Annotated in this window: 218 protein-coding genes and 3 pseudogenes (1 of these 221 cut by a window edge); 102 read left to right on the top strand and 119 right to left on the bottom strand. The window is 62.3% G+C overall.

The window, feature by feature from the left end:
* Both J6524_RS37370 and J6524_RS16325 read left to right on the top strand, forming a co-directional pair.
* Positions 1–15, top strand: partial view of an extracellular solute-binding protein gene (locus J6524_RS37370; RefSeq protein ID WP_376712028.1) — the final stretch only. Its footprint begins 642 nt before the window's first position; the window shows 15 of its 657 coding nt (coding positions 643–657); the start codon falls outside the window, past its left edge; it ends in the stop codon at positions 13–15.
* Between the two features lie 9 nt (positions 16–24).
* A complete protein-coding gene (locus J6524_RS16325; RefSeq protein ID WP_225672239.1) occupies positions 25–849 on the top strand; it encodes a phosphodiesterase in 825 nt (274 codons plus the stop codon).
* Positions 850–965: 116 nt separating this feature from the next.
* On the opposite strand, the gene J6524_RS16320 is transcribed toward J6524_RS16325, so the two are convergent.
* Genes J6524_RS16320 through J6524_RS16295 form a run of 6 tightly spaced genes read right to left on the bottom strand, consistent with a single transcriptional unit; the run spans position 966 to position 7,878 of the window.
* A complete protein-coding gene (locus J6524_RS16320) occupies positions 966–2,462 on the bottom strand; it encodes an ABC transporter substrate-binding protein (protein WP_225672237.1) in 1,497 nt (498 codons plus the stop codon).
* Positions 2,463–2,515: 53 nt separating this feature from the next.
* Positions 2,516–3,538: an ABC transporter ATP-binding protein gene (locus J6524_RS16315; RefSeq protein ID WP_376712033.1), complete on the bottom strand. Its 1,023-nt coding sequence runs from the start codon at positions 3,536–3,538 to the stop codon at positions 2,516–2,518.
* Positions 3,531–4,553: an ABC transporter ATP-binding protein gene (locus J6524_RS16310; RefSeq protein WP_225672234.1), complete on the bottom strand. Its 1,023-nt coding sequence runs from the start codon at positions 4,551–4,553 to the stop codon at positions 3,531–3,533. The genes J6524_RS16315 and J6524_RS16310 overlap by 8 nt, the downstream gene beginning before the upstream one ends.
* Before the next feature lies 1 nt (position 4,554).
* The gene (locus J6524_RS16305; protein WP_225672232.1) at positions 4,555–5,451 is read right to left on the bottom strand and encodes an ABC transporter permease; all 897 of its coding nucleotides are present in this window, start codon (positions 5,449–5,451) and stop codon (positions 4,555–4,557) included.
* Complete coding sequence (locus J6524_RS16300; RefSeq protein ID WP_225672230.1) at positions 5,448–6,398, bottom strand: ABC transporter permease; 951 nt, start codon at positions 6,396–6,398, stop codon at positions 5,448–5,450. The genes J6524_RS16305 and J6524_RS16300 overlap by 4 nt, the downstream gene beginning before the upstream one ends.
* A 49-nt stretch (positions 6,399–6,447) precedes the next feature.
* Complete coding sequence (locus J6524_RS16295; protein ID WP_225672228.1) at positions 6,448–7,878, bottom strand: amidase; 1,431 nt, start codon at positions 7,876–7,878, stop codon at positions 6,448–6,450.
* A 103-nt stretch (positions 7,879–7,981) separates the two neighbouring features.
* Here J6524_RS16295 and J6524_RS16290 point away from each other — a divergent pair, with 103 nt between their 5' ends.
* Positions 7,982–8,869 carry a LysR family transcriptional regulator gene (locus tag J6524_RS16290; protein WP_225672226.1) on the top strand — a complete coding sequence of 296 codons (888 nt, stop codon included), beginning with the start codon at positions 7,982–7,984 and terminating at the stop codon, positions 8,867–8,869.
* A 52-nt stretch (positions 8,870–8,921) separates the two neighbouring features.
* Here the strand turns inward: J6524_RS16290 and ald are convergent, their stop codons facing one another.
* Positions 8,922–10,037, bottom strand: a complete 1,116-nt coding sequence (gene ald / locus J6524_RS16285; RefSeq protein ID WP_225672224.1) for an alanine dehydrogenase — start codon at positions 10,035–10,037, stop codon at positions 8,922–8,924.
* 141 nt (positions 10,038–10,178) lie between these two features.
* On the opposite strand from ald, the gene J6524_RS16280 reads away from it, so the two are divergent.
* Positions 10,179–10,652, top strand: a complete 474-nt coding sequence (locus J6524_RS16280; protein WP_225672222.1) for an Lrp/AsnC family transcriptional regulator — start codon at positions 10,179–10,181, stop codon at positions 10,650–10,652.
* Between the two features lie 9 nt (positions 10,653–10,661).
* On the opposite strand, the gene J6524_RS16275 is transcribed toward J6524_RS16280, so the two are convergent.
* Positions 10,662–11,684 carry a helix-turn-helix transcriptional regulator gene (locus J6524_RS16275; RefSeq protein ID WP_225672220.1) on the bottom strand — a complete coding sequence of 341 codons (1,023 nt, stop codon included), beginning with the start codon at positions 11,682–11,684 and terminating at the stop codon, positions 10,662–10,664.
* 87 nt (positions 11,685–11,771) lie between these two features.
* Between J6524_RS16275 and J6524_RS16270 the strand changes: the two genes are divergently transcribed.
* Both J6524_RS16270 and J6524_RS16265 read left to right on the top strand, forming a co-directional pair.
* A complete protein-coding gene (locus tag J6524_RS16270) occupies positions 11,772–12,416 on the top strand; it encodes a glutathione S-transferase family protein (RefSeq protein WP_225672218.1) in 645 nt (214 codons plus the stop codon).
* A gap of 260 nt (positions 12,417–12,676) precedes the next feature.
* On the top strand, positions 12,677–13,987 hold the full coding sequence (locus tag J6524_RS16265; protein ID WP_225672216.1) for an ABC transporter substrate-binding protein: 1,311 nt from the start codon (positions 12,677–12,679) through the stop codon (positions 13,985–13,987).
* 30 nt (positions 13,988–14,017) lie between these two features.
* On the opposite strand, the gene J6524_RS16260 is transcribed toward J6524_RS16265, so the two are convergent.
* The 7 genes from J6524_RS16260 to xoxF5 form a co-directional block, all read right to left on the bottom strand.
* Positions 14,018–15,508, bottom strand: coding sequence for an AMP nucleosidase (locus tag J6524_RS16260; RefSeq protein WP_225672214.1), 1,491 nt, complete (start codon positions 15,506–15,508; stop codon positions 14,018–14,020).
* 181 nt (positions 15,509–15,689) lie between these two features.
* The gene (locus J6524_RS16255) at positions 15,690–16,859 is read right to left on the bottom strand and encodes a Gfo/Idh/MocA family protein (RefSeq protein ID WP_225672212.1); all 1,170 of its coding nucleotides are present in this window, start codon (positions 16,857–16,859) and stop codon (positions 15,690–15,692) included.
* 18 nt (positions 16,860–16,877) lie between these two features.
* Positions 16,878–18,062 (bottom strand): fumarylacetoacetate hydrolase family protein, encoded by a 1,185-nt coding sequence (locus J6524_RS16250; RefSeq protein ID WP_225672210.1) that lies wholly within the window; start codon positions 18,060–18,062, stop codon positions 16,878–16,880.
* 449 nt (positions 18,063–18,511) lie between these two features.
* Positions 18,512–19,081, bottom strand: a complete 570-nt coding sequence (gfa, locus tag J6524_RS16245) for an S-(hydroxymethyl)glutathione synthase (RefSeq protein ID WP_225672208.1) — start codon at positions 19,079–19,081, stop codon at positions 18,512–18,514.
* Between the two features lie 33 nt (positions 19,082–19,114).
* Positions 19,115–20,221: an S-(hydroxymethyl)glutathione dehydrogenase/class III alcohol dehydrogenase gene (locus tag J6524_RS16240; protein ID WP_225672206.1), complete on the bottom strand. Its 1,107-nt coding sequence runs from the start codon at positions 20,219–20,221 to the stop codon at positions 19,115–19,117.
* A gap of 69 nt (positions 20,222–20,290) precedes the next feature.
* The gene (locus tag J6524_RS16235) at positions 20,291–20,806 is read right to left on the bottom strand and encodes a c-type cytochrome, methanol metabolism-related (RefSeq protein ID WP_249789478.1); all 516 of its coding nucleotides are present in this window, start codon (positions 20,804–20,806) and stop codon (positions 20,291–20,293) included.
* Between the two features lie 76 nt (positions 20,807–20,882).
* Positions 20,883–22,685 (bottom strand): lanthanide-dependent methanol dehydrogenase XoxF5, encoded by a 1,803-nt coding sequence (gene xoxF5 / locus J6524_RS16230; protein WP_225672204.1) that lies wholly within the window; start codon positions 22,683–22,685, stop codon positions 20,883–20,885.
* A 415-nt stretch (positions 22,686–23,100) separates the two neighbouring features.
* Here xoxF5 and J6524_RS16225 point away from each other — a divergent pair, with 415 nt between their 5' ends.
* Entirely contained in the window at positions 23,101–24,069 is a 969-nt protein-coding gene (locus J6524_RS16225) for a helix-turn-helix domain-containing protein (RefSeq protein ID WP_225672202.1), read from the top strand.
* Between the two features lie 93 nt (positions 24,070–24,162).
* Here the strand turns inward: J6524_RS16225 and J6524_RS16220 are convergent, their stop codons facing one another.
* Positions 24,163–26,598 (bottom strand): TonB-dependent receptor, encoded by a 2,436-nt coding sequence (locus tag J6524_RS16220; protein ID WP_225672200.1) that lies wholly within the window; start codon positions 26,596–26,598, stop codon positions 24,163–24,165.
* Between the two features lie 146 nt (positions 26,599–26,744).
* A complete protein-coding gene (locus tag J6524_RS16215) occupies positions 26,745–28,115 on the bottom strand; it encodes a histidine kinase (protein ID WP_225672198.1) in 1,371 nt (456 codons plus the stop codon).
* Between the two features lie 195 nt (positions 28,116–28,310).
* Here J6524_RS16215 and J6524_RS16210 point away from each other — a divergent pair, with 195 nt between their 5' ends.
* The 7 genes from J6524_RS16210 to J6524_RS16180 all read left to right on the top strand — a co-directional run bounded on the left by J6524_RS16210 (position 28,311) and on the right by J6524_RS16180 (position 34,353).
* Complete coding sequence (locus J6524_RS16210) at positions 28,311–28,931, top strand: response regulator transcription factor (RefSeq protein ID WP_225672196.1); 621 nt, start codon at positions 28,311–28,313, stop codon at positions 28,929–28,931.
* Positions 28,932–28,961: 30 nt separating this feature from the next.
* Positions 28,962–29,807, top strand: coding sequence for an S-formylglutathione hydrolase (gene fghA / locus J6524_RS16205; RefSeq protein ID WP_225672194.1), 846 nt, complete (start codon positions 28,962–28,964; stop codon positions 29,805–29,807).
* A 104-nt stretch (positions 29,808–29,911) separates the two neighbouring features.
* Entirely contained in the window at positions 29,912–31,093 is a 1,182-nt protein-coding gene (gene pedA1, locus J6524_RS16200; protein WP_225672192.1) for a lanthanide ABC transporter ABC transporter substrate-binding protein PedA1, read from the top strand.
* The gene (locus J6524_RS16195; RefSeq protein WP_225672190.1) at positions 31,078–32,082 is read left to right on the top strand and encodes a YVTN family beta-propeller repeat protein; all 1,005 of its coding nucleotides are present in this window, start codon (positions 31,078–31,080) and stop codon (positions 32,080–32,082) included. Before pedA1 ends, J6524_RS16195 begins: the two co-directional genes overlap by 16 nt.
* Positions 32,079–32,900: a lanthanide ABC transporter ATP-binding protein PedB/LutE gene (pedB, locus tag J6524_RS16190; protein ID WP_225672188.1), complete on the top strand. Its 822-nt coding sequence runs from the start codon at positions 32,079–32,081 to the stop codon at positions 32,898–32,900. The genes J6524_RS16195 and pedB overlap by 4 nt, the downstream gene beginning before the upstream one ends.
* Positions 32,897–33,745 carry a lanthanide ABC transporter permease protein PedC gene (pedC, locus tag J6524_RS16185; RefSeq protein WP_225672186.1) on the top strand — a complete coding sequence of 283 codons (849 nt, stop codon included), beginning with the start codon at positions 32,897–32,899 and terminating at the stop codon, positions 33,743–33,745. The genes pedB and pedC overlap by 4 nt, the downstream gene beginning before the upstream one ends.
* Positions 33,742–34,353: a hypothetical protein gene (locus J6524_RS16180; RefSeq protein ID WP_225672184.1), complete on the top strand. Its 612-nt coding sequence runs from the start codon at positions 33,742–33,744 to the stop codon at positions 34,351–34,353. Before pedC ends, J6524_RS16180 begins: the two co-directional genes overlap by 4 nt.
* A gap of 3 nt (positions 34,354–34,356) precedes the next feature.
* On the opposite strand, the gene J6524_RS16175 is transcribed toward J6524_RS16180, so the two are convergent.
* Positions 34,357–34,932: a PQQ-dependent catabolism-associated CXXCW motif protein gene (locus J6524_RS16175; RefSeq protein ID WP_225672182.1), complete on the bottom strand. Its 576-nt coding sequence runs from the start codon at positions 34,930–34,932 to the stop codon at positions 34,357–34,359.
* The gene (locus tag J6524_RS16170; protein ID WP_376712032.1) at positions 34,929–35,765 is read right to left on the bottom strand and encodes a substrate-binding domain-containing protein; all 837 of its coding nucleotides are present in this window, start codon (positions 35,763–35,765) and stop codon (positions 34,929–34,931) included. Before J6524_RS16170 ends, J6524_RS16175 begins: the two co-directional genes overlap by 4 nt.
* Before the next feature lie 315 nt (positions 35,766–36,080).
* Here J6524_RS16170 and J6524_RS16165 point away from each other — a divergent pair, with 315 nt between their 5' ends.
* Together J6524_RS16165 and J6524_RS16160 are read left to right on the top strand one after the other, a co-directional pair.
* Complete coding sequence (locus J6524_RS16165; RefSeq protein ID WP_376712031.1) at positions 36,081–36,971, top strand: quinoprotein relay system zinc metallohydrolase 2; 891 nt, start codon at positions 36,081–36,083, stop codon at positions 36,969–36,971.
* Positions 36,972–37,026: 55 nt separating this feature from the next.
* Positions 37,027–37,845: a quinoprotein dehydrogenase-associated SoxYZ-like carrier gene (locus J6524_RS16160; RefSeq protein WP_225672176.1), complete on the top strand. Its 819-nt coding sequence runs from the start codon at positions 37,027–37,029 to the stop codon at positions 37,843–37,845.
* Positions 37,846–38,051: 206 nt separating this feature from the next.
* On the opposite strand, the gene J6524_RS16155 is transcribed toward J6524_RS16160, so the two are convergent.
* The gene (locus J6524_RS16155) at positions 38,052–38,411 is read right to left on the bottom strand and encodes a hypothetical protein (protein WP_376712030.1); all 360 of its coding nucleotides are present in this window, start codon (positions 38,409–38,411) and stop codon (positions 38,052–38,054) included.
* A gap of 106 nt (positions 38,412–38,517) precedes the next feature.
* On the opposite strand from J6524_RS16155, the gene J6524_RS16150 reads away from it, so the two are divergent.
* From J6524_RS16150 to J6524_RS16130, 5 genes are all read left to right on the top strand, one after another.
* Complete coding sequence (locus J6524_RS16150; protein ID WP_225672573.1) at positions 38,518–39,474, top strand: ABC transporter substrate-binding protein; 957 nt, start codon at positions 38,518–38,520, stop codon at positions 39,472–39,474.
* Position 39,475: 1 nt separating this feature from the next.
* Entirely contained in the window at positions 39,476–40,213 is a 738-nt protein-coding gene (locus J6524_RS16145) for an ABC transporter permease (protein ID WP_225672174.1), read from the top strand.
* Entirely contained in the window at positions 40,203–40,931 is a 729-nt protein-coding gene (locus tag J6524_RS16140; RefSeq protein WP_225672172.1) for an ABC transporter ATP-binding protein, read from the top strand. Before J6524_RS16145 ends, J6524_RS16140 begins: the two co-directional genes overlap by 11 nt.
* Positions 40,932–40,979: 48 nt before the next feature.
* Entirely contained in the window at positions 40,980–41,774 is a 795-nt protein-coding gene (locus J6524_RS16135; protein ID WP_225672170.1) for a pentapeptide repeat-containing protein, read from the top strand.
* Between the two features lie 69 nt (positions 41,775–41,843).
* Positions 41,844–42,188 carry a hypothetical protein gene (locus J6524_RS16130; RefSeq protein WP_225672168.1) on the top strand — a complete coding sequence of 115 codons (345 nt, stop codon included), beginning with the start codon at positions 41,844–41,846 and terminating at the stop codon, positions 42,186–42,188.
* 18 nt (positions 42,189–42,206) lie between these two features.
* Here J6524_RS16130 and J6524_RS16125 read toward each other — a convergent pair whose 3' ends face one another.
* From J6524_RS16125 to J6524_RS16110, 4 genes are all read right to left on the bottom strand, one after another.
* On the bottom strand, positions 42,207–42,443 hold the full coding sequence (locus J6524_RS16125; RefSeq protein WP_225672166.1) for a hypothetical protein: 237 nt from the start codon (positions 42,441–42,443) through the stop codon (positions 42,207–42,209).
* 116 nt (positions 42,444–42,559) lie between these two features.
* On the bottom strand, positions 42,560–43,399 hold the full coding sequence (locus J6524_RS16120; RefSeq protein ID WP_512699566.1) for a DUF6662 family protein: 840 nt from the start codon (positions 43,397–43,399) through the stop codon (positions 42,560–42,562).
* Positions 43,400–43,662: 263 nt separating this feature from the next.
* Positions 43,663–43,743: a pyrroloquinoline quinone precursor peptide PqqA gene (gene pqqA, locus J6524_RS16115; protein WP_072824652.1), complete on the bottom strand. Its 81-nt coding sequence runs from the start codon at positions 43,741–43,743 to the stop codon at positions 43,663–43,665.
* A gap of 230 nt (positions 43,744–43,973) precedes the next feature.
* Complete coding sequence (locus J6524_RS16110) at positions 43,974–44,300, bottom strand: hypothetical protein (protein WP_225672162.1); 327 nt, start codon at positions 44,298–44,300, stop codon at positions 43,974–43,976.
* A gap of 115 nt (positions 44,301–44,415) precedes the next feature.
* Here J6524_RS16110 and J6524_RS16105 point away from each other — a divergent pair, with 115 nt between their 5' ends.
* Positions 44,416–44,679, top strand: a complete 264-nt coding sequence (locus J6524_RS16105; protein WP_225672159.1) for a hypothetical protein — start codon at positions 44,416–44,418, stop codon at positions 44,677–44,679.
* 20 nt (positions 44,680–44,699) lie between these two features.
* Here J6524_RS16105 and J6524_RS16100 read toward each other — a convergent pair whose 3' ends face one another.
* From J6524_RS16100 to J6524_RS16090, 3 genes are read right to left on the bottom strand one after another with little or no spacing between them, the layout of a single operon-like run.
* Positions 44,700–46,199 (bottom strand): tripartite tricarboxylate transporter permease, encoded by a 1,500-nt coding sequence (locus J6524_RS16100; protein WP_225672157.1) that lies wholly within the window; start codon positions 46,197–46,199, stop codon positions 44,700–44,702.
* A gap of 27 nt (positions 46,200–46,226) precedes the next feature.
* Positions 46,227–46,679 carry a tripartite tricarboxylate transporter TctB family protein gene (locus J6524_RS16095; protein WP_225672156.1) on the bottom strand — a complete coding sequence of 151 codons (453 nt, stop codon included), beginning with the start codon at positions 46,677–46,679 and terminating at the stop codon, positions 46,227–46,229.
* 7 nt (positions 46,680–46,686) lie between these two features.
* Positions 46,687–47,667, bottom strand: coding sequence for a Bug family tripartite tricarboxylate transporter substrate binding protein (locus J6524_RS16090; protein ID WP_225672154.1), 981 nt, complete (start codon positions 47,665–47,667; stop codon positions 46,687–46,689).
* 237 nt (positions 47,668–47,904) lie between these two features.
* Between J6524_RS16090 and J6524_RS16085 the strand changes: the two are divergent.
* Both J6524_RS16085 and kdgD read left to right on the top strand, forming a co-directional pair.
* Positions 47,905–48,830: pseudogene (locus J6524_RS16085) on the top strand (LysR family transcriptional regulator).
* Positions 48,831–48,893: 63 nt separating this feature from the next.
* Complete coding sequence (gene kdgD, locus J6524_RS16080; protein ID WP_225672152.1) at positions 48,894–49,844, top strand: 5-dehydro-4-deoxyglucarate dehydratase; 951 nt, start codon at positions 48,894–48,896, stop codon at positions 49,842–49,844.
* 143 nt (positions 49,845–49,987) lie between these two features.
* Here the strand turns inward: kdgD and mmsB are convergent, their stop codons facing one another.
* The 7 genes from mmsB to J6524_RS16045 form a co-directional block, all read right to left on the bottom strand.
* Positions 49,988–51,175 (bottom strand): multiple monosaccharide ABC transporter permease, encoded by a 1,188-nt coding sequence (gene mmsB / locus J6524_RS16075; RefSeq protein WP_225672150.1) that lies wholly within the window; start codon positions 51,173–51,175, stop codon positions 49,988–49,990.
* Positions 51,172–52,734, bottom strand: coding sequence for a multiple monosaccharide ABC transporter ATP-binding protein (gene mmsA, locus J6524_RS16070; protein WP_225672148.1), 1,563 nt, complete (start codon positions 52,732–52,734; stop codon positions 51,172–51,174). The genes mmsB and mmsA overlap by 4 nt, the downstream gene beginning before the upstream one ends.
* Before the next feature lie 85 nt (positions 52,735–52,819).
* Complete coding sequence (gene chvE / locus J6524_RS16065; RefSeq protein ID WP_283843313.1) at positions 52,820–53,893, bottom strand: multiple monosaccharide ABC transporter substrate-binding protein; 1,074 nt, start codon at positions 53,891–53,893, stop codon at positions 52,820–52,822.
* Between the two features lie 117 nt (positions 53,894–54,010).
* Positions 54,011–54,895 (bottom strand): SMP-30/gluconolactonase/LRE family protein, encoded by an 885-nt coding sequence (locus tag J6524_RS16060; protein WP_225672569.1) that lies wholly within the window; start codon positions 54,893–54,895, stop codon positions 54,011–54,013.
* Positions 54,896–54,909: 14 nt separating this feature from the next.
* Positions 54,910–56,049, bottom strand: a complete 1,140-nt coding sequence (locus J6524_RS16055) for an aldose epimerase family protein (RefSeq protein WP_225672146.1) — start codon at positions 56,047–56,049, stop codon at positions 54,910–54,912.
* Positions 56,046–56,978: a Gfo/Idh/MocA family protein gene (locus J6524_RS16050; protein WP_225672144.1), complete on the bottom strand. Its 933-nt coding sequence runs from the start codon at positions 56,976–56,978 to the stop codon at positions 56,046–56,048. The genes J6524_RS16055 and J6524_RS16050 overlap by 4 nt, the downstream gene beginning before the upstream one ends.
* A complete protein-coding gene (locus J6524_RS16045) occupies positions 56,975–57,742 on the bottom strand; it encodes a FadR/GntR family transcriptional regulator (RefSeq protein ID WP_225672142.1) in 768 nt (255 codons plus the stop codon). The genes J6524_RS16050 and J6524_RS16045 overlap by 4 nt, the downstream gene beginning before the upstream one ends.
* Positions 57,743–58,147: 405 nt before the next feature.
* On the opposite strand from J6524_RS16045, the gene garD reads away from it, so the two are divergent.
* The gene (gene garD / locus J6524_RS16040) at positions 58,148–59,683 is read left to right on the top strand and encodes a galactarate dehydratase (RefSeq protein ID WP_225672139.1); all 1,536 of its coding nucleotides are present in this window, start codon (positions 58,148–58,150) and stop codon (positions 59,681–59,683) included.
* 40 nt (positions 59,684–59,723) lie between these two features.
* Here garD and J6524_RS16035 read toward each other — a convergent pair whose 3' ends face one another.
* On the bottom strand, positions 59,724–60,179 hold the full coding sequence (locus J6524_RS16035) for a host attachment family protein (RefSeq protein WP_225672138.1): 456 nt from the start codon (positions 60,177–60,179) through the stop codon (positions 59,724–59,726).
* Positions 60,180–60,409: 230 nt separating this feature from the next.
* Positions 60,410–61,189: a DUF1236 domain-containing protein gene (locus J6524_RS16030; RefSeq protein WP_312002394.1), complete on the bottom strand. Its 780-nt coding sequence runs from the start codon at positions 61,187–61,189 to the stop codon at positions 60,410–60,412.
* Positions 61,190–61,559: 370 nt separating this feature from the next.
* On the opposite strand from J6524_RS16030, the gene J6524_RS16025 reads away from it, so the two are divergent.
* From J6524_RS16025 to J6524_RS16010, 4 genes are all read left to right on the top strand, one after another.
* Complete coding sequence (locus J6524_RS16025) at positions 61,560–61,886, top strand: hypothetical protein (protein WP_225672134.1); 327 nt, start codon at positions 61,560–61,562, stop codon at positions 61,884–61,886.
* Positions 61,887–62,020: 134 nt separating this feature from the next.
* Entirely contained in the window at positions 62,021–62,452 is a 432-nt protein-coding gene (locus J6524_RS16020) for a CBS domain-containing protein (protein ID WP_225672132.1), read from the top strand.
* Between the two features lie 42 nt (positions 62,453–62,494).
* On the top strand, positions 62,495–63,259 hold the full coding sequence (budC, locus tag J6524_RS16015) for a meso-2,3-butanediol dehydrogenase (RefSeq protein ID WP_225672130.1): 765 nt from the start codon (positions 62,495–62,497) through the stop codon (positions 63,257–63,259).
* Between the two features lie 107 nt (positions 63,260–63,366).
* Positions 63,367–63,522, top strand: a complete 156-nt coding sequence (locus J6524_RS16010) for a hypothetical protein (RefSeq protein WP_225672128.1) — start codon at positions 63,367–63,369, stop codon at positions 63,520–63,522.
* Between the two features lie 4 nt (positions 63,523–63,526).
* Here J6524_RS16010 and J6524_RS16005 read toward each other — a convergent pair whose 3' ends face one another.
* The 3 genes from J6524_RS16005 to J6524_RS15995 all read right to left on the bottom strand — a co-directional run bounded on the left by J6524_RS16005 (position 63,527) and on the right by J6524_RS15995 (position 64,842).
* Positions 63,527–63,757, bottom strand: coding sequence for a DUF6496 domain-containing protein (locus J6524_RS16005; RefSeq protein ID WP_225672126.1), 231 nt, complete (start codon positions 63,755–63,757; stop codon positions 63,527–63,529).
* A gap of 100 nt (positions 63,758–63,857) precedes the next feature.
* Entirely contained in the window at positions 63,858–64,406 is a 549-nt protein-coding gene (locus J6524_RS16000) for a DUF4142 domain-containing protein (RefSeq protein WP_225672123.1), read from the bottom strand.
* Positions 64,407–64,524: 118 nt separating this feature from the next.
* Complete coding sequence (locus J6524_RS15995) at positions 64,525–64,842, bottom strand: hypothetical protein (RefSeq protein ID WP_225672121.1); 318 nt, start codon at positions 64,840–64,842, stop codon at positions 64,525–64,527.
* A gap of 125 nt (positions 64,843–64,967) precedes the next feature.
* Between J6524_RS15995 and J6524_RS15990 the strand changes: the two genes are divergently transcribed.
* The 3 genes from J6524_RS15990 (at position 64,968) to J6524_RS15980 (ending at position 67,819) form a co-directional block, all read left to right on the top strand.
* The gene (locus tag J6524_RS15990; RefSeq protein ID WP_225672119.1) at positions 64,968–65,273 is read left to right on the top strand and encodes a hypothetical protein; all 306 of its coding nucleotides are present in this window, start codon (positions 64,968–64,970) and stop codon (positions 65,271–65,273) included.
* Positions 65,274–65,471: 198 nt separating this feature from the next.
* On the top strand, positions 65,472–66,194 hold the full coding sequence (locus tag J6524_RS15985; protein WP_225672117.1) for a DUF72 domain-containing protein: 723 nt from the start codon (positions 65,472–65,474) through the stop codon (positions 66,192–66,194).
* A gap of 86 nt (positions 66,195–66,280) precedes the next feature.
* Entirely contained in the window at positions 66,281–67,819 is a 1,539-nt protein-coding gene (locus tag J6524_RS15980) for an FAD-dependent oxidoreductase (protein WP_225672115.1), read from the top strand.
* Positions 67,820–67,835: 16 nt separating this feature from the next.
* Here the strand turns inward: J6524_RS15980 and J6524_RS15975 are convergent, their stop codons facing one another.
* Positions 67,836–68,837: an NAD(P)/FAD-dependent oxidoreductase gene (locus tag J6524_RS15975; RefSeq protein WP_225672113.1), complete on the bottom strand. Its 1,002-nt coding sequence runs from the start codon at positions 68,835–68,837 to the stop codon at positions 67,836–67,838.
* 65 nt (positions 68,838–68,902) lie between these two features.
* Here J6524_RS15975 and J6524_RS15970 point away from each other — a divergent pair, with 65 nt between their 5' ends.
* Positions 68,903–69,103, top strand: a complete 201-nt coding sequence (locus J6524_RS15970) for a CsbD family protein (protein ID WP_225672111.1) — start codon at positions 68,903–68,905, stop codon at positions 69,101–69,103.
* 50 nt (positions 69,104–69,153) lie between these two features.
* The gene (locus J6524_RS15965; protein WP_225672109.1) at positions 69,154–70,011 is read left to right on the top strand and encodes an SDR family oxidoreductase; all 858 of its coding nucleotides are present in this window, start codon (positions 69,154–69,156) and stop codon (positions 70,009–70,011) included.
* 13 nt (positions 70,012–70,024) lie between these two features.
* On the opposite strand, the gene J6524_RS15960 is transcribed toward J6524_RS15965, so the two are convergent.
* Complete coding sequence (locus J6524_RS15960; protein ID WP_225672107.1) at positions 70,025–70,621, bottom strand: NUDIX domain-containing protein; 597 nt, start codon at positions 70,619–70,621, stop codon at positions 70,025–70,027.
* Positions 70,622–70,731: 110 nt separating this feature from the next.
* On the opposite strand from J6524_RS15960, the gene J6524_RS15955 reads away from it, so the two are divergent.
* Entirely contained in the window at positions 70,732–70,902 is a 171-nt protein-coding gene (locus J6524_RS15955) for a DUF3072 domain-containing protein (protein ID WP_225672105.1), read from the top strand.
* A gap of 81 nt (positions 70,903–70,983) precedes the next feature.
* On the opposite strand, the gene J6524_RS15950 is transcribed toward J6524_RS15955, so the two are convergent.
* The 4 genes from J6524_RS15950 to J6524_RS15935 form a co-directional block, all read right to left on the bottom strand.
* Positions 70,984–71,262 carry a hypothetical protein gene (locus tag J6524_RS15950; RefSeq protein ID WP_225672102.1) on the bottom strand — a complete coding sequence of 93 codons (279 nt, stop codon included), beginning with the start codon at positions 71,260–71,262 and terminating at the stop codon, positions 70,984–70,986.
* A gap of 76 nt (positions 71,263–71,338) precedes the next feature.
* Complete coding sequence (locus J6524_RS15945) at positions 71,339–71,572, bottom strand: hypothetical protein (RefSeq protein WP_225672100.1); 234 nt, start codon at positions 71,570–71,572, stop codon at positions 71,339–71,341.
* A gap of 74 nt (positions 71,573–71,646) precedes the next feature.
* Positions 71,647–71,817, bottom strand: a complete 171-nt coding sequence (locus J6524_RS15940; protein ID WP_225672099.1) for a hypothetical protein — start codon at positions 71,815–71,817, stop codon at positions 71,647–71,649.
* Between the two features lie 34 nt (positions 71,818–71,851).
* Entirely contained in the window at positions 71,852–72,010 is a 159-nt protein-coding gene (locus tag J6524_RS15935; protein ID WP_225672097.1) for a hypothetical protein, read from the bottom strand.
* A gap of 168 nt (positions 72,011–72,178) precedes the next feature.
* Here J6524_RS15935 and J6524_RS15930 point away from each other — a divergent pair, with 168 nt between their 5' ends.
* Positions 72,179–72,373 carry a hypothetical protein gene (locus J6524_RS15930; RefSeq protein ID WP_225672094.1) on the top strand — a complete coding sequence of 65 codons (195 nt, stop codon included), beginning with the start codon at positions 72,179–72,181 and terminating at the stop codon, positions 72,371–72,373.
* A 117-nt stretch (positions 72,374–72,490) separates the two neighbouring features.
* Complete coding sequence (locus J6524_RS15925; RefSeq protein WP_225672092.1) at positions 72,491–72,718, top strand: hypothetical protein; 228 nt, start codon at positions 72,491–72,493, stop codon at positions 72,716–72,718.
* A gap of 57 nt (positions 72,719–72,775) precedes the next feature.
* Here the strand turns inward: J6524_RS15925 and J6524_RS15920 are convergent, their stop codons facing one another.
* Both J6524_RS15920 and J6524_RS15915 read right to left on the bottom strand, forming a co-directional pair.
* Positions 72,776–72,925 (bottom strand): hypothetical protein, encoded by a 150-nt coding sequence (locus J6524_RS15920; RefSeq protein ID WP_225672090.1) that lies wholly within the window; start codon positions 72,923–72,925, stop codon positions 72,776–72,778.
* A 40-nt stretch (positions 72,926–72,965) separates the two neighbouring features.
* Complete coding sequence (locus tag J6524_RS15915; protein ID WP_225672089.1) at positions 72,966–73,301, bottom strand: cupin domain-containing protein; 336 nt, start codon at positions 73,299–73,301, stop codon at positions 72,966–72,968.
* Between the two features lie 165 nt (positions 73,302–73,466).
* Between J6524_RS15915 and J6524_RS15910 the strand changes: the two genes are divergently transcribed.
* Together J6524_RS15910 and J6524_RS15905 are read left to right on the top strand one after the other, a co-directional pair.
* The gene (locus J6524_RS15910; protein WP_225672086.1) at positions 73,467–73,694 is read left to right on the top strand and encodes a hypothetical protein; all 228 of its coding nucleotides are present in this window, start codon (positions 73,467–73,469) and stop codon (positions 73,692–73,694) included.
* A 222-nt stretch (positions 73,695–73,916) separates the two neighbouring features.
* Positions 73,917–74,132 (top strand): hypothetical protein, encoded by a 216-nt coding sequence (locus J6524_RS15905; protein WP_225672085.1) that lies wholly within the window; start codon positions 73,917–73,919, stop codon positions 74,130–74,132.
* A gap of 31 nt (positions 74,133–74,163) precedes the next feature.
* Here J6524_RS15905 and J6524_RS15900 read toward each other — a convergent pair whose 3' ends face one another.
* The 13 genes from J6524_RS15900 to J6524_RS15840 form a co-directional block, all read right to left on the bottom strand.
* On the bottom strand, positions 74,164–75,498 hold the full coding sequence (locus tag J6524_RS15900; RefSeq protein WP_225672083.1) for a c-type cytochrome: 1,335 nt from the start codon (positions 75,496–75,498) through the stop codon (positions 74,164–74,166).
* Positions 75,499–75,508: 10 nt separating this feature from the next.
* Positions 75,509–75,895 carry a gamma-butyrobetaine hydroxylase family protein gene (locus tag J6524_RS15895; protein ID WP_225672081.1) on the bottom strand — a complete coding sequence of 129 codons (387 nt, stop codon included), beginning with the start codon at positions 75,893–75,895 and terminating at the stop codon, positions 75,509–75,511.
* A 9-nt stretch (positions 75,896–75,904) separates the two neighbouring features.
* Complete coding sequence (locus tag J6524_RS15890) at positions 75,905–76,060, bottom strand: hypothetical protein (protein WP_225672079.1); 156 nt, start codon at positions 76,058–76,060, stop codon at positions 75,905–75,907.
* 35 nt (positions 76,061–76,095) lie between these two features.
* Positions 76,096–77,121 carry a formate dehydrogenase subunit gamma gene (locus tag J6524_RS15885; RefSeq protein WP_225672077.1) on the bottom strand — a complete coding sequence of 342 codons (1,026 nt, stop codon included), beginning with the start codon at positions 77,119–77,121 and terminating at the stop codon, positions 76,096–76,098.
* A 67-nt stretch (positions 77,122–77,188) separates the two neighbouring features.
* A complete protein-coding gene (gene fdh3B / locus J6524_RS15880; protein ID WP_028348819.1) occupies positions 77,189–77,785 on the bottom strand; it encodes a formate dehydrogenase FDH3 subunit beta in 597 nt (198 codons plus the stop codon).
* 14 nt (positions 77,786–77,799) lie between these two features.
* Positions 77,800–80,766, bottom strand: coding sequence for a formate dehydrogenase subunit alpha (locus tag J6524_RS15875; RefSeq protein ID WP_225672075.1), 2,967 nt, complete (start codon positions 80,764–80,766; stop codon positions 77,800–77,802).
* 13 nt (positions 80,767–80,779) lie between these two features.
* A complete protein-coding gene (locus J6524_RS15870; protein ID WP_225672073.1) occupies positions 80,780–80,995 on the bottom strand; it encodes a hypothetical protein in 216 nt (71 codons plus the stop codon).
* A 34-nt stretch (positions 80,996–81,029) separates the two neighbouring features.
* On the bottom strand, positions 81,030–81,818 hold the full coding sequence (locus J6524_RS15865) for a molecular chaperone TorD family protein (protein WP_225672071.1): 789 nt from the start codon (positions 81,816–81,818) through the stop codon (positions 81,030–81,032).
* Between the two features lie 128 nt (positions 81,819–81,946).
* A complete protein-coding gene (locus J6524_RS15860) occupies positions 81,947–82,642 on the bottom strand; it encodes a DUF3306 domain-containing protein (RefSeq protein ID WP_225672069.1) in 696 nt (231 codons plus the stop codon).
* Positions 82,639–83,151 carry a DUF3305 domain-containing protein gene (locus J6524_RS15855; protein ID WP_225672067.1) on the bottom strand — a complete coding sequence of 171 codons (513 nt, stop codon included), beginning with the start codon at positions 83,149–83,151 and terminating at the stop codon, positions 82,639–82,641. Before J6524_RS15855 ends, J6524_RS15860 begins: the two co-directional genes overlap by 4 nt.
* 22 nt (positions 83,152–83,173) lie before the next feature.
* Positions 83,174–84,196 (bottom strand): DUF6352 family protein, encoded by a 1,023-nt coding sequence (locus tag J6524_RS15850; RefSeq protein ID WP_225672065.1) that lies wholly within the window; start codon positions 84,194–84,196, stop codon positions 83,174–83,176.
* Positions 84,193–84,768 carry a DUF6505 family protein gene (locus J6524_RS15845; protein WP_225672063.1) on the bottom strand — a complete coding sequence of 192 codons (576 nt, stop codon included), beginning with the start codon at positions 84,766–84,768 and terminating at the stop codon, positions 84,193–84,195. The genes J6524_RS15850 and J6524_RS15845 overlap by 4 nt, the downstream gene beginning before the upstream one ends.
* A 7-nt stretch (positions 84,769–84,775) precedes the next feature.
* Positions 84,776–85,525, bottom strand: a complete 750-nt coding sequence (locus J6524_RS15840) for a biotin/lipoate--protein ligase family protein (RefSeq protein WP_225672061.1) — start codon at positions 85,523–85,525, stop codon at positions 84,776–84,778.
* A gap of 167 nt (positions 85,526–85,692) precedes the next feature.
* Between J6524_RS15840 and J6524_RS15835 the strand changes: the two genes are divergently transcribed.
* Together J6524_RS15835 and J6524_RS15830 are read left to right on the top strand one after the other, a co-directional pair.
* Positions 85,693–87,729, top strand: a complete 2,037-nt coding sequence (locus J6524_RS15835) for a 4Fe-4S binding protein (protein WP_225672059.1) — start codon at positions 85,693–85,695, stop codon at positions 87,727–87,729.
* Positions 87,719–88,588: pseudogene (locus J6524_RS15830) on the top strand (Mrp/NBP35 family ATP-binding protein); the annotation flags it as partial. The gene J6524_RS15835 and the pseudogene J6524_RS15830, both read left to right, overlap by 11 nt.
* 6 nt (positions 88,589–88,594) lie before the next feature.
* Here J6524_RS15830 and J6524_RS15825 read toward each other — a convergent pair.
* Both J6524_RS15825 and J6524_RS15820 read right to left on the bottom strand, forming a co-directional pair.
* Positions 88,595–89,620 (bottom strand): histone deacetylase family protein, encoded by a 1,026-nt coding sequence (locus J6524_RS15825; RefSeq protein ID WP_225672057.1) that lies wholly within the window; start codon positions 89,618–89,620, stop codon positions 88,595–88,597.
* 42 nt (positions 89,621–89,662) lie between these two features.
* Positions 89,663–90,355, bottom strand: coding sequence for a GntR family transcriptional regulator (locus J6524_RS15820; RefSeq protein WP_225672055.1), 693 nt, complete (start codon positions 90,353–90,355; stop codon positions 89,663–89,665).
* Between the two features lie 127 nt (positions 90,356–90,482).
* Between J6524_RS15820 and J6524_RS15815 the strand changes: the two genes are divergently transcribed.
* From J6524_RS15815 to J6524_RS15790, 6 genes are all read left to right on the top strand, one after another.
* Positions 90,483–91,271 (top strand): class II aldolase/adducin family protein, encoded by a 789-nt coding sequence (locus J6524_RS15815; RefSeq protein ID WP_225672054.1) that lies wholly within the window; start codon positions 90,483–90,485, stop codon positions 91,269–91,271.
* 60 nt (positions 91,272–91,331) lie between these two features.
* Positions 91,332–92,885, top strand: coding sequence for an ABC transporter substrate-binding protein (locus tag J6524_RS15810; RefSeq protein WP_225672052.1), 1,554 nt, complete (start codon positions 91,332–91,334; stop codon positions 92,883–92,885).
* Positions 92,886–92,957: 72 nt separating this feature from the next.
* Entirely contained in the window at positions 92,958–93,929 is a 972-nt protein-coding gene (locus J6524_RS15805; RefSeq protein WP_225672050.1) for an ABC transporter permease, read from the top strand.
* Complete coding sequence (locus J6524_RS15800; protein WP_225672048.1) at positions 93,926–94,771, top strand: ABC transporter permease; 846 nt, start codon at positions 93,926–93,928, stop codon at positions 94,769–94,771. The genes J6524_RS15805 and J6524_RS15800 overlap by 4 nt, the downstream gene beginning before the upstream one ends.
* A complete protein-coding gene (locus J6524_RS15795) occupies positions 94,768–96,375 on the top strand; it encodes an ABC transporter ATP-binding protein (protein ID WP_225672046.1) in 1,608 nt (535 codons plus the stop codon). The genes J6524_RS15800 and J6524_RS15795 overlap by 4 nt, the downstream gene beginning before the upstream one ends.
* Before the next feature lie 14 nt (positions 96,376–96,389).
* Positions 96,390–97,331: a 2-hydroxyacid dehydrogenase gene (locus J6524_RS15790; protein ID WP_225672044.1), complete on the top strand. Its 942-nt coding sequence runs from the start codon at positions 96,390–96,392 to the stop codon at positions 97,329–97,331.
* A gap of 266 nt (positions 97,332–97,597) precedes the next feature.
* On the opposite strand, the gene J6524_RS15785 is transcribed toward J6524_RS15790, so the two are convergent.
* Together J6524_RS15785 and J6524_RS15780 are read right to left on the bottom strand one after the other, a co-directional pair.
* Positions 97,598–98,473 (bottom strand): alpha/beta fold hydrolase, encoded by an 876-nt coding sequence (locus J6524_RS15785; protein ID WP_225672042.1) that lies wholly within the window; start codon positions 98,471–98,473, stop codon positions 97,598–97,600.
* 26 nt (positions 98,474–98,499) lie between these two features.
* Positions 98,500–99,549, bottom strand: coding sequence for a hydroxyacid dehydrogenase (locus tag J6524_RS15780; protein ID WP_225672041.1), 1,050 nt, complete (start codon positions 99,547–99,549; stop codon positions 98,500–98,502).
* Positions 99,550–99,870: 321 nt separating this feature from the next.
* Between J6524_RS15780 and J6524_RS15775 the strand changes: the two genes are divergently transcribed.
* The 3 genes from J6524_RS15775 (at position 99,871) to J6524_RS15765 (ending at position 101,585) form a co-directional block, all read left to right on the top strand.
* On the top strand, positions 99,871–100,422 hold the full coding sequence (locus J6524_RS15775) for a thiamine pyrophosphate-binding protein (protein ID WP_225672040.1): 552 nt from the start codon (positions 99,871–99,873) through the stop codon (positions 100,420–100,422).
* A gap of 8 nt (positions 100,423–100,430) precedes the next feature.
* Entirely contained in the window at positions 100,431–101,039 is a 609-nt protein-coding gene (locus tag J6524_RS15770) for a thiamine pyrophosphate-dependent enzyme (RefSeq protein WP_225672039.1), read from the top strand.
* 192 nt (positions 101,040–101,231) lie between these two features.
* Positions 101,232–101,585: a VanZ family protein gene (locus J6524_RS15765; RefSeq protein ID WP_225672038.1), complete on the top strand. Its 354-nt coding sequence runs from the start codon at positions 101,232–101,234 to the stop codon at positions 101,583–101,585.
* 60 nt (positions 101,586–101,645) lie between these two features.
* Here the strand turns inward: J6524_RS15765 and J6524_RS15760 are convergent, their stop codons facing one another.
* The 5 genes from J6524_RS15760 to J6524_RS15740 all read right to left on the bottom strand — a co-directional run bounded on the left by J6524_RS15760 (position 101,646) and on the right by J6524_RS15740 (position 106,244).
* A complete protein-coding gene (locus J6524_RS15760; protein ID WP_225672037.1) occupies positions 101,646–102,029 on the bottom strand; it encodes a DUF1236 domain-containing protein in 384 nt (127 codons plus the stop codon).
* Positions 102,030–102,168: 139 nt separating this feature from the next.
* Complete coding sequence (locus J6524_RS15755; protein ID WP_225672567.1) at positions 102,169–103,092, bottom strand: 2-hydroxy-3-oxopropionate reductase; 924 nt, start codon at positions 103,090–103,092, stop codon at positions 102,169–102,171.
* Positions 103,089–103,874: a hydroxypyruvate isomerase gene (hyi, locus tag J6524_RS15750; RefSeq protein ID WP_225672036.1), complete on the bottom strand. Its 786-nt coding sequence runs from the start codon at positions 103,872–103,874 to the stop codon at positions 103,089–103,091. The genes J6524_RS15755 and hyi overlap by 4 nt, the downstream gene beginning before the upstream one ends.
* Before the next feature lie 17 nt (positions 103,875–103,891).
* The gene (gene gcl / locus J6524_RS15745; RefSeq protein WP_225672035.1) at positions 103,892–105,691 is read right to left on the bottom strand and encodes a glyoxylate carboligase; all 1,800 of its coding nucleotides are present in this window, start codon (positions 105,689–105,691) and stop codon (positions 103,892–103,894) included.
* 301 nt (positions 105,692–105,992) lie between these two features.
* Positions 105,993–106,244 carry a PepSY domain-containing protein gene (locus tag J6524_RS15740; RefSeq protein ID WP_225672034.1) on the bottom strand — a complete coding sequence of 84 codons (252 nt, stop codon included), beginning with the start codon at positions 106,242–106,244 and terminating at the stop codon, positions 105,993–105,995.
* 304 nt (positions 106,245–106,548) lie between these two features.
* On the opposite strand from J6524_RS15740, the gene J6524_RS15735 reads away from it, so the two are divergent.
* Positions 106,549–107,973 (top strand): APC family permease, encoded by a 1,425-nt coding sequence (locus J6524_RS15735; protein ID WP_225672033.1) that lies wholly within the window; start codon positions 106,549–106,551, stop codon positions 107,971–107,973.
* Positions 107,974–108,094: 121 nt separating this feature from the next.
* Here the strand turns inward: J6524_RS15735 and J6524_RS15730 are convergent, their stop codons facing one another.
* The 6 genes from J6524_RS15730 to J6524_RS15705 form a co-directional block, all read right to left on the bottom strand.
* Positions 108,095–108,595, bottom strand: coding sequence for a DUF421 domain-containing protein (locus J6524_RS15730; protein WP_225672032.1), 501 nt, complete (start codon positions 108,593–108,595; stop codon positions 108,095–108,097).
* A gap of 89 nt (positions 108,596–108,684) precedes the next feature.
* Positions 108,685–109,044: a hypothetical protein gene (locus J6524_RS15725; protein ID WP_225672030.1), complete on the bottom strand. Its 360-nt coding sequence runs from the start codon at positions 109,042–109,044 to the stop codon at positions 108,685–108,687.
* Positions 109,041–111,575: a cytochrome c oxidase subunit I gene (gene ctaD, locus J6524_RS15720; protein WP_225672028.1), complete on the bottom strand. Its 2,535-nt coding sequence runs from the start codon at positions 111,573–111,575 to the stop codon at positions 109,041–109,043. Before ctaD ends, J6524_RS15725 begins: the two co-directional genes overlap by 4 nt.
* Positions 111,572–112,498 carry a cytochrome c oxidase subunit II gene (gene coxB, locus J6524_RS15715; RefSeq protein ID WP_225672027.1) on the bottom strand — a complete coding sequence of 309 codons (927 nt, stop codon included), beginning with the start codon at positions 112,496–112,498 and terminating at the stop codon, positions 111,572–111,574. Before coxB ends, ctaD begins: the two co-directional genes overlap by 4 nt.
* The gene (locus J6524_RS15710; protein WP_225672025.1) at positions 112,495–113,607 is read right to left on the bottom strand and encodes a c-type cytochrome; all 1,113 of its coding nucleotides are present in this window, start codon (positions 113,605–113,607) and stop codon (positions 112,495–112,497) included. The genes coxB and J6524_RS15710 overlap by 4 nt, the downstream gene beginning before the upstream one ends.
* Before the next feature lie 3 nt (positions 113,608–113,610).
* Entirely contained in the window at positions 113,611–114,012 is a 402-nt protein-coding gene (locus tag J6524_RS15705) for a cytochrome c oxidase assembly protein (RefSeq protein WP_376712027.1), read from the bottom strand.
* A 473-nt stretch (positions 114,013–114,485) separates the two neighbouring features.
* On the opposite strand from J6524_RS15705, the gene J6524_RS15700 reads away from it, so the two are divergent.
* Both J6524_RS15700 and J6524_RS15695 read left to right on the top strand, forming a co-directional pair.
* Positions 114,486–115,034 carry a hypothetical protein gene (locus J6524_RS15700; protein WP_225672024.1) on the top strand — a complete coding sequence of 183 codons (549 nt, stop codon included), beginning with the start codon at positions 114,486–114,488 and terminating at the stop codon, positions 115,032–115,034.
* A 361-nt stretch (positions 115,035–115,395) separates the two neighbouring features.
* Complete coding sequence (locus tag J6524_RS15695) at positions 115,396–116,823, top strand: autotransporter outer membrane beta-barrel domain-containing protein (protein ID WP_225672022.1); 1,428 nt, start codon at positions 115,396–115,398, stop codon at positions 116,821–116,823.
* 174 nt (positions 116,824–116,997) lie between these two features.
* Here the strand turns inward: J6524_RS15695 and J6524_RS15690 are convergent, their stop codons facing one another.
* From J6524_RS15690 to J6524_RS15680, 3 genes are all read right to left on the bottom strand, one after another.
* Complete coding sequence (locus J6524_RS15690; protein ID WP_225672020.1) at positions 116,998–117,264, bottom strand: hypothetical protein; 267 nt, start codon at positions 117,262–117,264, stop codon at positions 116,998–117,000.
* Positions 117,265–117,769: 505 nt separating this feature from the next.
* Positions 117,770–118,831, bottom strand: coding sequence for a ketopantoate reductase family protein (locus tag J6524_RS15685; protein WP_225672017.1), 1,062 nt, complete (start codon positions 118,829–118,831; stop codon positions 117,770–117,772).
* Positions 118,832–118,979: 148 nt separating this feature from the next.
* Entirely contained in the window at positions 118,980–119,915 is a 936-nt protein-coding gene (locus J6524_RS15680) for a LysR family transcriptional regulator (protein WP_225672015.1), read from the bottom strand.
* 116 nt (positions 119,916–120,031) lie between these two features.
* On the opposite strand from J6524_RS15680, the gene J6524_RS15675 reads away from it, so the two are divergent.
* The 4 genes from J6524_RS15675 (at position 120,032) to J6524_RS15660 (ending at position 122,989) form a co-directional block, all read left to right on the top strand.
* Positions 120,032–120,847, top strand: coding sequence for an SDR family NAD(P)-dependent oxidoreductase (locus tag J6524_RS15675; protein WP_225672013.1), 816 nt, complete (start codon positions 120,032–120,034; stop codon positions 120,845–120,847).
* Between the two features lie 135 nt (positions 120,848–120,982).
* Complete coding sequence (locus J6524_RS15670; RefSeq protein WP_225672011.1) at positions 120,983–121,534, top strand: YkgB family protein; 552 nt, start codon at positions 120,983–120,985, stop codon at positions 121,532–121,534.
* A gap of 58 nt (positions 121,535–121,592) precedes the next feature.
* Positions 121,593–122,048: a carboxymuconolactone decarboxylase family protein gene (locus J6524_RS15665; RefSeq protein ID WP_225672009.1), complete on the top strand. Its 456-nt coding sequence runs from the start codon at positions 121,593–121,595 to the stop codon at positions 122,046–122,048.
* Positions 122,049–122,113: 65 nt separating this feature from the next.
* Entirely contained in the window at positions 122,114–122,989 is an 876-nt protein-coding gene (locus J6524_RS15660) for an alpha/beta fold hydrolase (RefSeq protein WP_225672007.1), read from the top strand.
* Between the two features lie 16 nt (positions 122,990–123,005).
* Here the strand turns inward: J6524_RS15660 and J6524_RS15655 are convergent, their stop codons facing one another.
* Together J6524_RS15655 and J6524_RS15650 are read right to left on the bottom strand one after the other, a co-directional pair.
* Positions 123,006–123,854, bottom strand: coding sequence for an IclR family transcriptional regulator (locus tag J6524_RS15655; RefSeq protein WP_225672005.1), 849 nt, complete (start codon positions 123,852–123,854; stop codon positions 123,006–123,008).
* A gap of 257 nt (positions 123,855–124,111) precedes the next feature.
* Positions 124,112–126,277, bottom strand: coding sequence for an acetate--CoA ligase family protein (locus tag J6524_RS15650; protein ID WP_225672002.1), 2,166 nt, complete (start codon positions 126,275–126,277; stop codon positions 124,112–124,114).
* 219 nt (positions 126,278–126,496) lie between these two features.
* Here J6524_RS15650 and J6524_RS15645 point away from each other — a divergent pair, with 219 nt between their 5' ends.
* From J6524_RS15645 to J6524_RS15600, 10 genes are all read left to right on the top strand, one after another.
* A complete protein-coding gene (locus tag J6524_RS15645) occupies positions 126,497–127,192 on the top strand; it encodes a GntR family transcriptional regulator (RefSeq protein WP_249789493.1) in 696 nt (231 codons plus the stop codon).
* 67 nt (positions 127,193–127,259) lie between these two features.
* The gene (gene oxc / locus J6524_RS15640; RefSeq protein WP_225671998.1) at positions 127,260–128,990 is read left to right on the top strand and encodes an oxalyl-CoA decarboxylase; all 1,731 of its coding nucleotides are present in this window, start codon (positions 127,260–127,262) and stop codon (positions 128,988–128,990) included.
* A 159-nt stretch (positions 128,991–129,149) separates the two neighbouring features.
* Positions 129,150–130,427, top strand: coding sequence for a formyl-CoA transferase (gene frc / locus J6524_RS15635; RefSeq protein WP_225671996.1), 1,278 nt, complete (start codon positions 129,150–129,152; stop codon positions 130,425–130,427).
* 206 nt (positions 130,428–130,633) lie between these two features.
* Positions 130,634–130,771: a hypothetical protein gene (locus J6524_RS15630; RefSeq protein ID WP_225671994.1), complete on the top strand. Its 138-nt coding sequence runs from the start codon at positions 130,634–130,636 to the stop codon at positions 130,769–130,771.
* A 522-nt stretch (positions 130,772–131,293) separates the two neighbouring features.
* Positions 131,294–132,307, top strand: coding sequence for a Bug family tripartite tricarboxylate transporter substrate binding protein (locus tag J6524_RS15625; RefSeq protein WP_376712026.1), 1,014 nt, complete (start codon positions 131,294–131,296; stop codon positions 132,305–132,307).
* Between the two features lie 79 nt (positions 132,308–132,386).
* Positions 132,387–132,884: a tripartite tricarboxylate transporter TctB family protein gene (locus tag J6524_RS15620; protein ID WP_225671992.1), complete on the top strand. Its 498-nt coding sequence runs from the start codon at positions 132,387–132,389 to the stop codon at positions 132,882–132,884.
* Positions 132,885–132,908: 24 nt separating this feature from the next.
* Positions 132,909–134,408 (top strand): tripartite tricarboxylate transporter permease, encoded by a 1,500-nt coding sequence (locus tag J6524_RS15615; protein WP_225671990.1) that lies wholly within the window; start codon positions 132,909–132,911, stop codon positions 134,406–134,408.
* Between the two features lie 217 nt (positions 134,409–134,625).
* A complete protein-coding gene (gene oxlT / locus J6524_RS15610) occupies positions 134,626–135,918 on the top strand; it encodes an oxalate/formate MFS antiporter (protein ID WP_225671988.1) in 1,293 nt (430 codons plus the stop codon).
* A 272-nt stretch (positions 135,919–136,190) separates the two neighbouring features.
* Positions 136,191–136,631, top strand: a complete 441-nt coding sequence (locus tag J6524_RS15605) for a CBS domain-containing protein (protein ID WP_225671986.1) — start codon at positions 136,191–136,193, stop codon at positions 136,629–136,631.
* Between the two features lie 160 nt (positions 136,632–136,791).
* Positions 136,792–137,880 carry a ketopantoate reductase family protein gene (locus tag J6524_RS15600; RefSeq protein WP_225671984.1) on the top strand — a complete coding sequence of 363 codons (1,089 nt, stop codon included), beginning with the start codon at positions 136,792–136,794 and terminating at the stop codon, positions 137,878–137,880.
* Positions 137,881–137,998: 118 nt separating this feature from the next.
* On the opposite strand, the gene J6524_RS15595 is transcribed toward J6524_RS15600, so the two are convergent.
* A complete protein-coding gene (locus tag J6524_RS15595; protein ID WP_225672562.1) occupies positions 137,999–141,109 on the bottom strand; it encodes a DEAD/DEAH box helicase in 3,111 nt (1,036 codons plus the stop codon).
* 427 nt (positions 141,110–141,536) lie between these two features.
* Between J6524_RS15595 and J6524_RS15590 the strand changes: the two genes are divergently transcribed.
* Positions 141,537–142,538, top strand: a complete 1,002-nt coding sequence (locus J6524_RS15590) for an NAD(P)H-dependent flavin oxidoreductase (RefSeq protein ID WP_225671982.1) — start codon at positions 141,537–141,539, stop codon at positions 142,536–142,538.
* Positions 142,539–142,717: 179 nt separating this feature from the next.
* On the top strand, positions 142,718–143,686 hold the full coding sequence (locus tag J6524_RS15585) for a quinone oxidoreductase family protein (RefSeq protein WP_225671980.1): 969 nt from the start codon (positions 142,718–142,720) through the stop codon (positions 143,684–143,686).
* Between the two features lie 130 nt (positions 143,687–143,816).
* Here the strand turns inward: J6524_RS15585 and J6524_RS15580 are convergent, their stop codons facing one another.
* From J6524_RS15580 to J6524_RS15565, 4 genes are all read right to left on the bottom strand, one after another.
* On the bottom strand, positions 143,817–144,815 hold the full coding sequence (locus J6524_RS15580; RefSeq protein WP_225671978.1) for an aldo/keto reductase: 999 nt from the start codon (positions 144,813–144,815) through the stop codon (positions 143,817–143,819).
* A 280-nt stretch (positions 144,816–145,095) separates the two neighbouring features.
* The gene (locus tag J6524_RS15575; RefSeq protein WP_225671976.1) at positions 145,096–145,938 is read right to left on the bottom strand and encodes an amidohydrolase family protein; all 843 of its coding nucleotides are present in this window, start codon (positions 145,936–145,938) and stop codon (positions 145,096–145,098) included.
* A 138-nt stretch (positions 145,939–146,076) separates the two neighbouring features.
* On the bottom strand, positions 146,077–149,388 hold the full coding sequence (locus tag J6524_RS15570; RefSeq protein ID WP_225672560.1) for an adenylate/guanylate cyclase domain-containing protein: 3,312 nt from the start codon (positions 149,386–149,388) through the stop codon (positions 146,077–146,079).
* Positions 149,389–149,571: 183 nt separating this feature from the next.
* Positions 149,572–149,907 carry a hypothetical protein gene (locus tag J6524_RS15565; protein ID WP_225671974.1) on the bottom strand — a complete coding sequence of 112 codons (336 nt, stop codon included), beginning with the start codon at positions 149,905–149,907 and terminating at the stop codon, positions 149,572–149,574.
* A gap of 653 nt (positions 149,908–150,560) precedes the next feature.
* Between J6524_RS15565 and J6524_RS15560 the strand changes: the two genes are divergently transcribed.
* From J6524_RS15560 to J6524_RS15545, 4 genes are all read left to right on the top strand, one after another.
* Positions 150,561–150,929, top strand: coding sequence for a hypothetical protein (locus tag J6524_RS15560; RefSeq protein WP_225671972.1), 369 nt, complete (start codon positions 150,561–150,563; stop codon positions 150,927–150,929).
* Between the two features lie 1,430 nt (positions 150,930–152,359).
* Complete coding sequence (locus J6524_RS15555) at positions 152,360–152,659, top strand: hypothetical protein (protein ID WP_225671971.1); 300 nt, start codon at positions 152,360–152,362, stop codon at positions 152,657–152,659.
* 112 nt (positions 152,660–152,771) lie between these two features.
* Complete coding sequence (locus J6524_RS15550; RefSeq protein ID WP_225671969.1) at positions 152,772–154,148, top strand: cation-efflux pump; 1,377 nt, start codon at positions 152,772–152,774, stop codon at positions 154,146–154,148.
* Positions 154,149–154,340: 192 nt separating this feature from the next.
* Positions 154,341–156,653 (top strand): sensor histidine kinase, encoded by a 2,313-nt coding sequence (locus J6524_RS15545; RefSeq protein WP_225671967.1) that lies wholly within the window; start codon positions 154,341–154,343, stop codon positions 156,651–156,653.
* Here the strand turns inward: J6524_RS15545 and J6524_RS15540 are convergent, their stop codons facing one another.
* The 3 genes from J6524_RS15540 to J6524_RS15530 all read right to left on the bottom strand — a co-directional run bounded on the left by J6524_RS15540 (position 156,654) and on the right by J6524_RS15530 (position 160,528).
* Positions 156,654–157,544 (bottom strand): LysR family transcriptional regulator, encoded by an 891-nt coding sequence (locus J6524_RS15540; protein WP_225671965.1) that lies wholly within the window; start codon positions 157,542–157,544, stop codon positions 156,654–156,656.
* Between the two features lie 181 nt (positions 157,545–157,725).
* Positions 157,726–159,513 (bottom strand): adenylate/guanylate cyclase domain-containing protein, encoded by a 1,788-nt coding sequence (locus tag J6524_RS15535; RefSeq protein ID WP_225671963.1) that lies wholly within the window; start codon positions 159,511–159,513, stop codon positions 157,726–157,728.
* Between the two features lie 43 nt (positions 159,514–159,556).
* Positions 159,557–160,528, bottom strand: a complete 972-nt coding sequence (locus J6524_RS15530) for an ABC transporter substrate-binding protein (protein WP_225671961.1) — start codon at positions 160,526–160,528, stop codon at positions 159,557–159,559.
* Positions 160,529–160,755: 227 nt separating this feature from the next.
* Here J6524_RS15530 and J6524_RS15525 point away from each other — a divergent pair, with 227 nt between their 5' ends.
* The gene (locus tag J6524_RS15525; RefSeq protein ID WP_225671959.1) at positions 160,756–161,601 is read left to right on the top strand and encodes a metal-dependent phosphohydrolase; all 846 of its coding nucleotides are present in this window, start codon (positions 160,756–160,758) and stop codon (positions 161,599–161,601) included.
* A 9-nt stretch (positions 161,602–161,610) separates the two neighbouring features.
* On the opposite strand, the gene J6524_RS15520 is transcribed toward J6524_RS15525, so the two are convergent.
* The gene (locus J6524_RS15520; RefSeq protein ID WP_225671957.1) at positions 161,611–163,266 is read right to left on the bottom strand and encodes a winged helix-turn-helix domain-containing tetratricopeptide repeat protein; all 1,656 of its coding nucleotides are present in this window, start codon (positions 163,264–163,266) and stop codon (positions 161,611–161,613) included.
* A 635-nt stretch (positions 163,267–163,901) separates the two neighbouring features.
* Between J6524_RS15520 and mddA the strand changes: the two genes are divergently transcribed.
* The 3 genes from mddA (at position 163,902) to J6524_RS15505 (ending at position 166,225) form a co-directional block, all read left to right on the top strand.
* Positions 163,902–164,690, top strand: a complete 789-nt coding sequence (gene mddA, locus J6524_RS15515) for a methanethiol S-methyltransferase (protein WP_225671956.1) — start codon at positions 163,902–163,904, stop codon at positions 164,688–164,690.
* 594 nt (positions 164,691–165,284) lie between these two features.
* Positions 165,285–165,755 carry an L-2-amino-thiazoline-4-carboxylic acid hydrolase gene (locus J6524_RS15510; protein ID WP_225671954.1) on the top strand — a complete coding sequence of 157 codons (471 nt, stop codon included), beginning with the start codon at positions 165,285–165,287 and terminating at the stop codon, positions 165,753–165,755.
* Between the two features lie 245 nt (positions 165,756–166,000).
* Complete coding sequence (locus tag J6524_RS15505; protein ID WP_225671952.1) at positions 166,001–166,225, top strand: hypothetical protein; 225 nt, start codon at positions 166,001–166,003, stop codon at positions 166,223–166,225.
* Between the two features lie 20 nt (positions 166,226–166,245).
* Here the strand turns inward: J6524_RS15505 and J6524_RS15500 are convergent, their stop codons facing one another.
* Complete coding sequence (locus J6524_RS15500) at positions 166,246–166,443, bottom strand: hypothetical protein (RefSeq protein ID WP_225671950.1); 198 nt, start codon at positions 166,441–166,443, stop codon at positions 166,246–166,248.
* Between the two features lie 723 nt (positions 166,444–167,166).
* On the opposite strand from J6524_RS15500, the gene J6524_RS15495 reads away from it, so the two are divergent.
* Genes J6524_RS15495 through J6524_RS15485 form a run of 3 tightly spaced genes read left to right on the top strand, consistent with a single transcriptional unit; the run spans position 167,167 to position 172,373 of the window.
* On the top strand, positions 167,167–168,837 hold the full coding sequence (locus J6524_RS15495) for an efflux RND transporter periplasmic adaptor subunit (RefSeq protein WP_225671948.1): 1,671 nt from the start codon (positions 167,167–167,169) through the stop codon (positions 168,835–168,837).
* Between the two features lie 12 nt (positions 168,838–168,849).
* Positions 168,850–171,978, top strand: coding sequence for an efflux RND transporter permease subunit (locus tag J6524_RS15490; protein WP_225671946.1), 3,129 nt, complete (start codon positions 168,850–168,852; stop codon positions 171,976–171,978).
* Between the two features lie 29 nt (positions 171,979–172,007).
* Positions 172,008–172,373, top strand: a complete 366-nt coding sequence (locus J6524_RS15485; RefSeq protein ID WP_225671944.1) for a hypothetical protein — start codon at positions 172,008–172,010, stop codon at positions 172,371–172,373.
* A 33-nt stretch (positions 172,374–172,406) separates the two neighbouring features.
* Here J6524_RS15485 and J6524_RS15480 read toward each other — a convergent pair whose 3' ends face one another.
* The 9 genes from J6524_RS15480 to ccmI all read right to left on the bottom strand — a co-directional run bounded on the left by J6524_RS15480 (position 172,407) and on the right by ccmI (position 184,349).
* Entirely contained in the window at positions 172,407–175,343 is a 2,937-nt protein-coding gene (locus J6524_RS15480) for a bifunctional [glutamine synthetase] adenylyltransferase/[glutamine synthetase]-adenylyl-L-tyrosine phosphorylase (RefSeq protein ID WP_225671942.1), read from the bottom strand.
* Positions 175,340–176,806 carry a sensor histidine kinase gene (locus J6524_RS15475; protein WP_225671940.1) on the bottom strand — a complete coding sequence of 489 codons (1,467 nt, stop codon included), beginning with the start codon at positions 176,804–176,806 and terminating at the stop codon, positions 175,340–175,342. Before J6524_RS15475 ends, J6524_RS15480 begins: the two co-directional genes overlap by 4 nt.
* The gene (locus J6524_RS15470; protein ID WP_225672558.1) at positions 176,790–177,470 is read right to left on the bottom strand and encodes a response regulator transcription factor; all 681 of its coding nucleotides are present in this window, start codon (positions 177,468–177,470) and stop codon (positions 176,790–176,792) included. The genes J6524_RS15475 and J6524_RS15470 overlap by 17 nt, the downstream gene beginning before the upstream one ends.
* A gap of 273 nt (positions 177,471–177,743) precedes the next feature.
* Positions 177,744–179,339, bottom strand: coding sequence for a Do family serine endopeptidase (locus tag J6524_RS15465; RefSeq protein ID WP_225671938.1), 1,596 nt, complete (start codon positions 179,337–179,339; stop codon positions 177,744–177,746).
* A 295-nt stretch (positions 179,340–179,634) separates the two neighbouring features.
* Positions 179,635–180,156, bottom strand: a complete 522-nt coding sequence (locus J6524_RS15460; RefSeq protein WP_225671936.1) for a DUF1993 domain-containing protein — start codon at positions 180,154–180,156, stop codon at positions 179,635–179,637.
* 76 nt (positions 180,157–180,232) lie between these two features.
* On the bottom strand, positions 180,233–180,730 hold the full coding sequence (locus J6524_RS15455) for a cytochrome c-type biogenesis protein (protein ID WP_225671934.1): 498 nt from the start codon (positions 180,728–180,730) through the stop codon (positions 180,233–180,235).
* 4 nt (positions 180,731–180,734) lie between these two features.
* The gene (locus J6524_RS15450; protein ID WP_225671932.1) at positions 180,735–182,714 is read right to left on the bottom strand and encodes a heme lyase CcmF/NrfE family subunit; all 1,980 of its coding nucleotides are present in this window, start codon (positions 182,712–182,714) and stop codon (positions 180,735–180,737) included.
* The gene (gene ccmE, locus J6524_RS15445) at positions 182,711–183,205 is read right to left on the bottom strand and encodes a cytochrome c maturation protein CcmE (RefSeq protein WP_225671930.1); all 495 of its coding nucleotides are present in this window, start codon (positions 183,203–183,205) and stop codon (positions 182,711–182,713) included. Before ccmE ends, J6524_RS15450 begins: the two co-directional genes overlap by 4 nt.
* 40 nt (positions 183,206–183,245) lie before the next feature.
* Complete coding sequence (ccmI, locus tag J6524_RS15440; RefSeq protein WP_225671928.1) at positions 183,246–184,349, bottom strand: c-type cytochrome biogenesis protein CcmI; 1,104 nt, start codon at positions 184,347–184,349, stop codon at positions 183,246–183,248.
* 423 nt (positions 184,350–184,772) lie between these two features.
* Between ccmI and exbB the strand changes: the two genes are divergently transcribed.
* Genes exbB through J6524_RS15425 form a run of 3 tightly spaced genes read left to right on the top strand, consistent with a single transcriptional unit; the run spans position 184,773 to position 186,651 of the window.
* Complete coding sequence (gene exbB / locus J6524_RS15435) at positions 184,773–185,468, top strand: tonB-system energizer ExbB (protein ID WP_225671926.1); 696 nt, start codon at positions 184,773–184,775, stop codon at positions 185,466–185,468.
* A gap of 5 nt (positions 185,469–185,473) precedes the next feature.
* On the top strand, positions 185,474–185,899 hold the full coding sequence (exbD, locus tag J6524_RS15430; RefSeq protein WP_225671924.1) for a TonB system transport protein ExbD: 426 nt from the start codon (positions 185,474–185,476) through the stop codon (positions 185,897–185,899).
* On the top strand, positions 185,896–186,651 hold the full coding sequence (locus tag J6524_RS15425; protein ID WP_225671923.1) for an energy transducer TonB: 756 nt from the start codon (positions 185,896–185,898) through the stop codon (positions 186,649–186,651). Before exbD ends, J6524_RS15425 begins: the two co-directional genes overlap by 4 nt.
* 58 nt (positions 186,652–186,709) lie before the next feature.
* On the opposite strand, the gene J6524_RS15420 is transcribed toward J6524_RS15425, so the two are convergent.
* Positions 186,710–189,517, bottom strand: a complete 2,808-nt coding sequence (locus tag J6524_RS15420; RefSeq protein ID WP_225672556.1) for a TonB-dependent receptor domain-containing protein — start codon at positions 189,515–189,517, stop codon at positions 186,710–186,712.
* Between J6524_RS15420 and J6524_RS15415 the strand changes: the two genes are divergently transcribed.
* Complete coding sequence (locus J6524_RS15415; protein WP_225672594.1) at positions 189,402–189,767, top strand: hypothetical protein; 366 nt, start codon at positions 189,402–189,404, stop codon at positions 189,765–189,767. The genes J6524_RS15420 and J6524_RS15415 overlap by 116 nt on opposite strands.
* 332 nt (positions 189,768–190,099) lie before the next feature.
* On the top strand, positions 190,100–190,558 hold the full coding sequence (gene mntR / locus J6524_RS15410; protein ID WP_225671921.1) for a manganese-binding transcriptional regulator MntR: 459 nt from the start codon (positions 190,100–190,102) through the stop codon (positions 190,556–190,558).
* Positions 190,559–190,579: 21 nt separating this feature from the next.
* Here the strand turns inward: mntR and J6524_RS15405 are convergent, their stop codons facing one another.
* From J6524_RS15405 to J6524_RS15390, 4 genes are all read right to left on the bottom strand, one after another.
* Complete coding sequence (locus J6524_RS15405; protein ID WP_225671918.1) at positions 190,580–191,986, bottom strand: hypothetical protein; 1,407 nt, start codon at positions 191,984–191,986, stop codon at positions 190,580–190,582.
* A 144-nt stretch (positions 191,987–192,130) separates the two neighbouring features.
* Positions 192,131–193,501, bottom strand: a complete 1,371-nt coding sequence (locus tag J6524_RS15400) for a sensor histidine kinase (protein WP_225671916.1) — start codon at positions 193,499–193,501, stop codon at positions 192,131–192,133.
* 98 nt (positions 193,502–193,599) lie between these two features.
* On the bottom strand, positions 193,600–194,271 hold the full coding sequence (locus J6524_RS15395; protein ID WP_225671914.1) for a response regulator transcription factor: 672 nt from the start codon (positions 194,269–194,271) through the stop codon (positions 193,600–193,602).
* A gap of 202 nt (positions 194,272–194,473) precedes the next feature.
* The gene (locus J6524_RS15390; RefSeq protein WP_225671912.1) at positions 194,474–194,626 is read right to left on the bottom strand and encodes a hypothetical protein; all 153 of its coding nucleotides are present in this window, start codon (positions 194,624–194,626) and stop codon (positions 194,474–194,476) included.
* Positions 194,627–194,885: 259 nt separating this feature from the next.
* Between J6524_RS15390 and ku the strand changes: the two genes are divergently transcribed.
* The gene (gene ku / locus J6524_RS15385; RefSeq protein ID WP_225671910.1) at positions 194,886–195,863 is read left to right on the top strand and encodes a non-homologous end joining protein Ku; all 978 of its coding nucleotides are present in this window, start codon (positions 194,886–194,888) and stop codon (positions 195,861–195,863) included.
* 40 nt (positions 195,864–195,903) lie between these two features.
* Positions 195,904–196,140, top strand: a complete 237-nt coding sequence (locus J6524_RS15380; RefSeq protein ID WP_225671908.1) for a hypothetical protein — start codon at positions 195,904–195,906, stop codon at positions 196,138–196,140.
* Between the two features lie 8 nt (positions 196,141–196,148).
* On the opposite strand, the gene J6524_RS15375 is transcribed toward J6524_RS15380, so the two are convergent.
* Together J6524_RS15375 and J6524_RS15370 are read right to left on the bottom strand one after the other, a co-directional pair.
* Entirely contained in the window at positions 196,149–196,352 is a 204-nt protein-coding gene (locus tag J6524_RS15375; RefSeq protein ID WP_225671906.1) for a hypothetical protein, read from the bottom strand.
* 22 nt (positions 196,353–196,374) lie between these two features.
* Positions 196,375–196,539, bottom strand: a complete 165-nt coding sequence (locus J6524_RS15370) for a Flp family type IVb pilin (RefSeq protein ID WP_225671904.1) — start codon at positions 196,537–196,539, stop codon at positions 196,375–196,377.
* Positions 196,540–196,873: 334 nt separating this feature from the next.
* Between J6524_RS15370 and J6524_RS15365 the strand changes: the two genes are divergently transcribed.
* Positions 196,874–198,508, top strand: a complete 1,635-nt coding sequence (locus J6524_RS15365; protein WP_225671902.1) for a thiamine pyrophosphate-requiring protein — start codon at positions 196,874–196,876, stop codon at positions 198,506–198,508.
* 109 nt (positions 198,509–198,617) lie between these two features.
* Here the strand turns inward: J6524_RS15365 and J6524_RS15360 are convergent, their stop codons facing one another.
* Together J6524_RS15360 and J6524_RS15355 are read right to left on the bottom strand one after the other, a co-directional pair.
* Positions 198,618–200,192, bottom strand: a complete 1,575-nt coding sequence (locus J6524_RS15360) for an MDR family MFS transporter (RefSeq protein WP_225671901.1) — start codon at positions 200,190–200,192, stop codon at positions 198,618–198,620.
* 184 nt (positions 200,193–200,376) lie between these two features.
* Positions 200,377–200,892, bottom strand: coding sequence for a YcgN family cysteine cluster protein (locus J6524_RS15355; RefSeq protein ID WP_225671899.1), 516 nt, complete (start codon positions 200,890–200,892; stop codon positions 200,377–200,379).
* A gap of 263 nt (positions 200,893–201,155) precedes the next feature.
* Here J6524_RS15355 and J6524_RS15350 point away from each other — a divergent pair, with 263 nt between their 5' ends.
* The 3 genes from J6524_RS15350 (at position 201,156) to J6524_RS15340 (ending at position 204,777) form a co-directional block, all read left to right on the top strand.
* Positions 201,156–203,435 (top strand): transglycosylase domain-containing protein, encoded by a 2,280-nt coding sequence (locus J6524_RS15350; protein WP_225671896.1) that lies wholly within the window; start codon positions 201,156–201,158, stop codon positions 203,433–203,435.
* A 152-nt stretch (positions 203,436–203,587) separates the two neighbouring features.
* A complete protein-coding gene (locus tag J6524_RS15345; RefSeq protein WP_225671894.1) occupies positions 203,588–204,166 on the top strand; it encodes a DUF1214 domain-containing protein in 579 nt (192 codons plus the stop codon).
* Positions 204,163–204,777 carry a DUF1254 domain-containing protein gene (locus J6524_RS15340; protein WP_225671892.1) on the top strand — a complete coding sequence of 205 codons (615 nt, stop codon included), beginning with the start codon at positions 204,163–204,165 and terminating at the stop codon, positions 204,775–204,777. The genes J6524_RS15345 and J6524_RS15340 overlap by 4 nt, the downstream gene beginning before the upstream one ends.
* A 29-nt stretch (positions 204,778–204,806) precedes the next feature.
* Here the strand turns inward: J6524_RS15340 and J6524_RS15335 are convergent, their stop codons facing one another.
* Positions 204,807–205,634 (bottom strand): MBL fold metallo-hydrolase, encoded by an 828-nt coding sequence (locus tag J6524_RS15335; RefSeq protein WP_225671889.1) that lies wholly within the window; start codon positions 205,632–205,634, stop codon positions 204,807–204,809.
* A 92-nt stretch (positions 205,635–205,726) separates the two neighbouring features.
* Here J6524_RS15335 and J6524_RS15330 point away from each other — a divergent pair, with 92 nt between their 5' ends.
* Positions 205,727–206,587 carry a LysR family transcriptional regulator gene (locus tag J6524_RS15330; RefSeq protein WP_225671887.1) on the top strand — a complete coding sequence of 287 codons (861 nt, stop codon included), beginning with the start codon at positions 205,727–205,729 and terminating at the stop codon, positions 206,585–206,587.
* 310 nt (positions 206,588–206,897) lie between these two features.
* Here J6524_RS15330 and J6524_RS15325 read toward each other — a convergent pair whose 3' ends face one another.
* Entirely contained in the window at positions 206,898–208,559 is a 1,662-nt protein-coding gene (locus tag J6524_RS15325) for a hypothetical protein (RefSeq protein WP_225671885.1), read from the bottom strand.
* Between the two features lie 122 nt (positions 208,560–208,681).
* Here J6524_RS15325 and J6524_RS15320 point away from each other — a divergent pair, with 122 nt between their 5' ends.
* From J6524_RS15320 to J6524_RS15310, 3 genes are read left to right on the top strand one after another with little or no spacing between them, the layout of a single operon-like run.
* Positions 208,682–210,088: a UbiA family prenyltransferase gene (locus tag J6524_RS15320; RefSeq protein ID WP_225671882.1), complete on the top strand. Its 1,407-nt coding sequence runs from the start codon at positions 208,682–208,684 to the stop codon at positions 210,086–210,088.
* Positions 210,089–210,111: 23 nt separating this feature from the next.
* Positions 210,112–211,446, top strand: a complete 1,335-nt coding sequence (locus J6524_RS15315) for an FAD-binding oxidoreductase (protein WP_225671880.1) — start codon at positions 210,112–210,114, stop codon at positions 211,444–211,446.
* Between the two features lie 3 nt (positions 211,447–211,449).
* Positions 211,450–212,196: an SDR family oxidoreductase gene (locus J6524_RS15310; RefSeq protein ID WP_225671878.1), complete on the top strand. Its 747-nt coding sequence runs from the start codon at positions 211,450–211,452 to the stop codon at positions 212,194–212,196.
* Between the two features lie 7 nt (positions 212,197–212,203).
* Here the strand turns inward: J6524_RS15310 and J6524_RS15305 are convergent, their stop codons facing one another.
* The 4 genes from J6524_RS15305 to J6524_RS15290 form a co-directional block, all read right to left on the bottom strand.
* Positions 212,204–213,841 carry a DUF8728 domain-containing protein gene (locus J6524_RS15305; RefSeq protein ID WP_225671875.1) on the bottom strand — a complete coding sequence of 546 codons (1,638 nt, stop codon included), beginning with the start codon at positions 213,839–213,841 and terminating at the stop codon, positions 212,204–212,206.
* A gap of 749 nt (positions 213,842–214,590) precedes the next feature.
* Positions 214,591–214,761: a hypothetical protein gene (locus J6524_RS37955; protein ID WP_376712035.1), complete on the bottom strand. Its 171-nt coding sequence runs from the start codon at positions 214,759–214,761 to the stop codon at positions 214,591–214,593.
* 175 nt (positions 214,762–214,936) lie between these two features.
* Positions 214,937–215,653: a hypothetical protein gene (locus J6524_RS15295; protein ID WP_225671873.1), complete on the bottom strand. Its 717-nt coding sequence runs from the start codon at positions 215,651–215,653 to the stop codon at positions 214,937–214,939.
* 73 nt (positions 215,654–215,726) lie between these two features.
* Positions 215,727–215,927 (bottom strand): hypothetical protein, encoded by a 201-nt coding sequence (locus J6524_RS15290; protein WP_225671871.1) that lies wholly within the window; start codon positions 215,925–215,927, stop codon positions 215,727–215,729.
* A gap of 241 nt (positions 215,928–216,168) precedes the next feature.
* Between J6524_RS15290 and J6524_RS15285 the strand changes: the two genes are divergently transcribed.
* Positions 216,169–217,146 (top strand): DUF2336 domain-containing protein, encoded by a 978-nt coding sequence (locus J6524_RS15285; RefSeq protein WP_225671869.1) that lies wholly within the window; start codon positions 216,169–216,171, stop codon positions 217,144–217,146.
* 149 nt (positions 217,147–217,295) lie between these two features.
* Here J6524_RS15285 and J6524_RS15280 read toward each other — a convergent pair whose 3' ends face one another.
* From J6524_RS15280 to J6524_RS15270, 3 genes are read right to left on the bottom strand one after another with little or no spacing between them, the layout of a single operon-like run.
* Positions 217,296–217,640 carry a DUF1491 family protein gene (locus J6524_RS15280; protein ID WP_225671868.1) on the bottom strand — a complete coding sequence of 115 codons (345 nt, stop codon included), beginning with the start codon at positions 217,638–217,640 and terminating at the stop codon, positions 217,296–217,298.
* Positions 217,641–217,673: 33 nt separating this feature from the next.
* On the bottom strand, positions 217,674–218,396 hold the full coding sequence (locus tag J6524_RS15275) for a peptidoglycan-binding domain-containing protein (protein ID WP_225671866.1): 723 nt from the start codon (positions 218,394–218,396) through the stop codon (positions 217,674–217,676).
* Complete coding sequence (locus J6524_RS15270) at positions 218,380–220,221, bottom strand: ATP-binding protein (protein ID WP_225671864.1); 1,842 nt, start codon at positions 220,219–220,221, stop codon at positions 218,380–218,382. The genes J6524_RS15275 and J6524_RS15270 overlap by 17 nt, the downstream gene beginning before the upstream one ends.
* 155 nt (positions 220,222–220,376) lie before the next feature.
* On the opposite strand from J6524_RS15270, the gene J6524_RS15265 reads away from it, so the two are divergent.
* From J6524_RS15265 to J6524_RS15255, 3 genes are all read left to right on the top strand, one after another.
* Positions 220,377–220,535: a hypothetical protein gene (locus J6524_RS15265; RefSeq protein ID WP_225671862.1), complete on the top strand. Its 159-nt coding sequence runs from the start codon at positions 220,377–220,379 to the stop codon at positions 220,533–220,535.
* Between the two features lie 88 nt (positions 220,536–220,623).
* Positions 220,624–221,061, top strand: a complete 438-nt coding sequence (locus tag J6524_RS15260) for a DUF5330 domain-containing protein (RefSeq protein WP_225671860.1) — start codon at positions 220,624–220,626, stop codon at positions 221,059–221,061.
* 82 nt (positions 221,062–221,143) lie between these two features.
* Positions 221,144–221,572, top strand: a complete 429-nt coding sequence (locus tag J6524_RS15255) for a SufE family protein (protein WP_225671859.1) — start codon at positions 221,144–221,146, stop codon at positions 221,570–221,572.
* A gap of 23 nt (positions 221,573–221,595) precedes the next feature.
* Here J6524_RS15255 and J6524_RS15250 read toward each other — a convergent pair whose 3' ends face one another.
* Positions 221,596–222,009 (bottom strand): Ros/MucR family transcriptional regulator, encoded by a 414-nt coding sequence (locus J6524_RS15250; RefSeq protein WP_057854862.1) that lies wholly within the window; start codon positions 222,007–222,009, stop codon positions 221,596–221,598.
* Positions 222,010–222,190: 181 nt separating this feature from the next.
* The gene (locus J6524_RS15245; RefSeq protein ID WP_225671857.1) at positions 222,191–223,039 is read right to left on the bottom strand and encodes a DUF308 domain-containing protein; all 849 of its coding nucleotides are present in this window, start codon (positions 223,037–223,039) and stop codon (positions 222,191–222,193) included.
* A gap of 348 nt (positions 223,040–223,387) precedes the next feature.
* On the opposite strand from J6524_RS15245, the gene J6524_RS15240 reads away from it, so the two are divergent.
* The 3 genes and pseudogenes from J6524_RS15240 to J6524_RS15230 form a co-directional block, all read left to right on the top strand.
* Positions 223,388–225,037, top strand: a complete 1,650-nt coding sequence (locus tag J6524_RS15240; RefSeq protein ID WP_225671855.1) for a glycosyltransferase family 39 protein — start codon at positions 223,388–223,390, stop codon at positions 225,035–225,037.
* Between the two features lie 187 nt (positions 225,038–225,224).
* Positions 225,225–226,208: an NAD-dependent epimerase/dehydratase family protein gene (locus J6524_RS15235; protein WP_225671852.1), complete on the top strand. Its 984-nt coding sequence runs from the start codon at positions 225,225–225,227 to the stop codon at positions 226,206–226,208.
* 289 nt (positions 226,209–226,497) lie between these two features.
* A pseudogene (locus J6524_RS15230) lies at positions 226,498–226,627 on the top strand (IS110 family transposase); the annotation flags it as partial.

The following is a 226,627-nucleotide window of genomic DNA, read 5'->3' as shown; positions in this document are numbered from 1 at the left end:
GGCACGGCGCGCTGAGTTGGTCAGATGAAATTCGTGATCCTTACCGACACCCACTTTGTCGCGCGTGGTCGCAAGATATACGGGCTCGATCCGGCCGAACGGCTTGCGGCCGCGATCGACTGCATCAACCGCGATCATCGTGACATCGCTTTTGCCATCATCACCGGCGACCTCGCCCATTGGGGCGAGGACGCGGCTTACGAAAACCTGGCCGGCGTACTCTCCCGCCTCGATGCGCCGACCATCCTGCTGATGGGCAATCACGACCGTCGCGACGACTTTGCACGCTACTTTCCCGGCGTGAAGCGCGACGCCAACGGATTTGTGCAGTCCATGCAGGTGTTCGACGACGCCACAATCGTTACACTGGATACGCTGAACGAGGCCGCGCCCAATCATGAAGGCCTGCTCTGCGCCGATCGTCTCGACTTCCTGGAGCAGGCGCTGCAGTCGGCGCCGACTGACCGGCCGCTGCTGCTATTTCAGCACCATCCGCCCTTCGACACGGGCTTGCGCTACATGGACACGATCCGCCTTGCCAACCCCGAAGCCGAATGGGAGGTGATCGCGCGGACGAGGCGGCCGGATTATCTGTTCATGGGCCATCTGCACCGGCCAATCGCAGGCCTCTGGAACGGCATCCCCTTCCACATCCAGCGCGCGCTGGCGCATCAGGTCGCCTTCGATCTGGAAACCGAAGGCCACATCCCGGGCTCGCACGAGGGGCCCGACTATTCCCATGTCACCGTGACCGGCGGGCAGATCGTGATCCACCAATGCTCGTTCCTCTACGCCGGCCCGCGCTTCTCGCTGCATGACAAGGCGGCGCTCGACGGCACGATCGGCTGACGCACCGCCTCGCTAATGAACTGATGCGGTTCCGCCGTCCGGCGCAAAACACCGGGCGCGCGTCGCCGCTAAAGCCATCCGTAAGATTCCGCCGCCTCCGCCCCGCACCGAAGCGGTTACTGCCAAGACCAGGCGGAGAAGTCGTTCTCGAATTGCGGGACTTCCTTCCACACGCCCTTCAGCTTCTTGTTTGCAACCGTGATCCATTGCGGCTGATACAGGAAGCCGGCGACGGCATCGGTGGCTAGCATGCGCTGCGCGTCGCCGAGCAGCCTGGCGCGCTCAGCCTCCACGGGCGTCGCCGTGATCTGCTTGTAGAGCGCGTTGAAGGCTTCGTTGTTATAACCGAGATAATAGTCCGGCTCGGTTATCTTCACGAGATCGAACGGCTCGACATGCGAGACAATGGTGAGGTCGAAATTGTGCGGGCCGTTGCCGGCAAAGACCTGCGATAGCCACTGCGCCCATTCGACGTTCTCGATCTTGGCAATGATGCCGACCTTGGCAAGCATGGCCGCGAGGACTTCGCCACCCTGCCGCGCGTAAGGGGGCGGCGGCAGCTTGAGGCTGAGCTCCAGCGGCGTCTTGACGCCGGCTTCCGCCAGCAGCTTCTTGGCCTTTTCGGGGTCGTAGGGATTGATGGCGGTGGTGTCTACATAGCCCAGCGATCCCGGCGTATAGAAGCTGCCGATCGGCGTGCCGAACCCGTCGACGGCGCCGTCGATCATCGCCTTGCGATCGATGGCGGCGAGGATGGCGCGGCGAACCCGCACATCGTCGAGTGGCTTCCTCCGCTGGTTGATGCCGACGATCGTCTTGGCCTTGGAGCCGCCGATCAGCACGTTGAAGCGCGGATCGGCTTTGAGCTGCGCGATGCTGCGCGCCACGGCAGCGCGCGGAAACACGTCAATGTCGCCGGACAGCAGCGCCGCGACCTGTGCGGCAGGATCGCCGATGAAGCGGATGGTCACCTTGGAAAGCTTGATCGCGGCGGCGTTGCGATAGTCGGGCCATCTATTCAGGGTGATCGATGATCCCTTGGCCCACGCGCCGAGCGTATAGGGTCCGGTGCCGACCGGCTGCGTCGCATTGGTCGGCGCGCTCTTCGGCTCGACGATCGAGCCGCCGGCCTGCCCCAGCAGGAAAGGCAGGTTCGGCTCGGAATATTTCAGCGCGACCACGATCGTTTCCGCATCGGGTGCGGTGACGGACTCAAACGCCTGGTACAGGCTTTTGTCCTTGTTGGTGCTGGTCGGCGCGGTGTTGCGATCGTAGGAGAACTTGACCGCCGCGGAGTCGAACGGCTCGCCATTGTGGAATTTGACGCCCTTGCGCAGCTTGAACGTATAGGTCTTGAGGTCGGGCGACGCCTGCCAGCTCTCGGCAAGCAACGGCGAGACCGAGCCGTCCTCGTTGATCTTGGTCAGTGTCTCATAGACGTTGTAGAGCGTGACCTCCGCGATCGCCGCCGCTGCCGCGTTGGTGGGATCGAGTCCCGGCGGCTCCAGCGTCATGCCCATGACGACGCTGTCCTTCTTGCCCTGCGCCAGGCTCGGCAGCGGCGCCACGGAGAACGCTGCGGCCGCCGCGATAATCGTCAGTTTCTTCAGCATGTCTTGCTCCCGCGACCTGTCTCACACAAGCTAGTTCAGTCCCGCGCTAAAGGCTAACCCGCTGCCGCCACCGAGGGCAGCGCCATCACGGCCTCCGCGTGGTGGCAGGCTGCAAGGTGCGCCCTGCCGACGTTGCGTAGCGGCGGCGCGGTCTCGCGGCAGTGCTGATCGGCCAGCGGACAGCGCGATGCGTAGGCGCATCCGGTCGCACCGGTCGACTGGGAGGCGATCCGTTGGGCGCCGCGGCGACGCACCCCGCCAGCGCGGGCGCGCGGCACGGCCTCGAGCAGCGCCCGCGTGTATGGGTGGGCGCAATGCGCGAACAGATCTTCAGGGCTCCCCTGCTCGACGATGCGCCCGAGATACATCACAGCGATCTCGTCGCAGAGATAATCCACCACCGCCAGATCGTGGCTGATCAGGATGTAGCTCAGCCCGAACTGATCCTGCAGATCCTGCATGAGATTGAGCACCTGCGCCTGCACGGAGACGTCGAGCGCGCTGACCGGCTCGTCGGCGACGATCAGCTTCGGCTGGGTGATCAGCGCACGGGCGATCGCGATGCGCTGGCGCTGACCGCCGGAGAACTCATGCGGGAACTTGTCCATATCGGCGTCTCGTAGCCCGACCTGCCGCAGCACGCCGGAAACCCGCTCACGGAGCGTCGCGCGATCCATCCGTCCGAGCGCGGTCAGAGGCTCCGCGACGATGCGGGCGATGGTCTGCCGCGGGTCCAGGGATCCATAGGGATCCTGAAACACCATCTGGAAATCCCGCCGGGCGCGGCGCAGTTCGTCGGCCGGCAGCCGATTCAGGTCGCGACCCATCAACGACACCGAGCCCGACGACGGCCGCTCCAGTGCCATCACGAGACGCGCGAAGGTCGACTTGCCCGATCCGGACTCGCCGACCACGCCGAGGCTGCGGCCCGCCATCACCTGCGCAGTGACGCCGTTGAGCGCATGCACCTGCGCGGCCGGCTTGAACATGCTTTCGCGCGGCAGCGTGTAACGCTGCTCCAGATCCTTGACATCGAGCAGCGGCTGCTCGGCGGGTGGCGGCGTCCGTTCAAGCATGGTCATGCTCCACCGCTCCGACTGTCTCGGCCATTGAAACATCGGTCCTGATACAGCGCACGCCATGTCTGGCGCCGACATCCACCACAGCCGGCAGCGCCACGCGACAACGGTCCTCGACGATCCCGCAGCGGTCGGCGAAGGTGCACCCCGACGGCAGATCGGCGAGTTCAGGCACCGTGCCTGCGATGGTCTGCAGCCGGGTGCCCTTGCGCGCACCAAGCCGCGGGCGCGCGCGGAATAGGCCCTGCGTATACGGATGCCCCATTCGCGTGAACACGGTGTTGGTTGCGCCGCTTTCGACGACGATGCCGCCGTACATCACCATCATGCGTTGCACATTCTCGGCGATGACACCGAGATCATGCGAGATCAGAATCATCGACATCCCACGCTCGGCGACGAGGTCTGCGATCAGATCGAGGATCTGTCCCTGGATGGTGACATCGAGCGCCGTGGTCGGCTCATCGGCGATCAATACGTCGGGTTGGCAGGCCAGCGCCATGGCAATGGTAATGCGCTGGCGTTGTCCGCCGGAAAACTGGTGCGGATAGGCATCGACGCGCTTCGCCGCGTCAGGCAGGCCGACGCGATCGAGCAAGGCAATGGCCTCCCTGCGTGCATCTGCTGCCGAGCAGTTGGTGTGGCGCCGTAGTGGCTCGGCCACCTGACGTCCGATCGTGTGCATCGGATTGAGCGCGGTCATCGGCTCCTGGAAGATCATGCTGATGCGATTGCCGCGCAGCTTGCAGTAGTTCGCATCCGACAGACCTACCAGCTCGTGGCCGTCGAGGCGGATACTGCCGCTGACGACGGCGCTCTCCGGTAACAGGCCCATCAGCGCGAGTGCGGTGACGGACTTTCCGCAGCCGGATTCGCCGACGAGGCCTAAGGTCTCGCCGCGCCTCAGCGAGAAACTGACGCCACGAACGGCTTGCGCGGGACCGCGGCTGGTGTTGAGCCGGACACCGAGATCCCTGACCTCGATTAAAGGGGCGTTGGCGGTATCGCTCATCTCAACGCTCCCGCGCCAGCCGGGGATCGAGCAGATCGCGCAACCCGTCTCCGAGCAGATTGAGACCGAGCACGGCAATTGCGATCGCAGCGCCCGGGTAGACCGCGAGCATCGGCGACTGGAACAGCAGCGTCTGCGCGTCGTTCAGCATACGCCCCCAGGACGGCTGCGGCGGCTGAGTGCCAAGCCCGAGATAGGACAGCGCCGCCTCGGCAAGGATCGCGAGCGCGAACTGGATCGTCGCCTGCACGATCAGGATCGGCAGCACGTTCGGCAGCACATGCTCGATGGTGATACGGAAACCGCCCTTGCCCGAGGCGCGCGCGGCCAGCACGAATTCCCGCGCCCAGATCGCATTGGCCGATCCGCGGGTCAGCCGTACCAGGGTTGGGATCTGGAAAATGCCGATCGCGACAATCGAGGTCACCATGCCCGGCCCCGCAACGGCAGCCAGCATGATCGCTGAGAGCACGGCCGGAAAGGCGAAGGTAAAGTCGCTCATGCGCATGATGATCTCTTCGGTCCAGCCCTTGCGCGCGGCGGCAATCAGCCCCAGACATACCCCGAAGGTGAGACCGATGCTGACGGCGATGACGCCGACCATGATGGTGGACCGGGCACCGACCAGCAACAGCGAGACGATATCGCGACCGAGGACATCGGTGCCGAGCCAATGCGTGGCCGATGGCGGCCGCAGCTTGGCGGTCACGTCGATTTCATAGGCCGACCAGGGCGTCCAGACCAGCGACAGCAAGGCGGCAAACAGCACCATGAGGCTGAGCGCGCCGCCAATGACAAAGCTGCGATGGCGCAGTGCGCGGCGCCAGAAGCCGGTCGCGAGCCGTGGGCGCGCGGTGACGGCTTCAACGTCCACTGAGGCGCTCAGCGGGGTGCTCATAGGTTATGCACCTTGATGCGCGGATCGATGAAAGCATAGAGCACATCGACCACGAAGTTGACGATGACCACGATCGCAGCGAGCAGCATCACGCAGTTGCGCACCACGATCAGGTCGCGATTGGCGATCGACTGGAAGATCAGCCGGCCGAGGCCCGGCAGATAGAACACGTTCTCTATCACGATCGTGCCGGCCAAGAGGTTGGCGAATTGCAACCCCATGATCGTCATGACAGGGATCATCGCGTTGCGCAGCACGTGCCGCCACAACACGTCGCGCTTGCTCAAGCCCTTGGCACGCGCGGTGCGCACGAAATCTTCGCGCAGCACTTCTAGCACGGCGGACCGCGTAACGCGCGCAAGTATCGCGGCCTGCACCACCGACAGCGAGATTGCCGGCAGCAGCAGCGATTTGATCCCGGCCAGGATGCTTTCCTCCCAGCCCGCAAATCCGCCGGCTGAGAGCCATTGCAGCTTCACCGCGAACAGCAGAATAAGCAGGATGGCGAACCAGAAGTTGGGAAGCGCGATGCCGAACTGCGTCAGCGACATCACACCGACGTCGCCGATCTTGTTGTGATTTGCCGCCGTATAAATGCCGGCAGCAAGGGCCAGCACAACTGTCATCGACATGGACATGATCGCCAGAGGAATGGTCAGCGTGAGACGCTCTGCGATCAATCCTGCAACGGGCGTGCCATAGGCATAGCTGTTGCCGAGATCGCCTGTCAGTATGCCGGTGATCCAGTGGACGTAGCGATAATACAGTGGTTGATCGAGCCCGAGCTTGATCGTCATTGCCCGAACCGCATCGGGCGAGGCATCGGCGCCCATCAGCATCTGCGCGGCGTTGCCAGGCAAGGCGTCCAGCACAAGGAAGATGATCAACGACGCACCGAAGAGCGTCGCGATCAGCGTCAGAAAACGGCGCAAGATGAAGACGCTCAAGTCCCGACTCCCTTGTTAGCGGCCAAGCGTGATGGCAACCGCGCTTCACCTACACTGCCAGACTCGGCCACCTGCCGAGAAGATCTTGCGAGGCCTCAAACAGCGCGCTGACGCGCAGCAATTCGACGTCTCCGCGAAATTTGCCGACGAGTTGAATGGCGATCGGCAGTCCGTCCGCCCCAAAACCGCACGGCAGGCTGATGGCCGGGTGGCCGGTCATGTTGAACGGCATGGTCCAGGGAAACCAGCTCGGCCGAACGTCGCTGAACACCCGGCCGTCTATTTCGATCGTGCCGAACAGGTCCTGATCGATTGGAAGCGCGGTGCGCGTGATAGTTGGCATCGCGAGAATATCGACCTTCTGCAGCAATGATTGGATCCGCCGGAACAGCGCGGTACGGTCAAACATCGCTCGCTGATAGTCAACACCGCTGACCTTCATCGCCAGCGCCAGTTGCTTCATGAATGTCTCGCTCAGCACGTCGCCATGATCGGCCGCTAGCTTCTCAAACCGCGCGCGCCAGGCAGTGTGATTGATGGCGCGCCAGATCGGTTCGATCTCAAATCCGTCGGCGGACATTTCCTCGATTTCGGCACCCAGAGCTTCCAGTCTGGCCAGCGCGACCTTGAATGCGGCAGCGACATCGGCCGCGACCGGCCGGCCGAGTGGTGCGAGGCAGAATGCAATCCTGCACCCGCGCAGATCGCCGTTCGCCGACGATCCCTCGACAAAATTCCCCGGCGGGAATCCGATCGACCACGGATCGGAAGCGTCTTCTCCCGACATCACCTGCATCATCAAGGCAGTATCCGCGACCGTGCGTGTCATTGGGGTCACATAGGTCTGGTTGCCGAACGCGTCCTGCACCTGGCTGTGGGGAATGACGCCATTGCTTTGCTTTAGCCCGACGACGCCGTTGCAGGCGGCCGGAATCCGCGTCGAGCCGCCGCCATCGGTTGCGATGGCGAGCGGCGCGATGCCGCTTGCAACCGCGACTGCCGCTCCTCCGCTCGAACCACCGCTCGAGCGCGTGGCATTCCAGGCATTGCGTGTGCGGCCGAACAAGGGCGAATCCGTCAGGCACTTGGTGCCGAACTCCGGCGTCGTCGTCTTGCCTATGAGGATGGCACCCGCTGCCCGCATCCGCGCCACCGCGACCGCATCATAGTCAGGAACGTTGTCCCTGTAGGGCACCGCGCCGAACGTCGTTCGCACGCCCCGGGTGTTGACCAGGTCTTTCACGGTGTAGGGAATGCCGTGCAGAAGCGGAAGCGGCCCGCCGGCCATCACCTCACTCTCCGCCTTCCTCGCCTCCGCCATGGCCTCATCGGCGCACAGCGTGATGAAACAGTTCAATTCGGACTGCAGCCGCTCGGCCCGCGCAAGAATGCCGCGCGTGACCTCGACCGGCGAAACCTCCTTGCGGGCGATCCGTGCGCGAAGTTCGCTGGCAGGCAGGAAGCACAGTTCGTCAGTCATGGGCCTTCGCTCCGAGGGGTCGACGACAGCAGCATGACATTCACATTGACTTCAGGTCCAATACCATCGCACAACTGAGCTATACGAGATCGGTATAGTAAAAATGGATCTCCGGCGTCTCCGCTATTTCGTGGCCGTAGCCGAAGAACGCAGCGTCGCCCAGGCGGCCGTACGCCTGCGCATGGCGCAACCGCCGCTGTCGGTGCAGATCCGCAAACTGGAATCGGAAGTCGGCACGTCGCTGTTTCGTCGCGGCGCGCGGGGAATGGAGCTGACAGCGGCCGGCCGCGCCTTGCTGTCGCGCGCGCGTGAAGCGCTGGCGCTGGCGGCCGAGGGTTTTGAGGCAGCCCGCGCGGTGGCGGCGGGGCGCCGGGGAAGACTGTCGGTCGGTTACATGTTCGCGCTCACCCACGCCGTGTTGCCGAGACTCGTTCCCGAGTTGCGAAGGTCGCTTCCCAAGGTCGATCTGGAGTTCATCGAACTGAGCGCATCGACGCGCGAGGCGCGGCTATTGGATCACAGCGTGACGGTCGCACTGTGCATGCCCGCTATTCGCCACAGCGAGATCGAGGTCTCCACGATCGGAAAGCAGCGCTTGATGCTGGCCATGCCAGCCGGTTCGCAGCTGGCGCGCTCGGCTGCGGTGCCGGTGAAAAAGCTGCAGGGACGCCCACTGATAAGCCTGCCCAGCCCCGCAGAGGATCCGGCGACTTCAGTCGTAACATCGCTCCTGCGGCGGCATCAGGTCAGCATGCCCGTCGTGAACCGGGTGGAGACCGTGCACTCGGCGCTCAGCCTTGTCCTTGCCGGAGAAGGCATGGCAATCCTTCCCGCCTGTGCCCAGCTCGGAGCCCCGACCGGCGTCGTGTTCAGGCCCTTTGTCGATGCCGACGATGCCATCGACGTTGCGGTTTGCTGGCGGAGGGATTCGCTCAACCCGCTGGTCCGGAATTTCCTGAAGTGCGCGGAGCGCGTGATCCGTCAAATCTGATCGTTGGCGGCCGCGCCTGCTTCATAGCTCGCGCGCGCGCAAGCGACTGGCGTCAGGCCGCCAGAATCGTTTCAGGCGCCGCGGCAGGCAAATTCTGGCTGTCGGCGACCGCGCGATTGGTGATCTGTCCGCGGTGCACGTTGAGGCCGGCGCGTAGATGTGGATCCTCGATCAGCGCGCGGACGCCCTTCCCGGCGAGCGCGAGGCCGAACGGCAGCGTGGCATTGTTGAGCGCATGGCTCGACGTCACCGGCACAGCGCCCGGCATGTTGGCGACGCAATAGTGCACGATATCGTCGACGAGATAGGTCGGAGCCTGATGGGTGGTTGGCCGCGACGTCTCAAAGCAACCACCCTGGTCGATCGCGACGTCGACCAGCACGGCACGGCGCTTCATGCGGGAGAGCAGCGCGCGCGAGACGAGTTTTGGCGCGCTGGCGCCCGGCACCAGCACGGCGCCGATCACGACGTCAGCCCCGATCACCTCCTCCTCGATCGCCTCCAGCGTCGCATAGCGGGTGCGAACGCGACCCAGGAACATCTCGTCGAGAACACGAAGCCGCGGCAGCGAGCGATCCAGGATCACGATGTCGGCGCCGAGGCCGGCCGCCATTCGCGCGGCATGCGTGCCGACCACGCCGCCGCCGATCACCGCAATCTTGCTGGGAGCGACGCCGGGCACCCCACCGATCAGCTTGCCCATACCGTCAGCCGATTTTCGTAGCGCCGCGCCGGCGGCCTCGATCGCCAGCCGTCCCGCCACTTCGCTCATCGGCGCCAGCAGGGGAAGCCCGCCATGGGCGTCTGTCACCGTCTCGTAAGCAACCGCGGTGCAGCCGGACGCAACGAGCCCTTTGGTCTGCTCGGCGTCCGGCGCCAGGTGCAAATAGGTGAAGAGAATTTGGTTCTCGCGCAGCTGGCGCCATTCCGTCTGCTGCGGCTCCTTGACCTTGACCACCATGTCGGCGGTCGCGAAGATTTCCGCAGCCGTATCCACGATCGCAGCGCCGGCTGAACGGTAGACATCATCGCTTGCCCCGATGCCGGTCCCGGCCCCCTGCTCGACAATCACCTCGTGCCCCTGCGTCACATATTCCCGCACCGAGGCCGGCGCCAGACCGACGCGATATTCCTCGACCTTGATTTCCTTGGGCACGCCGATCCGCATGGGTTCTCCTTCTTCCGAGCTTATCCGGCTGATGAGAAATTTACCGCCGAACCGGCGACGCTTCTCTGCGAATTGCGGCTTGCTGGAAGCATTCTACGCATATAGTCTTCGCTGAAACGGCATAAATTAGCGAATTATAGCATGACTGAGCTGGATCGTATTGATTTGCGGATCCTGGCGGAATTGCTCACTGACGCCCGGGCGAGCCAGATCGAGCTCGCTGAAAAGGTCGGGCTGTCGCCAACGGCCTGCGCGCGCCGCATCCGTCAGCTCGAGGAAAGCGGGATCATCAGGGGCTATCGCGCCGATCTCGAACCGACCGCGCTTGGGCTCGTCACGACCGTCGTCGTCACCATCACGCTGGAAAAACAGAGCGAGGATTATCTGGCGGCGTTCGAGGCGGCGATCGCCCGATGCCCGGATGTCGTGTCCTGCCATTTGATGTCGGGCAGCGACGACTACCATTTGCAGGTGATCGCACGCGACATCGCGGATTTCGAGCGCATCCATAAGCAGCATCTTTCACGAATGCCCGGAGTGGCGCGCATCCATTCGAGCTTTGCGATGCGCGAAGTCGTACGCAGGGCCATCCCCGAGACGGCGTTGCGACGCTAGCCTCTTTGGTCAGCTCGATGCGATCGGCGGCGCGAGGCTATCCGTCACCGATCCGGGAGACGCGCCGCTCTGATAACGCGCAGCCATGGCCTGTGCGATCTCCGCCATCTTCTCGCGCAGCTCGACGGGCTCCAGCACCTCTGCCTCGGCGCCGAAACGTAACAGCTCGGTGGCGGCATGCCACGCCGTCTTTCCGACCGGCAGCACGGCGATGCGCCAGCCATCACGATCAGCCGCTTCCTCGATACGCATGCGCGCCTTCACATAGGGCGGGCTCAAGGCATTCAGCAGTTTGACGTCAAACGGCGACAGCCGCAGGGTGACGGTGTTCGGATGAAGTTCGGCTTCAAGCCGCAGCGTCGCGGCCTGCCAATAGGCCGCGAGATCGAAATCGGCGGGGCGGACGAAGGGCTCATCCTGCACGCTGCAATCCAGAATCCGCGCGACACGATAGGTGCGCACGCTGCCGTCGACACTGCCGGCGAGATACCAGCTGCCACCCTTCAGGACGAGCCCGAGCGGCGCGACGCGGCGCCGCTTTTCCGCCCGCCAGCTGCGATACCGGATGTTGATCGGACGATCACGCAACAGCGCGCCGGCAATCGCGCGCAGATGCACGGGCTCTTCCGCCTCACCGAACCAGTTCGGCGCGTCGAGATGAAAACGTTCCTGCATGCGGCCGGCGTTTTCGCGCAAGTTGGCCGGCAGCGCCGCCATCAACTTGTTCTGCGCGGCCATCATCGCCGCATCGAGGCCGAGCGCGGCTGCTGGCCCGCGCAGTCCCGTCATGAAAAGCGCCTCGGCTTCGGGCGGCGACAATCCGTTTAGCCGCACCCGATAGCCGTCAAGCAGGCGATAGCCGCCTTCCGAACCGCGATCCGCATAGACGGGGATGCCAGCGGCCGCCAGCGCATCGATGTCGCGATAGATGGTGCGCACCGATACCTCGCAGGCTTCCGCGAGCTCGGGTGCGGTAATTCGGCCCCGCGCCTGCAGTGTAGTGAGGATCGACAGCAATCGGCTCGCGCGCATGGCCCCTTAAACCATACCTGACACAGGATGTCAGGTATGGGCAGGCATAGAGGGAGCCCGACCTAAGGCATCCAAGGAGACCTGCCGATGACCACATCCGACCGCATCACCCTCTATTATTCGCCCCAGACGCGCGCCACGGGCACGCGGGTGTTGCTGGAGGAACTGGGAGCCCCCTACGATCTCCACGTCCTGAACATGAAGGCGGGCGAGCAGCGGCAGCCCGCCTATCTCGCCATCAATCCGCTCGGAAAGGTGCCGGCGATCCGTCACTGCGAGGCGCTGGTGACCGAGCAGGTCGCGATCTACATCTATCTCGCCGACCTGTTTCCGAAAGCTGGCCTGACGCCAGCACTCGACGATGCCAGGCGCGGCCCGTATCTGCGCTGGATCGCCTATTACGGTGCCTCCTTCGAGCCCGCCCTGATCGACAAGTTCATGAATCACCCACCGGCGCCAGTGACCCAATCGCCCTACTCCGACTATGAGTCCATGCTCGGCGTGCTCGAGGCGCAGCTTGCCAAGGGGCCCTATTTGCTCGGCGACCGCTTGACCGCGGCCGACATTCTCTGGGGTGTTGCCTTCAGCTGGACAATGATGTTCGGCCTCGTACCGAAGAAGGATGTGTTCGTGCGCTATGCCGAGCGCATCACCTCACGCCCCGCCTTCCAGCGGATCAACGCGGCCGATGACGAGATGGCTGCACAGCATGCCGCAGCCGTCGGCGCGTGACGTGCGTATAGGCAACTTCGGCACGCGACGATTTACATCTTCTCCCTTGTGACGATGCACGGGTGGCGCGCTCCTGCGCGCCATCCGACTTTAGTTGATGAACTGGCCCTCCTCGCTGAGGTCACAAAACGGACAAAGCCATCGTGCCCCTCGACGGGCGCAGCAGGTTGACTTATTTCCGCATTGTCCAAATACTTGACCGAGAACCGGAAGAACCGGTCCCGGCGACAATACAATAATAATTCAGTGGGAGGAACACGATGCCGACTTCACGCAGAACGCTGCTGAAGACTTCTGCGGCTGCCGCCGCTGCTTTCACTTTCGATTGGACCCGCGCGCAGGCACAAGCCGAGACGGTACGCATCGGCCTGATCTACGACCTGACCGGACCCTTTGCCGCCGGCGGATCGGTCGCCTCCTCGATCGGCGCGCAGATCGCCATCGACCTCGTCAACGAGAAGGGCGGCGTCGGCGGCAAGTACAAGATCGCTGCTATCGCCGCCGACTCTCAGAGCAAGCCGGACGTTGCGATCAATGAGGCCAATCGTCTGATCGATCAGGAGAAGATCGACATCATCAACGGCGTCTATGCGAGTTCGCACGCTGTCCCGCTCGCAGCCAAGGTTGAACAGCAGAAGAAGATCCTCTGGATCACAACGGCGGTTTCGACCGCCGTGTTCAAGGACAAGAACCTGCAATACGTCTTCCGCGCGCAAATTCACTCCGATCAATACGGCCAGGCTTTTGCGAGCTTCCTCACCGAGCATGCAAAGCCCAAGCTCGGCATGGAGCCCAAGGACCTCAAGGTCGCCCTGATCCACGAAGACGGCCCCTATGGCGTCGGCGTTGCTGCCGCTGACGAAGCCTACGCCAAGGAGGCGGGCCTGCAGGTCGTGCTCAAGGAAGGCTATTCGGCGTCAGCGCCCGACCTTTCGGTGCTGGTCACCAAGATCAAGCGCGCAAGGGCCGACGTGATCTCGCACGCGGGCTACAATCCCGACATTACCCTGTTCCTGCGCCAGGCGCGCGAGAACGGTCTCAAGTTCAAGATGCTGTTCGGCGCCGGCGCGGGCTACAGCCAGCTCGACAAGTTGCGCGCCACCTTTGGCGCCGACATCGACAATTTCTGCAATATCGATCCGGTGCCCGCGCAGTTGCTCGATCCCACGAAACTCGCGCCCGGCATCGGCGATCTCACGAAAGTGATGGTGGCACGCTACAAGGAAAAGACCAACGCGACCGACGTTCCGCCGCATTGTTCGATGGGATTCAACCAGACCTGGATTCTGCTCAATAACGTCCTGCCGGCCGCCAAAGAGAAATACGGCGGCTTCGATCCGGAAGCGGTTCGCAAGGCTGCGCTCGACGTTGATATTCCACCGGGTGGCACCATCCAGGGCTACGGCGTAAAGTTCTATCGGCCCGGCACGCCGCTCTCCGGCCAGAACGAACGCTCGACGCCGGTCGTGATGCAAAATGCTGGCGAGCATATTTCGGTGGTCTGGCCGACCAACATCAGGACGCAGGACCCGGTATTCCCGCTGCCGAAATCATCGGTGTACGCCGCGTAGCATCGGTGTACGCCGCGTAGCGCGGCGACATTACTGAAATGCCACTTCGGCGAAGCTACGCAGCTTGCGCGAATGCAGGCGCTCCGATTCCTGCCGCTTGAGCCGCTCGAGCGCCTTCAGGCCGATCTCGAGATGCTGGCCGACACGCTGGCGATAGAACTCGCTGGCCATGCCTGCGAGCTTGATCTCGCCGTGCAGCGGCTTGTCCGAGACACAGAGCAGCGTGCCGTAGGGGACGCGGAAACGGTAGCCGTTGGCGGCAATTGCCGCGGACTCCATATCGAGCGCAACGGCGCGCGATTGCGATAACCGCCGGATGACGGACGGACCCGAGATCTCCCAATTGCGGTTGTCCACGCTCGCGACCGTTCCGGTGCGCATCAGCCGCTTGAGCTCAAAGCCGGTAAGTCCCGTGACCTCGCCGACCGCCTCTTCGAGCGCGACCTGCATCTCGGCGAGCGCAGGGATCGGCACCCACAGCGGCAGCTCTTGGTCGAGCACGTGGTCCTCGCGAACATAGCCGTGCGCCAGCACATAGTCGCCAAGCCGTTGGGTGTTCCTGAGACCGGCGCAGTGCCCGATCATCAGCCAGGCATGTGGCCGCAGCACCGCGACATGATCGGTGATGTTGCGCGCATTGGAGGGACCAATCCCGATATTGATCAGCGTGATGCCACGATAGCCTGGCTGGACGAGATGGAAGGCCGGCATTTGCGGTGCACGTCCCGGCGCGGCCCCGCTCGTGCCGCCGCCGAGCCGCGCGCTGTGGTTGATGACGTTTCCCGGCGCCACGAAGCCATCGAGGCCGGGTTCGCCCGAAGCCAGACGCTGCTGGCACGATTGCACGAAGGCATCGACATAGAACTGATAGTTGGTGAAGATCACGAAGTTCTGGAAGTGCTCCGGATCAGTGCCGGTGTAGTGATAGAGCCGGCGTAGCGAATAATCGACACGTGCCGCGCGGAACAGCGACAATGGCTCGGGCCCGGTCCGCGGCAGTTCGAACGTTCCGTCCGCGATGGCGTCGTCCATCGTGGTAAGATCCGGGGTATCGAATACGTCGCGCAGCGATCGCATGCCGACGGCGTAGTTGGTGAGCGCCGCCTCAATGTTGATGTCGCGCCGGTAGGCAAAATGAACGGGGATGGGCTCGCTGGACTCGCCGATCTCGACCGGCACGCCGTGGTTCTCGACGAGCAGCCGGATCTGCTCAGTGAGATAGTTCCGGAACAGATCAGGCCGTGTCACACTCGTCTCGTGCACACCCGGCCCTGCGACGAAGCCATAGGCAAGACGCGAGTCGAGCCGCGCATGGGTTGCTGTCGTCATCCTGACGAACGGATAACAGGCGCGCACATGCGAGGTGAAGGCTTGTCCGTTGAGATAGGCCTCAAAACGATCGCGCAGGAATTGGGTGTTGCGGTCGTAGATGTCTTCGAGCCGGGCCACCGCCGCATCGGCATCGGTGAAGGCCTCGGTTTCGATCGCCGGCGGAGACTGGATCATCAGTGCGGAACACATTTGTCGAACCCAGATCTGTTGTCAGACGGAGGTCGACCCTGAATAGCCTTTTTGCTGGGCCGGAGCTATCTCGGTTATAGCTACGTCTTGCCGATAACAATCGGTGCTGCCGCCAATATGATTTCTGCGCTTGCCGCGACCGCCATGACCAGGGCGGTTTCGCCGGTGGCCTCAGCACGCTCTAGAAGCTGACGCGCCTGCCCTCCTCCGCCGCCCAATAGCCGGCGTAATTGACCTTGATCGTCTCGAAGGCCAGCGCGAGATCCGAAAGCGGCTGGCGGCCGGTGGCGACGCATTCCATAAAATCCTGGATTTCCTGCGTGTAGCCGCGCGTCCATTCTTCCTCGAGGCATATGTACTGCCAGCCGGTCTTGCGATCGACCTTCTCGGTGATGTAGACGCCGGCGAGTTTCTCTTCGCTGGTCTGATAGCTCATCATGTGCGTGTTCGGCGTGATGTTGGCGAATAGGGCGCCGCCGCTGGTATAGGTTTCGATGAGATTGCGCACGCCGCCTGCGATCATGTCGCCAGAGAACACGGTCGCCTTGGTGCCGTCAGAGAAGGTGGCCGTCAGCACGCCCCAATCCTCGACGTCGACCGGGTTTGACTTGATGACGCCCCGTTCGTCCGGGCGCAGGCACGCCGCCACATTGCCGACGTCGCAGGTAACGCTGGAAACGGTGACGGTCTCCCCGCGCGCCTCGGCCTCGACCTGCTTGAGATGGAGCACGGCCGACAGCGGATGACATCCCATCCGGATCAGCGAACCGCCGCCGGTCATCGCCCATTGCGCAGCGTGCGCAGCATGCGAGCCGGAGTGGCTCTCCTCGCCCTTCATGAACAGGATCTTGTCCTTGGTGGCCTTGAGGATCTCGACGGTCTTGGTGATCGCCGGCGCGTAGATCCAGTCCTCCGCATACATGAAGAGCCGGCCGGTCTTTTCGATCGCCGCACGCGTCTTTTCCATTTCCTCCAGCACCCGCGCGTACATCAGCGCTTTCGGCACATGCTTGCCGATCGGCATCTTGTCGCCATCGCGCCCGAAATAACCCGCGAACGGCTTTTCGCAAATCACATGCTTGCCGGTCTGCATCGCCTCGACGATCATCGAGGCGTGCAGATTGGGCGGCGTGCAGATGTCGATGACATCGATATCTGCGTCGGCGATCAGATCGCGGAAGCTGCGATACGCCGTCGGGATCTGGTGACGCCGGGCGAATTCGACGACATGGTCGCCTCTCGCCGCAACCGCCCTGACTTCGACATTGACGCCGTAGACACGCCGGTAGGCGTGCATGTGCAGCTCGGACACGAAGCCGCAACCGGCCAGACCGATCCTGATTTTCGCCATTTCCGGCACGCCTTTCTGTTATCGTCGGTCAAGACCCTTGCGGCGCATCAAGGCGGCGAAGAGTTCGGTCAGGCCGAATTTCCAGGGCTCGCAATCGCCGCTGTGGCGCATGCGATTGATCAGCCGGCCGAGTTTCGGCGTGGCGACCGTCACCAGATCACCCTCGACATGGGTGAAGCCCTGCCCTTTCGCGAAACGGTCCTGGATCGGAGCGAACATCGTACCCAGGAACAGCACAAAACCATCGGGATATTGATGGTTCTCATTGATGGTCTGCGCGACGATGTCGGTTGGGTCGCGGCTGATCTGGGTCAGCGAGGATGCTCCGTGCAGGACGAAGCCTTCCGGCCCCTTCACTTCCAGGCTGATTTCCATCTTCCTGACGTCGTCGAGCGTGAAGGTAGCGTCGAAGAAGCGCACGAACGGTCCGATGGCGCAGGAAGCGTTATTGTCCTTGGCCTTGGACAAAAGCAGGGCCGAGCGTCCCTCGAAATCGCGCAGATTGACGTCATTGCCGAGCGTGGCGCCGACGATGCGGCCGTCGCTCGTCACCACCAGCACCACTTCCGGCTCCGGATTATTCCAGGTCGATTTCGGATGCAGCCCCGCATCAACGCAGGTACCCACCGCCGACAGGACGGGCGCCTTGGTAAACACCTCCGCATCCGGCCCAATGCCGACTTCGAGATATTGGCTCCAGGCATTCTGCGAAACCAATACGTCCTTCACATGTTGCGCTTCGGCCGAGCCCGGCCTCAATTGTGAGAGGTCGGTGCCGACGATCCGCGTCACCTCAGCCCGGATTGCCTCCGCCGAATCCGGATTGCCGCGCGCCCGCTCCTCGATGACACGCTCCAGCATCGAGATGGCGAATGTGACGCCGGCAGCCTTGATCACCTGCAGGTCGATCGGGGCGAGGAGCCACGGCTTCGTCGGATCGCGGGTATCCGGCGGCGTGTTGTTCAGGAGATCCTGCAGCGCGCCGACACGCTCGCCGCGCGCGGCGCGCAGCGCCTGGGCCGGATCGGCAGCCGCAGCAAGCTGGCTGGCAGTCGGAAATTCCTCGGTGATGTCGAAAACGCCATCCCCGCGGATCGCGACCACCGACGGGCCGGCCAGATCGGGACGCCAGATCCGCCCCATCAGCGCGGCGCCGGTGGAATCCTCGGGTAGAATGAAGGCGGCGTCCGTGGTGATCGGCATCGTGGAAGTCCTTGCAAGGTGGCGTCTATGCGGTCCGGGCGACCTCGTGCATAGAAGGGAACCGCGCAGGGGGTCAACACCCTCAGAGCCGGCTACATCGCGGCGCAACATGCAAAATCAGACGATCGGGCAAATGCGGCGAATTGCACACGCTCCATTTACGTCGGACGGCGTGGCGACCGAGCACGGAGCGCGGAGGAGTTTGATACCGCAAAAACTGCATGGAAAGGCCGGAGCTGAGAACCGCCGCCTCATGGCGTCCGAGCCGTCTCGCTGGCCGGCAGGCGTTTTCACCTGCCGGCCGCCACGGAGGGGTGGGTGACGGCGTAGCAGTCGCCACCGATGGCCAAGGCCATCGGCGCGAGTTCAAGAGCACGAGGATAAGACTCGCGTCGTCTTCAAGCTGCCGCTTAGGCCGCCGTTTTAAGCCGCCTCTTTAAGCCAATTCTTTAAGCCGCCTTGGCCTTGGACTTTGCCACATGGCTCGAGATCGCATCCATCAACGGCGGCGACAGGCAGTCATACGGCTCAAGTCCGAGCTCTTTCAGCCTTGCCCTGATCCCAGCCATCTCGCCCGGCTGGACGCCGGACTCCAGCACGGACGATACGAACGCGGCGAACCCTGGCGCGGCCCATCCACTTTCCTGGAACAGTTCGGGATGGATGAAGTCGAGGCCGTAGAAGGGGTGCCCGGTGTTCTCGATCCGGCCGTACATATGCGTGCCGCAGGCCTTGCAGGCATAACGCTGGATCACTGCCGCCGTGTCGACGATCTGCAGCTTGTCGCCGTTCTCGAGCACCGTCACATTGTCGCGCGGGACTACGGCGACGACCGAGAAGATCGCGCCCGGGGGTTTCCAGCACTTGGTGCAGCCGCAAGCGTGGTTGTGGGCGACGTCGCCCTTGATGGCGACCTTAACCGGCCTGTCCGTGCATTTGCAGACAAGGGTGCCGCCGGCGAAATTGCCGGTCCCCTGCTTGACGCCGCTATCGACCGATGGGTGGATATGAACAGTCATAGGCCTATCCTCCTGTTTTTAGAGTTCCCCTAATCAGAACACGACTACCGAGCGGATCGACTTGCCCTGGTGCATGAGATCGAATCCCAGATTGATCTCTTCCAGCTTGAGCACGTGCGTGATCATCGGATCGATCTCGATCTTTCCGTTCATGTACCAGTCGACGATCTTCGGCACGTCGGTGCGGCCGCGCGCGCCGCCGAATGCCGTTCCCTTCCAGACACGGCCGGTCACGAGCTGGAACGGCCGGGTGGCGATTTCCTTGCCCGCTTCCGCGACGCCGATAATCACCGAGACGCCCCAGCCGCGGTGACAGGCTTCGAGGGCCTGCCGCATCACATTGGTATTGCCGGTGCAGTCGAAGGTGTAGTCCGCGCCGCCGTCGGTGAGCCCGACCAGATGCTGGACGATGTCGCTGACCTTGGTCGGGTTGACGAAATGGGTCATGCCGAAACGGCGGCCCCAATCTTCCTTGGAGTCGTTGATGTCGACGCCGACGATCTTGTCGGCACCCACCATCTTGGCGCCCTGGATGACGTTGAGCCCGATGCCGCCGAGACCGAACACGACGACGTTGGCGCCCGGTGTCACCTTGGCGGTGTTCACCACGGCGCCAACACCTGTCGTCACCCCGCAACCGATGTAGCAGCTCTTGTCGAAGGGCGCGTCCTCGCGAATCTTCGCCACCGCGATTTCCGGCAGCACGGTGAAATTCGAGAAGGTCGAACATCCCATATAATGGTAGATCGTCTTGCCCTGATAGCTGAACCGCGATGTGCCGTCCGGCATCAGCCCCTTGCCTTGGGTCGCGCGGATCGCGGTGCAAAGATTGGTCTTGCCGCTCAGGCAGCTTTTGCACTGGCGGCATTCCGGCGTGTAGAGTGGAATCACGTGATCGCCCGGTTTGACCGATGTCACGCCCGGCCCCACTTCGCGGACGATACCTGCCCCCTCATGGCCGAGAATCGAAGGAAAGATTCCTTCGCTGTCGAATCCATCCAGCGTGTAGGCATCGGTGTGGCAGATTCCGGTCGCCTTTATCTCGACGAGAACCTCACCGGCCTTCGGACCTTCCAGGTCCAGTTCGACGATTTCGAGAGGCTTCTTTGCCTCGAAAGCGACAGCAGCGCGGGTCTTCATCTTAGGCTCCACATTCTCTTTTCAAGCGCTTCACAGGTACCGAACGCACACTGCGGATGTTCGGCGTGATCATTTGGTCCCCATGCAGGCTGTTTCCGCCTGAGTGTAGGCGTCGGGTTTGTCTTCACGTTTGGCCGGGCGCACGCGGCCGACAGCATCGAACGCGCGGGCGCGCAGATAGACGTAGAGATCGTCCATGTAGCAGGCGACATTCGGATTATCGCCGAACGCCGGCATGACGCTCTCTTGCGCGGTATTGACGTTCTTGCGACCGCTGGCGACCACCTCGAGAAACTGGGCGTAACTCATCGTCTTGAGCGATTGCTGCAAGGCCGGTGCGTAGGTCGATCCCATTCCGTCAGGGCCATGGCAGACATGGCATTCCGAGTGATAACGGCGATATCCGGAATAGGTGTACCAATCGACCTTCCCGTCGTCCGCGACCTTGAAGGTCGGGTTTCCTTCCTTGTCGAGATACTTGCCATCTTCGGACTTGACGGCGGTCGGATCGGTCGCCTCCGCAAAGGCAATTCTACCAGGCACCACAAGCACGAGAGTGGCTACAATCAACCAGATCTTACGCAAGAGCTCATCCTCGATATCAGATGTAGTTCAACCGGCGCGTGGTGCTAGCCACGCGCCGGGACGAGGTGGTCCTGCTTTACTGCGGCAGCGCGAACACTGTGAGCGTGCCGCCGAGTGCCGTGTAGTTGCTAAGTGCGGCGTAGCCACCGACTGCGCCGAGGCCCGCGGTCGGATCGGTCAGACCTGCGGCAAGGCCGATTCCAGCCCAGCCACCGACACCGGACAGCACGGCCACATACTGCCTGCCACCCTGCTCATAGGTCGTGACGTTGCCGATAATGCCGGACGGAGTCTTGAACTTGTAGAGCTCCTTACCCGTCTTGGCGTCGACCGCCTTCAGGTAGCCTTCCAGCGTTCCGTAGAACACCACGCCGCCGGCCGTCGCGAGCGCTCCCGACCACACCGAGAACGGCTCCTTGTTCGACCAGACGATCTTGCCCTTGTTGTCCCAGGCGATGAAGTTGCCCATGTGGCTTTCGCCTGGAGGCGGATACATCGAGAGCGTCGCGCCGACATAGGGCTGACCCGCGGTGTAGCTCACCTTGAACGGCTCATAGTCCATGCAGACGTGGTTGGTCGGGACATAGAACAGTTGCGTATCGGGCGAGTAAGCCGCCGGCTGCTGATCCTTGGTACCAAGCGCCGCCGGGCAGATACCCTTGACGTTTACGTCCTCACCAGCCTTGTCCGTCGAGTACTGGTCGACGACCTTCGGTCGGCCGTAGGTAGGCGAGTTCTTGTTCATGTCGACGCCGGTGGTCCAGTTGACCTTCGGGTCATACTTCTCGGCCACCAGCAGTTCACCGCTTTCGCGATCCATCGTGTAGGCAAGACCGTTGCGGTCGAAATGGGTCAGCAGCTTGCGAGGCTGGCCATTGAACGTCTGATCGGTAAGGATCATTTCGTTGACGCCATCATAGTCCCATTCGTCGTGAGGCGTCATCTGATAGACCCACTTGGCCATTCCGTCGTCGGCATTGCGCGCGAAGATGGTCATCGACCACTTGTTGTCGCCGGGACGCTGCTTCGGATTCCAGGTCGAGGGATTTCCCGAGCCGTAGTAGACGAGGTTCAGGCTGGGATCATAGGCCATCCAGCCCCATGTGCAGCCGCCACCAATCTTCCACTGGTCGCCCTGCCAGGTCTTGAGGCTCGAGTCCTTGCCGACCGGCTTGCCGAGCTCAGTGGTCTTGACGGGATCAACCTTGATCATATCGTCCGGCCCCTCCGAGTAGGCGCGCCAGACCTGCTTGCCGCTCTTGAGGTCGTAAGCCGTGACGTGGCAATGCACGCCGAACTCGCCTCCCGAGATACCGATTAGAACCTTGTCCTTGACGACCAGTGGCGCAGAAGTGCCCGTCTCGCCCTTGGCGGGGTCCCCGTTCCTTGCAGTCCACTCCACTTTGCCGGTCTTGGCATCCAGGGCAACCAGCGTGGTATCGGCCTGGTGCAGGAAGATCTTGCCGTCGCCATAGGCCACGCCGCGATTAACCGTGTCGCAGCACATCACCGGAATGACGTTCGGATCCTGCTTGGGTTCGTACTTCCAGACGATCTTCTGGTCCTGAGAAAGGTCAAGAGCATAGACCTTGTTCGGGAACGGCGTATGGACGTACATGATGTTGCCGATGATGAGCGGCCCGCCTTCATGGCCGCGCAGCACGCCGGTCGAGAAGGTCCAGGCAACCTGAAGCTTGCCGACATTGGATGCGTTGATCTGGTTTAGCTTCGAGTAGCGTGTATTGGCGTAGTCGCCAGCCGGCTGCACCCAGTCCTTCGGGTTCTGCGACATCTTGATCAGTTCTTCGTTGGCAGAGGCAGCGCCAGCGGCGAATGCCGCCATGGCGCCGAGACAGGTCGCGGATAGCACCTTGCGCATAGTGGATTCCTCCCAGATGTGAACTTTGGGTGCCGTGTAGACGGCCCACTTCTTCCATTGTTGGTCCCTATTCCTATCCCGTCCGGGAATAGGAAACTTGCCCAAGAGCGAACCGGATTTGCTCAATAGCGAAACCAAATTGAATTTTTTGATTCCGGCCTCGCCCCGACGCTCGGGCTCTGCCGCGATGCTGCGAAGCATCATTCCGTAGGCGTGTTCCCGCGCCTCTCGCCGCGACTCCCGACTTAGGTTTCCCTTGACGCCGTCGAAACTAAGTTGGAGGATTGTCAAAGGGATATTCGGAAGATCTGCGCTACTTCCCTGACGCACTGCCTAAATTGGGACCAAATGTCACGACCATCTGACCGACGCCTTGGCGGAGGTTGTAGCCTGTTCTCAAATCGGTGGCTGGGCAATGTCTGAAACAGTTCGTTCACTCAGCACTTCCGGGTTAGCGCCGAAAAAGCAGATACAAACTTGGTCAGATGCGCTGACGGATCTCTGCGGCCAGTTTGACGTCGATCCGCTAGAAGGTTCCTCGCTCGAGGGACGGATCAATTACACTACCGTCTCGCAGCTGAAGCTGTGCCAGATCGAGGCAAGCCAGCATCGCATCGCGCATACGGTCTCGGGCACGAAGTTGAGCGAGCATCCCTACGTCAAGATACTATTCCAGACCTACGGCATCTCGCATTTCGAACAGAATGGCCGTCGCATCGACATCATGCCGGGCGATTGCCTCGCCTATGACGTCTCCTGTCCGCACACGATCGTCAGCCCCTCTTTGACCCGGCACGAGGTCGTGATTGTGCCGAAGGAGCTGCTTCACGAACGCGGCTTCCGCACGGCGAAGATGTTGCCGTGCAAGCTCTCCGCGCGCAATGGCACCGGCCGCATCGCCTACGACTTCGTGCACACGGCGTTTGACGAAGCGAAAAGATTGTCGCCCTACAACGCCATCGGCGTCGCCGATTCGCTGATCGATCTCCTGCTGTTGCCGCTGCGCGAGGCCGACACGGCGTTCGATCGCGTCGGTCCCGAAGCGATGTACATTCGCGCCCAAGCGTTCATTCGCGAACATCTGCGCGATCCGGAGCTATGCATCGACCAGATCTCAGCGGCGCTAGGCTGCACCAAGCGTTACCTGCACATGCTGTTCAGTGACAAGGGCATGACCGTCAGCGATTACATCTGGCGGGCGCGGCTGCTGCACTGCCGCCAGGAGCTGGAGACCCAGCACGGAAAAACGATCACTGATGTCGCATTCTCGTGGGGCTTTTCGAGCTCGTCGCACTTCAGCCGTGTGTTCCGGAAGCATTTCGGGGTGGTCCCGTCAGCAATTCACAAGGCGCACGCCAACGATCCATTGCCCGATGCTTCCTGAACGGTAGCGACGGCAAACTATCTGCTGCGGTATCGACGCTCAGACATCACACACTCTCTTACGCCCCAAGCTCTTACGGCCCCAAGCCTGCGGCTAGAAGGTTGCCTTCAGACCCGCATAGAACGCGCGCGGCCGCGCCGGGGTGACCGTGCGAGGGTCGATGAAATCCACGCCGCCATTGGCGAAATTCGGTACGTCCCCCCTCTCGAAGAACGTCCCGTAGGTCGCGTAGCGATTGTCGAGGATATTGTCGACGCGGCCGTAGATCTGAAACGTCTTGTTGATCTGATACGAGGCGTGAACGTTGAAGACCGAATACCCGGGCAGCCGCGCTGCCTGGTTTGATTCATCGCCGGCGAAATACTGACTTCCGACGAACAGCGCATCGCCTCCCACCTTGAAAGCGTCGGTGACCGCATAGTCGAAGCCGAACTTGACCCGGTTGCGGGGAATCGCCGGGATTCGATTGCCGGGCAGGACCTGGATAAGGCCAGTGACGGGATCGGCGAACGGACTGTGCGAGTTGAGCGTCAAGGGATCGAGGAAACGCGCATCGACGAGCGAATAGCTGGCATAAAGCTGCAGCGTCTTCGACGTCAGATTGACCTGCGCCTCGATGCCCTGGCGCCGTGTCCTGCCCACGTTCTGGAAGTAACCAAAGCCCTGCAACTCACTCGGAATCGCCAGAATGTCGTCGGCGTTGGTCGCGCGGAACGCGCCTACCTTCCAGCCGAGCGTGCCGATATTCAGTTCCTTGGTACCGCGGAAGCCTGCCTCTACCGTACGCGACACGACCTGCTTCAGCGGTGGATCCGCAATCAGGAAGGCCGCGACGATACAGGGGCGCGCCGGGTCGGCGCATGCGAGCTCCAGCGGAGTCGGCGCGCGATTTGCCTCTGAATAGCCGGCATAGGCTGTCAGTTCCGGCGTAATCTTGTAGGTGCCGCCGATCATTGGATTGAAGCGGCTGAAGGTATGACTGCCGTTAAGATCGGTGCCGATCAGATCTTGAAGGTTGATGCTGGCATAATTGAAGCGGCCGCCGCCTGAGATGGAGAACCGGTCCGTTACGTCGAACGTGTCGAGCGCATAGACGCCGGTATACCGGTTGGTGGCGCGAAGCGAGACCGGACCGATCGAAACCGGCTCACCGGAGGGTCCGAGGAATATGCCGCTGCCGCTGACGACGTAGTTTGAGCCGATCGTGCCCAGTTCGGCGCTGGCCCCGAAGCGGGTCACGCCGGAGTCGAAACTGGTGCCGATCATGAACTGGTTGTTGTGGCCGAACAGCTGGTCGGTATTGGTTGCCTGCAGGGTGGCCCCTGTCGTCGTCGAACGCGTGGTCGTCCGGTCGATCTGCCCCAGCACCGCGTCGGCGGGGAACGGGTTTGCGAGCTGGACCCCGTTGAGGCCGTTTGCCGGAACGTCATCGTCGTTGAAGCAAAGCAGCCCCGGATCGGCAGCACATGGCTCCGTCTCCGTCGGGTTTCCGTCCACCGTCTTCTGCCGGAAGGTGCGGACGCGCGCCGAGCCTTCGATCGTCCAGGTCGGCGAAACCTCAACCTTTCCGGTCAGATTGGCATAGGCAACACGGTTATCCGTGGTCTGCGGCGTCGTATAGGTTGCGCCCCAATACTTCTGCAGCAGTTCGACGGGCACCGCCGCGGTCGCCCCGAAATTGTTTTTCGCTACCCCGACGTTGAGGTGAAATTCACTGCTATCGGTGCGGTAGCCGACATCACCATAAAACCGGCGGATCGCCGATTCGGAAAAATTGCGAAAGCCGTTGTCACGCACTCCTTCGAGCGCGCCGTAGACTGACCAATTGTCGAATTGCTGGCCATACTGCGCCGAACTCTGGATACGCCCGAACGAACCGCCCATCGTGTTGATTTCGGCACCCTTGTAGTTGAAGCCGTCCTTCATCAGCACGTTAACGGCTCCGCCGAGGGCATTGAGGCCGAAGGCCGGGTTGTTGGTCACGACGGTCACCGACCGGATCGCGGCTGTCGGAATCAGGTCCCAATTGACGGTGTCGCCGAACGCTTCGTTGATGCGAATCCCGTTCTGGTAGACCGCAAGCCCTTGCGGAGTGCCGGCCACTGGCGATGCAACGAAACCGCGAAATTGTACGTCAGGCATAAACGGATTTCCGGTTGTATCACTGAGGATGACACCCGGCACGTGCTGCTGCAGTGCGACTGCTACGTCGAGCGAGTCCGTTCGCGCGATCTGGCCGGCACCAACGGCGTTGATGGCTGCTGGCACCTTGTCGACATCCATTCCCGAGCGCGCCGTTGGTGTGGGCGCAGTCGGGTAGACAAGAACCCTGCGCACATTGCGTGTTACTCGAGGAGCGGTAGCGCCGCGCGCTGGCCTGGTCGCTGGTCTAGCTGATGTCGGCGGCGGAGCAATGACCTCAATGGCCGGCAATACCTCGCTCTCCGGCGCGCTTTGCGCATAGACGCATTCAGCGCCGGGAACCAGGCAGATTGAAATAGACGCAACTACAAACGGTCGAGTGCCCATCGCTTATCCCCACGCCGAACCGGCTATTGTCCCCGCCGATCCGGCATGAATGATCCTAATGCGGCGTCGAGATCGCGCGCTACCTGTAAAACGTCCGGTTTCACGCGCCCACTCTTTCCCGAACAGGGCCGGGAAAAATTCCCGGATCAGCCGCGTGCGTCGCTGGGAATCACGGCTTCCACCGTTACGCCACCATCTCCGGACGCGATCGTGAGCGAGCCGCCCAAGGCCAGAATGCGCTCGCGCATGCCCGTGAGCCCGAAGCCAAGCTTGTGATCCGGCCGCAATCCGCTGCCATTATCGCTGATGCGCACCAGTGCCCCGCTCCGGTGGTCACGCAGTCCCGCAGATCGCCCGGTCGGCTCGACGGTGACGTTGACGCTGGTTGCGCCTGCATGGCGAAAGACATTGGTCAGTGCTTCCTGGATGGTGCGATAGATCGTCAGATCGGCCGTCTCTCCGGTATCGCCGAGCGATGGTGAAATCGCCGTTTCGATGGTGACGTCGGGATGCGACTCGCCCCACAGCCGCAGGAGCGCGCCAAGCGCGTCGCGAAGTCCGAGCTCCGCCAGTCCTGCCGGCCGCAGTTTCTCGAGAACCCGGCGATTGGTCTGTTGCAAGGCATTGACCTGCTCCAGGATGGCGTTGCCGTGCTTGCGCGTGGCTTCCACGTTCGGCTCGCCTGCATCCGCGATCCGTGTCAGTGCGCTGGCATGTGCCCGCAAGGCAAAGAGATGCGGCCCGAATTCATCATGCAGCTCGCGTGCGATCTCCTTGCGTTCGATGTCTTGCAACGAGACGACGCGCTCGGCCAGGCGTCGCTTGTCTTCGACGGCATTGCCGAGCGTTGTCGCAAGATGATTTAGCTTGTCGCAGATGGCAGCCAATTCCGGCGGCCCGTCCGGCTTCACGCGCGTGTCGTAGCCGCCTGCCTCGATCTTGGTCATCGCGTCCGATACCGTCTTGATCGGCGCGAGCGCCCGACCGACGACCCTGCTCGTAATGAGGAAAAGAACGACCACGATCATCATACCGATCTGGAGCTGAGATATGATCCCGTCCCAGATCTCGGTCATCTCGTCGTTCGGATGTGAGGTGATCAGCAGCGCGCCCGGCTTTCCCTTGACCGAAATTGGCACAGTGACAGTCGTCTTTTCGGGATGAACAAGCGCCACGAACCACGCCGGAGGCGAACGGGCACCTTCAGCGACGGCCAACCGCTCGCTTGCTGTGGCAGGCTCCGCAGCATCGCCCTGTCGCGTGATGCTCACATGACGCAAGCGGTTGAGGTCGTGAACGATTTGGGTCAATCGCGCATCCGGGTCCGGCGCCTCGTCCAGCCCCGCGACGATGGTCTCCACGAACTCGCGTGCCAGTCGCGTGACACTTTGATCTTCAGCCCGAACGCGCGGGCCCGCCTCGAGAACAAGCCGCGCAATGTTGATGGCCAGACCCAGCGTCAGGACGAGCGCGAGCAGCAGGTTGATCCGGGTGAGTAAGGAAAATCGTTGCCACATGGCTGACGTCCACGAGTGCGGTGTCTCTGGTTCCGCCGAAGGAAGCGTTGACAGACGGAAGGAGGCGGCTATCTAATCGAACCGTACAGTAGCATCGCGCGGGTCACATGATCCGTCGATGAGTGAGCTTCGGGGCGGCGGTGATCTGATGCGGTGCAGCAAGTGGATTGACGCAGCTATCGGGGGCCACGGCAAATGCGCGTTCTGATCGTCGATGATCATCGCATCGTCGCTTCGGGCTGCCGTGCCCTGTTCGCGGACGATCCAGCGATCGACATATTGGAAGCCTCTGACGCAGAAAGCGGCGAGCGCGTATTCAGCGAGCAGCGTCCGGATATCTCAGTTCTCGACATCAACCTGCCGACGGTATCCGGATTTGAACTGGCGCGGCGCATCCTCGGGCACGATACGTCGGCGCGCATCATCATGTTCAGCATGAACGACGACCCGGTATTCGCCAAGCGCGCCATTGAAATTGGCGCCAAGGGTTACGTCTCCAAGACGGGAGATCCGCAGGATCTCGTCGAGGCCATCCGCGAAGTCGGAAACGGCGGCGTTTATCTGCCGTCCGCCATGGCGCGGAGCATCGCATTCGCGGGCGCCTCGTTCGCGCAGAGCCCGCTTTCAAAGCTGACCTCGCGCGAGATGGAGATCTTGCGCCTGCTCAGTGCAGGCAAAAGCCTCTCCGAAATCGCCTGGATGATCCACTCCTCCTACAAAACGGTCGCCAACACCTCCTCGATCATGCGTCAGAAACTCGGTGTGAGAACCTCCGCCGAGCTGGTACGGCTGGCCATCACGAACGGCGTCGGCTGACGACGGCACAGCGCTAAAAGTGGTAAAGGCATGACAATCCAAACCGTTTCGACCAACAAAGCGCATGGCGGTGCTCAAGGCGTCTATCGGCACGCCAGCCGCGAGACGCAGACCGACATGACCTTTTCGGTCTATGTCCCGCCGCACGCCGCCGGCGCGAAATTGCCGGTGGTCTACTATCTCTCCGGCCTGACCTGCACGCACGCCAACGTGACTGAGAAGGGCGAATTCCGCAGCGCCTGCGCCGAGCTTGGACTGATCTTCGTGGCGCCCGACACCAGCCCGCGCGGCGAAGGCGTGCCTGGCGATCCCGCCAATGCCTACGATTTCGGGCTTGGCGCCGGCTTCTATGTCGATGCGATACGCGACCCGTTCATGCGCAATTACCGCATGTGGAGCTATGTCACGGATGAATTGCCAAAGCTTGTCAGCGAGAATTTTCCCGTCGATCCTGTCAGGCAATCCATTCTTGGCCACTCCATGGGCGGTCACGGCGCCCTGACCGTTGCGCTGCGCCATCCCGGCCGCTATCGCGCGGCAAGCGCGTTTGCGCCGATCGTCGCGCCCTCGCAGGTACCTTGGGGGATCAAGGCGCTCGGTGGCTATCTTGGCGATGACCGGCAAGCCTGGCGCAAACACGACACCGTTGCGTTGATCGAGGACGGCGCCAGATTGCCGGATCTCTTGGTCGACTACGGCGATGCCGATCAGTTTCTGACCGAGCAGCTCCGCCCCGAACTGCTGCAAAGCGCGTGCGAGAAAGCGAGCATCCCCCTCACCTTGCGCCGGCAGCCCGGCTATGACCACAGCTACTATTTCATCTCCACGTTCATGGCTGACCATCTGCGCTGGCATGCCGAACGTCTCAAGGGCTGAATTGGCGCAACAGAATTGAGTTGCAAGCCAAGACAATTCGGTCATGGTTCAAGCGATAAGGTCTTCCGCCCGACAAAATCGGGAGGACCGGTCAGGGAGAAACCATGATCCGCTGGTTGGTCGCTGTGATCAGCTTGAGCATTGCGGCTACCTCTGTGCGCGCGGCCGATCCGATCGAGATCGGCATCGGCTATCTCGGCCGCGCTGGCGTCAAGCCGAAATTGTCGCTGGTCGAACTGCCGGCCGAGAATGACGGGGTCGCCGGCGCTCGTCTTGCCATCGAGGATAACAACACCACGGGCAAGTTCCTCAATCAGCATTTCAAGCTGGAGGAAGTTCGGCTCAAGGAAAACGAGGACGTTGCGAAGGCTGCAGCAACGCTTGCCGAGCGGACCGGCTTCATCATCGCCGATCTTCCGGCCGACGATCTCTTGAAGGCAGCCGACGCGCTACGCGAGCGCGGAACGCTGCTCCTGAATGCGGGCTCAACCGACGATCGGCTGCGCGAGCAGGATTGCCGAGCAAACGTCATCCATGTTGCGCCGACGCGCTCCATGCTGGCGGACGCACTCGCCCAGTATCTGGTGTTGAAGCAATGGAAACGCTGGCTGTTCGTCGTCGGCTCGCATGAGCAGGACAAGCTCTATGCCGATGCCCTTCGCCGCGCGGCAACGCGCTTCGGCGCCAAGATCGTCCAGGAACGAACTTTTGAGGATACCGGCGGTGCCCGCCGCACCGACAGCGGCGTCACCCTGATCCAGCGGCAAATGCCTGTTTTCACCCAGCAGGCGCCGGCCTATGACGTTCTCGTTGCGGCTGATGAAAGCGAGGTGTTCGCGTCCTACCTGCCCTACCGCACCTGGGACCCGCGTCCGGTGGCAGGCTCGGCCGGCCTGGTTCCAACCAGTTGGCATGCCGCGCAGGATCAGTGGGGCGCAATCCAGATCCAGAACCGGTTCGTAAAGTTGAATTCGCGACAGATGACCGCACTGGATATGCAAGCCTGGACCGCCGTGCGTATGATCGGGGAAGCGACGTCGCGCATCAAGTCCGGCGATCCGAAGGCGGTAACGGATTTCCTCAAAGGACCAAACTTTTCGATCGCGGCGTTCAAGGGCCGGCGGCTGACGCTGCGCGACTGGAATCTGCAGCTTCGTCAACCGATCCTGCTGGTCGATGGGCGCATGGTGGTCTCGGTCTCGCCGCAGGAAGGATTTCTGCATCAGGTGTCCGAGCTCGATACGCTTGGCACTGACCGGCCGGAAACCAAATGCAAGCTACGCTGAAGGAGGAGAGATTGCGTATGTGGCGATGTTGCCTGCTTTCCGTAACGGCTGCGTGGCTCGCAATGGTGACCCCCGCCTCGGCCTTCATCGCCTATGTCTCCAACGAGAAGAGCAACACGGTATCGGTGATCGATACCAACACTTGGACCGTCACCAAGACGATTAAAGTCGGGCAGCGACCGCGCGGCATCGAATTCACCAGGGACGGCAAGTTTGTCTTCGTGGCGGTCGGCGACGACGACAGCATCCAGGTCATCGACGTTGCCAAGCAGGAAGTCGTCGATACCCTGCCTTCGGGTCCGGATCCCGAGTTGTTCGCGCTCGATGCTGACGGCAAGATGCTCTACGTCGCCAACGAAAACGACAACACGGTGACCATCATCGACGTCGAGAAGCGCACCCGTCTCGGCGAAATTCAGGTCGGCGTCGAGCCGGAAGGCATGGCCATCAGCCCGGACGGCAAGATCCTGATCAATACGTCCGAGACGACCAACATGGCGCATTTTATCGATACCACGACGCGCCAGATCGTCGCCAATGTGCTGGTAGATGCACGCCCACGCTACGCCGAGTTCAAGCGTGACAATTCCGAAGTGTGGGTATCGTCGGAAATCGGCGGCACGATTTCGGTGATCGACCCGGTTAAGCGGGAAATTACGAAGAAGATTACATTCGAGATTCCCGGCCTGCGGAGCGAAGCCATCCAGCCGGTCGGCATCGGCATGACCAAGGACGGCAACACCGCTTTCGTCGCGCTTGGCCCGGCCAATCGCGTCGCGGTTGTCGACGCCACCACCCACAGGGTCACCAAATATCTCCTGGTGGGCCAGCGGGTCTGGCACATGGCGTTCACCCCGGATGAGAAATATCTGCTGGTTACCAATGGCGTGTCGAACGACGTTTCGGTGATCGACGTCGCGGCGCAAAAGGTCATCAAGACGATCCAGGTCGGCGAGCTGCCCTGGGGAGTCACGATTGCACAACCATGACAGCCACTGATGCATTTTCCGACGATCAGAACACGCGGGACATCCCCTCCCGGCCCGAAGCCGCGGAGATACGCGCATTGTCGATCGACGGCGTCAGTCACTCCTATGGCACCCGGCGCGCCCTCATCGACGTTGGCTTTTCCGTCGCGCCAGCAAGTTTCACTGCGCTGCTTGGCCTTAACGGCGCCGGCAAGAGCACGCTGTTCTCGCTGATCACACGGCTGTTCGGAATCCAGCACGGACGCATCGGAATTTTCGGCCATGACGTCGCGCGATCTCCCGGCGAAGCGTTGCGGCTGCTCGGCGTGGTATTCCAGCCCCGCACGCTCGACCTTGACCTTTCGGTGACACAGAACCTGCTCTATCACGCCGCGCTGCACGGAATTGGCCGGCGCGATGCCCGCGGGCGCAGCCAGGAGGTGCTGGCGCGCATCGGCCTTTCCGACCGCGCCAGCAGCAAGGTACGCGACCTCTCTGGAGGTCAGATGCGGCGACTGGAGATCGCGCGGGCCCTGCTGCACCGACCACGCCTTCTCCTGCTCGACGAGGCAACTGTCGGCCTCGACGTCAAGGCACGCGCGGACATCTTAGGCCATGTCCGCCAGCTCGTCGCCGAACAGGGAATAAGCGTGCTGTGGGCGACCCATCTGTTCGACGAGATCGGTACCAATGATGATCTCGTCGTGCTGCATCAGGGACGGGTATTGGCCCAAGGCAAGGTGGCGCGGGTGATCGCCGATGCCGGCGGCAGCGATATCAATACGGCCTTCATGCGGCTCACCGGCTCCGCCGCGCCGGACGGAGGCCAGACGTCATGACATCAGTAACTCTCGAGCCGGTCCGTCGCGGCTTCTCGCTCGCCGAATATCTAACCTGCCTCAGCGGCATCGTGTGGCGCGAAGCGCTTCGCTTCCTGCATCAGCGCGAACGGTTCATCTCGGCGCTGGTGCGGCCCCTGGTATGGCTGTTCATCTTCGCCGCCGGCTTCCGTCAGGTGCTCGGCCTCTCCATTATCCCTCCGTACGAAACCTACATTCTGTACGAGGTCTACATCGCGCCCGGCCTGATGGCGATGATCCAGCTGTTCAACGGCATGCAGTCCTCGCTCTCGATGGTCTATGATCGCGAGATGGGCAATATGCGCACGCTGCTGGTGAGCCCGCTGCCCCGATGGTTCCTGCTGTCCTGCAAGCTGCTGGCGGGAACCGCAGTGTCACTGCTTCAGGTCTACGCCTTCCTGCTGATCGCCTGGTTCTGGGATATCGCGCCGCCGCCGACCGGCTACCTCACCGTGCTGCCGGCGCTGGTGCTTTCAGGCCTGATGCTCGGCGCGCTGGGGATGCTGATCTCGTCCGGCATCAAGCAGCTCGAGAACTTCGCGGGCGTGATGAACTTTGTGATCTTCCCGATGTTCTTTGCTTCGTCGGCGCTCTATCCCTTGTGGCGCATTCTGGAGAGCAGCCCGGTGCTCTACTATGTCTGCCTGTTCAATCCGTTCACGCATGCGGTGGAGCTGATACGTTTCGCGCTGTATGGGCAGATGAACTGGATCGCGTTCGCGGTCGTCGCAGGCTGCACGATCGCCTTCATGATTGGCGCCATCCTCGCATATGATCCGTCGCGCGGCCTGATCCGCCGCGGGCCGGCCGGAGGCGAAACATGAAGTATCGGACCACGATCGCAATCTCGCTCGCCGTTACGGCAACGATCAGGTTCGCCCATGCTGCCGATCCGCGCTACCCCGACTGGCCGTGCACGCAGGCCAAAGTGCCCGAGATTTCGCTCGCAGCGGTTTGGGCAGGCCCACCGCTCGACGACGTCGCCGGCAAGTGGAAGGATGATCCCAACGTCAGCGCGCTGGTGGCGAAGCTCGCGGCACGGCGTACCCCGATCGAGGAAGCGCAAAAAGCGATCACAGACTATCTGAACGGTGCCGCCGACAAGACCGCCAGCGGAAAGCTGCTGTTTGCCGGCCTGTTCGAATCCCTCAATGCGCAGCGCTCCCAGGTCATGAACGGGCTGGAGCGCGTCACCCGCAAGCAGCGTGAAGCCGCGGACAAAATCCGCTCGGACACACTTGCCCTGCAAGCGCTGCGGAGTGAGTCACAACCTGACCAGGCGAAGATCGACGAACTCAGCAATCAGCTCGTCTGGCAGACCCGCATCTTCGAAGACCGCCGGAATGTCATCAAATTCGTCTGCGAGGTGCCTACGGCCATCGACCAACGGCTGTTCGCGCTCGGGCGGAGCATTCAGCAGGAGATCGAATAGCTGCTAACGCGGTGACGAAGTCTCCTCAATCATCCGCGGTTCGGGCTGCGATTCCATCAAATCCAGGCCGGCGCGCTCCCAACCGTCGGTTCCCTCGGGGTACCACGCTACGTTGGAATAGCCGTAGGTCAGGATTCGCTTGGCCGCGTTCCAGGACATCCAGCAATCGGCCAGACAATAGACCACGATGAGCGCGGCGCTATTACCTGCCGTCGCGCGAACGAGCCCGCGCTTCAGATAGTCCTCCGTCGCGGCTGCGAGCTTTCCGTAACCGGTATCCGGAAGCCACAGGCTGCCGGGAATGTTGAGTCGCGGCTGGTCGCGCCAGATTGTGCCTGCGGGAAGATTTTGCGGCTTCGGCGCGCGAGGCATGACGTCGAGGAAGATGCCTGCCCTTGCGCGCCAGATCTTCTCGGCCTCCTCAGTTGTCAGAACCCGTACGCCGGAGAGGGTCGCAGGAACCGGCGCACGGTAATCGTCCATGCGATATCCGTCGGGTTCGGGAGGTTTGTCTTGCGCTGAGGCCGAGACAATGAACGAGAGCGCCGCAAGGATCAGGCCCGCGAGCTTTTCTTTCATTGCAATTTCGTTGCCGTCTCCGCGCCGATCGGCCGGTCGTTCTCGTCGAGCAAGGGAACGCCATAGTCCAGCAGTATCTTGTTGATCGCGGGCTGGTTTTCCTGGATCAGGCGATTGAGCAACCGCTTCCAGTTCTGGTCGGCCCCCCGCACCCCCATTCCGATACGAAACGCAAGTCGCGGGCCCGTCTTTTCCTTCACCAGTGGCGTGACATGGAGCGGCGGGTTCGCCTTCTTCGCATAGAAGCCCGCCATCGGTCCCCAGAGAACGCCGGCGTCGATCTTACCGGACACCAGGTCGGCAATCATGGCCTCCGCTGACGAATCCAGGCGGGTATCGACCATCAGGTGATACGGTCTGGCATTCGCCATCAACCCGTTGACCGCCATGTTCGTCGCAGGCGGCGTGCCGGCCACGATGCCGATATGCTTGCTCTTCAAGCGCTCGTCTTCCAGCGTCGTCACTTCTTCGAGGCCACTGCCTTTCTTGGCGACCAGCGCGTAGGCGGTGCGGTAATAGGGATTGGTGCCCTGAACAAGATCGTCGCCTTGTGGGAAGCCCATGATCACGTCGCAACGATGGGCGCCAAGTGTCATCCGGACGAAGCCTGTCGCCTGCGGGAAATACGTGTAGTCCAATTTCTTCTGCAGCTTCTCGGCAAACAGCTCCGCGAGCTTGTTCTCGAACCCTTCGCCCTTGTCGTTGGAGAACGGCAAATTGTGCGGATCGGCGCAGACGCGCAACACCTTGGGATCCACGAGCTCAATCGACAGATCGCCGCCTTCCTTGATCTGCGCGCGCGCCGGGTCGCTCCCGAAGAACGCCGCGAGCATCACCAAAGCTGAAATCGCCAGCCAGCGCTTCTGGCTGGCATATGTCATCGAAACCTGCTGCACTTCCGGCTCGCTATTGTTGCCAAGTCGCAATGGCTATCGGCAACCTCGACGAACGAAGTTCCGTTGAAGCCGCAGACAAGCAAAATGCTATGCTTGTCAATTGGGGCGCGCAACAGGAATAATCCCGCCGAACTCGCCGTCCGTGCTGCGACGCAAACGCAGTCCGCGATCAATCGAACTACCCACAGCGCTTCGCGAAGAGACGAAGGCCGAATTATGGCTCACCCCGCATGGATCCTTGCCGCCTTCGCGATGATCGCCACGACCACAGCTGCCTTCGCCCAGCAACGGGAGCTGCCCGTCAATTCCGTCGCGGATGGCGTATTCGTGTATACCGGCCAGACCGCACAGATGACGCGCGAAAACGATGGCGCGATTGCGAATGTCGGCTTCATCGTCGGCGAGGACGCGGTCGCGGTGATCGATACGGGCGGCAGTCTCCGCGAAGGACGGCGATTGATGGCCGCCATTCGCGCGCGAACCAGCAAGCCGATCCGCTACGTTATCAACACCCATGGCCATCCCGATCACATCTTCGGCAACGGCGCCTTCGTACAGGACGGAACGAACTTTGTTGGTCATGCGAACCTGCCGCGTACGCTCGCCGCACGCGGGCAGTTCTATCTCGATGCGTTTCGCCGCAGCATGGGCGATGAATTGATCGATGAAATACGCATCGTGCCGCCAACGTTGCTCGTCAACGGTACACTCAATCTCGATCTCGGCGCACGAAACCTCATCGTGCGGGCATGGCCTGCCGCCCATAGCGATTGCGATCTCACTGTGTTCGATGAAAAATCCGGAACCCTGTTTGCAGGCGATCTGGTTTTTCTGACCCACACGCCCGTGCTGGACGGCAGCATCCGCGGCTGGCTCGGCGTCATCGGCGAGCTCGCTGCCCTGCCCGCGCAGCGCGTAGTTCCCGGCCACGGCCCGGTGAGCGATTGGCCCGCCGCCCTCGCCGACGAGCGCCGTTATCTCGAAACACTGGCCGCAGACGTGCGCGGGCTCGTCGCCCGTGGTGAGCCGATTGCGGCGGCGCCAGGAAAGGCCGCGGCCTCCGAGCGATCGCGATGGGAATTGTTCGACGATTTCAACGCCCGCAACGCAACCGCAGCATTCTCGGAAATTGAATGGGAATAGCGCGCGCATTGACCTATATTGCCGTCGTTGCGCCCCTGTCGTGAAGGTGGTGACCATGTCCGGATATCTTTTGCGTTTGCTCGGCCTTGCCGGCTTGCTGATGCTCGGCACGCCGCCAACGCTTGTGGCGGGGACAAATGATCCCTGGCCTGGTCTGGTGCAGGACATCTTCAGCAACCGTCCGATGAATGACGGCAGCGATGTCATCGGTATCGAAATGCCTGCGCGCGCCGAGGATGCCGCCATCGTCCCCGTCACTTTGCGAACCAAGCTTCCGCCCGCCGACAGCCGGCAGGTGCTTAGCATTACGCTGGTGATCGACCAGAACCCTGCGCCGATGGCGGCAAAATTCCAGCTTGGACCGGACGCGAAAGTGTCCGAGATCTCCACCCGTGTGCGCGTCAACAATTACACTGATGTCCACGCGGTCGCCGAACTCAGTGACGGCAAGCTTTACATGGCGAAAACCTATGTGAAGGCGTCGGGCGGTTGTTCGGCGCCTGCCGCGAAGAATGCCGACGAGGCCAAAGGAAGGCTCGGTCAGATGCGCTACCGGCAATTCGCAAAGGCCGGTGAAGGCTCCGCCAGCAGCGTGCGCGAGGCCCAGATCATGATCGGGCACCCCAACAATTCCGGCCTGCAGATGGACCAGCTGACGCAGCTCTACGTCCCCGCGTACTTCATCAACGAATTGCGGCTGTGGCAGGACGACAGCCTGATCTTGACGATGGAAGGCGGCATTTCGATTTCGGAAGACCCCAATATCAGGTTCACCTATGTGTCGAATGGCGCGAAACGGTTGCGCGCCGAGGCAAAAGACACCGAGGGGCACATCTTCCAGCGCGAATGGAAGGTCGACGATTCCGGAACTTGATCCCGCACATGAAGTAGAAGCCGTGTCCCGGACGCGGTGCAGCGCGACAACGTTGCTCCGCAGAGCCGGGACTCATCGGGGATTTCGGGGCTCTCGAGATATGGGCCCCCGGCTCTGCAGCGCATCACCGCGTGCTGCGCTGCGTCCGGGGCACGAGAAGAAACGCCTCGCGCCCGATAGTCGACGTCGCCGAAGACCGTTCGCCTTCAGAAGCAGCGCACTTCCGCTTCCGCCTGCGCGCGTCTGAGCTCGTTGAGTGCAGTTGACGCCTGCTCGGATGTGCGGAACGGGCTGCCCATATCGCCCCGGACCTGCGACATACTGAGCACGGTTTCGGCCGCGACATAGCGCTCATAAGGCATGAGCGAAGCCACAACGTCGATCGAACAGGAGCATTGCGCGATCGCCTGCCGCGTCTCGCCATTTGCCTTCAGGCAACCGAAAACATATTCGACACGCACAGATGTCGGGTAGTCGTTGAGATCCTGGGCGTGCGCGATCCCCGCCATCGTCGGCAGTGCCGTCAATGCGGCGACAATACGTCGTACCGATCCGGCAAGCATCATCGTCTTCCTCCAGCGGCTAACCGTGCAAGCTATGCTATGACTGATCCGTTGAAAAGCAGACGGTTCAAGGAAACGGTTCAAGGCCCCCATGAAGTATTTCATTCGCATGCTGCTTGCTGCGGTTGTTTCAGCCTCGCTCGGCACGTCCTGCAGCGCCGGTGATTTGCGTGTTGCGGTGCAGAAGACTGGAACGTTCGCCTGGGAACTTGCGGTGATCCGCGCGCACAGCCTTGACAAGCAGGCCAACCTCTCGGTTCAGGTTTTCGAACTGGCGAGCCCCGAGGCCGGCAAGATCGCGCTTCGCTCCGGGAATGCCGACATCGTGGTCACCGACTGGCTTTGGGTGTCGCGCGAGCGCAAGCTCGGCGCTCAACTGACGTTCTATCCCTATTCGAGCGCGCTCGGCGCCGTGATGGTGCCGGCCTCCTCACCCATCCGAACGCTGGCCGATCTCAAGGGCCGCAAGCTCGCCGTTGCCGGCGGCCCGATCGACAAGAACTGGCTGCTGCTGCTGGCGTGGCTCAAGCAGGATGGCATCGACCTGAAATCGGACGCGACAATTGCGTACGGCGCGCCGCCACTATTGGCTGCGAAGATGCTGGGCGGCGAAATGGATGCGACCGTGAACTACTGGAATTTCTGCGCGAGTCTGGAAGCGAAGGGGTTCCGCCGCGTCGCGGGCATTGAAGATCTGCTGCCGAAGCTCGGCGCCAAAGGCCGCACCGCGATGCTCGGTTACGTCTTCGACGAAAAATGGGCGAACGCGAACCAGGACAAGGTCGCCCGATTCATTGCCATGACCCGCAAGGCGAAAGAGATCCTGGCGACCTCGGATGCAGAATGGGAGAAAATCGCGCCGCTGACCGGTGCTCCCGACGCCGCAACGCTGCGTGCTTATCGCGATCGCTACCGGGAGGGAATCCCGCGTCGCCAGGTCGCTGACGAGGAAGCCGACGCGCGCGTCCTCTACCGCGTGCTGGCTCAAATCGGCGGCCACGAGCTTGTCGGACCCGCGCCTGAACTCGTTTCCGGAACATTCTATCACGCGATACCGGGAGGCTAAGGTGCCGCGTCTCTTGTCATTCGCCCTGTTCCTCGCAGTCTGGTGGATCGGCTCGCTGTTTGCCGGTGACGTGAAGCTGCCATCTCCTCCTGCCGTGCTCACGGTCATGATTGCGGAAGCCAGGTCCGGCGACCTGTTCTTTCATCTCGGCGCGACATTGGCGCGTGTGACGCTCGCCTTCACGCTGGCGATGACGCTGGGCGCTGCCATCGGATACCTGATGGGCCGGGTGCGGCTTGCCGACCGGCTGGGCGATCCGTGGCTGATCCTGCTGCTCAATCTGCCGGCGCTGGTAGTCATCGTGCTCGCTTACATCTGGGCCGGATTAACTGAAGTCGCCGCCATTGCAGCCATTGCCATCAACAAGCTCCCAACCGCTGTCGTCACGCTGCGCGAGGGGGCGCGTGCCCTCGACGCGGCGCTTGACGAAATGGCGACAGTGTTTGCGATGCCGCCCTGGAGCAAACTCCGACACGTCGTTTTGCCGCAACTGTCGCCCTATATCGCAGCGGCAGCCCGCTCCGGACTTTCGCTGGTCTGGAAGATCGTTCTTGTTGCGGAATTGCTCGGACGTCCAAATGGTGTTGGTTTCGAGATCGGCGTGGCGTTCCAACTGTTCGATATTCCGCTTTTGCTTGCCTATTCACTGAGCTTCGCGGCGGTTGTGCTCGTCATTGAAACTTTGCTGGTGCAGCCATTTGAGGCCCGGCTATCCCGGTGGCGTCCCCGTGCGGCTTGAGGTCGATATCACCAGCAAGAAATTTGAGAGTGCGGCGGGCGAACAGCACGACGTGATCGGCGGTGTGTCTTTTGCGCTCGATGCGGGAGAGGTGGGCGTGTTGGTCGGTCCATCCGGCTGCGGCAAGAGCACGATGCTGCGGATTCTCGCCGGCCTTGACCACGACTTTCAGGGACGCGTCTCGCGTCCCGTCAGCGCGCGGATCGGCTTTGTGTTCCAGGAGCCGCGACTGCTGCCGTGGCGATCGGTCGAGGAAAACGTGCGGATTGCCGCGCCTCTGGCCGATGAAGCGAAGCTTTCAGCTCTCTTCGATATCCTGGAGCTGAAGGCGCACCGCAACCACTTCCCCGGCGAGTTATCGCTCGGCCTCGCCCGGCGCGTTGCCCTCGCCCGCGCTTTTGCCGTCGAGCCGGATTTCCTCATTCTCGACGAACCGCTCGCCTCCCTCGATGTCGCTCTCGCCGCCCGCCTGCGCGATGAGATTGCTACGTTGGTGGAAGGCCGTTCCATGATAACGCTGCTGGTCACCCATGACATGGACGACGCGGTCCGTCTTGGCGATCGCGTAATCCTGCTGTCGCCGCGCCCGGCCCGGATCCTCGCCGACCTGCCTATCCGTACACCGCGAAGCACGCGCGGTGACGCCGAGACCGCCGCGATCAAGGCGGATATCATGCGGCGGATCAATGGCGATCCCACCAAGCAGGCTGCCTTATAGGCAGTGCCTGGGACCGGTGCTAAGATACGTCATCGGTTGGGGTTGACGATGAAACGCTCGATCGGAATTGCAGTGCTCGGTCTTGCTCTCGTGACCACGTCGGCCGCAGCGCAGGACATGATGCGTCATGTTGACCTGTCGTCGTCAGATATGACCTCGGCCGAAATGACGCGCAGCGAGGTCGAGGCTGCATTGAGCGCGGCAACTGCTGCCGCGCCGGCCGATTTCACCGGAAAGCGGTTATCCGGGCTCGACCTCTCCGCGCTCGATCTATCGAACGCGATTTTCCGCGCCGCCAAGCTCAACAGGACGAAACTTGCCGGCGCCAAACTCGACCGTGCCATCCTCGACCAGGCATGGCTATTGGAAGCGGACCTGACTGGGACAAGCCTGAAGGGAGCAAACCTGTTCGCTTCGCAGATGGTGCGCGCCCGCCTCGATGGCGCCGATCTTTCGGGAGCACGCGTCGCTGCCGATCTCACCGGCGCGACCCTTGTCGGTGCTTCGATCTCGGGGGCAAATCTCGGCGCCGACATGCGCAACCAGTCGATGGGTTTGATGCGCGCGGTGCTGAGGTCCGCCAATCTGGAACGGCTGAACGCCCGAGGCGCCGACCTGTCGCGGGTCGATCTCGAATTTGCCGTGCTGAAGGGCGGTGACCTGACCGGTGCTTCCCTTAAGGGCGCCCAGCTCGGTGGAGCCGACCTGAGCGGCGTCACCGTCATCGACACCGACTTCGATGGTGCCGATCTCGATACGACCCGACTGCTCGCTCCCATCGGTCTCGATCGGGCGAAAAATTTCGATAAGATAAGAAATCGAGACCGTCTGATCAGGCAATGACGGCTATAGCGTTTGCGAGCGAAGTGGATACCGGTTCGCGAAGCCGCTCCGCAATGGAAGGATGATCCGATGCGATGGATGCTTGCTTTGGTGGCACTGCTGTCAACGAGCGCCAATGAAGTGGCCGCGCAGGGAAAAGGGATCCGACTATGGAATCTCACCACCGCGACCATTTCGGAATTTCAGCTTTCCCCGCCCGGAAAGAACGATTGGGGCCCTAACCTGACCCTGAATGACAAGGACAAGGAAGTCGACCACGACGAACGCCTGCGCATCACGGGCGTACAGCCGGGACGCTATGACGCCAGGGTCGGCTATAGCGGCGCCAGGCACTGCTTCGTTCGCGACATCGAGATCAAGGCCGATGCCGTGTTTTCAATTGCGGACAAGGATCTGAAGGATTGCAACAAATAGCTGCGCTGCAAGCCACACTCAGGCCACGGACCAGACAGGCTCAGCGGAGGCCTTCTGGTTGTGACGGGGATATTCGCATCGCCATTTGACCGCGGTCCATTTCGGATGCTCACCCACCCACTGCGCAATATACGGCGGCGCGGCCATGGCGCATTGCTGCAACGAAACATTCGAAGAAAAGACCAGATGGGTTTCCTCGCAGGTGGTCGGCGAGAGCACCGCACAGACGGTCACGACCAAATCTATCGCATTCATGCTCGATATCCCTTCCATTGTTCCCGAATAGGATAACGCAAAGAGCTACGGCAACGAGTGATGTATGGTTTCACTACACCGTGAAACGCCGGAACCTGGGCCGTTCAGCCACGGCCCTAAAAATTGACGCCAAATACCAGCCGGGCCTGATGGCGGTCGAAATTGACGAGATCAAGGCTGGCAATTGACCCCGCCGGACGCCCCCACGCCTGAATGCTCCAGCTGGCGGTAAGCCGCGAGCCCTTGGAGAGCTGGAAAAAGGCTGTTGGGCCGACAAACAGCGCCTGCCCCGCAAGCTCCTCCAAACCAATCCCTTCGTACTTGCGAAGATATCGCGCCTCGCCGCCGAGGAGGAAGCCCGGGCGCACCTGGGCCAGCATGCCGAGTGCCGCGCCTGCGGTGGAATCCCTCTCCATCACGCCACCGCCGACAACGCGCGTCCATTCCGACTCATAGAGCAGGTTGAACGCGGCGATGATCCGATCCGGCACGAGCTCGCGATCGAACGCGAGCCTGAATTCGGTCCCGAGGCTCCGGACCGCTTCAGCCGTCGTCTCATCGACGCGATGTCCATGCACTTCCGTCGCGAAGGTGAGCCCGAATGGCGCGGTTTCCCGATTGAGAAAGCGGTAGCGAAAGTCGATCGACGCCCCCTGCCATGACAGCCGGCGCTGATCGTCCAGACCCGGCACGCCGCTGATCAGATGCGACGCAAACGTGCTGCCCACTTCCACGCGGAAATTCCGGACTGGAACGAATTCCAGCTCGAACTCGTGGCCGATCGCCCGATAGGTGCCGCCGCTTCTGCCGAAGCGGCCGGTCGTTTCGGTTTGAAACTCCCGCTCGCCGACCGTGCCGACATCGGCGCCGATCATGAAGGCAAAGATGTGCTCGGTGTCGAAGCCCTCGGCGTCAGCACATCCCGGTAGCAGCGCAACAAGAGACACAACCGTCATTTGGAAGGTCTTTGCACGCGTTGACATTCGTCTTCAGCAGGTCATGAGGGGTTGAACGGATCAGCCGAGAACGCACCCTAGCATGATGCAGGGACCGTCGGCGAGGCTTGGAAATGGATGAAATATGGGTAGGACTGCGCAATGCAGCGGGATGTGCGCTTGCGGATGCAACAAACAGTGGAAAACTTTCCCGAAGGCCATACAGCTTGCCCGGCCCACGGCAACAGGCCGTTGCCGGAGCCGGACAAGACCGTTTCGACGCGTTATTTACGCGCCGCGCAGGCGTACATGTTGATTTCCATGCCCACCGGCACTTCCACAATCTTCGGAGTCTTCCAACTCATCAGGGTCCTCCCAAGCGGTGTTGGCACGATGCTCGTGCCGCATCAAAACTAGGTTGCCCCCGAACGTAGCGCAAGCTCGGAACATCGATCCTGCAGCGATCCGCACACCTGACACCCAGACACTTCCCTCTTGGGCAAGCCTACTTCGCTCTTGGACAAGAAGAACTAGGCGGCGGATCGACGCAGCATGGCGTCAATCCGCCTGTGCGACGCCGCTTCAACTTCGTGTCTCAGCAATCCTTATCTGCTTCTGCTTCCGCAGTCTTCTCGTCACCCTTGGTACCTTCGGCCTGCTGCGCAGCGGTAGGCTGTCCCTGCATCTGACGCTGCGTATCCTGCGAAGATGCCGCGACTTCGCCGCTCGATCGGTTCATTGTTTCGGTCGGCGGATGTTGACTGGCCATGCCCGTCGTCTGGCTCTCGCCCATGCGGGCGGGTCCAGCACCTGCATCCTTCAGGTTGGCAGCGCGACCTGTGTCGCACGGACCTGCCAGTGCTGCGCCGGTGCTCAGGACCAGGACGGAGCAACCAGCAAGAATGAGTCGTTTCATCTTCATGTAGCTCTCCTTTTCTTCGTGAGAGGCAACCGACCTGTTGCTCGCAGGTTCCGGGTGGCTACGCGAATCTCGAAAGGTTTAATCTTGCGCCCGAACTCTTTTGGCGAGGTCCGCTATGGAACTGATTCAGTTGAGGTTGGTCAGCTTTCTTTTCGTGCTCTGCATTGTATCGGTGGCTTTTGCGCAAGACAGGCAGCCTGACCAAACCGCGCCTGGCGCGGAAACGGCTGTGCCCGTCAACGAGCCGTCACTAACCGGAAAAGAACGCATGGGCAGGAAATGGATGGACGAACAACGGATCGACAATTGCAATGTGCCGGCCGACAAGCGCGGAAGCAAACCGCGCTCTGGCGACTGCCTGCATTCTCCGTCAGGCTGACTCGCCACCGTCAGCAGCACTCACTCCGCGAGCGCTTCCTTCCGCGTCCTCACGATTTCCGGCGACAGCATTGCCAGCAACAGAATGGCGACGACGCCGAGAATGACCGCGCTGATCGGCCGCGACAGGAAGACGGTGAAATCGCCGTCCGCGATCAACATCGCGCGCCGGAAGTTCTCCTCCAGCTGCGGGCCGAGCACGAGACCGAGCAGCAGCGGCGCCGGCTCGACGCCGATCTTGATGAAGAAGTAGCCGATTAGGGCGCATCCCATCATCAACCATACATTGAACAGGCTGTTCGCGATGCCATAGGTGCCGATGCAGCAGAACAGGACGATGGCAGGAAACAGCAGCCGATAAGGGATTTTCAGCATCGAGACCCACAGGCCGATCAACGGGAGGTTGATTACCAGCAGCATCAGATTACCGACCCACATGCTGGCAATCACGCCCCACACTAGCTTGGGCTGCTCGGTCATGATCTGCGGTCCGGGCTGGATGCCCTGCATCATCAACGCCCCGATCATCAGCGCCATCAGCGCGTTGGCGGGAATGCCGAGCGTCAGGAGCGGAATGAAGCTGGTCTGGGCGCCGGCATTGTTGGCAGCCTCCGGCCCGGCAACGCCCTCGATCGCGCCCTTGCCGAAGCGCGAGGGATCGCGCGCAACCTTCTTCTCCAGCGCGTAGGAGGAGAACGGCGGTAGCGCCGCGCCGCCGCCGGGCAGCACGCCCAGCACCGAGCCCAGTGCGGTGCCGCGCACGATCGCCGGAAAGGCAGCGCGCAAGTCCGCGCGGCTCGGAATGAGGCTGCGGATCGACTGGCCGACGACGCGCCGTTCGGCCGCTCGCTCCAGATTGGCGATGATCTCACCGAGCCCGAACAGGCCCATCGCGATCGGCACGAAATCAAGACCGTCAGACAACGCGGCAATGCCGAAGGTCATGCGCGCAACGCCCGAGGAGACATCGATCCCGACGAGACCGAGCAACAAGCCGAGCAGCACCATCGCCAACGACTTGGCGACCGAACCATGCGCCAGCACCACCGCAGCGATCAGGCCGAGCACGAGCAGACTGAAATATTCGACTGCGGTGAATTTGAGCGCCAGGATCGATAACGGCACGCTGAGCGCCGCGATCACGATCGTCGCCATCGTGCCGGCGAAGAAGGAGGCGATGGCGGCAATGGCGAGCGCGGTTCCGGCCCTGCCCTGCTTGGCCATCTCGTGACCGTCAATGCAGGTGACGACCGATGACGTCTCGCCTGGCACATTGACCAGGATGGCGGTGGTCGAGCCGCCATACTGCGCGCCGTAGAAGATGCCGGCCAGCATGATCATGGCGCTGGGAGGCGGCAGGCCAAAGGTAAAGGGCAGCAGCAACGCCACCGTTGGAATCGGGCCGATGCCGGGCAGCACGCCGATCGCGGTGCCGATCACCACGCCGATCAGACAGAATAGCAAATTGTTGAGTTCGAGGGCCGTCGAAAGGCCCATCAGGAGATTGCTGAAGAGATCCATTTGCGTGTGCCTGCGAAGCGCGCCGCCCTAGCGGGGCCAGATCGGGATCGGCAAGCCCAGCAACTTGACGAATAGAAGGACCGCGGCGCCTGCAAGCAAGACGGCAAACGCGACGGTCTCGACGAGCCGTCCCTCCCGCGTCGCAAAGCTGGCGAGGATCACAGTGACGACGGAAGCGATGGCCAGACCCAGCCGCTCGGCCGTCAGCGCGAACACCCCGACAGAGGCCAGGATCGCGAGCAGCGGCCGCACCTGCACGGCCGCGATGCCGCGGCGCGCGTGCCACAGCCCGCGCCCGGTAAAGAACAGGCCGAAGCCCATCAGCGTAAGTGCGACGACGCGAGGCATGTAGCCCGGCCCCATATCCGCGGCGTGGCCGACCGTCAGGTTGCGGGTAGCGACGAGGGTACCGGCCGCGATCGCGACGAGGAATAGGCCGAAGAGCAGATCCTGCAGGTCGATCCGGAAGCGCGTCATCATCCTGCTTTCAGCTGCCCTTGATGCCAGCCTCGCGGATGATCGTGCCCCAGCGATCCGTCGCATCCTTGAGCCAGTTGCGGAACTCCTCCGGCGATTGGGCGCGCACGACGCCGCCCTGTTCGGCGATCTTCTGCTGGATTTCAGGCAGCTCCAGGATCTTGCGAATCTCGGCGTTCAACCGCGCGACCGTCGCGGGCGGCGTGCCGCCGGTGGTAAGGATGCCCTGCCAGGTCCCGGCGTCGCCGCCGGGCAGGCCCGCCTCCTTGAAAGTCGGCAGATCGGGAGCCGAGGTAATACGCTGCTCGCCGGTGACGGCAAGTCCGACAAGCTGCTTGTTTGTCACAAAGGGCATCGTCGCAGCCGCGCCGTTGATGATCACGCCGCTCTCCCCGGACACCACGGCGCGCGAGGCGGCCGCCCCGCCCTTGTAGGGAACGTTCTTCCACTGAATTCCCAGTTCCTTCGCCATCACCACGGCGGTGATATGATTGGCGCCGCCGACGCCGGAATTGGCAACCGTGAGCTTGTTCGGATTGGCCTTGGCGTATTCGATCAGTTCCTTGGACGTCTTCGCCGGGACCGATTCATGGACGGCCAGGACGTAGGGGCCGAACATCACCATGGAAATGGGCGCAAGGTCCTTCTGAACATCGAACGTGAGATCGGAAAACAGGCTGGGCGCCGTTGCCAGCGATCCGACATCCATCAGCAACAGGGTGTGGCCGTCGGGCTGCGCCTTGGCGACGGCGTCGGCCCCGAGATTGCCCGCTGCGCCCGGCTTGTTCTCGACCACGACCGACTGACCGATGGCGGCGGATAGTTTTGGGCTGATCAGGCGCGCCAAAATGTCCGAGGTGCCGCCGGGAGCGAACGGAACGATCAGCCGCACGGGCCGCTCAAAATTCTGAGCGCTGGCTCCGCTTGGCGCCAAGGCGCACACCGCAAGGACAGCGGCGGCAATCGCCCGGGCGAGAGATGGCATAGACATCGGTCGTTCCTCCGTTTCAAAGCGCAATTCAGCGCGATCCCGCCGTTTTCACCGGCAGGCTGCAGACCTTCGAGGCAGCGTTGGGAAGGAATGATAGGTCATGCGCAGGGTGGCCTATGAACTAGTCTGCGGATAGGTCGATACCTTTTTTGGATGGATCGGCCGCGCTTCAGCCGGTAGAAGTCGGACATCCGGCCGGTCACCGGCCCTTCGTCTCAGGTTGAAAATACAGATTTCATGTTTGAGCTGAGCCAGTTGCGCTGCTTTGTTGCAGTTGCAGAAGAACTGCATTTCGGGCGCGCCGCGCAGCGGCTGAACATGACGCAGCCGCCGCTCAGCCGCCAGATCCAGATTCTCGAACGCGTCCTCGATGTGACCCTGTTGGAACGCAGCAACCTGCCGTCAGGTTGACGCCCGCGGGGGAGCGTTTCCTGACCGATGCGCGGCATCTCCTTAAGCTCGCCGAAAGCGCGGCCGTGCTCGCGCGGCGGATGGCCAAAGGCAAGGCCGGCTCGATCAATGTCGGCTTCACGGCGACGTCGGCCTATAGCTACGTGCCGGCGCTGGTTGCGGCGTGCCGGCGCGAACTGCCCGACGTCGAGATATCGCTGAAGGAGATGGTCTCCAGCGATCAGCTCAAACGGCTCGATTCCGGCGAGATTGATATCGGCCTGCTCCGCCCGCCAATTCCGCGCGGCAGTCTCGGTGCTTTCCGCGTCACCGCAGAGCCTCTGTTAGCGGCGCTGCCGAGCGGCCATCCTTTGGCGCAGGCCGCCGAATTGCATCTGGAGGATCTCGCGAGCGAACCCTTCATCATGTACGAGCCCTATGAGGCCCGCTATTTCCACGATCTCTTGATCGAGCTGTTTTCGCGCGCAAGCCTGGTGCCGAACTACGCGCACCACCTCGCCCAGATCCATTCCATCCTCGCCATGGTGCATTCCGGCGTCGGCGTGGCGCTGGTCCCGGAGGCCGCGCAAAATCTCCGCTTTAGCGGATTGGTGCTGCGACCCGTCCTGATGCAGTGGCAGCGACCGGCTGAGCTGTTCTTTGTCTGGCGCAATGACAACGACAACCCGCTTCTTCCCGTCATTTCCGGTATCGCCCGCACCCTTGCCGGCCAGGCTGGCTCGATCCAATCAATGGATCGATCGATACAGTGATTAGTCTCCGTCAGCGACAGTCTTGCATTAATCCATCGGCGTAAGCCGCTGAAGGATCAAAGCATGAGTAGGATGACTCCGAGGGAGATGGCCAGCCGGATCGGTGATGGCCTGCTGTCGTTTCCCGTCACGCCGTTTCGGCCCGACAATGCATTCGACGAGGCTCGCTACCGCTCCAATCTCGACTGGCTCTGCAGTTATGAGGTGGCGGGACTGTTTGCCGCCGGCGGCACCGGCGAGTTCTTCTCGCTCAGTCCCGCCGAGGTCCTGAAGGTGGTGTCAACCGCGGTTGCCGAGACCAAGGGACGCGTGCCGGTCCTCGCCGGTATCGGCCACGGCACGGCGATCGCGACGCAACTTGCCATCGCGGCCGAAGGTGCCGGCGCCGACGGCGTGCTGCTGCTGCCGCCCTACCTGGTTTTCTCCGAACAGGAGGGATTGGCGGCCCATATCGAGGCGGTGTGCAACGCCACCAAGCTCGGCGTCATCGTCTACAACCGCGACAACGCGATCCTCAACGAGGACACGCTGGAAAGACTTTGCCAGCGCTGCCCCAACCTGGTCGGCTACAAGGACGGCATCGGCGATATCGAGCTGATGACCCGCATCCATTTGCGCATGGGCGACCGGCTGACTTATATCGGCGGACTGCCGACGGCCGAGACCTTTGCACTGCCCTATCTGGAAATGGGCGTCACCACCTATTCCTCGGCCGTATTCAACTTCGTCCCGGAGTTCTCGACCAAATTTTACGCGGCCGTGCGGCGCCGTGACCGGGAGACGGTGCAGGCGGGCTTGCGCGATTTCATCCTGCCCCTGATCGCGATCCGCAATCGCAAGCGTGGCTATGCAGTTTCAATCATCAAGGCCGGCATGAAGGTGATCGGTCGCGACAGCGGCCATGTCCGTTCGCCGCTGACGGATCTGACGCCGGCCGAGACCGAAGAGCTGGCGGCGCTTGTCGCACGTCTTGAGACGAGCGAGTTCGTCAAGCGCGAGTTGGCGGCCGCGTAGAGCCTGATGAAGCAAGTCTTGTGATCCGTCACCCTGAGGACGCCGCAAGGCGGCGGTCTCGAAGGGCGACGGCCACCGGCCGGGCCGTGCATGCTTCGAGACGCGCTTCGCGCGCCTCAGGATGACGGTAATAGTAGGTCCGCCTAGCGCCGCTGGTTGTAGACGTCGAGGCAGACGGCGCCGAGCAGCACTAGGCCCTTGATCACCTGCTGGTAGTCGATGCCGATGCCAAGGATCGACATGCCGTTGTTCATGACGCCCATGATCATGGCCCCGATCACCGCGCCGCCGACTTTACCGACGCCGCCATAGGCGGACGCGCCACCGATGAAACAGGCCGCGATGACGTCGAGCTCGAAGCCGGCGCCGGCCTTCGGCGTTGCCGTATTGAGCCGCGCGGCGAACACGAGACCGGCGAGCGCCGCCAGCACCCCCATATTGACGAAGGTCAGAAACGTCAGCCGCTCGGTCTTGATGCCGGATAGACTAGCGGCTCGGGCGTTGCCGCCGATCGCATAGATGTGGCGGCCGATGACGGTGCGGGTGGTGACGAAGCCATAGAGCGCAATCAGCGCGGTCATGATCACGAGCACGTTGGGCAGGCCGCGATGCGAGGCGATCAGGCCGGCGAAGAACACGATCACGGCGAACAGCACCGCGCTCTTGGCGACGAAGAACGCAAACGGCTCGACCTCGATGCCGTGCGAGGCCTGCCGCGCCCGGCTCTTGGCGCTGGTATAGACCAGCGCCACCGCCAATGCGGCGCCGATCAACAGCGACGTCGGATAGAGAGTGCCGGCGCCGGGAAACAGTTCGGGAATGAAGCCCGAGGACAATTTCTGGAAGGTCGGCGGAAACGGCCCGACCGACTGTCCCGCCAGGATGGCAAGCGCCAAGCCCTTGAACACCAACATGCCGGCCAGCGTCACGATGAATGACGGGATCTTGAAATAGGCAACCCAATAGCCCTGCGCGGCGCCGATCAGGGCGCCAACCAGCAGACAGGCGATGAAGGCTACCGGATAGTCGATCTGGTAGCGCACCATCAACACGGCCGCGACGGCGCCCACGAAGCCCGCGACCGAGCCGACCGACAGGTCGATGTGACCAGTGACGATGATCAGGAGCATGCCGAGCGCCATGATCACGATGTAGCTGTTCTGCAGCACCAGATTGGTGAGATTCAGCGGCTGCAGCAGCGTGCCGTCGGTCATGATCTGGAAGAACAGCATGATCGCAAACAGCGACAGCAGCATGCCGTAATTGCGCAGATTGTTCTTGATGAAGCCGGTGTGCGAAGGTTTTGGGAGCGTAACCGTCTTGTCGGTCATCGTTGCAGTCCTCCCTCGAGTTCCTTCTTAGCTACACTCTTGTTGCGCATGATGGCGCGCATGATCCTTTCCTGGGTCGCCTCAGTGGCTGCGAATTCACCGACAAAGGCGCCGTCGTTCATCACGCAGATGCGGTCGCAGACGCCGAGCAGCTCCGGCATTTCCGACGAGATCATCACCACCCCTTTGCCTGCCTCGGCAAGCTCGTTGATGATACAATAGATTTCGTATTTTGCCCCGACATCGATGCCGCGGGTCGGCTCGTCGAGGAATAATACCTTCGGATCGGTCATCAGCCATTTTGACAGCACCACCTTCTGCTGGTTGCCGCCGGAAAGCTGGCCGGTCTCCTGATAGACGTCGGAGCAGCGAATCCGCATCCGGTTGCGGTAGTCGCTGGCAACGCGCAGCTCGGATATGTCGTCGATGACGCCCTGCTTCGCCACGCGGCCAAGACTGGCCAGCGTGATGTTCTTGCGGACGTCGCTGTCGAGGATCAGGCCGAGCTCCTTGCGATCCTCGGTGACGTAAGCAAGGCCGGCATCGATCGCTGCCGCCACGCTCGACAGATTCACTTCTTTGCCGTCGATCCAGACGCGGCCGCTGATCCGCTCGCCCCAGGCGTGGCCGAACAGGCTCATGGCGAATTCGGTGCGGCCGGCGCCCATCAGCCCGGCAATCCCGACCACCTCGCCGCGCCGGACTTCGAAATTCACGCCCTTGATAACCTGCCGTTCCCTGTGCTGCGGATGATGCACCGTCCAGTTCTGGACGGAGAACACCGGCTCGCCGATCGTGGCAGCGCGCTCCGGGAAGCGATGGGCAAGGTCGCGATCGACCATGCTGCGGATGATCCGGTCCTCCTCCACCGGCTCGGCCCGGCAATCGATGCTGTCGACCGTGCGGCCGTCGCGCAGCACCGTGATCCGGTCCGCGACGCGGGCGACTTCCGACAGCTTGTGCGAAATCAGAATCGAGGCGATGCCCTGCGCGCGGAACGCCAGCAGGCGATCCAGCAGCGCGGCGCTGTCGTGCTCGTTCAGGCTGGCGGTCGGCTCGTCAAGGATCAAGAGCCGCACCCGTTTGGACAGCGCCTTGGCGATTTCAACCAGTTGCTGCTTGCCGACGCCGAGGTCCGTCACCAGCGTGTCGGGCATTTCGGTGAGACCGACCTGCGCCAGCAGCTCCTGGGTCCGGCGGTAGACGGTGTCGCGGTCGATGACACCGAAGCGCGACGGTGGATGAGACAGGAAGATGTTCTCCGCGATCGACATCAGAGGGATCAGCGCCAGTTCCTGGTGAATGATGATGATGCCGAGCGCTTCGGAATCATTGACGTCGCGGAAGCGCCGCTCCTCGCCATCGAAGATGATGCTGCCTTCATAGTCGCCGTAGGGATAGACTCCGCTGAGAACCTTCATCAGGGTCGACTTGCCGGCGCCGTTCTCGCCGACCAGCGCGTGGATCCGCCCGGCCTCTACCGCGAAGTTGACGTCGCGCAGAGCCTGAACGCCGGCAAAGCTCTTGCTCACGCCGCGCATTTCGAGAATTGCGGTCATCGCGCCATCACGTCCTTGATGTCTACCCCAGCCGTCCGATACGAGCAGGTGGCGGCGCCAGCCATCGCCGGCGCCGCCACTCCGTTTAGTTGATCTGCGACTTCTTGTAGTAACCGCTCTCGATCAGCACCTTCTCCCAGTTGCTCTTGTCGACGACGACAGGCTTCAGCAGATAGGAAGGTACCACCTTGACGCCATTGTTATACGTCTTGGTGTCGTTGACGGTGACCTCCTTGCCGCTGAGGGCTGCGTCCACCATGTCGGCGGTAACGCGGGCGAGATCGCGGGTGTCCTTAAAGATGGTCGAATACTGCTCGCCGCGCAGCATCGACTTGATCGACGGCACCTCGGCATCCTGGCCGGTCACGATCGGCATCGGCATGTTGCCGCTGCCATAGCCGACGCCCTTCAGCGACGACAGAATGCCGATGGAGAGGCCATCATACGGCGAGAGCACCGCATCGACCCGCTTGCGGCCGTAGAATGCGCTCAAAAGGTTGTCCATGCGCGCCTGCGCGGTGGCGCCGTCCCAGCGCAGGGTTGAGACTTTGTCCATGCCCTTCTGGCCGCTGCCGATCACCAGCTTGCCGCTATCGATATAGGGCTGCAGCACCGACATCGAGCCGTTGTAGAAGAAGTACGCATTGTTGTCGTCCGGTGAGCCGCCGAACAGTTCGATGTTGAACGGCCCCTTGCCTTCCTTGAGGCCCAGCCCCTGCTCGATCGATTGTGCCTGCAGCACGCCGACCTGGAAATTGTCGAAGGTGGCGTAGTAGTCGACATTGGGCGTGTCGCGGATCAATCGGTCATAGGCGATGACGATGATGCCCTTGGCCTTGGCCTGCTTCAGCACGTCGGACAGCGTGGTGCCGTCGATCGCGGCGATCACCAGCACCTTGGCGCCCTTGGTCACCATGTTCTCGACCTGAGAGAGCTGGTTCGGAATGTCGTCCTCGGCATATTGCAGATCGGTGCCGTAACCGCGCTCTTTGAGGATCTTGACGATGTTATTGCCGTCGTCGATCCAGCGCGCCGACGATTTAGTCGGCATGGCGATGCCGACGGTGCCTTTGCTTTGGGCGAATGCCCCGGTCACCGCCGTGGCGGCCATCACTGTCGCCAACGCCAAGGCCGACAATGTCGTCTTCAGGCTACTCATGCTTCTCTCCCTTGATCATCCGAGGATCTATGGTTTTCTCGCTCGTCCGACCGCTCGAGGCGGCTCTTGAACTCAGTCATCTCGCGCGTTTGGTTGCCCGCGCCTAGTCGTCCTCCGTCAAGCGGTTGCAAGTTTCACGTCCGGTTCAGCGCGGCCGCGCACGGCAATGTCGAGCACAAAGGTGCGGCCGTGATCGGGATCGGCGCGTCTCGCATCCTCAGCCATTCCCTGCCAGGCCGAGGTGACAAGCAGACGCGAGAAATCCTGTCCAATGAAGGCAGGACAGCTCGACTGCCGCGCTGGAACGCGGATGGTGCGCAGATGCTCGCCTTGGGGGCTGTAAACGTCGATGCAGCCGCCGCCCCAGCGCGCATTCCAGATCAGCCCCTCAGCATCCACCACAGCGCCATCGATGCCGCCGCCGTTCCGTCGGGTGACCAGCGCAACTGGCTCGCCGCGCGGCAGGCCGGTCGATGCATCCAGGTCGACGCGGAACAGCACATTTTTTCCCGTATCGGCGAAATAGCCGACAGCTCCGTCCGGCGAGAAGCAGATCGCGTTCGGGATCGTGACGCGCTCATAGAGCCGCGTCAGCTCGCCGCGATGCAGCGCATAGATCGCGCCGAGGCCCTGCTCGGCCTTCCGTCCCATGGTGCCGATCCAGAAGGTGCCGGAGGGATGAACCCGGGCATCGTTCGAGCGCGTTGCGGCATTTTCGGCTTCGAGCGGACGATACAGCGTCATCCGTCCATCCGCCGTCTCACGAACATAGAGGCCGTCGTCAGCGACGAGGAGCTGGCGCTGTGCATCGATCCGCCCGAGCGCGCTGCCCATCACATTAAGGGAATGGATAGTGATCTGTCCGCTGTCGAGCCGCGTCTCGAACAGCCGACGCCCGACGATGTCGAACCACCAGGCCGTGTCGGTGGCGGCATCATAGGTCGGTCCCTCGCCAAGATGGCACCGCTCGCCGCAGAGAACGGTCGTCGGCACCTCTTCCATCCTCGGACCACCGATCATCGCCCACTCTCCCTCGGCAACTCTACCTCGGATTGTGTTCCCATTGCGCCTTGGATCGCATGCGCGAAGCGGTACGAGGTGGTGTGACGGTAGAGCTCGCCCGGCGCGAGCCGTGCGCTCGGAAAGTCCGGCCGGTTGGGCGTATTCGGCCAAGCCTGCGGCTCCAGACAAATGGCGTCGGACTGGCGATAGAGACGGTCGCCCTTTCCGGCGGTGGTGCCGTCGAGGAAGTTTCCAGAATAGACCTGCAAGCCCGGCTGATTGGTGAACAGCTCGAGCACGCGGCCGGAGGTTGGCGCCGCAAGCCGCGCGGCGAAACGAGGCTCGCCACCTGACGGCGCGAGACAGAAATTGTGATCGTAGCCGCGGCCCACGCGCAACTGCGGATGGTCATTGCGGATTCGCGCGCCGACCTCGCAGCCCTCGCGAAAGTCGAATGGCGTGCCGGCGACCTCACTGGGCGGTTGCGGCAGCGGGATCGCGCCGGCATCAATGGCGAGGAAATGATGCGCCGCTACGGTGAGGTGATGATCGAGAATATCCCGGCCCGAGCGCGCTCCGGAGAGATTGAAGAAGCTGTGATTGGTGAGATTGACGATGGTCGGATGATCGGTCCGCGCGGTCATGTCGAGTGACAATTCCATCGGTCCGGCAAGACGCCAGGTCACCTCCACATCCAGCGTGCCGGGATAACCCTCCTCGCGATCAGCGCTGGTATAGGCAAGCGTTACGGCCGGCTGATCTCCGTCATCAATCCCGATAATGCGCCAGTTGCGCCGATCAAAACCCTCCAGCCCACCATGCAGCGCGTTGGCGCCGTTATTGGCCGCGAGTTGCACCTTGGTGCCGTCGAGCACAAAGCGCGCACCAGCGATACGATTGGCATAGCGCCCGACGGTCGCGCCGAAGAACTGCCGGCGCGCGAGATATCCTTCGAACGCGTCGTGCCCGAGCACGACATCGTCGCGGCGTCCGGCGGTATCCGGCACCAGCAACGCCTGCAAGCTGGCACCATAGGTGATGATGCACGCTTCCAGCCCTTCCGCGGACTGCAGGACGATGCGCTCGACCTCGCTGCCGTCGGGCAGGACACCGAACCGGGAACGCGCCACGCGAGGAATGGACGGATTGCTCATGTCCGCTCCTCGAACGGCTCGACGGTGCGGCGTCGCCCCAACAGGAACGCGTCGGCGACGAGCTGAAGCGGCGCGAGATCCACATCGCTCTCGCCGGTCGCGGTGAGTTCGCGGAAGCGGCGATAGAGTCCCGCATACTCAGCATCGGGCGCATCGACGAGCTGCTGGTGCCCTGCCCTCAATCTGGCGCCGCCGAGCGAGAGCGTGACGGGTCCGCCGTCAGTCTCCATCTCGATGTCCCAGCTCTGCGGGCCGGTCTGGCGGAAGTCGAATTCCGCTGTGATCTTCAGCCCCTGCGCATCGCTGAGCGTCAAGTTGGCGGCGATTGGCGCGTCACGATTGGCGGGAAAGGCGAGTTCGGCCGAGGTCACGAACAACGGCTGTGGCAAAATCCGCGTCAGGATCGAAAGTGCATTGATGCCGGGGTCGAACACACCGAGCCCGCCTGCCTCAAAGATCCAGGCCTGCCCCGGGTGCCAGACCCGTACGTCTTCCTTCCAGGTGATCTTGACTAATGTGACCTTCCGGCCAGCCAGCAAATGCCGCGCCGGCTCGACGGCCGGCGCAAAGCGCGAGTGCCATGTGGCGAACAAGGTGCGTTGCGCGGCCGTGGCCGCGATCGATAGCGGCTTGATTTCAGCGACGGTAGCGCCCGGCGGCTTTTCCAGCATTACATGCTTGCCGGCGGCGAGCGCTCTAGCTGCCTGCGCGTGGCGGACCTGCGGCGGCGTGCACAGTGCGACCGCATCGATTTCCGGACCATCGCGCAGGAGCTCGTCGAGCGTTGCCGCATGCGGCACGCCGGGAAGCGAGGCATTGCGGCTGGCGACGGCAACAAGCTCCACGCCGTCGGTCGCGGCGATCGCCGGCACGTGCTGGTCGCGCGCGATCTTGCCGAAGCCGACGATGGCGACGCGAAGCGGACTCATGATTCTTCCCCAGATTCAACTTCTGCCGGCGCAGCGGCGGACGACGAAACGCCCTCGTGACGACGCAGCCCATTGTGGATCACTTCGGCCATGGCCGCGCCGGCCGCATCGGCGTCGCCGCTTGCGATCGCATCGACAATGCGCTGGTGCCATAACAGCACCGTCTCGCGATCCTCTGTTTCGACGGGCGCGCTGAGCAGAAACGAGGCGCGCAGCGCCGCCTCGATGACGTTACCGATCGAACGCATGAACAGATTGCCCGATGCATTGGCGACCGCCAGGTGCAGTGCGAGATCGCCGTCGGCAAAACCGACGGAGTCCGAAGCCTCGCTGCGCATCCGCGCCATGCTGCGATTGAGCTCGGCGATGTCGGCGTCCGACCGGCGTTTAGCGGCGAGCGCGGCCGCACGGGGTTCGACCGCAAGCCGGATTTCGGCGAGATCATTGAGAAAGCGGCGGTCGATACCGGCATCGAGATGCCACGCCAGCACATCGGCGTCGAACATGTTCCAGGCGCCGCGCTCGCGCACGACAGTGCCGACCCGCGCCTTGGTCGTGAGCAACCCCTTCGCCACCAGAGTCTTGACGCTCTCGCGCAACACCGGCCGCGATACGCCGAACATCGCCGTGAGCTCGGCATCGCCCGGCAGACGGACGCCTTCGGCGTAGCGGCCGGCGATGATGTCGACGCCGATACTGCGGGAGACCTCGGCGTGGTTGGAATGCGCGCGCCGTGTCGGGATAACGACAAGCCGGGACGTCATGACGTGGGAGCCCGCTTACGGCCGCCGGCGCGGCCATCGACGCCCGGCCAAGGCTATGGCCGCAAGAAGGGCTTTAGAGGTCATGAGGCGCGTCTCCCAGAAATGTTGTTGGGTTACCTGCATTCCCGAAACTCGGTATCGCAGCACCTTCATCGCTGTCCATTGACGGCAGCAGCGGCAATATTTCATGGAAGCGTAGGCGTGACTAGTAATATTATTTGACTATTCAGTTCCAATTCGTACCTGTCTTCCGCCAATTTATCTCTACGCCGGGCGAAAAGCCGAGGCTCTGCCCCGCCGACTCGTTTTGCCGGCGACTGCTTGATCCACGTACTGTTTCGACCTTGATTGCCTCGATCATGCCGGGCAGCTACGCGTTGCCTGATGCAGCCAGAAGGATTCGACATGCAGTCCGCCACCGCGAAACCGCTCTACATCCGCATGCACGCGGACGATAACGTCGCGATCGTCGCGAACCGCGGAGGCCTGCATTCCGGTGCCGAATTTGCCTGCGGGTTGCGGCTGATCGAGCAGATTCCGCAAGGACACAAGGTTGCGCTTGCCGACATCGGCGAAGGCGAAGTCATTCGCCGCTACGGCGAGATCATCGGCCATGCCGCTGCGCCAATCGCCCGCGGCAGCTTGGTCAAGGAATCGCTGGTGCGGATGCCCGATGCGCCTTCGTTCGACAATCTGCCGAAGCCGAACGGCGGCGCGATCAGGCTGCCGCCGCTGGAAGGCTACACGTTCGAAGGCTATCGCAACGCCGACGGGTCGGTCGGCACTCGCAACATCCTCGCGATCTCGACCAGCGTGCAATGCGTCGCCGGCACCGTCGAATTTGCGCTCGATCGCATTCGCAAGGAATTGCTGCCGAAGTATCCCAATGTCGACGACGTGGTGGCGGTGACGCACGCCTATGGCTGCGGTGTCGCCATCAACGCGCCGGGCGCGGCTGTCCCGATCCGCACACTTCAGAACATTGCCCGCAATCCCAATTTTGGCGGCGAGGTGATGATCGTCGGTCTCGGCTGCGAGAAGCTGCAGCCCGAACTTCTGCTGCCCGAGGGCATGAGCGCCGACGACGAAATCATGCGCATGCAGGACGAACGCCTGACCGGTTTCGGCGAGATCGTCGAGGACATCGTGCAGATGGCCGATGAGCGCCTCAAGATATTGAACCAGCGCCGCCGCGAAACCTGCCCGGCTTCTGCGCTGGTCGTCGGCATGCAATGTGGCGGCACCGATGCGTTCTCCGGCGTCACCGCCAATCCGGCGCTTGGTTTTGCCGCTGATCTCCTGGTGCGCGCCGGCGCGACCGTGATGTTCTCTGAAGTCACTGAAGTGCGAGATGCAATCCATCTGTTGACGCCGCGCGCGGCGAACCAGGATGTGGCCGACGCGCTGGTGCGCGAGATGGCCTGGTATGACCGCTACCTCGCCGGCGGCGAGGCTGACCGCAGCGCCAACACGACGCCGGGCAACAAGAAAGGCGGCCTCTCCAACATCGTCGAGAAGGCTATGGGCTCGGTGATCAAATCAGGCATGGGGCCGATCGCAGGCGTGCTCGCGCCGGGCGAACGCGCCAGCCAAAAGGGCCTGATTTTTGCGGCAACGCCGGCAAGCGATTTCGTCTGCGGCACGTTGCAGCTTGCCTCCGGCATGACGCTGCACGTCTTCACCACCGGCCGCGGCACGCCATACGGGCTTGCCGCCGTGCCGGTCATCAAGGTCTCGACGCGCAGCGAATTGAAGCAGCGCTGGCACGACCTGATCGACGTCGACGCCGGCAGCATTGCAACCGGCGATGCAACCATCGAAGACGTCGGCTGGGAGATCTTCCGCCTTATTCTCGACGTAGCAAGCGGTCGCGAGACCTGGGCCGAGCATTGGAAGCTGACCAACGCGCTCGCGCTGTTCAATCCGGGCCCGGTGACCTGACCGATGCAGGCTGGCCACCAACTGCGGCGGCCGTGATTTGCTAGGCCGCCATCAGCCTTTCGATGTCGGGGATTGGATGCGACGTTAGTTCCTTCGGAATTTCGCCGACGATCCGCTCGGTTACTTCGGTATGAAAGGCCTGCCGCAGATTGCCGAGCACCTTCGCGGGCGCCACCACGATCAGCTTTTCGAAGCGATTGCCATGGGCCAGGCGGTAGAGCGCGTCGGCGATAGCGCTGGCGAACCGCTCTTCCGCGATGTAGTGCCAATCGGCCTGTTCCATGGCGCTTCGGGCCGCGCCGACACTCTGGATGGAGCGTCCGGGACGATCGCTCCCCTGCTCGCGCGTGGCTGGATTCTCCTGCTCGAGAACATGTTCTACCTGCAGGTTGAGTTGCTGCGGGGTACCTTTGTTGCGCAAAAAGAGTGCCTTTTGTCCATCGCCGATGAGGATGAGAGCGTTATGAGAAATGCGGGGTTTCGGTCCAGCGGTCATTGTCGTTGCTCCATGCGGGCCAACGCATGAGGTGCTGCGTAAGTTGCCTACCAGACAATGGAACTTCGCAGGCCAGCTCGCGCCCGACACGACTTAGAAACGTGGTCTCATCCTTCTATTACCCCACACGTTTTAGTAAAAGCCCGGAAACCACCGCCGTCGATTGCGGCGGCATGCCAAAAAGAGAGGCGGCCGTTGGGCCGCCTCTCTTTTTTTAGCCTTCCTTCACGTCAGTCCTCGATTTCCTCGATGATCCGGCGCTCGCCGGGTTCGATGATATAGGTCCTGTTCTCCCGCTCGATATAGCGATACTCACGCAGCCGCGGAGATTCCACATAGATCTCTTCAGGGAATGACCTGATCTCGACGGAAAGAGGCAGTCTGTCGCCGACGCGGACACGCGTAGAAGCGACGCTGCCCGTGGTGCGCTGCTCGGTTCTGCTCGCGCGCTGCTCCGACCGCGACGAACGCGCGTGCTTGCGAACGGCTTCCCTCTCGCTATCCGAGAAAGTCGCCTTCCGCGGCGAAGGAGCAACTGCAGTCGATTTGCCGCCGCGCGGCAACACGTCGACGATCTTGTAAGTCGCGGGATCGATGATCACGATGTCCTCGCGAACCAGGATGAAGTTGTAGCCGCGATACTGCGGCATCACCTCCACCACGTCGGCCGGCAACGGCTGGAAGCGCACATCGCGCGGAACGACTGTGCCGACTGACAGCGAGAAGTTCACGTTGGTCACGGGCTTGGCGTTGAGCCGGCTGATCGACATGCTGACGCGTGAACGCTGGCTCTCGGAAAGGGACGCCGAGACGTTGACGTTTGTCCGCGATTGCGCCGATGGCGGTTGCTGCGATGGTTGCTGAGCCTGCTGCTGTTGTTGCGCAGGTGGATTGGCGCTGCCGTCAGATTTCGTCTGTGACGGTTGCTGAGGCGGCTGCTGCGCCTGCTGTTGCTGCGCAGGCGGATTGGGCTGATTTGATTGCGCCTGCGGGCGCGGCGAATCTGCCATGGCATTGGTCGGCGATTGCTGCGCGTTCGACTTATCGCTCTGTGGACTTTGCGACGTTGCAGCTGGCGGCGCTTTCGGCGAAGGGCTTTGCGTTGCGGACGGCGTATTCGTTCTTTGCTGGTCGCTCGGCGACTGCGCGAATGCGCTTGTGCCCAGCATCAGCGCGGCAACTGTGCCGGCTAATAAACCTCGTTTCATTTTCCGCTCCTTGTTCTTGGAAGATTGTGTCTACGGCGAAACAACTCTGCATGGTTCGGCGCTGTTCCGCGCAACGCTTGGCCCGACGGAACTCTTCTCGCTCGTTGCACCGCCGGAACCAAAGCGGGTGCGACGCTTTGAGCCATGGGCAGCATCGAACAAGGAGGAACTGATGAGGAAGATTGCAATCGGCCTGCTGGCCGGTGCGGGCGCGCTCGTGGCGGGCAGTGCAAATGCGTCTGACATCTATAGCGACAATGAATATGCGAACTCCGACCTGATACAGCAGGTCCGCATGGTCTGTGACGACGACGGACGCTGCTATCGCACCCGCGGCCGCAGCCGCGTCATCGTCCGCGATTCATACGCCTATGCGCCGCGCACGCGATATATCGAGCGTCGGCATTATCGCGATTGGGATGACGGACCGCGGGCCGGCGTCGGCTTCCGTGCACCGGGCGTGAGTGTGGGCGTCGGTGTCGACAACGACCGTTGGTAGACAATCGAGGAGAGACTTCAGCCCGGTGCTGAAGTCTCTCCGGCTCTTGTCGGAAATTATTTCATCAGCCCTTAAGGAACAGCCATCCGAGATGCCTGTTAGCGGGTGAAGCAACGGGCAAACGGAGAGATTCCATGAAGGTTTCCGATGCGATGACCCCAGAGGTGCAACTCTGCACCCCAGACGATACATTAAAGGACTGCGCGCAGGCGATGGCGGCGCTCGGCGTCGGTTTGCTTCCCGTCACGGACAATGACCGGCTGGTCGGCATGATCTCCGACCGCGATATCGCGGTTCGCGGCGTCGGCATGGGCCGGGGGCCGGAGGCACGGGTCGGCGATGTCATGACCGCCGACGTCAAATATTGCTACGAGGATCAGGATCTCGACGAGGTGTGCGCCAACATGGGCGACATTCAGGTCCGTCGCTTGCCGGTGCTCAATCGCGACAAGCGGCTCGTCGGCATCATCGCGCTCGGCGACATCGCGCTGGTGCAAGGCGGCGACGGCACGGGCGCAGCATTGAGTCGAATCTCGCGGCCTGGCGGCCAGCATGCGCAAATGTAATCTGCGCAAGGCGTCGAAGACTCCCGTCGGAGATGAGTGGCGATGAAGCGCTTTGAAGGAAAGGTGGTCATCGTCACGGGCGCAGCCTCCGGCATTGGCGAAGCCACCGCACGGCGTTTCTCGTCCGAAGGCGCACGCGTCGCACTGGTAGATCGCAACGAGACGCCGCTGGCCGACGTCGCAAAGGATCTGCCGGCGCAACTTACGCTGGCCCATGTTGCCGATGTTTCCGATAGCGACGCGGTCGACGCGATGGTAGCAACCGTGGTTAAGCGCTATGGGCGATTGGACGTGCTGGTCAACAACGCCGGGATCTACGAAGGCGGTGACCCGGCTGAAATCACCAACGATCAGTGGCGCAGCGTAATGGCGACCGATCTCGACGGCGTCTTCTTCGGCTGCCGTGCCGCCCTGCCCCACCTCGAGAAGACGCGCGGCTCGATCGTCAACACGGCCTCGGTGTCCGGAACTGGCGGCGACTGGGCCACAAGCCCCTACAACGCCGCCAAGGGCGCCGTCGTGAACCTGACGAGGTCACTGGCGCTGGATCTCGGCAGAAAGGGCATTCGAGTCAATTCCGTCTGCCCGAGCTTGACCCGGACCGGCATGACCGCAGACATGATGGAAGACGAGGAACTGCTAGCCAAGTTCCGGGAGCGAATTCCCCTCGGACGGGTTTGCGAGCCGCACGAAGTCGCTGCCGTCATTGCATTTCTCGCCAGCGATGATGCAAGTTTCGTGACCGGCGCCAATGTTGCCGTGGACGGCGGCGTATCCGCTTCCAACGGTCAGCCGTCGCTGGCGTAGCGGCAGTTCCGCCGCTTTTCGCGGTGCGTCATAGGAACCGCCATCAGCCGATCGTCGTTCTTAGCCCATCATGCGGACGGGGGACGCCGACGGAGCGGCGCAGACCGATGACAGCAAAACCGACATTCCCTCGCAATCGCAAAATCTCTCCCTTCCGAAACACCGAGCGTAATCGATTTCGCGCGCTCGACGATTTCGGGGATGAGTTGCTTGACGACTGGATGGTGGCCTATCCCGCCGCCGATCTGGCGCGGTCGGACTAAACCTTTAGGACTTTCTCGAGCTCTTCTTCGAACGCTTTTTTGAACCCTTCTTGGGCACCTTGGCGCCCGCCCTGCGCGCTTCGGACAGGCCGATCGCGATCGCCTGCTTCCTGCTCTTCACCTTCTTGCCGGATCGGCCGCTTCGAAGCGTGCCGGATTTGCGCTTTTTCATGGCGCGGCCGACCTTCTTCGACGCACCCTTCGAATATCTGCGCTTCTTTGCCTTCTTCGCCATCTTGCTAATCCTCAATGATTAAATGTGCGCGCAGACGCCGCTCTCTACGAGTGTCCCAACGCGCTTCGTGCCAGGTTGGCCATCAACAACGCAGCGCCTACTAGTGCTTTCCGACCGTCTTGCCTGCCGCCAGCTCCTGCGCCATGTGCAGATGGTGGCGCAGCGTCGGAAGCATCTTTTCTGCCCATTCCTTCAGCTTCGGATGGTCTCCGCCCTTGGCGTAGCGCTCGAACAGCGATACGGCATCCTTATGACCGCTCACCTGATTAAGCTGATAGCGGGCGCTGAAGTCGCCGTCCTTGAGCGATTTCAATTTGTCGATCTTGCTCTGGTGGGCGCTGTCGAGCCCAGTCGGCAACGTCACCTTCAGGTCGCCGCTCGAAACCATCGCTTTCAAATCACCTGTCGCCTTCTCATGATCCTTGATCATGATGGCGGCAAAAGTTTTGTCGGCCGCATCGCCCCGCTCCTGTGCGAGCTGGCTGGACTGGATCTCGAACATGTCGCTGATGGCGGCCTGTTTTACGAAATCTTCCGTCGCCGGGCTAATGCCAAGGGTCGCGTTGATTCCGGTCTTCTCTCCGATGGATTGAGCCATGGCCGGCGTCGCCATGAGGGCGAGCGCAAGGCACGGGGCAAGATATTTCATATTGATGTCCTTCTCTCTCCAGCCGGGTTGGCTCCGGCAACTGCCTTATCAATCGGCGATGTTCCCCATCGTTCCCTCGCATGTTCGCGCCTTGGCGGTAGCAGAGAGCTTGTCAGGTTCAGCATTGCGGGAATTCCCGCTCGGGAGGGCGGTTTTCAAGCATATTCCGGCAGGCGATGTGTCTGGGATCGGACAGACGACGAGCCGGTATCAGGCTATGTTTGCTGTGAGGTAGCAAAATGCTCACCGCCCTCTCGCCGATCGAACGTCCGCGTTGCGTCAGATGCTTGACCCGAATGCGGCTGGCTAACGTTGTGCTGGGCGCCGACCATGCCGAAAAGCGGATTTTCGAATGCGCAAAATGCGGCGCCACCGAAACCAAGTTCGTTGCAGATCCGCTCGATTCGGACGAGCTGACCCGCTTGACGAATAACATCAGGCCGCCAGCATGAGCCTAACTCTCGTTCGGATAGCGATGCGCGTCGGGATGTCCTGCGCCATTGGCGTCGTTGGTGCCGTCGGCGTCTTCATTGTCCTCAGATACGTCGCCTGGATGGGATGATGCTGCCGCCTGCAATTTTCACCCTGGATATCGGCGGAAGACCCACGCTCGCTTTCGAGGCGAAGAACTTGCGGGAATCTCAGCAGCTTTGTCACGAGTACTGGCTGCGCCGGGATATTGCCGACCTGACGTCGAACGGCACACCTCTGTGGGACGGCAAGGCGCGGCTCCGCGCCCGACGCTCGACCGAGGACGAGATTGCGGCGTACCGGGAAGCCGCACGGGATGCCGCGCAGCCACAGGACGACCTGCTGCTCGCCTATCTCGTCGAGCTGGATGGCTCCGACAAGCCTGACCAGGCTTGATCCTCCCGCCTCGCTGAACCAAATCTCAGGAACAACCATCGCCTCCGTTTCCTGAGGCAGGAACAACTCATCGTCACTGATCATTTCCTCATCTACTGATGCGGAGAGCTTTGGCGATGAACGCGCTGGCTTGGCACGGCGACGGAGACGTTCGCAGCGATTGCGTTCGCGATCCGAAGATGCTGAAACCGTGATGCCATGCCACGGGTCCTGATCGGCACCTCAGGCTGGCACTACGATTCCTGGCGCGGTCCGTTCTTTCCCAAGGGACTGCCGCTCAAGGAGCAATTGCAATTCTATGCCGGCCGGTTTCCGACGACCGAATTGAACGGCGTGTTCTACCGAACGCCGACCCCGGAGGCCATCAAAAGCTGGCGCGCGCAGACCGGGCACGACTTCGTGTTCGCCTGGAAAGCATCGAAATTCATCACTCACTGGAAACGACTTTCGGAGAATTCGGTCAACAGCCTCGAGCTGCTCGAAAGCCGCCTCTCGCTGCTTGGCAAGAAAGCCGGCCCGGTGCTGTTTCAGCTGCCGCCGAATTTCAAGGTGAACGCGGACCGCCTCGCCGCCTTCTTCAAGCTGCTCTCGAAGAGGCGCCGCTATAGCTTCGAGTTCAGGCATCCGAGCTGGTATGAGCCGGCGATCTTCCGCTTGCTGCACGAGCAGAACATCTCGCTTTGCATTTCGGACCATCATGACGCGCCGGCGCCTTGGAAGCGCACCGCCGACTTCGTCTATGTGCGCGGGCACGGGCCCCAGGGCCGCTACAAGGACCATTACGCGGACGCCGCTCTTTGCAATTGGGCGCGCCGCATCAGGTCCTGGAAGCGGCAGGGATGCGACGTATTCGTCTATTTCGACAACGACCAGAAGAGCGCCGCACCTGCCGACGCCCAACGCTTGATTGAGCTGATGTGATGGCCTGATCGGAGAGGAACCGGAGGAACCAAGGCGCCGATCTGCCGTTGGCCCTTCGACAATATTCTTAGGTTCGGATTTTCCGGATGAGCCATTTTGCCGACCGGCGCAGCCGGTCCTTATGGATGGAGGTTGACGCCGCTCCTCACGCAGCACCGCTGCGGAGCAACGCGGAATGCGACGTTGTCATCATCGGCGCAGGGATTGCCGGAATTTCCACCGCTTACGAGCTTGCCGTCGAAGGCTCGCGCGTGATGATCATCGATCGCGGCAAGATCGCCGGTAACATGACAGCGCGCACCACGGCGCACCTTGCTCCTCAATGTGACGACCTCACCTCGGCAATGATCGGACTACGCGGCGAGGACATTTCGCGCCGGTTCTACGAAAGCCAGGCGGCGGCGGTCGACCGCATTGAGGAGATACAAAACAGGGAATCCATCAATTGCGATTTCCGTCGCCTCGACGGCTATCTCTTCCAGGCGCTCAACACCGACTCGAAGATCATCGAGGATGAGCTGGATGCCGCTCGCAAAATCGGTGCGCCCGTCCATCGGCTGGTCGGGCTTCCCTTCGCTCACTGCGAGCAGCAGCACGTGCTGCGCTATCCGCGTCAGGGTACGTTCCATCCTCTCAAATATCTGAAGGGTCTCGTTGCGGCTATCGAAGCAAGGGGTGGCAGGTTCCATGCCGGTACGGCCGTGGAAAGCGTCGAGGAGCGTGACGACGGCAAGGTCGTCGTCACGACAGCCGGCGGCAAGATCACAGCCGGCGCGGCAGTCGTGACGACGAATTCGCCAATCGTGGACCGATTTGCCCTGCATACGAAAATGGCGCCCTACCGCACCTATGCGATGGCATTCTCGATCCAAAAGGGCGCGATCCCGGACGCCCTCTATTGGGATACGCTGGACCCCTACCACTACGTGCGGCTCCGGCCGGGGGACGACAGAACCGACTATGTCATCGTCGGAGGCAGCGATCACAAGAGCGGCGAAGCTGATGACGCCGAGGTGCGATTTGAGGCGCTAGAAGCCTGGACGCGCAATCTCATCCCTGCCGCACAGGAGGTCACCCACCGCTGGTCAGGCCAGGTTCTCGAGACCATCGACTATGCCGGTTTCATCGGCAAAAACCCGGGAAACAACAGCATCTACGTGCATACCGGCGATTCCGGCCAAGGCATGACTCATGGCGTGGCGGGCGCCATGATCAATGCGGCATTGATCCTGGGCCGCGAATGCAAGTGGACCGACGTCTACGAGCCCTCACGCAAGACGCCGGCCGGCATCGGCAACTTCTTGAAGGAGAATCTGACTCCGGTGAAGAATTTTGCCGAGTATCTCGCGCCAGGCGAACTGTGCGCCGTGAGCGATTTGAAGGCCGGACACGGCGCCATCATACGCCACGGCCCCAGCAAGATCGCCGCCTATCGCGATGAGGCCGGCAAGCTTTACGCCCGCTCAGCGGCCTGCACGCATGTCGGTTGCCACCTGCACTGGAATTCATTCGAAACGTGCTGGGACTGTCCCTGTCATGGTTCACACTTCGCATTTGACGGGACGCCGCTCAATGCGCCTGCCGTGGGCCCGCTAGCCGAGATTGAACTCAACAATCAGTCATGAGCCCCTGCCCGGGCCATCAGCGGAAATTGCGCGGCAAGCTATTGTGGATATGGGTAGCAGCGACGGCGGCATGGCCCGTTGCCACCGCGATCTGGTGCAGGTCAGAAACCGCATCGCCAATGGCGTATAGTCCCGGCACATTCGTCCGTTGATGCGCATCGACCTCCAGACATCCGATATTGTTATGACGGGCGCCGAGCTTCCTTCCCAATTCGGAACGGACCTCGCAGCCCAGGACCGGATAGATCACGTCGAAAACTTCAGCCGTTCCGTCGCTCAGGCAAACAGTCATCTGCTTGCCTTGCCTGCGGAAGTCCACGGCGCGGGCGCTGAGAAGGCGAATGCCCGCTTCCGACAGTTCGCGCGTCAGCGGTTCGTCACAGCCCTTGCCGTCCAGCGTCAGCAAGGCGACGTGTTTGGAATAGGTACGGAGAAACAATGCTTTCGGGCCCACATCATTGGCGTTCCCGAGAACGCCGATGCGCAGGTCCGAGGCCTCGAAGCCGTCGCAGATCGGACAGTACCGGACCAGCCCGTCGCCGACGGCTTCCTGCAAATCAGAATTGCCGAGATCGCGGTCGACCAATCCACTTGCCATCACCGCCCGCTTTGCCTTGATGACCCCTTCCGAACATCTTCCTTGGAAGCCGCCCTCGATGGATTGTAGCTCCGTGATCCGGTCCCGGATGATTTCAACGCCGTATGTGTTCGCCTGCGCTATGAGCGCCTCAAGCAACCTCGTTCCGGCAATACCATCGGCAAAACCCGGATAATTGCGCGTCTCCGGGATCAGCGCCGCCCGGCTTTGCCCGCTATCGAGCACGACGACGTTGCGCCGATACCGCGCCAGATAGATCGCGCAGGTTAACCCTGCCGGCCCGCCGCCGACGATCAGTGCATCAAGCTCTCGGATTTCAGATCGCGACATCAATCCTCGCTGTCTTGTGAGGAGAACCAAGCGCGATGCGTGTCGCAACGTTCCCATGAGGCGGCAAGCGATGGAGAGACGGCACGGCACGCGTCAGGAACGAAGGCGTCGTTTGGACATTGATTCATACCTGCACCGCACCAAGGGTTAACACCATGGGTACGATCAAAAGGGCCACCCGGCAGGCCAAGGGCAAGGTCAAGGAGACGATTGCCGAAGTCCTCGGCGATGGCAAACTGCGGGAGGAAGCCAAGGCTGAACAACGCAAGAGTGAGGAAGAACGCGAGAGTGAGGAAGAAGAGGAGAAGGAACCCAGCAGCCTCAATCCGCTTGGAAACCTCCACCGTCTCACTTAAGCCGCGACACGTTGCTGCGGCGATGGCCGCGCACTCTCCGGAGGCATACCATGCTGCATTATCCGAGCCCACCCTTCCCCAGCCAGCACCAGCCGATGCCGGGCAAGACCGGCGCGATGAATCCGCTCCCGGATCACGGCGAGACTTCCTACAAAGGCAGTGGCCGGCTCACCGGCAAGAAGGCGATCATCACAGGCGGGGATAGCGGCATCGGTCGCGCCGTCGCCCTCGCCTATGCTCGGGAGGGAGCCGATGTCTTGATCTCCTATCTGGATGAGCACGATGACGCGCGGGAAACCGAACGGCTTGTGACAGATGCAGGCCGCAAGGCCGTTCTTGTTGCAGGTGATATCCAGGAGGCCGATCACTGCCGCGCCGTCATTGCCAAAGCCGTATCGGACTTCGGCGGCATCGATATCCTCGTCAACAACGCCGCGCACCAGGCAAGCTTCAAGTCGATCGACGAGATCAGCGACGAAGAATGGGTGTTGACCTTCAAGGTCAACATCCACGCGATGTTCTATCTTACCAAGGCCGCCGTTCCCCATATGAAGCCGGGAAGCTGCATCATCAACACCGCCTCGATCAATTCGGATGTGCCCAATCCGAGCCTATTGGCCTATGCGACGACCAAGGGAGCAATTCACAATTTCACGGCAGGGCTGGCGCAGATGCTGGCCGAGAAAGGCATTCGCGCCAATGCAGTCGCGCCGGGGCCGATCTGGACGCCGCTTATTCCTTCTACCCTGCCCGAAGACTCCGTAGCAAATTTCGGCAAGCAGGTGCCGATGAAGCGACCGGGCCAGCCGGTCGAACTGGCGACCGCCTATGTGATGCTGGCTGATCCGCTTTCCAGCTATGTATCCGGCGCAACGATCGCGGTGACCGGCGGGAAGCCGTTCCTGTAAGGGACGATGCTGATTACCGCTGTCCAGCCGCGGCTGGCCGCACACGATCACGCAGATACTGAACGAGAACGACGGTCTTTGCGTCGACGATTTTGCCGGTGGTGATCATCGCGGCCGCTTCCTCCAGCGTCGTCTCGATCACCTCGATATCCTCGCCCTCCTCCTTGAGCCCGCCGCCATCGGACACCTTGTTAGCCGGCGAGTAAATGCAGGTGAAGAAAACGATCTTTTCCATGATCGCGGCGGGACTGACATAGAGCTCGAACAATCGTTCGACATTCGAGATCTTGTAACCGAGTTCCTCCTCTACCTCCTTGACGATGCGCCGTTCGGCCTTCTCCCCGTCAAGCTTGCCGGCACAAGCCTCCACGGTTCGCTCCGCGCCGTCCTGCAGGAAGACCGGGAGCCGCAACTGCCGGGTGAGCAGCACCGTTCTTCGATCAGGATCGTAAGGAAGAATGACGGCCGAATTTCCACCGTCATATATCTCGCGCTTGCGCGATTGCTGCTCACCATCCCGCCGGCGCTGCTCATAGTTCACACTGATGAGCTTGCCCTTGTTGCGAGCAATCGTCTCGATAGCGCAGATGCGTACGCTCTCGCCTTCCATCTTCATGAGTTCTAAACGCTGTCAATCGGCTTTCGATCCTTTTGGCTCTGCAATGCTCAGGCCGGAACGAGCCTGCTTTAACCACGTTGATTCGGAGCACGGAGGTCACCATGGTCCTGAATGCTCATACTGATCCGATGACGGAGGAGCAGAGGAAAGAACTCAAGCGCCTCTGCGACGCCGCCGACATCCCCGACAAATCCGGTGAATTGCTCACCCGTTCGGGCGCCCAGGAGATGATTGACGAGCTCCGGCGGAAAGCCGCGGAGCACCGGGCGTGATGTGCATCTGGCCTGCGGGCTGGTCACACACGGATGGGACGAATGCCGCTATCTAAGCTGGACAACGGCATTCGCAAGAAATCAACGGCCACCGGGCTGCGGACCGGTATTGTTGTTGGTGCCGGGTCCGACGTTGCCCATACTGGAGGGCGCGCTGCTGGACGAACTACGGGCCTTCACTTTGCCGCTGGCCGTACCCGTCGTCATTCCCTTCTTCATATTGGTTTGTTTGGCGGTGCTCTTGCCCGCGCCGGGGCCGACATCGCCATGCGCTGCGCCTGGAGCCGGTTGCATTTGCGCGAACACACTGCCGGTCGACAGTAGCAACGCGCATGTACAAGCCAGGATCGTTTTCTTCATGAGAAACTCCTTTGGTTGAAGACATCCTTCAACCTGCGTTCACGCAAAGGGTTCCTCCTGGACAAGGGAGCGGGCGTCACGCTGAGGCGAGGATCGGATGTTCAGTTTGCCGCCTGAATTGCTGATAGGCTGTGATGGCCTTGTTGGCCAGCATCAATCGCCGCCGCTCGCCACGGCGCACCATCAACTCGATCGTATCGCTGAGAAAGCGGCCAGCCACCATTGCATCGCCCAACTCTCCAGTACGCTCGAGATAATCCCAGGCGATTTCAATCGAGCTCTCTATCAATAGGGGCAGTGGTTCCGTCATCTGTACGTCCAACCGTTTTTGGGAGAACGTCCGCCGCCAATCTCCGTTCCTGTTCGCGCGGAGTCCGCAAGCACCTACGGTCCTCCGGCAACGGCGCCTGCAATCACCATGGCAAGATCGTCGAGATCGATCCTGCCTTTCACGACAAGACTGTCGGTTTGTTCGACGCTCAGCGATTGCGGATCATTCGCCGCTTGCCTCTTCAGCTCCGCGACGATCGCTTCCTTCAATTTCTCTTCGAGCATTCGCAATGTCTCCAATCATTGCGCCGCGTTCGGCTTAGTGCGTGTTTGTCTCGCGCCATTTCTCAAGATCGGGTTTGACAGGTCCCGATCGCTGCTCCTTCTCCGGCTTCTCCTTCCACGGCTCGTCGCTCTGCTTGTGTGATCCCCAGTCCGTCCTCTGGCGCGGATCATCAGTCGGCTTTTCCTTACTCATTGGACACCTCCTCCTTAATCGAAGCGGAGAGCGGACGTTTGGTTCCTGACAAATCGAGCGTGATTCCCCGCGTTTTCGGCGACATTTCCACTGCTTCGTATGAAGGAACAGGTTCCAAAGTTCGGAACCGTGCAGACGGAAGACGCTTCCCCCTCCTAGTTTTTCCAGATGGAAGGGAAGAAGGACGAGACCAAATCCCAGCAGGACTTGCAGATGGAAGCGCTGGCAGCACTGGAACAGGCGCGCGCCATGCCCCATGGGCCAGCGCGAAGCGAGGCGCTAAAGCGCGCAGGTCTTCTCCAGATGGCCGTCGACACGCAGGGATTGCAGTTCGCCAAACGCGGCCGCCCCCGGAAGACCTGATCACAATTCAAGCAGCAATGATCGGAGCCGCTCACGCAGCTTCAAGCATATGCGAGGCCACGACAGGAACTCGGAAAAGGGCTTCCACGTTGCTCTCCCGCAGCAAGGAGGCAAATGATGGGATTGGCCGAATACATGATCGTTTCCAAACCGGATGGCTGGACGGTTCTTCACGATGGAGACGCGCCCAACAGCTACGACACGAAGGAAGCCGCCTTCGAGGCCGCCGTCGCCGCGGCATCGCTGGCGATTCGCCAGGGCCATGAAGTCCATGTCAGCGTCCCCGGCCGCGATGCCGGCAACAAGACCGCACTCGGCGCAAAGGATTCCCAGAGCGCGCCGTAAATCATGTCACTGCAATCCGGTCCTGCGGGCAGCGCCACGGGGCCGCATTGCTCTGTTTTAGCCCTCGTTCCGCCGATACCGCTCCCGCGTGATTTCTTCGCCTACCCGTGTTGCTGACTTGTTGCGATAACGGTAGCTCAGCGTGCCGTAGATGAGCGCGGTCAGTAGCACCAGCGCGCCGAAGAAATACAGTGCCTCAAGTCCCATCTCGTTCTCCCAAATTTAGGTTGTGTGCGCGACGACGCAGTCATTCATCACGACCATGCACTTGCGCCGGCGGCGCGGTGGCCTCCACGGCCGTGAACGGCTCGAGAATGCGATAGCTGTGTTCGGCGTGGGCAGGCACCAGCCAGGAGTCACCCGGCTCCAGCTTGATCGTCTGTCCCTCGATGAGAAGTTCAGCACGTCCTTTCATGACGTAGCCGACGGTCTCATAATCCCGTGGCTCGGACACGTCGGTCTGCGGCGGCTCGTTCTCCCACAGGCGCATCGAGACGCGCTTGCCGGAAACAAGATAGGTCTGGCCCATCTTCCCTTTAGGCGCAGTCTTGCTGGAGACTTTCTTGACCGTGCTGTCGCTCATTTGCCGCTCCATTCCTGATCGCCTTTTTGGAGTCAATCAGGAGGCGGCACTGGCAGTTCCACGCTTGGGGCTTCAATTTAACGCCTGCTGCGGGGCACAGCGGGAACATCGTTCTTCCAGCAGCGTTTTGCGGAATAGATATCGGTAAACGTCCCGGAGACTCCAATGAGCGACTTCAGAGACGTTCAGCACGGCGTCAACGACCCGGTCGATGGTGTCGACGTGAAGCGAAGATTCAATGACAATCAGACTCCGCACGAGCGCGCCCAGTCTGCGGCGGACGTACGCTCCAGCGCCTTGCCCGCTGCTGATGAGGTATTCCTGCCGGAAGCGTTGAGACGTCAGCCGACAGGTCCGCTCAATCCGCGGACAGGTCGTCGCCCTACTCCGTAGGTAGTTCGCACCAAACATGAGCGTTGATGCTGGCGATCAGCAACTCGGCAACTGGCAGCCGTCGCTCAACACAACCTGAGATCAACGCGCGGCGGCTGATGGAACCGACTCAAATTGCGAAAACAAGATCGTGATAGGTGATTCAGGCCACATTCGCGCGTGACCGTTGGCCGTATTGCGGTGGTGTAAGCCACATTGCATTTCGAACCAACGGAGTTTTCCATGAAGCGCCTGTTGATTTCCGGATTCGTGGCAGTCGCCCTGCTCGCTGTTGCAACCACGATGCGCTCGTATTCAATTTCCCATGAACGTTCTACTGTAACTACTGGCGCGGCATTGTCGATGAAATCCCCGGCCTCCGCGGGCGTCACCAGGCTTCCGATCGAGGAGTATGAGGATATGTCGCTGGTCTTCTCAGCGCCGCCCGCGAAGCACTGACGCAACTGAGACGGTTACCGCGCCGCTTGATCTATCGCTTGGTCGCGCGCTCCAGGAATTGCACCAGTGCGGTGCGGTCCTGCTCCGATCCGATGCGTTGCTCCGGCATCTTAGTGCCGGGCGTGTAGGCCTGCGGACCCAACTCGAACAGTTTGGAAACGGTCTCGGGGGTCCAGACGATGTCGAGGTGCTTGAGCGCTTCGGAAAAATTGTAGCCGGGCGCGGTGGCGATGCGCCGGCCAAAGATGCCGGCTAGCGTCGGGCCCGCCCTGTTGCCCTGGTCTGCGGCGAGCGTGTGGCAGGCGACGCAGGCACGAAAGATTTCGGCACCGCGATCGCCGGCATAGGCAGCGAGCGGATCTCCCGCCGTCTCGACGAGAATAGGATCGACCGGTTCGCCGGTCGCCGCGTTCCAGCGCCGGATGATGTTATCCGCGCCGCCCGTCAACAGCGTGCGGCTGTCGGGCGAGAATACGACCGACCAGACCGGCAGACCCGGGCCGACCAGCGTGCGTGCGAGCGTACGCGTCTTGCGGTCGATCACCGCAACCGTGCCGCCGATTCCCGCGGCGGCGACCGTCCCACCATCAGGCGAAATCGCAATCGAGATCACCGGCCTCGGCCCTGCGGCGACCTCGCCGGCGCGCGCGCCGCCGGATGTCAGGAAGTAGACCTTGCCGTCGGCGCCGCCGACGGCAATTTCACCATCAGTGCCCGCGGCCACGGCGTTGAGCGGCGTCGGCATCGAAATGACGGTCGGCGCTTGTGCGCCCGCGAGCTGCCAGATGCGAACGCTGAGATCGTAGCTGACGCTGACCAGCGCCTTGCCATCTGCAGTGAACGTCACGCCATTGACGTTCTGGGTATGCTCATCGAGCACGCGCGGCGCGCCGCCCGCGAGCGGCCACAGCCGCACCGTGCGGTCCCAGGAAGCCGAGGCGAGCGTTGCGCCGTCGGGCGATACCGCCAGCGCGACGATCGGCGCGGTGTGGCCCTCGAGCACGGTGTCGGGCTCGGTCTTGCCAAGGGTCCAGATTGCGATGCGGCCATCGGCGCCAGCGGTCGCCGCACGGCCCTCACCGAGCAGCGCAACCGCATTGACCGCATCGGCGTGGAAACGCAGCACCTGCTCGGCTGCGTTGCGTGACAGCGACCAGCGGATCGCGGTCGAATCGAAGCTGCCGGAGATCGCGCGTTGCCCGTCTGCCGATATCGCCAGCGCGCGCACCGGCCCGCCATGCCCGCGAAGCTGCGCGAAGGCAGATGTTGTCGCGATCGGCAGGGCGATCAACGCCGCCGCAAACGCCAGAAGCGCCGATCGGCCTCTGAAGCGACGGGAAGCTTTCGCCGAAAGCGCTGCTGCCATTCCGGTTGCCTCAGCGCACGCCCGGCCGGTCGCGATCGAGCCCCTTGGCCTGGAGATCGTCGAGATATTCCTGAAAGCGCCGCTCGGCATTCTCGCCGAGTTCGCGCAGGAATGCCCAGGAGTAGATGCCGGTTGTGTGCATATCGTCGAACCCTAGCCTGACAGCATAATTGCCGACAGGGTCGACTGAAAGGATGGCGACATTGCGCTTGCCGCCGACCGTCTTGCGCTCGGCTTCGGAATGCCCCTGCACTTCCGCAGAGGGACTGGTTACCCGGAGCAGTTCGGCGGAGAGGTCGAAGGTACGGCCGTCGTCAAAGGCAACGCGCAACGTGCGCCGGTCCTTGGGCAGGCGGATTTCGACCGGCCACGCCAGCGTGACGTCAGGTACGCCCACCGCCGGCCGTCAGCTCGGGCCGATCAGATTATGGCCGGGATCGCCGACCCTGGCGCCTGACGTCGTGAAGGCAACGGAGCTCGATTCCTGAAAGGAGTTGAGCACCATCGCGACGCCGACGGCGGCAACGACGGCAAACGCCAGAGCCGCAACAAAGGATTTCATCTCACTTCCTCACCTTTAACTTGAGCCGAACCGGACTATTCGGCCGGCACCGCGCGCGGCGGAGTGTCGGCCGCCACGCCGCCCTTCGCCTGTTGCTCCTCGACCCAGAGCGCATGATGTTCCTTGGCCCAGTTGAGATCGACCTCGCCGCTGCCCATCGCGTCGAACGCGCCCTCCATGCCGATCGAGCCAATATAGATGTGCGCCAGCATCGCGGCGATGAAGAGCATCGCGATTACGGCGTGGATCACGGTCCAGAACTGCAGCGCCGTGACGTCGCCGGGCAGATACGGGAACAATAGGAACCAGCCGGACACCGACATCAGCACGCCGCCGATAATCACGATCCAGAAAATGCCCTTCTGGCCCGCGTTGAAACGCTTGGCCGGCGGATGCTTGTCGTCGGACAGAAGGCCCCCACCCTGCTTGAGCCATTCCCAATCGAGCTTGCCCGGAATGTTGTCCTTGATCCAGATCACGAACATGATCGCAAGCCCCAGCATGAAGGGGAATGCCAGGTAGTTGTGCGCAAGCTTGGCCCAGGCCGACATGGTCGCAAAAGCGTCGGGGCCGAACAGCGGCAGGATCAGGGTGCGTCCGAAGCTGACGTTCAGGCCCGAGAGCGCCAGGATGATGAAGCAGCTTGCGGTGAGCCAGTGTGTGAACCGCTCGAAGCTCGCGAAGCGCAGCATCGTCTTCCCTGAAAATCCCTGGTGCACGCGAATCCGGCCGCGCACCATCAGGAAGATCGCGAGCACAGCCAGCATGCCAAGGATGGCAATGCCGCCGATCCACGGCAGCTTGCTGCGCTGGAAGTCGCGCCAGTCGCGCCCTGCGGGCTGGATCAGATTGGCAGCACTCCCGTCGGGAATCGATACGCGCCCGGTGATCTTGTCGCCCTCCTTCAGCGCATTCAGGAGCTTTTCTTCCTGAACGGCCTCAGCGGTCGGCTTGAAGGAAAGCTGCGCCGCCGCGGGACTGGCGAAAACTAACAGCAGCGCCAGCGCTGCGAACGAGGGTTTGAGAACCGCTAACCTGAGAATTGAAAGTGAGCTTGGCATTTGCGCAACGCCTTTCCGTATCGGAATTATCCTGATGCCGCCGCGCCAGAGCGCGGCGGCTGTTGCATCAGCCGGTCGGCGAATCGCTATAGGCCGTCTTCCAGCCCCACATGCCGGAGCCGTAACCGCGCTTCATCACCCGCTCCTTGTAGATCTCGGCGATGATCGCGCCGTCGCCGGCCAGCAGCGACTTGGTCGAGCACATCTCGGCGCAGATCGGCAGCTTGCCCTCGGCCAGCCGGTTGGCGCCGTATTTGGCGTACTCGGCCGGCGTGGAGTCGGCCTCCGGGCCACCCGCGCAGTAGGTGCACTTATCCATCTTGCCGCGCGAGCCGAAGTTGCCGACCTTCGGATATTGCGGCGCTCCGAACGGACAGGCGTAGAAGCAGTAGCCGCAGCCGATGCACAGGTCCTTGGAGTGCAGCACGACGCCGTCGGCCGTGGTGTAGAAGCACGACACCGGGCAAACGGCAGCGCACGGCGCATCCGTGCAGTGCATGCAGGCCATCGAGACTGAACGTTCGCCGGGCTTGCCGTCATTGATGGTGACGACACGGCGGCGATTGATGCCCCAGGGCACTTCATGTTCGTTCTTGCAGGCCGTCACGCAGGCATTGCACTCGATGCAGCGGTCGGCATCACAAAGAAATTTGACGCGAGCCATGATCTATTCTCCTCTCACGCCGCTTGGATCTGGCAGAGGGTCACCTTGCCCTCATGCATGCCGGTAACGGGGTCGTAGCCGTAGGACGTGATCGTGTTAACGCTTTCGCCGAGCACGATCGGGTCTGCGCCCTTCGGATACTTGCCGCGTTGGTCGACGCCTTGGAACCAGCCGGAGAAGTGGAATGGCATGAATGCCACGCCCTTGCCGACACGATCCGTGACCAGCGCCTTGACGCGGGCCTTCGAGCTGTTTTCCGGACCGAACACCCAGACCCAGCCGCCGTCCTTGATGCCGCGTTCGGCGGCATCCGCGGTGTTGACCTCGACGAACATGTCCTGCTGCAATTCGGCGAGCCACTTGTTCGATCGCGTCTCTTCGCCGCCGCCTTCGTATTCGACCAGACGTCCCGAGGTCAGGATGATCGGGAATTGCTTGGCAAGTCCCTTCTCCACCGCGGCCTTCTGAATCGAGAAGCCGATATTGGCCATGCGGAACTGACGCCCGTCCGGACGCGTCGGATATTTCGCGACGAGATCGGGACGCGCCGTGTAGATCGGCTCGCGATGCACCGGCACCGGATCGGGCAGATTCCACGCCACCGCGCGGGCCTTACCGTTGCCGTAGGCCATCACGCCATGCTCCAGCGTGACGCGAATGATGCCGCCGGACAGGTCGACTGCCCAGCCAACGCCATCAGGATTGTTGCCGCCGATCTTCTGGATGGTGGCGAGCTCGTCCGCGGTGAGATCCTTGTCCCAGCCGAGCTTCTTGAGCACGCCATAGGTGAATTCGGGATAGCCGTCGGTCAGCTCCGAGCCCTTGCTGTAGGAGCCTTCGGACAGCATGTTCACGTTCTTCACCGAACCGTCCGGCTGCTTCTCCTCGTACACCACGCCGAAGCGGGCGCGGAACGTACCGCCGCCGTCCTTGGCGTGCAGGTTGGTGTTGTAGAGCGTATGCGTGCCCGGGTGCCTGATCTGTGGCGTGCCCCAGCACGGCCACGGCAGGCCGTAATAGTCGCCGCCGATCTCGGGCTCGTCCGCCTTGGCGCGCAGGGTTACCAGGTCGAACTTGCCCTGGTTCCTCATATGCGCCTTCAGCCGCTCCGGCGACTGGCCGGAATAGCCGGTCGAGAAGCCGCCGCGGTTGATTTCGCGGAGCAGGTCTTCCGGCGACGGCCGCTTGTTCTCGACCTTGATGTTCTTGAACATCTTGTCGGCGAAGCCGAGCTTTTCCGACAGGAGATAGATGATCTCGTAGTCGTCCTTCGATTCGAAGATCGGCTTGACGATCTGCTCGCCCCACTGCAGCGAGCGGTTGGAAGCCGTGCGCGACCCCGAGGTCTCGAACTGGGTACAAGCCGGCAAGAGATAGGTGCCGTTCTTGCGCTCGGAGATCGCGGCGAAGGTGGTCGGATGCGGATCGGCGACCACCAGCAGCTCGAGCTTTTCGAGGCCCTTCACCATTTCCGTCATGCGCGGCACGGTGTTGCCGCCGTGGCCCATGACGATCACGCCTTTCACGGCATCGCGTTGGTCGACGTCGTCAGGATTGGCGAGCGTCGCATCGAACCAGCGGGTCCATGGGATGCCCGGCAGCTCCATGTTCTGCTTGCGGGTGCGTGCCGGACGGCCCGCCTTCGCCGGGACCTCGTCGAAACGCGACTGCAGGTAGTCGTATTCGACTTCCCAGACCCGCGCCCAGTGCTTCCAGGCGCCTTCGACGAGGCCGTAATAGAGCGGCAGCGTCGTGATATCGAGCCCGATATCGGTCGCGCCCTGCACGTTGCAATGGCCGCGGAAGATGTTGGCGCCGCTGCCGAACGAGCCGACGTTGCCGGTCGCGAGCAGCAGATTGCAATAAGCGCGGACGTTGGCGGTGCCGACGGTGTGCTGGGTGCCGCCCATGCACCAGACAATGGTGGATGGCTTCTGCTTGGCGAAGGTTTCGGCGACCTTCTTCAACTGCTCGCCGGGAATGCCGGTGACGCGCTCGACCTCTTCCGGCGTCCACTTCGCGACTTCGGCGCGGATCTGGTCCATGCCGTAGACGCGCTGCTGGATGAACTGCTTGTCTTCCCAGCCATTGGCGAAGATGTGGTGCAGCATGCCCCAGATCACGGCGATGTCGGTGCCGCCGCGGAAGCGGACATATTCGGTGGCGTGCGCCGCGGTGCGGGTGAAGCGCGGATCGAGCACGAACACGTTGGCGCGGTTGAGCTCCTTGCCGGACAGAATGTGCTGCAATGAGACCGGATGCGCTTCGGCCGCGTTCGACCCCATGAAGATGATGGTCTTCGAATTGCGCATGTCATTGTAGGAGTTCGTCATCGCGCCGTAGCCCCAGGTATTGGCTACGCCGGCGACGGTGGTCGAATGACAGATGCGGGCCTGGTGATCGATCGAGTTGGTGCCCCAGAACGCGGCGAACTTGCGGAACAGATAGCCGCCCTCGTTGGAGAATTTCGCCGAGCCGAGCAGATAGACGGAATCGGCGCCCGACTTCTGGCGAATCTCCAGCATCTTGTCGCCGATCTCGTTGATGGCCTGGTCCCACGAGATCTTCTGCCACTCGCCGTTCACCAGCTTCATCGGGTATTTCAGCCGGCGGTCGCCGTGCACGAGTTCGCGCACCGCCGCGCCCTTGGCGCAATGCGAGCCGCGGTTGATCGGGCTTTCCCAGGCCGGCTCCTGGCCGACCCAGACGCCGTTCTGCACCTCGGCGATCACGGTGCAACCGACCGAGCAATGCGTGCAGATGTTCTTCCTGATTTCGGTCGGCGCACCGACCTTCTCAGGACCGGCCTGCGCCTTGCGCACCGAGCCGAGCGGCATGAGGCCGATCGCGGCGCCTGCACCGGCTGCCAGACCAGACCGCCGCAGGAACGTGCGGCGATCGAGAACTCCCGACGCGAGGCCGGCGGCGATTCCCTGCAAACGCGCCTTGCCCGCGGATCCGTCTCTTCGCTTCATCAACATGTGCGTGGTCCCATCAATAGCGGTTGACGCGATAGAAATTCTTGACGTGATCGGTTTCCTTGTAGCGCGCCTTAACGCGCTCGGCCTGCGACTCGTCCGCGGCCGCCTCGCTGCCCGCAAGCGGGACAACGGCAGCCGCTGCGACCGCCGAACCGCCCATCAGAAACAGGCTGCGCCGATCCACCCCTGCGCCCCGTGACTTGCCCTTACTCTCGGATGGCTTGCTCATTACGGTCTCTCCTGTTCACGTTGCCTCATCACTGTCACTCGGACAGCGTGAAGGCCTCGGATTCCAATTCCATGAAGACACGGCCGACTCGGCCGACGGCGCGGTAGAAGCGCGCCGATTGCGACATTTCGAGATCGGCGAACATCCGCGCCGCCCACGACTTGAGATGACGCTCAAAAAAGCGCGCCTGCTCAGCGAACTCGGCCTCGAAGTCGCCGCGCGCCAGGCCCGCCATGACTTCGAGCAGGATAGCGATGTGATCTTCCGGCTCGCGCGAAGTGCCGGCGCGTTCAATCCCGAGTGCGCGCAGATCCTCGCGCACCCGCGCCAGCGGACGTTCGTGCAGAAAACCGGTCAGATAATAGGAAGCATAGGGAAGCAGTTCGCCGCGGCCGAGCCCGATGAAGAGATCGAAGAACTCCTTGCTTACGGCACGATCATCGGTCGCTGCTGCCGCGGAAGCGAGTTCGACATGGGCCATGCCGAGATCGGATGCATCGCCCTTCAGCGTGGCAACCCGCTTGAGTGTATCGGCGTCAGGCGCCTTGCCGAGCAGCAACGACAACAGGCCGTACTCGGCGGCGCGGAACTGATCAATCTCGTCGATTTCAGGCTTCGATATCACTTCATCCTCGGATGCCCCGTAGAGATCAGGCCGAAGGACGAATCGTCTCACCTGCGTCAGCGCCTCGACGGCGAGAACGCGTTCCGCCGGAATGCGCGACCACGCCGAAACCGACGGCTGAGCAATGCCCAGTCCCCGCGCCAGCGACCCGACGCCACCTGCTGCCTTGATAGCTAGTTCCAGTCCGGCATCACGCATGGTGCTACCGATTTCTCCCCGCCCATTTGCGCCACCCGTGTCCCCGGGCAAACAAACTTGGAACTGGAATTATTCCAATTAAGAAATCTGTACCATAGGCTTCAGCTATGTCCGCAAAAAACTTTTGTCTAAACAATCGGTTTCGCGGTGCCATGACGTCGCAGTGGTTGCTGCGGCGCAACACTCTTTGCTGGTTCGGATTCACACACGGGTAAGGTTCCATCGGCCGCATTTTCGACCTTCGAAGCGCTTTCTGGCTCCACCGCTTCTTCAGCCCGCCTCACAGGCTGCATCGGAAGTTCCGCTTGTGACTCCGACGGCCCTTCGCGCTCGTGTGGCAAAGAATCGGCCACGTCATTTTCGGGATTTGCATCAGATTTTAGGTTTTCAGCGGCACGTTCGCCCATGATCTGCGACACCAGCCGCGCCACATCGACGCCCGCACCGAGCTCGCCGCCGCCGGGGACCCCGCCCGGCGCGTTCCAGTCATAGGCATATTCAAGCGCAGGGCTGACGTAATTGCGAATCGCGGGATCCAGCGCCCAGGATTGTCGCAAAGCCGCGTTTCGCAGATGTTCAGGCACGCCTTTGCGCAGAAAGGCAGTGATATCGGTGCCAGCAGTCAATTCCTCGAGCTTCGGCAAGCTTGAAAGATCGAACTCCGGCGCGGCGTCTTCACCTGGCGTTGCGGGTAAGCGGGACGATTCGACGCTTTCAGTCGCTGACGTGGCCGGTTTCGCTTCCGGCTGCTTTGCCTCCAGCTTGCGCTGCGACCATCGCGCCAGAAAGCCTTTATCCCGATCGGCTTCGTCCGGACCGCTCATGGACGTCCAGCTCCCTCATCCGATCGGCCGCCCGGCACGCGAGGCCGATCGGTGCTCGCGCGATCCCGCTTGCGCTTGTGAAACACGCGCTCGACATGGAAACGATCGACAAAGGCCGCAACCCATGACGCGATCTCGGCCGGCATCGGCACGGTGCCGATCACCTCGCAGCCGCTTTCGAACAGCGCCTCCCCTTCGGTCGGATCGGCGGTGACCTTCGTCAGCTCCAGCTCGGCGCCGCCGTCCGGACGACGCAGCGCGACCCAGATGCGCGGCGCGCCGTCGGCAAGGTTGTCGCGATAATTCGCGGTGTCCGAGCTGAACAGATCAATGCTCGCGGAGCCCGCATAATAGGTCGTTGCTTCGGCCTCGCTGGACAGCACCGTCCACGGCGCAGTGGCGGGCACCTCCTCTAGGACCATCGCCGGCGACCACAACTGGTCGATCCAGGGATTGTCGATCGCACGGCGCCGCACCACCACGCCGACTTCGCGGGATGCCTCCGTCATTGATCATCCTCCCTTCGGTGGATCATGTGACATTCGCGGCCGCCGCAAGCGGCAGGCCGGCGACCAGATTTTGCGGCTTCAATCTCACCACCTTGTCGGCGCCCATGGCCAGGATGAGGTAGACCGGCTTGTCCCCGACCCGCTCGTCCACCAATCGCGTATCTTCGAAGGTCAAGCGCATCAGGGCGACAATGCGTTCGGCAACGCTGTTTTCCAGCCGCTCGCCCCGCCACAGCGCATTGCCGATCCGCGTCGCCTCGCTATCGAGACCGACGAACCAGCGCCAATCGCGGTCCTCGATCGCGGCGATGCTTTCGATGTTGACCGTGAGGCCGAGCAGATGAGCGATCCAACGCTCGATGACCCGACACAGCCCGGCGCGCGCCTTGGCGTTGCCGCCGATATTCATGACCATGGCATGCGCATCCGACCGCGACCAATAGGTCCAGGCGTTTTCGTCATCCATGACGTCCATCTCGCCGAACGACTTCGGCTGCTGCAGCATGGCCGTCAGCGGTGATGAATGCAGGTCATGCTGGGCATGCTGCTCCGCTTCGATAACCTCGGCATCGGCCAGCAGCAACGTGCCTTCGTGAATGGCGGCGAGTTGGCTCCGATAGAACAGCTCCGCCGCGCGCAATATATAAGGGTCGTCGCAGCCTTCGAGCGCATTGCGCAGAATCAAATGACATAACTGCGACAGGAAGATCGGCGGCAGATCGCCGGCGCCTTTGCGGGCGAGCGCAACGTAGACCGCCTCCAGCGACGGCGCCGCCATCAGCCGGTCGCGAAAATTCATCATGAACGACCAGTTCTCGCGCGCATCGGCGTCCGCAAGCCGTGCGATCTCGGCGCTTGAGACCGGGCGCAGCGGATCGGCCATCAGGCTCGCATGCAACTGGCGCTCGTCCTCGCAGGCATCCGCCGGCGGCATCAATTCGGGACGCGCCAGATAGGCCATGATGAGTTCGGGCGTCGCGACGAGGCCGCCGTGATCGGCGCGGCGCGTGAGGTGATGGCCCGAAGCGACCCAGAATTCTCTCATGTACGATCCGTCATCTTGCCGTCGGTCCTGATCAGCCCGCGAAGATCGACCTCTTCGCCAGGTTCATCATCGCCTTCCACTTCATGAAAGGTAAAGGCGCGGGCATGGCCGTGCAACCGGTCGCCATCTGTGGCACCCGGACGCGGCTTCAGGGTGCGGAAGCGCTCGCGGATTTCGCCGTTTTCGACGCTGCGCTGAACGGCGAGCAGCGTCTGCGGCGGGTGTTCGCACAGCGAAGCCGCGAATGCGATCTCCTCTTCGGCCGCATGGCGTGCGGCCTCCATATCTGGCGCCCCGAATTTCTCCATCAATTGCTCGGCAAGCCGCGCGATCATCGCCTGCCGTTCCGCGTCCGTCGCTTCGGTGACGATGGCGAGCGTCGACCACCCGAGACTGTCGATGCCGAGAAAGCCCGAACGCAGCGCCACGCGCTGCTTCGGGCCGAGCGTCGCCGGATCCCGGTTCCAAAAAACGAACGCACCGGAAACCGCCCATTCGCCGGGTTCCGCCGCGCGTTCGAAGACGAACGTATCCGACGGGTCAAGCCTGATGGTGCGCGGATACTTCAGCATGTCCGCCTCATCCGAATTTCGGACCGCGCGCCTGCGCATCATACCAACTGGCGTTTGCCAGCGCATCCAGGAGACTGCTCCGTTCCGGCGCGCCGGCTGACAGACTGACCACAAGATCGCCGTTGACGTCGATGCCGCGGCGCTCGCCGGCTTTTTTCTTGGGAAGCCGCTCCAGATAGTCCCGCGCGATCGCATCGAAGCCGCGCTCCTTCCAGCGATCGAACGCCGTCATCAGGTGTCGGCTAAAACTTTCGATGATCGCGTCGGTATCGAGTATCTCGAAACCTTCGCTCAATAGCGATACGCCCGAGGCCGCCTGCACTTCCGGAACATGCGCCATCGCCGCGGCGCGCAGGATCACGCCGAAAACGAGCCAGGCCGGCACCTCGTCTTCGGCGCAATCCTTCGGCCAGGCGAGCCGCCCGCCGCCGAGCAATCCGGCGTCGAACCTGACGGCGTCGGGCCAGTCGAACGTGACCTCCCGCTCCGGCGGACAATGGGCGGCAATCGCATCCGCCAGCGCATTCATCCCGGCAAAGAACGCCCTGCGCGCGGACGTCAGCGGCTCGTCCGGTTCGAGCACCACCGCGAACTCGACTAGGTCGTAACGTCGCACCCATACCAGCGTCCCCGCCCCCGCCTCCGCTGCGATCTCGCAAGCATGGGCAAAGGCGTCGCCGAGCTCGCGCAACGCGACCAAAGTATAACCGGGCGGCAGATCAAGTTTCTGTTCGGTATCCCCTGGACGAGCGATCACGAAGAACTATTTCCTCATTGCTTCACGGCGGCTCAATGTATGCTATCCCGCACAGGCTGGCGGCGCGAGCGACCTTCTGCCTTGCAGATATCCGCCCGAGCGGTTACCGCAGAATTATGGGATGAGGCAACCACCCGTTTGATGCACCGGGTTCAAGGTATTTCGATATGAGTGCGGCGACGTCTCGCCTCCTGATTTGCAGTTGCGAGAAGACCATGCCGCTCGATGCGGAAGCGATCGGTCGCGGCTGTACCGCAAAGCTCACGCAAGCGAACCAGCTTTGCGGACTCGACCTTGACCGCTTCAAGGAGGCGCTTGCCGAAGGCGTCCCGATCACGGTCGCCTGCACGCAGGAAGCGCCGCTGTTTCGGGAAGTCGCGGAGACTTCGCCGCAAGCCGAGCTCACCTTCGTCAACATCCGCGAGACCGGCGGCTGGTCGAAGGATGCCGCAGCGGCCGGCCCCAAAGCCGCTGCGCTGATCGCCGCAGCGCGGGAAGAGATGCCCCCGCTCTCACTGGTGACACTGGAGAGCTCTGGCGTTGCGCTGATCTATGGCCGCGACGAAGTTGCCATCGAGGCGGCGCAACGGTTGGCCGATCGTCTCGATATCACCGTGCTTCTGACTAAGCCCGGCGACGTGACGCCGCGCCGCACGAACGAGTTTCCCGTGCTCAAGGGCACGATCCGAAATGCCCGCGGACATCTCGGTGCGTTCGAACTTGCGATCGACGAATACGCGCTGCCTTCGCCTTCGTCGCGCAGTAAACTCGTGTTTGGGCCTTCGCGCGATGGCGCAAAGTCCACCTGCGATCTGATCCTCGATCTCTCGGGCGGCACACCGTTGTTTCCTGCGCATGAATTGCGGCCCGGTTATGTGCGCGCCGATCCGCGCGACAGGGCTGCCGTCGAGCGCGCGATTGCGGATGCAGGCAGTCTCGTCGGCACCTTCGACAAGCCGCGCTTTGTCAATTTCGAGGCCTCGCTCTGCGCGCATTCGCGATCTTCCATCACCGGCTGCACGCGCTGTCTCGATTTGTGCCCGACCGGCGCCATCACACCAAGCGGCAATGCGGTCGCGATCGATGCCAATGTCTGCGCCGGCTGCGGCTCCTGCGCGTCCGTTTGTCCGACCGGCGCGGCGTCCTACGCGCTGCCGAGCGTGGATGCACTGATGCGCCGGCTCCGGACGCTATTGCAGACCTACCGCAAGGCCGGCGGCAGCGACGCCGTCGTTCTGTTTCACGATGGCGAGCACGGCGAAGAAATCATCGATGCGCTCGCGCGCTTCGGTGAGGGCTTGCCGGCCAACGTATTGCCACTGCGCGTCAACGAAGTGACGCAGGTCGGACCGGAGATCATTGCGTCCGTTTTCGCCTATGGCGGCAGCGGCGTCGCGCTGCTGACACGCGCCAAGCCGCGTCACGAAGTGACAGCGCTTCGCCGCGCGGTCGAAACGTCGAATCAAATCGTCTCGGCGCTCGGCTTTGGCGCAGGCCTGATCCGGATCATCGAGACCGACGACCCGGACCAGCTGCGCGCCATGCTGGATGCCGCGCCGCGCGGGGTCGCAACGCAAAAGCCGGCCGGCTTCGTGCCGCGCGGAGCCAAGCGCGGCGTGCTGGAGACGACGTTCCGCGAGCTTCACCTCGCCGCCCCCATGCCTGTTGATGTGATCCCACTGGCGCCGGGTGCGCCCTTCGGCACCGTGAACTTGAATGTCGAGGGATGCACGCTGTGCCATGCCTGCGTGACCGCCTGCCCGAGCGGTGCGCTGTCGGACAACCCCGATCGCGCGATGCTGCGCTTTACTGAAAGCCTCTGCGTGCAGTGCGGACTTTGCGAAGCTACCTGCCCCGAGAAGGTGATCACCATCGAGCCGCGCCTCGACTTCCAGGCCTGGAATACGCCGCAGCGCGTCCTGAAAGAGGAAGAGCCGTTCAATTGCATCGCCTGCGGCAAGCCGTTCGGCACCAAGAGCTCGATCGACCGCGTGCTGGCAAAACTCGGCGAAAAGCACTGGATGTTCCAGGGCGCCAATGCAAGGCGTCTCGACGTCATCAAGATGTGCGCCGATTGCCGTGTCGAGGCGGTGGTGAACGAGAGTTTCGATCCGCACGCCGCGCCGCAACGTCCTCCCGTCATGTCGACGGAAGACTATTTGCGCGCGCGCAACGAAAAGAAGGACGACCCGCTTGGATCGTGAGCCGTCCGTGTCCGCTACCCCTCCAGGTCTCCAGGCCCGCGCGACGTCAAAAGCCGCCGGCATTCCCGGCGTCAAGCACATCATCGCGATTGCCTCCGGCAAGGGTGGCGTCGGCAAATCCACCACCTCCTGCAATCTCGCGCTCGGCTTCGCGTCACTCGGACTGAAGACCGGCATTCTCGATGCCGACATCTACGGGCCGTCGCTGCCAAGATTGTTCGGACTACGCGGCAAGCCGCGGCAACTGGCGCCGCGCATGCTGGAGCCGATGGAACGCTTCGGCGTCAAGGTGATGTCGATCGGCTTTCTGGTCGAGGAAGACAGCGCCATGATCTGGCGCGGCGCCATGGTGATCTCGGCGATCACGCAGATGCTTCGCGAAGTCGCATGGGGCGACCTCGACATTCTCGTCGTCGACCTGCCGCCCGGCACTGGTGACGCCCAACTCACCATGGCCCAACAGGTGCCTTTGGCCGGCGCGATCATCGTCTCGACGCCGCAGGACATCGCGCTGATCGACGCCCGGCGCGGGATTGCGATGTTTCAGAAGGTGAGCATTCCGATTTTGGGCGTGATCGAAAACATGTCGAGCTTCTGCTGCCCGACCTGCAATCACGTCACGCCGATCTTCGGCCACGGCGGCGCGCGGCACGAGGCGGAGCGCCGCGGCGTTCCCTATCTCGGCGAAATTCCGCTGGACCTGCAGATCCGGAAAACCTCCGACGATGGCCGCCCGATCGTCGCGATGGAGCCTGATGGCATCCACGCCAAGCGCTACGTCGGCATCGCCCGCGAGATCTGGACCGCTATTGTCACCGGCGCGGCGCACCGGCCGCCGCCGCGCATCGTCATCGAGTAGTATCTGCTAACGCGCCTCTTCGAACCCGCCAAGCACAGCGGTCAGATTGGCGCCGAGGATATCCGAGAGATAGCCACCCTCCTGCACGAAGACGGTCGGAAGGCCAAGCCGCGCGATGGCCGCTCCGATGCGCCGGAATCCGGCCGTCGTCACTGCAAGCCCGGCGAGCGGATCGTGCTCCGAAGCATCAAGGCCGAGCGCCACCACCAGCGCGCCGGGCGCGAACGCGCGGATGGTTTTCTGGGCGTCGCCGATCGCCTTGATGTAGTCGTCATCCCCCGTGCCCTTGGCCAAGGGAATGTTGAGATTGGCGCCAAGGCCGGGGCCTGCGCCACGCTCATGCGCATATCCCCAGACGAAGGGATAAAAGAAAACGGGATCGGCGTGGATCGACACCGTGAGAACGTCCGGCCGTTCGTAGAAGATGCCCTGCGTGCCGTTGCCATGGTGCACGTCGACATCGAGGATGGCCACGCGCTCATGCTTCAGCCGCAGGTGGGCGGCTGCCACCGCGCTGTTGTTGAAGAAACAGAAGCCACCCGACATGTCGGCATAGGCATGATGGCCCGGCGGCCGGCACAGCGCATAGACAGCGTCTTCGCCGTCCATGACGAGTTGCGCCGCCGTCGTGGCGACATCGGTGGCGGCGCAGGCGGCGGCGTAAGTGCCCTTGCTGATCGGAGCCGCCGTATCGGCCGCGTGCCAGCCGAGGCGGCCGACGATATGGGTTGGATACGTTGCGCCGTAGCGAACGGGGTGGATGTTGGCGATCATCTCCGAACCGGAATCGCCAAGTGCGACCCAGGCGTCCCAAGCTTCCTCCATGAAACGAAGATATTCGGCGCTGTGCACCCGCGCCCGCGGCCCCTGCCCGAACATCGTAGGCTCGACGAGGGCGTGCTTGCCGGCCTTTAGCCCTGCCAGCAAACGATCGGCGCGCTCAGGCTGTTCGGTGGTGCGCTTGACCACGCCGCGCACCAGGAAGAATTGCGGATCGTGGCTGCGATGCAGTTCGGTGTAGACGGCCTTCACACGGTTACTCCGTTGGTTGGAATGAGAATCCCGCTCGGCGGTTCAGCGGTAGTGCCGGCCAGCGGCGCAAGCTCGCGCCAGCTTGCCGACTTCGCGCCAGGCGTGACCGATGTGGTAATCGACATGCGCGGTAATGCGCTCGGGATGGCCTGTTTCGATTGCCGCGAGCAGCGGCTCGTGCGTGCGCGCGATCTCATGCGGGTCATCATAGAGGCGGCCGATCAGGCCGATGACCATGCGCAGCTCTGCGGCGAGATCATCGAACAGCCGCAGCAGCCGGCGGTTATCGGCAATTTCAAAAATCAGCCGGTGAAAGCGATAGTCCTCTTCCACCTGGCGGGCGGGATCGTCGAGATCGGCGGTCCTGTGCAGAACATCGATCTGCCGCCGCAACATATCTCGTGACTCCGGCGTGAGACGTCGCGCCGCCAGCACGCTGGCGTGCCGCTCGATGCACAGACGCAAATCATAGATCTCGTCGATGTTTCTGATTTCGAGCTTGCGGACGAAAAACCCGCGTCGCGGGCTCGCGACCAGCAGCCCCTGCTTCTCCAGCAGACGCGCCGCCTCGCGCACCGGCGCACGGCTGACGCCTAGCTCGCGGGCAATCCCTGCCTCCACGACCTTGGAACCAGGGGGCAGCCGCCCCTGAACAATGGCCTGCATCAGGATGCGCGCGATCTGGCCAACCAAATCGCTATCCGCAATGGCCGGTAATCCAACCGGAAGAGACATAGGCCGCATCGGCTAAACCCGCGCCAGTCCGTGCATATTATTTAATCGTCGATTGTCGACAGTTTAATCTTGCCCAAGTGCTGCACCGCACGCAAGCTGAAAAAGTCGAAATTGAGTGAAGGCGGAAATGACAAGCGCAGCGCACACCACCGCAAAGGCATGGCCGGCGCCGGACGACAAGACACTCCAGTTCCGGATCGACCTCGCCGCGGCCTACCGGCTGATCCACCGGCTCGGTCTCGATGACAGCATCTACACCCACATCTCCGTTCGCCTCCCCGGCCGGCAGGACCGCTTTCTCATCAATCCCTACGGCCTCCGTTTCGAGGAGGTGACAGCGTCCAACCTGGTGACAGTCGACCTCGACGGCAACGTCATTGATGATCCCCTGGGGCTCGGCATCAATCCGGCTGGTTTTACGATCCACAGTGCAATCCACGCCGCGCGGCATGATGCGATCTGCGTCCTGCACACGCACACCGTCGCGGGCATCGCCGTCTCCTGCCAGAAGCAGGGCCTGCTGCCGCTCAATCAATGGTCGCTGCAGTTCACCGGCTGCCTTGCCTATCACGACTACGAAGGCATCGCGCTTGATCTCGATGAGCGCGAGCGCCTGGTCGCCGATCTCGGCGAGAAGTTTGTAATGGTGCTGCGCAATCACGGCATGCTGACCTGCGGGAGATCGGTCGCCGAAGCGTTCAAGCTGATGCACAATCTCGAACGCTCCTGCCGCGCGCAGCTCGCCATCCAATCATCCGGCGCCGAGATCATCGAGCTGTCTGACGCGGTGGCCCGCAAAACGGCCGGCCAGTACGCGACCTTCTACGATGCGATCGAGCTCAACGGCGTGCCCGACAGCGAATGGGCCGCCTTCAAGCGGATGCTCGAGCGGACCGATCCCGACTTTGCGAAGTGACAAGCGCGCCTTCGACGTCTGAGAGCGCCGAAACTCCTTTTTTCTTAAACGAGGTATGCCATGTCCAAGCGTAAGATCTTGATGAGCCTCGCGACCCTATGTGTCCTGAGCACCGCGGCCGCGGCGGAGGGACCGAAGGCCGGCGGCGTCATCAACGCCGTGATCCAGCCGGAGCCGCCGAGCCTGATGGTCGGTCTGGTCCAGAACGGTCCGACGCAGATGGTGGCGGGCAATATCTATGAGGGCCTCTTGCGTTACAGCCCCAAGCTCGATCCCCTGCCCGGCCTCGCCGAAAGCTGGTCAGTCAGCGAGGACGGCAAGGTCTACACTTTCAAGCTTGTGAAGGGCGCGACGTGGCACGACGGCAAGCCGTTCACCTCGGCCGACGTGCTGTTCTCGATCGAGTTCCTGAAGCAGACCCATGCGCGCGCCCGCGGCAATCTCGTGCAGCTCGACAAGGTAGAAGCGCCGGATGAATCCACAGTCGTCTTCACGCTGAAGCAGCCGTTTGGCCCGTTCATCGGCATCTTCGAGGTCGGCTCGCTGCCGATGATCCCGAAGCACATCTATGAAGGCACCGATTTCAAGACCAACCCGGCCAACAACACGCCCATCGGCACCGGCCCCTTCATGTTCAAGGAGTGGCAAAAGGGCTCGTTCATCCGCCTCGTCAAGAATCCGAGCTACCACGTCAAGGGCAAGCCCAATATCGACGAGATCTACTGGCATGTGATTCCCGATGCTGCGGCGCGTTCGGTCGCCTACGAGACCGGCAAGGTCGACGTGCTGCCGGGCGGCTCGGTGGAAAATTTCGACGTGCCGCGGCTCAGCAAGCTCAAGAACACCTGCGTCACCGGCGCGGGCTGGGAGTTCTTCAGCCCGCATTCCTGGCTCTGGCTCAACAACCGCGCAGGTCCCACGGCGAACAAGAAATTTCGTCAGGCGTTGATGTTTGCGATCGATCGTAACATGGCAAAGGACGTGGTCTGGAACGGCCTCGGCAAGGTCGCCACCGGCCCGTCGGGCTCGGCCATTAAATATTACACGAGCGCGGTGCCCAAATACGATTACGACCCGGCCAAGGCGAAGGCCCTGCTCAAGGAAGCCGGCTATAAGGGCGAGAAGGTGCGCATGCTGCCGCTTCCTTATGGCGAGACGTGGCAGCGCTGGGCCGAGATGGTTCGCCAGAACCTGCAGGATGTCGGCATCAACGTCGATATGATCGCGACCGACGTGCCCGGCTGGAATCAGAAGGTCTCCGAGTGGGATTACGACATCGCCTTCACATATCTCTATCAGTATGGCGATCCCGCGCTCGGCGTCGGCCGCAACTACGTCTCCAGCCAGATCGCCAAGGGTTCTCCGTTCAACAACGTCGAAGGCTATTCGAATCCTGAGATCGACAAGCTGTTCGCTGACGGCGCAGTCGCCTTCCCGGACTCAGCGCGTGAGGAGATCTATGCCAAGGCGCAGAAGATCCTGGTCGAGGACGTGCCTGTCGCGTGGATGCTCGAGCTGCAGTTCCCGACCATCACCCGCTGCAGGGTCAAGAACCTCGTCACGACCGGCATCGGGGTGAATGACGGTTTCCGCGACGCCTGGATCGAGAAGTAATCGCAGCTCGTCGGGCGTCGGGCCTTAAGGCCTGACGCCCGGACACCGCGCCTCCAACGCAAGCGACAGCCCATGATTTCCTTCATCGCGCAGCGGATCGCGAAAGCCGTCATCGTCCTTCTCGCGCTCGTCGTCATGAACTTCTTCCTGATCCGGATGGCGCCGGGCGATCCGGCGCTGGTGATGGCAGGCGAAGCCGGCGCCGGCGATCAGCTGTTTGTCGCGCAGCTCCGCGAAAAATTCGGCCTCGACAAGCCGCTGCCCGTGCAACTGTTCCTCTATGTCAAAGGCATCGTCAGCCTTGACCTCGGATTTTCATTTCGCCAGCAGATGCCGGTCGCGAAGCTCATCCTCGATCGCCTTCCGGCGACGCTGCTGCTGACGGGGACCGCATTTGCGATCTCGTTCGCCTTCGGCGTTCTGTTTGGCGCGTTGGCGGCGCGCTTTGCCGGCACCTGGGCCGATACCGCGATTACCGTCGCGGCGCTCATCTTTTACGCCACGCCGCTGTTCTGGGTCGCGCTGATGGCGATCCTTCTGTTTTCGGTCACGATGGATTGGCTGCCGAGCTTCGGCTACGAGACGGTCGGCGCGGGCTACACGGGCCTCGCACATGTGCTCGACGTCGCCGCGCATCTCATCCTGCCGGCAACGACGATCGGCCTGTTCTTCATGGCCACCTACGCCCGCATGACGCGCGCCTCGATGCTCGAGGTTGTCAGGCTCGACTTCGTCAAGACCGCGCGTGCCAAGGGCCTCTCGGATGCCATCATCCAGCGGCGCCACGTGCTACGGAATGCCCTGCTGCCGGTCGTTACCCTGGCCGGCCTGCAAGCCGGCACGCTGGTCGGCGGCGCCGTGCTGACCGAGACCGTGTTCGCATGGCCGGGCATCGGCCGCCTGATATACGAGGCGCTGCTGCAGCGCGACTACAATCTGCTGCTCGGCGTCTTCGTGGTCTGCTCGGCGATGGTCCTGGCCTTCAACCTGATCACGGATCTCGTCTACCGCTCCGTCGATCCCCGCATCGAGTTCGCCACATGAAGCAGGTCTGGCGAATGCTGGTGCGCAATCCCAGCGGCATGATCGGCCTTGCGATCCTCACCATTGCCGTCGCGGTCGCGGTGTTTGGTCCACTGCTGTTTCCGACCTCCCCCTGGCGCATGGTGCAGCGGCCATTCCTGCCGCCGCTCACGATGCCGGGTCTTCCGCTCGGCACCGATGCGCTCGGCCGCGACGTCATGGCGGGCATCATCTACGGCGCCCGCGTTTCGCTGCTGGTCGGGCTGATCTCGACGCTGGCATCGCTGGCCATCGGCATCCCACTCGGCGCGGTGGCGGGATATTTCGGCGGCAAGATCGACGACGCCCTGATGCGTTTCACCGAATTCTTCCAGACCGTCCCGAGCTTTGCGCTTGCCATCGTTCTGGTCGCGATCATGCAGCCCTCCATCGTGTCGATGGTGGCGGCGATTGCCGTCGTCAGCTGGCCGCCGGTGGCGCGGCTGGTCCGCGGCGAAGTGCTGTCGCTGCGCACGCGCGAATACGTCCAGGCGGCGGTGGTGACCGGCCAGACCAATTGGTGGATCATCTGGCGCGAAATCCTGCCCAACGCGCTCTCGCCCGTCATCGTGCTGGCCTCGCTGATGGTCGCGACCGCGATCCTGCTCGAATCCTCGCTCTCCTTCCTCGGCCTCGGCGATCCCAACCTGATGTCCTGGGGCTATATGGTCGGCGCCGGCCGCACGGTGATCCGTCAGGCCTGGTGGATCACCGTCTTTCCCGGCATCGCCATTCTGCTCTCGGTGCTGGCGCTGAACCTGATCGGCGAAGGCCTCAACGACGCGCTCAACCCTCGCCTCGCCAAGGGAGGACGCCGAGCATGACCGTCGTCGTCAAGAACCTGAAGCTTGCGCTGCCGCCCGGCGGCGACCGCGCGCATGCCGTGGATGGCGTGTCGTTCGAACTATCAGCCGGCAAGATCCTCTGCGTGGTCGGTGAATCCGGCTCCGGCAAGTCGATGTGCGCCCATGCGCTGATGGGACTGCTCCCCGACACGGTGACGGCGGAATCCGGAGAGATCCTGTTCGAGGGCAAGAACCTCTTGTCACTCAGCCCGGCGGAATGGCTGGCGCTCCGCGGCCGCGGCATCGCGATGGTGTTTCAGGAGCCGATGACGGCGCTCAATCCGTTGATGCGGATCGGCGAGCAGATCGCCGAGATGTTCGAGGCGCACGGTCTGCTGACGCCGAAGGAGCGCCAGCGGAAAGCTCTTGCGTTGATCCGCGAGGTCGGCCTGCCCGATCCCGAACGCGCGGTGCGCGCCTATCCGCATCAACTCTCCGGCGGCCAGCGCCAGCGCGCCATGATCGCCATGGCGCTGGCGCTCGAACCCACCGTGCTGGTGGCGGATGAACCGACGACCGCGCTCGATGTCACGACGCAGGCGCAGATACTCAAGCTGATCCGCGACCTGCAGCGCCGGCGCAACATGGCCGTCATGTTTATCACCCATGATTTCGGCGTCGTCGCCGAGATTGCGGATCGCGTGGTCGTGCTTCAGCACGGCAAGGTGGTCGAGCAAGGCACCGCGGATGACGTGCTGTTGCGCCCTCAACATCCCTATACGCGCGCGCTGCTTGCCGCCGTTCCCACCCTGCAGCCGCCGCCGCGGACGCCGCTCAACGATCGCAGCAAGGCGGTGGAAGTGATCGGCCTCGGCAAAACCTATGTCAGCGGCGGCGGATGGTTTCGGGCCGAGCGTCGCGTGCAGGCGGCAAAGGACGTCAGCTTCGACATCTTCCGCGGCGAGACGCTCGGCCTGGTCGGCGAATCCGGCTCCGGAAAATCCTCGGTCGCGCGGCTCGTGATGCGCCTGATCGAGCCCGACGCCGGCACCGTCCGCATGGGGGGCGTCGATCTCACAAGGATCGGCGGCAAGACGTTACGCGAGCAGCGTCGCCGCATCCAGATGGTGTTTCAGGACCCGTTCGCTTCCCTCAACCCGCGCCGCAAGGTCGGCAACATCATCACCGACGGGCCGATCGCGCATGGCGTCGATCCGGCGGCGGCACGAAAGCGCGCCGGCGAGCTGCTCAGCCTCGTCGGCCTCAATGCGAGCGCGATGGAGCGCTTCCCGCATGAATTCTCTGGCGGCCAGCGGCAGCGCATCGGGATAGCGCGGGCGCTGGCGCTCGATCCGGAAATCCTGGTCGCCGACGAAGCGGTCTCCGCGCTCGACGTGTCCGTGCAGGCGCAGGTTCTGGATTTGCTGGAGGATCTGAAGGCTCGGCTCGGCCTGTCGATGCTGTTCATCACCCACGATCTTAGGGTCGCTGCGCAGATTTGCGACCGCATCGCCGTGATGCAACACGGCGCGATTGTCGAGCTCAAATCCGCTTCGCTCCTGTTCGCGGCCCCCGAGCATGCCTACACGCGCGAGCTGCTTTCCGCCGTCCCCGGCCGGACGTCATCGTCCAAGGCGGCATGAGCGGGACCTGCGACATGCGATGCGTCCTGGTCAGCAAAAGCCTCGATCTTCGCGGCTACCTCGGCCCGGAGTTCGTGCACGCTGCTGACCGGATCGAAATCGTCAGCCATCCCCATGATGGTCCGGCAATGGACGTCCGGCTGGCGGTGGCCTGGCATCCGCCTGATGACGCGTTCGAACACTATCCGAACCTGCAGGCAGTCTGCTCGATCGGCGCCGGTGTCGACAACATCCTCGCGTGTCCCAGCCTGCGCCCCGACGTCGACGTAATCCGCGTCGTCGATCCCGCGCAGGCGCAGATGATGTCGGGCTTCGTGGCCTGGCACGTCATCGGCCATCAGCGGCGCTTTGCGACCTATCAGGCGCAACAGCGAGAGCAACGCTGGAAGCGGCTCGGGCTCGACGTGCGCCGCGCGCAGGACGTGCCCGTCGGCATTCTCGGCTTTGGCGAGATCGGCCGCCGGGTCGCCACCGATCTCGCTTCGCTCGGTTTCCCGGTCATGGCGTGGAGTCGAACCGCAAAGCCAGCGCCGCATGGCATCCGCGCCTTCGATGGCGCCGCGGGCCTCGACGCCATGCTCGGCCAGACCGAGATTCTCGTGAACTTGCTGCCGCTGACGCCGGAGACAAGGGGTATCCTCAACCGCCGGACCTTTGGGCGCATGTATCGCGGCGGCTATTTGATCCAGGTCGGCCGCGGCGAGCATCTGGTGGAAGCCGATCTGCTCGCCGCGCTCGAGAACGGCCAGCTTTCCGGTGCCGCGCTCGACGTATTCTCGACCGAACCTTTGGCGCCACGGCATCCGTTCTGGTGTCACCCTCGCATCCTCGTCACGCCGCACGAGGCTTGCGAAGTCAGCGTGGCAGCGATCGGGACGACATTTCGCGCCACAGTGGAAGCGATACGCGCCGGCCAGCGCCCGCCGCTCACCATCGACCGCACACGCGGCTATTGAGCGAGAGAGTTAGACGTGCAGTCGGATTAAAGGGCGCGTGCGCCTTAAGCGCCCACGGACGGCAGGCTGGCGGCGGCGATGGCCACGATCTGGGACAGGCGGCGTCCGACCCGGGAGGACGCGTTGCTCAGAAATGAACGAACCTGTCGCATCTCGCTTCATCTTCCATGTGCGCCGGGGGGCAGAGGCGCAAAGGGAAAATGTCGTACGCGGCTAATGAGATTTTCTCCGCGGACTCCGGCCCTTGTCAGGCATGCTTTTTCGACTCACCGTACTTGCGCAGACTGCGGCACATCAAGAAACCGCCGCAGCGACGCCAGCACCACATCGAGCCTATCGTGATGAAGCCAGTGGCCGGCGCCCGCGATCTTCTCGAGCTTAGCGGTCTTGAAATGCGCCATCAGGCCGGCGGCTTCAGGATCGGGCAGAAAGCTTTCGTCGCCCCACATCAACAGGGTTGGACAGCTGATGCGCGACCACAGCGCGGCATAATCCTCCGGCGACAGCCGGTATGGCGCCCTCGCCCGCTGATAATGATCGAACTTCCACCGATAGAGACCGTCGGCTCCTTTGCGGACGCCATGGCTGGCAAGATGAAGCGCCTGCGCCGCCGTCAGGCGCTTGTTGCGCGTGGACAGCCGCTTTGCCGCCTCCTCGATGTTGCGGAACGTGTTCTCTTGATGCTCGCCGATACGGTCGAGCTGGTCGATCCAGCGCGACATCTGCTCGGCGATCGGCGCCGGTTGCGAGCCAGAAAGGAACGCGCCATCGAGTACGACAAGACGCGACACTTTTTCCGGATAGGTGCCGGCATAGGCGAGCGCGACCATCCCGCCCATCGAATGGCCGACAATCGCCGCGTCCTGCAGCTCGGCAAAACGGATCAGCCGGGTCAGGTCATAGACATTATCGGTCAGGCTGTAGCTGCTTGCCTTCGCCCATTCGGAATCGCCGTGGCCGCGCAGGTCCGGCGCCATGATGTGGAAATGCGGCTGCAGCTCTCGCGCGATCGCATCCCAGTTTCGGCAGTGGTCGAGCCCGCCGTGGACGAGGATCAGAGGCGGCGCGGCCTCATTGCCCCAGTCGACATAGTGCAACCGCAGCCCCTGGGACTCGTAAAAGCGATCTACCGGCTCCGCCATCGTCAATCGTTCTCGCGTGTGATGGTCTATTTCGGCGCGAATCCGAATGCGCGCTCGAAGCGCTTTGCGTAGTCCGGCCACACCTCGGGATTGACCACGCGCGGCGGCCGCTTGCCGTCGAGCGCGTCGAGAAGCTGCTCGGCAGCGATCCTGCCCATGTTGATGCGCGCCTCCTTCGTCACGCCGGCCGTGTGCGGGCTCGCCAGCACGTTGTCGAACTGCAACAAGGGATGCTCCGGCGGCGGCGGCTCCTTGTCCCAGACGTCGAGCCCGGCCCCTGCGATGCTCTTGTCGCGCAGCACCTCGTACAGCGCTTCCTCGTCGTGAATGAAGCCACGCGCGGTGGTGACGAAGAAGGCATGCGGCTGCATCAGCGCGAACTCACGCGCACCGATCATGCGGCGATTGTCCTTGGTCAGCGGACAGGAAATCGAGACGAAATCCGAACGCCGCATCAGATCGTGCAGCTCGACCTTTTCGCCGCCACGGGCGGCGATTTCTTCTGCGGTCAGATAGGGATCGTAGGCGATCACCTTCATGCGCAACAACCCGTTGCAGAGCTCGGCGATACGGCGGCCGACATTGCCGATCCCGACGATGCCGACGGTCTTGCCCTGCAGCTCGCTGCCGATCAGGTCATTACGATTGACATTGGCCTGCCGGCGCAGCGCGCGGTCGGATTCGAGGATGCGCTTGGACAGCGTCAGCATCATGCCGAGCGCATGCTCGGCCACTGAATTGGCGTTGCCGCCTGTTTGATTGACGACGAGCACGCCGGCCGCCGTGCACGCGTCGACATCGACGGGATCGAAGCCCGCGCCATTCGAGGAAACGATCAGGAGGTTCGGCGCCCGCCGCAACAGATCCTGATCGACATGAAAATGCCTGGCGATCTCGTCCCGCGCCGCCCCGACCTGATAGGCATGCGCCGCCGACAGGATCGGCGCTGCGACCGCATCAGGGCTGTCGTTCTCCAGCCGATCGAGCCGCACGTCGTGGCGTGCCTTCAGAATATCGATGTAGATCTCGTGGGCGAGATACTTGACGTAGAACACGCGCTTGTTGTTGACGGTCATTTTCCTTGGCAGCTTTCGGTTTGGAAAAGTGTAGAGCGAAACTGGTTTGGCGGGATGGTCGCTAACGACAGTGATCAGGTTACGAACCCGGCGGAAGTGCGGGCACAGCAACCAGCGCCGCCATGCCGTCAGTCGGATACATCCAGTCCTCCCGATATCTTCATCCTGCTTATCTCACATCGTCGTATGCCGGCTCCAGCGGCGCGCGGCGCAGAGCAGGATACGATCGGAACATGTTGACAATCTCGCTGAGCGCGTCAAGTTTCGCCGCTCCAACGATGAACGCCAACGCATAATCGGCGCGAGTAAAGGGAGACCGAGATGGCGGTTGCAGAGGGAAAAACCTCGCCTGGGACTTCCGAGAGCTGGCACGGCGTGGTGCTGCAAACCCTCAAGCGCAATGAAGTCCGCCTGGTCCCTTACGTGCCTGACCGCGTCCTGACGCCGCTGATCAAGAACCTGCACGCCGACCCCTTTTTTACCACCTTCGCCACCGCGCGCGAGGAGGAAGCGGTCGGCATCGTCTCGGGCGCCTGGATGGGCGGCATGCGCGGCGCGGTGCTGATGCAGACATCAGGGTTTGCCACACTTGCCAACGTGCTGGCGTCGCTGGCCATACCCTATCAGATCCCGCTGATCATGTTCGTCTCCGAGCGCGGCACGCTCGGCGAATTCAACTATGGCCAGTCCCTGGTGTGCCGCACCATGCGCCCGGTGCTGGATTCACTCGCGATGGAGCACCACACCATCACCCGGTTCGACGAGCTCGAATTCATCGCCGACCGCTCCATCAAGCAGGCCGTCACCACGCAGGCGCCGGTGGCGCTGATCCTCTCGCCGCTGCTGACCGGCGGCAAGATCTTCGACAAGTGAGCGATCTCATGAACAACGACAACCCGGTCCGCAACACCAAGGTCATGAACCGCTTCGATCTCACCTCGCGGCTCATCGCGAAGTTGAAGAACGAGGAAGCCGTGATCGGCGGCATCGGCAATACCAATTTCGACCTGTGGGCCGCCGGCCACCGGCCACAGAATTTCTACATGCTGGGCAGCATGGGCCTCGCCTTCCCGATCGCGCTCGGCGTGGCGCTTGCGCAGCCGGAGCGGCGGGTGTTCGCATTGGAAGGCGACGGCTCGCTGTTGATGCAGTTGGGTTCGCTGACGACCATCGCGACGCTGGCACCGAAAAACCTCACTATGGTGGTGATGGACAACGGCATCTATCAGATCACCGGCGCGCAGCCGACGCCGGCCGCCTCCGTCGCCGATCTCGTCGCCATCGCTGTCGCGAGCGGGCTCACCAACAGCAGCTGGGCAGCGGACGAAGAGGATTTCGAGCGCCTGATCGAGGAGTCGATGTCAGCCACCGGCCCAGCCCTGATCGGCGTGCGCATTGACGACAAACCGGGCGTCGGCACCACCCGCCGCGATCCCGTGCAAATCCGGGAGCGCTTCATGCACGGTATGGGCGTACGGGAGCCGCTCTAGAGCTTGATCCGGACCCGAAGGGCCGCGTCAGCGCAAAGTGGATACCGGTTTTCCGACAAGATCATGCTCAAATCAAAGAGTTAGAGCGTGTGACGATAAGAAGCGTCATCACGCTCTAACGGATTAACCACAGGTATTGCCTCGTTCGGCGCGCATGGACTTTCCGTACGGAATGTATGCTATGCCGTCCTCATGACGATCATCCTTCGATTTATTGCTTGGGGCCTTGCCGCGGCGGTCGCCTTCGCGACCCTCGGCCCGGCGCAACAACGGCCACAATTGAACCTTGGGCAGAACGGCGAGCACGCACTGGCCTTTGTGCTGCTGGGGCTCGCCTTCGGGCTGGCCCATACGCGCAACCGCGCGCTTACAGCGACCTTGGTCATTGCCTTCGCCGGCCTGATCGAAATCCTGCAGTTCTGGGCGCCCGGCCGGCATGCGCGGATGTCGGATTTTGTCGTCGACGCGCTGGCCGCATCCCTCGGCCTCGCGGTTGCCGCGGCGCTCGACTGGAGATTCAGGCGAGCGCAGCGATCGCTGCCGTAACCGACAAAAAACCTCGCGGGGAATCACCCGCGAGGAATCTCAGCTAACTAGTTTGGTTCGTCAGTCGAGGATCCTGACGACCCGGCGGGTGCGCGGCTCTACAATCACACGGCGATCATTGACGACCGCATAGCGGTATTCAGTGTGCCGCGGCACGGTGCGCAGTTCGACGGTCGGCGGCAGCGGCTCGCCTACCACCACCCGCTCACGAACCACAACCGAGTGGTCGCGCGGGATCGAAGTGATTACCGCATTGGGAATTTCGACGGCTGCACCGACGGCGGCGCCCACGGTGCCGCCGATGATCGCGCCGACCGGTCCGGCGATTTCGCCGCCCGCGGCAGCACCATCCGCAGCACCTTGCGCGGTGGTCGACTGCGCAAATGCCGCGCTCGGTATCAGCAGCGAGGCGGCAATCACGGAAACAGCCAAACGATTATTCATTTGCACCCTCCAGTAAATTGACGATGCGTCTCAACCGCGGGAGGCGTGAGAAGGTTCCGGTTCCACCGTGGCAGAAAAAGCCCGCGTCAAAGCTTTGACGCGGGTTCCAGTCACAGGGAGTTTCCAGTCAAGATCGATTCTAGGCTTTTGCGATCTCGTGGCTCGCCATCATTTCGAGCGCGCGCACCATGCCCGAATGGTCCCATGCCTTGCCGCCATGGGCGGCGCAGGATGAGAACAATTGCTGGGCCACCGCCGTGCTTGGCAAGGAAAGGCCGAGTGCACGCGCGCCCTCCAGCGCCAGATTGAGATCCTTCTGGTGCAGCTCGATACGAAAGCCCGGCTCGAAATCGCGCTTCACCATGCGCTCGCCATGCACTTCGAGAATTCGCGATGACGCGAAACCGCCCATCAGCGCCTTGCGCACTAGCGCGGGATCGGCGCCAGCTTTCGATGCAAACAACAGCGCCTCGCCGACCGCCTCGATCGTCAGCGCCACGATGATCTGGTTGGCGACCTTGGTGGTCTGCCCGTCGCCATTGCCGCCGACGAGGGTGACGTTCTTGCCCATCGTGTCGAAGATCGGCTTCATGGCGTTGAAGGCGCGCTCCGGCCCGCCGACCATAATGGTGAGGCTCGCCGCCTTGGCGCCGACCTCGCCGCCGGAAACCGGCGCATCGAGATATTCGGCTCCGAGCGCCTCGATCTTCTTGGCGAACTCCTTGGTAGCAAGCGGCGAGATCGAGCTCATGTCGGCAACGATCTTCCCCCGCGAGAGTCCGGCCGCGACGCCGTCAGGCCCGAACAGCACTGCTTCCACATGCGGCGTATCCGGCACCATGATGATCACAACATCGGCCTGCTCGGCGACTTCCTTGCCCGACCTGCAGATCTTGCCTCCCGCCGCAACCAGCTCCGGTGCAATGGGTGCAACATCATGCAGGAACAGGCGGTGGCCGGCGGCCTGAAGATGGCCCGCCATTGGCCGTCCCATGGTGCCGAGGCCGATAAAGCCGATATTGGTCATTTCAGACTCCCCTTCTGTTTCTTGGTTGTTGGTCAGGTATCGAGCGTCAGCGCAGCGTGCCAGCCGAGACCGTCGACGGTCGTCGTCCGCGGCTTGTATTCACACCCGATCCAGCCACGATAACCAATAGCGTCGAGATGCCTGAACAGGAAGGGATAGTTGATCTCGCCGGTGCCCGGCTCATTGCGGCCGGGATTGTCGGCGAGCTGGACATGGGCGATGCGGGCCAGATGTTTTTGCAAGCTTCGCGCAATGTCACCTTCCATGATTTGCATGTGGTAGATGTCGTATTGCACGAACAGATTGCTCGAGCGCACATCCGCGATGAGCTGAAGCGCCTGCGCGGTCTTGTTCAGGAAGAAGCCGGGAATATCGATCGTGTTGATCGGCTCGATCAGTAGCTTGATCCCCTCCTTGCCGAGTGCATCCGCCGCGAAGCGCAGATTGCCGATCAATGTCTCGTTGAGATCCGTCGTATCAGCGCCTTCAGGCGCGATGCCGACCAGGCAGTTGAGCTGACGGCAATCGAGCGCCTTGGCATAATCGATCGCGCGCGCGACACCTTCGCGAAACTCTTCCACCCGGTCGGGCAGGACGGCGATGCCGCGTTCGCCGGCCGCCCAGTCGCCGGCGGGAAGATTGTGCAGCACCTGGGTAAGCCCGTGCTGGTGCAACTGCTCGCGTAGCTCGGCCTTGTCGAAATCGTAGGGGAATAGATATTCGACTCCGTTGAAACCAGCGGCCTTGGCGGCTGCGAAGCGGTCGAGGAACGGCTGCTCGCCGAACAGCATGGTGAGATTGGCGGCAAATTTCGGCACGATCTGTTCTCCTCGCGTTAGGCCGGCAACAGCGTATCGGATCGCGATACGCTCGGCCCTGCCGGCGTATCGTCCAGCGGCAGATCGAGCACCTCTTCAAATTCGATGATGTTGTCGATCTCGGTCCCCATCGAGATGTTGGTGACCCGCTCCAGAATGAACTCGACGACGACGGGCACCTTGAATTCTTCCATCCATTCGCGCGCAGTGGCGAACGCCGCCTGCGCATGGTTCGGGTCGGTGACACGGATCGCCTTGCAGCCCAGCCCCTCGGCGACCGCGACGTGGTCGACGCCATAGACCCCGATCTCGGGCGCGTTGATGTTCTCGAACGAAAGCTGGACATGGTAATCCATGTCGAAGCCACGCTGCGCCTGGCGGATCAGTCCGAGATAGGAATTATTCACGACGACGTGGATGTAGGGCAGCTTGAACTGCGCGCCGACCGCGAGCTCCTCGATCAGGAACTGGAAGTCGTAGTCGCCCGACAGCGCGACGATCTCGCGGTTCGGATCGGCCGCGCGCACCCCGAGCGCCGCCGGCAGCGTCCAGCCGAGCGGACCCGCCTGCCCCGCATTGATCCAGTTGCGCGGACCATAGACGCCGAGGAATTGCGCGCCGGCAATCTGCGACAGGCCGATCACGCTGACATAGCAGGTGTCGCGGCCGAACGCTTTTGTCATCTCCTCATAAACGCGCTGCGGCTTGATCGGCATGTCGTCGAAATGGCTCTTGCGCAGCATCGTCCGCTTGCGGTCCTGGCACGCCGCCGGCCAGGCCTGCCGCTCGCGGAGTTTGCCGGCCTTGCGCCATTCCTTTGCGACCGTGACGAACAATTCCAGCGCCGCCTTGGCATCCGACACAATGCCGAAATCGGGGTTGAAGACGCGCCCGATCTGCGTCGGCTCGATATCGACATGCACGAAAGTCCGCCCCTTGGTGTAGGTCTCGATCGAACCGGTGTGGCGGTTGGCCCAGCGGTTGCCGATCCCGAGCACGAAGTCGGATTGCAACATCGTCGCGTTGCCGTAGCGGTGGCTGGTCTGCAGACCGACCATGCCCGCCATCAGCACGTGATCATCAGGGATCGCGCCCCACCCCATCAGCGTCGGCACGACAGGCACGTTGACGGTCTCGGCGAACTGCACCAACAGCTCGGAGGCATCGGCATTGATGACGCCGCCGCCTGTCACGATCAGCGGCCGCTCCGCCGCATTGAGCATTTCGAGCGCCTTCTCGATCTGCTTGCGCGTCGCGGCGGGCTTATAGACCGGCAGCGGCTCGTAGGTCTCGTCGTCGAACTCGATCTCGGCAAGCTGCACGTCGAGCGGCAGATCGATCAGCACCGGCCCGGGACGGCCCGAACGCATGATGTGAAACGCCTGGCTGAACGCGCGCGGCACCAGCGCCGGCTCGCGCACCGTGACCGCCCATTTCGTCACCGGCTTGGCGATGGATTCGATGTCGATCGCCTGAAAGTCTTCCTTGTAAAGCCGCGCGCGCGGCGCCTGGCCAGTGATGCACAGGATCGGGATCGAATCTGCGATCGCCGAATAAAGCCCCGTAATCATGTCGGTGCCGGCCGGGCCCGAGGTGCCGATGCAGACGCCGATATTGCCAGCCCTGGCGCGGGTATAGCCCTCGGCCATGTGAGAAGCGCCCTCGACGTGGCGCGCCAGGATATGCCCGATCGAGCCGCGCTTCTTCAGCGCGGAGTAAAGCGGATTGATCGCGGCGCCGGGAACGCCGAAGGCGATGCTCACGCCTTCCTTTTCCAGAATTCGTACGGCTGCATCCACCGCTCGCATCTTCGCCATCTCGCACCTCGCTCAACAGGGTTGGCTCTGGGCTTGCGATCTTCGTGGCGGCGAGAGGTGATCTCAACGCGGGCGATTTTATTTCCCGCGGAGTGGGAGGGGTTGGAGGAAGTTACAATAGATCAATGGCTTGGATGGAGCGCGCGATGGAAGCCTCGCAGCGCCGTCATTGCGAGGAGCGAAGCGACGAAGCAATCCATCTATCCCCGCGCAGAGAGGCGGACTGCTTCGCGGAGCCTGTCGCGCGCATTCGCGCGATCTGTCGGCTCGCAATGACGCACGCCCGTATGTGCTTCGCAACTCAGTCCAGATTCTTCCGTTTCAACTTCATTTGCATATCAAACTTCAGGTCGTACTTCTTGCCATCCGCGCAGACCGCATCATCGACCTCGAACTGCTGGTCGTCTTCATCCATTTCGAGCTTGCCGCCCGAACATCCCTCTGCCTGAACCGCCGCGACAAGCTTTGCGCGTTCGTCTTCAGTGACAGAGCGATCCGCCAGCGCGGGAAGCACCGATAAAGCCAGTATCGCAGTCGACATGATCAATCGCATGGTCGTCCTCCTGTACGGGCCGCATCGCCGACCAACTCGCAGGGTAACCGGCCGCACCGCAGGAGTGCCGACCGAGCGCCCACCCACACCAGCCCTCGATTGCACGAACCGGAACGCACGCGAATTGAACGCCCGCAACCGGAAATTGTTCCGTTACTTCAGCCAATTCGCTGCTAACTTGCCTCCAATCAGCTGCAGACTGGAAAGTAGGACCTGATCGCAGCATTCCTCAAGCCGCCATTGCGGAAGGGTTGCAATTGCCCCTACACTGCATTTGCGTCACCGATAACAATGAGGACGTGCGATGGCCGATGTCCCAGTGAACGCCAGCACAGCCGCACTATCAACCGGCGCTGAACCCAGCTTGCATAGGGTTATGGGCCCTTGGCTGCTCCTGCTGTTCATCGTCGGCGATATTCTCGGCACCGGAATCTACGCGCTTACAGGCCAGGTTGCGAAGCAAGTCGGCGGTGTCGTATGGCTGCCCTTTGTGATTGCCTTTGTGGTCGCCCTTGTCACGGCTTTCAGTTATCTCGAATTGGTCACGAAGTATCCGAGAGCGGCGGGCGCGGCCCTCTACACTCACAAAGCGTTCGGCATCCATATTGTCACGTTCATCGTTGCATTTGCGGTGATGTGCTCAGGTATCACCTCAGCATCGACGGCCTCTCGGGCTTTCGCGGCGAACATGTCGAATGCGATGGGGCTCAATTTAACAGGCGTTGGCATTACAGTTACCGGCCTCGTTTTTATGGCGGTCGTCGCTGCAATCAATTTCCGCGGCGTCGGCGAAAGCGTGAAGGCCAACGTCATTCTGACCTGCGTAGAGCTGACGGGGCTGTTGATCATTATCACGATCGGCCTTTGGGCGATCGGGTTGGGCCAGGGCGATGTCTCGCGCGTCGTTCAGGTTCGTTCGACCCCAGACGGCAGCATGTTCTGGCCGGTGATTGCAGCGACCACGCTCGCGTTCTTTGCCATGGTCGGCTTTGAGGATTCGGTCAACATGGCCGAGGAATGCAAGGATCCAACCCGTCACTTTCCAAAGGTTCTGCTTGCAGGTCTCATGATTACCTGCCTCATCTACGTTCTTGTCTCGGTCTCGGCAATCACCCTGGTGGCGCCAGAGCAATTGGGCGAAGGCGAAACACCCCTTCTGAAGGTCGTCCAACAGGGCGCGCCAAATTTTCCGGTTTGGATCTTTGGATTCATCACCATGTTTGCCGTGGCCAATACCGCTCTCATCAATATGCTCATGGCCAGTCGCCTTGTGTACGGCATGAGCCGCGAGCATGTGCTTCCGCCGCCTCTCGGCAAGGTACACCAGACGCGGCGGACGCCTTATATCGCCATCGGCTTCACCACCGTGCTGGCATTCGCCCTGATCACGTTCGTCGGCGAGGTGCCGGCGCTCGGCGGCACCACGGCACTTCTCTTGTTATGCGTTTTCACGGTGGTGAATGTCGCGGTCCTGGTGCTTCGCCGCGATCCTGTAGGTCACGAGCATTTCCGCACGCCGACCATTCTGCCGATCCTGGGCGCGTTGTTTTGTGCTTTCCTGGCGGGTCCCTGGACCGGCCGCGACCCCGTTCAGTACCGGGTCGCCGGTGTCCTGATCGGGATTGGTGTCGTTCTCTGGCTGCTAACCATCATGATCAACCGGCGGGCCGGGATTAATACGGTCGCGCCAGATACTGAACATCTAGGTCGCGGCGGGCCAGTCAACTAGCGACACACCAGGCGAAGAGAAGCAATCCAAATTTCGCGCATTCGAGGAGATGCATCTCATGATCGATCCGCCGCGTCGCTAGAACGCGGCGGTCGGCGGGCCGTAGCGGGTCTCCGATCCGTTACTGTTCAGCCGGGGCCTCGCGCGTAAATACACTGATCCGCCCGTCGCCTTCGAGCTTTGCGAGCCTTACGTAAGCAATGTCCTCGACTTGATGCTGCCGCAATAGAGATACGAGTTCATCCATCGAGAGCATTTCCTTGCGCATTGCCTCTTCGATAGCCCGCCCGTCTTTCACCAACGTCAGAGACGGAGGTCTGAGGACAGGCCTCAGGGCTGGAAACTGGTAAGCCAGCCAGTCGATGACGTACTCCCAAGCAACGATGGTTATGACCAGGACAAGACCTTCGGTCACGGACTGATATTCCTTGCCGAGCCCGTTCTGCGCCGCATCCGCGATCAGCACGATCACCAGAAGATCCGCCGGTCCAACATGCCCCGCCTGGCGACGCGCCATGAAGCGCAGGATTATGAAAAGGCCGAGATACATGAGCGTACCCCGGACGATGATCTCGGCGATGCCGAGACTGGGAAGGAAGACGTTGTTCCAATCGATCTGCATGACAATATTCCTCGCGTTTCCGTGCCAACGCGGCACGAAAATGTGAAGTTCCTGGCCGAGCCATCTACAAGGCAGATAGAGGTTCCGTACTAGCTCGCCGCGAGCGCGCAGACAGGCACCAAGGCAACAGGCAGAGCGTTCCAAATCACGCCAACGGCGGACAAAAAGGCAAGCAACCGTGACGTATTGTGCAAGTATGCCGCACCCGTGTGAACGCTCGGCCGACCCTCCGCGCGTGGCGCTGGCATTACGGCCAGGAACACAAGCGCTCCAAGCGCCGCTACCGTCGCCACAACACCGAGCCACAGCATCGCGCGCCCCGAGCCGACCGGCGGCGTACAAATCAGGGCCTCCACGCCGTACAGCAGAACAAGATGCATGAACCAGACGGTCGGCCCCACGAATAGCCGCAGCAAATCGGCAAAAGGCCGAGTGCGGGGTGCGCTCATGCGACCCTCGGAAAGCCGTGCACGAGCAGAAGCCCGAACAGGCCTTGCGCGACCGTGTAATGCCAAAGCAGCGCGAGATTGCCGAAGACGACGCGGCGCCGGCGGCTCAGCATGCCGGCAAGGCAGCGCGCGATGGCGAACCCCGCCATAACGACAAGTGTCAGCACGAATTGAAGCTGGAGAAACGACGCCATGTAGACGAGCGCACCATGCGCGTCGACATCAGGACGAAAACCGGCGCGCCAGTGCGACAACACTTCGACGCCAAGACTTCCGCAAAGCGACAGGACCGCCAAGCCGATCGCAGCCACGAAGGCGATACGGTTACGCGATCGAACCGGGAGAGCGCGGCCGGCGAGAACGATCAAGCCGCTGCTTGCTGTGAGCAACACCGCGGAGACGAAGGGCCACAGCGACGGCGGCATTTGCTCAGGTTTCGGCCACACCTGCGGCGAGACAGTCCAAAGGAAGAGATAGGAGAACACCAAAGAGAGGTAGAGCGATCCTGCAACGAGCATCAGCACGACCATCGCCCACCAGGAATGCGAGAGCGGACCGCCGACATAGGTCGGCACCTTGATGCCGTGGCCGATCTCGGCATGAGGCAACGGCCTCTGATCGCTTCCCCACATCCAGATCAGGATCATCGCGAGCGCGAGCACACCCGAGACAAACGCGAGCGTCACATATTTCACTGTGAGCAGCATGAAGAAACCAGCCGTGAACACCGCGGCGAGCAGTGGCGGCCAGCCATCGCCGGGCAGACGCTGTAGCGCCTGCGGCATTGCCTCGATTGGCGAGGTGATGATCGTTTCGCGCTGTCCGGTCACCGTGCCGGGCAGATAATGGCGCCCCTCTTTCGATTCCTCAGAAAGTCCCGGCTGATCCCAGAGCGGATCGCGGCTCGTTACCAGCGGAATGCTGCGCGGCCCATAGATGTGGTTGTGCAGCCATTCGAGCGAGGCGCCCTTCCACACGTCTCCGATCGGGTCGGACACGGTTGGTCGCAGGTTGCGAACGAGGTCGAACAGGAAAACCAGCACGCCGGACGCAAACAGGAAAGCGCCGATGGTCGAGATCATGTTCAGCACGCTCCACTCAGCAACGGCTGGATAGGTGTAGACGCGGCGCGGCATCCCCATGAGGCCCGTGATGTGCATGGGGAAAAACGCGACGTTGAAGCCTATGAACATCAACGAGAATGCCGCCTTGCCAAATCGCTCCGAGAGCACGCGGCGGCTGAAGGCAGGTGCCCAGTAATAGAAGGCACCGAACATCGGAAATAACATGCCTCCCACCAGCACATAGTGAAAATGCGCGACGACAAAGTAAGTGTCATGCGCCTGCCAGTCGAACGGCACCATCGCCACCATCACACCCGTCAACCCGCCCAACGTGAATACGAACAGGAAGCCAAGCACGAACAGCGATGCGGTCGTTAACTGCAGGCGTCCGGCCGCGATCGTCGCGATCCAGGCAAACACCTGAATGCCGCTCGGGAGCGCAACCGCCATGCTGGCAGCCGAGAAGAGATTCAACGACAGCGCCGGGATGCCGGTAGCGAACATGTGATGCACCCACAGGCCGAACGAGAAGAAGCCGGTCGCGATCAACGCGACGACGATCAGGCGGTAACCGACGAGCGGCGTGCGGGACATCGTCGGCACGATCATCGACACCATGCCGGCGGCCGGCAGGAAGATGATGTAAACCTCCGGGTGACCGAAGAACCAGAACAGATGTTGCCATAGCAGCGCGTCCCCGCCCTTCTGCGGAACGAAGAACGGCCAGCCGAAGGCACGCTCGAGCTCAAGCAGCAGCGTTGCCAGGATCACGGCCGGAAACGCGAACACAATCATCCCGGCGAAGACCAGCATCGTCCACGCGAATATCGGCATGCGATCGAGTGTCATGCCGGGTGCGCGCGTGCGCAGCACGCCGACGATCAGCTCGATCGCGCCGGCGATTGCCGAGATCTCGATGAAGCCAATCCCGAGCAGCCAGAAATCTGCACCGAGCCCGGGCGAATACTGCGCTCCGGTGAGCGGCGGATACATGAACCACCCGCCTGACGGCGCAAGATCGTAGAACAGGGTGCCGAAGAATATGATCCCTCCGACGAAGTAGGCCCAGAATGCGAAGGCACCGAGCCGCGGAAACGGAAGGTCGCGCGCGCCCAGCATCTGCGGCAGAAGGAGAATGCCCATCGCTTCGACTACCGGCACGGCGAACAGAAACATCATCACGGTGCCGTGCATCGTGAAGATCTGGTTGTAGGTTTCCGGTGACAAGAAGGTGTTGCTCGGCACTGCCAGCTGGAGCCGCATCAGGAGAGCAAGGATTCCCGCGAGCAGGAAGAACAGCACGGCGGCCGCCACATAGAAGTAGCCGACGACCGTGTTGTTGACTGAGGTGACGATCCGCCAGCTCTTCGGCAACTCCCAGGCGGCCTGAAGCGCCTCCAACTCGCCCTTAGGACGTGGCAGCTTGTTCGGGTGGCCTGCAAGGAGCGCTGGTACGGGCTCGTTCATTGCAGGCTCATGAGGTAGCTGACGAGCGCCGTCTGCTCGGCCGATGAGAAGATGCGAAATTCGGGCATGCGGTTGCCCGGCTTGATGTGCTGCCCGTCGCGGATGAAGCGGTCAAGATTTTCGGCCGTGAGCGGCAACGTATCGATTCCGACAGATCCGCGCGATGCGAAGTGTGTCAGGTCAGGACCGATCTTCCCTGCTGCATCGGTGCCACGCACCGCATGGCAAGTGCCGCAACCGGCTGCCAAGAAAAGCAATTGGCCGCGCTGTTCGTTGTCAGTCGAAGGAGCGGACTGCGGACCGGCCAAACGCTCAAGCCATGCGTCGTACTCGTGGCGGGGCATGGCGATGAGCTTGAAACTCATCAGCGCGTGCGGGCCACCGCAATATTCCGCGCACTGCCCGCGATAAACGCCCGCGCGTTCGGCGGTGAGCCGCAGGCGCGTGGTCCGGCCGGGTATCATGTCGATCTTGCCGCCGAGGCTCGGCACCCAGAAGCTGTGGATCACGTCAGCCGCCTTGAGCGTGAAATCGACCGGCTGCCCGACGGGAATTCGGATCTCGTTCGAGCTCACGATCGGCGCCGGGCCATCGTAAACGACACGCCACCACCATTGCTGTCCAGTTACCTCGATGCGCAAAGCCTCGTCCGCGTGTCCAGTCTGGGCGCGCGTGAGCCATGCGCCACAAGCGAGCAGGATCGTGAGCGCGGCCACTGGCAATGCGAGGCCGAGCAAAATGATGGTACGCTCGCGGGCGAGCACCTCGCGTATGCGCGGCGCGCCGCGCATCGCGAGCCAGATCGCGGCTATGACCAGCCCGAGGACGAGCGAACCGAATGCGAACAGTGCCCAGGCAAGCGTAGCGATTTGTCCGGCCTGCGGGCCGTGCGGCGCAAGCACGGATTGAAGGATGCCGTTCATCGTGAGGCACCGGCAGAAGGACCGCCCGAAGCATAATAAGCCGCGACGTCTTCGATCTGCCGCTCACTCAGCTCGCGCGCGATCGGCGCCATGATGGTTTCGGTCGCCGTACCCGGCGCGAGGCCTCTCTTCCACAGCCGCAGCCGATTGAGCATGTAGGGTAGATTTTGCCCGGCAAGGCGAGGATAGGTCTTCAAAGCGTCTTCGCCATGGCAGCCCGCGCAGGCCGGAATTCTTGCATCCGGATCGCCCTGCTCCGCGAGATCGCGTCCACGCTCGATCGCGGATGTATCCGTTGGTTCTTCTGGTGCATGCGGCGCCTGAAGCGCCGCATAGTAGTCAGCCACACGCCTGAAATCGTCGCCGGTCAGTGCGCGTGCGACTGGCTGCATGATTCCGCTGGCGCGCTGCGCGCTCGTAAAAGCTTCAAGCGACGCGACGATGAATTCCGCCCGCTGACCGTGCAAGACCGGAACGAGAGAGCTTGCGGGCCTCGCGCCGCCTGCGCCGTGACAGCGCGCGCAGGCGCCGATCGCGCGGGCTGTGGTCTCGCTTGTCGCCAGGCTCTCGCCGCTCTGCGGCGGAACCCGCAAACCCCCAAGCGCGAGGTCGCGGTACTGCGCCGCGTCGAGGCTCGGCAGACGGCGCAGGAAGGCGACGAGCGCCCACACCTCGTCATCGCGCTGCTGCACCGGCCAAGCCGGCATGGCAGTGTATTTGATGCCGTGCTTGATAATCCAGAACAGCTCGCGGTCGCGCCACGGCGGCATGTTGGTCGCAAGATCGGGCGGCGGAGGCAGCATGGCCTGCGCGATCGGACTGATCGGGATACCCGGAGCGCCATGACAATACGCGCAGCCACTCTGGAAATGCGCGGCCCCAAGCGTCACGAGATCGGAATTGTCGAGCGGCGGGGCGTCGATCCCGAGCGCGTGCGTCTTGACCGAATTGCGCATCCCGAATGTCAGTAGCCATTCGGTCACCGCAAAGTGTCCGCGACTGGCCGCGACGCTGTAGACACCTGACCACACGAACAGGGAACCAAGAAACAGCGCGGCCAGGGCGGCCAACAGGATGAAGCGGATACGCACGGGCGGGTCGATGCGCATGGACTAGCTGGCGGTTCGCTGGATCGGCGGCGCCGGCCGCAGCGCCTCGTCCACACCGATCAAATGAACCGTTATGAAGAGGGCCGCAACGAGATAGCTGAGCGGGCAAGCCGCGAGCATCAACAGGCCCGCGAGGTGCTGATCGCCGAGCCCGTGCGCGGCATGATCCGCGGACCCGTAGAGCGCTCGCGGTGCGAAGACGAGGAGAGCCGCGAGCAGGCAGACCAGCTTTCCGGTGAGCAGAAGGGCCGGAATGGCGTGCCAGCGCGAGGAGCCGGTGAGGCACAGCAACGATCCCCAGAACGCTGTGGCTGCCAGCAATAGCGCGGCGTGCGCCGCGATCATTGCACCGGGCGTATGCAGGATGAGCTTCTGCGCAATCGGGGCGTGCCAGACCCAAAGCATGGCGATTTGGACGAAGGTTGCGAACCAAAGCAGTGATACGCTCCCCCTTTGCCTCTTCCACCGCACAAGGGCGATCGCAGCAAGCACGGGAGCAGCAACATTCATCGCGAGGATATGGGCAGCCATGTGCCGGGCGTGGGGGCCGAATTCCAGGAAGCCGGCGAGAAGAGTGCCAACCGCGAGAACGCAAGTGCCGCTCGCGACAAGAGCACGGACCTGCGGAGGTCGAGATTGCATGGCCCCTCTTGCCTGGAAGCCGCTGGAGCGAACGCGACACAGCTAAATCAACGTCTCAGGCCTGATTTGGTTGCATATTGAGGTCTACCAAAGAGTTCGAAGATGCCCTCGGAAGGCACGGTCATCATGAACGGAGGATGGCAATTTTCTCCAAGTTCGCACGCCGCCATGACTCTAGGGTCAGTAAGGAAGAGAGCTAAGCTGGGAGCAATTCGATGCACCTGAGGAGCTGAGTCATGAACGGATCCGCGAATTCCTTTTTGGATGCCCTGCAGGCCGAGGGACCGGCCGCCGATCGAGCTGAAAAAATGACTCTCTACGGCCAGTTTGTCGGAGGCTGGGAGTCCGATATCGTCAGCTATGAGGAGGATGGCACCAAGCACAACGGACGGGGCGAAATTCACTTCGGCTGGGTGCTAGAGGGCCGCGCGATCCAGGACGTTTGGATGATCCCGCGCCGCGCCGAGCGCCGTCCTGGGATGCCGGCGATGCCGGTCGCGGGCAACTGGTACGGAACGACACTGCGAGTCTACGATCCTGGCCTCGATGCCTGGCACATCCTCTGGAGTGATCCGGCAACGCAGGTTTACACGCGCCAGATTGGACGAGCACGCGGCGCCGACATCGTTCAGGAGGGGAAACTGCCAACGGGCGCCATGCTTCGCTGGCGCTTCACCGAGATCACGGCGAATTCGTTCCATTGGCTCGGCGAGTATTCGGCGGATGGCGGCACGAACTGGCGACTCCAGGTCGAGGTGTTTGCGCGCCGCGTCAGCTCTGCTTGAGGGGCCATCAAGGCGCCAGACCGCGCATTCGAGAAAATCAGGTACCGCGCCCAATAGCGCGTTATGCGAGAGACAGCATGAATCCATCGGGATATCCCGTATGGGCGGAACTCGCAGTGATGACAGCGGACGGCCATCGCCCCGACGATGGCCAGCATCCGCAGATAGATTTGACTTTAAATCACAATTAAATGTTATTTGACCTTTTGATAGATTGGACTTTAAATCGCAATTAAATGTATTTGGCCCCGCGATTGTTTAACACCCACTACCCATTGGGGTGAGCCTTCGGCCTGGCTTCAAGCGCGTCTCATAGGACGCAACAAACAACTACAACCAGTTCGCATAATAGGAGGCGTCAATGGCTATCCTTTTTGGCGATACGAGTAACTCTTTAAGTGGAAAACAACGCGGCGGAAACCAGACCCTGATAGGTACCGATCCGACGAATGACCTCTTCGGCGACGCCGGCCTGAACTTACTTGATAGAGCACATGGCGGTAACGACACGCTAATCACCAGCGGGGCCGGAAACCTATATGGCGATGCCGGTAGGAACATTTCCGATCGCGCGGCGGGAGGCGATGATGCACTGAGGGCGCAAATCGCTGCTTTATTTTCAGTCCCCGTCAATCTGAATATGTTTGGTGATGCCGGCGGGAATATTTCCAACCATGCGGTCGGCGGTAACGACGCAATAAGCGCTGAGATCGGCCGTGGCGTCGTCAATCTGAATATGTATGGCGATGCCGGCGGGAATATTTCCGGTCACGCGGTCAGCGGCAATGACACGTTGAGCATGAACCAAGTCGATATTTCCATCATCAATCTGAACATGTATGGCGATGCCGGCGGACAAATGCTCGGCTGCGCCGTGGGCGGCAACGACATCTTCACGTCCCGCAACGTTAGGGGTGATTGCTTTTTCTACGGCGACGCCGGCTTAAACATGTCCGGGCGCGTCGCAGGCGGCAGTGATACGTTTTCGATCGACGGTACTGAGACCAACTACACGATCTACGGCGACGCTGGCACCAGCATGAGCGGCCATGCGATCGGCGGCAACGATACCGTTACGGATGTTATTGGCGTTCAGTGCGATGTTACTTTCTACGGCGATGTCGGCGCCAACATGTCCGATCGTGCCCATGGCGGCAATGATACTTTCCAAGCCGACGCTGACGAGCGCCACAATATTTTCTACGGTGATGCCGGAGGCAATATGGGGGATCGCGCGGTTGGCGGCGACGATACGTTTATAGGGGGCGCCAGCAGTGGTACTGCCGACAATTTAGCCTATGGCGATGCCCTGACCATGTCCGACAAAGCTCAGGGCGGCAATGATACACTCACAGGGGGTAATCTCATAGTTCCGCTTCCGGCCGGCACATATACTAACACTCTCGTCGGTGATGCCCAGACAATGTCCGGCAACGCTTGTGGTGGGAATGACAAGCTGATCAGTGGCGCTGCAAACGATGACATGTGGGGTGATGCGCAGGTCCTCCTTGGCGACGCGCGAGGTGGCAACGACACGTTCGTTTTCGATTTCAACAACGGCCACGACAAGATCGAGGATTTTGGTCAGGGCAATCCAAGTGGAGCGGGATCAAACTGGGGCACCGACCTCATTGATGTGACTGCCTTGGGCATTCAAGACTTCAGTCAGCTCAGCATCTCTGCCTTTGATCCAACAACCCACGAAAGCACGATCACCTTCAGTTCAGGCAACGATGTAGTCGTTCATAGCCAAGTCGCTCTCACCGAACAAGATTTTCTGTTTGCTTGAACTGGGCGCGATCGCCTTCGGGGGTACATCGGCGCCCGGAATGAGTTTTCCAGCGAACAGGAACGATCACGCAGCGTGGCAATTTTGGGAATGTCGCTTCGCAAGGGAAACACTCCCAATTTTAAGCGGTCCCGGCAGATCCGGGACCGTTTTTGTCTTGACCCCGGTGACAACTCATTCAGCAGGCGGTTCGCGCCTTTCCCTGAACGGGTCGGCGGCGTCGTCGTGACCACTACGGCTACTGAAGAACATCAAAGCCATCAGCCCGAAGCCGATCAGGAGTGAAAAGAACGTTCCGAGTCCAAGGGCGATCCAGCCGTGCTTATCCATCACGGCGCCGCTCGTGGCGTTCCACACCGATACAGCCCATACGCCAGTGAGGCCAAGCAGGGCTAGCAACACCACAAGAAGGCCAACCTGTCCGAAGCTGAGATTTCGCATGGGGCACACTTTCTAGCACACAGGGAAATGTGGGCGGTCAGAAGCGAGTCCTAGCCGCGGCTGATGCTTGGCGCGCCATTTCGGGCCAGGTCCACGCATGTAATGGAGCTCGGGCCGGTAGCTATCGCGCACGTCCATAATCAGGTTGTGAGCGATTTCGGCGAAGTCTGAGGCTGTCTCAGCCGCCTTGCGGGCAAAACCAGATATTGCGGACCAGCGCGCAGCAGCGGGTGCGATCGCACGCGGTACGACGATGCTTTTCCAGATCATCTCTTTCTCCGTCCGGTTCGACGTGGGCACCACGACGATTTAGCGGATCGGAGCTGCGGGTGCGCCAGAGCGATTGCCCAACCTGTAGAGCGATTGCTGGGACTAAGAGTATGTGCAGCATACGCCACATGGTTCGCGAGCACGTAACTATGCTGAGGAATGTTGGCTACAGGTCAGAATCGGAGGTAGCCTGCCCCCTGTTCGTAATCTGGTTTACCCGCGAGAGCGAACAGCCCTAGTTGATCCGCAATTCCGTGATGTGCCGCGGATCCGGGCTTAGCTCACCCCGCTCCACGCGCTTGACGATATCGGTCAGCGCGGCATTGGCCGCGCATGACAGGCCGAGCTTCTCGCCCTCTCGCACCACAAAACCATTGAGGAATTCGATCTCCGTGCGCCTCCCCTTCTGCATATCCTGCCCCATGGAAGGACGCTGCTCCGACGAGGTGCGCTTACTGTCCTTGAAACGCTGCTCGTCGCAGGCGCGCATTGCCGCTTCGTCGCCTTCGCCGGCGAGCGCGATCGTCTCCGGAGGCAGGTGCAGGATTTCTTCCAGTTCATAGCCGAGCGCCTGTCCGACGCGGATCGCCTCGCTCCCGAGCCGGGTGGAGAACCGACGTAGCGGCTCGCTTTGCAGGACGTCTCCGCCCGGCAGGCCGGTGCAGGCGGAGAGACCATTGCCCATGACGTTGGCGACCAGTTTCGACCAGCGCTCACCCCAGAGATTGTCCGTGACCTTGGCGCTATCGGAATAGCCGACAAGTCGGCAGACCTCCTCTGCCCGCGGCGTGATGCGGCCATGCACCTCGCCGGCGCGAAACACGGTGTGCGCCGCCCCGCCCTTGCCGGCACCGCGGTGGATATGACCCGGCTCCGGCAGGTTCACCGTGATGCTGCTGGCGATGCAACCCAGCGTCTTGCCCCAGCCGACAATGCCGGCGATCGTCTCCTCGTTCATGCAGTTCTGCAGCGACACGACATAGCCGTCTGGCGCCAGATATTGCCGGATGAGCATCGTGGCCCAGGCCGTGTCGTAGGATTTCATGCAGACGAAGGCGATTTCGACCGGCTTCTCCTTGGCAAGCTGCTGCGCATCCGTGACATGGAGCGCGCGCACAGGAACGGAGAATTCTGCGATGTCCATCGCGTGGGTGACGCGCAGGCCATGCTTTCGCATATGCTCGACATGCTCGGGCCAGGGATCGATGAAGGTGACGTCCTCCCCCGCCTGCACCATGTGGGCGCCGACATAACCGCCGACAGCGCCCGCTCCGACGATCGCGATCTTCCTTGCCATGTTCTCTCCCCGAATTTTCTTGCGGCAGACGAGCAACCGCGCCGCTCATTCGGCAGTCTAGCGGATCGTGGATTTTCGCCAACGACCGCTTTGCGAAGAGCTGCCCTTCCCGCCAAGCCGCGCGATGAACCTACAAGGTTGCGCAGCTTTATTCACGAGCGACACGGTTACGCGCCATACCTTTTGGCAGATCGGCGAGCCGCGCCCTGAGACGTGGCGCCGCGAAGTCGAGAAATGCGCGCAATTTGGCGGGCATGAAGCGGTTCGGCGAGTAGACAAGGCTGACGGGTTGTGGCGGCGGCTGAAAATCCTGCAAAACCGCAAGCAGCTGTCTGGATTTTATCGGCTCAACGAGAAGGTAAGAGAACGCCACGGTAATGCCGAGGCCTGCGCGCGCAGCATCGCAAGCCGACTCCAGATTGCTTGCGACAAAGCGCGACCGAACCGGCACCACATACTCAGTCTGGTCTCGCGTGAATCGCCACATGCTCGGCGACTGGATCGGCGGATAGCTGATGCAGTCATGCGCCGAGAGATCATCCGGCGATTTGGGCGTTCCACGAGATTTGAGATAGGCCGGACTGGCGCAAGCCACGCGGTGGATTTCCCCGACACGCACCGCAATCAGACTGCTGTCGGCGAGGTCGCCGACCCGAAGCGCGACGTCAATGTGCTCTTCCAGGAGGTCTACGGTCCGATCCTGCAGGTTGAGCTGAACGTTCACCTCTGGGAACGTCACCAGGAACTCTGCCAGAATCGACTGCAGACATAGGCGGCCGAGCGCGACAAGGGTCGAAACGCTGAGATCTCCGCGCGGCGTTGTGTACTCGCCGGACGCGACGCGCTCGGCTTCGGCAATATCGGCAAGGATTCGCTTTGCGGCGACGATGTAGGAGAGTCCTGCGTCAGTTGGGACGAGTGCGCGGTTAGACCGGTTGAACAGCTTGGTACGCAGATGCGCCTCGAGCTCGGACACCTTTCGGCTCACGGTCGCCAGCGGCAATTTCTGCCGGCGCGCCGCGGCTGACAGGCTTCCGGCTTCGGCCACCGCCAACACGACCGACATGCTTTCAAGTCGATCCATCCTACGTTTCCATTTTTTGGAAGGATATCTCTCGATTTTGCCAGATACCCTTCGAATTTGGAAGCGCTTATCCATCAACGCGTGACAACGAACCCGGCCAACCAGCGGAGATGGACATGACCCAGGCCAAAGGCACTGCCCTTATCACCGGCGCATCAACAGGCATCGGCGCAATCTACGCAGATCGACTGGCGAAGCGCGGCTACGACCTCATTCTCGTTGCGCGCAACAAGCAGCGGCTCGGAACGCTCGCGCGCCGGCTCGCCACCAATACGGGCCGCAAGGTGGAAACTCTCGAAGCCGATCTCACCGCGCCTGCAGACCTGCAACGCGTTGAGACCCTCCTCCGGATCCATGACGGCATCTCCGTGCTCGTCAACAACGCTGGAATCGGCGCGGCAGACCCGCTGGTCGTTTCCGACGTCGGCAAGATGGAAGACATGATCCGCCTGAACGTCACCGCGCTGATGCGGCTGACCTATGCAGCGGTCCCGGGATTTGTTGCCCGAGGCAACGGCACGATCATCAACATTTCGTCGGTTGTCGCGATCGCACCGGAAGTACTGAACGGCGTCTATGGCGGCACGAAAGCGTTCGTGCTCGCGTTCAGCCAATCGCTTGTTCACGAACTCGCCGACAAGGGCATCCGCGTGCAGGCGGTGCTACCCGGCGCCACGGCAACGGAATTCTGGGACGTGGCAGGCAAGCCGGTGCATGAGCTTCCGGCGCAGATCGTGATGTCAGCCGACGACATGGTCGATGCCGCGCTTGCCGGTCTCGACCTCGGCGAGACCGTGACCATCCCCTCGCTGGCAGACAAGGCAGAGTGGGATCGTCATGAGACGGCGCGTCTCGCGATGTCGAGCAAGCTCTCGAGTGCCATCCCGGCGCCCCGCTACAACTTGCACAGGCATGAAAGCGTGAGCGCCTAGGCGACGCCAACGCTTTTTCACCCGGCTCACCAAGGCTACCGACATACTTCTCGGCATTCATCCGGACGTGCCGAGACCGTCGAGTTGGTGCTCGACGGCAGTTCTTCACACGTCCGGTGGACAAGGAGACGTACCATGAAGACGGAAGTTGCCATCTCACGTATCGCCAGTCAGGTCCCGGCACCGGTCCTGGCGCTGGGTACATTCGCAGGGTGGCGCGTTCATGCCGAGCGCCTGCTCGCCTACGCAGAGCCGATCAGCAGGGTCGGCCTCTATGTGTCGCTCGCGATCATCTACGCCTGGTTCGGCGGGATGAAGTTTACGGAGTATGAAGCCAACGGGCTGGTGCCGCTGGTGGAGAACAGCCCGCTCTTGAGCTGGTTCTATGCTCTGTTCTCGGTCCGCGGCTTCTCCACGTTCCTCGGCTTCCTCGAACTCAGCATCGGGCTGCTGATCGCCCTCCGATTGGCGAGCCCGATCTTTTCCGCAGCCGGCGGCCTTCTCTCGGCCGGACTCTTCGTCACCACGGTCAGCTTCATGATCTCGACGCCTGATGTCATCGTGCCGGAGCTCGGAGCGCCCGCGATCACCGTCGCGCCGGGTCAGTTCCTCCTGAAGGATGTCGGCCTGTTCGCTGCTTCGTTCTGGGTATTCGTCGACTCGCTGAAGGCCGTCGTTCGCAAGTGAGCTGGCTTTATTCCGGATCAGAGAATCAAACCCCGTGCACGTCATCAAGGAGCAAACAATGAGCAAGCGTCTCGACTACAACCAGATCGCGCCGGCAGGCGTGAAAGCACTGGGCGGCGTCTACGGCTACGTCATGCAGAGCGGCCTTTCCTCTGCCCTGGTCGAGCTGGTGTACTTACGAATTTCCCAGATCAACAACTGTGCCTACTGCCTCGACATGCACACGCGCGATCTGCTCAAGAAGGGTGTGAAGATCGAAAAGCTGGCGCTGGTGCAGGCGTGGAAGGAAGCCGGCAACCTCTTCGACGAACGCGAACGCGCCGCCCTTGCATGGGCCGAAACGGTGACGCGCGTCGCTGATACCAACGTGCCGGACGAAGCCTACCAGGCGGCCCGCGCCGTGTTCGAGGAGCGCGAGCTCGTGGATCTCACGATCGCGATTGGCCTGATGAACGCCTACAACCGTCTCGCAATCAGCTTTCGGAATACGCCGCAGGCCGCGGAGGCAGATTGATCGAGGACGTCGCGCTTGTGCACGCGCGACCTCCTGACCAGTAAACCGGGCGAAGGACACGTGCCATGTCACAGCAGATGAACGATAACGCGATCGGTTTTATGAAGATCGACCAGGACATCACGCTCAGAAGGATGGTGCTGCGCAACCCGAAACCGAAGGGGACCGTCCTCTTCCTGCATGGATTTCCCGAGACGCTGTACACCTGGAAAGATATTTCGCTGGCTCTGGCCGATGACTACGAAGTCCACGCTTTCGACTGGCCGGGTTACGGTCTTTCATCCAGACCGACCGTCGACCGGTTCTCTTATGCGCCGAAAGACTACGCGCATGTGCTGAATCAGTACATTGCGAAAGCAGGCATAGACACATCGAAGCTGACGATCTACGCAACGGATATCGGTGCCCTGCCGGCGCTCCTGCTGGCCGTGGAGAAACCTGACATCGCAAGGACGATCATCGTCGGCGACTTCGCCCCATTCGACAGGCCTCAACATATGTATGAGAGCCTGCAAAACCTGAAGGCGGGGCCCGCGATGGATCAGGTCCGCGCCACTCTAAACAGGAATCGCGACGAGATCCTCGCGAACACCTTCACACGAGGATTACCTGCGGAATCCCTGTTCGAAGTTTCGCGGGAATTCAAGGACGACATGGCCCGCGGATGGAGCCACGGCGCGATGACGACGGCGGACGCTTTCTCGCATTACTATTCGCGCTTTACGCGGGACCAGGACCACTTCGAATCGCAACTGTCCCGGCTGAAAACCCCTGTGAAGGTGATTTGGGGCGAGGAGGACCTCTACATCAAGAAAGAGATGGGAGCAGAGCTTGCCGAAAGAGTTCAGGCGGAGTTCGCGCTTCTTTCCGGCATAGGGCACTTCCCTCACCTGCAGGACCCGAAACGGACGATCGATGAGGTTCGTGCCTCATTTCGGTGAGTGCGTAGGGTGTGGCTCAGCCGATCTTCATCTCCGGCATCACGCCACCGAGCGCGACCGTCAGTTCGGCCGCCACTTCCCGCACGGTTCGGCCGAGTTGCGGCAGGCGCTCGTCGGTCAATCGGCCCGTCATGCCCGAGACGGAAATCGCCGCCAGCGGCTCAGCGCAATCATTGTAGACGACAGCGGCGACGCAGCGCAGGCCCATGCAGGCCTCCTCGTCGTCCACGGCGTAGCCCTGGCGGCGGATTTTTTCGAGCTCCTTGAACAAATCGCTGGGCCGCACGATCGACTTTTCGGTCAGCCGCGGCATGCCGTGGTGACGGATGATCGCGCTGACGTCCTCGTTGGAATAGGTCGCCAGCACCGCCTTGCCGACGCCTGAAGCGACCATCGCGACACGGCCGCCGAGCTTGGTCAGCGAGCGCATGATCTCGCGGCTTTCCATCCGGGTCAGCACGATGATGAATTCGTCGTCGACCACGGCGAGGTTGGCGGTCTCGCGCGTCAGGTCGCGCAGCTTGCGCAAGTAAGGTATTGCCTGCGCCGCGAAATTGCGGCGGCGGGCGAAGGTCGCGCCCACCGTGAAGCAGCGCGCGCCGACATGCCATTTCGATTCGGTGCGGTCGAACTGCACGAAGCGGCGGTTTTCCAGCGTCGCCAGCAGGCGGTGCACGGTCGAGGTCGATAGGCCGGTGCGGATCGCGAGGTCGCTTAAGCGATAGCCCTCGTCGTCTTCCGCCAGCGTCTCAATGATCGAGAGTGCGCGATCGACCGATTGGACGCCGCTATCGCGCACCTCAGTGTCCTGGTCCGCGGTGGATCTCGGTTCGACCGCCTTGCGCCGGATCACGTCTTTTCTCATCGCGACTGCATCCATCCGTGAGTCAGACTGTCAGTGCGTATCGCGCTACGCCGTAGGATGAGTAGAGCGAAGCGAAACCCATCATCACATGACCAGCGCTACCGGCGTTGATGGGTATCGCTTCGCTCCACCCATCCTACGGGCGACTGCTGGTCGACCATTCTCCCTCTCCCCGCTTACGGGGCGAGTTAAGAAAGCTCGTCAGATGAAAATGCCGCCTCGGATGGTTTTCCGAGGCGGCATTGCCGTTGATAGTCTCAGAGCAGGCCCGCGCCGCGCGCCCACTTGTACTTGGCGCCGAGCACCTCGACCGGCATCTCGGTCGAATACGCATAGGCCGGGATGCCGTTCTGGTAGAGATATTCGGCGGCTTCCTCGACCTCGACGTCGCCGGCGAGCGAGGCGACGATCGGCTTCACAAAGCCCTTGGCCTCCATCTCCTTCTTCACCTCGACCATGTTGCGCGCGAACACCATCGGCGGGGTGACGATCGTGTGCCAGTAGCCGAGGATCAGCGCGTGGATGCGATCATCCGACAGGCCGAGCTTCACCGTGTTGATGTAGGTGATCGGCGGCTCGCCACCGGTGATATCCACAGGATTTCCAGCCGCGCCGAACGGCGGGATGAACTTGCGGAACGCGGCGTCGAGATCCGGCGGCATCGACATCAGCGACAGGCCGTTATCGACGCAGGAGTCCGACAGCAGCACGCCGGAGCCGCCGGCGCCGGTGATGATCAGCACGTTCTCGCCCTTCGGCGTCGGCAGCACCGGCATGCCGCGCGCGAATTCGAGCAATTGCCGCAAGGACCGGGCACGGATCACGCCGGACTGCTTGAACACGTCCTCATAGATTTTGTCGTTGCCGGCGAGCGCGCCGGTGTGAGACGACGCCGCCTTCGCACCAGCAGAAGTGCGGCCCGCCTTCAGCACCACCACCGGCTTCTTCTTGGCAACGCGCTTGGCCGCTTCCGCAAAGGCGCGGCCGTCCTTCAGGTCTTCGCAGTGCTGCGCGATCAGGTTGGTGTTGGGATCCTGCTCGAAGAAAGCCAGCAGATCGTCCTCATCGATATCGGACTTGTTGCCGAGACCGACGATGGCGGAGACGCCCATCTTGGCCGAGCGCGAGAAGCCGATGATCGCCATGCCGATGCCGCCGGACTGCGACGACAGCGCCGCCTGCCCCTTGACGTCGTAGGCGGTGCAGAACGTGGCGCAGAGATTGGCCGGCGTGTAGTAGAAGCCGTAGATGTTCGGCCCCATCAGGCGGATGTCGTACTTCTTGCCGACCTCGACGATCTCGGCCTGCAATTCAGGCGCGCCGGCTTCGGCAAAGCCCGAGGGAATCAGCACCGCGCCCGGGATTTTCTTCTCGCCGCATTCGGCCAGGGCGCCAGCGACGAACTTTGCGGGGATCGCAAACACCGCGACGTCGATGACGCCGGGCACGTCCTTGACGCTCTTATAGGCCTTGTAGCCCAAAATCTCGTCGGCCTTGGGATGGATCGGCAGGATCTCGCCCTTATAACCGCCGTTGATGAGGTTCTTCATCACGGAATTGCCGATCTTGCCGTCTTCGGCCGAGGCGCCGATCACGGCAACCGCCTTCGGCTGCATGATGCGGTTCATCGCAGCGACGATTTCCTCGGTCGGGCGTGGCTTCGGCTTCGGCTTGTAGTTGAAGTCGACGACGATGCGCACGTCGGCGGCAATCGCGTCCTTTTTGGTGGCGAACACCGGATTGAGGTCGAGTTCGACGATCTCGGGGAAATCGCTGACGAGCTGCGAGACCTTCACAATGACATCAGCCAGCGCGTCGCGGCTCACCGGATCGCCGCCGCGCACGCCCTTCAGCATATCATGGGCCTGGATGCCGTCGAGCATCGACAGCGCATCTTCCTTGGTGGCGGGCGCGAGACGGAAAGTGATGTCCTTCAACACCTCGACCAGCACGCCGCCGAGGCCGAACGCCACCAGCTTGCCGAACGAGCCGTCGGTGATGGAGCCGACGATGACCTCGGTGCCGCCGGCCAGCATCTGCTGCACCTGGACGCCCTCGATCTTGGCGTCGGCCTTGTACTGCTTCGCGTTGGCGAGAATGGTCTCGTAGGTCTTTTCAGCGTCGGCCGCGGTCTTGACACCGACCACAACGCCACCAGCTTCAGTCTTGTGGAGAATGTCCGGCGAGACGATCTTCATCACGACCGGGAAGCCCATGCTTGATGCGATCTTGGATGCATCAGCGGCGGATTTCGCCAGGCCTTCCTTCGGAACCGGGATGCCATAGGCATCGCAAACCAGTTTGCCTTCCGGCGCGGTGAGGCTGGTGCGCTTTTCAGCCTTCACCGTATCGAGCACCCGGCGGACAGCCTCGTGGGCGCTGGGCTCAGCGATCTTGCGGGCCGCATCTGCAGAATTTGACATTGGCTTCCTCCTGGGGCTAGTTTTATGGCATTTGGTATGCCAGAGATTAGATTGTCAAGACAAACTATCGCGCAGAAACAGCGAAAACACGGGCATCTTGACATTCTGGTATTTGGTATGCCAAAAATATTCAGGCATTTCTTCTGGTAAGAAGACGTCTCCAAAACAGGGAGGAGACGAGTCGTGTCCGAACGAAAACAAACCAAGGCACCGCCTGTCATGGCTGAGGCAGATATCGCAATCGTCCGGATTGCGCCTGAGACGAGCTTCAAGAACAAGGCCTACGAGGCCTTGAAGGAAGCGATTCTCAAGATGGACATCTACGCGACGCCCGAGCCGGTGATGCTCGACGAGCGTGCGCTGTCCGAACGCCTCGGCGTCAGCCGCACCCCTATTCGCGAAGCCATCGCGATGCTGGAACAGGATGGCTTCGTCAAAACCGTGCCGCGCCGCGGCATCGTCGTGGTTCGCCGCACCAAGGCCGAGATCGTCGACATGATCCGCGCCTGGGCCGCGCTCGAGAGCATGGCCGCGCGCCTGATCACCACCACCGCGCGCAAGAAAGACATCACGGCGCTGCGCGATTTCTTCAAGGACTTCGGCAAGGATCGTCTGCCGCAGGATCATATTGAAGAATACTCCAAGGCCAACATCGCCTTCCATCAGGCGCTGATCTCGCTTTCGGAGTCGCAGGTGCTGGTCGATATGACCAACGATATCCTTCTGCACGTGCGCGGCTACCGGCAATTGACCATCGGGCGGAAGGATCGCACCGCGACCTCGCTGCCTGAGCATCTCGCCATCATCGAAGCGCTGGAAGCGCGCGATACGGAACTTGCCGAAAAGCTTGCGCGCGATCACACGCTCGGACTTGCCACCTACGTCGAGACGCACGGGCAGGAACTTTTCTCTTAAAGACTAACCTCGCACCAGAAGACGACCAAAAATCGTCCAAAACCACACGATCAGGGAGATGAAGCCCATGCTGAATACCGCTGTTAAGTCCGAAGCACCGGGCGCCGAGCAAGAGCTGACCGATGGCTTTCATCTCGTCATCGACGCGCTCAAGCTCAACGGTATCAACACGATTTATAATGTGCCGGGCATCCCGATCACGGATTTGGGCCGCATGGCCCAGGCCGCGGGCATTCGCGTCATCTCCTTCCGTCACGAGCAGAACGCCGGCTACGCCGCTGCTATCGCCGGCTTTCTGACCAAGAAACCCGGCGTGTGTCTCACCGTCTCGGCACCGGGTTTTCTCAATGGCTTGACCGCCCTCGCCCACGCCACCACCAACTGCTATCCGATGATCCTGGTCTCGGGTTCCTCCGAGCGCGAGATCGTCGACCTCCAGCAGGGCGACTATGAAGAGATGGACCAACTCGCGATTGCGAAGCCGCTGTGCAAGGCGGCCTATCGCGTGCTGCATGCCCAGGACATCGGCATTGGTCTGGCGCGCGCGATTCGCGCCGCCGTCTCCGGCCGTCCGGGCGGCGTCTATCTCGATCTGCCGGCAAAACTGTTCGGCCAGGTGATGAATGCCGAAGCCGGCCAGAAGTCGCTGGTGAACGTCATCGATGCGGCTCCCGCGCAGATCCCCGCCCCCGCCTCCATCAAGCGCGCGCTCGACGTGCTCAAGGGTGCAAAACGTCCGCTGATCATTCTCGGCAAGGGCGCGGCCTACGCGCAGGCTGATGAGGAAATCAAGAGCTTCGTCGAGAAGAGCGGCGTGCCCTTCCTGCCGATGAGCATGGCCAAGGGTCTTCTGCCTGACACTCATCCGCAATGCGCCGGCGCGGCCCGCTCCACGGTGTTGAAGGAATCCGATGTCGTGATGCTGATCGGCGCGCGGCTCAACTGGCTGTTGTCGCACGGCAAGGGCAAGAGCTGGGGCGAAGCCCCGAAGAAATTCATCCAGGTCGACATCGAGCCGAAGGAAATGGATTCGAATGTCGAGATCGTCGCCCCCGTGGTCGGCGACATCGGCTCCTGCGTCTCCGCCTTCGTTCAGGCGATGGGAAGCGGCTGGACCGCCCCGCCCGCCGACTGGATCAAGACGGTGACGTCCAAGCGCGAAGAGAACGTCGCCAAGATGGCGCCGAAGCTGATGAACAACAAGTCGCCGATGGATTATCACGGCGCGCTCGGCGTCTTGAAGAACGTCATCAAGGAGCGTCCCGACGCCATCCTCGTCAACGAAGGCGCCAACACGCTCGACCTCGCCCGCGGCGTCATCGACATGTACAAGCCGCGCAAGCGTCTCGACGTCGGCACCTGGGGCGTGATGGGCATCGGCATGGGCCAGGCGATTGCGGCTGCGCTCGAGACCGGCAATCCCGTGCTCGCGGTCGAGGGCGACAGCGCGTTCGGCTTCTCCGGCATGGAGGTCGAGACGATCTGCCGCTACAACCTTCCGGTCTGCGTCGTCATCTTCAACAATGACGGCATCTATCGCGGCACCGATGTCAACAACGCCAACTCCGATCCTGCGACGACCGTGTTCGTCAAGGGAGCGCGCTACGACAAGATGATGGAGGCCTTCGGCGGCGTCGGCGTCAACGCCACCTCGCCCGATGAGCTCAAGCGCGCCGTCAACGAGGCGATGGATTCCGGCAGGCCGACGCTCATCAACGCCGTGATCGACCCGGCAGCCGGCTCGGAGAGCGGCCGTATCGGCAACCTCAACCCGCAAAGCGTTTTGAAGAAGAAGTGAACAGATCAACCCATCGGCGTCATTCCCCGCGCAGGCGGGGAATCCAGTACCCGCCGAACTATCGTGTGACGAAGGCAGTGCCCGACTGAACCGACGGTGATTACTGGATGCCCGCCTTCGCGGGCATGACGGCAACAGATAGTAGAAGGAGCAAGCACGATGACAAAGGCGCTTACGGGCGTTCGTATTCTCGATTTCACCCACGTTCAGTCGGGTCCGACCTGCACGCAACTGCTGGCCTGGTTCGGCGCAGACGTGATCAAGGTCGAGCGCCCGGGCGTCGGCGACATCACCCGCGGTCAGCTGCAGGACATCCCGAACGTGGACAGCCTGTATTTCACCATGCTGAACCACAACAAGCGTTCGATCACGCTCGACACCAAGAACCCGAAGGGCAAGGAAGTCCTCACTGAACTGATCAAGAAATGCGACGTGCTGGTCGAGAACTTCGGCCCCGGCGTGCTCGACCGCATGGGCTTCCCCTGGGAGAAGATCCACGCCATCAACCCGAAGATGATCGTGGCCTCGATCAAGGGCTTTGGCCCTGGCCCCTATGAAGACTGCAAGGTCTACGAGAACGTCGCGCAGTGCACCGGCGGCGCCGCTTCGACCACCGGCTTCCGCGACGGCCTGCCGCTGGTCACCGGCGCACAGATCGGCGACAGCGGCACCGGCTTGCATCTCGCGCTCGGCATCGTCACCGCGCTCTATCAGCGCACCCACTCGGGCAAGGGCCAGCGCGTGACCGCGGCGATGCAGGACGGCGTGCTCAACCTCGCCCGCGTCAAGCTGCGCGACCAGCAGCGGCTCGCCCACGGCCCGCTCAAGGAATACAGCCAATACGGCGAAGGCATTCCGTTCGGCGATGCCGTGCCGCGCGCCGGCAATGATTCCGGCGGCGGCCAGCCCGGCCGCATCCTGAAGTGCAAGGGCTGGGAGACCGATCCGAACGCCTACATCTACTTCATCACCCAGGCGCCGGTCTGGGAGAAGATCTGCGACGTCATCGGCGAGCCGACCTGGAAGACCGATCCGAACTACGCCAAGCCGGCGGCCCGCCTGCCGCGGCTGAACGAGATCTTCGCCCGCATCGAGCAGTGGACGATGACCAAGACCAAATTCGAGGCGATGGAAATCCTCAACAAGGACGACATTCCCTGCGGACCGATCCTGTCGATGAAGGAGCTGGCCGAAGACCAGTCGCTGCGCGCCACCGGGACGGTGGTCGAGGTCGATCACCCGACCCGCGGCAAGTATCTGTCGGTCGGCAACCCGATCAAGCTGTCGGACTCACCGAGCGAGGTGACCCGCTCGCCCCTGCTCGGCGAGCACACCGACGAGATCCTGCGCCAGGTGCTCGGCTTCTCGGACCAGAAGGTCGCCGAAATCCACGATTCCGGCGCGCTCGCGCCGCCGCAGAAGCAGGCGGCGGAATAAACCCAGCCTTGTCCTCTGGGATACAAAGGCCGCCGGTTTCCGGCGGCCTTTTTGCTGTCTGGAATGCCATATCAGTTAATTTTGCTGCAATGCACGCGGACAATTGCTGCTATGCAAACAAGCCCGTTGTAGGTGGCATATGGTATACCTAATCTATCCCTAGACACGACGCGGAGCTGCTCCGCTACTTACGAAAGGGGACGTATATGTCTAAGACTGCATCCATCGGCCTCCTGTCTTCCAGCACCCTGTTCGGCCGCCTGATGGCTTTTATCGACCGCCTCCTGACCCAGAGCAGCCGCATCGCTATCCGCAATGGCGACCTCCCCTATTTCGGTCTTTGAACCTGAAAATACGGGGTTTTCTGCAAAGGACCCTGATCAGATAAACGACTTTGCCGTCGTGATTGGATGAATGGCCCCGGCTTCCGGGGCCATTTTCGTTTGTGGTCCCGCCTTAGCCTTCACCACGCTCTGCGACAAATTGGCCCGGGCGACGATCGGAAGCATTATACTGTTGCTTCCTGGCATATCGCATACAAAGATGCGTTCCAACAGCGCTCATCAAAACAAGAGCGCTTCGGGAGGTGGGCCGTGCAGTCCAAGAGGACAGTCAGGGCGATGGGGCGACCGGCGCGACCGATCTCGCGCGCCGCTTCCTGTATTCCACAATTCCACCATTGGCCGAAAGGAGCGGATGCCGCCCCGGTAGGTCCCTCCTACAATTCGAGCTTGCTGCGGTTGCCTAAATGGAACCGTTGCGGTGTGACGGTCTTGAGTGCGACAACGCCTCTTGGGCGCTTGGAATAATAATTGACCAAGCCGGCAACAGACCGGCGTAACGACAATTGGATGGGAGTGAAACAAATGAAACATGCTGCACATACTGCGTTGGGGGCACTTGCTGCGATATGCGCGCTCGGGATGTCGGCTCCGGCAATCGCCGCGTGGGAGCCGGTGAGGCCCGTCGAATTCATCGTCCCTGCCGGCACCGGCGGCGGCGCCGATCAGATGGCGCGGACGATCCAGGGCATCGTCACCAAGCACAATTTGATGAAACAGCCTCTGGTTGTCATCAACAAGTCGGGTGGCGCCGGCGGCGAAGGCTTCCTCGACGTCAAGAGCTCCGGCGGCAATCCGCACAAGATCATCATCACGCTCTCCAATCTCTTCACCACCCCACTCGCAACAGGCATTCCGTTCAGCTGGAAGGATCTCACGCCGGTAGCCATGCTGGCGCTCGACGAGTTCGTGCTCTGGGTGAACGCGGAGAAGCCCTACAAGACCGCGAAAGAGTATATCGAGGCGGTGAAGGCTGCGCCGGCGGGCTCCATGAAGATGGGCGGCACCGGCTCGAAGCAGGAAGACCAGATCATCACCGTCGCGGTCGAGAAAGCAACCGGCAGCAAGTTCACCTACATTCCCTACAAGGGTGGCGGTGAAGTCGCCGTTCAGCTCGTCGGCAACCACGTCGATTCGACTGTCAACAATCCGATCGAGGCGGTCGCACAATGGCGCGGTGGCAAGCTGCGTCCGCTCTGCGTGTTCGACGCACAGCCGATGGCCTATGACGAGCAGATCGCGGACGGCAAGAGCTGGAAAGACATTCCAACCTGCAAGTCGCAGGGCCTCGACATGGAATACGTGATGCTGCGCGGCATCTTCATGTCGCCCAGGGCGACCAAGGACCAGATCGAATATTACGTCGAATTGTTCAAGAAGGTTCGCGCCACGCCCGAGTGGCAGGACTTCATGAAGAGTGGCGCGTTCAACACGACCTTCCTGACCGGGGCCGATTACGCCAAGTGGCTTGAGACTGAAGATAAACGTCACCAGACGCTGATGAAGGACGCTGGTTTCCTCGCGGCCGCGGGAAACTGACGAACGACTGACCCACGACGGACCGCAGCACCGACGCCGGGCCTCTTAGGCCACAGGCCCGGCTTCGCATGGAGTTTTGATGACAACAGGCAGCTCAAGCAACACCGGCCCCACCCACAAGCTGGTGGAGGCAGGAATCACGCTTCTGATCGCCCTCTTCGGCGTGATCGTTATCGCCGGCAGTCTGAAGGCCGGCATCAACTGGGGCGCGGAAGGTCCGCGTGCGGGCTTCTTCCCGTTCTACATCGGAATCTTCATCGTGGCGTCCAGCGCGGTGAATCTATGGAACGGGCTGCGCGAAGACGATGGCAGGCTGTTCGCGGAATGGGGACAGCTTCGCCAGGTCATGAGCGTCGTCATACCGACTGCGATCTATGTCGGCGCGATGCCGTTCACGGGACTCTATGTCGCCTCGATCTTCTTCATCGCGTGGTTCATGCGATGGCTGGGCAAATATCCCTGGCTGACCGTGCTCGCGGTCGCGCTCGGCATGCCCATCGTCACCTACTTCATTTTCGAGCGTTGGTTCATGGTCCCGCTTCCGAAGGGACCGGTCGAAGAATGGCTCGATCTTTAATTACTCGCAGCGGCAGGGATCACGATGGAAGAACTCGTCAATCTTTTTCACGGCTTTGCTGTAGCGCTGCAACCATTCAACATCATGGTGATGGTCGTCGGCATCGTGCTCGGCGTTCTGATCGGCGTTCTTCCGGGATTGGGCGGCGCCAACGGCGTCGCTATCCTTTTGCCGCTGACATTCAGCATGTCGCCGACGTCGGCCATCATCATGCTCTCCTGCATCTATTGGGGCGCGCTGTTCGGCGGCGCGATCACTTCGATCCTGTTCAACATACCCGGCGAGCCATGGTCGGTCGCGACGACATTCGACGGCTATCCGATGGCGCAAAAGGGCAAAGCCGGCGAAGCCTTGACCGCGGCCTTCACCTCATCGTTCGTCGGCGCCCTGTTCGCCGTGGTGATGATCACGCTGGTGGCGCCGCTGGTTGCAAGTTTTGCGCTGCAGTTCGGACCGGCGGAAAAATTCGCCGTCTACTTCCTGGCGTTCTGCAGTTTCGTCGGCCTCAGTAAGGAGCCGCCGTTCAAGACCATCGCCGCCATGATGATCGGCTTCGCGCTTGCCGCCGTTGGCCTCGACTCCATCACTGGACAGCTCCGGCTGACCTTCGGCATGACGCATCTGCTGAACGGCTTCGACTTCCTCATCGCCGTCATCGGCCTGTTCGGCATCGGCGAGATCCTGCTCACGATGGAGGAAGGACTGGCCTTCCGCGGCGGTAATGCCAAGATCAATCTGCGCGTGGTGCTGCAGACCTGGAAGGAGCTGCCGGCTTACTGGATCACGTCGCTGCGCTCCTGCCTGATCGGTTGCTGGATGGGCGTCACGCCGGCCGGCGCGACACCCGCCTCGTTCATGAGCTACGGCATCGCCAAGCGTGTGGCCAAGAAGGGCAACAATTTCGGCAAGGGAGAAATCGAAGGCGTGGTCGCGCCGGAAACTGCGGCGCATGCCGCCGGCACCGCGGCGCTGTTGCCGATGCTTTCGCTCGGCGTGCCAGGTTCGCCGACAGCCGCGGTGCTGCTCGGCGGCCTCCTTATCTGGGGCCTGCAGCCCGGGCCGATGCTGTTTGTCGAGCAGAAGGAATTCGTCTGGGGCCTGATTGCCTCGATGTATCTCGGCAATATCGTCGGTCTGCTCGTCGTCTTGACCTGCGTGCCTGTCTTCGCGGCGATCCTCCGCGTGCCCTTCAGCATCATCGCGCCGCTCATTCTCGTGCTGTGTGCGATCGGCGCCTACTCGGTGCACAGCTCTACGTTCGACGTGGTGTTGATGCTGGTGTTCGGTGTGATCGGCTATCTGCTCAAGAAAGCCAACTATCCCCTCGCCCCGCTGGTGCTCGCCATCGTGCTCGGTGACAAGGCGGAAGAGGCATTCAGGCAATCATTGCTGGGATCCCAGGGCTCGCTTGGCATATTCTTCTCGAATACGCTGGTCAGCTCGATCATGGTCCTAGGTCTGATTGCGCTGTTCTGGTCGGCGATCCAGCAAGGCTATACGCGCCTGCGCGGCGCGACCGCATAACGACAAGCAGGTGTTATCGCCATAATATCAAACACCTTTTTATCTCGATCAGGGGCCGTGCTATGAAATGCACGGCCCTTTTGCTTTTGCAGCATCTTTCGCGCGCAGTCGAATTGCGGTGGGCCAACCAAAATTCCCTCTTGTCTACTGGCATAACATATACCAAACTCCGCGCCCGGAGCTGTCGGGTATTGATAGAACAGCCTATGGAGGGAAGATGACGGATACAGTGCACGGAGCGGCCCCCGTCGAGGCAGCTCGAGTAAGCGATGCCTATCGTTGGACCCAATTGGTCATCGGCGTCGCGGCAATGGTGATGATCGCCAATTACCAATACGGTTGGACTTTCTTCGTCCCCGACATTCAGCAAAAATTCGGATGGGATCGCGCCTCGATCCAGTGGGCATTCACGCTGTTCGTGCTCTTCGAGACCTGGCTGGTGCCGGTCGAAGGATGGTTCGTCGATAAATACGGCCCGCGCATCGTCGTCCTGATCGGCGGCATCCTCTGCGCCATCGGATGGGCCATCAACGCCCACGCGACCACGCTCAACGGCTACTATCTCGGCATGATCATCGCGGGCATCGGCGCTGGCGGCGTGTACGGCACCTGCGTCGGCAACGCGCTGAAATGGTTTCCCGACAAGCGCGGCCTCGCCGCCGGCATCACGGCTGCCGGATTCGGCGCCGGCTCGGCACTGACGGTCGCGCCGATCCAGGCGATGATCAAGGATTCCGGCTTCCAGACCACTTTCCTCTATTTCGGTCTCGGGCAAGGCATCATCATCGTCATCCTCGCCTTCCTGATGTTCTCGCCGAAGGCCGGACAAGTGCCGACCGTGCAGAACACCAACGTAATCCAGACCCGGCGCAACTATCAGCCGACCGAAGTGATCCGTCAGCCGATCTTCTGGTTGATGTACTTCATGTTCGTGATCGTCGGCGCCGGCGGATTGATGGTGACCGCCAACCTCAAGCCGATCGCGGTCGACTGGAAGGTCGACAGCGTGCCGGTGACGCTGATGGCGGTGACGATGACGGCGGTGACGTTCGCAGCCACCATCGATCGCGTCCTCAATGGCCTGACCCGCCCCTTCTTCGGCTGGATCTCCGACATGATCGGCCGCGAGAACACCATGTTCATCGCATTCGGCATGGAAGGCATCGGCATCTGGGGTCTCTATATGCTCGGCCACGATCCGGTGTGGTTCGTGCTCTTGTCAGGCTTCGTGTTCTTCGCGTGGGGTGAGATCTATTCGCTCTTCCCGTCGACCTGCACGGACACGTTCGGCTCGAAATTCGCGGCTACCAATGCCGGCCTGCTCTACACGGCGAAGGGCACCGCGGCACTGCTGGTGCCGGTTGCGAACTACATGCAGCAGTCGTCGGGTACATGGGACACCGTGTTCATCGTCGCGGCCGGCGCCAACATCCTGGCCTCGCTGCTGGCGATTGCGGTGCTCAAGCCTTGGCGCAAGGTAGTGGTCGCGAAGTCGCAAAGCGCGGCCTGATCCCACACGATCACTTAAGCGAAAGAGACGCGCTCATCCTTACGGGATGGGCGCGTTTTCTTTTGCCCTGACCCAACTGGTATACCTGAGCGATTTTTTCGGATTACCTTCCGTTGTGCGCCTCTGCCCACCCGAGCAACCCTTCGGAAAAATGTCAGTAATACTGCCTATTTATCTCGTATGCCGCGAAAGATTTCTGCTCCCGCGCGTGTTGACAATTGGCATTATGTATACCAGACTTGCAGGTAATAATTCACACCAAGGAGGTTGCCATGCAAGTCGGAGATATCCTGCGCAAGAAAGCCGCCCGTGTCGCAACGGTTCGCATGAACGAGACCGTCGCCGTTGCCGCGCAACTGATGCGCTCCAGCAACATCAGCGCGCTGGTCGTCAAGGATGTCGTCCGCACCGAAGGCAACACGCCCGTCGGCATGTTCACCGAGCGCGACGTGGTTCGCGCGATCGCCCAGTATGGCGCGGCCGGCGCGAACATGAAGGTCTCGCAGTTCGTCTCCGTGCAGCAGCTCATTTCCTGCAAGCCAAGCGATACGCTCGAGCAGGTTCGTCGCGTGATGAACCGCGAGCACATCCGTCACCTCCCCGTCATCGACAATTACAGCCTGATCGGCGTCATCAGCATGCGCGATATTTCGACCGCATTCGATGACGAGGCCAGCGCCAGCGCTGCGAAAGAGACCGTCTACGCCGCCTGACGGTTGCTTCGAACTGCGCCGGCTTCTTTGGGGGTTGCGCTCCCAAGGAAGCCGGCGTCGCAACGCAATATTCGAATCAACTCCTGTCGCAAAGCAGGCGCTCGCAAATCTGCGCCGGCGCGGTGGCGCGCGCCGGAAAACATCATCTGTGGGAGGGCGCATGGCGCGTAACATTCTGATCCTCGGAGCCTCGTATGGCTCGTTGCTGGCGACAAAGCTCTTGATGGCAGGTCACAACGTGACCCTGGTTTGCCGGAAGCAAACGGCACAACTCATCAATCGCGAGGGCACCGAAGTTCGCATCAAGCTGCGCGATGAGGCGACCCACCGGCCGATCTTTTCACGCGACCTGCCTGGGATCCTGGACGCGGTCGAGCCCGCCGACGTCGATCCTTCGCGCTACGATCTGGTTGGTCTGGCGATGCAGGAGCCGCAATACGCCGACCATGCGATTCAGGCTCTGATGGTCAACATCGCCGAGGCGAAGCTGCCTTGCCTTTCGATCATGAACATGCCGCCCCTGCCCTATCTCAAGAGGATCCCGGCGCTTGCGACAATGGAGCTGGAGGAGGCCTATACCAATGCTGCGGTATGGGAGCGGTTCGAGCCTGGTCTGGTGTCGCTCTGCTCCCCTGATCCGCAGGCCTTCCGTCCACCGGACGAGGCGGCAAATGTTCTTCATGTCGGCCTGCCGACAAACTTCAAGGCCGCGTCATTCGCGGATGAGAAACATAATCTGCTGCTTCGCCAGCTCGAAGCCGATATCGATGCGGTGAAGCTGGATGGACAGGACGTTCCGGTGAAGCTGAAAGTGTTCGATTCAGTGTTCGTCCCTCTGGCCAAATGGTCGATGCTGTTGACGGGGAATTACCGGTGCATCACGCCGCAAGAGCCGCGATCGATCCGCGACGCGGTGCACGGCGACATCCATCTCTCACAGTCGATCTATGACCATGTCGATGCCATCGCCCAGCGTCTGGGCGCGAACCCTGCGGATCAGGTACCTTTCGAGAAATACGCCAAAGCGGCGGAAAGCCTTCTCAAGCCCTCTTCGGCGGCCCGGGCAGTCGCTGGCGGCACGCCGTTCATCGAGCGCGTCGACCTCCTGGTGAAGCTGATTTCGCATCAGCTTGGCGTACCCAACGCCGAAATCGACCGCACGGTCCAGATCGTCAATCAGAAACTGAATGAGAGCATGGTGGCGAACGGAGCCGCCGCGCCGCGCGATGCTGCAGTCGCCGTGACGTAGAGGCTCATCGAAGGAGGCTCTAGAGCGTCATGATTTTTGGTTAGATCGGGCAGCGTCGCCCGCGAAGATACCCCCACCCCGGCCCTCCCCCGCAAGCGGGAGAGGGAGCAGCGCCCTCCTACTCGTCCAGCCTCTCGAAGAACTCCTCGACCCGCTCGAACGGCTTCTCATTCCCCTTGCTGGCATAGACGACGCGATCGCCATCGCGTTCGAGCGATTTCGAATTCGATTTAGATTTGGATTTACGTAGCCGGCCGGGCAGGAACGTCGCGGCGACGGCCTCCGGTCCGACGTCGAGTCTGACGATACCCCGACGCTTGCAATTGAGCCTGAGCCTTGCCGCGGCGAAGAAATCGCACGCCGCCGGCGGCAGCCGGCCGAAACGGCGCGCGGTTTCTTCTTCCAACTCCTCCAGATCGTCTTCGCTCCGACACCTGGCGACCCGACCATAGATTTCGAGGCGCATCGCTTCCGACTGCACGTAGCTCGTAGGCAGCATATCCGCGAGCGGCAGATTCAGATCGGGCACCCAGAGATCGGCTGCCCTGTCGCTGGTCTTCTCCGAGGCCAGCTTCAGGAGGTGGCTGTAGAGCACCGGACCGAAAACCTGCACATGGCCGGACTGCCGCTCCGAGAAGAGGTCTCCCGCTCCTCTGAGGTCGAGATCTCGCTCGCTGATGGCGAAGCCCGCGCCCGGTTTGCTGAACTCTTCCAGAACGGCCAGACGTTTTTCGGATTGTTCCGAATTTGACTCGGTCAAGAGATGCGCGAAGGCGCGCGTGCCGCCTCGTCCCACCCGACCTCTGAGCTGATGGAGTTGCGCCAGACCGAACTTCTCGGGCCAGCAGACGACAATGGTGTTGGCCCGGGGAATGTCGAGGCCGCTCTCCACGATATTGGTCGCCAGAAGAACGTCCGCCTCGCCTTCGACGAAGCTCATCATTCGGTCGTCGATCTCGTCGGCGGGCAACTTGCCGTGAAGACAAACGATGCGCAGATCCGGGGCCGCCGACTGCACCCGCGCCAACATCGGCTCCAAATCCTGAATGCGGGGACAAATCAAGAAGCTCTGTCCGTGACGCCTTTGCTCGCGCAGCAATGCGGCGGCGATGGCGGCGTCCGATAGCGGGGCGACCTTGGTGACGACGGGCAGCCGGTGAACAGGCGGTGTCGCGATAACGCTGAGATCCCTGAAGCCTGCAAGGCCTGCGGCCAGCGTGCGCGGTATCGGCGTGGCGCTCATCCAAAGCGTGTGGACGCCCTTCGCCAGACCAGAAAGTTTCGCCTTCTCCGCCGCCCCGAAGTGCTGTTCCTCGTCGATGATGACGAGCCCAAGGTCGGCGAACCTGACGTCTTTCGAAGCAAGAGCCTGCGTGCCGACCACGACCTTCAGCTTGCCGCGACGCAGCCCTTCCTTCGTTTCCCTCGTTTCCGGAGCCGACGTGGCCCGCGACAGGCTACCCACCTCGATACCGAGCGGTCCGAACCGTTTGCGGAAGGTCGCGACGTGCTGCCTGGCCAAAACGGTGGTCGGTACTGCGATGGCGACCTGTTTGCCTGACAGCGCGACAGCCGCGGCCGCCCGCAAGGCAACCTCGGTCTTGCCGAAGCCGACGTCGCCGCAGACGACCCGATCCATGGGATGGCCGGACGCGAGATCGTCCAGAACTTCCTTAATCGCCCTCGCCTGGTCAACCGTCGTGAAATACGGAAAGCGCGCGACGAACCTCTCGTAGGCCGGCCCCGGAGCCATCAGTTTGGGAGCGCGCCGGCGACGTCGCTGCGCGATATGCTTGGCAAGCTCCTTGGCCGCGATTTGGATTTCCCGCTCGGCCTCGCCGCGTCTTCCCCACCACGTGCTTCCGTCAGCCTTGTCCAGCGTCAGCTTGCCGAGCTCCGCCGCGTAAGGCCAGACCAGGGAGAGATCGGCGGGCGGAATGAGAACTGCATCCTCGCCCGCGAACTCGAGCCTGACCATCTCGCGGGCAGCCCCTTTCCCCATGTCGAGGGTCTGCAAGCCGTCCAGCAAAGCCAGTCCTCGCTGGAGATGAACGACGATCGCACCCCTCTCCGGCACATCAGGGTGATCGAAAGCCGCGGTCCAGGCTCTGGCCATCGGCTGCGGGTGATGGGCTCTGCTGCCGAGCACATCGGACGCCGTCACGACGACGAGAGGTTTCCGGCCAGAACCGACGAAGCCAGCGTCGAAGTCGGCCAGAAGCGCGCCCTCGCGACTTCGTCCTGCCTTCGCCTCGTCCCAATCGGCGAAACGCTCCGCCTTGATCCCGCTCATACGCTCCATTGCGCGCAGGTCGTCCTCGACCGCCGCGACGAAAAGCAGTCGCGATCCGGCGCGTTGCGTGTCGGCGACGAATGCGCGAAGAGCCTTCTTTGACGCCGCCAGCTTGGAAAAGTCGGGCGTCGCCGTGAAAGGCGCCTTGCGAGGCAGCACGGTCATACGTCGCGCCAGCTTTTTCCAGTCCCCACGGCCCAAATACTCGCGTTCCACTTCCTTGCGACCGGCCGCCTCCTCGATCGTGCTCAGCCAGCTATCGGCATGGCCTGGAATTGCTGCGTCGCCGATCCATCGCGCTCGACCGCAGTAATCCGGCAGCGTCGCCCGCTTTCCGCGCTTGCCTTCCAATGCAAGGCGCTCGGACATCGGGTCGACGAGCAGCTCCTTGGCCTCGAACATGACGTGCTCTCGCGGGTCGACGGCGACAATTTTGCGGATCGCTCCACCGGAATGCTCGACCCGGAATGGACCAAGAGCGCCCGCCGGAAAAATCTCGAAAGTCTTGCCATGAAACAGTGCCGTTCCCGGATATTCCGCCTCTTCGTCGAGATCGTATCCCAGAGCCTCCAGACGGGTCTGCAGATCCTGCTCGGCATATCTCGAGCCCACCTTCAGGCTCACGCTGAGGTGCCCCCAACTCGTCGGCAACGGCAGCCGCTCCATGATCGCCTCTGCCGTCGACACGAGGAAGACGGGCTTCTTCGTTTTGGCGAGACGCCGCAATACCGAACTCCGTCTGCCGGCGATCTCTCGGGACGGTTCCAGTCCATCGAATGGCAAGGTGTTCAATCTCGGAAACACCAGCACGTCGAGCGAACGGTCGAGCGAATGGAGTACGCTGCCAAGGCGCTCCGCCCTGTTCTCATTTTCGGCAAGGAATACGATGCCGTCGCCAAATTTCCTCCATTGTTCGAGGAGATGCAGCGCCAGCATGCCGAGCGGCGAGGAAGAGGAGATCGCAGAGCGCGGTGAAGCCTTGCTTTTCTTCATCGCGCCAGCAGCACGGGCTTTCTTGGTTTTTCCCACTTATGGTCCATCATCGTTTTGAGAGCACAGTCGGCCGAACTCAAGCTCGATCTTTAGCAAACCCTGCAAGGCCTCTGTTGTTCTATCGCAGCCGGAAACGGTTCGATCGGAAAATGAAACTCTCCATGAGCGATGCCGATGCAAACGGCAGAGAATGAGATCGGCATGTTCCGCATTGCGGAAACCACGCGGCGCTTTTGCATGATGGCGTTGCCTTGATCATCGCCCGCCCCCGGTAGACTTTTGCGGGGGGTGGCGGCATCCTGCCCGGCGAAATCTCACAACATGACGTGCGCGCGCCGTCGCGGCCGTGCCGGGGAAACAAAGGGCAGACATGATCAAGACGCGATTCACCGAACTCGTTGGCGTCGAGCACCCGATCGTCCAGGGCGGCATGCAATGGGTCGGCCGTGCCGAGCTGGTCGCAGCCGTCGCCAATGCCGGCGCGCTCGGGCTGATCACCGCGCTGACGCAGCCGACGCCGGAGGACCTCACCAAGGAAATCGCGCGCTGCCGCGATATGACCGACAAGCCGTTCGGCGTCAACCTCACCATCCTTCCCGCGATCAAGCCGCCGCCCTACGCCGAATACCGCCAGGCCATCATCGAGGCCGGCATCAAGATCGTCGAGACCGCCGGCAACAAGCCGCAGGAGCATGTCGACGAATTCAAGAAGCATGGCATCAAGATCATCCACAAATGCACCAGCGTCCGTCACGCGCTGTCGGCGGAGCGGATGGGCGTCGACGCCATCTCGATCGACGGCTTTGAGTGTGCCGGCCATCCCGGAGAGGACGACACGCCCGGCCTGATCCTGATCCCGGCCGCCGCCAACAAGGTCAAGATCCCGATGATCGCCTCGGGCGGTTTTGGCGACGGCCGCGGTCTCGTCGCCGCGCTCGCGCTCGGCGCCGAAGGCATCAACATGGGCACGCGATTCATGTGCACCAAGGAGAGCCCGATCCATCAGCTGGTGAAGGAGCGCATCGTCGCCAATGACGAGCGCGAGACCGAGCTGATCTTCCGCACCATGCGCAACACCTCGCGCGTCGCCAAGAATGCGATCTCGACCAAGGTCGTGGCGATGGAGAAGGCCGGTGCGAAGTTCGAGGATGTGCGCGAGCTCGTCGCCGGCGCCCGCGGCAAGATGGTCTATGCGACAGGCGATGCCGATGAAGGCATCTGGTCGGCCGGCCAGGTCCAGGGCCTGATTCATGATATCCCGACCTGCGCCGAATTGGTATCGCGCATCGTGCGTGAAGCGGAAGCGATCATCACCAGCCGCCTCGGCGGCATGATGTCGGGTGCGCAGCGCCAGCGCCAGGCCGCCGAATAGCGGGCCGGCGCGCCGCAAACTCGCTTCACCTCTCCCGCTTGCGGGGGAGGTCGGATCGCATCGGAAGATGCGATCCGGGTGGGGGAAACTCTCTCCACACGAACAGTGTAACTCGCGGCGCCACCCCCACCCCAACCCTCCCCCGCAAGCGGGAGAGGGAGCAGAAACGAGAAGAACCCATGAAAGCCTATGTCTACGGCGCCAGCGGCGCCGAAATCACCGACGTCGCAAAACCCACGCCGAAGGGCGCGCAGGTGCTGGTCAAGGTCCATGCCTGCGGTCTCAACCGCGCCGACCTCGGCATGACCAAGGGCCATGTGCATGGCTCGGCCGGCGGCGTTGGCACCGTGCTCGGCATGGAGTGGGCCGGCGAAATCGCTGAACTTGGCCCCGACGCCAAGGGCGTCAATGTCGGCGACAAGGTCATGGGCTCCGGCACCGCCGCTTTCGCGGAATACACGCTGGCCGACCACCGCCGGCTGTTCCGCGCGCCCTCGAACATGAATTTCGAGGAAGCCGCCACCCTCCCCGTCGCGATTACCACCATGCATAACGCCGTCGTCACCAACGGCGCGTTGCAGCCGGGCCAAAGCGTCCTGATCCAGGGCGCCAGCTCCGGCGTCGGTTTGATGGCGATGCAGATCGCCAAGCTCAAGGGCGCCAAGCTCGTCATCGGCTCTTCGACGGATACGATGCGCCGCGGCCGCCTGAAGGAGTTCGGTGCCGATCTCGCAATTGACTCCAGCGATCCCGGCTGGGTCGATCAGGTGCTGAAAGCGACGGGTGGCGAGGGCGTCGATCTGATCGTCGACCAGATCTCGGGCAAGGTCGCGAACCAGAATCTCGCCGCCACCAAGATCAAGGGCCGCATCGTCAATGTCGGCCGGCTCGGCGGCACCCACGCCGATTTCAATTTCGACCTCCACGCCGCCCGCCGCATCAACTATATCGGCGTCACCTTCCGCACCCGCACCATCGAGGAGATCCGCGAGATCTTTGACGAGGTCCGCAAGGACATCTGGGGCGCGGTGGAATCGCGAAAACTGCAACTGCCGATCGACAAGGTCTATCCGTTCGCCGAGATCGGCAAGGCGTTCGAGCACATGGAAGCCAACAAGCACCTCGGCAAGATCGTGGTGGCGCTGTAGGTCCGTGTCCCGGGCGCGGCCCGCGATGTTCGGCGTCGGCGTAGGGCGGATTAGCGGCAGCGTAATCCGCCATCGTGTTTGTGGATGCAACGGCGGATTACGCCTGTCGGCTAATCCGCCCTACGCTTGATCATCGTGCCTCGCCCGAAAACGCCTGCCGCAGCGCCGCCAGCCGATCAAGCGCCTCCTGCGGCAGCGGACCCTTCTGAACCGCGGCGAGCGCGTCTTCGAATTGCTGCGGCGTCGCCATGCCGACGAGGATGGTGCCCATCGCCGGATGCGACAGCGCGAACCGCGTCGCGGCTTCCGTCAAGCTCGTGGCAAACCCTTCCTCCACCAGCGGCATCAAGCGGCGCGCGCGATCGATATCGGCATCGTAACTCATCGCCGATCCGAGCGGCTCGGGCGCCGGTCCCGCGATCGGGTGGCGCTCGGCCGAGCCCGACAGCGCGCCGCCAGCCAGCACGCGGATGCCGACGACGCCGACGCCCGCTGCTTTGGTCGCATCGAACAACCGCCCATAATCCTGCGCCGGATAGTTTTGCGGCAATGCGTCGGCCGCAGACGGATTGAGCATGTTGTAGACGACCTGCGCGCTGTCGAAGACGCCGGCGTTGATCACTTCATGCAGCGCCGCCGTATCACCGAGGGCCGTCAGCCCGAGGAACCTGATCTTGCCTTGCCGGCGCAGGCGCTCGAATGCCGGGACCACCTCGTCAAGCACCTGCCGGACGCTCAGCGCCGGCCCGCCGCCTTCCCTGGTGATCGGATTGTGCAGGTGAAAGATGTCGACGCTGCCGAGACGTAGCCGTGAAAGACTGCCTTCGAGCGAAGCTCTGACCGCGTCGTCAATGTGGCCGAGGTCGCCGGGCTGCAAGCGGACCTTGGTGCCGACGACCACGCCCTTCGGTTTCAGCTGCTGCAAAACGCGGCCGAGGTTCTTCTCGGATTCGCCATCGCCGTACTGCACCGCAGTATCGAAGTAATTGACGCCCGAGCCAATCGCTCGCGCGATAGCGCGTTCCTGATCGGCCGCATCGCCGCGTACCATCAAACCGCCGACAGCGCCGCAGCCGAAGCCGAGGATCGAGAGCTGCAATCCGGTGCGACCGAAGATTCGAAATTCCATCGTTTCCTCCCGAGTGATCGTAGGGCGGATTAGCGAAAGCGTAATCCGCCATCTTACCGCAGATGCAGCGGCGGATTACGCTAATCGTACTGCGTCATGAGACCCTCATGGTGAGGAGCGCGAAGCGCGTCTCCGGACGATGCTCCGCATCGCCGGGCGAACCATGAGGCCCCGTCTGTGGCCTACATCCTTCGAGACGCCCGGTCCGCGGGCTCCTCAGGATGAGGGGGTTTGAGCCGCCATGACGCAGTAGAGCTAATCCGCCATACGTTCTTCGTCTCTATCCCTTCTTCGGCGACCAGCCATAAGCCTTGATGCAGGCACCGCCCATCAGCATGGCCCGCTCGCTATCACTCAAACGGCTTGTCTTGAGGAACGGCTCGACGCCCTGCTCATAATTGACGACGGCGAACGCCCGCGTCCAGTCCGTGCCCCATAGGCAGCGCTCGAAACCCCAGGCGTCGAACACGCGTGCGAGCGGGTCCCAGATGTCATTGAATGGATACGGCTCACGCGACAGCGTGCAGGCGCCGCTGACCTTGATCACGGCGTTTGGCCGCTTGGCGAGGTCCAACACTTTCGGCAGCGCGGCCCAGGGTTCGGCCGGCGCCGGCGGCACGCGCGGCTGCAGGATACCGAGATGATCGATGATGAATCGCGTATCGGGATGGCGATCGATCAGCGCCGTCCCCGCGTCCAGATTGTCCCAGCAGTGCAGGTTGACTGGAAAATCATGGCGCACGGCCGCGCGCGCAATCCGCTCGAGCCCGGGGTGATCAGGCCCGCGCCCCATCTCCTTCGTCAGCATGATGCGGATTCCGACCGCACCCGGCGTCTTCTTCCACTCCGCGACGACGTCTGCGACATCAGGATCATCCGGATCGACCGGCTTCACGATCGCCATCCGCCCAGGATGCGCCCGTTGCACCTCCACGGCATAACTGGCGTCGTAGCGGTACAGCGAAAAGGCAGAGATGAAGATGGCCCCGTCGACACCAACCCTGTCCATCGCCGCCACCATCTCGTCGCCGGTGACGTGAGCGGGCCAGTTCGGCACGCTGTGCCAGGGGCGTTTCGGAGTGTTCGCCTCGTAGGCATGAACCTGGGAATCGACAATGATCATCGAAGCCTCCCCTTTGTTGGGAGCGATTTTGGACAATGCGGCCGGTGTGTGTCCAGATCCCAAAGACGCGGCGCTGCAATGCATCTGGCGGCGCGCTGGATCAGCGTCTGATCCGCCGCATCTTACGATACTGAAGGTTCAACGAAGCTCAGCGAGCAAGGCCTTGGCCTCTCGCAGATCGCTTGTGTCAAATCCTTCGGTGAACCATTCGTAGATGGGCGCGAGAAGGTCTCGTGCCATTTTCCGTTTGCCCTGACGGCTCAAGAGCCGCGCCGAGCTGGTGGCCGCGCGCAATTCCCACGACTTTGCATGCTGCGCTCGCGCAATGGCCAGGGAATGCTCGAAATATGCCTGTGCCTTCGCCTCGTCCCTCCGCGGCCCCCTGAGCGCGATTTCACCGGCAACACGATGAACCTCGGCCTCGCACCATCTTTCCTTGGTTGCTTGCATCGCTGTCATTGCGTCGCCGATGCAGCGCCAGGCATGATCGAATTGGCCCGAATCCGCATGAGCGATTGCCAGCATGAACTCCTGCTCCGGTGTAAATATCGTCGATCCAGCCGACCGCCATAGATCAATACCGGCCGTGACGATCTCGACGGCCTTCGCGGCTCCCGTGAGGGTCAGGATATAGCCACGCCGCAACACGCCTTCCGCTTTCCGGAACGGAGCACCTTTCTCCTCCGCCAACGCGACAAGCTCCTTGAGATGCTCATTTGCCGCGTCATAATTCCCGCAATAAGTATTAACAAGAATCGGGAAATTTAGCGTGAACATCAAAGTGGCAGCATGCTCAATCTGGCGCGCTTCCATCAGCGCGCAGTTCGCGTCCTTCAGCGCAGCTTCGGGATAACCGAGCAGCCACGAGGCCATTGAACGAAAGGCCAGGCACGTTACCCGGAGGTCCTGGCCAAATCGCGTCATCAATCGCCGGTGCTCGTCGGGACGATACAGCGCGAGCGCTTCGTTGTAGTGCGCCTTGGCCTCAACGACGTCCCCCCTCAGCGCGAGCGTACTCGCCATGGTACGATGCCCGATCATGCGCGGGACCACCGCTCCCTCCTTCTTACCAAGCTCCAGAAATCGGCTTGCGAGCTCGCGCGCAACGTCACCATTGAAGTTGATGAAATTGACGATCCACTGGCCAAAGAGAGCGGACAGGAGGAGCGAAGGGTCATCGGGAGACTCGCCAAGCTGTTCCGCCTGCTCGATAAACGCCCTCGCCTGCGCCACGGCCTTCTTGGTTTCGGGAGCGCCATATCCTTTGACATGCATTAGCGTATTCAGGAGCGCGACCTGCAGGACGATCTGCTCGCGCCGCAGGTCGGGCGTGCTGGGCAAGGTTGCCATTTGCGTCAGAGCCTGGCCGAGCTGCTCTGCTGCTTCGATCAGCGCCGAGCGCTCCTGTGAGCGCAGTCCCGCCTTGCCCCACAAACGCGCTGACTTCTCGATCAGGTCGGCCTTCGTATAATGACGCGCGAGCAACTCGGGTTGGCTCTCGGCTATTTCCGCGAACTGGCTTTCCAGGATGTCGGCGATGCGCGCATGCAGCGCGCGCCTCGGCTCTCGCAGCAGCGTACTGTAGGCTGCGTCCTGCACCAGCGCATGCTTGAACAGATAGCTCGCATGGGGCGGGATACCCTCTCGAAACAGCAAACCCGCCGCAATGAGCCGGTGGAGGTCGGCATCCAATTCCGCTTCCGGCTTTCGCGCGACCGCAGCCAGCAACATGTGAGGAAATTCCCGACCGATCGCCGCGCCGACCTGCGCGATGTCTTTCGCTGGGCCGAGCCGGTCGAGCCGCGACATCAGCGACGCCTGCAGACTCGCCGGAACCGCCACGACAGGCGTTGGTGCTCCTGCGCAGACCCGCTGTATCTCACTCTCACCCTCTGCATCCAGCACCGCCTTGGTCATCTCCTCAGCGAACAGTGGAATGCCGTCGGTGCGCTCGATGATGTCCTGGCGGATCCCCACCGGCAACGATCGGTTGCCGACTATCTCCTCGATGAGCGAATCGATGTCGAACGGCGCCAGCCGATTGAGGGTCAGCTCACTCACGTGCGGCCGTCCGATCCAGGGCGGGCTGAATTCCGGCCTGAAAGTAACAAGTATCAGTAGCCGCTGGCTCACCGCCAGGTCCACCGCCCGGGTGAGAAAATCGAGGCTGGTTGGATCGGTCCAATGCGCATCTTCGAAAATCATCAGCACGGGATTGGTACGCGCCAGCGCCTCGATGTACGAACCAAGCGTTTTCAGCGTTTTCTCACGGCGGAGCTGCGGCTCGACTTCAACCTGAGGGTAGCGTCCATCGCTGGGGAGCGACAGCATTTCGGCAAACAGCGCCGCATCCTCGGATGGCATCGAGCTTTGCGCCAGCAGCGCATCAAGCTTGTCCGTTTTCGCTTGCTGGCTGTCATCGTGAGCAAAGCCAGCGGCGCGCGATATCTCGCCGATCACCGGATAGAGCGTGCTGTCGGTATGCTGCGGCGAGCAGAAGTACTGCAGGCGAATGTGCGGCTCGCGAGCAAGCTGTTCCAGGAGCGCGACGGTGAGCCGTGATTTGCCGATGCCCGCTTCACCCGAAAGCAGCACCACCTGGCCTTCGCCACGCTTGGCCCGCTTCCATCGGCTCAGAATTAGCTCCATTTCTTCATTACGACCGATCAGCGGCAGCACAGCGCCGCTTTGGAGAGCGTGCGATCGGCTGCTCACTGTTGTCTTGCCGGCAACTTGCCAGGCAGCGACGGGTTTGGCGAATCCCTTGATCTCGACCTTACCGAGATCGAGATACTCGAATTGCGGTCCGGCGATCGTCTTCGTGCGACCCGAGATGACAACGGTGCCGGCCTCTGCGAGCGATTGCAGTCGGGAGGCAAGATTCGGAGTCTCGCCGAGGATGCCATGCTCCTCGGAAATCGCGCTATCCGACATATCGCCGACAATCGCCACGCCCGTTGCAACACCGACCCGCGCGCTCAATTTTTCTTTCGAGGGCAAGGCGGCGATCGCCTGCACCAGCGCGAGGCTGGCGTGAACGGCGCGCTCCGCGTCGTCTTCGTGCGCCTGAGGATAACCAAAACATACGACCGCGCCGTCCCCGTGATGTCGCGCGACAAAGCCGTCGAATCGGGCAATGGTTTCAGCAATGCAGCGCCGGTAGCCGGCGATGATTGCGCTGAAGTCTTCGGGATCGAGCCGCGCAGAGAGCTCAGTCGATCCGACCAGATCACAAAACAATACTGTAAGCTGCCGGCGCTCGATCGGGCGCGATTCCCGGGCCGTCGATCCGGGAGTATTCTCGCGCAATTGGGTCCCGCAGTCGCCGCAGAACTTGTTTCGCGCGGGGTTTGCCGCGCCGCAGACCAGGCAGCGCCGCACCGCCGCTCCGCACCGCCCACAAAATTTGCTTTGCTCCGGGACTTCGGCTGCGCAATTCGTGCAGTGCATCCGGACCTCAACGTATATCGATAACGCCATTGCAATGCGCCGGCACAATGCGCCGGAAGTCGAGGGCACCATATGAGCTTAGTCACAACTCTGGGTGATCGGTCTCAAGGTTCCATTATTATGGCTCTAAAGCGGAAGCCGACGTTTGTTTTCGCAGGATGGCAACCGAACGATCCGCAGGTCTCAACCCGCCGGGTCTTGTGCACGCGACGGTGCAATCACGGTACCGAAACGCAACAGCCGGCCACAATCAGATTTCAGCATCAGAGTTGTAGCGAAGGAAGCAACCAGACTCAGGTTAGATTCCGTGTGGTTGGAACTTGGCAAGGGGCTGCGATGCCATACTTCAATTTTGATCTTGTCATCGGCGCAGAGTTCAAAAGCCAGGGCGGCATGTTTCTCGAAAACGCGGAAAACGCGATCGATAAAGCTGACAGCCTCGCGAGCGAGCTTCGCATCGTTCGTCCCGAGCTGTGTTCGACCGGATGTGCCGTGCGCGTCACCGACGGAGACAGTCACGAGCTTTACCGTACTCCGGTCGAGCTTATCCGCCGCGGATGAAATCCGTCCCGTTGCAGACGATGTACAGGCGCACGAGATCGAATTGGCCGTTAGATCAGGGCAAGGGCATTAGTTGAGTAGGTAGCGGCCTCTTACCCCTGGGGCAGCCGGCTCGTCCGTTGTGCGGCTGAATCCTAGTGGATTGGTTCGGATCAGATGCCGATGACTCGGTCGCACTCATAAACTCGGCTACGGCACCGTTCGACGACCATTCCACGTAGCTGACAACGGCGAATGCAAGTGCAAGCAGGGCGAGAAGCGCGACCACCACGCTGGTACCCATTCCCCTCCAATGGCTTTGGGTGTTGAACAAGCGCATCGCATGTCTCCCGAAGCCGGGTTTGCGACGGCCTTAAATCAACTCGCGATCATCAAATGTGAACTACCTCACGTCTCACGCCGACTTGATGCGGATACGGAACGCCATGCGTCTTTTCCTTGGGCGGTTCCGGCGTCATCATTGGGAGCGGAAGGAGCTTAAGAGGTCCGTAATCTTGCGGAGCCGCTTGCTCAAAAAATGAGATTCCATTTTCCGCTGAATGTGGCCTGATTGGTTGCCGGACAGTTCGTATGATTCGCGGATTTGGTGACAGTCCATAACGGAGGCTGCCATGAAAGCGTTCGGTCGCATACTGACGATCTTCGGTCTTCTCGTCTTGTTTTCCGTTCGAGCTGACGCTCACGACCCATCGATGCCGAACCACGAGTGGTTCAACAGGCAGGAAATGAACCCGGCCGCTCGGCAGCGACTTGGTGTTCCCTGGAAATCTTGTTGCAACAACGGCGACGTCTTCAAGACCCGTTTCAGGGTCGGCGAAGATCGCTCAGATCAGTGGCAATACCTGAAAGATGGCGAGTGGAAAATCATCCCACCCGACATCATAAAGGAAGAAGATACCCCTGATCGCACCCCCGTGCTGTTCATCAACCGACACACGGGAGTCGAGCTCTGCTTCTTCGTACCGCGAGGAGGTCTTTGAGGAGCGGCGTAGGGCGGATTAGCGCAGCGTAATCCGCCATCATTTCTGAGATGCACCGGCGGATTACGCCTTCGGCTAATCCGCCCTGCGCGTTTCTTTATCTCTGACGTATTGCCGTCGTCGTCTTAGTCACCAAAGCCTGCGCCCATAGATCGCAGCCATGGTCAGAATCACACCTGCGATAAAGGACGGCAAACCTATGATCAGCCACAGGAAGATTAGAAAGGTTGGCGGCATAGCTGCTCGTCGGGTGTTCGATCTTTGGCTAGCATGCGCTATGTGCCAGTCTCTTTAGGCAACGATCCTTGCGGCGGACATCGGATCAAATAGAAAATGTTCAGAGCGAACAGGAATAGGACGAATAGCCCCACCGAAAGGAGCAGAAGATCGAACGAAGTGTGGTGGGGTGGTGGACCCTGCAAGAGTCCGTAGCCTATGAGGAGACACGCTCCGAAATTAAAGAGGACGAGCACAACTCGAACCAATTCCATAAGCTTGCCCATTCGACTTGAAAACTGGCTCATACTATCGCGGCAACTCTGTTCGTGAAATTCATCCGACCTTAACGTCTGCTTTTGGGTCAGCAACTGACATCAGCAAGACCCAATGCACGTCCGGCATAGACTACCTACTAGCTCATGCATCAACATCGAAGTCGGCGTGCCCCCCGCGGCGACCGATGTCCTTCAGTGCGCCGCCTTGATCTATTGGTTCAGGGGTCAAGCAAACCGGCTGCGCGTTGCGAAAAACGATTTTTGAATAATCAATTTTCCATAACAACTTCAACGTGATTTGCCCCGTCCAGTCGTCGCGTCAAAAATATTCCGCTTCGCCGCAGACCCAAATCAGCCGTACAACACCCCCGTCCCGTCCCGACAAGAGGGGCGTTGGCCATCGTCACGAACGTGGGGCGGGATGCGATGGACGCGGCAGCGTCGGCGCGAAGAGTGTTTGCAGGGCGGCATCCAGCCGTGAGTGAGCACACCGCGCAGGACGTACGGCGCTGAAGCGTACGGCAAAACCGTGTGGTCCTGACACCCGTGGCTGGTGCCAAGCTGCCGGTGGCGCGTTTGATCCAACCGGATCGAATGCGCCATCAAGCCGGCAGTGACGGAGGCCAGAGGAATTCGGCTCCGGGGAGATCGCGGCATAAGCCGTCAAACCATTGCGCAGGGAATGCCGGCGTGCCCCGGCTGTACCTGTATGCTCGTGTGCGTTTTGCTTTGCGCATATTGCACACGAGACCGCGGGTGCAGCAAGCACCCGGCATTCCCTGCGCCCTCTTCCTGTAGGGCGAATGAATTTGCAAAGCTCGGGCGCAATGCGTCGCGAGAATGCAGTGGCGCGACTTACGTAGCGACTTACGCAGCGACTTACGCAGGATGGGTAGAGCGCAGCGAAACCCATCACTAGGGTAAATGGAGGTATTGATGGGTATCGCTTCGCTCCACCCATCCTACGAACTGCGTCGCGAGAATGCGGACGCACATTCACCTGTCATCGTCCGCGAAGGCGGACGATTCAGTATTCCAGAGGCCATAATGATCAAACCGATGAGCCGCGGCGTACTGGATCCCCCGCATGCGCGGGGCATGACGGTTGAGTACTGCTTCGCTATTTCAGCGTCATTGCGAGCGCAGCGAAGCAATCCATCCTTCCGCATGCGAAGTGACAATGGATTGCTTCGCGGAGCGGGCGCGCGCATTCGCGCGACCCGTGGCTCGCAATGACGGAGCCTTCAACTCGGAACAATTCGCAACAATTCGCTCCTGCAAATCAGTTGCGATAGCGCCCCCAACCCTCGCCTTTCATGTTCACCGCCCCCCTGCTAAACCGCCGCACATGACCACCACCCCCACCATCAAAACCAACGTCGCCGCGATCTCGATCTTCGCCAGCGCCGGCATGGCGGCGACTAAATTTGTGGTCGGCATCGCAATCGGCTCGCTGGCGCTGATCTCGGAAGCCCTGCATTCTTCGGTCGACGTGATCGCCACCGTCATCACCTGGCTCGTGGTGCGGGTATCCGACCAGCCGGCCGACGCGGAACACCATTACGGCCACGGCAAGTTCGAGAGCCTGTCGGCGCTCGGCGTCATTGCGCTGCTCTATGTGCTGGCCGGCGGCATCCTGGTCGAATCCTACAGCCGCCTGCGCGAGGGCGCGCCGCCTCCGACGATATCGGTCGTCCCCTTCGTCGTGCTGGTGATCGACATCGCGATCAATTTCTGGCGCGCGCGGGCGCTTGATCGCACGGCGCGCGAGACGCAAAGCCAGGCGCTGGCGGCAGATGCGCTGCATTTCGCATCCGACGTGCTCGGCTCCACCGCTGTCATCATCGGCCTCGTACTGACCGGCCTCGGCTTTGCCTGGGGCGACTCGGTCGCCGCGATCGCCGTTGCGGTGATGATCTCGATCCTCGGCCTGCGGCTCGGACGCTCCACCATCGAAACCCTGCTCGACCGCGCGCCGGAGGGCGCCTCCGAGAAGGCGACGCTGGCGATCCGCTCGGTGCCTGGCGTGGTCGGCATCGAGCGCGTGCGCGTGCGCATGGTCGGGCCGACGTATTTCATCGACGCCATTGCCAAGGTGCCGCGCACCTACCCGATCGACCGCGTCGAAGCGATCAAGAAGAACGCGCAGGCCGCGGTTTCCGAAGTGCTCGGCGACGCCGACCTCACCTTCACCGCGGTGCCTGTTGCCCGCGACAATGAAAGCGTGCGCGAGCGCATCATGGTGATCGCGCGCAATTCCGGCCTCGCCGTCCACCACGTCACCGTGCACGACCTCGGCGACAAGCTGACGGTGAGCATCGACCTCGAAGTCGACGCCGACATGGAACTCAAGGCCGCGCACGACATTGCCCATGGGCTGGAACGCGGCATCCGCGAGGATTTCGGCGAGGATGTCGAGGTCGATACCCACATCGAGCCGCTTGAGCCGGAACTGCCGCACGGCACCGACGCCGCGCCCGAACGCGTCGAGACCATCAGAGCCGCGCTCATGCAATTTGCCGGCAACGGCGCGATCCACGACATTCATAATGTCCGCGTGCGCGATACCGAGGCCGGCGAAATCGTTAACTTCCATTGCCGCGCCGCGCCGTCGATGAGCGTGATCAAGGTGCATGAGAATGTCGACGAGATCGAGCGCGCGCTGCGGCGCGCATTCCCCTCGATCAGGCGTGTGATCAGTCATGCCGAGCCGCCGCGCGCGTAGTTTGCGCGTCCGTTCTCGTTTCGGACTCGCCTCGGCAATGCCTTAATTTGCGTTGGACAACATTTATTTCGAATTAACGAATCGTTGACTCTCGACAGCCCGAAAAAAGTGGATTCAAATCGCTGTGATTCGGAAGGTGTGTGGGCTGCTTCCGGAGAATGTGCAAACAGGCTTTCGGCGGGGGTCTACGGCATGGCGCGAGCGCACGCGGCGAACGCGTACGTTCAATCCGACTCTATTAAAGGATTGGCGCAATCGATCGCGAAACCTGCCTACCACCGGCTGCTCACCGCTGAGCCGGCGCTTCGTCGCGCCGTCCCTACGCTCATCATCGCCTTCCTGATCACCATCTGCCTCGGCGCCTTCGTGCAGGTGATCGATCAGAGCCGGCAGAAGCGCGCCGCGATGAAGCGCGACCTCTCCGCGCTCACTGATCTGCTCGCCGAACGTCTCGATCGCTTCGCCTCGGTGCGGCAGGATCGCGCCGCGAACATCGAGCGGCTGCAGAGCCTGCTGCCCGATCTGATTCCGTCCTGGGGTGTCGCGAGCGGCCGCCACGTCATCATCGCCGGCTCCGACCACCGCATTCTGGCGCGCGTCCCCGTCGAAAGCAGCCTCGGCACCAGCGATCGCGTTCTCGACATCATCAGCACGGCGCAACTGATAGCGGCGCCCGGCCAGCAGGGCGTCGTCACCGACATGACGCTGCCGAACGGCAACGGCGCCATGGCGATCTCGCGGCTGGTCAAGGCGCTGCCGGGCCAGGTCATCGTCATCCAGGAGAAGAACGAGCCGCTGTGGGGCTCGGACGCCGCGCTGTCGGTGACGCTGTCGGCCACCACGGGCTTCGTCGTGCTGATCCTCGGCTTTGCCTTCCACTGGCAGTCGACCCGCGCTCGCGAGGGCGACCTCATCAACGACGCGGTGCGCGGCCGCATCGACACCGCGCTCAATCGCGGCCGCTGCGGCCTGTGGGACTGGGACCTCTCCCGCGGCCGGATCTTCTGGTCGGCCTCGATGTTCACGATGCTCGGCCTCGACTCCCGCAACGACCTCCTCACGTTCGGCGAAGTCAACGCGCTGGTGAAATCCGACGACATCGACCTGTTCGCGATTGCCGACCAGATGATCGCCGGCCAGATCGACCACATCGACCAGAGTTTTCGCATGCAGCACACCGACGGCCACTGGATCTGGCTGCGGGTGCGCTGCGAGCTCAGCCACACCCAGGCCGATGGCGGCCTGCACCTGATCGGCATCGCGGTCGACATCACCGAACAGAAGAGCCTCGCCGAGAAGACCGTGGAGGCCGACCTGCGGCTGCGTGACGCGATCGAGACCATCCCGGAAGCCTTCGTGCTGTGGGATGCGGAAGATCGCCTCGTGCTCTGCAACTCGCATTTCCAGCGCCTGCACAAGCTGCCCGACTCAGCCGTAACTCCCGGCACGTCATACGAGACCGTAATCGAGGTCGGCAGCATGCCGGAAGTGCGCACCCGCCTGCACGAGACCGGTGCGCCGGTGCCGGGCGCCCGCACCTTCGAAGCGCAGCTCGACGATGGAAGCTGGCTGCACATCTCTGAGCGCCGCACCAAGGACGGCGGCTACGTCTCTGTCGGCACCGACATCACCCGCATCAAGGAGCACGAGCAGAAGCTGATCGAAAACGACGCGCGCCTCCGCGCCAACGTGCTCGACCTGAAGCGCTCCAAGGCGGAGCTGGCCGATCTTGCCGAAAAATATTCGCAGGAGAAGAATCGCGCCGAGGAAGCCAACCAGGCCAAGTCGAAATTCCTCGCCAATATGAGCCACGAGCTGCGCACGCCGCTGAACGCCATCATCGGCTTCTCCGAGATCATGGGCAGCGGCATGTTCGGCGTGCTCGGCTCCGACAAGTATCAGGAGTACTGCCACGATATCCTGACCAGCGGCAAATACTTGCTCGAAGTCATCAACGACATCCTCGACATGTCGAAGATCGAGGCCGGCCGCATGAAGCTCGACAAGGAGCAGCTCGACCTCTCGAAGATCCTAGCGGAGTCGCTGCGCGTGGTCTCGGGCCGCGCCGAGGACAAGAACCTGACGCTGGACGCCGATATCGAAAGCACCATCTCTGTCCTGGCCGACCGTCGCGCGGTCAAGCAGATCTTCGTCAACCTCTTGTCCAATGCCGTGAAATTCACCCCCGACAACGGCAAGGTGACCGTGCGCAGCCACGTGCTGCCGACCTCGATCGTGCTGATGATCGCCGATACCGGCATCGGCATCGCGCCCGACTCGCTGCGCCGGCTGGGCAAGCCGTTCGAACAGGTCGAGAGCCAGCTCACCAAAACTTATCAGGGTTCCGGCCTCGGCCTTGCCATCGCGCGCTCGCTGACCAACCTGCATGGCGGCACGATGCGACTGCGCTCCAAGCTCGGCACCGGCACGGTGGTGCGCATCGTGCTGCCGCGCGAGGCGGAACAGCCGAACGCACAAGCCAGGATCGAATCTGCGGCGGCCTGATTATTCCAGTGTCGGCGCCACTTCGCGGGCGACCTGCACCAGCGCCGCGATCAAGGGCGTCATCGGATCGCGCTGCGGGATCACCATGCCGATGCTGTAGTCGACGACAGGATCGACGATCGGAATGCTGCGGACGGAGTCGGCCAAGCCCAGCGTCTCGGCGAGCTTGGCCGGCATGACGCTCGCCCAACGCCCCGTCTTCACATGCGTGTAGAGCACCAGCAGCGAGTTCGAGGTCAGCGTCGGTGTCACCTCGGCTCCAGCGGAAGCCAGCGCGCGATCGATGATGCGGCGGTTCTGCATGTCAGGCGTCAGGAGGCACAGCGGCACCTGCCCGACCTCTTTCCAGGTGACCTGGTCGCGCTCACCGAACATGGCGTCCGGCGCAGTCAAAAGACGATAGCTCTCGTTGTAGAGCGGGATGGTGCGAACCTTGCCGATCGGCTCGTTCTCGATATAGGTCAGCCCGGCATCGACCTCGAGATTTTCGAGTAAGCCCAGCACGTCAGCCGAGGTGCAGGACTGGATGCGGAAGCGCACCTCCGGATAGCGCGCGCGGTACGGCGTCGTGAGCTGCGCCACCATGCCGAGCACGGTCGGGATGGCGGCGATCCGGATCTCGCCGGACAGCTTGTCCTTGAGGCTGTTGATCTCCTGCCGCATCGCCCGGGCATCGCCGACAATGCGCCGCGCCCAGTCGAGCGTGCGCTCGCCCTCCGGGGTAAAGCCCTGGAAACGGGAGCCGCGCTGCACCAGCATGACGCCGAGAATCTCCTCGAGCTGCTTGAGGCTGGTCGACATCGTCGGCTGGGTGACGCCGCAGGCTTCCGCAGCTCGTCCGAAATGCCGCTCCTTCGCGAGCGCCAGCAGAAGTTCAAGCTTGTCAATCAAAGGGATGGCCCCGGAGCTGTGGTGGTACAGGCGGCTCAGAAATAGCACGGCCACGGGGCAGCCAAAACTTCAAAAACAGTGTCCAGGGCGCTGAATTTCCGGGGCAATTCGGCCCGTCGTATCATCCGATTGTCCCAACCTATGACATCGAGCAAGTCGCTGCGGCGCGAAGCGGGCATCGCTATGCGGTTTCGGCCAGCGCCAATCCAGGGCGCGGCCGCTCCAGACGAGGCTCGCCAGCAGGGCCCGCCACCATGCTGACCACGGCAAAGATTTCCAGCGCGCGATCGTAGCCCTTGATCGGCCGCTCGCCGATCGAAGCGAGCGCAAAGCTCTCCTTGACCCGCTCGTGGACGGTAGGATCCAGCAATATTTGACCGTCGTCGGCCAGGCTGCAGAGCCGCGACGCCAGATTGACGACGTTTCCGATCGCCGTGTAGTCGAGGCGTCCCTGATAGCCCAGCGTTCCGACGGTCGCGGGTCCCATAGCGACGCCGACGCCAAAGCCGATCGCACAGCCACCGGCAGACCAGGTGCCGGCAAGGGATTGCACCGCTGCCTGCATGTCGATCGCAAGCCGAATGCCTCGATGGGCCGGGTTCTCACAAGCGACCGGGGCGTTGACGAGGACCATCACGCCATCACCGGCGAAGCGGATCAAGGTCGCCTCGTGGCGGCTCGTGACGGCGCCGACGGCTTCATAGTATTGCCTCAGCACGGCCAGGATGGCCTCAGGTTCGGCCCGCGCCGTGAACGCGGTAAAGCCGCGCAGATCGCCAAAGATCGCGACGACCTCCCGCCGCTGCGCGTCCAGTAACCGCTGGTCGGAGTGCTCAACCAGCTCGGCCACCTGCGGGGCGAGGAATTGCTTCAGCCGGTTGATGCGCTCGGACTTCAGTTGCGAGGTCCCGAGTTCCTCCGCCATCTCGTTGAAGCGCAGCGCCAGTTGCTCCAATTCGTCGCGGCTTTGGATCGTGATGCGATGGTCGAACTGCCCCATCCCGATCCGCTCCACGCCCTTCTCGAGCTGCCGGATCGGCCCCCACATGCGGCACGCGCGCCAATAGGCGAGCACAAGCGCGAAAACGATGCCGATGACGATGAGGATCAGAGAGCGCCATAACGCAGCGCGGATCGACTCGTATGCCTCCAGAGCCGGCTGTTCGGCGATCACCGTCCAGCCCACATTGGGGGCGCGAACCGCGAGCGCGACAACCGGTTTGCCGTCCTCACCGGTCGTAGAGACCGCCGATCCATTGGCTTCGCTGGTGACAGACTTCAGCCGATTGATGTCGCCTGCCCCGGCTCCGCTGCGCAAGACCAGGCTGATATCCGGGTGGGCAATCAGGCGCCCGGAATCGTCGACGACAAGGGCGTGGCCGGTATCGCCGATCTTGATCCCCGCAATGATGTCCCATATCAGTTTGAGGTTGATATCGGCCACGACAACGCCAGCGGCTGCGCGATTGCCTGCGACCGCGATCCGCATGTAAGGCTCGGAATCGCGCCGATAGTGCACCATGCCGTACCAGACCCGGTTGGCGCGCGCGCCGATAACCGCAGGATCAGCCGACATATCGGCGCCGTGACCGGTGCGGTTCATACTGACGCGGGACACGAAAACGCGTTCGGTGCCGCTCGGGTCGATCAGCGAGAGCGAAACAATCGCCGGCACCTGCTGCAGCAAGCGCAATCCATCGATCCGGCGACGTTCGTCCTCGCCCTGCGTCCAGGGAAACTGCACGACCCAACCGAGCTGATCGCGAATCCCATCGGTGAACGCCTGAATCCGGTCGGCGGCCGAACGTGCCTCGACCTGAAGAATCTCATTGAGGTACAGGCGATTGTCGCGAAATGCGAACCAGGCTTCGGTGCCTGCGCCAAGCATGAGCGGCACCACCACCGCGACAAACAGTGTGATGAAGTACTTGAAGAACAGTGAGCGGCGCGGACGAGTCACCGGGCGCATGTCCGACAGCGAAAGTTCCAAACCAGTATCGGAGGGGCGGGCCTCATTCGATCACCCGATTGGCGCGAAACAGGATGGAGGATTTGTCCAGATCAATGCCTAGCTGCTCGGCCGTCCTGAGATTCACGACCAATTCAAATCTCGTGGGCTGAAAGACCGGGAGAACGGCAGGCTTTTCGCCGCGCAGGATCCGGTCGGCATAGGTCGCAAGCCAGAAGTAGGTCGCCCGCTGGTTCGCGCCGTAGCTCAACAGGCCACCGGCGTCGCAATACTCGCTCCAGCCGAACATCGACGGCAGCCGGTGCGCGATGGCGAAGTCGGCAATTTTGGCCCGGTGCACCATTGTGAGGACGTCCGGGAAGACGAGTAACGCATCCGCATGCGCTTCGCCGGCCTTCGCAAGCCCACTCTCCAGTTCGCTTGCGCCGGAAAATGGAATGTAAACCGGCTCGATACCCAGCTTCTGAGCGGCTTCCCGGGTCGCGCGCCATTCCGACTGTTCACCCGGATGGTTGGCGTTCGAAAAAACCGCAAGCTTGCGCAGGTTCGGCAGGACCTCCTTCAACAGCTCAACCCGCTTTCCCGCCAGTTCCAGCGACAGGAAAGTCGAGCCGGTGAAATTGCCGCCCGGCTGTCCCAGACTTTTGACGAGGCCCAGTTCCACGGGGTCGCCACTCAGGGCAAACAGCACCGGCACTTCCTCGACCGCGGTCATCGCGCGCGTCGCCGGACCGCTCGAGACCGCGAGATCGACCTTGCCGCGCCTGAGCTCGGATGCGACTTCGCGCAGCGCCTGCGGATTGCCGATCGCATAGTGCAATTCGAGGACGACATTCTTGCCCTCGACATAACCCCGCGCGCGCAATCCCTCCCGGAAGCCATCCAGGAACGGATCGGGCTGGGCCTGCGTGGAAAGCCAGTAGATGCGGTAAACCCGCCTCGAATCCTCCGCCAGCGCGGCGGCCGGACAAGCCAGCGCAGCTCCGAGCAACGCTATGAAATCTCGTCGTTTCATATTGGCACCATGGCGCGCGTCGGCTTTCGGTGCTTAGAGGCGATGTTCAGATAATCTGCAGATAATCTTGATTTTGCCCTCCGGGCGCGGCTTGGGGCGTGGTGCCCGGCCAACGGACACGCTGTCATCGCGACGCCGGGACGCGCCCGGATCGGCAGCGACGTGCTATCATCCCTCCCCGATACCCGCTCTGTCTTGCGACGCCGCACGCCGATATGGGGGTTCAGATGATCACAATTCCGGAACTGGTAGCGCACTCTCTCGGACAGTTTCTGACCTCGGAGACCAAAAGCCGATTTGGCGCCTCCCATGCCCGCCTGGCGGAGTTCCTGCCCTACGCCGCCCGCCTCACGCTGGAATGCATCGGCAACAGCGACGCGCTTTATCACAACATCGAGCACTCCCTGCTCGTCACGCTGGCCGGCCATGACATCCTGATGGGACGGGCGATGCTGCGGCCAACGACGGCTGACGACTACGCCAATTTCATCCTGGCGTGCCTGACCCACGACATCGGATATGTCCGCGGAATCGTTCAGGGGGATGACGGCGAGTCCTATGTCGCCGACCTCAGCGGCCGAACCATTCGCCTGCCGAGAGGCTCGTCCGATGCGTCGCTGGCGCCCTATCATGTGGACCGCTCGAAACTGTTCGTCTTCGAACGCCTTGACACAGCAGAGGAAGTCGACGCCAGCCGTATCGCCAAGGCGATCGAATATACCCGCTTTCCCTACCCGGAAGCGTCAGGCGATGACCTCGTGGAAGAGGAAGGATTATTGCTGCGCGCCGCCGACCTTATCGGGCAGCTTGGCGACCCGAATTACCTGAAAAAGTCGAATGCCATGTTCTACGAATTTCAGGAGATCGGCCTGAACAAGACGCTCGGCTATGAGACGCCGGCAGATGTCGTCTACAAATATCCGCAGTTCTACTGGAACAACGTGGCGCCCCAGATCCAGACGGCGATACGCTATCTCAACGTCACCTCGAGCGGGCGTCAGTGGATTGCAAACCTTCACAGTAACGTGTTCCGGGCCGAGCGCGAGATGAACCTGTCCGGTCCCCAGCCATGATCGCACGGCTCAGCTTCTTGAGGGAATTCCGGCCACGCGCAGCCCTTCGACGAAGCGGTCGATAAAGCCGACGTCGTTGCAGAAGAAGAACTCCTGCCGTGCCGTCGCAGTGCTGTAATTCGGCTTGCGTTGCAGAAGCTCGGCAGCCACCGCCTTCGCCTGCGTCGCATCACCGAGCAGGCCAAGCGAAGAAGCAAGCGTCGCAAAAGCCTGATAGGTGACGTTGGGTTGCCGGGTTGCCCGCCGGGCGAACTCGACCGCGATATCGTACTCGCCGAGGGAAAAGTGCGTCCAGGAGCGCACATGGTGGAAAGCAGAAATATGGCTGTCGCGCGGGCTCAGCATGGTCGCGCGATCGAGCAGCGTTTCCGCCTCGATCTCTCGCCCATACCACAGCATGTTGAACCCTTGCGCGAAATAGGCCTGCGCGAAGCTCGGATTGAGCTCCAGCGATACATCGAGCGCCGCCAGAGCCTCGTCGTTCTGGTGGGTCAGGCACAAAGCGCGTCCGAGGGCGCAGTGACAGAAGCAATCCAGCTCATCGAGCGCCACCGCATGATGCGCCTGGCGCAGCGCCGTCTCCAGCCGCGCCGGACGATCTTTCGGCTCATCGATAAAGGCGCGCTGCAAATTGACGTAGCTGAGCGCGCCGTGACCACGTGCAAAATTCGGATCGGCATCGATCGCGCGCTGGAAATATTCCTCGGCGAGATCAAATCCGGGCGTGGTGAAGCGCCACAGGTTCCAAAGGCCGCGCTGGTAGCAATCCCAGGCGTCGAGGCTTTCCGGCGCCTTACGGGCAGCAAGCTGCTGTTCGACCTTCGACAGCTCGGGCTCGATCGTCGCAGCGATCTGGCGGGCCATCTCCTCCTGGATATCGAAGATATCTTCGAGCTGCAGGTCGTATTTGTCGGCCCACAGTTGCTTGCCGTCCGCCGCACGGACGAGTTCTGCCGTGATCCGGACGGTATCGCGGCTCTTGCGAACGCTGCCGACCATCACATAGCGGACGCCGAGCAGCTCACCGACTTCGCGGGCATCGACCACCCGGCCCTGGAATGCGACGGTCGAATGCCGCGAGATCACCGAAAGCCACCGGTTGCGCGCAAGGAGGCGAATGATGTCCTCGGTCAGCCCATAGCTGAAATAGTCGTTCCCCGGATCACCAGACATATTCCCGAACGGCAGCACAGCGATCGACGGCCGCGTGTTGGCCTCGGCCTTCACCGATTCCGAGACGATATCATCGAGGCGGGACACTTCGGCCGATACAGAGACGCCCGCGGAAGGGTCGGCCGATGGCGTATTTTCGTCGGGAGCCAGCCGGGCTGCCTCCGCAGCGGCTTCCGGCGCGCTGACAGCCTGCACCTCTCCGACGAAACGAAAGCCGCGCTTGTGCAGCGTGCGGATAAACAACTGATCAGTTCCGTTGTCGCCAAGCGCGCGGCGGGCGCCATTGATCCGGCTGGAGAGCGCGGCCTCCGAGATGATCCGACCGTTCCAGACGGTCTCGATCAGTTCGTCCTTGCTGACGATGCGGTCATGATTGCGCACGAGGTGGACGATGAGATCGAACACCTGGGGCTCGATATGCACGGATTCGCCGAGCCGACGCAGCTCCTGCTGGCTGAGGTCTAACTCGAAGTCGGCAAATCGGTACTGCATTACCACCTCTACTGATGTTAATGCGATCCGTGCCCTCGCAACCACCAGAGAAATCAATGGAACAAATTGAGCAAAAACAACCGCTTCAGGAAGGAAAAACCAAGGTCTTCTGAAGATCTCCGCCAAGCTTGCTGGGACATCTCAATTTAAAGATGGGCCAATCCTCATTCAACCGGAGACGGCCAATGACTCGCCTGCTTGATTCCACCAATCGCAATGTTTCACCAGAAGGCTTGATGCCGCAAGGCCACGCGGCCGACGCCGTTTGCCTTCGCCTTCCTCATTTCATGAAACGCGCAGAGCGCCTGGGACGGAGGGCCGCCCTGTGACTGCGATCACCATCATCTCGTCAGCGAGAACCCCAGCGTTGCGAAGGAGCGCGCTCCATTGGGCCGCGCGGCTGCGGCGATTTTCAAGCAGTGGGCTGCCGCGACCACCGCCTATCGCGAGCAGCAGATCAGGCTGTGCGCGTTGCACCGGCTTGAGAGGAACGAACTCGATCAGACGCGCATCTACCGCGGCCCACTTGATAGAGCCGTCGAGAAAGCGGCCGAGCTCCGCAAACAGCGTCGCCTCAGATAGTCCTCACCAAGATCATTGCCAGACATCACCATTTCAAACGGAAGGAGATTGAAATGTCGATTACGACGCACACCGGTCCGAACAGTCCTGCCAACCCTCCGGCTGTGGCTTCTTTCGCAACCAGGCTGCTCACGTTGTGTTACGGCGGCCTCGTCTATCTGATCTTCCTCGGCACGTTTCTCTACGCTGTCGGCTTCGTCTCGCAATACGCCGTACCGAAGAACATCAATACAGGTTCGGCACCATCCCTGATGACGGCCTTGCTGACGAACCTGGTGCTGATGTCGATCTTTGCCGTGCAGCACAGCGGCATGGCGCGGCAGGGCTTCAAGCGATTGTTCGTGCGCTTGGCCTCGCCTGCGATTGAACGCTCGACGTATGTGTTGCTGACGAGTCTCGCGTTGATCCTGTTGTTCTGGCAATGGCAACCGATGCCTGCAGTGGTCTGGCATATCGACAATCCTGTTTTTGCCGGCATCGCGACCGCGGGCGGCGCTGTCGGCTGGCTCATCGTGCTCTACAGCACGTTCCTGATCAGCCATTTCGAGCTGTTCGGATTGACGCAAGTCGTTTCGCATTTTGCCGGCCGCGTGGTCGAACCCATGAAGTTCAAGACGCCTGGCCTCTATCGCTTGATCCGGCACCCGATCTATCTCGGCTTCATCATCGCCTTCTGGTGCACGCCGACCATGACGCTCGGCCATCTCTTGTTCGCTGCGGTGACGACAGCCTATATCTTCGTAGGCATCTATCTCGAAGAGCGCGACCTGGTGGCGATGTTCGACAATGAGTACCGGCGCTATCGCGAAAAGGTGGCGACGCTGGTGCCAGGCATCTTCTGAGGTTGACTGCTAAATGTGCAAACGCGCCCATCAGGACAGAGTTGGCGGGCGCGTTCTGCTTTGCAGCAGCTCAAGTATTCGGATAAGAGCCGCCGAGTGTTGGGCCGAACCCTTGGGCCGAAGTGAAGGTCCCATCTCGGGTGGGACCTTTTCATCGATGAAAGCCAGCCTATGAGGAAGACTGGCTAGCCGTTCCGTTTCAGCACCAGCCCTTCTTCCAGTGACCGGGCGGGCAGCCCCGCCCGCGCCAGCCGACTTTGCGGCCGCGGCTCCAACCAAACGGACGATAACCGTGCCCACGACCCCAACCATGCCCGCGGCCGTGCCCGCCCTTCACCTCAATCAAATCGGCCTTGACCAGCGGGGCGTGAGCCATCGCATGACCGGCAGGCAGCGCTGTGGCTGCGGGGGACACAAAGGCAATTGGCATTGTGATCGCGATTCCGAATAGTAGTTTGCGCATTGGCCCCGCCTGCTCCAGTGTTGAATGGGCCCATGTCAGAACAGGAAAAAGTGGCAAGAATTCCACGCGAATAGGGCTGCCTTCCAGAAGCGCGTGGATATCCAACGCAAGAACAAGAATGGAGGCTGCCGGTGAGCATTCCCGTCATCCAACAAGCCAAGATTCAGGCCCAGGTTCTGGTCCCGCTTGTGAAAGCTCTTCAGGCGGAACTGGGCGAGGAACGCGCCAACAGCATCGTGCGAAAGACGCTCGGCGACCTTTACCGCGGCTTTGGCGAAGAATTTTGGCACTCAAAGAATGAGAAGAACCTCGGCAAGGCGATTGGGTCGGCGTTCACGACCTATGCCCGCGATGATGCGCTGCACTACGAAGTGATCGAGCAGTCGCAGGACGTTTTTGCATTTGACGTCACGCGATGCCGCTACGCTGAATTCTACAAGGAACTGGGAGAACCGGAACTCGGGTTCCTGCTTGTTTGCTCGGCGGATTTCGATACGGCCAAGGGGTATGGGGCGGACGTCAAGCTGACGCGCACCCAGACGATCATGCAGGGCGCCAGCCATTGCGACTTCCGCTATCGGCGGACAGGCGGCAATTCGTAAGGAAGGTAGAGCGCAGCGAAACCCATTATCTTTCCCGCGGACCGGAATTGATGCGTATCGCGGTGCCCCACGAGACCTCCCGGAATTTTTTCATCCGACACCGAAAAGCCGGGAACGAGATCGCTCCTGCCGCGTTGAACGGTTGAGCAGGTAGATCCGGAAGGAGAAATCTTTCCAGAAATATCAGCTCAAAAGCCCCGTCAGTTATTTAGATAGCTGGCGGGGTTTTGATTTGGGAGGGGCTCGTGGCTTACGCGCTTTTTAATGGCGACAGGCAGATCGGACCTGGCTTGCCGACCGAGCCGGAGGTCTGGAAGCATGCGCTCGACGATGGTCTGATTTCCGACATCCCGGTTGCAGACGAAGCCGGCGGACAGGTTCTGCCCGCGCGCTATCACGTGAAGGAAATCAAGATAGAAGAGGATTGCGCGCCGGATCCGGCCTGGAAACTGCCGCGCGAAATTTCCTGATCCACAGGCCGTCTCGACACCTATCCGGCCCGCTTGAGAAATGTCAGGCCGCTCACAGCCAGCCGTTCCTCGCTGGTTTCCCCTTCCGCCACCAGCCCTTCCAGGTGCGTTTCGAGCTCCGGCAGCTTGCGGTCAAATTCGGCGCCAAGACCCATCAGCTCGCACGTCTTCCGGATGCGCTCGATGGGTTTCTCGAAGATGTTGATCTCGGTATGCATCCCAGCCTCCTATTCCCGCGACAATCCATAATGGCACCAAGGGTTCCAAGGCGTATGTCGAAACGCGAACCTCCCCGAAACCCGCCAGCGCCGCGGAAACCTTCAATGCAAGTCGCAAGCGGGACATTAGCAGCAATAAATGTGGCGATAACCATATCGGCACCGCAGCATTCTCGTCTTGAATTCCCGGTTCCCGGGCGATATTTAGGGCGCACCTGTGCTACTATTGAACGGTTATGCTAAAGCAACGAATTATATGCGTCCTGGGAGCCGCGATCGTCCTGATCGTGCTTTCATTCGCGCCGTCCGTTGCCCAAGCCCATGCTGGCCATCATCACCATGCCGCTGCTCAGGTCCATGGCGGCCATGGCGACGCCGTCTTTGATCGATCCGAACGGTCGTCGACACAGGCGGTGCTGCAACAGGCCCAGCGAGGCCAGACCGAGATTCCAGCCACTTCGGAACGAAATTGCGTCGGCGCCTGCTGCACGTCGGTATGCGCTTCCTGCTGTGCCGCCGGGCTGCCCAGTTTCGCGCAACTTGTCCCCTTGGCCAGGTCGACGACGCGTGTTGCGTTTGTCCCGGTCCAGATAATGCCAGACCGCGCGCCTGATTCCCTCAGGCGCCCTCCCAAATACTTCGTCTGAACGCAGCGATCAGTGAATTTGCGTGGCCGGTGTTGCGGCCCGCAACTGACGGTCATTCAGGCTGAAGGATTTTGGTATGTTTTCCCATTTTGGGCGCGCCCTGCGTGCTCTCGCGGCAATCGCAGCTCTGTGCGCTGCGACCGCTCCCGCATCTGCCCATGAGGGTCATGACCATGGCGAACAACCTGCCGTCTCGGCCGGCGTGTTGCCCCGTGGCGAGACCGATTCCAACGCGTTCGAGATCGTTGCTGTCGTCCGTGGTGACCATCTCGAAATCCATATCGACCGGTTCGCCACGAACGAGCCGGTGAAGGGCGCAATAGTTGAAGTTGAAACCCCTGATGGTTCCGTAAAGGCGACCGAGAATGCCGACGGCACATACCGCCTGCCGGCGCCGTGGGTGGCAAAGAACGACCGTGCCGACCTCATTTTCACCGTTACAGCGGGAGATGCCACCGACATTTTGCCGATGACGATTCAGACCGCGCGTGCGCCGGCACAAAGCGCCGTGCAAGCGAACGCGGATCAGAGCGAACATATCGGCAGGAATTCGATCCTGCTCGCTCTCGGCGGCCTGCTGACGGGCGTGCTATTGACGGCCATTGCGCTCCGCGGAAGACGAGCCGCGGCCTTGGTCGTCATCCTTGCTGCATTCACGGGCATCCGCGACACGTACGCGCATGAAGGCCATGATGGCCACGGCCATGAGGAAGACAAGGCGCAAGTCGCAATCAACATCGTTTCAGGCGAACGCGCCCAGCGCCTGGCGGATGGGACTGTGTTCGTGCCCAAGACAGTGCAACGGATATTTGCGCTGCGGACGCTGATCGCCGAACAGGCGAAGCACAAAAAGATCACTGAACTTCCGGGAAGGATCATTCCCGACCCCAATGCCAGCGGCTACGTGCAATCCGCCGTCGGTGGCCGGCTTTCCGCACCGCCGGACGGCTTCCCTCGCCTCGGCACGCGGGTGAAGCAAGGCGATATCCTCGGCTATGTCACGCCGCCTATCCAGGCGATCGACGTTTCCGACATGCGGCAGCGCCAGGGCGAGCTCGATCAGCAGATCTCGATCGTGGAGCGCAGGTTCGCGCGCTATGAGCAACTCGCGCCATCGGGCGCTATTTCTCGTACCCAGCTCGAGGACACGCGGCTGGAGCTGGAAGGCCTTCGCGATCGGCGCGCATCGATTGAAAGAGCGTCGCGCCGCGAGCCCGAGGCGCTGATCGCCCCGGTCGCGGGCATCATCGCCGAAGGCAGCGCCGTTGCCGGCCAAATCGTCCAGCCGAGCTCCGTCGTCTTCAATATTATCGATCCCGCGCGGCTATGGGTCGAAGCGCTCAGCTTCGAGAGCTTCGAACCGTCGCAAGGTGCGCGTGCATCGACATATACGGGCAGGAATTACGACCTGATCTATCGCGGTACCGGCTTTGCCGACCGCAGCCAGTCGGTGCCGATGCACTTTGCCGTAACGGGCGACACGGCGGGACTGAGGGCCGGTCAATTCCTGACCGTACTGGTCGCCACCGACGAAACAAAGGAAGGCCTTGCGGTGCCACGCAGCAGCGTCGTGCGTGGGTCGAACGGTCAGGATTTCGTGTACGAGCACGTCACCCCCGAGCGGTTCGTGCCAAGGAGTGTTCGCACGGAGCCTCTCGACGGCGATCGGGTGCTGATCGTGTCCGGCATCGCTTCCGGCAAGCGCGTGGTGTCGCAAGGCGCTGACCTGCTCGATCACGTGCGCTGAAGGAATACATCCATGTTCACATTCCTGGTCAGCGCCTCCCTTCGCAACCGCCTCCTCGTTCTTGCGATCGCGGGCGTCCTGGTTGTGCTGGGCGCCTATACCGCCCGCCAGCTGCCGGTCGACGTGTTCCCCGACCTCAATCGCCCAACCGTCACGATCATGACGGAATCGGAAGGCTACGCCCCGCCGGAAGTCGAGCAGCTCGTCAGCTTCCCGATCGAAACCCAGATGAATGGCGTGCCGGGCGTCAGCCGCGTGCGATCGGTCTCCGGCATCGGGCTTTCGATCGTCTACGTGGAGTTCGACTGGCGGACCGATATTTACCGCAACCGCCAACTGGTCGCGGAACGTCTCGCGTGGGTGCAGGACCAACTGCCTTTGAACGTCACACCGCAGATTGGCCCCATCAGTTCGATCATGGGTCAAATTCTGCTCGTCGCGGTGACGTCTAAGTCCGCCTCCCCGATGGAGGTGCGCGAGATCGCCGATTTCACGATCAGGCCGCGATTGCTCTCCATACCCGGCGTCGCGCAGGTGATCCCGATCGGCGGCGAGGTTCGTCAGTACCGGATTGCGCCGCTGCCTTCCGCGTTGCGCGCACTCGGTGTGAGCTATGAGCAAGTCGAGCTGGCGCTCCGGCAGTTCGGCACCAATACCGGCGGCGGGTTCACCGACCAGCATGCCCGCGAATATCTGATCCGGAATATCGGGCGCACCACGAGCCTGGAAGACCTGCGCAACATCGTCGTCACCACGATCGAAGGGCGTCCCATCCTGCTGCGGCAGGTGGCGAACGTCGAGTTTGCGCCCAAGGTCAAACGCGGCGATGCGGGCTATATGAGCAGGCCCGCTGTGATCGTCTCGATCGAGAAGCAGCCCAATGTCGATACAGTGCAGCTGACGCAACAGATCACGCAGGCGCTCGCGGAGCTGGAGCCCAGCCTGCCGTCCGGCGTGAAAGCCAACGAGATCATATTCCGGCAGGCCGACTTCATCGAAAACTCGATCCAGAACCTCTTACGAGTATTGCTCGAAGCAGCGCTCGTCGTGGCGGCGATCCTGTTCGCGTTCCTCCTCAACTGGCGCACCACAGCCATCTCGCTGACGGCGATCCCGGTCTCGATCCTGACCACCGCCATCATCTTCAAGCTGCTCGGGTTGTCCATCAATACGATGACCCTGGGAGGACTTGCGATCGCCATCGGCGAGCTGGTCGATGACGCCGTCGTCGATGTCGAGAACATCTTCCGCAGGCTCCGTGAGAACAGGGAGCAAGGCAATCCCCGTTCAGTTTTCGACGTGGTGGTTTCCGCATCCAACGAAGTGCGATCGGGAATCGTCTATGCCACGATGATCATCGTCCTTGTGTTCGTGCCGCTGTTTGCGCTGTCGGGCATCGAGGGACGGCTGTTCGCGCCGCTCGGCCACGCCTACATCATCTCGATCCTCGCGAGTCTTTTGGTTTCGATCACGCTGACGCCGGTATTGGCCTATTACCTGCTGCCCGGGATGAAGCGGCTTGCTGAACGGGAGAGCTGGCTTGTTCGCAAGCTCAAGTCCGTCAACCATGCGGCACTGCGGTTCGCTTTCGCTCACAAAGGATTGCTGCTTGGCGTGACGGCGCTCGCGGTGCTCAGCGCCGGCGCCGGCGTATTCGCCTTGAAGCGCGCGTTCCTGCCGGCCTTCAACGAAGGCACTTTCACGATCAATATTGCGTTCGCCCCAGGCGTCTCGCTTTCGGAATCCAGCCGGGTCGGCTCTATCGCGGAACGCCTGCTGCTCGATGTGCCGGAAGTGATCAGCGTCGGGCGCCGAACAGGGCGCGCCGAGCTGGACGAGCACGCGGAAGGCGTCCATTCCTCGGAAATTGATGTCGATCTCAAGCCCTCACGGCGACCAAAACCCGAGATCGTCGCGGACATTCGTTCCCGGCTTTCGGTGCTTCCGCTCTCGATCAATGTCGGACAGCCGATCTCGCACCGGCTTGATCACCTGCTCTCGGGCATTCGAGCCGAACTCGCCCTCAAACTGTTCGGCGACGACCTCGACACGCTGCGAAACAGCGCGGAAGAACTCCGTGGGCGGCTCGCCAAGATCGACGGCATCCAGGACCTCCAGGTTGAAAAGCAGGTCCGCATTCCCCAACTCGAAGTCCGCGTCGACTATACGCGGGCCGCCTTGTACGGTGTGCAGCCCGGCGCTGTTACGGAACAGCTATCGCGGCTATCGAGCGGTCGCGTCATCTCGCGCGTGGTCGACGGCTACAAGCGCTACGACGTCGTCATGAGATTGCCCGAGCGGCTACGCACCACCGAGAAGCTCGGCGAGCTCCTGATCAAGACTCCCTCCGGCTGGATACCGGCCCGTCAGATTGCTGATGTGAAGGAGACGGACGGGCCGAACCAAATCCTGAGAGAGAACGGCCGCAGGCGCATCGTCGTGCTCGCGAACTCCGACGGCAAAACCGATATGGCCGAGATCGTGCGCCGCATTCGCGCCGAATTGCAAGCGACGAGCCTGCCACAGGGCGTCACCGCGAGCCTCGAAGGCACATTCCAGGCTCAGGAAGAAGCCAGTCGCCGAATAGCTATTCTTTCAGCCCTCTCCCTCGCGCTGATCTTTGCGATCCTCTACAGCCGCTACCGCTCTACCGTGCTCGCGTTGATCATCATGGGCGGGGTGCCGCTTGCGCTGATCGGTTCGGTAGCGGCACTGGCACTGACCGACCAGCCGCTATCCGTCGCCAGCATGATCGGCTTCATCACCCTGACGGGAATCGCCACACGCAATGGGATTCTCAAGATAAGCCACTACATCAATCTTGCCTTGCAGGAAGGGATGGAGTTCGGGCCGGCGCTTGTGATCCGCGGAAGCCTCGAGCGCATGACACCCGTGCTGATGACCGCGCTTTCAGCGGGCCTTGCGCTGCTGCCGCTGCTTGTCGCGGCAGACGAGCCGGGCAAGGAAATCCTGCATCCCGTCGCGGTGACGATCTTTGGCGGACTGATCAGCGCGACCTTGCTCGATGCGCTGATTACGCCCGTGCTGTTCCTCATGTTCGGCAAGAAGCCCCTGATGCGGCTGATGCAGCGGCGCCCCGACGAGTCTGTCGCAGATCATGCTGCCTCACATTCCTATTGATCGCTTACGTCTTGAAAGGAGACCCACCCATGATGCTTAGATATCTCGTTCTGGGCGCTGCCCTGCTGGCCGGACTGCCGGCGCACGCACACGAGCCGAAGGGTTCGCACGGAGGGCGCGTCGGCGATGCCGGCGGCTATCATGCGGAACTCGTGGTGAACGATAAGAGCGTTGAGGTCTTCCTCATTGGTGAAGATGATAAGCCGATCGATCCGAAGGGATTCAAGGGTGTCGCCATCCTCAACTCGGGAGGAAAAGCAGAGCGCGTCACGCTCGCGCCGTCAGAGAAGAACGCGTTGAGCGGAATGGCGGCTACGGTCCTGCCGGCTCAGCCCAAGGGAGCAGTTCAGTTCACCTCGCCCGACGGCAAGACCGCGACAGCGCGATTCGACTAACGCGCCTTGTCACGATGACGGGCGGGTCAACGTCTAATCTCCGCCCACCAAAGCCTGGAAGACCCGCCTCACCTCTGCCTGCGTCTCGCGCACCCTCGCCTCGAGCGTCGAGAAATCCGGCGTGTCGCCGGCGCGGGCCATGACGCGCAAGAGATTCTCGCCCGCGGTCGCCGGATTGAATTTTCCGGTGACGCAGAGCCGGAGAATTTGCGTGAGATCGTGATAGAGGCGTGCCGCCTGGCGCATAATCTCGGCGTCGGACTGCGGCAGCACGCCGAGGCGCGCGGCATTGTCGAGCACCTGCAGCGTCGACACGCTGAGGATATCGGGTTTCTCCGCGGCGTGAACGAGCTGCAGATATTGCGCGATGAAATCGATATCGACGAGCCCGCCGGCGGCGAGCTTGAGATCCCAGATATCGCCCTCGCCCTTTTCCTGGGCAATGGCCCGGCGCATGTCGGCGACGTCGCCGGCGGTGGAAGCCGCATCGCGCGGCCGCGTCAGCACGCTGCGGATGATATCCTCGATCTTCTGGCGAAATGCGGGTGATGCCGAAATCACCCGCGCCCGCGTCAGCGCCATATGCTCCCAGGTCCACGCCTCGCGCTCCTGGTAGCCGGCAAAGGAATCGATGTGCGAGGCCAGCGGGCCGGCGCGGCCCGACGGACGGAGCCGCATGTCGACTTCATAGAGCACGCCGTAATTGGTCCGCGTCGTGAACGCCGAGATCAGCCGCTGGGTCAGGCGCGCGAAATATTGCGCACCGTGCAGCGAGCGTTCGCCGTCGGAGTCAGGATTATCAGGATCGAAATTATAGAGCAGGATCAAGTCGAGATCTGACGAGGCTGTCATCTCGCGGCTGCCGAGCCGGCCCATCGCCACGATTGCGGTCTCCTGTCCCTTGATGCGGCCGTATTGGGTGGCGAACTGATCCGTGACCAGCCCGTGCACGGTATGCACGATGCCCTCGGCCACGTCGGCAAAGGCAACGCTGGCCTGCTGCGCGGATACCGTGCCGGACAGGATGCGCGTGCCGATCAGGAACAGGCTCTCCTGGCCGAATAGCCGCAGGCGATCGAGAAAGTCTTCGTAGGAATCCGCGTCCTTCAGCGTCGTCGCCAGCCGCGCCGACAATTCCTTCTGGTCCGGCATCGCGCCGAAGAAACGGGGATCGATCAAGCCATCCATGATCTGCGGCTGGCGCGCCAGCATGTCGCCGAGCCGCGGCGCTGCGCCGAGGATCAACGCCACCAGCGCGACGAATTCGCGGTTTTCTCTCAAGAGTGAAATCAGCCGGCTGCCACGCTGCAATGCGCCGAGAAAACGATCGAAGGCGATCACCGCGTCATCGGGGTCTTCGGCATGCGCAAGGCCGTCAATCAGGCCCGGCACCAACTCGATGAAAGCGGCCTTGGTCGCTTCATTGCGCAGCGCGCGGTAGTTACCCTGCATCCAGAGCTGCAGCGTGCCGGCCACCGCGACCGGCTTCTTGAAGCCGAGCGTCGAAAGATGATCGAGCAGCCGCGGGTCCTCAGGACCCGCGGCATAGTTGAGCTGCGGCAGTTTGGCCGTGCCGGTCGGATCACCCTCGAATAGCTTGCCGTAGTGCCCCTGCACGATGTTGAGATGGCCGAGCAGGTCTTTCGCAAAGGCGGCGCGGCTCGCATAGCCGAAAAAATTCGCGAAACGCTCCACGGCCTCGGCGTCTTCGGGCAGCGTGTGGGTCTGCTCGTCGCACATCATCTGCAGCCGGTGCTCGACGCAGCGGAGGAATTCATAGGCTGCCGTCAGCTCATCGCAGGCCTGAAAGCTGATCCAGTTGCTGGTGGCCAGCACCTGCAGGGCGTGCAGCGTCGGGCGTACCCGCAATTCAGGATGGCGGCCGCCGGCAATGAGCTGCTGCGTCTGCGCAAAAAACTCGATCTCGCGGATGCCGCCGCGACCGACCTTGACGTTGTGGCCTTCGACCGAAATCTCGCTCTGCCCGCGATAGGTCTGCATCTGCCGCTTCATGTCGTGGACGTCAGCGAGCGCGGCAAAATCCAGATGCTTGCGCCAGACGAACGGCGACAGTTCCGCGAGTAACGCCTCGCCAGCCTTGGCGTCGCCGGCGCAAACGCGCGCCTTGATCATGGCCGCGCGTTCCCAGGTCCGCCCTTCCCGCTCGTAATAATGCAGCGCCGCTTCGGTCGAGATCGCGACCTGAGTCGACGCCGGATCCGGCCGCAGCCGCAGATCGACGCGAAACACGTAGCCCTCGCCGGAGCGTTGTTGCAACAGGCGAGCCATCGCCTGCGTCACGCGCACGAAGAACGGCGCCGGCTCGATGTCCTGTAACAGCGACGTCGCGGCGGAATCGAAGAAGACGATCAGGTCAATATCGCTGGAATAGTTCAGTTCGCCCGCACCCATCTTGCCCATGGCAAGCACGATCAGACCGGAGCCCTCCTCCGGCCGTTCGTGATCGACGGCGGTCATGCGGCCGCGGGCGATCTCCTGGCGCAGCAGAAAACGCACCGCCGTCTGCACTGAGACGATCGCCAGATCGGTCAACTCCGCCGTCACCCGCATCACCGGCCAGACCCCGCCAATGTCGCACAGTGCGATCAATAGCGCGGCCTCGGACTTCATGCGGCGAAGCAGATGCATCACGTCGGCTTCGCTGGCGGCCGTGAGCACGTCCTGCGAAGTTTTCTCGATCACCGCGGCGAGATGCCGTTCCGGATCGCATGCCAACAGGCGGATCAGCCGCGCGGCGTCGGCGCGGATCAGGTCGAAAAGGTAGGGCGAGAATTCGGCAATGCCGAGCAGGATATCCCTGGGAAACGGATGCTTGAGCCACGCCTCGATCTCGGCCGCCTGCGTCGGCTCCAGCTCGGCGAGCCAAGCCCTGAAGCGTTGTTCGGCGTTGCTTTCGACTGGGATGTGCGGCCCGCAGACGAACCGCGCGGCCAGGATCGAGGAATTCATGCCACCTTCTGTGGCACATCCGGCGTTTGCGCGGCAAGCCTGTCACTTGCGGCGGATAGCGCCGGGATGACCAGCGTCGCGGTCAGACCCGGATGCGAGTCGCCAAGCCGGAGCTCGCCGCCATGCAGGGTCGCCACCGCGGATGCGAGGCTGAGGCCAAGGCCGGAACCCGGCAGCGTCCGGCTCGCCTCGAGCCGCACGAATCGCTCCACTGCGTGTTTTCGGTCGCTTTCGGGAATGCCGGGTCCATGGTCGGTAACACTCAGCAGCACGCGGTCACCCTCGCGCCGCGCCTCGATCAGGACCTCGTGGGTCCGCGCGGCAGCAACAGGGTCGAGCGGCTGGATCACGGTCGAGGGCTTGCCATATTTGATCGCGTTCTCGACCAGGTTGGCAAGTGCCTGGCTGATCAGCTCACGGTTGCCATGCACGCGCGCGGCCGTAGTTTTGACGCGCAGGGTCATGCCGTCGTCTTCGGCCAGCGGCTCATACAATTCGTGGATGCCCTTGGCGACATCGGCCGCATCGAAATCATCCATGTTGCCGCGGGCCTGCCCGGACTCGGCACGCGCGATCATCAACAGCGCGTTGAAGGTACGGATCAGGCCATCGGATTCCTCGATCGTCCGTTCCAGCGCCGCACGATATTCCGCTTCGCTGCCCGACCTCGCCAGCGCCTCCTCGGCGCGATTGCGCAGGCGCGTCAGCGGCGTTTTCAGATCATGGGCAATGTTGTCGGAGACTTCTTTCAGCCCCGTCATCAACGCCTCGATGCGCTCCAGCATGGCGTTGAGGCTTTCCGCAAGACGATCGAGTTCGTCGCCGCTGCGCCCGACCGGCAGGCGCCCGGAAAGGTCACCGGCCATAATCCGCTTTGTCGTGCCGGTCATCGCATCGATCCGTTGCAGCACCCGCCGCGCCACGAAGATGCCGCCGCCGATACCGAGCACGATAACGACGAGCAGCGACCATTGCGCGGCATTGGCGACGATGCCGAACAATCGGCGTCGCTCTTCAAGGTCACGGCCGACCAGGAGGCGAAAACCATTGGTAAGTTCGGTGACACGCACCAGCGCGCGATGATCTGCGGTGTCCTGCTCGTCGAGTCGGCGATAACCGGTTTCAGACCAGCCGATCGAGGCCATGACGCCAGGCGCCAGCGCGCCGACATTGCCGCCGATCGCTTTCCCTTCAGGCGTGGTGACGAGATAGAGATTGGCGCCCGGCCGCAGCGCGCGGTTGCCGAGCGAGTAGACGAGGCCGCGCAGGCCGCGGCGGTTGTAGATGTCGGTGATCTCGGCAGTCTCAGCGTTCACCGTGGCGGTGATCTGCTCGTTGATCAGCCGCCGCGTATTCCAGGCGAAATAGCCGAGCAGCGACGCCGCAAACAGCGCGAACAAAAACAGATAGACCAGCGTCAGCCGGAACGCCGTGGTGCGGATCAGCTTACCGAAGGCCGTCACGGATCATATATCCGGCGCCGCGGATCGTGTGCAGCAAGGGCCGGTCAAAACCCTTATCGATCTTGGAGCGCAGCCGCGAAATATGCACATCGATGACGTTGGTCTGCGGATCGAAATGATAATCCCAGACGTTTTCGAGCAGCATGGTGCGCGTCACCACCTGGCCCGCATGCTTCATCAGATATTCGAGCAGGCGAAACTCGCGCGGCTGCAGCGTCAGTTCGTCCTTGCCGCGGGCGACACGGTGGGAAAGGCGATCGAGCTCGAGGTCCCCGACGCGATAGGTGGTCTCTTCCGCCGGACCGACATTGCGGCGCGACAGCACTTCGACGCGCGCCTGCAACTCGGCGAATGAATAGGGCTTTGGCAGATAGTCGTCGCCGCCGGCGCGCAGGCCTTTGATACGGTCATCGACCTGGCCGAGCGCGGACAGGATCAAAACCGGCGTGCGGTTGCCCTTCTCGCGCAACGCGCCGATCACCGAGAGACCGTCGCGCTTGGGCAGCATGCGGTCCACCACCAGAACGTCGTAATCGCCGCCGTCGGCCATCGACAGGCCCTCCTCGCCATCGCTCGCGAGATCGGCGACATGGCCGACTTCACGGAACGCCTTGACGAGATAGTCGGCGGACTCGCGGTCATCTTCGATGATCAGCAGACGCATTTGCGGGGCAGTTGCGGTCACGGGATTTAGCCTCTCTCACCATGGCGCGGCCGCCCTGCACATGCAAGGCGGCCGGCCGTCTTCTCGATCAAGTGAAAAGAGCGGGCGGTGAAGCTGGGGGACCTCACCGCCCTTAGGCCCTTCCGACGGAGGGGGGCGTGTTCCGCTGGAAGGTTGCCAGAGGGAGCGAGTTTTGCACCCGCTCCCCGGAAGGAGACGTCGGCGGGGGCGACGAATGCCGGCGAAACCCTCCATCTGGTATCTAGTCCTCGTTTAGCCCTTCGCCAGCGGCACCGCGACGAAGCGCGACGAACCGCCGCTCTTCACGCGCATGAGAACGCTGTTCTTGTTCTCCGTCCGCGCGGCGTCGATCGCCTCACGCACCTCGCCGGCTGTCGCGACGCTCTTGCCGGCGACTTCGAGAATGACGTCGCCTTCCTTGAAGCCGCGTTCGGCTGCCGCGCTCTTCGGGTCGACCTCGGTGACCACGACGCCTTCCCTGCCGGCACCGGCCACACTGTTGGCAGGAGCCACCGTCAGGCCAAGCTTCGGCACACCGGTTCCCTTGGTGGCGCCGCCACGGTCTTCCTTATCGGTGTCCGCCTTGGCCTCGACCGTGTTCGGCAACTGGCCGAGCGTGAGATTGAAGACCTTCTCCTGGCCCTTCTGCAGCACGTTGAGCTTCACCGCTGTGCCGGGCGACAGACCGCCGATGGTGCGGGCGAGCTCCTTGGCATCCTTGACCGGCGTGCCATTAACGCCAGTGATGACGTCACCGGACTGGATGCCGGCCTTCGCCGCCGGACCGTTCGCCTGCGGTTCCGCCACCAGCGCACCTTCCGCCTTCTTCATGCCGAGGCTGTCGGCGATCTCTGATGTCACCGGCTGGATCTGGACGCCGATCCAGCCGCGGCTGACCGTGCCCTTGTCCTTGAGCTGTGCGACCACGTTCTTCACCGTCGCGGCGGGAATCGAGAACGCGATACCGACGCTGCCGCCGGACGGCGAATAGATCGCGGTGTTGACGCCCATCACTTCGCCATTGATATCGAACGCCGGACCGCCGGAATTGCCCTTGTTCACGGGCGCGTCGATCTGGATGAAGTCGTCATACGGGCCGTTGCCGATGTCGCGGCCGGACGCCGACACGATGCCGGCAGTCACGGTGCCGCCGAGGCCGAACGGGTTACCGACCGCCAGCACCCAGTCGCCGATCCGCGGCTTGCCGTCGGACAGCTTGGCGAACGGGAAGTCGCTGCGGCCCTCGACCTTGATCAGTGCGAGGTCGGTGCGCGGATCGGTGCCGATCACCTTCGCGGTGTAGGTCTTGCCGTCGTCCATCGTGATCTCGACCTTGTCGGCACCGTCGACCACGTGGTTGTTGGTCACAGCATAGCCGTCAGGCGAGATGAAGAAGCCGGAACCCTGACCCGTCACCGGGCCACGGCCGCCACGCGGCCCACCGCGCAGGCCGGGCGGCAAGCCATCCGGACCGCCGAAGCGGCGGAAGAAGCGCTCCATCGGCGAGCCCGGCGGGAACGGCGAGTCGTCATCCTTATTGGCGCTGTCGTCCTTGCTGCTCTTGTCGGCGATGTTGATCTTGACCGAAATCACCGACGGCTTCACGCGCTCGACAATGTCGGCAAAGCCAATCGGCCGCTCAACCTTGCGGACCTCCTGGTTGACCTGCGCGTGCGCCGCGCTGGCGAAGACATCCAGCGGGCCCTGCTGCGGCGAGAAGCCATACACGGCAGCGCCAAGGCCGGCGACGACGGAAGCCATCAGCGCGAATTTACGCGCGGAGAACAGCGAACGACGCGGCGCGCCGTAGGACGGTAGTGAGGAAAGATCGACGGGACGTTCGGTCATTCTTGAAATCTCCAGAGCCTGAATTCTTCATTCTTCTACGGTGCGGGGGCTGGCACCTGACAGGACCTGAAGATGGGGTTTGGCGCCTTACCAACCGCTGGCTGGGGAATTAAACTTTTGTAATGCGGGGGGGTGTGGATGCGGCAGAATAGCGCAGGCAATCAATGACTTAGCGCTGGCTGAGAAATGGCCATCAGCGGGCGTACCCCCTGCCCGCCGGAAAAGCATGACCGGTGGTCCTCTTCGCAGGCTACTGGCCACGGGCAACTTAGCGCTTCGCCTTGTTCCTAGCCGCTCAGCCCTTCAGCTTCAGCCGCCCCATGAAATCCCGCTTGCCGAGCGGCACGCCGTTGGTGCGCAGGATGTCGTAAGCCGTGGTGGCGTGGAAATAGAAATTGGGCAGCGAAAACGACATCAGGAAATCCTCCGCCGTGAACGGTAATTGCCGGTCGCCGATGTGAAACACGACATCGCGGCCGCCGAGCGCATTGACTGCCTCCGGCGTCCATGCCGACAAGGCTTCGCGGGTTTGCGTAACCAATCCCTGCAGCCCTGCGTAATCATACGGCGTCTTGGATGCGGGCGGACGAAACTCTCCGCTTTGCACGCCCTCGATGGCGCCGCGGGAATGCTGGGCGACCGAGATGATCTGGAAACGCAGCGGCAGCATGTCCGGCGCCAGCCGCGCCTCGACCATCGTTTCCGGATCGACGTTGTTGTCGCGAAAATGCTTGAGGCCGCGCTCGAGGAAGCCACTGACCGCGCCGAGGGTCTGCAGATAATTCGCCACGCTGGCGTCGTAGAGTGAAAAGGCCATATCCGGTTTCCCCCTGGGTTATGATTATTCTGACAGAGAATTTCATAGCTGAAACCGGCCCTTTGCAATAGCAGGCTCAGGCCTTCTTGTCCGACGCATCAGCCGCGAGCAGGCGCTCCAGCCTCGCCTCTTCCTCTTCCGTCAGGTGCAACAGCGCCGGATCGATCGAGCTACCAGCATTGGGGCGTCGGCGGTTGTAGAACCAGAGCGCCAGTCCGCCGCCGATCAAGGCGAGCGGCGGCAGCAGCCACAGCAACAGCGTGTGCAATGACAGGCGCGGCTTGAGCAGCACGAACTCGCCATAACGCTCCACCAGGAAATCGATCACCTGCTTGTCGCTGTCGCCGCTCGCGATGCGTTCGCGCACCAGAAGCCGCAGGTCGCGCGCCAGCGGCGCGTCGGAATCGTCGATCGACTGGTTCTGGCACACCATGCAGCGCAGCTCGCGCGACAGATCGCGCGCGCGGGCTTCCTTCGCAGGGTCCGCCATGATCTCGTCGGGCTGCACAGCGTGAGCGGCCGGCGCGACCGACATCGCGAAGGCAATGAATAGGCTGGCTAGGAGCTTCTTCAACGGCTCACTCCGCCGGTTGCAGGGCGCGGGCTGCCTTTGCAGGCTTCGGTGCGCCAACGCGCAGGCGGCGGTCCGACAGTGACAGCAGGCCGCCGAACGCCATCAGCACCGGGCCCCACCAGATCAACAGCACCAGCGGCTTGTGATAGATGCGCACCGCGATAGCGCCATCGGCATTGGTGTCGCCGAGCGAAATATAGAGCTGGCTGGCGCCGCGCGTCAGCAGCGCGGCCTCGGTGGTCGAAGAGCCGCGCGTGGTAAAATTACGCTTCGACGGCGTCATCACCTGAAGCGTCTCGCCGTCGCGAACCGTGAACTGAGCGATCATCTCGCGAAAATTGGGGCCCTGGCGTTGCGTGATCTCGTCGAGCTTCAGCTGATAGCCGGCGACGGTTGCGACGTCGTTCGGCTTCATCGTGCCGATATATTCGCTGTTCCAGGTGGTTTCGCAAACGATGCCGATCAACGCGACGCCCATGCCGGCATGCGCGAAAACCGTGCCCCAGGTCGCGCGCGGCAATCCGCGCGCGCGCGCGATGGCGCTCGTGAAGGGCACGCGGAACAGCCCGATGCGCTCGGCGAGGTCTGTGATCGCCCCGGCAATGACGAACACCGCAAGCCCGATCGCGAGCGGCGCGAGCGTGGCGCCGCCATGGGTCCATGCAAAGAGCACCGCAATCGCGACCAGCCCCACGACACCAGCGGCCGTCAGCCGCTGCGCCGCACCGAATAGATCGCCGCGCTTCCACGCCAGGAGCGGACCGAACGGTACCGCAAGCAAGAGCGGCACAAACAACGGCCCGAAAGTCAGATTGAAGAACGGTGCGCCGACCGAAATCTTGTCGCCGGTCAACACCTCGAGCGCCAACGGATACAGCGTGCCGATGAACACGGTGGCGCAGGCCGAGGTGAGAAAGAGATTGTTGAGCACCAGCGCGCCTTCACGCGAGATCGGTGCGAACAACCCGCCCTGCTTCAGCGTCGATGCGCGCCAGGCATAAAGCGACAGGCTGCCGCCGATGAACAGGCACAGGATCAGCAGGATGAACACGCCGCGCGCAGGATCGGTCGCGAATGCATGCACGGAGGTCAATACACCCGAGCGCACCAGGAAGGTGCCGAGCAGCGATAGCGAAAAGGTCAGGATCGACAAAAGGATGGTCCAGACCTTCAGCGCGTTGCGCTTTTCCATCACGACCGCGGAATGCAACAGCGCTGTGCCGGCGAGCCATGGCATCAGCGACGCGTTTTCCACCGGGTCCCAGAACCACCAGCCACCCCAGCCGAGTTCGTAATAGGCCCAATACGAGCCCATGGCGATGCCAAGCGTGAGGAAGATCCACGCCATAAGCGTCCACGGCCGCACCCAGCGCGCCCATGCGGCGTCGATGCGGCCTTCAATCAGGGCGGCAACCGCAAAGGAGAACGATATCGAGAAGCCAACATAGCCGAGATAAAGCATCGGCGGATGCACCGCGAGGCCGATGTCCTGGAGCACCGGATTGAGATCGCGCCCCTCGATCGGTGGGCTTGCAATGCGCTGGAATGGATTCGAGGTGACGAGGATGAAGAGATAGAAGGCGCCGGCGATCCAGCCCTGCACCGCCAGCACATGCGCGCGCAGCGACAGCGGCAGATTGTTGCCAAAAGCCGCAACCAAGCCGCCGAATAGCGCCAAGATCAACACCCACAGCAGCATCGATCCTTCGTGATTGCCCCACACGCCGGTGATCTTGTAGAGCAGCGGCTTCGCCGAGTGCGAATTCTCGAACACGTTGACGACGGAGAAATCCGAGACCACGTGCAGCATCGTCAGCGCCGTGAACGATGCGCCCACGAACAGCAGCTGCGCGAGCGCCGTGGAGCGCGCGACATTCATCAATGCATGATCGCCCCAGCGCGCGCCCGCGATCGGCACGGTGGACTGGATCAGCGCCAGCGCGAGCGCCAGCACCAGCGCGTAGTGGCCGGCTTCTGCGATCACTTCGTGGTTCCCTGGATAGTTCCTTGGGCCTGTGCCGCCGTGGTGCCCTGCTTCGCGTAATCGTCCTTCCAGTGCCCCTGCTTCTTCAAGGCGTCGGCGACATCCTTGGGCATGTAGGTCTCGTCATGCTTGGCGAGAACCGTGTCGGCCTTGAACACGCCGGAGGCATCCAGCGCGCCCTCGGCGATGACGCCCTGCCCCTCGCGGAACAGATCCGGCAAAATTCCCTTGTAGGCGACCGGCAGCGCGGCACTGCCGTCGGCGATGCTGAAATTGACCGCGAGATTGTCGCCCTTCACGAGCGATCCCGGCTGAACCAGGCCCCCAAGACGGAACCGCTTGCCGGTTGGAATCTGCTTCTCGGCCGCCATGGTCGGCGTGGAAAAGAACACGATGGAATCGCGCATGGCGTTCAGCACTAGCCCTGCCGCAACCGCGAGCACCGCGAGCGAGCCGCCGATCATGGTCAAACGCCGTTGCTTGCGTGTCATTTCTGTTCCTTATCGTGCCTTCCAGCTGCCGCCGTCCCGTTCATCCATCAAGCCCGAGTTTCTTCAGGCCGTCATTGAGCTGGCGCAAGCGTTCCGCGTCGCTCCCGACCGCCTGCCGCGCCTCGGTGAGCGTGCTCACCGCCTTATCGCGCTCACCCATCACCATATAGGCTCGCACCAGCCGCAACCATCCCTCGACATCGTCGCCGTTCTGCTTCAGCCGCGTCGCGAGACGGTCGACCATGCCGCGGATCATCGCGTTACGGTCGTCTTCATTCATGTCCTTGGCTGCGGCCATCGCGTCTCCGGAGACCGCCGGCGCGGCCGGTGCACCGACCCTCGCCAGGGCCGACTGGAGCAGCGGGCGCCATGGCGCGTCGGCCGGCGCCTTGGCGAGCATGCCTTGCCAGATCGCGGCGGCGTCGGCCTGGCGGCCGTCCTGTTCGGCAGCCAGCCCGAGGAAATAATTGGCCTTGGGCTCATCGGCGTTCTGCGCCACCGCGCGTTCGAATTCGGCCTTGGCCTCCGCCGTGACGACGCCGCCTGCCGCGCCCGCAAGGACCTCGCCGAGATCGGAGCGGCGCTCGGCGCTGTCTCCAGCGTAGTTGATCGCGTTGCGATAGGCCCTGACAGCATCATCGAACCGGCCGAGCCTCGCCAACACCGGCGCCAGCACGGTCCAACCGCGGCCGTCGGTCGGATTCTTTTCCAGATGCGCTTCGACCTGCGCCACCATGTTTTCGATCGGCTGGTTGGCGTCGGCCGTCCGCACGCGCGAGGCCAGCGGGAAATCCCCAAGACGCGGCGATCCCAGCGACAGATAGAACGTCACGGCTGCGATCGGCAAACCGATCAAAGCCAGGATCGCCGAGGCGCGGCGCAGGCCGAGATTTGCGCCCGACGGCAGGTCGCGTTCGCCCTCCGCAGCGGCGAGCAGGCGGCGGCCGATTTCGACCCGCGCGGCCTCGGCCTCGGCCACGCCGATCAGCCCGGCGGCGACGTCGCGATCGATTTCGGCGAGCTGATCCTTGTAGACCGCCGTCTCACTGCCGCCCCCTTTCGCGGAAGAGCTGCGGCTCAATGGCCAGAGCACGGCGAAGATCGCCGCGACCGTCATCAGCGCGAACACAAACCACAGCGTCATCAAGCGGTTCCCGGGCGGAATGGCGTTTTAGAATGAGAATAAGCGCCAACGATGCGCCGCTTTACACCACCGGCGGCAAGCCCGGCAATTGACAAATGCGGCAGGAAATACCGCGGGTATCGGGGGTCATCCGCCGGCCTGCTCGCGAGATCTCCGGGGAAACGCCAGGTCGCTTGAATTGCATCGGAACCGCCATGCACGGACGGGCCACCCAGCTTGCCTGGCTGGCATTTACACCAAGACGTAGGTGATGCTACAAAATGAGGCTAAGGCGTTAATCTCCCCCTCAGAGGCAACCCGATGCGATCTTGGACTGCATTTCGACGCGGGCTCCGCCGCGGCGCTCCCATTCTTACACTTCCCCTGTTGCTGCCGTGCTTCCCGGCCAAAGCCAATGACGCCGCAACGGCGGTCGGGGCTGCAATGCTGCCCCGGGATCTCAGCCCGTGGGGCATGTTCATGCAGGCGGATATCGTCGTCAAAGCGGTGATGGTCGGCCTGGTCTTTGCGACCGCAGCGACCTGGACGGTATGGCTCTCGAAAACCATCGAATTGGTGAGGCTGCGGCGGAATGCCCGCGCCGCTTTGCGCGAACTCGCCAACGCCAGATGCACGGATGACGCCGTTCGGCAGGTGGGTGAAGGCGCGGTTGCACAATTGCTCGAGGGCGCCGTCACCGAGCTCGGGTTGAGCACTGATCGAATGGACAAGGAAGGCATCAAGGCGAGGATCGCTTCCAGACTGCAGCAGATCGAGGCGGCGGCGAGCAGACGCGTTGCCTTCGGCACCGGCGTGCTGGCGACCATCGGATCGACCGGCCCGTTCGTGGGATTGTTCGGCACGGTCTGGGGCATCATGAACAGCTTCATCGGTATCTCCAAGTCGCAAACCACAAACCTCGCCGTGGTCGCCCCTGGAATTGCCGAAGCGCTGCTCGCCACCGCGCTGGGGCTGGTGGCGGCCATTCCCGCGGTCGTGATCTACAATCTGTTCGCGCGCCAAATCGCTTCCTATCGGGCGCTGCTCGGAGATGGATCGGCGGAGATCTCGCGGCTGGTTGGGCGTGACCTCGACAGCGGCACCCTGCTCGTGCGGCGGCATCTCGCGGCGGCGGAGTAGCAGCCATGGCCGCCGGTCTCAATCAGGGCAATGGCGATCTTTCCGAGGTCCATGAGATCAACGTGACGCCGTTCATCGACGTCATTCTCGTGCTTCTGATCATCTTCATGGTCGCGGCCCCGCTTGCGACCGTCGATATCGCTGTCGATCTTCCTGCGTCGAACGCCCAGCCGCAGCCGCGGCCCGACAAGCCGGTCTATCTGACCGTGAAGCCCGACCTGTCGCTCTCCGTCGGGAACGAAACGGTCGGCCGAGCCGCACTGCCCGGCGTGCTCGATGCTAGCACCAGCGGCCAGAAGGATACCCGCATTTTCCTGCGCGCCGACAAGCTCGTCCCCTATGGCGAAGTGATGCAGGTCATGAACCTGCTGCGCGCCGCCGGCTATCTCAAGGTCGCCCTGGTGGGCATGGAGCAAGCCTCATCACCATGATGCAGCTTGCAGCCGAGGATCGTTCCGACCTGCGACGATGGATGTTCAGCAGCCTTGCCGTGCTGTGCGTCTATGCTGGATTGACCGCTGCGCTCGCCACCTGGCGCCATGCCGATGATACCGTGGCTGCCGAACCCTCAGGCGCAATCGTGGTTGACCTTGCGCCGCTCACCGCAGCGCCTTCGACGACGCCGACCGATATCGCGCCCGGTCCGGAACAGGTGATGTCCGAGGCGCAGCCGGTAGCGAAGCCTGAGGAGACACCGCCGGACGAAACACCCGTGCTGCCGCCTGCTCCCAATCCGGATGCTGCCGCGGCGCTCCCGACCAAACCGCAGCTTGAGGTGACGCCGCAGCAGCAAGCGGCGGCCGCCACGACATCAGCCCCGCCTGCGATCAACGAGCGGATCGCGCCGGTAGCGACGGCGCCGACCCAAGGCGTGCCGAATGACAAAAATTCCGAGGCGGTGATGACGTGGCGAACCAAGGTCCTTGCCCTCGTGGAAAAGAACAAGCGATATCCTGAAGCCGCACGTGCCAAGCGCGAGCAAGGAACGGCGCAGGTATCGTTTACGCTCGATCGGCAAGGAATGGTGGTTGGCGCACGTGTGACTCAGAGCTCGGGCTCCGGGGCCCTTGACGAGGAAGCCATCGCGCTCCTGAAGCGCGCCCAACCCTTTCCTGCGCCGCCCGCGACGTTCCCCGGCGAGTTCGTTGTCGTGAAGCAACCGATCCGCTTCACTGTAAAATAGACAGTTGGCGGATCGAACACGGAACTGATCGTCTGCTCGGGAGGCTTCGCTTCGACGATCATTCCATGACACCAGCTCCACCAAACCTGTAGTTCACCCCGACTTTGATCGCGTCGCTTGTCACGCGCGTGTTGGCGTCGAACGCAACGGCAGTGTTGACGGCCGTAGGCGGTGTCGAGCGCACCGACCCGAAATCCATGTGAAGATATTCGAGCTTTCCGGTCCAATTGCCTGTCAACCGCATCTCGAGACCGCCACCCACGGCCCAGCCGAAGCGATACACATGCCGATCCAGAGGCGCCGTCGTCGCGGCACCCACATTATCGAATCCCGCGACGGCAGTTGACGTCGTGATCTTGCCGAACGGAACGCCCGCGGTGGCGTAGGCTAGCACATCAGGCGTCACCAACGTTCCGACGCGACCGCGAATCGAGGCCACCCAGCCCAAGCGATAATCCAGACTTGCGCTCACTGTGGCATCAAGTGGAGCGAGCGCCGCGTTGCAGAGGTTGCCGGGGCAAGCGGCCGCGCTGCGCCCGCGCTGATCGCGATAATCAAAGTCTCCCTCGATGCCCGCCAGAATTCTGCCCGACGTCCAGTTATAGCCCGACTGAACGCCGATGCTGACGGTGTTGTGGGTGGCCGACAAGCGGGCTCCAGCAAGCGATGCTCCGCTGGCAGCGTCGTTGAACGCGGCATTGGTGATCCCCTGCCCCCTAAGATAGCCGATGTTGCCACCTGCGTAGATTCCCGCCCAATTCCAGGCCGCCTCGGCTACAGGACTCTTGAAGAAGCCGTCGATAGCGGGCCGGCGCGGCGCGCCGATCCAGGTGCCGGGCGGTCCGCTCGACCTTTCGGCACCGTATTTGACATTGAGGAACAGCTTGAAGCCGCGTCCGGGCTGCAGGATCTCGTCCTTGTGAAATTGAACGGCGTTGCGAATGTTGGCGTTGAGCAGATTGTCACCAACGAGCCCGGTCGTAACCTCCACCGCACCCCACGGCGAGTCCTTCCAGAACTTCCGATGCTCGAGCTGCACCTTGACCAGGTCGTATCCAGCGGTCGGCGTGTCGAATTGCGGAACGTCGTTCTGCGCAAACGCATGCAGCCAACCTGCGCGGACGAACCAATTTTCGCTGCGCCAGTAGACGCCGCCCCCAAGACGCATCGGCGGAATGCGCGGCACGTTGCTGCCGTCGGTGAATGTCGCCCGCACCACATCATATTGGCCATCGATGCCGACAGTGCCATTGGCGAGTTGTGCGGCATCCCACTGCCACGCCAGTTCGCAGCCGCGGAAAACTGCATCGCGCTGGTCGTAGTTGACCTGGATGTAGTCCGTCCCGGTTCCGCATGACGCAAACGTTTCCTGGCAAAAGATGCCGGTAGCGCGCGAGAAAATGAACTTGTTGTAGGCCGTGTAGTAAGCATTCGCGGCGAACCTGAAATCGCCATGGGTGCGCTTCAAGCCGACTTCCGCCGTGTTCGCGGTTTCAATGCCGAGATTTGGGTTGCCGATCTTGAACGTCTTCTCCGAACCATCGGGACCTTGCGCGAACAGTTCCAGGGGACGCGGCGCACGCTCGATTCTCTGCAGCGTCAGGCTCGCGACCAGCGAGGACGGAAGATCCTTGATGACGCCGAAGCTGATGCTCTTCGGCATGAAGTCGAGCTTGGCAGCAGCCCTGCCCGGCTCGTCCGGAGGCGGAAGAAGATTCGGCGGAAAAGTGAATGCCGTTCCCTCGATAGCTACTCCCTCAATCCGTCCGGCCAACTGCGTGCGCAGCGTATCGGTGTGCCTGACTTCATTGAGGAAGTACGCGGCCGCCGTTCTGGTCAAGGCCGGAAGCAGGATCGCCTGGCCCGCCGTATCCAGTTGCTGGTAGGCGCCTTGCGCGCCGACAATGCTGGTGAGCGGCCCCAGCGGCGTCGTGAAGGGCGCGAACTCGACCTCGAGCTTTCCCTCGGTCTGCCTGTTCTTGAAGGTGGCAGCAATCTCCTGGAAGCCGGTGTTGGCAAGCACTGTCTCGTCGTGCCGGTATTCCGAGTATCCAGTCCAGTACCTGATCGCCGCCAGCGTGCTCGCGTCCGGACGATACTCGCCCTTGGAGCTGATCTTGGTTTGCTCGAGGTCGTTGTGCTGACGGGCTTCCGCGGTCGCAATGCCAGGGACGTGGTAGTCGCTGGTGAAACGGGAGACAGCGATGCCGGCATAACCACCGTCGAAAAGATAGGAGCCGCCGATCGCCGCGCCCGCACTCTGCGAGGCCGAATTCGGCTGCTTGCCGTTGAAGGCCGGCGCAGGGACAGGCGGAGCGAGATACGGATAGCTTGGAACATTGTAGTCGCCGGAGGATCGCCCGTAGATGTCGGCATGAACGGCGGCATTGCGGCCGCCGGCATCCAGCAAGAGCCCGCTCTCCCACCCTCTGTTGACGCTCGTCACGGCGGACCTCAATTCCGCGGCCACTCCCCCGAGCGGCGCAGCAGTCGGAATCCGATTGTTGTTGACGTCAACGACGCCGCCAACGGCTTGCGAACCGAAGCGGAGTGCGCCCGGTCCCCGCACAACGTCGACCTTCTGGATGGCGAGAGGGTCGATCGGCACCGCGTGATCCTGCGCGATGTCAGACACGTCTACGGCGCCTACGCCGTTCTCCTGAATGCGGACCTTTGCGTCGGTTAAGCCGCGCAAAACGGGACGCGAGGATTCAGTTGCCAGGCCGGCGGAAGTAGCCCCCGGCATATTGGTGAACAGGCTGCCGAATCCGCCATTGCTGCTGCCGGTCTGGATCTGCCCGCTTGCGATCGTCGATAATGGGGCGAATGGTGGATTGAAAGGCGATGCCGGCGCGGTCGGCGGCACAGGAGTCGGCGCCGGCGCCGAAACGGTCCTCGAAGAGCGGCCGGAATCGCCACGCGCGGCCCGCCGTGCCGGCTTGGGCTGTCGCCCTTCCACAGTCACCTGCGGCATATCGATTTCCGCCGGCGCGTTCGGCGATCCCGCCGCGGTGGCCGGTGCCGGCGCCGTCTGCGACGCAGCAGACGCCGGCGGGGCTTGCACCGCTGCCGGAGCCTGTGCGGGAGGCGGCGTTTCGGCAGGAGGCGCGGCCTGAGGCGCCATGGGCGCTGGCGCTGCTGTTTGCGCGAGTGTCGCAGCGTTGCTCAGCCAAGCCATGGCCAGTGCCGACGTGCCCACAAGGGCTATCCTGGTCGCGCGCATATTCCTCTCCGATCCGATCGTGCCACAGGAATAAGCCGCGACATCAGAATGTAGGTGATACTACACGTTAATGCTCCACCGTTATCTGTCAAGGCGCGGCAGGTGAGCCTTGCCGGGCCTGCGCTAGTCTGTTGCAGATCAGTGACAGGGCGCTAAACTTGCAATGTTGTCGGCAGCGCGCCATGGTCCGCCTCGTCTCGTTGGATTCGTCTGAAAGGTGCAGAGTTGCGCAAGCCCTCGACAGATCGGGCCAAGCCGATGCAGCCAATGCCTGCAGAACAAACGCAGGCGCGCCGCTTCGGAAAGGCACGGACGGCGCGGTCAACTGCGGTTCTGGAAGATTATGTCGAACTCATTTCGGACCTGCTCGGAACGACCGGCGAGGCTCGTCCTACTGATATCGCGCGCAGACTGGGCGTATCACATCCGACAGCAATCGACACGATTGCGCGGTTGAAGCGCGAAGATCTGGTGACCGCCCGCCCCTATCGCGGGGTATTCCTCACCGAAAAGGGCGAGAATCTCGCCAAGCGCGTCCGCGCCCGTCACCGGCTGGTGGTGGACGTTCTGTTGGCGCTAGGCGTTCCGCAGGAAGCCGCCGAAGCCGACGCGGAGGGAATCGAACATCATGTTTCCGATGTGACCCTCAAGGCCTTCGCCGAATTCCTTCGACACAAGACATGACACAATAGGTCGAACTGGGCGCTAGCCGGCCTTGCTCACCTTGCGCTCGCCGGTCACGGCATTTTCGGCCGCCCGGTTCATCAGCGACGCATAGTCATGGCCGAACAGGATTTCGCAGAAGCGGATCGCCGCTTTGGTCTGCATCTGCCGGTAAGCGCGTGCCTTGGTGTCGCCGCCGCGCAGCGCCTGCACCAGACTCTCGGTGGATTGCTCGACGTAATGCTGCAGGTCGGAATAGGTCCGCAGCGTCACCTCGTTGATGGCGAGTTCGCTGGCATAGGTGCGGCACACCGCCACGAAATCGATCAGGGCGGCAATCTCCTCTACCTCTGAGGCGTCGATCTTGGGCGCGGAGGCGATATCCTTGTCAGAGCGCTGGCGTAGCAGGCGGCGGACCCGGCCCGGCACGCTCTCGATTTCCGACTGTAGGGAATTGGAAATGTCGGCACGGATCGATGTGAGCTGGCGGCCCCATACGGAATCGTTGCGCAGATCGAGCTCGGTACGCAGTCCCCGCACGCCGTCGTGCAAGATTTTCAGCTGGTCTCCGAAATTATCGAAATGACCGCGCCTGATATCCGTGCGCAGACAGGCGGTCAGGAACGAGAGATCGTGCAGCGCGATCGTGACGGCGGCGCCATAGGGCGTTGCAGCCACGCGAATCTCGTCGTCGGACGCCGCCATCTTGATCGCGAGGCGGATGATCTGCCATGGCGAGGCCAGCCGCTGCATGATCAGCGACAGTGCGAACGGCAACAATTGCGGCGTCTGCAACGAGGGTACGTTGAGCGCGGCGGTCACTATCTCGAGCTGTGAGGGCGTCAGCGCGCGCATCTGGCCGGGAAGCTTGCTGCCGAGCGTCTCCATCGCCTCGCGGGCCCGCAGCACCGCACCGATCGACAGCAAATCCTCGACGACGTTCGGCGGACCGATTCGGGAGAGCGCGCGATGCCGGTCGTCGCCCTGTGCCGGTGTTGCGACCTGGACGATGGCCTCGGCAGCGGCGAGCTGGAACTTGCGGGTTGCGGCTTCCAGACCGGCGGTCGAGCCGCTCTGTCTGATACCGGCGAGCGTAGCCTCGAATGCCGCTGCCGCTTCCGGCGCTCCGTCCCGGCCAAGCCACTGCCAGACCGGTAGCAGCGAGGAGCGCCTGATCTGTCCGGCCCGTATCGGGAAATTACTTTCGACCAGAAACGGCTCAAGCGGACGGAACAACAGCCGCGCCGGATCGTCGGTCCGCGGTCGTGCCTCATCGTCTTCCTCGGCTCCGCGCACGACCTTGCGCAATTGCTCGAGCACGAGGTTGGCGACGGCGACCTCCTCCCCGCGCTCGATGGCGCGTTCGAACTCGCGCATCAGCAGCGCCTGCGATTGGGGCGGGAGCTGGGCGAGATAGTCCCTCAGCCGCTCGGTCGATGTCTGGCTCATTCGCCTGGTGTGGGTATGAGTGTGTCGTGCGGACGGCAAAATGCGTCCGCAGCCGATCTTAAAAGTGTGCGCGTTAAGAAGGCGTTTAGGATCCAGGCGTCGCCGGGCTCCGTCCGGTCAACGCCAGCTAATCCCCCTTGGCGGTCAGATGCCCGGCAACACCAGCTCAGCTCGCAATCCACCGATCGGGGCGTCGCCGAGCACGAGGCTGCCGCCATAGAGCGACGCGAGATCGACCACGATCGAAAGACCGAGCCCGGACCCTGGCTTGGATTCGTCCAGCCGCTGACCTCGCCGAGATACCTGCGCGCGCTCGGCGGCAGATAACCCGCGGCCATCATCATCGACGACGATCCGCAGCCGCGGCGCGGTGCCTGATACCACTGGCGGTTCCACCCTCACCTCGATGAGGACCTGCGAGGCTGCCCATTTGCAGGCATTGTCGACGAGATTGCCGGCCATCTCCTCGAGGTCCTGGCGCTCGCCGCGGAACTTCGCCGAGGGATCGGCCTTCACGACGATCGTGATGCGGCGGTCCCGATGGATCTTTTCCATGGTTCGTCGCAGCGCCTCGATGGCGGGTGCCACCTCGGTAATGGTGGCGACGATCGAGACGCGCGCGGCAATGCGCGCGCGCTCGAGATGATGGGCGACCTGATTGCGCATCACATCGGCCTGCTCGAGGACCTTGCTGGCAAAGGGATTTGCATGCGCCGAGGCCTCGTTGAGGATGACGGAGAGCGGCGTCTTGATCGCATGCGCAAGATTACCGACATGGGTGCGCGCGCGCTCGACGATCTCGCGGTTGGCATCGATCAGCGCGTTGGTCTCGCGCGCCAGCGGCGCGATCTCGACGGGAAACTCCCCTTCCAGCCGTTCGGCGCGTCCGGAGCGGATGTCGGCGATCGCCTCCGAAATGCGCTTGAGCGGTGCCAGGCCGAAACGGACCTGAAAGATCGTGGTCAGGAGCAGCACGATGCCAAGCGCGGTGAAGGTGCCTCCAAGATAGTAGTCGAAGGCGCGGATCTCATCGAAAATCTCGGATGCATCGCCCGCCACGCTGACCAAAAACTTGCCGTCGGCGCCGAGATCGATCGGCCGTTCGACCACCCGCAAGCTTTGCCCTTCCGGGCCGTCGATGTAACCGAGACGGATGCCGGCGGGCGTCAGCTCGGCGCCCTCGTCCTCCATTTTCGGCAGTTTCTTGTCCCACAGCGAACGCGAGGCCCGCGTCTCGGCCTTCTCGTCGGTGCGGACGATCTGCCAATACCAGCCGGACAATGGCAGCTCGAACAGCGGCTCGCCCAGTGACTGGAACTGTTGCTCGGGCGGCTCGTCCGGGGTTGCGACCTCGGCGATCAGGGTGCGGAGATAGAGGTTGAGGCGGCGATCGAAGGCGCGCTCGGTGGCATTGCGATAGACCGAGGACAGAATCACGCCGGTGATGAGAAGGATCACGACCACCCACGCGGTCGCCGATAGGAACAACCGCGTGGCGAGCGAACTTCCGCGCATCAGAGCACGATCCCGAAAAGCATGGCCGAAGGCTCCAATCCAGCGGATCGAGGCCTGCTTCGGAATAAGATCACGCTCGAATAAAAGAGCAAGGCTCATCAGGTTCCGGGCGTCGGCGGCGTCAGGAGATAGCCGAGCCCGCGCACGGTCTGGATGATGTCGACGTCGAGCTTTTTGCGGATGCGGCCGACGAATACTTCGATGGTGTTGGAGTCGCGATCGAAGTCCTGGTCATAGAGATGCTCAACCAGCTCAGTGCGCGACACCACGCGCCCGGTGTGGTGCATCAGGTAGGCCAGCAGCCGGTACTCGTGCGAGGTCATCTTGATCGGGTTACCGGAGACGCTGACGCGGCCCGTGCGCGTGTCCAGCGACACCGGGCCACAGGTCAGTTCCGACTGCGCATGGCCGGTCGAGCGGCGCAGCAGTGCACGAATGCGCGCCAGCACTTCCTCGAGGTGAAAGGGTTTGGCGACATAGTCGTCGGCGCCGGCATCGAAGCCCTGCACCTTGTCGCTCCAGCGGTCGCGCGCGGTGAGGATCAGGACCGGCATACCGCGACCGTTGCGGCGCCAGGCCTCCAGCACCGAGATGCCGTCCATCTTGGGCAGCCCGATGTCGAGCACGACGGCGTCATAAGGTTCGCTGTCGCCGAGGTAGTGCCCCTCCTCGCCGTCGAATGCGCGATCGACTACATAGCCGGCATCGGTCAACGCCGTCGTAAGCTGACGGTTGAGATCCGGATCGTCCTCAACAACAAGCAGGCGCAAGCTGGCCTCCGAAAGTGAGCCCCACGATATCAATATCTCCAGATGAGGCCCAGCGGCGTGAACGGCCCATGAACGACGGGCACGGGCAACGTTACTTTTTCGTCATGAGACCTTCCGGGCCAAATGTCGGCACTCCTAAACATGCGGAAGTGCCTCCCGGGCCCGCAAGCCAGGGAGGCTGATCGTAATGCCTCGGTTACCCTCAGGTGCGGAAAAATATGAACCAGACGATACCCAGGATCAGGACTGCAAGCCCGGTCGATACCGACAGGAGCGCGAGCACCGACGGGCCGGGTTCGGCCTGGCGCGCCTCGTTCTCGGTTTCGACGATCTGGCCATGCCGTCGCGTTGCCATGGTGACCTCTTCGAGTAAGTGCCTGTAAATGCCAGCGAATGCTTCGACATCGCCGATTAGGCAACGCTTCATCGGAAATGATGTTCCGAGCCTTCCGGCCCCGCCCCGCCACCGCACCGTCAAAAGGTCGCAGACCGCCAGCGGGACGCGGCGATCAGACGGTTAACGCCGTTCCTCGATTCCTCGCCCGGCCGTGTTTGAGACGGGGCGATCCGATGGTATCCTTGGAGATTGTCAGTTGCGTTTTCCGGAGTAGCCCATGGCCCCCCGCGCCAATTGGAAGGGTTTCCTGCGCCTTTCGCTCGTGACCTGCCCGGTCGCCCTCTATCCGGCGACGTCGGACACCGAGAAGGTCTCCTTCAACCAGATCAACCGCAAGACCGGCCATCGCATCAAATACGCCAAGGTCGACGCCGAGACCGGCGAGGAAGTCGCCAACGAAGACATCATGAAGGGCTACAAGATCGACACCGATACTTACATCGAAGTGTCAAAGGACGAGCTCGACGATATCGCGCTGGAATCGACCCGCACCATCGAGATCGACGAATTCGTTCCGAAATCCGATATCGACGGCCGTTACCTGATCCGCCCCTATTATCTCGTGCCGGACGGTAAGGTCGGCCACGACGCGTTTGCGGTGATCCGCGAAACCATCCGTAACATGGACAAGGTCGCGATCGGCCGCGTGGTGCTGACCAACCGCGAGCACATCATCGCGCTCGAGCCGCTCGACAAGGGATTGATGGGAACGTTGCTGCGCTATCCCTACGAGGTCCGCAACGAGAAAGAATATTTCGAAGATATCCAGGATGTGAAGATCACCAAGGATATGCTTGATCTGGCAAAGCATATCGTCGAGCAGAAATCCGCTTCATTCGAACCCGAGCAGTTCGAGGACCGCTACGAGCAGGCGCTGATTGACCTGATCAACCAGAAACGCAGTGGGCTAACCACCAAGGCCAAGGCGGCACCGAAGACAGCCGGCAATGTGATCAACCTGATGGATGCGCTCAAGCGCAGCCTTGCCAATGAGACGCAGGCAGCCCCTGCGGCCGCCAAAACCAAGGGCAAGAAGCCGAAGAAGGCCGCAGCCGGCCAGCGCGAGATGCTGCTGCCGATCAGCGGCAATGGCAAGCGCGCCGCCAAGGAGACGGCCAAGGAAACCGTCAAGGAAGCGCCGAAGAAGGTGGAGAAGCCGGTACGCACCCCTGCCCGTACCAAGAAGGCCGGATAATCAGGCAAGGAGCGCGATAGATAGCACCGTCTAGCGCGCGATGCCGTGGTCGACCCCGTTTGATGAGCCGATACCGCTTCGCGGCGGCCGCAGGCTCGCGACGCTGCAGCAGGCGGCCGACTATATCGTGGGATTACCGGAAGAAGTGCAGCACGAAGCGCACTGGCAGACCGCGGTCGAGAATCTGATCAACGCGGCGGAGACCGGCGGCGGCTGGCTGATGTTTGCGCGGATCGCTATGATGCGGGCGCTCAATGCGGACAGGAAAGACAAATAGCGCTGGCTTCAATCTCCGCCGCCGTCCCCGTGCCCGCTGCCAAAGTCCAGCCCGCCATCGCAACTGCCAGACGACCGGTCGTTGACCATCCAATCGATCAACAGGACCGCGACCAAAATAACGGACAATACACGCCACGGATTTTGCTGGACGTGTGCCAGGATTGGCGGCCCCCAGTTCATCAACGGTGGCCCAAACAGCAACTCCAGCATGATGCCTGCGCGGCCCTTGCCGTTACTTGATCGAGTTGCTGACGTCGACGAATTTCGTGCTGAGCATGCTACCAACGCCGCCCACCGCAGTGATGATCACAATGCTGATGCCGGCGGCAATGAGGCAATATTCGATGGCGGTCGCACCGCATTCATCGTCGACAAACTGTGCCAGTAATCGACGCATAAAAAAACTCCTGTCGACGCTCCCCGAAATTCTCCCGCGCCACACTGATTAAACTCTAGGTCGGAACCGTTGAAGAGGCCTTGAGGAACAGACTGAACGATTGCTTAAGACAAACAAAGAATTGCACCCCGAAATCGTACGGTATGGAAAATTTTACCATCAATTGCACGCCGCCCGTCCATCATCGCGCCGATCGGCGTCTTGCGAGCGGCAAAACGCATATCAGCACTTCCGCACCGATGCGCCGTGCGCGCTTTACCCCGCGGAAAAATCCTGCTCCAACTATCGCCAATGGGCCGGATTGAACCGGCCTGCCATTCGGGGAGAGACCGTCATGAAGCTCGGCGCCGCCATCGCGGAAATCATGAAGCGGGAGGGAATCGAAATCCTCTGCGGCTATCCGGTCAATCATCTCATCGAATATGCCGCCAACGCCGACATCCGTCCCGTGATGGTGCGCCAGGAACGCATCGGCGTTCACATGGCGGATGCGATTTCGCGCGTCACCTCGGGGCGATCAATTGGCGCTTTCTGCATGCAGCATGGACCTGGCGCCGAGAACGCGATGGGCGGCGTGGCGCAATGCTACGGCGAATCCGTGCCTGTGCTGGTGCTGCCGATGGGCTATGCGCGCCGGCTCGCCAATATCGATCCGAATTTCAACTCCAGCCAGGCGATGAAGGCGTTCTCCAAATCGTCCGAGCCGATCAACATCGCGGCGGAAGTCTGCAACATTTTCCGCAGAGCCTTCACCAAACTGAAAAACGGCCGCGGTGGGCCGGTGATTGTGGAAATCCCCGCCGACATGTGGAACGAGGAGGTGCCGGAGCCTTTGAACTACACGCCTGTGCTGCGCACGCGCTACGGCGCGGATCCTGTGCATGTGAAGGAAGCGGCCGCCCTGCTCGTCGCCGCAAAGCGCCCGGTGATCTATGCCGGCCAGGGCGTGCACTACGCCAAGGCCTGGCCGCAGCTCAGACGGCTGGCCGAGCGCCTCGCCATTCCCGTCACGACCAGTCTTGGCGGCAAGTCATCCTTTCCGGAAACGCATCCGCTATCGCTGGGATCGGGCGGTCTCGCCGTGCCGCGCGCGGTGCCAAAATTCCTGGGCGAAGCCGACGTGATTTTCGGCATTGGCTGCTCGTTCACCGAGACGTCCTTCGGCATCGCCATGCCGAAGGGCAAGACCATCATCCATTCGACGCTGGACCCGAACCATCTCAACAAGGACGTCGAGGCCAAGGTCGGCCTGGTCGGCGATGCCGCGCTGGTGCTCGATGCCTTGCTGGAGGAGATCGGCAAGACGGTCACGACGGATCGCGACGCGACGGCTGTTGCCGCCGAGATCGCCGCATCCCACAAGGAATGGCTGGCGAAATGGATGCCGAAGCTGACGCATAACGAGGCGCCGCTCAGCCCCTACCGAGTGCTGTGGGACCTTCAGCACACGGTCGACATCCACAACACCATCATCACCCACGACGCCGGCAGCCCGCGCGACCAGCTCTCACCGTTCTGGAAATCGGTCGAGCCGCTCTCCTATATCGGATGGGGCAAGACCACCCAGCTCGGCTACGGCCTCGGGCTTGCGATGGGCGCCAAGCTGGCAAAGCCCGACAAGCTCTGCATCAACGTCTGGGGCGACGCCGCGATCGGCTTCACCGGCATGGATTTCGAGACCGCGGTGCGCGAGCGCATCCCGATCATGTCGATCCTGTTGAACAATTTCTCCATGGCGATCGAATTGAAGGTGATGCCGATCTCGACCGAGAAATACCGCTCGACCGACATTTCCGGCGACTATGCCGCGATGGCGCGCGCCTTCGGGGGCTATGGCGAACGGGTAACCAAGCCGGAGGACATCATCCCCGCCATCAAGCGCGGCATTGCGAAGACGCAGGAAGGAATCCCGGTGCTGCTGGAGTTCATCACCAGCAAGGAGACCGAGGTCTCGCGGCCGGGAACCTGAGGCTCACTGCGGACATCGCGCGGCGCTTCGTCGGCAACCGCTTGCCCGGACATAAAATCGCTAAAACAACCCCATGCAAAGTAGGTGGAACCCGGCTCGCCGCTTGCCCCTACTCCGCCATCTCCGCCGGCGTCGACGGACCGGCCAGCGGCCGTTCTTCCATCGCGATGATGCACACCGCGGCGCAGGCCAGCAGCGCCGTGGCAGCGCCGAACACGTACTGGAACGCGGCGATCATGTCGGCGACCGGAATTGCGTTTGCAGGCCCGCGATGTTCGCCGAGCGAGATGCCCGCGCCCAGCGCCATCAAGAGGATCGCGCTGAAGGCGGCGACTGTGAACGAAGACATCAGGGAGCGGAAGAAGTTCATCGCACCCGTCACCGTCCCGATCTGCGCGCGCGCCACCGCGTTCTGCAGCGAGACCACGCTGACCGGGAACGTCGTGCCGAGCCCGAACGCGAATAGCGACAGCACGACCAGCAAGGCCCATAGCGGCAGCGTCGTCACAGTCAGCACCGCCCCGAAGACCGTAGCCGCCGACGTGCCGACGATCGCCACGCGCTTGTAGTGTTTGGCACGCGCCATGGTCCGTCCGGCGATCGCCGCGCCGCAGGTGGAAATTGCGGCGAGCGGGATCAGCGCAAGCCCCGCCTCGCTCGCGGTCAGATGATAGACGACCTCGTAATAGAGCGGCAGATGCACGGTCAGTCCGGTGATCGCGCCGAGCGCGCAGCCGCCGGCCACCATGGCATAGGGCACCACCGTTCCGCCCAGGAGCGGGAGCGGCAGGAATGGCTCGTCGGCATTGCGCGCGTGCCAGACGAAGGCGAGCGCCAGCGCGACCGATGCGCCGATCATCGCCATGATCGCAGGCGACAGCCATGCATAACGGTTGCCACCCCAGGTAAGAACCAGCATGACCACGACGGCGGAAGCCATCAGCAACAGCCCGCCGAGCCAGTCGACCTTGCGGCGGCGGTGGAACACCGGGATCTTGCCCATCTTGGGCAGCAGCAGGAACAGCGCGCCAACGGCCAGCGGTACATTGATCCAGAAGATCATCGACCAGTGCAGATGCTCGGCGAACACGCCGCCGAGCACGGGCCCCATCAGGCCTGCCGCCATCCAGACGCCGCTGAAATAAGCCTGATACTTGCCGCGTTCGCGCGGGCTGACCACGTCGGAAATCACGGTCTGCACGACAGGCATGATGCCGCCGCCGCCGAGCCCCTGCAGGCCCCGTGCGACGATCAACACCGGCATGTTCGGCGCCACCGCGCATAGAATCGAGCCGGCCGTGAACAGGGCAAGCGAGACGGTGATCATGATGCGGCGGCCGTAGATGTCACTGAGCGTGCCGAAGACAGGCGCGACCGCAGTCGAAGCCAGGAGGTAGGCGGTGATGACCCAGGACAGATTACTGACGTCATTGAACTGACGGCCGATGGTCGGCAGTGCCGTCGCCACGATGGTCTGGTCGAGGGCCGCCAGGAACATCGTCAGCAACAGGCTCATCAGGATGGTGCGGACCTCATCCTGGCTCAGCGGTGCCGGCGGCGCGAGCGGCGGCGCGTCGCTGACGTCGATCACCTCGGTCGAGATGCGCGAGAGCTCCTCGCCGATGTCATTGGGTAATGTCGTGAGGTCGGCGGGCTCACGGCCCTGCCGGTCGTGCTTGTTCATATCAGACGTAATATTGTTCTGCGCGGCAAAAGCCGCCGAGATGGAATCGCCATATGGAAAGCACCTTAGAGGGCAAACTTCCCTTGGGGCAGACGTCTGCGCGCATGGGAGCATCCCGCGCGCCGACCATCGCGTTTGCGTGACCCCTCAGCGCGGAAGGCACGCAAGAGTTCGGCGGTTGGGCTCAGACTTTCGGCCGCTTCTTCAGCCGTGCCCGCTTCGGCAATAGCGCCGGCCACTGCACGATGTGATCTTCGAGATCTTCGTCCGGAATTTCGTCCTCGGTGCCCTGCACGCGCCCACGGACCGAAACCCCTGCCTCATGCACGGTATTGGGGTCGCCCGAAATCAGCGGATGCCACCAGTAAAGATCGCGCCCCTCGGCAACCAGTTTGTAGCCGCAGCTTGGCGGCAGCCAGCTCAGGGTGCGGACGTTCTCGGGCGTCAGGCGGACGCAATCCGGAACCTTGTCGGATCGGTTCTGGTAATCCTTGCAGGTGCACAGGCCCGAATCGAGCAGCTTGCAGGAAACATGGGTGAAGTAGATTTTCCCGGTGTCCTCGTCCTCGAGCTTTTCCAGGCAGCAGCGCGCGCAGCCGTCGCACAGGCTTTCCCATTCAGCGCGCGACATCTCCTCCAACGTCTTGGTTTTCCAGAAGAATCCCTCCTGGCCGGAAGCTCGTTTGGGCGGTGCGGTCATAAAGTCTGACAGTTTCCGGTTTGAGGTTCGGCTGCGGCCTTCTCTAGGGGGTCCACCAACCCGAGCGCAAGCGGCTCACGACGGAGCAAAATGGCCTGGAACACGTTAGGCCTGACCACCAAAATGGTGAGCGGGAGCATTGGTTTATAGCCCCCGCTCGGATACAACAGTTGCGAGTCCCCAAAGGTCCTAAAAGCGCCTTGGGTTTGCCGCAACGTCGAAGGGTGCGGCAAGGTAATACGAACTTCGGAAAACGGGCACTAGTGCGCCAGATCCTACCCCCCGATGTGAAGCAGAAGATCCGGAACTTTTTTCTGGATCTGGACGCGCGCATTGACTCCACGCTGTTCTCGTCGGGCAAGGGCCTGCGCGAGCTGTACGAGCGCTACTCCACCTTCATGGACCGCTTCTATGTCGGCCGCTGGAAGCGCTGGGTTTTCATCGAGCCTTTTTCGGAGGCTGCCACCCTCGGCCTCGCCGGCATGATCATGATGCTGGCGCTCGCGATCCCCGCCTTCCGCGAAACCGCCGATGACGACTGGCTGAAGAAATCCGATCTGGCGGTGTCATTCCTCGACCGCTACGGCAATCCGATCGGCAGCCGCGGCATCAAGCACAACGACTCGATCCCGCTGGAAGATTTTCCTGACAACCTGATCAAGGCGACGCTGGCGACCGAAGACCGCCGCTTCTACGACCATTTCGGCATCGATATCCCCGGCACCGCCCGCGCGCTCGTGACCAACGCGCAGGCGGGCGGCGTGCGCCAGGGCGGTTCGTCGATCACTCAGCAGCTCGCCAAGAACCTGTTTCTGAGCAACGAGCGCACCATCGAGCGCAAGGTGAAGGAAGCGTTTCTGGCGATCTGGCTGGAGACGCGGCTGACCAAGAACGAAATCCTAAAGCTCTATCTCGACCGCGCCTATATGGGTGGCGGCACGTTCGGCGTCGACGGCGCGGCGCATTTCTACTTCAACAAGTCGGCGCGCGACGTCAATCTCGCGGAATCGGCCATGCTGGCCGGCCTGTTCAAGGCGCCGACCAAATACGCCCCGCACATCAACCTGCCTGCCGCTCGCGCCCGCGCCAACGTCGTGCTCGACAACCTCGTCGATGCCGGCTTCATGACCGAGGGCCAGGTGTTCGGCGCCCGCCGCAACCCGGCGGTTGCCGTCGACCGCCGCGACGAGAACTCGCCGAACTACTATCTCGACTACGCTTTCGACGAGATGCGCAAGCTGGTCGATACTTTCCCGAAATCCTATACCGAGCGCGTCTTCGTGGTCCGCACCGCGATCGACATGAACGTTCAGCGCGCCGCGGAGGAAACCGTCGAGAACCAGCTCCGCCAGTTCGGCCGCGATTATCACGCAACCCAGGCCGCGGTCGTGGTAGCCGACCTCGACGGCGGCGTTCGTGCCATGGTGGGCGGCCGCGACTATGGCGCCAGCCAGTTCAACCGTGCGACCGATGCCTACCGGCAACCAGGCTCCTCGTTCAAACCCTATGTCTACGCCACGGCGCTGATGAACGGTTACAAGCCGACCTCGATCGTGGTCGACGGCCCGGTCTGTATCGGCAACTGGTGCCCGCAGAACTATGGTCACAACTATTCCGGCTCGGTGACGCTGACCCAGGCGATCACCCGCTCGATCAACGTGGTGCCGGTGAAGCTGTCGATTGCGCTTGGCGGCAAGACGCCGAACCCCGCCAAGGCCGGCCGCGCCAAGATCACCGAAGTGGCACGCCGCTTCGGCCTCACCGCTCCCCTGCCCGACACGCCGTCGATGCCGATCGGCTCCGACGAAGTCACCGTGCTCGAGCACGCGGTCGCCTATGCGACTTTCCCGAACAAGGGCAAGGCGCCGAAACCTCACGCGGTGCTGGAAGTGCGCACCGGTGCCGGCGACCTGGTGTGGCGCTTCGACCGCGACGGCAAGAAGCCCACGCAGGCGATCCCCGCCTCGGTCGCCTCCGACATGTCGGAAATGATGAGCCATGTCGTCACCGAAGGCACGGCTCGCCGCGCCGCGCTCGACGGCATTCCGGCCGCTGGCAAGACCGGCACCACCAATGCCTACCGCGACGCCTGGTTCGTCGGTTTCACCGGCAACTTTACCTGCGCGGTCTGGTACGGCAATGACGACTACTCGCCCACCAACCGCATGACCGGCGGTTCGCTGCCCGCGCAGACATGGCACGACATCATGGTGGTCGCGCACCAGGGTGTCGAGGTGAAGGAAATCCCCGGCGTCGGCATGGGCCCGAAACTGCCGCAGCCCGCCGCTACCGCCAGCGCCGCGGCCAATAGCGCGGCACGGGTGCTGGAGACTAAGCCGGGGCCGCCGCCGGTGTTGACCAAGCGCGGCGCGGACATTCTCGTGCGGGTCGAGCGGCTGCTCGACGAGGCCGGTAAGGCCGCGGGCAAGACCTCGTCCAACGACCAGCCCTCCAAGCCGGTCACATCTGGTGCGCTGGCGTTTCCGGAGAACTATGTCACGGCCGCCGGTGAACAGGCCGCGCCGGCAGGTCGGAAGAATTGAAACGCATGGTCCGGCAGAATGTTATCCGGCGTTTCTCGGAACAGATGCGAAGCGTCCGCTCTGATATGCTCGAACCAAGAGAAGCGCTTCACGTTTCAGATGAAGCCGGTTCAAGCGGAATCTGACGCCGTGAGATTTCGGAGCACTGGGCTGTGCGGCTGATCTTCATCACCTTGCTGGCATTGGCGCTTGCCACGGCCGTCGGTCTCGGCTCGACCTACATGACGGCGACGCGCGGCACCGATCTCGGCACGCTTACGATCGGCGCCTGGACCGCCCGGCCCAAGAGCGGCAGTTCTGAGATTGATCCCTATTCCCGCGCCTCGATCGCCCGCAGCGGCGAGCTGCCGATCGGTACCGGCGACGGCATCGCCTTTACCGCCACCACCGACGATCAGAAAAAGCCGCTCGACGGGCGCTGCGACGTGGTCGTCAGCGGGGTGACGCCGGCGGCCCGGTTCTGGACGCTGACGCTGTTCGACCGCAAGGGACATCTGGTCGCCAATTCGCTGCAACGCTACGGCTTCACCAGCCAGGAGATCGTCCGCGGCTCCGACGGCGCATTCGAGATCCGCGTGGCGGCGCGGTCCCGCGCCGGAAACTGGCTGCCGACTGGCGGCATCGAGCGCTACACGCTGATGCTGCGGCTTTACGATACGCCGGTTGGCGTCGCGACCCGAACGCAGCGCGACGCACCGATGCCCTCGATATCGACGGTGGGCTGCCCATGATCCGGCTGGCATTCACCATCATCGCGGGCGTGCTGCTGGGTGGCGTGGTGCACCTCGTCAGCGTGCTGGCCCTGCCGCGCATTGCCACCCAGGACGCCTATTCGCGCCTGACGCCGCTCACCAAGGAGAACGCCGTCACGCCGCTGCCGCTCGCCGAGCCCAACAATGCGCCGATGCCGTTCATGGACCCCGCCTTTGCGGTCGCGATCTGCCGCTATGACCTCTCCGGCGGTCCCCTGAAACTCACGGTGCCGGTCAGCCAGGCCTATACGTCGGTGTCGTTCTACACGCGCAACGAGGTCGCCTATTATGCGATCAACGACCGTTCGGCCGGCCGCAAGGTGATCGAGCTCGACCTGATGACGGAAGAGCAGCATTCCGAATTGCCGGAAGACGAGGAAATCACCGCCGCCGACCGGCTGATCATCGACTCCCCCACCACGACCGGTTTGATCGTGCTGAAGGCCCTGGCGCCGGAGCCCGGCCTGATGCCCCAAGCGCAAGCTTCGCTTGCGGCATCGAAATGCACTATCGAGACCGAACCTCCACCGGCGAAGCAGCCGGATCCGCCAGCGCCTGCCCCGGCGCCGTCGCCGCGGTCCAAACGGTGATTACGGCCTGCTGTGGGCCGCGGCACTGTCTAGTGCAGGCCGCAACGGCAACTCTCGTAATCTACAGGATCGTGGCTGTTGAAGATGGTCACGACATCGCCGTGCTTTGTCTTGAGCGTCCGTAGCCGCTCCTGATTTTCGATGCGCATGGCACGATCCATGTCGGCGCGGCGTTGAAACATGCCGAGCACCAGCGGCATCCGCGGCGAAGCCTGCACCTGACCGTAGAAAAAATACGCATCGCCCGCGTGCAGCAACCATCTGTCTCCGCTCCGCACGGCAATGCCGCAATGGCCGAGCGTATGACCGGGCAGCGGGATCATCAGGATGTCAGGCTCGCGATCGCCGAGCGCCCGCACGCCCTTGAAGCCGAACCAGTCCTCGCCGCCATCGCCATAGAACGCCCATTGCGGACCATGCTTCCATTGCGCGCTGATATATCGGCCCTTCGGCGGCGGCACAGTGCGCGCCACCGCCATATCGTACTCGCGGCGATGGACATGCACCTTCGCGTTCGGAAAATCCGGAATACCGCCGGCATGATCGCGGTCGAGATGCGTTAGCAACAGATGCCGGACGTCTTGCCTCGAATAGCCGAGCGCCTCGATTCGCCGTGCGGCCGTTTCGGCCGGATCGAGCCGCGGCTTGGTCTGCCGCACCCATTTCGGACCCAGCCGCGGCGGGTCCGCGATGTCGTCCAGCCCGATGCCGGTATCGACCAGCGCCAGCCCGTCATTGGTCTCGATCAGCAGACAATGACACACCATGCGCGCGCGTTGAAAGATGCTGCCGGTGCCGTTCACCAGACGTCGGCCGATTGGGCACATGGTGCCGGTGTTGAGATGATGGACGCGCATGAAGATGTCTCCTTGAGGTCAGGGCCTCAGCTTGCCATCCGATCTGTAATAGGTAAAACTTCGATATTTGATATCATCGATAGGACATGCCTATGGATATCCGCGAGCTCCGCTACTTCGCGGCTGTGTTCAAGGAGCGCAACCTGACGGCGGCGGCCAGGCGCTGCTTCATTTCGCAGCCTTCGATCTCGGCAGCGATCGCCAATCTGGAAGCCGAGCTCGGCACCGCGCTGTTCATCCGGCACAAGAAGGGAGTGGCGCCGACGGAAGCGGCCGAACAATTCCATGCGGTAGCCCGTCGCATTATCGATGAGGCGGATGCGGCGAAAAACCTGTTCCGGAAAGCTGCGAGGCGAAACGCGCTGACGCTCGGCCTGATGCGCACGCTCGACCGGCCGCGAACCATCGCGCTGTTGAAGCCGCTGACCGGGACTTCCGACATCGCGCTCCGACTTGTCGGCGTCGATGATGCCGCAGACGCGCGGATCGTCTCCAAGAACCTGCTGCGCGCCGACGAGCATTTCGTACCGCTTTGGGTCGAGCGCTACGTCGCAGCGCTACCGCCGTCTCATCCGCTGACGCTGAAAGAGCGGCTCCGCACCACGGACCTCGCCGGCGTTGCGATGGTCGATCGCTGCCATTGCGAGCAGAGCGAATTCTTCAGCCGTGCCGCATCACCCAAGCGGCAGCCTGCGGCGATTGCCGAATCCGAAGACTGGGCGATGGCGCTCGTGGCCGCCGGCGTCGGAATCGCCATCGTTCCCGAAGGCGTGGCGCGCGCCAATTCCGATGTCGCTGTGCGCGAGATCGACGTCGATGTGAAGCGCGAGGTCGGCCTCGCCTACAGCACGAAGCGGCCACCGTCGGAGGTGCTGCAGAATTTTATCGCGAAACTGCAGAGCCAGCGTCCCAAAGCGGGCCGCGCCAAATCGGCCGGCAAGACCGGGCGCTAGGTCGTGTAACGAAAGATGTGTGCTTTTGAAGCAAATGCAGACATGCCCTGGTGACGCCGGAATTTTGCGTTTTGACCCCAAGCCGACAGGCCAGCTCTACACGAGCATGTCCGTTTTTTGCGAGAGACCGCCGCGATAAATTCGATTACATCGCCTACGTCGCCGAAACTCTAGGGAGATAGAGATCTGCCTGGAGCGCCCAACAACCTTCAGAAACGTGCCACTCAAAACAAATAGCGGCCCGATAATGAAGATCGACATTTTACGCAAGCTTGTTGAACGCGCAAAAATATTGAGATCGCGACAGGAATCAATTCTTCGGTTCGGTCATGTTCTGCACAGAGGTGGGCACGATGGGGCGCACGCGGCTTACCTTCCAGAGCGTGCAAGTGACATCGTCCGTCCCGGATAGCCTAACCTCAGCAATCTTCTCCGCCAGGACATCATGCGTCGCCCGCAGGTTTCGGAACCATGATCGCAAAGTTATGTCGACGACCAGAAATTGCGGATTGTCACGCAGGATTTCGTCAGTCGACTGCACTTGCGGCATCGGCTTCCACTTCTGCAACCCGTGCATGATGTGATAGTCGACAGCATTGCCGCGCGATTGATTCGGATATTTCAGCACAACGTTCCAATCCAGCGGAAAGCGATAAGCTTCGCCATGGACGGCGTAGGCGGCGCGCGGCAGGAACATAATCGCCGAATCCACGATGACAGGCAGATCGCCATGCACGAAGCTGCTCTCGAAATACCTGCCTTGCGCGTCAGCGCAGATCGGTTGCCCGTGCACCGAGGCACCGGCATGCACCACCATGTTGCGCAACATCAGCGGCGCGACCATAGCGCAGAGCACAACGACCATTGTGCGGCGGCGGCCGAGATTACCCATCAACCATGCGCCGAAAGCGACATGCACCGCGAAAGTCGTTAAGAGCTGTGGCGTGAAGAAACGCGTTACGAACAGCGGAAACACCAGCCGGGAGAACAGCCACGCGACCAACGTGAAGCTAGTGATGCCGAGCGACAGTAGTACGATGAAGCGGGCCGCTTGCCATTGCGGGTCCTGAATAATTTTGCGGAACTCGAAGGCATGCGCCTTTCGTGCTGACACATAGAACGTCAACAGACATGTCGCTTCGAGAATGGAGATCAACAACATCGCGCCCGATCCGAACAGGGTGTCGGACAAGACCGAAAGTGACGGCGGCAGTATCCAGCTATATGGCTTGGCTACCTCAAGCTGATCGAGCAGCGATGGGCTCCAGGCAATCACGGCGATGATCGAAGGCACGACTGCGACGATGATCGCGCGCAAAAATTCCTTATCTCGTGGCCTGCTCAACCAGCCTGCTGCCGCGATGATGCCGACGTAGGCGATGGCGAAAGTGTGGCACATCGCCAGACTGACATTGGCAAGCGCCAGCCAGGCAACGTTCGGCAGACGGCAATCCTCGATCAACCGCTGCTGGCACAAGGCGGCCAGCGCCGCGATCAGGAGGTAGAGCGCGTAGGTGCGGAGCTCAGAGGCCACATAGATGAAGGCCTCGCCCAGCGTGATGAACATCAGCGCTCCGATCCAGCAAGCTGCGGGCGACGCCAGCCGTCGTGCCAACCGGAAGAGGACGGCAACAGCGCAGGCCGCGAGACCGAGATTGACCAGTTTCAGCAGAAGGACTGACGGAACCGCCTTCGGCAGCAGTTGGAGAATAAACCAGGCCAGCGTTAGATATAGCGGCGGATTACCGTCGATGCCGAGCGCAATGCCGGCCCAGAGCTTCGGCAAGCTGCTCGCCTGCAAGAGGCTAGTCGTCAGCAATTCGTCCGACCACAGGGCGTCGTGAGTCGATCGAAACCCGATCGTCGCAAGCGCGCAGGCAGCCAGCGGCGCGGCGACTATGATCCGGATCCTCTTCTCGTGTAACGCCCAAGTCGTCATGACAGCTTTATCGATGATGCGCAGATACATCATGCAGCCAAAACCTTACCAACTTCGCACTCGGTGCGGTTGCAACGTCTTGCTGGCCACCCGATGGTTCACCCTATCTTAGGAAAATATTTGGACTATCGGCGGTCGCCACACGAACCCGAGACATGGCAAGTTCCTCTTCCCCAGCGATCGAACATGACGTTGCCGGTGCCTCAGCCGCGTCCGTGCGGCCGCTGGTCGTCGACGTCGACGCCGTGTTGATTCACCGAGATCTGCTAACCGATGTCCTGCTTTCAGCCATTCGTTATCCGACGGTAGCGACTCCGGGGACGCTTTTTGCCTTTACGCGCGGGCCTGCCGCCGCCCGTCGTCATCTGGCGCAAGTGGACCATTTCGACCCCGCTCGCCTCACTTACGACAGCGATGTCACAACGTTCTTGCTTCAGCGGCTTGGCGAGGGTCGGCCGGTTCTTCTTGCTTCCCCCCGGTATCATGGCAGGCTGGTCAGTGCGATCGCGCAGCATCTTGGTCTTCGCGTCGCATGCTCCGCAGCGCAGGACGGTGGAGAACGCGATAGCGATTTGTTAACTGTCCTTAATGGTAATGGTAACGGCTACGACTATCTCGGCGACGCGGCCGTCGAATTGCCGCCGGGTGTCGCGCGCGTCGAGCTGCCGGCCGCCGCTTCGGACCCTGAAGGTCGGCCGGGCTTGCGAGTCTGGACGCGGCTTCTCCGCGTTCACCAATATGCTAAGAACGCGCTGGTGATGGTTCCACTGATGACCGCGCATCAGTTCAATTGGCTGTCGGCCTGCCAGGCCTTGTTAGCTGTGCTGGCGTTCTCACTCGCGGCATCGAGTGCCTACATCCTCAATGATCTGCTCGACATCGCCGCCGATCGCGCGCATCCGACCAAGCGGCATCGGCCGATCGCGAGCCGCGCCGTCACACCGACGCAGGCGATCCTAGCCATGGCTGGTCTTCTGGCCGCCGCTGTGGGCATCGGCGCTGCGCTGTCGCCGGTATTCCTAGCGACGCTGCTGCTCTACCTTGCCTTGACCACCGCTTATTCATTCCGCCTCAAGCGGATTGCCATTGCTGACGCCGTCACCCTGTCCGTTTTATACACGGTCCGCGTTGTCGCAGGCGCAGTCGCGATCGGGGTTGGCATGTCGGAATGGCTGTTCGCCTTCTCGCTATTCATCTTCATGTCGCTGGCGCTCGTCAAACGCTACGTCGAGCTCAGGGGCCGGCGCTCCGGCGAGCGGCTGATGGCGCGCGACTATCAAAGAGACGACCTAGCAATGATCGCGGTCCTCGCCGCTGCCGCGGGCTTCAACGCGGTCGTCATCTTCACGCTCTATATTTCTTCCGATACCGTGCGCTCGCTTTACAGCCACCCGCAAATGCTATGGGCTGGCTGTCCAGTGCTGATGTACTGGTTTGGCCGCGTGATGCTGTTCGCCCAGCGCGGGCTGATCGACGACGATCCCGTGATATTCGCGCTCAAGGACCAGGTGAGCTGGCTTTCGCTCGGTACGCTTGGCATCATCCTGTTCACGGCGATGTAGCCGGCCACCAGGACGATGGATCCATGAGCAATCTTGCCGGCTGGGGACACTATCCTATTGTCGCGACAGAATGCCTTCCAGAGCGCGGACCGGTCGATATCGCGGGGCTGGTCAGCGCTCATCCCAGCATGATCGCGCGCGGACACGGCCGGGCCTATGGCGACGCGGCGATCGGACAGCCGTTCACGCTGCCCACGCTCGGTCTCAATCGCCTGCGCAGCTTCGACGCCGCAACCGGCCTGCTGCGCGTGGAGGCGGGTGTGTCGATTGCAGAAGTGCTGGCGACCTTTGTACCGCGTGGCTATTTCCTCGCCGTAGTGCCGGGCACCAAATTCGTTACGGTCGGAGGTGCCATTGCCGCTGACGTGCATGGCAAGAACCATCATCGCGACGGTGGCTTCGCTGACAGCGTCGAGGCGTTTCGGCTGGTCACACCAGGCGCGGAGACCGTCACCTGCTCGCGTACAGTCAACAAAGAACTGTTCGCAGCTACCACAGGAGGCATGGGCCTGACGGGTGTCATCGTCGAGGCGACCTTACGCTTGCGCGCAATCGAGACCGGCTGGCTGAAGCAGCAGACGCATATCGCCGCCGATCTCGATGCCGCCATCGCGGCGCTGGAGGCGACAGCGGCGTCGACTTATTCCGTCGCCTGGATCGACTGTCTGGCTAGGGGCAATGCGCTCGGCCGCTCGCTGATCTACGCGGCTGAGCACGCCAGCGCGCAGGAATTCGAATTGCTTAGCAATGGCCGCACGGCGTTCCCCCCGGCTCGCTCTGCCCGCCTCGCCCCGCCGCTGGTCGCACCAAGCTGGCTGCTGAACCGAGCCTCGGTCGGTGCCTTCAATGCGCTGTATTTCGGCCGCGGCGTAGCGCGCGCTGGCGCACCGGAGCTGGTTCATTGGGACACGTATTTTTTTCCGCTCGATGCAATCGGTCACTGGAACCGAATTTATGGTCGTCGCGGCTTCGTGCAGCATCAATGCGTAATCCCGCTTGAGACTGCGCGCGGCGTGCTGGCTGAGATCCTGGACCGCGTGGCGCGACGCGGCAGCGTGTCATTTCTTGCGGTGCTCAAGCAACTCGGTCCTAGTCACGGCCTGATGTCATTCCCGATGCGCGGTTACACCCTGGCGATGGATTTTCCTATGACTGACACACTGCTTCCGTTCCTGGACGAGATCGATGCGCTAGTGGCCGACGCCGGCGGCCGGCTCTATCTCGCCAAGGACGCGCGGCAATCGCGCGCGACCTTCGAGGCCGGTTATCCCGGACTCGCAGCGTTTCGTGAGCTGCGCTGCCATACCGGCGCTGACCGCCATTTTGCTTCTCATCTCTCCGCACGCTTGGGGATCTGACCGATGTCCGACCAAAAGACCGTTCTTATCCTCGGCGGCAGCTCCGATATCGGCTACGCTACCGCACTACGTTACGCGGAGGGCGGCTGGCGAGTGTGGCTGGCCGCGCGCGATCTTGCCAGCGCGCAGCGTAATGCCGACGACGTCACGGCGCGCTCCGGCCAACCAGTCACGGTGCATGCTCTGGACGTATTGCAGAGCGAGAAGTTCGTCGATTTCGTGGCGCAAATGCCTGCGCTGCCGGATACCGTCATCAGCGTGATCGGCGAGCTAGGCGACCAGAAGCGCGCTGAGACCGACAGCTCATATGCAGCGATGATTATGCGGACCAATTTCGAAGCGCCAAGCCAGCTGCTCGATATATTCGCAGGTCGCTTCCAGGCGCGCGGCACAGGCACCATCGTCGGCGTCAGCTCGGTCGCTGGGGACCGCGGCCGCGGCTCGAACTATTTCTACGGCGCGGCCAAAGCCGGCTTCTCGCAATATCTGTCTGGCCTACGTAACCGCATGTCGCTGGCCGGTAAGGTGCGCGTCGTCACCGTTAAGCCGGGCTTCGTGCGAACGCGGATGACGGCTCACCTGAAACTGCCGGCGTCGCTGACCGTTACGCCAGATCGCGTCGCCTCCGACATCTATGGCGCCGCCGAGGAGAACGGCCGCGAAGTTATCTATGTGGCGAAGCGCTTCTGGCTGGTCATGACCATTATCTGCCTGTTGCCTGAACCGCTGTTTAAGCGCCTCAAATTATAAGCTCTCGCTATTGCGGCGTGCGCTCGAGCGTCACGCGTGGTGGCAGCTGCGCCGCGAAGGAATCTAGCGCCCGCGCCAATTCGCCTTGATCGGCCGCCGAAGTGCGGTAAAATGCGACGTCGCCAACTGCCGCGGTGACTGGCTTCGTACGCAGCACGGCGACCTTGGTCCAACTCGCCGGCACGCCGCTTGGGAACCAACGATCATAGACCATCGCAAGCTTAACGCCGCGCGCCTCGGCAAGCCAGGCCATTTGCGCCGGACCGTAGGCGCCAGCCAGCTTCGCCTTGCGCACGGCTTCGGAGCCGAGCCCCCAGAGGTCCAACACGAAATTCGGATTCCGCCAGGCGACCAGACCGAGATCGTTGACTGCGACCGGATGCGGGAAGAACTCACGCGCGAAGCGCCCCATCTGCTCTTGCTGCTCATAGATGCCGCGCGAAGCGAACGGTGTCACCAACGCTGCCCACAGATAAGGCAGGCTGGCGAAACCGACCAGCGCGACCGTGACCACCGCTGCGGCGTTGCGAACGCCGGCGGTGAGTCGCGGCAGTAGCTGCGCCACGATCCAGAGGAGGGTCACCGAGGCCAGCGCGATAACGTAGACCTCGTAGCGGTGAAACCAGTCATATTGGCCGAAGCCGAGATGCGCGGCGATTGCCGTCAGCACCGCGCCGCAGACAACCAGTGTCCGGTGGTCGGACCGCAGCCACACCGCGCCCGCGCAAATCGCGAGACCTAGCACAATCAGCCGCTGCCCGTAAGGGTTCGCCAGGCTGGCTGTGAAGTTATCGAGGATCGTCAAGAGAACACTGTGCTGATCATAGGCCTGTCCGATGATGCGTGACTTCAGTAACACCGAGCTTGGCAGCAACGGCAGCCCACGTGCCATCATTGACGCAGCATAGAGCGCAAGCACAGCCGTGATCAGCGCGCCACCGGCAGCGGCAAAGCGCCAGCGGCCCAGCAGCGCAAAGCCGGCCAGCGCGGCCAGCGCGAATGCCGCCCCCTCGAACCTGATAAGCGGAAGCATGACCAATGCCACCAAGTGACCCGACGTCGGGGCTCTACCGCGCGCAACCTCGATCAGCCCGATCAAGGTGACAACGCTGGCCCAGACGTGAAGACTGTGCTCCAGGCCGGTCATCGGGAGCGCCAGCGCGCTGGTGGCCGGGATTACCAACAGTGCCATCACCGCAGGAAGATGCAGCTCGCGCCCAGCGTCGAACAGGTCGAGCGAGCCGAGCAGCCGCAGCACCGCGAAGATAGTCGCGGCCGCCGCTGCGGCGCTAACCAGCAGCGGGCCGTAGGCACCGAGATGCAGCGCCTCAGTCAGCGCCATTAGATAGGGCCAGATGATCGACGAACTAGGCGAGGAGAATTCGCCGGCATTGACACCATATCCGCCAGCTAGGATTTGGTCGGCGACCGCAAGATGGATGTAGGGATCATCGAGCGTAAAGATCAGACGATGGCCGCAAAGCAAGAAGCTCGCGATCAATTCAATAGCGAACAGCAGCAACCACAGCGATAGCGACAGCGACGCAATCCGCGACGAAGGGATTAGACGCCGCGGCGTCGCGAGCGAGCCGGTCAGCGGGCTGTGATTTTGATGCCCTGATGTGAGGACGATTTCTTGCCGCATCGGCTCCCCAACCTGTTCGTCGAGTTCTTCTTAGTGTGGGAAGTTTAAGACGAAGTAGCTTGGCGACTGAGCCGGCATTCGCAGTGAACGCGCAATCATGGTCGACAGTCTCCTACCGATACGTTGGCGTCACCCGATCAAATAGACGCAAACACGCCTCTAATCGTCTGAAAGCCGGTTTCCGTTCAGAACGTTGCGGCCCAGAGAATGGCCAAGGTCAACATGATCGATGTCCCGAGCACTAGCGAACCATTTCCAAGCGCGTCCCGTGGAATAAGGGAAAGATCGTCGGCGCAAAGCCGTCACTCCGTCCGAAGCACGTTTCGTCCATCCGACGAAAGCTCGAGCTCAAAAGCCGAATCCGTGATCTCGAGGCTGTTTGATATCGCCATCGATAGCGGGCTTCGTGGCTGAACATTATTAACGACACTTCGAAGGCGAGCAACAGTACGTGGAGCGACAGGGTTGCGATCCAAATGCGGCGTTCCCCAGCCTTTTGCACACGTTGGTTTTCGCCAACGATACACAACGCGAATAAGAAGAAGAGCTAAACTACGATGCTGGTTAGAGTTCGTCTACGGTCTGATCCTTGAAATCTCGGCGAAGAAGAACGCCAAGCGCCAAACATAGTGCGCCGACAGCCAGGCACGCGGTGCCGAAATAAAGAGCCTTCCACACGTAGGCGAGAATGATATCTTCCATGCTGCGCCGGAAGGATTTGGGTCCGTATCATCTTGATTACGACATCTTCAAGTCTGACTGAAACCTGGATATAAACCGTAAAAATTTCGTTTACGGCTCTGCCGCATAAACCCGGCACCGGTGTCGATCGATCGCAACAGATGATTGGGCGGAACGTGCCGTTCGAGCGAAAACTCGTAGAACAACGCGGCCTGCTCACCCTGCTGATGTCCCATCATGTCCTCTCGTTACGACTGAATCAGCGAAGATCAACCGGCGCAAGCGCCGACTTTTTCAATACAATCGGCCCAAAACAGACTCGTCGCCGGCCAGCCCAGATGTCCGCATCTGAGCGGAGATCCGGACATCGCCAAGCACATGGCTCCCTTTAAGATTTGTGAATAACGCGCTGGTCTACCCCTTCACCGTCACCGCACGCCCGGTCACCGGATGGGCAGCGACCGGCGGGTTGGCGGTTTGCGCAGCGAGTTCGCCGATCAATCGGTCGGCGTCGGCTGCGATCCCATCGGGCGCATGAATCACCAACCGTTCCAGCGCCCAGCGGTACGATGAAATGCGCCGCTCCAGGCATTGCTGGACCCATTGCACGATGAGCGTGTTCTCTTCCATGCGCGCGATCGCATCGGCCTGTTCGCGCGGCGACAATTCCGAGACCATCTTGAGGCTGGCGCTGCGCTTGCGGTCGAGCTCGATGACGCGCACGGCGGAGGCGAAGAACGGCTCGAACCGCGTGATGTCGTTACGGACGTCCTCGATCAACTGCTGATACCGCGAGGTGTGCGAGCGATGCGGCTCGTCGATCAGCGCGCGCCCATAGGTCGTGCGATCGAACACCACCTTCTGCCGCCATGGCGAGGGCAGCGGCTGGTAATCGCCGAACACGCTCTTCCAGGCCGGCCGCGAATGCGGCGGTTCGATCAGGGGATAGGCGAGATCGCGAAGCTGCCGCTCGTTTTCGGTAAGCTGGAAGTGCGAGGGTTTCAAGCCGACGCTTGCGGTAGCCTCAGCGCCGATCCAGCGGTGCATATCATCGTTGCGCATGTCGGCGCGGGTACGGCCGAAGTCGCCGCCGCTGCAGCCGCCGAGCGCAGCACTTGCCACGAATATCATGAGCGCCGGGAGTGACCGAAGCCCGGTAGTCCGGATCGGGAGGCACTTCTCCGGCATTGCAAATGTCCGTCGTTCAGGGGCGCCGCCGGCGACGGCGACCGGGCGCCGTCCCCTCTTCCGGCCCGCGCCCATCACCGGTTCCGCCGGCCTGGCGTTCAATACGGACAACAGGAAGAATCAGCACGGTACCCAAGCCGTCGCGTGGAGCGCCATCCATGGTTGAGCCCGGCCGTCGCGAAGCCGCATCCGCCGGAAATTCAATGATGGTGCCCATATTCCGTTCTCTCTGGTTGCCGCGCGGACACGATCTGGCCGGCGACATGTCTTTATTCAGAACAGAACGTGGTTAATGGCTTCTTAATTTGGATAGCCGGTACGGTTACGGGTTCGGGCTTATGCCGCTCCGAAAGCTCGCATTTTACGCGATTCTTTCACGGGCTGTTTTCCTTAACCAACTCTTAAAGTGCCTTAACGTAGTCTGACGCGAAGCATGATCGAAGTCGCGTACACCTGACATGACGGCAGCTCCATTGTTTCCGGGTTTCGACGGGCTGATGACGCTTTCGCGCCGCGAGGGCGTCGATATCAGGCCGACCTTGCTGCGCGTGCTGACTGACCTCTATGTCCAGACCAGCGCCCATTCGGCGGACGAGGAACGGCAGTTCGTCGAACTGACCTCCCGCCTGATCGATCAGGTCGATGACGCCACCCGCGCCGCGGTGCGGGCGCGGCTCGCGATCTATCCGGCGACGCCGGCCGAGATCATGGACAAGCTCGGGCTGCGACGTTCGCACCCCGACCAGCCGCTGCCGCTTGCGGCTGCGATCGCTGCTGCTCCGGCCGACACACCAGCGGCGAAGCCGCCGACCGATGCGCAGCTGCGAATAGCGTCCAATCTGTCGATGCGGCCAAATGATGCCGCGGAAATCAGCGACATGTTCTTCGCAGCTGGCGCCAGCGAACGTGCTCTGATCCTGCACAATCTTGCCGACACGCCGCTGAAAGCCTCGCCCCGCATTCCCGCCGCCCGCGCCGCCCGCGCGCTTCATATTCTGGAGATGGCCGCGTTCGCCGAGGATACCGAAAACTTCACGCTCGAACTCGGCGAGGCCCTGATCCTGCCGCAGCGGATCGCGGCGCAAGTCGTCAGCGATCCCGGCGGCGAGCCGCTGGCATGCGCGGCGAAAGCGCTGGACATGCCGAGCCCGATCTTTCAGCGCGTGCTGCTGTTCCTCAATCCGGAATTCGGCTCATCCGTGCACAACGTCTATCGCTTGTCGCGGCTCTACGACCGGCTGAGCGAACGCTCCGCGCTCGTGATGCTGGCCGCCTGGCGCGGCTCGACCATGGCGGTCACCCGCGCCAAGTATCGTGCTGCACTGTACGACGACGAACGGCACCGCGCCCGCGCGGCGGGTTCGCAAACGCGGCCCGCGGTGCAGCCCGGAACGGCGCCGGCCGTTCGCACCGGCACCGACGGCTCGGCGCGCTAGCGCGCGAACTTCTGAACTGAACGATGGCTCTTATCCCAATCCGTCATCCTGAGGTGCGAGCGTAGCGAGCCAAGGGTGAGCGGCCCGGCTGGTGGCCGTCGTCCTTCGAGACGCGCTTCGCGCTCCTCAGGATGACGGAGCTGACACCTTTAGGCCTTCGCCAGATCCAGGAAGTGGCGTCCTGCCCGGTCCTCGGTCTCGACGATCCAGGCGTCGGGATCGAAGCGGATCTCCTTGGCGAGCCGTTCCTCGACCGATTGTTCCGGCACCGGCTGCGGCGAAGCCGGCGCGAACAACCGTTCGGCCGGGCGGCTCTCGTCATAGACGGTCTGCGGCGCGGGCGCATATAGCATGGCGTTGCCGTCGAGCAGCGCCACCTTGACGAACACCGCCCCCGCCTCCTCCGCCCCGCGCTTGCGCACGGCGCCAAAAATTCCCTCATTCTGGCAGCGGCGCAGGTAAGCAGCCACCCAGATGGATGATTTCAGTCGCATAGAATCGACGATAGGCCGGCGAGCCGACAGAAGCTAGTCGATCGGGTGCCCGATCATGGCTGCCAGTTCCTTCACGAGCCGATCGGACATCTGGCCGGTCACCGGGAGCTTGCGGTCGCGCTCGAATTTCGCGATCGCAGCCTGCGTGTCCGAACCGACCGCGCCGGTCGGCTTCAGTTGCCCATAGCCATATTGCGTCAGCGCACGCTGCACGGCCGCGACGCGGCGCGCGCCCGCGCTTTGCGCGTTCGACGGAATTGGCGCCGGCGGGCGAACCACATTGGCGGGCGCCGTGGTCGTCGCGCTGGTCGATTTGACCACCAGATTGGTCATTGGATCAGCGTTCTTGGAATCGGCGTTCTTTGGATCGGCGCTCTTGATTTCGACGTGCTTGGGATCTGCGCCGCGCACCTCAACCGGCCTGATTTCCGGCGGTTCCGTCTCGGCTGGCCTTCCGATCAATTCGACCGGGCGCGGACGCGGCAATGGATTAACGACGGCGGTTTGCGGCGCCGGCAGCGTCACGACCGAGCCGAACATCGGCGACGGATGGCGGCCAGCCTGCAGGAACAGTGCATTGGCGACGATGGCGCAGATCGCGGCAGCCGCGAGCAGACCGGCGATCACGTCTTTTGGGCTGTACAGGAAGACGCGCATCAGGAGGCCGCGCTCTTGCTCCACTTCAAGCGCAGCCGCCTTGGCGCCGCGGCGACGGCGGCGCGGCATCTCGTCTTCATCGTCAATTCGCCTGGGCACGTTTCTTCACCTGATGGGCTTGATCCTGTGATTCAGCTCGCTGCGCCGGTACCAGCGTCGCGACGTTGTTTGAGGGCGACAGCACCGGCACAAAGTCAAGCGGCAAGGCAACGGTTACTGTAGTGCCCTCACCGACTGTGCTCTGCACGTTCATCTCGCCATTGTGCAACGCTACCAGACCCTTCACGATCGACAGGCCGAGGCCGGTGCCCTCATGCTTGCGCTGATAGGTCTTGCCGGCCTGGAAGAACGGATCGCCGATCCGCGCGAGATCCTCGGCTGCGATGCCGACCCCGGTATCGGTGACGCACAGCATCAGCCGAGCCCCTTCGACCGCTGCGGAAACCGTCACGCTGCCGCCGCGCTCCGTGAACTTGATGGCGTTAGTGATGAGATTAAGCGCGATCTGCTTGAATGCGCGCGGATCGCCATTCATGACTGGCAGATCCTCCGCCGCGCGGGTGATCAGATCGACACCATTGTCGCGCGCCTTCAGCGCCAGCAAATTGCAGCAGTGCAACAGCGCCGCCCGCGGCGCGAACGGCTCCGGCGAAATTTCGAAATTGCCGGTTTCCATCTTTGACATGTCCAGGATGCCGTTGACCACAGAGAGCAGATGCTGGCCGGAATCGTTGATCAATTGCGCGTATTCCTTGCGGCGCGTAGCATCGAGCATCATCGCCTCTTCGTGCACGATCATCTCGGAGAAGCCGATGATAGCGTTCAGCGGCGTGCGCAGTTCGTGGCTCATGGTGGCCAGGAATCGCGTCTTCGAGGCATCCGCCTGCTCGGCGGCAGTGCGCGCCAGTTCTAAGGCCTGCTCCTGGATCTTGCGATCGGTGATGTCACGCATCACGGCAACGACTTCAGCCTCGGACGAAGCCTGTTCGAGCGGGCGGCAACGCATCTCGACCCAGATGAAATCTGCGGAAGCGTTCTGGCCGCGCGCCGCATCGCGCCGCAGACGGAATTCGACGCTGCGCTGCTCGCTGCCGCGCGCAGCATCCGACAACGCGGTGAGATAGGCCGGACGATCGGCGACATGCACACGATCGAACAGCCCATGGCCGGTGAGCCGGGCGCCCGGCGTACCGAGCATGGTTTCCGCAGCGGGCGAAATGAACTCCACCGCGCCGTTGCGGTTGTGACGCGAAATCACGTCGCTCATGTTACGAGCGAGCAAACGATAGCGGTCTTCCTCGACATTGAGCAGCGATACGGAGGTGCGCGCCAGCGATTCCGCGCTGAGGGCCAGCCCCGCCGCATACAACGTCGCGGATGCAACGCCAGCTCCCACCAGGACGCCGTGCAGCGCCGTGTCCGGCTCCGCCGCCGGCAGGAGATGAAAATGTCCAAGCGCGATCAGCAACGCGCCGCACGACAGCGCCAGCGCGGAGGCGAATACGACCACGCGGCGCGAGGCCGACAACGCCGCCTCCAGCGGAACGACGATAAGCCAAACCGCGGCGAATGATTCGATGCCGCCGGTGGTTACGGCGACCATCATGACCAGGCCCGCCAGCGCCAGCGCGGAGAGGATGTGCGCGCCTTCGTAGCGGCCGGTGCGCGACAGGAACCACGACAACAGAATGGGTGCGATCAGCCAGGCGAAGGCTGCAACCTCGAGCGCCGTCGGCGCGCCGCGCATCGCCAGATAGACCGGAAAGGCCGCGAGCGCCACGAGGCTGCCAAGCAGCCGCGGCGCCATGAACGCGCGATGACGCGCGCGCGTCAGCGCGTCATATCGTGCCGAGGGATGCAGCAATGCATCGAGACAATCGCGGATGATACTCAAAACAGTCACGGCTCTCGCGCTTCGGCTCATTCGTCAGACAGACGCGCCGGAACGCCCCCATTATCCTTACCGCCACCGTGTCAGAGCGAACTTAAGCGAACGCTAAGGCGTGGTGGATTGACCCCCGACACCGGGTCTGCACGCGGTAGTTTCACGCCTCGTGCGGCATCCATTCGACGCGCATGGTGAACGAGGAGTTTCCAGCGCGCACGATCTATGGTTTCGAAATGGTGGATGCGCTGCCGATGCCTGCTTTTCATGCACTGAGCGTCATCAATCGAAAATTTACGCCGAATCGAATCTTTGAAATTCTCGGCAAGTTTTCGCCGAATTTAGTTCAATGAAAACACTTACGGTTTATCGACGACTGTTAGTCAGAAACGAAGCTGCGGATTAACCGCAGCACAACCAAAAGATGACCGGGGTCGCGACATGTCTTTTCTGCTTCGCATGGCATTCTGGCTCGGGCTGGTGCTCGTGCTGCTGCCGAGGGAAAAGGCGCCCGACGCGGACAAGGCGCCGCAGATCGGCGCATCAGAAGCGGTATCGGCTGCGACCGCCGCCATCTCCGACATGAGCCAGTTCTGCAAGCGTCAGCCGGCGGCCTGCGAGGTCGGCGGTCAGGCGGCTACGGCGATCGGGCAACGCGCCCAGGATGGCGCCCGCCAGCTCTACAAGATCATCACCGACAAGGACAAGAAGCCCGAGCACCCCAGCGTCCCCGACAAGAAGCCCGACCACACCAGTTCGATCGACGCCGCCGGCGATCCCCAGGCGGTGGTCGCGGCTGCACCGCCCGCGGACGCGCTGACGGACGACGATATGACGATCGAATGGCGCATGCCGCGACCACTGCCGGCCGCAAAATAAGGCTACGGAACCGGTTCCATTTCCATCGCTTTCGTGCGCTCCGCGTCCTATATAGGCCTTGAGAGAATGGACGCGGGCTACGATGACGATCGACGACATCAGGGAAAATTTCGAGCTGCTGGAAGAATGGGACGACCGCTACCGGTACGTCATCGAACTCGGCCGCACGCTGGAACCGATGCCGGAGGCCGAACATTCCGCCGCGAACAAGGTCAATGGCTGCGTCAGCCAGGTCTGGCTTTCCAGGCAGATCGATCGCAGCGGCAATGGCGAGCCGCGCCTGAAATATCTGGGCGACAGTGACGCCCACATCGTGCGCGGCCTGATCGCAATCCTGCTCACGCTTTATTCCGGCCGCACGCCGCAGCAGATCCTTGCAACGGATGCGCTTGCTGTGTTCGATGAATTCGGATTTCGCGAGCATCTGACGCCGCAGCGCTCCAACGGCCTGCGCTCGATGGTTGAGCGCATCCGCACGGACGCGCGCGAGACGCTCGCCACGGCTTCCTAAATGCCGTCATTGCAAGGACGGGCTTATTTCCGCTTCCGCGCCTGCTGTCCGAGGCCCATCTTCTTGGCGAGCTGTGAACGCGCCACCGCGTAGTTCGGCGCCACCATCGGATAGTCGGGCGGCAGACCCCATTTGTCGCGGTACTGCTCCGGCGTCATGTTGTACTGGGTGCGCAGGTGGCGCTTCAGCGACTTGAAGCGCTTGCCGTCCTCCAGACAGACCAGATATTCGGGCGTCATCGATTTCTTCACCGACACGGCCGGTTTCGCCGGCTCGAGCGGCGTCTCGGGCCTGCCGCTCGACACCCGCATCAGCGCGGCATGGACCTGACTGATCAGGTTCGGGATTTCCGAGGCTTGGGTCGGATTGTTGCTGAGATAGGCCGATACGATATTGGCGGTCAGTTCGACGGGCGTTTTGCCGGCGGAATCGGTCATGGCTCAACCTTCTGGGATCGCGAATGCATCTGTCGGATACATGGTTAGGACAGTATCCAACCGCGCCTATACATCGACAGAATCCAACACGACTTGGCGAATATGAACGAAGTACCGGGAGATTGACAAGAACGCGGCGCTTTTATTTTCAATAGCCGCTTCGCGGCAAGTATTGCCGGATTTAACTGCGCTGATCGAGGTGCGCGCGCAGTTCGTCGATCGAGGCGAAGCGCATCATCCCCTCCGGCATCTGGGCCTCGATCGAGCCGTCGGAGTACAGCGAATACGCCATGCCGTCGACGACGCCCGATTTCAGCACCGTCACCGCCGGCTGCTCCTCGGTGCGCGCCGGTCCGCCGTTGTTCTCCGTGACCGGCGGAGGCGTGCGGCCACTACGCCGCTGCAAAGGCGATTCAGCGGGCTTTGCGCGTTCACCCTTCGGCCAAGCATTCTCGAACGAGCCCGGCGGCGGTTCGGCTGTTTCAACCGGCGGTATGGCAGGTGGCTTGGAACGGAGATCAGACGACAACAGGTCCGGCGAAAGCGGCTCGCCGGTGCGCGACTGGGCCCGCTCGCGTTCCTGTCGCGACGTCGAAGCAAACAGCAGATTGCGCTTTGGCTTTGGGCTTGCCGGTGGAGATTCAGGGTGCAAGGGCTCCGGGATCGGATGATCGCGCAGAACCGCCTCGTTCTGCCACGGCGGCGGGAATGGTCCGGGAGTAGCCGGCGGTTCGGCGGCCGGCAAGCTGGCGGCGGCGGAATCCCGCGTCGCGTTGATCGGAAGCACCGGCCGCACCGCGGCCTCGCCGCGCGCTTCCAACACACCAGTGCCGAGCTTCCGCGCAGTGTTTTTCAGCTCGCGGACTGCGATCCAGAGCGCGAGCATGATCGAACCAGTACAGAAGCCGATCACGCCGGCGATGATCAACGTGTTGCCGGTGCTGAATTCCTTGATCGGGATCCCGAAGCCGATCGCCAGCAGGCCTGCCAAAACCAGGCCGATCGCGGCGACCAACATGACAAACATCATTGAACCAACCCCTCAGCCGCGCCCGAAACGCTCGCCAGCCGCCCCACGCCACGATACCGTCATATTGTGTGCACCGCCAACCTCCAATTGCGTCTCCAGTTCCATAACGGCGTCGTCCAGTTTGCCGGATTCCGATTTCGGGCAACCATGCTGCCATTCAGCTATCATTCAGCCCGCTAACCGTACTTTTACCGCCTACCAATTACTGCCCTTTTGTTGCATTGCATCAGGGATTTAGGCCACAATTCCCAATTACTTGAAAATGGAACTGCGCTATATGGGTACCCGGGGAATGAGGCTCAACGATAGCCAAGCTGGGCCATAGGGGACGCCGGGTTACCAATCGCCATGTCATCGATCACGACTTCTGCCCTCGATACGCCCGCGCGGCGCTCGGTGGAGCGGACCTGCGACGACCTTGCCATCTTCGTGCTGGCCGTCGTTGCTCTCGTCGCGGGCCTGACCTTCCGCGACTACGGGCTAGGCTGGGACGACTACACGCACGCCGAATATGCCGACCTGCTGCTGCGGATGTACGGTTCCGGCTTCAAGGATACCGGCGCGCTGTCGTTCGCCAATCTCTACATGTATGGCGGCGGCTTCGACATGGCCGCGGCGCTGCTGCACAAGATTATCCCACTGGAACTGTTTGAAACGCGGCGCCTGCTCGGCGCGATCGTCGGCCTGATCGGCCTTGCCGTGACCTGGCGGCTGGCGCGGCGCGTCGGCGGCCCGCTGGCGGGGCTCGCGACGTTGCTGCTGCTCGCGCTGTGCCCGACCTTCTACGGGCACATGTTCATGAACCCGAAGGACGCACCGTTTGCAGTTTCGATGGTGATCCTAATTTTGGGTCTGGTGCGCCTTGCCGAGGAATATCCCTCGCCCTCGCCGCGAACCATCCTGATCGTCGGCCTTGGCGCTGGTCTCTCCGTCGGTTGCCGGATCCTCGGCGGACTGGCGCTGGTCTATGCGATGGTCGGCTTCGTCCCGCTGCTGATCGAGGAAGTTCGCCTCCAACGGCCGCGCGAAGCGATCCGTCGCTTCGCCCATGTTATGTACGTGCTGCTACCCGGCCTCGTGCTTGGCTATCTCATCATGGGCCTGGTGTGGCCCTGGTCGATCATGCAGGCGGACCACCCCTTCAAGGCGCTGACCTATTTCTCGCACTTCTTCGAGAAGCCGTGGAAAGAAATGTTCGACGGCGCACTGGTCTCGGTCCCGGACATGCCCTGGTCCTACCTACCGACGCTGTTTGCGTTGCAGCTTCCCGAAGTGCTGCTCGCTCTGCTGCTCGCCGGCATCGTGGGAACCTTCATGTCGCTGTCGCGCGCCGACGTGACGGCCCGCCGGAAGACCATCTTCCTGATGCTGACGCTGGCGGCGACCCTGCCGCTGGTGATCGCCATGGTGAAGCGGCCGGCGCTCTACAACGGTATCCGGCATTTCGTGTTCGTCATTCCGCCAATGGCGGTGCTCGCCGGCGTATCGTTCGCCTGGGGTATGAACTGGCTCAAGGACCATCACCGCCGCTGGCAGCCCGCTGCGCTGGCGGTGTTCACGTTCGGCCTGCTGTTGCCACTCAGCGAGATGATCCGCCTGCATCCCTATGAGTACACCCACTTCAACCATATCGCCGGCACGGTACGCTCGGCCGACAATTACTTCATGCTCGATTATTGGGGCTTGGCACTGAAGCAAGCCTCCGACGGCCTGCGCGAGGAACTGGTCGAGCGGCAGGAATGGCCACCGCAGGGGCGCAAATGGAAGGTTGCGGTGTGCGGCCCGCAGCGCCCGGCGCAGGTCGCGCTCGGTCCCGACTTCACGATCGGCTGGGACAGCCAGTCCGCCGACTTCGCGATGACGCTGGGCGAGTTCTACTGCAAGGGCCTCACCGCGCCCGTGATGGTGGAAATCAAGCGCGACGACGTCGTGTTCGCGCGCGTCTACGATATCCGCGGCCGCGCCATCTCGACGCTGCTGGCAATTCCGGCGCCGTAACGAGCCTTCGCTGCGACGGCATGGCTGCCATAAGGATGGCCGCCTTGCCGGCCGTCCGGCGCAGCACTAGTTTGCGCCCGACAATCAACCGGATTCCTTGAAACGCGCGCCGTGTCGCCTGCCGAAGCTCGCCTGCAGCAGGTTCCCTCTGGCATGACGGACGCGGAATGGAAAAGGTTCTAGCGGCGTGACGATACTGGTGACCGGCAGTTCCGGCCATTTGGGCGAAGCACTGATGCGCACGCTGCAGGCGCAGCGGCGCGAGGCCGTCGGTATCGATGTCCTGCCGGGCGCATTCACGCATCACGTAGGCTCGATCACCGATCGCGCTTTCGTCCGCCGCTGCATGAAGCACGTCACAACCGTGCTGCACGCGGCGACGCTGCACAAGCCGCATGTGGCAACGCATGCCCGCCAGGATTTTGTCGACGTCAACATTACTGGCACGCTCAATCTGCTCGAAGAAGCCGCTGCGGCCGGCGTCACGGCGTTCGTCTACACCAGCACCACCAGCGTCTTCGGCGATGCGCTGGTGCCGCCGCCGCACGAGCCGGCGGCCTGGATCACCGAAGACGTCACGGCGGTGCCGAAGAATATCTACGGCGTCACCAAGGCGGCTGCGGAGGATCTATGCCAGCTTTTCGCGCGCAACCACTCGCTTCGCAGCATCGTGCTGCGCACCTCGCGTTTCTTTCCTGAAGAGGACGACAACCGCGCGATACGTGAGGGCTACGCCGATGCCAACATCAAGACCAACGAGTTCCTCTATCGCCGCGTCGATATCGAGGACGTGGTCAGCGCCCACCTGCTCGCCGCCCAATACGCGCCATCGGCTGGTTTCGCGAAATACATCATCAGCGCAACCACGCCGTTTTCGCGCCGCGACGCCACCGACTTACGCAACCACGCGCCGCAAGTCGTTCGCCGTTACGTGCCGGACTATGAAGCCGAGTTTGCACGGCGCGGTTGGACGATGACGCCTACCATCGACCGCATCTACGATAACGAGCGCGCACGGGCCGAACTCGGCTGGCAGCCCCGCCATGATTTTCGTGCGCTGATCACGCGGCTCAAGGTCGGCGAAGACATCCGCAGCCCGCTCGCGCGCGAGATCGGCAGTAAGGGCTATCACGATCGGATCTTTCGCGACGGGCCCTACCCGGTGGAGTGAGGGAGCCGAAAATATCCAGTGGACGCGCCGCGCGGATGCGCTAAATTAGCGCCACACACCCTCTACACGCTTGGAATCAAACGCCGTCCAATCCCGGGCGGCGTTTTTATTTGGATGCTGTCGTAGATGGGGTAACGGGCCCCGAGGCCTCCCAAGCCAGCCGCGCTAGCTACGGCGCAATGTGGTAGCGCGCGTCGCGCGGCTGGCTTGGGAGGCGGTCGTCCCTCACACTGATGGTGTAAACGGAGTCGAGGACGGACCTCGCTCCAAGCATCGAGGAGAGACGACCATGAACCACTATGCCGGAATCGACGTGTCATTGGAATGCTCGAGCGTGTGTGTTGTTGATGCCAACGGCAAGATTTTGCGCGAGGCCAAGGTGGCGAGCGAGCCGGAGGCGCTGATCGCCTGGTTCCGCG

This window comes from Bradyrhizobium hereditatis (genome assembly GCF_020329435.1).
Taxonomy (GTDB): Bacteria; Pseudomonadota; Alphaproteobacteria; order Rhizobiales; family Xanthobacteraceae; genus Bradyrhizobium; species Bradyrhizobium hereditatis.
Note: the sequence above shows the minus strand (reverse complement) of the source record. Positions and strands in the feature narration are given on the sequence as shown.

What these genes read in the sequence shown, in the direction of transcription:
- J6524_RS16325 (WP_225672239.1), top strand. Translation starts at nt 25, where the DNA reads ATGAAATTCGTGATCCTTACCGACACCCACTTTGTCGCGCGTGGTCGC.
- J6524_RS16320 (WP_225672237.1), bottom strand. Translation starts at nt 2,462, where the DNA reads ATGCTGAAGAAACTGACGATTATCGCGGCGGCCGCAGCGTTCTCCGTG.
- J6524_RS16315 (WP_376712033.1), bottom strand. Translation starts at nt 3,538, where the DNA reads ATGCTTGAACGGACGCCGCCACCCGCCGAGCAGCCGCTGCTCGATGTC.
- J6524_RS16310 (WP_225672234.1), bottom strand. Translation starts at nt 4,553, where the DNA reads ATGAGCGATACCGCCAACGCCCCTTTAATCGAGGTCAGGGATCTCGGT.
- J6524_RS16305 (WP_225672232.1), bottom strand. Translation starts at nt 5,451, where the DNA reads ATGAGCACCCCGCTGAGCGCCTCAGTGGACGTTGAAGCCGTCACCGCG.
- J6524_RS16295 (WP_225672228.1), bottom strand. Translation starts at nt 7,878, where the DNA reads ATGACTGACGAACTGTGCTTCCTGCCTGCCAGCGAACTTCGCGCACGG.
- J6524_RS16290 (WP_225672226.1), top strand. Translation starts at nt 7,982, where the DNA reads ATGGATCTCCGGCGTCTCCGCTATTTCGTGGCCGTAGCCGAAGAACGC.
- ald (WP_225672224.1), bottom strand. Translation starts at nt 10,037, where the DNA reads ATGCGGATCGGCGTGCCCAAGGAAATCAAGGTCGAGGAATATCGCGTC.
- J6524_RS16280 (WP_225672222.1), top strand. Translation starts at nt 10,179, where the DNA reads ATGACTGAGCTGGATCGTATTGATTTGCGGATCCTGGCGGAATTGCTC.
- J6524_RS16275 (WP_225672220.1), bottom strand. Translation starts at nt 11,684, where the DNA reads ATGCGCGCGAGCCGATTGCTGTCGATCCTCACTACACTGCAGGCGCGG.
- J6524_RS16270 (WP_225672218.1), top strand. Translation starts at nt 11,772, where the DNA reads ATGACCACATCCGACCGCATCACCCTCTATTATTCGCCCCAGACGCGC.
- J6524_RS16265 (WP_225672216.1), top strand. Translation starts at nt 12,677, where the DNA reads ATGCCGACTTCACGCAGAACGCTGCTGAAGACTTCTGCGGCTGCCGCC.
- J6524_RS16260 (WP_225672214.1), bottom strand. Translation starts at nt 15,508, where the DNA reads ATGTGTTCCGCACTGATGATCCAGTCTCCGCCGGCGATCGAAACCGAG.
- J6524_RS16255 (WP_225672212.1), bottom strand. Translation starts at nt 16,859, where the DNA reads ATGGCGAAAATCAGGATCGGTCTGGCCGGTTGCGGCTTCGTGTCCGAG.
- J6524_RS16250 (WP_225672210.1), bottom strand. Translation starts at nt 18,062, where the DNA reads ATGCCGATCACCACGGACGCCGCCTTCATTCTACCCGAGGATTCCACC.
- gfa (WP_225672208.1), bottom strand. Translation starts at nt 19,081, where the DNA reads ATGACTGTTCATATCCACCCATCGGTCGATAGCGGCGTCAAGCAGGGG.
- J6524_RS16240 (WP_225672206.1), bottom strand. Translation starts at nt 20,221, where the DNA reads ATGAAGACCCGCGCTGCTGTCGCTTTCGAGGCAAAGAAGCCTCTCGAA.
- xoxF5 (WP_225672204.1), bottom strand. Translation starts at nt 22,685, where the DNA reads ATGCGCAAGGTGCTATCCGCGACCTGTCTCGGCGCCATGGCGGCATTC.
- J6524_RS16225 (WP_225672202.1), top strand. Translation starts at nt 23,101, where the DNA reads ATGTCTGAAACAGTTCGTTCACTCAGCACTTCCGGGTTAGCGCCGAAA.
- J6524_RS16220 (WP_225672200.1), bottom strand. Translation starts at nt 26,598, where the DNA reads ATGGGCACTCGACCGTTTGTAGTTGCGTCTATTTCAATCTGCCTGGTT.
- J6524_RS16215 (WP_225672198.1), bottom strand. Translation starts at nt 28,115, where the DNA reads ATGTGGCAACGATTTTCCTTACTCACCCGGATCAACCTGCTGCTCGCG.
- J6524_RS16210 (WP_225672196.1), top strand. Translation starts at nt 28,311, where the DNA reads ATGCGCGTTCTGATCGTCGATGATCATCGCATCGTCGCTTCGGGCTGC.
- fghA (WP_225672194.1), top strand. Translation starts at nt 28,962, where the DNA reads ATGACAATCCAAACCGTTTCGACCAACAAAGCGCATGGCGGTGCTCAA.
- pedA1 (WP_225672192.1), top strand. Translation starts at nt 29,912, where the DNA reads ATGATCCGCTGGTTGGTCGCTGTGATCAGCTTGAGCATTGCGGCTACC.
- J6524_RS16195 (WP_225672190.1), top strand. Translation starts at nt 31,078, where the DNA reads ATGCAAGCTACGCTGAAGGAGGAGAGATTGCGTATGTGGCGATGTTGC.
- pedB (WP_225672188.1), top strand. Translation starts at nt 32,079, where the DNA reads ATGACAGCCACTGATGCATTTTCCGACGATCAGAACACGCGGGACATC.
- pedC (WP_225672186.1), top strand. Translation starts at nt 32,897, where the DNA reads ATGACATCAGTAACTCTCGAGCCGGTCCGTCGCGGCTTCTCGCTCGCC.
- J6524_RS16180 (WP_225672184.1), top strand. Translation starts at nt 33,742, where the DNA reads ATGAAGTATCGGACCACGATCGCAATCTCGCTCGCCGTTACGGCAACG.
- J6524_RS16175 (WP_225672182.1), bottom strand. Translation starts at nt 34,932, where the DNA reads ATGAAAGAAAAGCTCGCGGGCCTGATCCTTGCGGCGCTCTCGTTCATT.
- J6524_RS16170 (WP_376712032.1), bottom strand. Translation starts at nt 35,765, where the DNA reads ATGCTCGCGGCGTTCTTCGGGAGCGACCCGGCGCGCGCGCAGATCAAG.
- J6524_RS16165 (WP_376712031.1), top strand. Translation starts at nt 36,081, where the DNA reads ATGATCGCCACGACCACAGCTGCCTTCGCCCAGCAACGGGAGCTGCCC.
- J6524_RS16160 (WP_225672176.1), top strand. Translation starts at nt 37,027, where the DNA reads ATGTCCGGATATCTTTTGCGTTTGCTCGGCCTTGCCGGCTTGCTGATG.
- J6524_RS16155 (WP_376712030.1), bottom strand. Translation starts at nt 38,411, where the DNA reads ATGATGCTTGCCGGATCGGTACGACGTATTGTCGCCGCATTGACGGCA.
- J6524_RS16150 (WP_225672573.1), top strand. Translation starts at nt 38,518, where the DNA reads ATGCTGCTTGCTGCGGTTGTTTCAGCCTCGCTCGGCACGTCCTGCAGC.
- J6524_RS16135 (WP_225672170.1), top strand. Translation starts at nt 40,980, where the DNA reads ATGAAACGCTCGATCGGAATTGCAGTGCTCGGTCTTGCTCTCGTGACC.
- J6524_RS16130 (WP_225672168.1), top strand. Translation starts at nt 41,844, where the DNA reads ATGCGATGGATGCTTGCTTTGGTGGCACTGCTGTCAACGAGCGCCAAT.
- J6524_RS16125 (WP_225672166.1), bottom strand. Translation starts at nt 42,443, where the DNA reads ATGAATGCGATAGATTTGGTCGTGACCGTCTGTGCGGTGCTCTCGCCG.
- J6524_RS16120 (WP_512699566.1), bottom strand. Translation starts at nt 43,399, where the DNA reads ATGACGGTTGTGTCTCTTGTTGCGCTGCTACCGGGATGTGCTGACGCC.
- pqqA (WP_072824652.1), bottom strand. Translation starts at nt 43,743, where the DNA reads ATGAGTTGGAAGACTCCGAAGATTGTGGAAGTGCCGGTGGGCATGGAA.
- J6524_RS16110 (WP_225672162.1), bottom strand. Translation starts at nt 44,300, where the DNA reads ATGAAGATGAAACGACTCATTCTTGCTGGTTGCTCCGTCCTGGTCCTG.
- J6524_RS16105 (WP_225672159.1), top strand. Translation starts at nt 44,416, where the DNA reads ATGGAACTGATTCAGTTGAGGTTGGTCAGCTTTCTTTTCGTGCTCTGC.
- J6524_RS16100 (WP_225672157.1), bottom strand. Translation starts at nt 46,199, where the DNA reads ATGGATCTCTTCAGCAATCTCCTGATGGGCCTTTCGACGGCCCTCGAA.
- J6524_RS16095 (WP_225672156.1), bottom strand. Translation starts at nt 46,679, where the DNA reads ATGATGACGCGCTTCCGGATCGACCTGCAGGATCTGCTCTTCGGCCTA.
- J6524_RS16090 (WP_225672154.1), bottom strand. Translation starts at nt 47,667, where the DNA reads ATGTCTATGCCATCTCTCGCCCGGGCGATTGCCGCCGCTGTCCTTGCG.
- kdgD (WP_225672152.1), top strand. Translation starts at nt 48,894, where the DNA reads ATGAGTAGGATGACTCCGAGGGAGATGGCCAGCCGGATCGGTGATGGC.
- mmsB (WP_225672150.1), bottom strand. Translation starts at nt 51,175, where the DNA reads ATGACCGACAAGACGGTTACGCTCCCAAAACCTTCGCACACCGGCTTC.
- mmsA (WP_225672148.1), bottom strand. Translation starts at nt 52,734, where the DNA reads ATGACCGCAATTCTCGAAATGCGCGGCGTGAGCAAGAGCTTTGCCGGC.
- chvE (WP_283843313.1), bottom strand. Translation starts at nt 53,893, where the DNA reads ATGAGTAGCCTGAAGACGACATTGTCGGCCTTGGCGTTGGCGACAGTG.
- J6524_RS16060 (WP_225672569.1), bottom strand. Translation starts at nt 54,895, where the DNA reads ATGGAAGAGGTGCCGACGACCGTTCTCTGCGGCGAGCGGTGCCATCTT.
- J6524_RS16055 (WP_225672146.1), bottom strand. Translation starts at nt 56,049, where the DNA reads ATGAGCAATCCGTCCATTCCTCGCGTGGCGCGTTCCCGGTTCGGTGTC.
- J6524_RS16050 (WP_225672144.1), bottom strand. Translation starts at nt 56,978, where the DNA reads ATGAGTCCGCTTCGCGTCGCCATCGTCGGCTTCGGCAAGATCGCGCGC.
- J6524_RS16045 (WP_225672142.1), bottom strand. Translation starts at nt 57,742, where the DNA reads ATGACGTCCCGGCTTGTCGTTATCCCGACACGGCGCGCGCATTCCAAC.
- garD (WP_225672139.1), top strand. Translation starts at nt 58,148, where the DNA reads ATGCAGTCCGCCACCGCGAAACCGCTCTACATCCGCATGCACGCGGAC.
- J6524_RS16035 (WP_225672138.1), bottom strand. Translation starts at nt 60,179, where the DNA reads ATGACCGCTGGACCGAAACCCCGCATTTCTCATAACGCTCTCATCCTC.
- J6524_RS16030 (WP_312002394.1), bottom strand. Translation starts at nt 61,189, where the DNA reads ATGGCAGATTCGCCGCGCCCGCAGGCGCAATCAAATCAGCCCAATCCG.
- J6524_RS16025 (WP_225672134.1), top strand. Translation starts at nt 61,560, where the DNA reads ATGAGGAAGATTGCAATCGGCCTGCTGGCCGGTGCGGGCGCGCTCGTG.
- J6524_RS16020 (WP_225672132.1), top strand. Translation starts at nt 62,021, where the DNA reads ATGAAGGTTTCCGATGCGATGACCCCAGAGGTGCAACTCTGCACCCCA.
- budC (WP_225672130.1), top strand. Translation starts at nt 62,495, where the DNA reads ATGAAGCGCTTTGAAGGAAAGGTGGTCATCGTCACGGGCGCAGCCTCC.
- J6524_RS16010 (WP_225672128.1), top strand. Translation starts at nt 63,367, where the DNA reads ATGACAGCAAAACCGACATTCCCTCGCAATCGCAAAATCTCTCCCTTC.
- J6524_RS16005 (WP_225672126.1), bottom strand. Translation starts at nt 63,757, where the DNA reads ATGGCGAAGAAGGCAAAGAAGCGCAGATATTCGAAGGGTGCGTCGAAG.
- J6524_RS16000 (WP_225672123.1), bottom strand. Translation starts at nt 64,406, where the DNA reads ATGAAATATCTTGCCCCGTGCCTTGCGCTCGCCCTCATGGCGACGCCG.
- J6524_RS15995 (WP_225672121.1), bottom strand. Translation starts at nt 64,842, where the DNA reads ATGTTATTCGTCAAGCGGGTCAGCTCGTCCGAATCGAGCGGATCTGCA.
- J6524_RS15990 (WP_225672119.1), top strand. Translation starts at nt 64,968, where the DNA reads ATGCTGCCGCCTGCAATTTTCACCCTGGATATCGGCGGAAGACCCACG.
- J6524_RS15985 (WP_225672117.1), top strand. Translation starts at nt 65,472, where the DNA reads ATGCCACGGGTCCTGATCGGCACCTCAGGCTGGCACTACGATTCCTGG.
- J6524_RS15980 (WP_225672115.1), top strand. Translation starts at nt 66,281, where the DNA reads ATGAGCCATTTTGCCGACCGGCGCAGCCGGTCCTTATGGATGGAGGTT.
- J6524_RS15970 (WP_225672111.1), top strand. Translation starts at nt 68,903, where the DNA reads ATGGGTACGATCAAAAGGGCCACCCGGCAGGCCAAGGGCAAGGTCAAG.
- J6524_RS15965 (WP_225672109.1), top strand. Translation starts at nt 69,154, where the DNA reads ATGCTGCATTATCCGAGCCCACCCTTCCCCAGCCAGCACCAGCCGATG.
- J6524_RS15960 (WP_225672107.1), bottom strand. Translation starts at nt 70,621, where the DNA reads ATGGAAGGCGAGAGCGTACGCATCTGCGCTATCGAGACGATTGCTCGC.
- J6524_RS15955 (WP_225672105.1), top strand. Translation starts at nt 70,732, where the DNA reads ATGGTCCTGAATGCTCATACTGATCCGATGACGGAGGAGCAGAGGAAA.
- J6524_RS15950 (WP_225672102.1), bottom strand. Translation starts at nt 71,262, where the DNA reads ATGAAGAAAACGATCCTGGCTTGTACATGCGCGTTGCTACTGTCGACC.
- J6524_RS15945 (WP_225672100.1), bottom strand. Translation starts at nt 71,572, where the DNA reads ATGACGGAACCACTGCCCCTATTGATAGAGAGCTCGATTGAAATCGCC.
- J6524_RS15940 (WP_225672099.1), bottom strand. Translation starts at nt 71,817, where the DNA reads ATGCTCGAAGAGAAATTGAAGGAAGCGATCGTCGCGGAGCTGAAGAGG.
- J6524_RS15935 (WP_225672097.1), bottom strand. Translation starts at nt 72,010, where the DNA reads ATGAGTAAGGAAAAGCCGACTGATGATCCGCGCCAGAGGACGGACTGG.
- J6524_RS15930 (WP_225672094.1), top strand. Translation starts at nt 72,179, where the DNA reads ATGGAAGGGAAGAAGGACGAGACCAAATCCCAGCAGGACTTGCAGATG.
- J6524_RS15925 (WP_225672092.1), top strand. Translation starts at nt 72,491, where the DNA reads ATGGGATTGGCCGAATACATGATCGTTTCCAAACCGGATGGCTGGACG.
- J6524_RS15920 (WP_225672090.1), bottom strand. Translation starts at nt 72,925, where the DNA reads ATGGGACTTGAGGCACTGTATTTCTTCGGCGCGCTGGTGCTACTGACC.
- J6524_RS15915 (WP_225672089.1), bottom strand. Translation starts at nt 73,301, where the DNA reads ATGAGCGACAGCACGGTCAAGAAAGTCTCCAGCAAGACTGCGCCTAAA.
- J6524_RS15910 (WP_225672086.1), top strand. Translation starts at nt 73,467, where the DNA reads ATGAGCGACTTCAGAGACGTTCAGCACGGCGTCAACGACCCGGTCGAT.
- J6524_RS15905 (WP_225672085.1), top strand. Translation starts at nt 73,917, where the DNA reads ATGAAGCGCCTGTTGATTTCCGGATTCGTGGCAGTCGCCCTGCTCGCT.
- J6524_RS15900 (WP_225672083.1), bottom strand. Translation starts at nt 75,498, where the DNA reads ATGGCAGCAGCGCTTTCGGCGAAAGCTTCCCGTCGCTTCAGAGGCCGA.
- J6524_RS15890 (WP_225672079.1), bottom strand. Translation starts at nt 76,060, where the DNA reads ATGAAATCCTTTGTTGCGGCTCTGGCGTTTGCCGTCGTTGCCGCCGTC.
- J6524_RS15885 (WP_225672077.1), bottom strand. Translation starts at nt 77,121, where the DNA reads ATGCCAAGCTCACTTTCAATTCTCAGGTTAGCGGTTCTCAAACCCTCG.
- fdh3B (WP_028348819.1), bottom strand. Translation starts at nt 77,785, where the DNA reads ATGGCTCGCGTCAAATTTCTTTGTGATGCCGACCGCTGCATCGAGTGC.
- J6524_RS15875 (WP_225672075.1), bottom strand. Translation starts at nt 80,766, where the DNA reads ATGTTGATGAAGCGAAGAGACGGATCCGCGGGCAAGGCGCGTTTGCAG.
- J6524_RS15870 (WP_225672073.1), bottom strand. Translation starts at nt 80,995, where the DNA reads ATGAGCAAGCCATCCGAGAGTAAGGGCAAGTCACGGGGCGCAGGGGTG.
- J6524_RS15865 (WP_225672071.1), bottom strand. Translation starts at nt 81,818, where the DNA reads ATGCGTGATGCCGGACTGGAACTAGCTATCAAGGCAGCAGGTGGCGTC.
- J6524_RS15860 (WP_225672069.1), bottom strand. Translation starts at nt 82,642, where the DNA reads ATGAGCGGTCCGGACGAAGCCGATCGGGATAAAGGCTTTCTGGCGCGA.
- J6524_RS15855 (WP_225672067.1), bottom strand. Translation starts at nt 83,151, where the DNA reads ATGACGGAGGCATCCCGCGAAGTCGGCGTGGTGGTGCGGCGCCGTGCG.
- J6524_RS15850 (WP_225672065.1), bottom strand. Translation starts at nt 84,196, where the DNA reads ATGAGAGAATTCTGGGTCGCTTCGGGCCATCACCTCACGCGCCGCGCC.
- J6524_RS15845 (WP_225672063.1), bottom strand. Translation starts at nt 84,768, where the DNA reads ATGCTGAAGTATCCGCGCACCATCAGGCTTGACCCGTCGGATACGTTC.
- J6524_RS15835 (WP_225672059.1), top strand. Translation starts at nt 85,693, where the DNA reads ATGAGTGCGGCGACGTCTCGCCTCCTGATTTGCAGTTGCGAGAAGACC.
- J6524_RS15820 (WP_225672055.1), bottom strand. Translation starts at nt 90,355, where the DNA reads ATGTCTCTTCCGGTTGGATTACCGGCCATTGCGGATAGCGATTTGGTT.
- J6524_RS15815 (WP_225672054.1), top strand. Translation starts at nt 90,483, where the DNA reads ATGACAAGCGCAGCGCACACCACCGCAAAGGCATGGCCGGCGCCGGAC.
- J6524_RS15810 (WP_225672052.1), top strand. Translation starts at nt 91,332, where the DNA reads ATGTCCAAGCGTAAGATCTTGATGAGCCTCGCGACCCTATGTGTCCTG.
- J6524_RS15805 (WP_225672050.1), top strand. Translation starts at nt 92,958, where the DNA reads ATGATTTCCTTCATCGCGCAGCGGATCGCGAAAGCCGTCATCGTCCTT.
- J6524_RS15800 (WP_225672048.1), top strand. Translation starts at nt 93,926, where the DNA reads ATGAAGCAGGTCTGGCGAATGCTGGTGCGCAATCCCAGCGGCATGATC.
- J6524_RS15795 (WP_225672046.1), top strand. Translation starts at nt 94,768, where the DNA reads ATGACCGTCGTCGTCAAGAACCTGAAGCTTGCGCTGCCGCCCGGCGGC.
- J6524_RS15790 (WP_225672044.1), top strand. Translation starts at nt 96,390, where the DNA reads ATGCGATGCGTCCTGGTCAGCAAAAGCCTCGATCTTCGCGGCTACCTC.
- J6524_RS15785 (WP_225672042.1), bottom strand. Translation starts at nt 98,473, where the DNA reads ATGGCGGAGCCGGTAGATCGCTTTTACGAGTCCCAGGGGCTGCGGTTG.
- J6524_RS15780 (WP_225672041.1), bottom strand. Translation starts at nt 99,549, where the DNA reads ATGACCGTCAACAACAAGCGCGTGTTCTACGTCAAGTATCTCGCCCAC.
- J6524_RS15775 (WP_225672040.1), top strand. Translation starts at nt 99,871, where the DNA reads ATGGCGGTTGCAGAGGGAAAAACCTCGCCTGGGACTTCCGAGAGCTGG.
- J6524_RS15770 (WP_225672039.1), top strand. Translation starts at nt 100,431, where the DNA reads ATGAACAACGACAACCCGGTCCGCAACACCAAGGTCATGAACCGCTTC.
- J6524_RS15765 (WP_225672038.1), top strand. Translation starts at nt 101,232, where the DNA reads ATGACGATCATCCTTCGATTTATTGCTTGGGGCCTTGCCGCGGCGGTC.
- J6524_RS15760 (WP_225672037.1), bottom strand. Translation starts at nt 102,029, where the DNA reads ATGAATAATCGTTTGGCTGTTTCCGTGATTGCCGCCTCGCTGCTGATA.
- gcl (WP_225672035.1), bottom strand. Translation starts at nt 105,691, where the DNA reads ATGGCGAAGATGCGAGCGGTGGATGCAGCCGTACGAATTCTGGAAAAG.
- J6524_RS15740 (WP_225672034.1), bottom strand. Translation starts at nt 106,244, where the DNA reads ATGCGATTGATCATGTCGACTGCGATACTGGCTTTATCGGTGCTTCCC.
- J6524_RS15735 (WP_225672033.1), top strand. Translation starts at nt 106,549, where the DNA reads ATGGCCGATGTCCCAGTGAACGCCAGCACAGCCGCACTATCAACCGGC.
- J6524_RS15730 (WP_225672032.1), bottom strand. Translation starts at nt 108,595, where the DNA reads ATGCAGATCGATTGGAACAACGTCTTCCTTCCCAGTCTCGGCATCGCC.
- J6524_RS15725 (WP_225672030.1), bottom strand. Translation starts at nt 109,044, where the DNA reads ATGAGCGCACCCCGCACTCGGCCTTTTGCCGATTTGCTGCGGCTATTC.
- ctaD (WP_225672028.1), bottom strand. Translation starts at nt 111,575, where the DNA reads ATGAACGAGCCCGTACCAGCGCTCCTTGCAGGCCACCCGAACAAGCTG.
- coxB (WP_225672027.1), bottom strand. Translation starts at nt 112,498, where the DNA reads ATGAACGGCATCCTTCAATCCGTGCTTGCGCCGCACGGCCCGCAGGCC.
- J6524_RS15710 (WP_225672025.1), bottom strand. Translation starts at nt 113,607, where the DNA reads ATGCGCATCGACCCGCCCGTGCGTATCCGCTTCATCCTGTTGGCCGCC.
- J6524_RS15705 (WP_376712027.1), bottom strand. Translation starts at nt 114,012, where the DNA reads ATGCTTTGGGTCTGGCACGCCCCGATTGCGCAGAAGCTCATCCTGCAT.
- J6524_RS15700 (WP_225672024.1), top strand. Translation starts at nt 114,486, where the DNA reads ATGAACGGATCCGCGAATTCCTTTTTGGATGCCCTGCAGGCCGAGGGA.
- J6524_RS15695 (WP_225672022.1), top strand. Translation starts at nt 115,396, where the DNA reads ATGGCTATCCTTTTTGGCGATACGAGTAACTCTTTAAGTGGAAAACAA.
- J6524_RS15690 (WP_225672020.1), bottom strand. Translation starts at nt 117,264, where the DNA reads ATGCGAAATCTCAGCTTCGGACAGGTTGGCCTTCTTGTGGTGTTGCTA.
- J6524_RS15685 (WP_225672017.1), bottom strand. Translation starts at nt 118,831, where the DNA reads ATGGCAAGGAAGATCGCGATCGTCGGAGCGGGCGCTGTCGGCGGTTAT.
- J6524_RS15680 (WP_225672015.1), bottom strand. Translation starts at nt 119,915, where the DNA reads ATGGATCGACTTGAAAGCATGTCGGTCGTGTTGGCGGTGGCCGAAGCC.
- J6524_RS15675 (WP_225672013.1), top strand. Translation starts at nt 120,032, where the DNA reads ATGACCCAGGCCAAAGGCACTGCCCTTATCACCGGCGCATCAACAGGC.
- J6524_RS15670 (WP_225672011.1), top strand. Translation starts at nt 120,983, where the DNA reads ATGAAGACGGAAGTTGCCATCTCACGTATCGCCAGTCAGGTCCCGGCA.
- J6524_RS15665 (WP_225672009.1), top strand. Translation starts at nt 121,593, where the DNA reads ATGAGCAAGCGTCTCGACTACAACCAGATCGCGCCGGCAGGCGTGAAA.
- J6524_RS15660 (WP_225672007.1), top strand. Translation starts at nt 122,114, where the DNA reads ATGTCACAGCAGATGAACGATAACGCGATCGGTTTTATGAAGATCGAC.
- J6524_RS15655 (WP_225672005.1), bottom strand. Translation starts at nt 123,854, where the DNA reads ATGAGAAAAGACGTGATCCGGCGCAAGGCGGTCGAACCGAGATCCACC.
- J6524_RS15650 (WP_225672002.1), bottom strand. Translation starts at nt 126,277, where the DNA reads ATGTCAAATTCTGCAGATGCGGCCCGCAAGATCGCTGAGCCCAGCGCC.
- J6524_RS15645 (WP_249789493.1), top strand. Translation starts at nt 126,497, where the DNA reads ATGGCTGAGGCAGATATCGCAATCGTCCGGATTGCGCCTGAGACGAGC.
- oxc (WP_225671998.1), top strand. Translation starts at nt 127,260, where the DNA reads ATGCTGAATACCGCTGTTAAGTCCGAAGCACCGGGCGCCGAGCAAGAG.
- frc (WP_225671996.1), top strand. Translation starts at nt 129,150, where the DNA reads ATGACAAAGGCGCTTACGGGCGTTCGTATTCTCGATTTCACCCACGTT.
- J6524_RS15630 (WP_225671994.1), top strand. Translation starts at nt 130,634, where the DNA reads ATGTCTAAGACTGCATCCATCGGCCTCCTGTCTTCCAGCACCCTGTTC.
- J6524_RS15625 (WP_376712026.1), top strand. Translation starts at nt 131,294, where the DNA reads ATGAAACATGCTGCACATACTGCGTTGGGGGCACTTGCTGCGATATGC.
- J6524_RS15620 (WP_225671992.1), top strand. Translation starts at nt 132,387, where the DNA reads ATGACAACAGGCAGCTCAAGCAACACCGGCCCCACCCACAAGCTGGTG.
- J6524_RS15615 (WP_225671990.1), top strand. Translation starts at nt 132,909, where the DNA reads ATGGAAGAACTCGTCAATCTTTTTCACGGCTTTGCTGTAGCGCTGCAA.
- oxlT (WP_225671988.1), top strand. Translation starts at nt 134,626, where the DNA reads ATGACGGATACAGTGCACGGAGCGGCCCCCGTCGAGGCAGCTCGAGTA.
- J6524_RS15605 (WP_225671986.1), top strand. Translation starts at nt 136,191, where the DNA reads ATGCAAGTCGGAGATATCCTGCGCAAGAAAGCCGCCCGTGTCGCAACG.
- J6524_RS15600 (WP_225671984.1), top strand. Translation starts at nt 136,792, where the DNA reads ATGGCGCGTAACATTCTGATCCTCGGAGCCTCGTATGGCTCGTTGCTG.
- J6524_RS15595 (WP_225672562.1), bottom strand. Translation starts at nt 141,109, where the DNA reads ATGCTGGCGCTGCATCTCCTCGAACAATGGAGGAAATTTGGCGACGGC.
- J6524_RS15590 (WP_225671982.1), top strand. Translation starts at nt 141,537, where the DNA reads ATGATCAAGACGCGATTCACCGAACTCGTTGGCGTCGAGCACCCGATC.
- J6524_RS15585 (WP_225671980.1), top strand. Translation starts at nt 142,718, where the DNA reads ATGAAAGCCTATGTCTACGGCGCCAGCGGCGCCGAAATCACCGACGTC.
- J6524_RS15580 (WP_225671978.1), bottom strand. Translation starts at nt 144,815, where the DNA reads ATGGAATTTCGAATCTTCGGTCGCACCGGATTGCAGCTCTCGATCCTC.
- J6524_RS15575 (WP_225671976.1), bottom strand. Translation starts at nt 145,938, where the DNA reads ATGATCATTGTCGATTCCCAGGTTCATGCCTACGAGGCGAACACTCCG.
- J6524_RS15570 (WP_225672560.1), bottom strand. Translation starts at nt 149,388, where the DNA reads ATGCACTGCACGAATTGCGCAGCCGAAGTCCCGGAGCAAAGCAAATTT.
- J6524_RS15560 (WP_225671972.1), top strand. Translation starts at nt 150,561, where the DNA reads ATGAAAGCGTTCGGTCGCATACTGACGATCTTCGGTCTTCTCGTCTTG.
- J6524_RS15555 (WP_225671971.1), top strand. Translation starts at nt 152,360, where the DNA reads ATGGGTATCGCTTCGCTCCACCCATCCTACGAACTGCGTCGCGAGAAT.
- J6524_RS15550 (WP_225671969.1), top strand. Translation starts at nt 152,772, where the DNA reads ATGACCACCACCCCCACCATCAAAACCAACGTCGCCGCGATCTCGATC.
- J6524_RS15545 (WP_225671967.1), top strand. Translation starts at nt 154,341, where the DNA reads ATGGCGCGAGCGCACGCGGCGAACGCGTACGTTCAATCCGACTCTATT.
- J6524_RS15535 (WP_225671963.1), bottom strand. Translation starts at nt 159,513, where the DNA reads ATGCGCCCGGTGACTCGTCCGCGCCGCTCACTGTTCTTCAAGTACTTC.
- J6524_RS15530 (WP_225671961.1), bottom strand. Translation starts at nt 160,528, where the DNA reads ATGAAACGACGAGATTTCATAGCGTTGCTCGGAGCTGCGCTGGCTTGT.
- J6524_RS15525 (WP_225671959.1), top strand. Translation starts at nt 160,756, where the DNA reads ATGATCACAATTCCGGAACTGGTAGCGCACTCTCTCGGACAGTTTCTG.
- J6524_RS15520 (WP_225671957.1), bottom strand. Translation starts at nt 163,266, where the DNA reads ATGCAGTACCGATTTGCCGACTTCGAGTTAGACCTCAGCCAGCAGGAG.
- mddA (WP_225671956.1), top strand. Translation starts at nt 163,902, where the DNA reads ATGTCGATTACGACGCACACCGGTCCGAACAGTCCTGCCAACCCTCCG.
- J6524_RS15500 (WP_225671950.1), bottom strand. Translation starts at nt 166,443, where the DNA reads ATGCATACCGAGATCAACATCTTCGAGAAACCCATCGAGCGCATCCGG.
- J6524_RS15495 (WP_225671948.1), top strand. Translation starts at nt 167,167, where the DNA reads ATGTTTTCCCATTTTGGGCGCGCCCTGCGTGCTCTCGCGGCAATCGCA.
- J6524_RS15490 (WP_225671946.1), top strand. Translation starts at nt 168,850, where the DNA reads ATGTTCACATTCCTGGTCAGCGCCTCCCTTCGCAACCGCCTCCTCGTT.
- J6524_RS15485 (WP_225671944.1), top strand. Translation starts at nt 172,008, where the DNA reads ATGATGCTTAGATATCTCGTTCTGGGCGCTGCCCTGCTGGCCGGACTG.
- J6524_RS15480 (WP_225671942.1), bottom strand. Translation starts at nt 175,343, where the DNA reads ATGAATTCCTCGATCCTGGCCGCGCGGTTCGTCTGCGGGCCGCACATC.
- J6524_RS15470 (WP_225672558.1), bottom strand. Translation starts at nt 177,470, where the DNA reads ATGCGTCTGCTGATCATCGAAGATGACCGCGAGTCCGCCGACTATCTC.
- J6524_RS15465 (WP_225671938.1), bottom strand. Translation starts at nt 179,339, where the DNA reads ATGACCGAACGTCCCGTCGATCTTTCCTCACTACCGTCCTACGGCGCG.
- J6524_RS15460 (WP_225671936.1), bottom strand. Translation starts at nt 180,156, where the DNA reads ATGGCCTTTTCACTCTACGACGCCAGCGTGGCGAATTATCTGCAGACC.
- ccmE (WP_225671930.1), bottom strand. Translation starts at nt 183,205, where the DNA reads ATGACACGCAAGCAACGGCGTTTGACCATGATCGGCGGCTCGCTCGCG.
- ccmI (WP_225671928.1), bottom strand. Translation starts at nt 184,349, where the DNA reads ATGACGCTGTGGTTTGTGTTCGCGCTGATGACGGTCGCGGCGATCTTC.
- exbB (WP_225671926.1), top strand. Translation starts at nt 184,773, where the DNA reads ATGCTGCCCCGGGATCTCAGCCCGTGGGGCATGTTCATGCAGGCGGAT.
- exbD (WP_225671924.1), top strand. Translation starts at nt 185,474, where the DNA reads ATGGCCGCCGGTCTCAATCAGGGCAATGGCGATCTTTCCGAGGTCCAT.
- J6524_RS15425 (WP_225671923.1), top strand. Translation starts at nt 185,896, where the DNA reads ATGATGCAGCTTGCAGCCGAGGATCGTTCCGACCTGCGACGATGGATG.
- J6524_RS15405 (WP_225671918.1), bottom strand. Translation starts at nt 191,986, where the DNA reads ATGAGCCAGACATCGACCGAGCGGCTGAGGGACTATCTCGCCCAGCTC.
- J6524_RS15400 (WP_225671916.1), bottom strand. Translation starts at nt 193,501, where the DNA reads ATGCGCGGAAGTTCGCTCGCCACGCGGTTGTTCCTATCGGCGACCGCG.
- J6524_RS15390 (WP_225671912.1), bottom strand. Translation starts at nt 194,626, where the DNA reads ATGGCAACGCGACGGCATGGCCAGATCGTCGAAACCGAGAACGAGGCG.
- ku (WP_225671910.1), top strand. Translation starts at nt 194,886, where the DNA reads ATGGCCCCCCGCGCCAATTGGAAGGGTTTCCTGCGCCTTTCGCTCGTG.
- J6524_RS15380 (WP_225671908.1), top strand. Translation starts at nt 195,904, where the DNA reads ATGCCGTGGTCGACCCCGTTTGATGAGCCGATACCGCTTCGCGGCGGC.
- J6524_RS15375 (WP_225671906.1), bottom strand. Translation starts at nt 196,352, where the DNA reads ATGCTGGAGTTGCTGTTTGGGCCACCGTTGATGAACTGGGGGCCGCCA.
- J6524_RS15370 (WP_225671904.1), bottom strand. Translation starts at nt 196,539, where the DNA reads ATGCGTCGATTACTGGCACAGTTTGTCGACGATGAATGCGGTGCGACC.
- J6524_RS15365 (WP_225671902.1), top strand. Translation starts at nt 196,874, where the DNA reads ATGAAGCTCGGCGCCGCCATCGCGGAAATCATGAAGCGGGAGGGAATC.
- J6524_RS15360 (WP_225671901.1), bottom strand. Translation starts at nt 200,192, where the DNA reads ATGAACAAGCACGACCGGCAGGGCCGTGAGCCCGCCGACCTCACGACA.
- J6524_RS15355 (WP_225671899.1), bottom strand. Translation starts at nt 200,892, where the DNA reads ATGACCGCACCGCCCAAACGAGCTTCCGGCCAGGAGGGATTCTTCTGG.
- J6524_RS15340 (WP_225671892.1), top strand. Translation starts at nt 204,163, where the DNA reads ATGATCCGGCTGGCATTCACCATCATCGCGGGCGTGCTGCTGGGTGGC.
- J6524_RS15335 (WP_225671889.1), bottom strand. Translation starts at nt 205,634, where the DNA reads ATGCGCGTCCATCATCTCAACACCGGCACCATGTGCCCAATCGGCCGA.
- J6524_RS15330 (WP_225671887.1), top strand. Translation starts at nt 205,727, where the DNA reads ATGGATATCCGCGAGCTCCGCTACTTCGCGGCTGTGTTCAAGGAGCGC.
- J6524_RS15325 (WP_225671885.1), bottom strand. Translation starts at nt 208,559, where the DNA reads ATGATGTATCTGCGCATCATCGATAAAGCTGTCATGACGACTTGGGCG.
- J6524_RS15320 (WP_225671882.1), top strand. Translation starts at nt 208,682, where the DNA reads ATGGCAAGTTCCTCTTCCCCAGCGATCGAACATGACGTTGCCGGTGCC.
- J6524_RS15315 (WP_225671880.1), top strand. Translation starts at nt 210,112, where the DNA reads ATGAGCAATCTTGCCGGCTGGGGACACTATCCTATTGTCGCGACAGAA.
- J6524_RS15310 (WP_225671878.1), top strand. Translation starts at nt 211,450, where the DNA reads ATGTCCGACCAAAAGACCGTTCTTATCCTCGGCGGCAGCTCCGATATC.
- J6524_RS15305 (WP_225671875.1), bottom strand. Translation starts at nt 213,841, where the DNA reads ATGCGGCAAGAAATCGTCCTCACATCAGGGCATCAAAATCACAGCCCG.
- J6524_RS37955 (WP_376712035.1), bottom strand. Translation starts at nt 214,761, where the DNA reads ATGATGGGACATCAGCAGGGTGAGCAGGCCGCGTTGTTCTACGAGTTT.
- J6524_RS15295 (WP_225671873.1), bottom strand. Translation starts at nt 215,653, where the DNA reads ATGATATTCGTGGCAAGTGCTGCGCTCGGCGGCTGCAGCGGCGGCGAC.
- J6524_RS15290 (WP_225671871.1), bottom strand. Translation starts at nt 215,927, where the DNA reads ATGGGCACCATCATTGAATTTCCGGCGGATGCGGCTTCGCGACGGCCG.
- J6524_RS15285 (WP_225671869.1), top strand. Translation starts at nt 216,169, where the DNA reads ATGACGGCAGCTCCATTGTTTCCGGGTTTCGACGGGCTGATGACGCTT.
- J6524_RS15280 (WP_225671868.1), bottom strand. Translation starts at nt 217,640, where the DNA reads ATGCGACTGAAATCATCCATCTGGGTGGCTGCTTACCTGCGCCGCTGC.
- J6524_RS15270 (WP_225671864.1), bottom strand. Translation starts at nt 220,221, where the DNA reads ATGAGCCGAAGCGCGAGAGCCGTGACTGTTTTGAGTATCATCCGCGAT.
- J6524_RS15260 (WP_225671860.1), top strand. Translation starts at nt 220,624, where the DNA reads ATGTCTTTTCTGCTTCGCATGGCATTCTGGCTCGGGCTGGTGCTCGTG.
- J6524_RS15255 (WP_225671859.1), top strand. Translation starts at nt 221,144, where the DNA reads ATGACGATCGACGACATCAGGGAAAATTTCGAGCTGCTGGAAGAATGG.
- J6524_RS15250 (WP_057854862.1), bottom strand. Translation starts at nt 222,009, where the DNA reads ATGACCGATTCCGCCGGCAAAACGCCCGTCGAACTGACCGCCAATATC.
- J6524_RS15245 (WP_225671857.1), bottom strand. Translation starts at nt 223,039, where the DNA reads ATGATGTTTGTCATGTTGGTCGCCGCGATCGGCCTGGTTTTGGCAGGC.
- J6524_RS15240 (WP_225671855.1), top strand. Translation starts at nt 223,388, where the DNA reads ATGTCATCGATCACGACTTCTGCCCTCGATACGCCCGCGCGGCGCTCG.